This window comes from Dyadobacter tibetensis Y620-1, from assembly GCF_000566685.1.
Lineage (GTDB): Bacteria > Bacteroidota > Bacteroidia > Cytophagales > Spirosomataceae > Dyadobacter > Dyadobacter tibetensis.
Genome location: NZ_AZQN01000001.1, coordinates 403,700 through 634,385 on the forward strand (window position 1 = coordinate 403,700; position 230,686 = coordinate 634,385).

Here is a 230,686-nt window from a genome sequence, read left to right on the forward strand (position 1 = left end):
TAAAAAAGTAGTTATTGTACTAATTGTATAAATTGAATTTTGTTTGCTTTTTTTAAGAATATACGAACTTTAAAATGGTGGTTAATAGTTAACTTGCTTGTTGCATTTTGGATGGGAAGAACCTTTGGTATTGAATTTTTAGGTATTGACGTGTTCTTGATATCGGAGCGCAATTTTCCGCAATATTCAGGGATGTAAGGGAGTCACATAGTGGGGAGAAGGAATTAAGTTGTCTAGGGAGTGAACAAGAGGAAGCTTACCCAATTAAAATCTAGATTTGTTTATGATTATATATCAAGGAGTCATATTATTTTTAATCTTATTTATTTCGCCCTTTAATTTCTGTTCAGGGCAATATCAGGAATATGCGTTGGTTGTGGGGGGTAAAAAAGTAGGCGCCTTGAAGGTATATCCCCAAGACAGTGCCAAATCGGTTAAAGTCTTTAAGGTAGAATCTGAATTCAAAATGTTATTTCAAAATGGCAGATTTTCTAACACCAGTATATATTCTAACGGAAAATTGGTGCAGGCAGACTTTGTGCATAGTCTAAATGGGAATACCAAAGAGCGGACCAACACTAAATATAAAACATCTCAGCTCTATGAAGTCCGGTTTAACGATGAGGCTGGACAGTCTAAGGCCATACAGAATATCACAGAACCCATTCATGCGACGCTTACAACCTTGTTTTATAAGGAGCCGAAAGGAATTCGATCGGTTTATTCAGAACGGTTTGGGCAATTCTGTGCTGTAAGTAAGTTGTCTCTCCAGGATTATAAAGTGCAGATGCCAGATGGCAAGCAGAATGTTTATTCTTATCGGGATGGACGTTTTTTTGAGATGCAAACAGAATTGGCAGGATTTAGACTACGAATTGTTAGGCAGTAATTGATGATCATAAAAAAGGGGAAACAAGATTTTGTTTCCCCTTTTTTATGCCCCGTTAAGAATTAATCAATATTAGGATACTCTATTTCTTTAGGCGACACCGTATCCGCCACTCTATATTTTACCGATGGCTCAGGCAATTGAGGACTTTTATAGTGACGCTCAGACATTAAGGGGTTGAGTTTAAATCCCTCTGGTTCATAGGAACGGAAAACCAGCAACGCCTTCGGTTTAGAGGCATATTTCGGTGTGATGATGGAATTGGCTTTCCGATGCATATTGGCAGAACGTTCTATATGGTTGAAAGTGGGAACTTCAACCTTCTTCTCTTCTGCTATTTTAGCCTTAAGAGCCTTGTTTGGATGCTTGTAATTATGTGTGGAAATGCCAGGATCCACTATATTTTGGCTTGAAGCATTTGGCGTAATATAGATATACACGACCATCATAGTCGCTGCTAGGGATGTTATTTTTCTCATAGTCTCTATTTATTTAATCATTGCTGATGGCCTTGCGGCATGTATGCAATAAACAAAAAAAATTATTCCAATTCCACTCTGCTATATTTTAGCAAAAACGGTTAAAATAGAACTTGAGAGCCTATTATTTTATACCAGTTTCACTCATTTCTAGATTTTCTTAGGTGATTAGGTTGATATTTAAACCTAATCTTTTGAATTCCTGAAAAAATACCGGAAAAGAGCCTGCAAACAGCATTTGTAATAAAATTTAAAATTTTACAATTTTATGAGTTCAAGTGTAGATTTTTTTGCTCCTTGGCAAATTCGTTGTACCGGAAGGTCGTTGGCATCTTCTCCAAAGGGATCCTCAATTTCTTCTGCGATTACCTCTAAGCTCGCCAGAATATAAAAGATGAACATCACAAATGGAACAACCCACCAATGCAAACTAAAAACATATCCAATAGGCAGGGTTACACAGTAAAGAAATATAAACTTCTTAATAAAGGAACTGTATGAAAGGGGGATGGGGGTGTTCTTGATTCTCTCACATGCTCCACAAATATTGGTAAAAGATTCCAATTCCTGATTCAGGACGAGCATATGCTCGGGTAATATAACCCCTGATTTTTGTAACTTGTAGATGTTGGTAAACAGGTCGTTCGCAATTTGATTAGGTATATGTTCGGAAGAGATAAGTGAAGAACGTTGAAAACTGGCTACAGGGGTAAACTCTTCCTCTTTGAATTGTCCTCTTAGATGATTCTTCAAGGCAAAAGCATAATTAGGAATCATAGCTCGAAAGTAGGATCGAATTTCATGGTCTTCTGCTGGTAAAAATGCGTTGAGTTTTAGGGACAAATTCCGGCTGATATTCATTAGCCCGCCCCATTGTTTGCGACCTTCCCACCAACGGTCATACGCGGTATTGGTTCTAAATACCAATAGCATAGAAATTACAAAGCCTAGAAGACTGTGCATGGAGGATACATTTTTTAAGTCACTAGTATCTTTTAAATTCAAGTATTCTAAAATGAAATAAGCGATAAGGGCCGAATAAAACCCAATACTAATGATGAAGGGTGTAAGTATTCTTAGAGTATCCGCCCTTTTATAATAGAAAATGTATTTGAACCAATCCTTGGGGTTATAATCAATCATTGAATTTTAGTCGGTCAGTGAGTTTGAAAAAGGCCTTGAAACAAAGAGCAGTTAACTGGGCATCTTCTAAGGCATTATGTTGGTCTCCTTCTCTTTCAAAACCGAAATAGGATGCTACTGAACCTAAGCTTAAAGAGCGGGGGACAGATTTTCCATTCTTTTCCAAAATTTGAAAAAACAAATAGGAAACGGTATGTAAATCAATAAGTTTATTGGAAAAAGGCCAACGCATCTTCTCCTGCTTATAGGCATAACGAAGAAAGTTAATATCATTAATTACGCTCTGTCCGCAGATTACGATATTGGAAAGGTTAGGCTTTCCTCCGTTATGTTTTTTTAGCCAGTCTTCAAATTCTGGAATGACATCATAAATCATAGGGGCATCTTCCAGATCTTCTAATGAAAGCCCATGAATTTTTTCGGACCTACTTGAAAAGGATTCTTCATTTTCTGGGTATACATTCGTTAAGTAAGTACCCAACGGATTCCAATTATCATCGAAAAGCTCTGCGCCTAATTGGATTATTTCGTTCCAGCCGGGTTCCGGTCCGGTCATTTCAATGTCGAGAACTAAAAATGCCATGGAGATTAATTTAAGGGTTTTGAATTAAAAATATAGACAATTGGCACGGTCTATGCTTATTTTTGTTGGCAAAAATAGAAAACAATCCATTTTTATACATTTTTAATTTCGATTATTCATCTTCCGATATGGCTATAGATTATCATAACATACCCTCACCGTGCTTTGTATTACAGGAATCTCTTTTACGTAGTAACCTTCAATTGATAGATACTGTACAAAAGTCGGCAGGCTGTAAAATTATATTGGCCCTGAAGGGGTTTTCTATGTATTCGGTTTTTCCTATAGTTAATGAATACCTTTCCGGAGCCACCGCAAGTTCTTTGAATGAGATTAAGTTGATCAATGAGTTTATGGAAAGGCCAGCGCATACCTATATGCCAGCCTATTTGCCTGAAGAGTTTGAGGAAGTGCTAAGACGTAGCAGTCATATCACCTTTAATTCTTTAAGTCAATACGAGAAGTTTAAAGAGGCTATAACACAATTCAGGGAAGTTAATCCGGATCATTCCTTGTCGTTTGGAATACGTATTAATCCACAATATTCAGAGGTGAGCACCGATATGTATAATCCCTGTGTTCCCGGCTCACGCTTAGGTGTGACAAGGGATAAACTACCGGATAGTCTTCCAGAGGGGATAGAGGGCCTACATTTTCATACACTTTGTGAAAATGGATCCGATACCCTGGAACGTACTCTTGAAGCGGTGGAAGATCGCTTTGGAGATTTGTTATATCAGGCCAAGTGGCTGAATATGGGAGGAGGGCATCTGATGACAAGAGATGGTTATGATATTGATAAGTTAATCACTTTAGTAAAAGCCATTCGCCAGAAATATGATTTGGAGGTCATTCTTGAGCCCGGATCCGCTATTGCCTGGCGTACCGGAGACCTATTGACAACAGTTCTGGATGTTATGGACAGTCAAGGAATACAGGTCGCCATTTTGGACACCTCGTTTGCTGCCCACATGCCCGATACCCTTGAAATGCCATATAAACCTTATATTAAAAATGCCTACCAGGAAGCTGTAGTAGGGAAAGAGGTATATAGAATGGGGGGGATGACCTGCCTAGCGGGAGATTTTATTGGTGATTATTCCTTCGATCATCCCTTGAAAGAAGGAGATCAGATCGTCTTTGAGGATATGATGCATTATACCATGGTGAAGACTACAACATTCAATGGTGTGAATCTTCCGTCTATCGGTATGTGGACTAAGGAAAATCAATTTGAACTCATCCGATCCTTTGGTTATGAATCTTTCAAAGATCGTTTGTCTTAAATAATCATTTATCCAGACAGTGAGAGTGGGCAACCGCTCCCCTGTCTGGATCCAAGGTAATTATGCATCTATTCCTAAGGTTGTAGCATAGGAAACAAATTTCTGATATCAGCATCGGAAGGTTGTAAACCATATTCGCAAATTTCAAACACCTCGGCGAACTGCACTTCATTTCCTTTTTGAGTGCCATACCACTTTTGTAAGCACTTTCGACCTTCAATATCGACTGACGCCCGCCTTTTAGTAGCTTCCAGAAGCCATAATTTTCGTTTTTCTGGATCTGTAGGAACTTGGTCTAAAGTTTGACTGGTCCAGGGTAGCCATTCATAAAACTGGGATGTATGCGCATCTAATCCGCTTGCTTTAGCTTGAATTACCGAGCTAATGTCAATGGCAATGTCGGGACGGAAGGGCGTTGGTTTTTGGAATCTATCCTTAAAATAAAGGAAAAGGGGATTCTTCTTTAACGGGGGTACACTACTCAGAATATTGGGTACGATGACCAGGTAGGCCGCATCCTGAACCAAAACTCCAGTATTACGATGGTCAGGATGATAGTCATTGGTTCGAGGAGCAATGACTATATCGGCATTCCATTCCCTAATCTTTCGAATTACTTCCAGACGATTCTCAAGAGTGGGCATTAGTTCCCCATCATGATTATCAATGACATCATAAACAATTCCCATTCTTTTGGCCACTTCTTGTGTTTCACGGAGCCGCCTTCTGGCCAATTCTCCACCTCCCATTTCCTGGTGACCTTTATCGCCGTTTGTCAAGGATACAAATTTAACCTTATGACCCATTTGAGCATATAACAAGGCAAGGCCTCCTGCTCCTAAGTCACAATCATCGGGGTGAGCACCAATCATTAATATTTTTAAGGTAGGCTCCTGAGCTGATACCAGTACCGGTTGCATGAATAGAATTGCCAGTAGGGTAACTTTGAACAGATGATACGTCATAGTGGAAGGATTTATAGAGAACTGGAATAGGATTCTACAACTAATCTAGAGAAAATTTCAGGATTTTCAAGTAGGATGGTCGTATACAATCTGCTGGTAAAATAAAAGTATGGTAATGGGCAAGGATAAAATTATATTTAAAAAATAGGAATATTCTACGTTTGTTAGTGGGAAAAGAGGTTTGAGAGGTAAAAGTTCTACTTTCCTGTTCTTAATCTATCTTTCAAACGTATATATGGTATTTAATTAGGTTTCCATATAAGTAGTCAGAATATTATATGGTTGAGTAGCGAATAATTAAAAAAACTACCTTTCTACTATCTAAAGTTAATTTTTGGTCTAACCTCCAAGACTAGCAAAGAGTTATCTGAACTTCTTAAAATTTTTGTTGAATCAGATGGAAATAGGCACGGAATAATCTGTAACTTTGTATCCCGTAATCATAGAAAAAAAGCAACGTCTCATGGCTTCCAAAGCATTAAAGACCGCTAAGTACATTTTCGTTACGGGCGGTGTTACATCTTCATTAGGTAAAGGTATCATTGCATCCTCCCTGGCAAAACTCCTACAAGCACGAGGTCTATCAGTCACAATTCAAAAATTTGATCCATATCTTAACATTGATCCGGGCACGATGAATCCCTATGAACACGGGGAATGTTACGTGACCGACGATGGAGCGGAAACAGATCTTGATCTTGGCCATTATGAGCGTTTCCTAAACGTGAGCACGTCTCAGGCTAATAATGTCACTACTGGTAGAATTTACCATAATGTTATTACCGCCGAAAGACGTGGTGATTTTCTCGGGAAAACAGTTCAGGTGGTTCCTCATATTACCGACGAGCTGAAGCGCAATATGTTGTTGCTGGGGCAAACGGGAAAATATGATATTGTTATTACAGAAATCGGGGGTTGCGTTGGTGATATAGAGTCTTTACCCTTCCTGGAGGCCGTTCGGCAAATTAAGTTTGAAATGGAACCTAAGGATACGCTGATCATTCACCTTACCCTAATTCCATATCTTAAGTCGGCAGGAGAGTTGAAAACGAAACCTACTCAGCATTCCGTGAGGATGTTACAAGAGGCGGGTATTCAACCCGACATCCTGGTTTGCCGTAGTGAACACCCCATTCCTCATGACATTCGCAGGAAGATTGCTCTTTTCTGTAACGTTCAAGTTAATTCAGTAATTGAAGCCATTGATGCCGATACTATATACGCGGTTCCATTGTTAATGTCTACTGAAAGATTAGATCAGCGGGTTCTGTATATGATGGACATTTATAATGATAAGGATGTTGATCTGGTAGCATGGAAACAATTCCTAAACCGATTAAGAAATCCTAATCATATCATCCGGATCGGTTTGGTTGGTAAATACATTGAGCTTCATGATGCTTATAAATCCATTATAGAATCATTCATACATGCAGGAGCCGCTAATGAATGTAAGGTAGAATTAGAATGGATTCATTCTGAAAGCCTAACTCCTGAAAATGCCATTGAGAAGTTGGTGAATTTAGATGGGGTCTTAGTGGCACCTGGTTTTGGGGAGCGCGGGACTGAAGGTAAAATCACTGCAATACGTTTCGTACGGGAAAACAAGATCCCGTTTTTAGGTATTTGCCTTGGTATGCAAATGGCCGTTATAGAATATGCCAGAAATGTTTTGGGCTGGAGCGATGCTCATTCAGTAGAAATGGACAGAAACACAGAGTACCCCGTTATTCACCTGATGGAAGATCAGAAGGATGTATCCAATAAAGGAGGAACGATGCGTTTAGGGGCCTATCCCTGTAAGTTCAAAAAGGATTCCTTGGGTCATAAGATCTACGGGAAAATTAATATCAGCGAACGCCATCGTCATCGGTACGAATTCAATAATAAGTACATTAAAGAATTTGAAAGTAAAGGCTTATTAGCTTCCGGAATCAATCCTGAAAATCAATTGGTGGAAATGGTAGAACTTGCTAATCACCCGTTTTATGTGGGCGTACAGTTTCATCCGGAACTAAAAAGTACAGTTATGAATCCTCATCCATTGTTTGTAAGTTTTGTAAAAGCAGCACTTACTTTCTCGCAGGATAGGAAGGCTATTTTGTCTTAGTATTATAGCCGTTCAACATGTTTCCAAGCCCGTTAGGGAAAAACTTACTACCTTTGTGGTCCCCTAAAAGGGCTATTGTTTTTAATAATTTAGTTTATAATGGATAAAAATTTTATTATCGGCATGATGCTCATCATGCTGATGTTGTTGGGCTACCAAATGTTAGTTCCTGCTCCGGAGGAGCCTACCCCTATTGAAACGACTCAAACTCAGCAGTCGAGTAAAAATATACAGTCTCTTGCCGTTGCCGATACTACCGCAAGTACACTGGGAGATTCTTCTCAGATTGTATTGGAAGAAAAGGAAATCACTTTTGAAACCAATACATCCCGGATTGTTCTTTCTAACAAAGGTGGACAATTGTCTGAATTAGAACTTAAAAATTATAAAACCTACGATGGCAAGCCCCTATATTTAATTGCCAAAGGACATAATCAGTTTCAGCTGGAGTTGCCAACGGCAAAGGGGACAGTCAATCTTTCCAATCAGTTTTTTACTACTGATGCCCAGGGTGGAGTGGTTGCTCCCGACGACTCTGTGGTAGTAAAATACCGCACGAATCTAGGGGGTAGCGAGTTCGTTGAACAGACTTATGTTATTCATGGGAGTGGATTTGTAATCAATTATGGGATTGCTTCTAATGTAGTATCCGGTAAAAATCCCCTTCAATTTAACTGGCAAAATGATTTGCTACAGTTGGAAAACGATCTGGTGAAGAATCGGGAAGTAGTAACCATGAATTACTATACCGATGATATCAATAGCTTGGGAGCGAGTGCTACGTCCAATGAAGAGGCGCAGGCTGAGGAGCCGGTTAAATGGTTCACCATTAAGCATAAATACTTCCTGGCAGGTTTGATTGCCCATCAGGAGCCGTTGAGTAATCTTGTGGTAAAAGCGGAGGTCAATACCAATGATACTTTGGTAGTGAAAACCATGTCAGCTTCTGCCGATATACCCATGAAGACCTTAAATGCTGGTGGAAATCAGTTTAGCTTTTATTTTGGTCCAAACGATTACCAGATTGTAGGAAAAGTAAATGCCGCACATTTTGATGAAAATGTCTACTTAGGCTATGCTTTCCTTAAGCCCGTGAATGAGTATTTTCTTGTACCATTATTTTTCTTCCTTGAGAAATTCATCAGTAACTATGGACTACTAATCATTAGTCTGGTGCTTATTGTAAAACTATTGCTCACTCCGCTGACTTATAAGTCTTATATCAGCATGGCCAAAATGAAGCTATTGGCTCCAGAGTTAGAGGAAATAAAAGCTAAAAGTGGGGATGATGTAGCCAAGCAGCAACAGGATCAGATGAAACTCTACCAACAAGTAGGGGTGAGCCCACTCAGTGGTTGTATTCCTGTTCTCGCCACGATGCCTATTCTTTTCTCTCTGTTTTTTCTTTTCCCCAATTTAATTGAGTTAAGACAGGAGTCCTTCCTTTGGGCCAATGACCTCTCTACTTATGACTCCTTCATTAAGTTGCCTTTTGCTCTGCCTTTCTATGGCGACCATGTGAGTTTGTTTACCATTATGATGACCCTTTCAAGTATTGGTTATGCATATTATAATAATCAGATGACACCCACACAGCCAGGTCCGGTGAATATGAAGGCCTTAGGATATGTGATGCCGGTAATGTTTATGTTCGTATTGAACTCATTTCCCGCAGGTCTTACTTTTTATTATTTCGTATCCAATATAGTTACCATCATTCAGCAGCTCATCATCAAGCGATTCGTTAATGAGGATAAGATTCGGGCTATCTTAGAGGAAAACCGACGTAAAAATGCCAATGGTGAAAAGAAACAAACCAAGTTTCAAAAGTATTTGGAGAAGTCACTTCAAGCTGCGGATGAGGCTAAAAAGAAGCAGGCAGAGTTGGAAAAACGTAATAAAAAGAAATAAGGTCTTGGCCTTAAGAGGATAACTTCCTAAGTGCCAGTTACCCTGCTATAAGTTCTGCGACCAACAAAAGGTGGGCAATGTTTCATTATGAAACATTGCCCATTTATATATAAGCAATATTGATTAATTTTAGATTTTTAAAAGGCCTTTGGGGTTTTTGCATTTTATTGTAATACTATATCTATAGCACATGAAATTCTTCTTATTAGGGAGTATCTGCCTGTTCATAAATTTAACTTCTACTGCACAGCTCTTCAAACAAAAAGATGATCTGGGCAGGGCCTATCAGGAGGCAGTTCGGGATTATAAAAACGGGCGCTTTGCTGAAACTATGCAGAAGTTAGCGCCCCTTACTTCTGCCAACCAGCCTACCATTTTTTCCGAATACGCACATTATTACTATAGTTTGGCTGCCTATGAAGCGAGAAAATATAAGGAAAGCAGACAGATGTTATTGCAGTTGCTGAGTCGTTATCCTAACTGGAGCAGAAAATATGAAGTTTATTATTTGTTGGGTGCCAACGATCTCGCGCAGGGGAACTGGCAAGCGGCACAGACTAATTTTGATAGAATAAAAGATACATCCTTTCAGAAAGATGTCCAGTCTTTAAAGCAAAATTACTTAAAAAGTGTCCCTGATTATTCTGAGCTACTCAGACTTTATCAGAAATATCCAAAAGATCCGGTGCTAGCCAAGGAGGTAGTGGTTGCTGTGGACCAGAATAGCCGCGCCAGCAAAGCGGACCAAGCACTTGCAAAAAAATTGATGGAAGAATATAAAATTGAGATGCTGAAATCTTCGGAAAAACCGAAAGGAAAACCTTCGACGTCCAATAAAATTTGGGATAAGGAATACTTTGATGTTTCGGTTCTCATGCCTTTTCGGTTAAATGAATTTAATCCCAATCAAAAAAGAAGCAATCAGTTTGCCTACGATTATTATTTAGGGCTACTTCAAGCCAAACGGAAATTGGCCCAGGAGGGAATTACCGTCTTTTTAAATGCCTATGATGTGAATGCTGAACCGGCTCCTATGAAAAGAATTTTGAGAAATGAAGCTTTTCGCATCTCAAATATGGTGATAGGCCCATTGTATCCAAGCACTTTTTCTATAGCTGCCGAATTTGTCGGCAAAGAGCCTATGTTGATGCTCAATCCTTTGTCTACTGATGCCACACTTCTTGATGCTGCGAAAAATTTGTATCTAGCCCATCCATCAATTCAGACGCAGGTACAGGAGGGGGCAACCTTGATGAAAAGGCTGGCAAAGGGCAATAAAGTGGCTATTTATTATGGCCATAGTTCAAAAGACTCTGCAATGGCCTTCGCCTACCGTGAAGTAGCCAGCAAAGAAGGGATGCAAGTAATCGACATGCAGAGATTATCTTCGGATAGAGAAGCAATGGAGTCTATGATTCCATCTTTTGCCTCCCAATCTCCCGATCATATTGCCCTGTTTGGTACTTCTCCTTCCTTTGGAAAACCCTTATTGGCGACTCTCGAAAACAGGTCTCTGGAATCGTTGCCAGTTTTAGGGACGGCTTCGTCTTTTAATATAAGGCAGGTATCATCCACCAAGGCGGCTCGGCAGCTTTATTTGTTAGAATCGGATTTTATAGATAAGGACAAGGAACTAATCCGACAATTTCAACGGGATTATTGGGAGGCCAATAGCACCTTTCCTTCTGTATATGCTTATCAAGGCTACGATCACCTTCTGTTTTTCGGACGGATGATGGGCAAGTATAAGGATCAATATGCACGGGGGCTCACCCTTAAACGCTATGATTCCGATTTAAACGATTACCTTTTAGGGGGCTTCGACTACAGAAGTTCCAACGAAAATCGAATTCCATTTTTGCTGAAATATAATGGCTATAAATGGAATCATATTAGATAATGAAATTACATCGACGTATTAAAATCTTTCTTCATGAATTTTTCGAATAGCAATGCCCTTTTTGAAAAGGCACAAAAATATATTCCAGGAGGCGTAAACTCCCCGGTAAGAGCTTTCAAAGCGGTAGGCGGCTCCCCTGTGTTCATTAAGTCGGCCAAGGGGGCTATGGTGTACGATGAAGATGGTAACTCATTTATAGAGCTTATCAACTCCTGGGGTCCTATGATTCTGGGTCATGGCCACGAACTTATCCAAAAGGCGGTTTCGGACACGCTACAACATTCTTTTTCTTTTGGAGCACCCACACGTCGTGAGGTTGAAATAGCAGAGCTTATCGTTTCTATGGTGCCCTCTGTGGAAAAAGTCCGGATGGTGAATTCAGGAACTGAAGCCACCATGTCGGCCGTGCGCGTAGCCAGGGGGTATACAGGAAGGAGCAAAATGATAAAATTTGAGGGATGTTACCATGGGCACGGGGATAGCTTCCTTATTGCTGCTGGTAGTGGAGCGGTTACTTTTGGTACACCGGACAGCCCCGGAGTTACCAAAGGTGTTGCCAATGACACCCTCACGGCTCCTTATAACAATTTAGAAGCAGTTCAGGAAATTGTGGCCGCAAACAAAGGGGAAATTGCCGCTTTAATTTTGGAACCAGTAGTGGGTAATATGGGATGCGTACTACCGCAGGAAGGATTTCTGGAAGGCTTACGAAAAATTTGTGATCAAGAAGGAATTGTGTTGATTTTCGACGAGGTTATGACAGGTTTCAGGCTAGCCAAAGGTGGGGCTCAGCAACGTTTTGGTGTCATGCCTGACTTAACCACCATGGGTAAAATTATTGGAGGCGGAATGCCAGTAGGGGCCTATGGGGGAAAAGCCGAGATTATGAACTGTGTTTCACCAGCGGGTCCCGTTTATCAGGCCGGTACTCTATCGGGCAATCCCATTGCCATGGCAGCCGGGATGACCATGTTGACCTACCTTAATGAACATCCGGAAGTGTATACAATTTTGGAAAACAAGGGACAAAAACTGGTCAGTGGCTTCAAATCCAGTGCCGAGAAATTAGGACTTAACTATACCATTAATCAGGTAGGGTCCATGTACACCCAATTTTTTACTCAGAAAGCTGTTACCGATTTTCCTTCTGCGAAGTCTTCAAACCTAGAACTTTTTGGCAAATACTTTCACGCCATGCTTAATAAAGGCATATATCTTGGGCCATCCCAATTTGAAAGTATGTTTTTATCAACCGCGCTTACCGATGAAATGATTTCTACTGTAATTTCGGCAAATGAGGAGTCGCTGAAGGAAATTCACAATTTATAACATGTTATGAGTCGCAGCCCCAAATATTCTATCATTATTCCGGTTTATAATCGCCCCGATGAATTGCGTGAATTATTGGAATGCTTGCTGCACCAAACCTATAAAGATTTCGAGGTCGTCATTGTCGAAGATGGATCTTCGATACGAGCCGACGAGGTGGTTCGAAAATTTCATCCTTACCTGCTTATTAGTTACTTTTTTAAGGCTAATGGCGGGCAGGGATTTGCCCGAAATCATGGATTTGAAAGGGCGAAAGGAAGCTATTTCATACTTTTTGATTCAGATGCTCTGATTGAGCCCGATTACATGGAGCGCGTCGACCATCGGTTGAGCACTGCATATTTGGATTTTTATGGAGGCCCCGATACAGATCATCCTTCCTTTTCCAATATCCAGAAAGCCATAAGCTATTCTATGACTTCCGTATTTACGACAGGTGGTATAAGGGGCAAAACGAATAATTTGGGAGGAGCTTTTCATCCACGAAGTTTTAATATGGGGCTTTCGCGAGAAGTTTGGGAAAAAACAGGAGGCTTTTTAACCAGTAGAATGGGAGAAGATATCATATTTAGTATCCGTGCATTAGAATTAGGGTTTAAGTCGGCCCTGCTTCCTGAGGCATTTATTTACCATAAACGGCGCACTGGTTTTATCCCATTTTTTAAACAGCTCCGGTTTTTTGGGAGGGCTAGAATCAATATTGCACGGTATTATCCGAAGGAGCTGAAGCTGGTACACACCTTTCCCATGTTATTTACGATTGGGTTGGCCGGTCTGCCACTGTATTTTATCCTCAATACAAATTTGGGATTTCTGGCTTTGGCAAGTTATCTGCTCTATTTATCTCTGATCTTTGTCGATGCTCGGCGACAGACTGGTTCCTGGGCAGTGGCGGGGTTGAGTGTTCAGGCAGCTTTAGTGCAACTGACCGGATACGGCATTGGCTTTATTAAGGAGGGGTGGAAACGTATTTGGGAAAAGCGCTCGCACCGGGAAACGGGAGCAACCATAGAATATCCCTCCTAGTTTATGGAGGGATATTCTATGGTGTTTATAATTTCCTACAGAAATAGATTATTTCCTCACCTGGCAATGCATATCTTTTAAGCTCGTCAGGGCTTAGGGTATCATGAACAAAATGATCCTCGACCACAGTGAATCCTCCCTTTCTTAATTCGTCGCCATAGTTCTGGCCGAATAAACGGAGATGGTCATTCTGAAGAAATATCCTTTCTCTTTCTTTTGGGTCGGTAATGGAGGGGTCTTCGAAGGTCGTGGGGAACTTCATATTTTGAGGAGACTGGATTAATGCGTAACCTCCGGGTTTTAATACACGGTATATTTCACTCATGGCTTTGATATAATCCTCTACATGCTCCATGACGTGATTGCAGAATGCTACATCGAAGGTATTTTCTTCAAATGGTATTTGGTGAATATCCATCTTTACCTTGGCTAATGGCGACTCAATGTCCCCTGTAATATAATCCAGATTCTTCATATGTTCGAACCTATCGATGAAGCAGTACTCAGGGGCCACATGGAGGACTTTCAAGGGGGCAGAATAAAAGTTCGTTTTCCGACGAAGGTAAAGTGCCATAAGTCGATGCCGCTCCAGGGAAAGGCAATGAGGACATAATGCATTTTCTCTACTCGACGTATTGCGCCCATATGGGAGAAATTTCCTGTAATGGTGATTACATACGGGGCATTCAACCTTGTTTCCCAGGTAAAATATGCTTAATATACGAGCCGCCCAATGTCCGACTAATTGTAAATATGGGCGGGGAATATATCTTAAAACAAAACTGAAGATTGCCTTCATGGCAGTGATTTATTAAAAATAATTAATAATTTTATAATATAGAATTCACGCTTAATATGATACCAACTATAGACAGCAAGCCTCCGGGCAAAAAACTTATCAAACGTATGCCGGCCAAGACTAAGGCCTTTCTTTTAACGCCAGCGGGTTTGGTGCTTTTTAGTTACGGATTAACCATTCTAACCGAAGCTGGATTCCAGCGTCGTTCTGGTGCCGATATGCAAATTTGGCTATTGCTAGGTGCTTATAGCTTAGGCCTAATCAATGTAGGGCTAATTTGCCTGGGTTTTGCCGTACGTTTTTACATCTTATCTGATGTGCGACGTGAAACCAGAAGAAGCATTAGGCAGTTAGAACAAAAGATCTCCAATAAATCCAAGCAACACCCCCGTAAGTCTAAGCCAGTTAGAAAAACAAAAAGCCCTACCAAAAGTAATTGACAGGGACTTATTTTCGATGAAATATCGGGTGTTGCAAGGGTTATTTCTTGTTAGCTTCAAACTGAGCCTTAATCGCCTCAACGTCAACATTTCTAACCTCTGGTTTGCGCAAAAGATTTTTAATAGTTGCAGTACGATTGTTTGCCACTGCTTTATTTCTACGTCCTTTACGTTTTAATTCCGTAACTGCCATTTTAATTATTTGTTTTGTGAAAGAGCCGCAAAATTAATCAAATTTGTATAAATAAAGTAGTCAACGGGCATAAATATTACCTTAGCAGTCCTAACTTTGCACATTGAATGAATTAGAACTCCTAAAAATGAATATTTACTACATTTTCTGACTGATGATTTAAAGTTGGTTACCCGAACATTGGGTAATGAATTAGGGTAAACTAGGAAGAAAATGTAAATTAATTTGAGACACTCATGAGTAAACCATCTCTAGCCAGAGGTACCCGCGATTTCGGTCCCGAGCAAATGGCTCGCCGTAATTTTATATTAGACACCATTCGCCGAAATTATCAACGCTACGGTTTTCAACCCTTGGAAACCCCGGCCCTTGAAAACCTGTCGGTGCTAATGGGCAAATATGGGGATGAGGGGGATCAGTTATTGTTCAAAATCCTAAATTCAGGCGATTTTAAATCTAAAACCACTTCCGAGGATTGGGAGGGGACAGCCAAGTCGCTGACTACCAAAATTTCGGAAAAGGGATTGCGGTATGACCTAACTGTTCCCTTTGCCCGGTATGTAGTCATGAATCGTGGATCTCTGGCCATGCCATTTAAGAGATATCAGATTCAGCCAGTATGGCGTGCCGATAGGCCTCAAAGAGGTAGGTATCGTGAATTTTATCAGTGTGATGCCGACGTTGTTGGTACCGACTCTCTCCTGTGTGAAGCTGAAATTGTAGGACTTTTACACGACATTTTCCCTCAGTTAGGTATAGAAGATTTTGTTGTCAAAATAAATAACCGAAAAATCCTCACGGGTATAGCAGAAGTGGTGGGTGCTCAGGGACAGGAGGGAACATTATGCGTGGCAATCGATAAATTAGATAAAATCGGGAAGGAAAAAGTGAAGGCAGAGCTGGTTGAGCGCGGTTTTCAATCCAATAGTATTGAATTATTAGAGCCAATTTTCGATCTAGATAAGAATAAGGATCCTTTTGCAGTCCTGAAGGAGTGGCTTGGCAGCTCTGAAATTGCTATGGAAGGTATCCGGGAGTTAGAACAAGTCTGGCATTTCATCCAATTATCGGGACTTGAAAATCCCAGAATTGAATTTGATGTAACCTTAGCCAGAGGTTTGTCTTATTATACAGGTGCTATTTTTGAAGTCAAAGCGCAGGGTGTACAAATCGGAAGTATTTCAGGCGGAGGTCGTTATGATAATTTAACGGGAACCTTCGGGGTGCCTGGAATTTCAGGCGTAGGAATTTCCCTGGGTGTAGACCGCATATATGATGTAATGGAGGAGTTAGGATTATTTCCGGAAAGTCATACGACGAGTACGCAGCTAATGCTCACCAATTTCGATCGGGAAGCCTTCGAATATGGACTATCTATATTATCCTCACTCAGAAGAGCGGGAATAAATACGGAGATGTATCCAGATTCTGTAAAACTGAAAAAACAATTAGATTTCGCTGATAAAAAACAAATACCTTATGTAATGCTCATTGGATCGGAAGAAATTCAATCGGGCATGTTAACTTTGAAGAATATGAAAACCGGAGAGCAGAAAAAGCTGGAATTGGCTCAGGTAATAGAGACAATTCTTCAGTAAAAATAAGTTCTCACATTATACTTTAACTGGAACGATAATCCAAAAATGCTTTTCCATCGGAGTGGATGAAAAGCCCTTAACGAATGACTGATACAATAAGAATAGCGATTCAAAAGTCGGGCCGACTTAGCGAAGATTCCCTCAAGCTCATTAAAGAATGTGGCATACGTTTTGACAACGGAGGCGGAAAGTTAAAAACTGCCGCCACTAACTTTCCGGCAGAAATATTATTTCTCCGGGACGACGATATACCGGGATATGTTGAAGATGGTGTAGCTCATTTGGGTATTGTTGGGCAAAATGTTTCGGAAGAAACCAACCGCACGGTTGATACGGTACATAAACTTGGATTTTCTAAATGCCGATTATCCATAGGTGTATTAAGAGAGCAGGAATATAATGGAGTGCAGGACCTGGATGGTAAAAGCATTGCCACCACCTATCCACGTTTGTTAGGAGAGTATCTTGCTGCCAATAATGTTACTGCCCACATTCATGAGATAAGTGGGTCAGTAGAGATCGCTCCTAGTATTGGATTGGCCGACGCAGTATGTGATATTGTCAGTTCAGGGAGTACTCTTTTGAGTAACGGGCTTAAGGAAGTAGAGACGATTTTTCGCTCAGAGGCAGTTATGATCGCCGGTAAAAATCTTCCTGCTCCGCAGCAAGCCTTGTTAGATCAGCTTTTATTCCGGATCAAATCGGTACAGGTAGCTAAAAATAATAAGTACATCTTGCTAAATTGCCCAAATGAATCTGTAGATTCTATAATTGAATATCTGCCGGGTATGCGTTCGCCGACCGTGTTGCCTCTGGCACAGAAAGGATGGTCTTCTCTTCATTCTGTAATTAATGAAAATGATTTTTGGGAGAATATCGAGAAGATACGCCAGGCTGGTGCAGAAGGAATTTTGGTGATCCCAATAGAAAAAATGATACTCTAAAGACTTTTACTACGTCGGAGATTTCTCCGAACCTAGGGAGCGCTTATATGAAAATAACAGAATATCCTAAACGCGAAGAGTGGCCTGCCCTGTTGTCACGTCCCGTTTTGAATTTTAAAGAAATAGAGGCTCAGGTAAGTCCTATCTTAACTGAAGTAAGAGATCATGGCGATGAAGGAATCCGACGCCTGACTCTGAAGTTCGATGGTACGGCAAATTCGGATTTTATCTTTACTCAGGACGAGATCGATGCAGCTGAAGGACTCCTGGATGAGGATCTAAAGGCTGCTATACGACTTGCCTATGACAATATTTACACTTTTCATCAGAAGCAGCTTCAGCCGATTGAGAAAGTTGAAACCATGCCTGGTGTCGAGTGCTGGCGTAAGAGTGTAGGAATCGAAAAGGTAGGAATATACATTCCAGGTGGGACTGCTCCGTTGTTCAGTACTGTTCTGATGCTTGGGGTTCCGGCTCAAATAGCAGGATGTAAAGAAATTGTCTTGTGCACTCCTTCTAACCATCCTGCCATTCTTTACGCAGCCAAAATGGTGGGCGTTACCAGGGCATTCCGGATTGGAGGTGCCCAGGCCATAGCAGCATTGGCATATGGTACCGCGTCAGTTCCTCAGGTTTATAAGATTTTTGGGCCAGGGAATCAATATGTGATGGCCGCTAAGATGCTGGTGAGCAAGGAAGGAATTGCCATAGACATGCCGGCTGGTCCTTCGGAAGTGGCAGTGTATGCCGACAGCACGGCTGTTCCGGAATTCGTAGCTGCGGATCTGCTCTCGCAGGCCGAGCATGGAAGCGATAGTCAGGTATTGCTGGTTTCTACCAATTTGGATTTGGTGCAACGAGTAAGCCTTGCCTTAGAAGCTCAACTCGCCGATCTCCCCCGCAAGGAAATGGCATCCGTCTCCATGGGTAATAGTCGAGCCATCATAGTTAAAAGTCAGTCAGAAGCCTTGGAACTGTTAAATGAATATGCTGCAGAACACCTCATTCTTAGTGTAGAAAATGCTGAGGTAGTTTCGGAAAGCATTGTTAACGCTGGATCAATCTTTCTAGGAAATTATACTCCGGAATCCTGTGGTGATTACGCTTCAGGTACCAACCATACCTTACCTACCAATGGCTACGCCCGGGCATATAGTGGTGTCTCTCTGGATAGTTTTGTCAAAAAAATTACGATTCAGAACATTAGTTTGGATGGACTCAAAAAGTTAGGGCCTGCCGTTGAAAAAATGGCCGAGGCCGAGTCGCTTCATGGACACAAAAGGGCCGTTAGCATTCGTTTACAGCAAGATTAAAAAGGTAAGATACGCATGAAAAGTTTTGCACTAAAAGATATTTTAAGACCTCATATCGCCAACTTAGCCCCCTATTCTTCGGCAAGAGATGAGTATACCGGTAAGGTGGGGGTATTCTTGGACGCCAATGAAAACCCTATCGGTTCGGTTTCCGACCATTGCTATAATCGATATCCTGATCCCTATCAGGCAGAAATTAAAGCAAGAATTAGTCCCATCAAAAAGATTGGAACCGAACAGATTTTTTTAGGCAATGGAAGTGATGAGCCCATTGATCTGCTGATTCGGGCAACTTGCCGCCCTGCTATTGACCGTATCCTTATTATGCCTCCTACCTATGGCATGTATGAGGTAAGTGCCTCCATTCATGATGTGCCGGTAGACAAAGTACCCCTCACTGCCGATTATCAAATAGAAGTCGATAAAGTCCTGAATGCTGTCGTACCGGAAACAAAAATTATTTGGATTTGTACGCCCAATAATCCTACGGGCAATTGCCTGGAATCCAGTGTTATTGAAAAAATAGTCCGTAACTTTTCCGGATTAGTCGTTGTAGATGAGGCGTATATCGACTTTGCCAATACGAGCAGTTGGCTAGATAGATTGGCTGAATTTCCGAATTTGGTCGTGCTTCAAACCTTCTCTAAAGCTTGGGGGCTTGCGGGTTTGAGGGTGGGAATGTGTTTCGCCAGCGAAGAGTTGGTTAGAATATTAAATAAAATAAAGCCACCCTATAATATTAGCCTTCCCGCTCAGCAAGCGCTCATGTCAGGCCTGGATTCTGCCGAAAGGAAAGATGTCATGGTAGAAGAAATTTTAAAAGAAAGGGAGAAACTGCGTACGATGTTATCCCAATTATCGTTTGTTCTACAGATATTTCCGTCGGACGCCAATTTTTTACTAGTTCGATTTTCAGATGCCTCTGCAGTGATGTCTTACCTGATCGAGCATACCATAATAGTAAGAGATCGGTCTAAGGTTTTTAGCTGCGAAGGTTGTTTGCGTATTTCCGTTGGAACTACAGAAGAAAATATGGAGTTGATCGAAGCCTTAAAATCCTTTCCTCTTCCTATTTAAAATGCCTGACAATAGTCAATACTTAAACTAAATACGAAGAATCACAACGAACACTATGATGAAAAAAATTGCATTTTCCTTATTGCTTGTATTTTGCGCGAGCATAGCCTTTGCTCAAAATGATAATTGGGCGGTTGGTTTTAAAGCTGGCGAACCTTCGGGGCTTAATATTCGTAAATATTTCAATAATATCCACGCCATCGATGTTACCATTGGTACCTATGGAGGCGTAATGTCGAAAAATCGCCGTTATCGTGGAGATGATGGCGAATATCGTAATACTGGTCTATCGATTCAAGCGCATTATCTATGGCAGACACCCTTCTTTAATTCAGAAGCTGTTCATATCTATTATGGTTTAGGAGGACAAGTGAATAGTCGGAGATCATATCCTAAACGTTTGGCAGGAGAATACGAAAAAAATATCAGCCTGGGGGGCTCTGCCTTGGGAGGAGTAGAATATTTTATACCCAATAATAGAATATCCGTCTTTCTGGAGGGAGGGACCTATTTGGAGCTATTACCACGACCTTTCTATCTGAGTCCTAATATTTCAGCTGGCGTTCGATTCAATCTGTAAAAAGCGATTTATTTCTTGTCAAATACACAAAATGCAGGCTTATCAAAGTCTGCATTTTGTGTATATTGGAGGATGATTACCATTCTTTATAAATCTAAGTCACGTGTTTAAAGTCTATAGTTCGTCGGCAGGTTCTGGGAAAACATATACCCTTACCAAAGAATATTTGAAGCTTGCCTTGCATACCAGTTCAGATTCATATTATAAGCATATCTTGGCCATTACGTTTACCAATGCAGCGGCTAACGAAATGAAGACCAGGATTTTGGGTATGCTTCGCATGTTTGCCGAAACCAGCCTCCCTTTAGATGATAAGCATAGCATGTTCCGGGAAGTTGTTACTGAGCTTTATCCCGAAACTATTCAAGACAAGGAGCTTTTTTTACAAGGCTGTCAACTTATTGCAGCAAGGGCCCAACTCGTTTTTTATAAGGTGCTGCATCGTTATTCCGACTTTGCCGTAATGACTATTGATAAGTTCACCAAGGGGCTGGTGAGTAGCTTCACCGATGAATTAGGCTTGCCCTTCGTTTTTGAAACACAAATAGATGCCGATTTATTAGATGATGCTATCGATCGATTGCTGGCACGAATAGGGCAGGAGGGGGAGTTTATGTTGAGCAATCTGGTAGAAAACTTTTACCGAGAGCGGGCAGAGGAGGGAGCGAGTTGGGGAGCGCTGCCGGCCACGATCCGTGCGGCTTCAAGTTCGCTGTTGCAGGAGGAAGCTTATGTGAATATTCAAAAGTTAGGGCAACTTACCATGGAAGACTGGAGTCAGATACGAAAGCGTATCCGTCAGTTTTGCAGGGATAAGGAGGTCCTTATTGCCGATACTGCCCGGGTCGCATATCAAAAAATATTGGATACAGGCCTTGAAGAAAAAGACTTTTTCCAGGGACGTAACGGTGTAGGGGCCTACTTTGCACAACGTTCCCAGGGAGATAAACTTTGGAACATTCCCAATTCATATGTTCTGAAAGCGATGGAGGAGGATGTCTGGTATGGAGCACGTGCCCCTATTGGGATAAAAGATCGCATTGATGGAATAAAAAATGATCTACTCGATTCTTATAACCAAATAGAGGCAATTAGAATCGAAGAGGGATCTAAGGTTTTGTTGTATCAAGCTCTGGACAAACATCTGTATAGCCTATCACTATTAGGGGAGATCCGGAAGGAATTTGACCAGCTTTTGCGAGAGAAAAATCAGGTACATATCTCTGATTTCAATCGTAGAATTGCAGAAATCGTCTCCAATGAGCCGGTACCTTTTATCTTCGAAAGATTGGGGGAAAAGTACAATCATATTCTTTTGGATGAATTTCAGGATACTTCTAAGTTGCAGTTTGCCAACCTGATACCACTCATCGAAAATGCCCTGGGTGAAGGTCATTTCAATTTAGTGGTAGGCGACGCTAAACAAGCTATCTATCGGTTCCGGGGAGGAGATATGGATCTTATACTTCATCTTTCTCAGGATCAGCTTTCTGGTTTAGCTAAAAAATTAGGTGGAAACCCATTATTGGTTCAGCGTCTTGAAAATATAGGGCAATATTTAGATGTTGCTCATCTACGTACCAATCGAAGAAGCTATCAGGAAATTACTGAGTTTAATAATGGTTTTTTTGCTTTCGTTGCGGAGGATTTAGGAAGTCAGTATCCGATTGTAAAAACGGTGTTTGACGAATATTTCCAGCAAGAAATTCCTCAAGGTGTTAAAACGGGAGGAGGTGTTCAAATCGACTTTTATGACAGAGAATCCGCAGAAGGCGATTCCGGGGACGAGGTTCGTGAAGATACTATTTTAAAGGGTGTCCTCGAACGAATCCAGAACTTGAAATGGTCAGGGTATGAATGGCGTGATATAGCAATTCTGTGCCGATCTCGGAAGCATGCGGCCCAACTTGCATCTGCACTTCAAGAGGCAGGGTTCGCTCTGATCTCCGACGACGCCCTTACCCTTGCTTATTCCCGCCAACTTCAATTCGTGATTTCTATCATGAAGGTGATGTTAACTCCAGATGATAGTTTGGCACGATATGAATCTCTTTATATTTTTCATTATTACATTTTAGGCAAGCCGCCACTTTCGTCGGATATGCAAAAGATGAAAGTAGTTGCCGACGAGCGGGGGATAGATCAGTTTCTGGTTTATTTTGAAACCTGGGATATCCAGTTGACCGCTTTCAAACTACGACAGGCTTCAGTCTTGGAACTGGCCGAGCTGATTATGCGAGATTTTGGACTTTTTGCCTTAGCGACGGAAGAAGCCTATTTGTTTCGTTTTCTGGATATGGTTCTAGATTTTGGAACCGGACGTAGTAGTCATCTCAGTGACTTCCTCGCTCATTGGGAAGTTGCCAGATTCAAAATTTCAATCGCCGTGCCCGAGGCTACCAATGCCATCAGAATAACTACCATTCACAAGTCGAAAGGCTTGGAGTATCCGGCTGTCATTATTCCTTATGCCGATTGGAAAGTAACTCCAAGGAGTGGGGATAACATTTGGGTGGATATGGAAGAGGATGCCGACTTACAAGCGCTGGAGATTGAACATATTGAGGGGCGTAAGAAATTAGTAAGTGCGTTGGTTTCGGTGAAAAAGGAGCTTTCAGAATCGTCTGTAGGAAATCAACTGGAGGATCACGAGGTACGGACAATTGTAGAGAATCTCAATTTATTATATGTAGCGTTCACCCGACCGATCCAGTCACTTTATATTTTGGCATCTCGGCCACCTGTCAAAAATACAAATAGCCAAATTAATGGGTGGTTATATAATTATCTTAACAGACCCGATGCTAAACCACAGTGGCAGGATTCCGTAATGCAATATTGTCTTTTCAATGCGAGTGGATCACCGGAACATGCGCATGTGAAAAGCAGCGAAGAAGCTTATTTACTTCGGGAAATCATCAGTAGCGATCCGGGTAAGAATCTCCGTCTCCGTAGACAAGCAGATAGGATTTTCGATTTAGAAACATTTGAAATACGAAATGATCTTTTCCAGAAGGCCTGCTATGCCCTTACCCGGCTGCGTCATGTTGAGGATCTGAATAATTTATTACAAATGATTCTATTGGAAGGTGTCATTGGAGCCGAAGATGAATTACAGTTGAGGTCTTTAATTCTGGGTATCATTAGCCAGGAATCTATCGTTGAGCTCTACGCACCCTCTCTTCCCATTCGGATTAATAAAGAAGTTCTGCTTCCCGGGGGAGATCAGGTGCATGTAGACAGAATTATCGACCTGCCAGATCAGGGACTGGTGTTCATGCGGTTTTTACCGATGAACCGAGCTAATCCTACTATAAAGGCATTGCAAAAATTAATAGCCTCCTATCAACATAAAGGAAATACCGTGAGTGCAGTCCTGGTGATTGTAGAAAACCAGCAGGTGATATGGATTGAGGACTAATGCGGGAAGGTAGATTCAGCAACATGGTTCTCCGGCAAGTTATACGCTAAGCGGAGAACCATATTCTTTGCATTATTAAAATCAAAGTTTATAAATCCGCTGATAAATTTCAGGTCTCCTTCTCCACTATTGGCCACAATCTTACGGGTAGATTTCAGCCGACCATGCTGATAATGACCTGTATATTCTAAAACAAAGCTTCCCTTTTGCCCGTTCACCGCCCCTGTAAACCTTTCCAGTCCATAAACGGAAATGTATTCATCACTAACATGATTCTTAAGTTCCATCAAATGTCCTTCACCTTCGAGGTCGCCGCGGTAGGAAATGGTAAATTTACCTGTGGTTAATTTTTGACCTAATTCATTTTTGCTGAAAGACTCTTCATAGCCATCAGTGATGGTATATCTTGCTTCTGCTTCAAATGTCATATATGCTTTTTGAAAATTCAATTTTGAATAATTGGAGCAGTTGTGCCTCTAACAATCCAGCTGCATGGCACAACCTAAATTCGGAAATAGCAAAAGAATAACTTTTTATGTAAATCCCATGGCTAAGAATGAATATTTCTAAATTTTTAGTCTTGCAACCAATTCGCCACAGAAATGGTCGTTATGAAGTATGAATATTTATAACCCTAGTATATGAATCACTTAATAAATAATGTTTTGAAAAATAAATTAATTATTGCCTTCGGATTGACAGCATTGCTGTATGGATGCAGCAGCACAAAAAAAATCCCATACGAATCGAAATGGAATGCACCCTTTAATTATGTGGATGGGTTTAACCCCGATCAGCAAGATCAACAGTCCAGGTTGGCCTATGGCGTTATTAATGACGACCAATTTCTCTATATAACCTTGAAAACCAGAGATCCCCAGACTATTCAAAAGATTGTCACCAATGGGTTAAGACTCACCTTTAGTCCTGAAGGTCAGAGAAAGGACGGATATTATTTACAGTTTCCTGTGGTTCTGAAGGAGGATAAGAAGGCCTTGAAAAATTTGGATATAGACATCCCGAACAGCTTGGGTCTAAGCCTGCTATTAGATTCTTATAATAAAGAAGCCCTTTGGAAGGATGGTCAGGGGCAGCATTTCATTAATTTGGTAGAATCTGAAAACAGTATCAAAACCCATATATCCATGGACAGGAATCAGGAGCTAACTGAACAAATCATTCTGCCCTTATCATTAATGCAGATCGATTTAGCTCAGGTTTCTAGATTGGGTATAAAGATTAATATTGAGGGGCAATCCTCGTCTCGATCTGGATTCTCACCCCGAATTGGAATAGGCATGGGTGGAGGAATTGGCATGGGCGGAGGGATCGGAATTGGCACTGGATCGGGTTATGGGAATACAGCTGCTGATAGATCCGTAAATATCAAACTTGATGTTCAATTAGCTAAGGGCATGTAAGATTATAATTAGAGTTAATGTTTTTAAAGGGAGGGGTGTATTATAGTAAATACCCCTTCCTTTTTTTATACAGGAGTCCGAACATTAGGCTTTTGACGAGAATGTGATGTTAATAGGCTTTGCTAAAGTATCTTCAGATTTGTAAGGGCTACCAGACTTATTATACTTTGAAAGGTGCAAAGCTGAATTATATGGTGATCCATACCGGGAATTTCATAAAACTAGGGTAAATTCACGTATGGGAATGTTCAGTATTTAATAGTGAACATCCGTAAGTTGTATTGGAGGAGCAGAGGCCTTAAAGGCAGATCATCTTTTCAAAATTATTCAGTACCAAAGGAGGGTAGTAAGGTAAAAATACCTTTCATTATCAGATATATAAATTGTGAAACAAAAGAGTGTTAAACGGTTCTACAATTTCCTTAAGTTTAGAAGGGATTTTACGAGGTATAGTCTCAAGAAGGCCCAAAGTTACGAAATTGTACTTTTCTGGCTAAAGAGCGTATTAAATAGGAATCAGTTTTTGATACTATCAGGTATACTAGTAGGCATCACCTGCGGTTTGGCTGGGGTCATTCTAAAGTCTCTCGTTCATTATATCCACTATATAATTACCCACAAGGTCCATTTCGAAGAGCAGTTGCTATTTTATGCTATTTTTCCTTTTGCCGGCATTGTTCTTACTACATTAGTTGTAATGTGGTTTTTTCAAGGGAAAGACAAGAAGGGAATCCCGCTGATCCTAAATGAGATAGCACGGAATTCCAGTATAGTGAGTCCTGTTAAAATGTATTCACAAATTGTACAGAGTGCTATCACGGTAGGCTTAGGGGGCTCGGCTGGTTTGGAAAGCCCGATAGCGGTAACCGGGGCGGCAATTGGCTCAAATTACGCCCAAACCTACAAGTTAAAATACAAAGAACGTACGCTATTATTAGCCGCAGGTGCCACCGCTGGTATCGCCTCGGCCTTCAATGCGCCTGTCGCGGGGGTGATGTTTGCAATGGAAATACTCTTAACTGGAGTGGTGTTTTCCGACTTCATTCCCCTGGTGGTTGCTGCTGTCTGTGGGAGTTTAGTCTCTGGTATATTGCTCGATGAGGAGGTACTCTTCCAGTTCAGAACACGAAGTCATTTCGATTATAGTAACATTATCTTCTATCTGGGACTAGGAGTAACCTGTGGTTTTTTTGCAAGATATTTTGTAGTTATCAGTACCATGGTAGAGCATTATTTTCAGGAACTAAAGTATTCCCGGCTTCAGAAAGCAATGATAGGAGGAGCCATATTATCAGTTCTCTGTGTGCTCTATCCCCCTTTATTTGGAGAAGGCTACGAGACCATCAAAATGCTTGCAACGGGAAAAGTGCGAGACCTGGTCGATAATAGTTTCTTTTCTATGGTGAGTTATAGCAAATGGGTAGTGGTTATTTTCGTCGCACTCATATGTTTACTGAAGGCCTTCGCCACTTCAATTACCATTAATGCTGGAGGCAACGGAGGGAATTTTGCTCCATCCCTGTTTTCTGGTGGGGCCATGGGGTATCTCTTCGCGGGAATTTGTTCTCTATTTGGTATAGCTGATGTGCCTACTACCAATTTAGTAATTGTGGGAATGGCAGGCGTAATGAGCGGGGTGATGTATGCACCCTTGACAGCAATCTTCTTAATTGCAGAGTCGAGTTCGGGCTATGATCTGCTTATCCCATTGATGATTGTCAGTGTTATTTCTTATCTCATTGCCAAATGGTTTTCTCCTGTTAGTCCCGATCTGGATCATCTGGCCAAAGCCGGTAAAATATTTACCCGAAAGCACGACCATAATCTATTGTCCATGTTGCATACCTTGGATCTAATTGATAAGGATATTCAACATATTAATATTAACGCTGATTTTGAGGCGCTGGCTACTCTGGTCCGAACGGGAAAACGTAATATTATTGCCGTTGTAAATGACCAGAAAGAACTCGTAGGAATCATCACGCTCGACGATTTACGTCCTCTCCTTTTTGACAAAAACGCATTTGATCTTCTGACTATCCGTAAACTGATGCGGCAACCTGAAGCTGTCATTGGGGAATTTGATAGTGTGGTTTCTGTGGCGGAAAAATTTGATAAGACCGGAGCCTGGAATCTGCCGATAGTAAAGTCGAATGGGGGAGAACTGGTCGGATTTATTTCTAAATCCAGTGTACTAAATAGTTATAGACAACTCCTTAGAGAATATTCCGATTAAATAGGGTTAGGATTCCCGTTTCATATGGGAGAGGATGTACATTTAGTTGCTTTATTATTTCTCGGTCCATGGCAGTTATTCGCTTCTCTATTATCCAGTAGGTAATGCTAACCGATGAGTAAAAAAATGGGTAAAAAATACCATTTTTGTAGTTTTCAGGGCTAGAATACATTTGGGAGATACTTTATTATACCAATTTTTACGACTCAAAAGTTAAGTAAAAGTGCCTTATAATGAATAAAATAGGAGAGACCAGAGACCTAAATTAGAGGTTTTCTGGTCTCTTAGATTTTGATATTTGTATGCATGCTGGACCGTCGCTCAGAATACAAAAATCTAAAGGGGTTGAGCTTGACAGGTCATAGCTATAAATTCACCATAATTTGCTCAATTGAAATCCTTCCTTAGGTTAGGCGGCTGAAGGCTTTGAAATAGGCGCTTGTACAATTTCGGGAACAGAACCGGATTCACGGCAACAAAAAATAATTATTTCCCTTTTTGTAATTTCTTTTATGCCATTCTGGAACAGGTGGTCTGCATTTTGCCATTCGGACTGCTTTATGTTAAGTGACTCATTATAAGAGAAATACCAAATATAAAGTGAGCAGACCATATGAAGCCATATTTAGGGCCACGAGAAATACTCAACCTCCCAAAGCAGCTCTGACGTTCTCAATAAAATTGCATTGCTCTTTATAACGCATTTATATCTAAGAATTTAAATATTTATAAATGTAAATTACATGTTATAGACATATGGTTTGGATGCTTGATTAGCTAATAATCGAAACAATTGTAAATAAATTTGCCGGATTTACATATATATATGGCGTCTAGCGCCTACTTTTCTCTTCATATTAGGTGGTTTACAATTGTAATTATTTAAATAATTCAATTTTGTATGATTAGGTGGTATAGTGAATGAATGCCGCGCAGCCTTAACAAGCATGAACTGGATCCCCTCTGATCCCCCTTCATCGAAGCCTAAAAGTTTATAATATTAATTAGTACGCTATTCCTCGTAAATGCCGAATATTATTCAAAAGAGTTTAGAAAATCGTCCCCCTGTAATAGAGCCAAAATGCCTCTGAAATACTGAGAAGCTCAGCTGCATACTAGGGCCATAGATAATGGGAGAGGAGCGAAAATTTCCTATGAGGAACGACTATAAATACGAGACCATAAATGGGAGTCAATGCCCTTCTAAGGTCTCGTATTTGACAGATGACAGAGGAGTATTAGTCAATAGTCCCACCCAGCTCGAAGAGTATAGAAGTCAGGTCGCTTACCTTATTGGGGCGATGACCTTTCAAGAGCTCCTCTGCCACCGCTTGCGCAGTAGACATGGACTCGTTCAATATGCGTTTACCTGCCGGAGCGAGCTTTACATAACTTACTCGGGCATCTCTGCTATGAGCCTCTTTACGAACCAAGCCCAGTTTTTCTAAAGGCAGGAGCACCCTGGTAATGCCTGATGCTGTCAGCCCTACTTTCTCAGCCAAATCTACTCTGCGCATTTTCTCTTCAGGAGCGTTACTCAGATGCAGAAAAATGGTGAAATCATTGAGCGTAATACCGTGGATACCCAGTGCAGAGTCCATTTTTTTTATCAAGTAGGCCTGTGCGGTATTTAAATTAATTATCATTTTCAGAGCATTGTTCATATGGCTAACATACTTTATTAAAGATTGATATATACGATATAAGTACTTGATAAGTCAAGTAATATACAAATATAATAAATTATAATGATTTGATACTCATCTCATTCAAAATGTATTAATGTGAACTATGTTTACAAGGGTCACACGTCGGTTGTGTTTATAATTGTTATTTATATATGTGCCTTGAGTACGATTTACAATAATATCTCAGGAGTGCATTGAAAAATTAGCTGGACTCTAAGTGTTACATTTGTATATTATATAAGGCAGACTTTGCTGGTCTTGCCAGCTCAATAGTTTTGTCAATTCTTTGAGGCGATGCGTACTTATATTCAGCAAGGATATAAGAGATATGACTGTAGTACACGGAAAATAGAATCAGTATTTTTCGTAGGGCAGATTATCGTTGAAGCGTTGGGGAACGTGGAATAAATAAAAAAGTCTAAGCAAAAGGTAGTTTCGCTTAGACTTTAAATTTACCTAGACTCATGAGCCCACCTTGTGCAGAAAGGATAGGTCCATCGGGTGAACTTAACCGGAAACAAATTACACGACAGAATCTGTTGATGAATCTCGAGAGTCGAATTAAGCCTTCTTGAGAAAGGCCGTCTTAAGTACGATACTCATGCCATCGACACGGCAATCTACCTCGTCCTCATCCTCGGTAAGTTTAATGTTTTTTACGGTCTTCCCCCGCTTTAATGTTACAGAAGATCCCTTTACTTTCAAATCCTTGATCAGGGTTACTGAATCTCCATTACTGAGGATGGTACCGTTGCTGTCTTTTACTTCCATGATGGTCTAAATCGGTGAGAGATATTTACAGGGGCCAAAGGTAGTAATTCTCCTAGAGATGTATCCTGATGAATATCAGTTCTCAAAGTGGTACGTGATTCAGATGGAGGTTTTCCTTATCTCCTATCCAACTGGGCACGACTTAGCACTACCATTGAGGAAATGGAGAATATTAGAATAATACAATTCATTGAAGACGATTGAAATTATGAATTGAGGTTTGTAAACTACCGTTCCAAATAAGTAATGCGTCCCTGCCTCGATTAACCGATAACATCGGGGTAGGGGACTGTCTATCTTACCAATAGATTCTACATATTCTTCGAAAAAAAATTTTTATTTAAAAATTAATGAAAAAAAATTCGACAAAATGTATCGAAAAAGATTGTATATTTAAAAATGTAATATTTCTAAGGTGAGCATCATTCTAACGTCGAATTTTTACCCGGTTTCTAATGGAGGGTTTCCAGAACCAAGTAAGCTTTCATGGCATCCATTTTTTAGATCTGCTGTATTCTGTGCTATAAATCTATCATTCTCTTTCACATTCTGAAGGGATCAATCATGGCAGTCATTTAGCAGGTGCAGGTTCCATACTTTAGTCTTAAAATATTGTCTTTTAAAGTTAGCTTTTCTACTGCCTTTCCCTCTAATGGTATTTTAGTAGTTTTATTAGGTATTTTACTGATTATGTGCCATTATTTTAACTTCAATATTTCTTAGTATTTGTCTCTAAGTGATTGATTTAAAATGAAAGATTACTACATTGCACTGGTTTTGTTGCTACAGAGTCTGCTTTAATCATTGGATTTGCAGCTTAGCCATAAGACTAATTACAACTAGCAACCCTCTCAGTACTAATACAGTATCCTCCTCGAAAAACCTGAAAAGTACCGTCCAATGGGTATTGGCCGGTGGTAAATTAATTTATATTTTTTAATCATTAAGATTTTCTACCATGAAGAAATTTCGACAATTTCTGTATTTGGGAGGTATGTTATTGCTCATGGCAGCCAATACCAAGGATCGCCTCTCAAATGCCAAAGTAGCTGCCACACAATTATCATGTCAGGGACTGGTGTGGACACACGGAGAGTTCCTGGGAAACAACGGGGGATTTCCAGTATATACGGTAATCAGAGAAAACCGCATATACATTAGCCGCAATGAAGGGGACGATCCCAACCATAATAAGGTGTTCCCCGTTCCTGCCATTTTATACCATTTGGATAACGGCCGATTTCCTATATCCCAATATCAAAATCAGATAGACAACTGTATCAATGGAGCCGATCCTAGCACTTCCTCAACGGGTTATCTGGGTGCTACTACCTCAGAGGGAATTTACTGCAATGGTAAACTGATCAGAGATGATCAGTATTTAGGGGATTATATCGGAGGAGATAATGTCCATACCCGACAGTATACTCGTATTAAAGATGGTCTACTTCGTGTTAATCTGTGGAGACAGCAGGCAGGTTCGGTACGCAACCCGAATTCTTTCAATATGGCATTGATTGAGCCAGCCTTGTCAGGAGAAAATGGGAGTTTCTATAATTGGAATAGCCTTGGATATACCTTGAATCTAGAGGAATTTAGAGCTTGTTTCTGGCAGGATGATCCTAAATATGGCACCCCTGTAAACAATAATTGTGGTTCGGGGCCTACGCTTCAATCGACTTCAAATATCACCAACACCTCTTTGACCTTAGGTTTTGCAGGATCGGGTGTTAGTTCGTTGAAATGGAGAATTAAAAGTGGTGGAACCTTGGTACGTTCAGGAGATGCCAGCGTGAATAATGGCAATTCTGCTAATATCTCCTATACCTCTCTGGTAAATGGTGGTTACGTACTGGAAATTGAAGGAGGAAATTGTAATTCGGCAGTAAGTACACTCTCATTCGTAATCAATGTACCGGTTGGCACGGTACCCTGTGGGAGTGGACCTACGATTACTTCCCTTTCTAATATTACCCAAACGGCCCTAACCTTCCAGTTTGATGGTAATAATGTCCCCAATATAGATTGGAGAATCAAACAAAATGGAACGGTACTTCGATCGGGTCGTACTCCTCAATTGACGAGTAGCATCAATAATATAACCTATGCGGCTCTTCCTTATGGCACCTATGTGTTCGAGATTGAAGGGGGAGATTGCAAATCCAGTGTAGCGAGTCGTTCAATGGAGATCGTGAATCCTTCGGGAAGTAATAACTGTCCGAATGGACCGTCCATTAGTTCAATCAGCAGCATTACCGCTTCTTCTCTAAATGTGGCATTTAACGGTTCAGGTGTGAACTCTCTTACCTGGAGAATTAAGTCAGCTGGAACGGTGGTAGCTTCCGGTCAAACGGGTACACTTACTGCCAATGCTGCAAGTTTGGCCTTTTCAAGTCTGGCTAATGGGACCTATAGTCTAGAAATAGAGGGCCTGAATTGCTCTTCTACTGTTAGTAGCATGAACTTCGTGGTTAACGAGCCTGTCGTTACACCGAATTGCGGCAGAGGACCGACCATCACCGCTATCAGTAATATTAACCCTACGACTTTGCGTTTTCAGTTTGACGGTGATGGAGTTCCAAATATAGATTGGCGAATCAAATCGGGTGGAAATATCATACGTTCGGGACGTACCCCACAGCTATCCAGCAACCTTGTTGACATCTCCTATGCTACTTTGAGTAACGGAACCTATATACTTGAGCTTCAGGGAGGCGATTGCGTTTCGGCTGTATCTTCCCAATCGTTTAATGTATTTGTCGATCCATGTTCTACCGCACCTCAGATATCGAGTATTACAGGCGTGAGTGACAGTCAGTTGAATGTGACGTTAAATAAAAATGTAGCCGGAACCTTAAATTGGGTAATCACTAAGTCTGGCAAACCTGTGGGTTTCGGATCTTCGTCAGTCTCTGGAAATTCTACTACCCTGAAATATAATATCTTAGCCCCGGGGACATATACACTGGTCGTTTCTGTTCCTGGATGCGAGGCTTCAAGTAGCAGCTCTAATTATAATATTACCAGTAGCTCCAATCGTAGTGCTTGTCAAACAGGGCCTGATTTAGTGTCAATTATGAATACCACGAGCGACATGATCCAGTTCAACTTTTACGGACAGAATGTTCCCTCGATTGACTGGAAGGTAATAGAGAATAAGACAGGTGGGCAGATCGTGAGTCAGAATAGAGTGTATTTACAAAATGACCGTCCTCAGGTTTACCATTATCAGGGCCTCCCTGATGGAGCCTATCTCCTGGAAATTCAAGGTGGCGATTGTGCCTCAACTCCGAAACGTCAGGCATTTACTCTTGGCGCTCCATTACCCATTCATATCACACGATTTGAGGGTAAATCGGTGGCACAGGGTGTCAGTTTAGCATGGAACGTCGTACAAGAGGAAAATGGCCAGGGCTTTGAGATATTACGCATGAATGAGCTAACTAAGGAGATGTCCAAGATAGGCTATGTCGAGCTCAGCGATCAGGCAGTAGGCGACTATTCCTTTCTAGACCAGAATCCTGTACCGGGTAATAATTACTACCAGCTTAAACAGCTTGACCTGGATGGCAGCTTTATCATGAGCCGTATCATAACGGTGAAAAATGATGCACTAAGTGAAGTTACCCTGGCCCCGAATCCTGCCAGTGAAGTGATTCGTTTAAAGTTATTTGCTAAGGCAGCAGGAACTGCTAAACTGGAAACTTTCAACCAGGCTGGTATAGCCGTGGATGTGGAATCGACAAATCTGCAGGCGGGTCAAAACGAAGTAGATGTCAATATAGCAGGCTTGCCCGAAGGTCATTATTTCATTCGGTTAACCCACGAGCAAGGTGACTCTATTCATCGTTTTATCAAAATAGATTAAAGTTAGTTTAACTCTCCAATACAGTTGGGTCGTTCGGAAATTTCCGGACGGCCTTTTTTTATGTGCTTAGGGCTTCGCAGATAAAGCTTTCAACATTCCGTTGAAGATAAAACCATGGAAGGGTAGAACAGAATACCAGTAGAGCCTGCCGAGCACACCTAGCGGCCGAAAAGTTGCCGTTTGGATGAGGATGTCCTGTTCATCCAATCTGAATTCCAGCCATGCTTCACCCGGTAGCTTCATTTCGGCATAGAGTAACAGTCGTTTTTCTTCCTTGTTCGCTACCAATACCCTCCAGAAATCCAGCGCATCTCCCGCCACTACATCGGACGCACTCTTCCTGCCCCTCCTCATGCCTACTCCTCCCAAAAGTTGATCCATAAATCCTCTGATTTCCCATAACCAGTCGCCATAGTACCAGCCGGTTTTCCCACCTATAGCCCAGATTTTTCGAAGCGTCAAGTCCCTGTCTATTACCTTTTGTTTACGTTCGTCTATAAAGCAACCCTGGCGAGGAACCTGAATATAATGGGAGAGACCACCTTTAAGGATATTGCTAGATTGCGCGTCCTTCCAGCTGGAGATCACTTGATTTTGTTCTATTTTATCAAATGCCAGTTTGATAGAGTGGTCATATCCTATCAGGTTTATTCCCAGCATTTCGGCCAATTGGTTTGGTTGACATATTACTTCCACTTTCATGCTATTAACCAGGTTACGGGCCAGGGAATAGGAGGTGGAGGTGACGAAATACAGCCAGTAAGAAGATATTTTAGGCGTCATAACGGGGACCACCCAAATATGCCGATCTAGACCTCTGATTGCCGAAAATCGCAGTAACATTTCTTTATAAGTAAGGATATCGGGGCCTCCTATATCATAACTCTTATGGAAAGAATCTTCTCTACCCATAATGGCATAAAGAAATTCTAATACATTTCGAATGGCAATTGGTTGACATCGGGTTTCCAGCCAGCGAGGGGCTATCATAATGGGAAGTTTTTCCACGAGATCCCTAATAATTTCAAATGAAGCACTTCCTGAACCGACAATGATCCCGGCTCTTAGGGTGGTCAAGGGAGTGTCCCCACCTCCCAGTATGGTTTCTACCTGTTTTCGGGAAGTGAGGTGTCGGGAAAGTGTTGATTCATTTACGATACCGCTTAAATATATGATTTGTGAAGCCTTTGTCGATGCTATGCCTTTACAAAAATTTTTGGCACAGGTTTCTTCCATTTCCATAAAATCACCCGAACTGGTAGACATGGAATGGATAAGATAAAAAGCAATCTGAATATCTCGTGGGATGAGCTCCATCTGCTCCGACTTTAAAAAGTCTATCTCTAGCACCTGAATAGCATGTTGAGGGAAACTGTGATGGAATCGGCTTTCATCTCTGACACAGCATACTACCTGATGACCATTTTCTATTAATACCGGCAATAAGCGTTGGGCAATATATCCGGTTACCCCAGTTAGTAATATTTTCACGATAGTCCATTTTACGGATGAGCGAGACAAAGGGCTTTCCTTTATAATTGGACCTATAATATACCAAGATTATCTGCTATAATCCGAAAACCGGATTTGAAGAATGTAAGGAATTGGGAAGAATCTAAATATTCTATTTGTATTATTTTATTATCTAGATGAAAAAATCTCGAGTTAATAGTAAAATTAATTGTATTTTATTTATATCCGAGAGAGCACATAGCGATTCTGCACTTAGCCTTTTATTCTGTACTTCTCAGGTTGACAGTTCTGCATTCTGTCGTTATAATCGAAAGTATGATTAATTTTATGCGCAGGTTCCAACCATTTCAGTTGATAGGGGTACTGAAAGGAAGTGCATACAATAAAGTGCAGGGCAGAATGCTATCGAAAGACGGGATAGGTTCTCAGGTTTATGGAGTAAAATATGGAAAAGAAAAAATGGATGGTAAAGGTGGCTCGAGGGCTTAGAAGAGTCGGAGGAGTCTTTCGTAAGCAATACCCTGTTGCCATATGCTGTATAATTAAGGATGAGAATCAATATTTGCAAGAGTGGATGGCTTTCCATATGGCTATAGGGGTCAGCCATTTCTTCTTATACGATAACGATAGTAAGGTTCCCATAGCACAGACCGTTCAAGAGTTGGGCTATTCCAGTTTTGCAACCATAACCGTCCTTCCGGGAGCTCAGCAGCAAGTACCAGCCTATGCCCATTGTCTACATTATTTTGGGCATAAGGCTAAGTGGATCGCTTTTATCGATACTGATGAGTTTATAGTACCAAAGACCACGGACAATCTCCCCGAATTTCTGATGCAGTATATTAAGTTTGGAGGGTTAGGTGTGAATTGGCTGGTATTTGGCTCTTCTGGCTTTTTGAAAAGACCTAGCGGGCTGCAGCTGTACAACTTTGTCAAGTGCTCGGATGATCGTTTTGAGCCCAATCGACATATAAAAAGTATTGTTCAGCCGCGGTATGTAAAGGCTGCCTACCAACCTCATTATTTTCACTATAAGAAAAATAAATTTTGCGTGAATGAGAATGGCCTTCCCATTGCTGATTTTCAGTCCGATGTATCCACAAAAAAAATACAAATTAATCATTATTATTGTCGCTCCCTGGAAGAGTACAGGCAAAAGATAGAAAGGGGTAGGAGTGATGTAGACGAACCGCGACTCATGGATGCGTTTCACGCTCACGACAGGGATGCCAATGTTACCTCAGATCGAACGATTATTGATTTATGGAATCGACTGAATGTAACTGTCGAAATTTAAAGGGTTATTATATTCCCAGAATTCTTAATTAGGCTGAATATCAGTTATTTGAGTATAGGACTCTTACTGATATTAAAATGTATAAAAAGTATTAAGCATTTTACATATAAAAAAAGGTAATAACATTTAGAAATATTATAAAGTACATACAGTATAATACATAATAAAAGTATATTATGCTAAAGTTCTAGGTTTAATTTTAAAAAAAAAGCGGATCTGCTGGTGAGCGATCCGCTTTTTTTGAATGGCATAATGCAGTTCCTGGCTTATTTGACGACCTTCAGTTTACCCTGCATCAGGGTGTAATGACCTGGGAAAGTACAGACATATTGATAGTCTCCAGGGGTAGTGGGAGCTACAAAATAAATGGCTTCTGATTTTTCCGGTTCAACAATAAAAGTGTGATAAAGCACATCCGGACTATCGGGAACATAGCCCATTTCAGACCCCTTCAGTCCTAAACCGAGGCCGGCCTCCCCCACGGCGTTGGCCTTGCCAGGGAGGGTGATCACCAGATTGTGCAGCATATCGTCGTTATTATTGAAGACGAGCTTAATCTTACTACCAGCTTTTACTTGCAACTCTGAAGTGTCAAATTTCAGCCCTGGAATGGTGCCTAATGTTATTACCTGATCGGGGCCTTTTTTCCAGTTGGCAGGCTGGTTAATAATTCTTTTGGCCATATCAGGAGCAGCACCCATATCACTCCCCGTTGCGTGTTGGCTATGATCCATTTTAGGGGCAGCCGTCACAGTAGTAGTATATTGGCTTGGATTACTGGGATTGCCTTTGGCAATTTCGTTAAGGGTATAATAGGCTTTCGGATGGAGAAGATTCAGGCCTTTAGATTGGAGGCCTTCCGCTTTGATTTCGTGGATATAACCTTTCTTAAGCTCCTCAGGTGCTACAACCAGTCGTACCTTCATACCATCTTCTGAAACTATTATTCCCTTCAGGGCCAGGTTTGCCGCGTTAATAATAGGGCTTCCGTAGGTATGGTGATATTTATAAGTAAAGCTGTTAATTTCGTAGGAAGCTGGGTCGGTGGCCGTTTTCTTATCTATAGGCATGGTGAAAGTGATGTCGAATCCATCGGGCGTAGAGCGGACATGTTGCATTTCAAAGGGCATTTCTCCCGTCCATACGAGTCTTTGTATTCCATAAGGTTGTTTTCCCGTAGCTGCCCAACCCCGACTGGTCTGACCTACAAACATGGATCCGTCAAGTCCCCATTCCATCCGTAATATTCCTGACATAAATCCCTCCCGGAAAGGGAACACGGCTCCCTGCCACACGCCATTGACTTTTTCCATGTCTACACGTGTGATGATGCTATGGCCTTGATCTCCGACAAACACCTGACCTTTAAAAGGGCCAAACTGGCCATTGGTAACATCCTCTTTAAAGTCGGAGGTTGAGATTCCTACAAGGGTATGCGGAAACCAGACAGCGGGGGGCTTCAATCCAGTGACCGTCTGAGCGACGTCGTATAGGGGTTGACCCGTATCGGGAATGTCTTCGGGTTTCAATTTAACGGGTGACTCTGGTTCCTCACTCCAGCGTAAACCTGCCGGGTTACCGGCAAAATCCCCTTTGGCTAGGTGCGTCATACGGCCCGAACCCACCCAGTCGCCTTGGTTTTCGGTATAAAATATGTCGCCCTGAACCGACCCGAATCCTGAAGGAGAACGAAGCCCTGTTGCCCAAGGGGTTAGCTTTCCGTCTTCACTCAATTTTAGTAACCATCCTCTCCATTTGGATTGACTGGCTCCATGACCGATCCAATCCAAATTTAGCGTAACAAGCATCTCGCCGTTTGGCATTCGGACCGGACCATAAGAGTATTGATGGTAGTTCCCCGATAATGGCCATTGGGTAAAGGAATCGTAAACGTCAGCCACTCCGTCTCCATCGCTATCTGCAAGGCGGGTGACTTCGCCCCTTTGGCTAACCAGGAAATCTTTTTCTCGGAACAAAAGACCTAAGGGTTCATGAAGGCCGGACGCAAAGCGTTGAAAGCTAGGTTTTCCATCTCCTTTTAAATATGGATTATTAATCATCCAGACTTCACCTCTTCGCGTGGAAGCAGCTAGCCTTCCGTCAGGAAGTACAGCAAGACCACCCACTTCCATTTTAATATCTTCGGGTATAGGAATAGTAACCAGTCGATAGTAATCTTCTTCCGTTTTAAGGGTGCTCTGTCCTTGAGCGGTACAAAAGGTAAAAACAGTTAGCGCACCGAATATTATTTTTTTCATCTCTTAAGGTTCAATTTCGTATGGTATTTAAATCAACATGCTTGGTGGAGGAGGTTACCAAAATATTTTATAACTGGCATCTCCGACCAGTGGAATGATTAGCTCCTGACCATCCATGTTCTTTCTTATCACGGGCTTAATTGGCTTTTTAATTTCAATGTAATATTGACCATCAATTTGATATAGCCCTTTTTCTACTTCAATAATATTCTTGGATTGAGCTAGTAACACATACAGAGGGTTAGATCGTGTGGTAGAGCTGGTAATCGTTCTAAAAAGTCCATCCCCACGGCTAATAATCTGGTCAGTAACCGGGTGACCGGCTACGCTATAGCGAAACCGTGGATTTCCCGATGCGTCCAAATGGTATCCCAGAAAACGGATATCAGAAGAGTCGGGCCATACACTGTTATCGTCCTTAAGATTCGCCACAGAACTTTTTCCGGAAAGCAATACCTTCATTCCAGCAGGCTCCAAAAGTTGAGGCTCACCTCTCTCATACCACATTTCTGTTACATTGGCAAAGGGGCCCTTCCATGCTTGTAATAATGCTCCACGGTCTAGGTCTATGCTATAATTCCAACCCTGAGGGCCACCAACAGAAATGCATTTTGTTCTTTTTGCCTTTTCTTCAGGCAATAATATAAATGACCGAATCATCTCAGGTCTTTCACCAGGATTAACCTCCATATAGGGTTTAGGAGCTGGCTGAGGAAGGGAGGATAATGCCGTTAGTGGGTAACTTCTGATACCTGCTTTGCGTACTTCCAAGCCCAGGGCAGGGCCACGCCATGGAAAGCGGGCATAGTAAAGTTTAAAATCGTGCATTCCTGTACTTAAGTCAACTGTTCCAGTTACTACATCCTGAGACGAGCTAGCCTGGGAATTAATCACAGGCTTGCCATCAATTTCCAGACGGAAAGCAGGTCCATTATAGCGGGAGGAAAATGTATATTCCCCTGCATCGGTCACCTGCATTTTTCCGGAATAATTGAGGTGGAAATTCTTTAAACCCGATGCAACCTCTTGGGTCAATATCTGAGTTTTACCTTCCTTCTCCAGTTTTTCTCGGCTTGGTGAATCCCAGTTGTCGCCGTATACCTGATAGGAGAGCTCCAGAAGTGATAGTGTCTGCTTGTCTACCAATAATTGATAACCCATGTTTCTGAAGGCTATGGTCCCAGTATGTACCTCAAAGCCGATTGGACCTGTTTCATCTTCAGTTTTATGGGGAATATAAACCGCTTCGGAAACCATTACCCCATTAATCTTTAGGGTGTTGATTCGGGAGGTATTAGGGAGGTTGTCCAGATTGGCATCATAAGTAAGTTCGAGCTTTTGCCAAAGTCCTGGCGCTTTTGCTGCGTTCTGAGTGGGGAAGATACTGCTAAACCCAATGGTAGTTGCGGCTATTTGATTCTGCAGATAACTATCTGACAATAAAATGGTTGCACCTCCCGGTAGGGTAAGGGTGCCTTGGGCCCCAGGTGAAAGCATAAATTCGAACTCCAGACTTAAATCACTAGCCTGAAGCTTCGTATTCAGTGCCTTGCCTGGGCTACCGATTAGCGTACCACTGCCATTGATAAGTTTTACCTTGGCCCCATTCTTGGGTAAAACGGACATATCTTGCTTAATAGACCAGTTGGCCGGTGCCTGCTGAAAAGCACCTAAGTCTGTCAGATTTAATGGAATGTAACGCTCGCCTTGACCCAGGGCCACCAGCGGACCGGCTAAGAGCAGGCAGGATAGATTTTTAAAGATTGAATGCATTTTGTATATTAAGTGTACTGTTTACATTTAAAGACGAAATAAGTCAAATATTTACTTAAATATCCAATAAAATGTCGGATATCTTCTGTGATTTATTTGAAATCTACAGATCATTCTAATCTAACTATCCATTATTGGTTTAGCAAATACCATTTGACTGAGGCTTACATAAAAAAATCCGCTCCATTATAGAGCGGATTCCAAGTAATAATCTTTCTTAATATTTTCTATTAATGAGCTTCCAACCAATTGCTGCCGATGCCTATTCCCGTCTCCATCTTTACGGGAAGGGGGATGGCCATTCGCATCAGTTCGTCGACCTTACCTTTAAGCAAATCGATCTCATCTAGATGCACTTCAAATACGAGTTCATCATGAACCTGCAAAATCATTCGCGATTTTAGTTTTTCCGTCCGCAGGAATTGCTGAATCTGAATCATGGCCACCTTAATCATATCAGCGGCCGAACCTTGAATCGGTGCATTGATGGCATTTCTTTCCGCATATCCTCGGTTAGTAGCATTACGGGAGTTAATATCGGCTAAATAGCGACGGCGACCTAAGATTGTTTCTACATAGCCATGCTCCCTGGCTTGATTGATAATGCGATCCATATAGGCTTTGACCGCTGGGAATTCTTCAAAATACGCATCGATGATAGAGGCGGCTTCTGAGCGGGGGATGGCCAGTCGCTGGCTAAGTCCAAAAGCAGAAATACCATATATAATTCCAAAATTCACCATTTTAGCCTTTCTTCGCATATCGCTAGTAACCTCTTCTAGACTTACTTTAAAGACCTTGCTGGCTGTAGTGGCATGGATATCTCGGCCTTGATTAAAGGCTTCAATCATACTAGCATCTTCGCTAAAAGCCGCCATAATACGCAGCTCTATTTGCGAATAATCGGCCGAAAGGATTTGATATTGTTCATTTGACGAGATAAATGCCTTTCTGATCTCTCTACCCCTTACAGTACGGATGGGAATATTTTGAAGGTTAGGATTAGTAGAGCTCAATCGACCCGTGGCGGCAACAGCCTGATTGTAGGAGGTATGAATTCGACCTGTTCTCTGATTCACCAGAGCGGGCAGAGCATCCACATAGGTCGATTTTAGCTTTTGTAGTTCGCGGTAATCCAGTATTTTACGAGCTATCTCATGTTCGGTTTCAAGGTCCGATAGTATATCTTCCCCGGTAGCGTACTGTCCCGTTTTAGTTTTTTTGGGCTTAGCGACGAGTTTCATTTTATCGAAAAGAACCTCGCCAAGCTGCTTAGGGGAGTTTATATTGAAGCTAACACCAGCAGCTTCAAATATCTCGGATTCCGCTGCCTTCAAATCTTCCTCCAGCGTTTTAGACATATCAGCCAATGCAGTCAGGTCAACCCGAACCCCACAATATTCCATTTCGGCTAATACCTCTAATAAAGGCATTTCTACATCTTGGAATAGTTTATGAGCATTAAATTTTGGAAGCTCTTTTTCAAATACTTGATAGAGCTGGTAGGTAATATCTGCATCTTCCCCTGCATACTGACTAATCTCCTGAAGCGGAACATCCCGCATATTGCCTTGTTTTACTCCTTTTTTGCCAATTAGTTCAGTAATTGAAACAGGAGTGTAATGCAAATAGGTCTCGGCTAGAATATCCATGCCGTGGCGTTTATCTGGCTCCAACAAATAATGTGCGAGCATTGTATCGAAGAGCGCTCCCTTTACTTCAAGACCGTATGTCTTTAAAACCAGGATATCAAATTTGATATTCTGACCAATTTTACCTATTTGATCATTTTCAAATACTGGTTTAAAAATGGAAAGTATGCGTTTTGCTTCGACTCTGTCGGCAGGAACAGGTATATAAAAAGCCTCACCAGCCTGATAGCTAAATGACATTCCTACCAGTTCCGCATCCTGTGTTTCTAAGGAAGTGGTTTCCGTATCAAAACAAAATCTCACCTGTAAACTTAAATAATGGGCCAGGCTCTCCATTAATTCATCTGTGTCAACGGTATGATAGCGATGCGCAGTCCCCTCAATGGTTTTGAGAGGGCCATGCTCGGTTTCAGACTGTGATTCCGAAGGTATAGTTGGAAGCGTTGAATGGGGGAGTGTTGCTTCCTTGGGCGCTCCGCTTTCCGCAGGGCCACCAAAGAGATCCAGTTGCCCTTTTTTCTCTGCTGCCATCTGCTTTTGAGTAGGGGGTGGCAAGGTGGTTTGCCCTCCAAGCACACGATTCTTTAGGGTTTTGAATTCTAATTCATCAAACAGAGCGATTATTTTGGCACTATCTGGATCGCAGACTGTGAGGTCTTCGGCATCAAAGGGGACGGGAACCTTGGTATCAATGGTCGCCAATTGCTTACTCAGCAGGGCCTGTTCTTTATTTTCCCTGACCTTTTCTCCTAACTTTCCTTTGATTTCGTGCGCATTTTCCAGAATGGACTCCACACTTCCATACTGTTGAATAAGTTTTTGGGCTGTTTTTTCACCCACTCCCGGAATACCTGGAATATTGTCTACGGCATCGCCCATCAAGCCCAGTATATCAACTACCTGATCGATCCTTTCAATTTTCCATCGCTCCAGAACCTCGTTGACTCCTAGAACTTCGGCTGGTTTGCCCATAAAGGCCGGTTTGTAGATATGAACATACTTTTCTACCAACTGTCCATAATCCTTATCGGGGGTCATCATATAAACCTCAAACCCTTCCCTTGAAGCTTCTTTAGCAATGGTACCTATAATATCGTCTGCCTCAAAACCATCTAAAATCAGGATAGGGATACACATAGCTTCCAATAATTGCTTGACAATTGGGATGGCAACTGTTATATCTTCCGGTTGCGCTTCGCGCTGGGCTTTATAAGCTTCGTACTGTACATGTCGGAAAGTAGGTGCAGAAGTATCAAATGCCACGCCTATATGGGTTGGTTTCTCCTTTTGCAGAACTTCTAAAAGAGTATTAGTAAAACCAAATACTGCACTGGTATTTAGTCCTTTGGAAGTGATACGGGGAGCCTTGATGAAAGCAAAGTGGGCACGATAAATGAGTGCCATTGCGTCAAGCAGGAAGAGCTTGTTTGCGGGTCTGTCCATTTTCTGTTTCGTCTATTAAGTCCCAAATATAGGGTTTGTTTATTGTTTGTCATGAAGTGTTGGTTGGATATCTCTACTCTGCCCGATCTATTCTTAAGGTATGTTTAATAGATAGACCAGAGTGCTACGGTAAATTAGATTAGTAAGTATAAAAAGTACTTTAAGTATTATATGAACCATAAGTTTAGTACTTATTACTATAGCAACACGTTTTATAAGTATAATATGTATTGATATATTAATAAGTATAATTTGCTATATACGCTTTATATGAATTCAGATTTGAGGCTTTCTTATGAATTATACCTATGAATGAAAAGGAGCATTGGGTTCTGGTTAGGCCAAATAAACTTATAATAGTATAATACTTATAAAAAGTAAATAATGTATGATCAATTAGCTGATCGTTTTGATGATAAGAATATATATTAAACGTATTAAAAGTATATAATATATAGATATGATGTAAAGGTCATATTATGAGATGATTACAGAGAATAAGTATCCTGTATGTACCATACGTATATTACTTTTTATATAAATGATAAGTATTAAAAGTATAGTAATAATAAAATAAAAAATATGTTATAAAAGAAACAAATAAAAAAGAACATATTAAAAGTAATAAAAGGTAATAATTTCTGATAATTCATTATAAAAGAGTCTGGTTTGTGAGCAATTTGATAGATTTGCAATTAAAATCTTAAATTTTATACCTTGAAAAAAACGATAATATGGCCACAGATAAGCCCACCTATGGCCAATAAGAAGGACTACGATTCAGGCTACCATGGAGATATTAGAAATGATGAGTACTACTGGATGGCCGATTTCTTTAGGAAGGGGCCCGACAGCACCGAGGTTATTACTTACTTGGAAGCAGAGAATGACTATACGGAAGCCATGATGGCGGATACGAAATCATGGCAGGACACGCTTTTTAAGGAGATGAAAGGAAGAATAAAGGAGAAGGATGAATCTGTACCGGTATTTAAAAATGGGTATTACTATTATGTCCGGAGTGAGGAAGGTCAGCAGTATTTTAAATATTGCCGCAAACAGGGGAGTCTGGAGGCAGAGGAAGAGCTTTTGTTGGATGTGGATCAAATGGCACTGGGGCATTCCTATTATTCGGTATCTGGTTTCAATGTGAGTCCCGACAATGAGTTGCTGGCTTTCGGAGTCGATGCTCAATCGCGGAGGGAATACACTTTATATATCAAAAATTTAAGAACGGGAGAAATGTATCCAGAGGCTATTTTTCCTACTTCTGGCGATTCAGTTTGGGCAAATGATAGTAAAACATTGTTCTATACCGAAAAAAATCAGCAGACCTTACTGAGTGAAAAAATAAAATCCCATGTGCTTGGAGATAATCCTGCAGCCGATCGGGTTGTATATCATGAAAAAGATCCAAGCAATTATATTGGCGTTGGCAAGAGTCGTTCTGAACAATTTATTTTCATTGCCTCGTCAGCAACCTTGTCCTCGGAATATCGCTACTTAAATGCCGATACACCAGAAGCACCTTTCGAGTTATTTCAGGAACGGATGCCAGAGGTATTATACGAAGTAGATCATTATGAAGATCAGTTTTTGATCCTGACAAACCTGAAGGCTCAAAATTTCAGACTGATGTCCACTCCACTCAATCAGACAGGTGTGAGCAGCTGGAGCGAACTCATTGCCCATCGTCCCGATGTTCTGATAGAAGAAATCGATGTATTTAAGGACTACTGGATTTTAAGTGAGCGCAAGAATGGGTTAGTCCAGCTTAGAGTTCGAGAGCTTAAGTCCAACACGGAACATTATGTAGACTTTGGCGAACCTGCATATACGGCGTACCTAGGGGCAAATCCGGATTACAATGCCTCGCAGGTGCGCTATATTTATACCTCATTAACGACTCCAAGCTCTGTTTATGACTATGATATAATTAGCCGGGAGCGATATTTAATTAAGCAGCAGGAAGTGATCGGGGGATATGACCCCACCTTATATGTAACAGAACGGCTGATTGCGTCTTCGTCAGATGGTACTGAGGTGCCCATTTCCATTGTATATCGGCTAGGTTTTAAAAAGGACGGCCATTCCCCATTATTACTTTATGGTTATGGCTCTTACGGCCATAGTCTGGACGCTAGTTTTAGTTCTAATCGCCTTTCATTATTAGACCGAGGCTTTGCCTTTGCCATTGCACACGTTCGGGGAGGACAGGAAATGGGGCGACAGTGGTATGAATCGGGAAGGCTCTTCCAGAAACGCAACACCTTTACGGATTTCATAGCCTGCGCCGAATATCTAATTCAGGAAGGATATTCCTCACCTGCTCATCTGTATGCTGAGGGAGGTAGTGCCGGAGGCTTGTTAATTGGTGCGGTGGCCAATATGCGCCCCGAATTATGGAATGGCTTGATTGCGGATGTGCCCTTCGTGGATGTGGTGACTACGATGCTCGACGAAAGTATACCACTTACCACGAATGAATTTGATGAATGGGGAAATCCAAAAGACCCGGAGGCCTATACGTATATGAAAAGTTATTCACCCTACGATAATGTGAAGGCCCAGGACTATCCTCATATGCTAATAACTACAGGACTTCACGATAGCCAGGTACAATATTTTGAGCCTGCAAAGTGGGTGGCCCGACTTAGAACCTTGAAAACAGATAGGCATGTATTATTGCTTAAAACTAATATGGAAGCAGGGCATGGTGGGGCCTCAGGACGGTTCGACTATCTCAAAGAGATCGCCTTACAGTATGCATTTCTCTTTAAACTTGAAAATAAGTCCATTTCGTAATAATAGTGCATACTAAAAGCTATATACTTTTAAAAAATATAAAATATATTAGATGTAAAATTACTAAGTTACTTATAATCAGCAAAGTATAATTTTCAGTGGCTCAGTGAATCAGATTAAATGCGCTAAATAGATGATATGTCTTATACATTCAAATAGTATAAAAAGTATTATATAAACTTTCCATATTAATCATAAAGATCATTCCTGACTTTTTGTATTAATTAAAAGAATAAAAAAAACGCCGGATCAGCGATCCGGCGTTTTTCAATAATTATTCAGTTATTAACAGCAGGTAAATGCCATCATAATTTGGCAATGGCTGATTCCAAATCGGCAATGATATCATCGATATGCTCTATGCCTACCGACAGTCGAAGTCCTGTTGGCTTAACTCCTGCGGCTAACTGTTCCTCCTCCGATAATTGAGAGTGGGTGGTTGATGCAGGATGGATAATTAAGGTTTTGGCATCTCCCACATTAGCAACATTACTGATCATGCTAAGACCATTTACGAGTTTCTCCGCAGTGTGTTTGTCCCCTTTTAAGGTGAAAGAAAGTACACCGCCATAGCCACGGGTCAGATACTTGCCAGCCAGTGCATGGTATTGATTATCGGCCAGGCCCGGATAATTTACGCTTTCCACTGAGGAATGTCCCTGTAAGTACTTGGCTAATTTAAGTGCATTTTCACAGGTACGCTCTACCCGCAAGGAAAGGGTTTCCAACCCTTGCAGGAACATAAATGAATTGAAGGGGGATAGGGCAGCACCCCAGTCACGCAGACCCTCTACACGAGCTCGAATGATAAACTGAATGTTGCCAAAGGGGCCGTTCATTCCAAATACATCATTAAATACCAAACCATGGTAGGAGGCTGAAGGCTCGGTGAACTGAGGGTATTTTCCATTGCCCCAGTTAAATGTGCCCGCGTCTACAATTACTCCTCCGATAGAAGTACCATGTCCTCCGATCCATTTTGTGGCCGATTCCACAACGACGTGAGCTCCGTGTTTAATTGGCTGGCAAATAGCACCTCCAGCACCGAAGGTATTGTCAACTATAAGAGGGAGATCGTATTTAGCTGCAAGTGCGGCAAAGGCCTCAAAATCGGGGACACTGAAACCTGGATTGCCTATTGTTTCGAGGTAAATTAATTTGGTTTTCTCGTCGATCAGCTTTTCAAAACTTGCCACGTCATCTCCATTCGCAAAACGAGCCTCAACGCCAATATTTTTAAAAGAATTTTTAAACTGGTTAAAGGTGCCGCCATACAGAAATGAGGTTGTAACGAAATTATCACCAACGGTGGTGATGTTATTAATGGCAAGAAACTGGGCTGAATGTCCCGAGGCCGTTGCCAGGGCAGCTACACCTCCTTCTAGGGCTGCAATACGTTTTTCAAATACATCCGTAGTAGGATTCATGATCCGCGTATAGATATTTCCGAACTCCTTTAAGGCAAACAGATTGGCAGCATGCTCTGAATTATTAAAAACATAGGAGGTGGTTTGATACAATGGAACTGCACGGGAATTGGTCGTGGGATCTACTTCCTGACCGGCGTGCAATTGTAAGGTTTCAAAATTCATGGTGGTACCTATTAAAATATGTTGGGATTAATACAATGTAAAGCATAGACTATGTAGACTTTACTTTTGTCAAATGTACGGAATTCGCAATTATAGTGTAAATTATCAAACCAGAGGTTGATTTAAAAATAATTTATCAAAAATACGTGCTCAATCTTTTTTATGGGCTCAGCTGCTGTCTCAATGCTTTGTGTCTACACGAAGGACATGGCTATAACCTGAGCTTACGGAAATCTCAGTTGTATAAATTCAGCATAATATATCTATAAAGTATTAATAGTTAATGTTTTAGGTGACTTTTAGCCGGAGAGCTTTATATCTCTGTCAAATTGAACGTACTATATATACGTTAAAGTCTGGCCTCAATTTGGCCCAGGACAAGCCTTACCTGCTCCTTTAATTCCTCAGGTTCTATTATAGTTGCGTTCATTCCTAACATCAGGTACCATCGGCCAAACTCTTTGATATCGGGGGTTAAGAATGTCATCTGAAACTTATCCGCTATGAGCTGTTCCGAAATAAAACCATAATAATATTTCCGATCCATAATATAATTGGCGACGTGCTTCTCGACCTGTAAGACGACCTTGGTGAGTTTATTTCCAGACATGCTATGTCTCTTTAAAAACTCGGCCAGGGGAGCGTGCTGGAGGTCGAAATGCTGATCGGTAGCTTTGGCCTGCTGTATACGATCGGCTCTGAAATTACGGTATTCTCCTCGTAAATGGCAGTAGGCGATGGTATACCACCTATTATTTTCATGGTATATGCCCACAGGTTCTATCTTCCGCTCCGTAGATACATCTGTACTTATAGCCCAGTAGATTATTTGAAGTACTTTTTTTTCATGAATACTTTCCAAAATGGGATCTAAGAAGCTGGTTTTTTGGGAATGTTTAGGTTCTTGAAAGTTGTTAACCATCACGTGCTCGGCAAGGTTTTCTATCATATCTTTTTCCTGGCCCTTAAGTACTGCCTTGATCTTGAACATGGCAGAGCGATAGTTGTCCCCAATTGCCGAATCGGTAAACTTTTCGACTAATTTTTCGGCAGCGATAAAACTTCGGGCTTCCTCGCGGGTGAACATTACTGGGGGTAGTCTGTAACCTTCTAATAGGGAGTATCCTATCCCGGCTTCGCTAACTAGTGGCACCCCGGCTTCTGCCAAAGAGTTCATATCCCGGTAAACGGTGCGTAAACTTATATCGAATCGATCAGCAAGCTCCTGGGCCTTCACAATCTTTTTAGACTGAAGTTGAATCAGAATGGCCGTTATTCTGTCAAAGCGATTCATTTTAATTTCTAATGCTGACTATATTGGGAAATATTAAAGCCCAATATACAGTTTTTGACAGTATGATTGGGCTTTTCTGAAGTCAGAATTTTCGATTTTGTCTTGCCTAACAGGATACGGGGCTGACAAAATTAGGGCGTGCGAGTCCAGTAGGATGACCGACCAAGGAGTGGAATACCGATATAGCCCCTGATTTGAAGCGTACCATCCTGGAGTTTCATCAGGCAGCTATACGTTCGACCACTTTTCGGATCATAAAGACTTCCTCCTTCCCATTGATCATCCTGATACTGGAAACCCAGTAGAATATCAATTGAATATAAATTTCTCTGGCGAAGATTAGAATCCGGGTTTTTGACGTCCTGGGGGTAAGATTTTCCATCACGTTGTAATAAATCTTTCGCATATATCAGTTTGCCAAAATACCGGTCGTCACGCTTATATATTTCAACGGCTTCGTTTTTATCTTCGTTTATCCATTCACCTATAATTTTGTCAGCTCGGTTGTTTTGACCGAATCCGGGAAAAGAAAGAAAAAGTAGAACAACAAATAATGCAAAAGATTTTGAAACGGTCATGCCATTCATCTAAGGTGTAGGAATGTTTGATTAGTACTATTTTTTATAATGTACAAAAATAGTACTAAAAAAATTAAACTATCAAGAATTTCGATTTCTTTATCGGTATTCGTCTGTATATTTCAATTTAAAGAGCATTTACACTCCATATAATAGGCTTATTTAGCTTAGCAGGTATTGTAAGATCTGCTTATCGTATTGAAAAAGTTAAACAATTATTATTCCAGTAATAAGTTACTTACATCGGTATGGAATGGGAAAAATAATATAACTGTGTTCGGTTTTAGTGAATCAGAACTTTATTGGGCTGAGCTTATATTATCAGACAGAAGTGCTTCCACCAAGATTATTTCCTTTATACATGGTTAATCCATGTTCCAAGTAGAGTTTTAGCCTAACCACAAAATAAGACCAGATACGCATCTGCTTGTTATACTGGGCCATTCCATCGGGGCTGGAATCCCATTCTTTTTCTATAATAATTATCTTTGAAAGATTTGAAGAGATTTCGGTCACAGAAATACTTACATCAGTAGTGATACCTGTAAAATTCCAGGTAAACGTCAGTACTTCGTCAGTCTTAGGAAGGGGAGGATGAAGGTGCAATTTTACCTTTTTATGCTTGTTTTTTGTCCATAGATAGCCGTACGATGTGGCTTTCAAATCATTATCATATGCCTTAAAATAAGCAATTAAGCGCTCTGGCACTACCAACGTTTCTTGAATAATCTGGCGTGGTTTATAAATGTATAGTTCCGTTATCGCTTTAAGTCTCATATTCTTATTAATAAGAGTGACTATCGTTTCAGGTTGGAGAAATATGGAGGGACCAGGTCATCAAGGTAGTTAATATAGTTACAAATAACGAAGGGCTCCCCTTGAAATTTTGTTTTAATCACTTTCAGTATCAAACTGATTCAGCTTTTCATAGCTTTGCAGGTACAAAAATGAACTTAATGCGTATTATATGAGGCTACATAGAAGTCTGGCAGAGGCCGTGATAGGTGGAATGATAGAGATATTTCAGCATAATCGACAAGCTGATAAGGTGGTTGATATGTTATTAAAGTCTAATAAAAAATGGGGGAAAAGAGATCGGTCCTTTATAGCCGAACATCTTTATGAGATGGTGAGATGGTGGCAGCTAGTTCGATATACTGCCGAGATTGAGGAGCCCGAGAGTCGGGAAGATTACTGGAGGATTTTACAGGCCTGGTTAACTATAAAAGCCGATCATTTGGGCACATCTTCCATAACGGATATACCAGACTGGCCCGAGTTTAACCTAAGTCTGTCAGGTTTGTTTGAACTGAGATACCAAAAGGCAAAAGGGATCAGAGGAGTTATTCACTCTATTCCTGATTGGCTTGACAAGGTAGGAGTGTCCGAATTAGAGGAAAAGTGGGTAACCCAGCTTCAAGCACAAAACAGACAGGCACCACTTTATTTACGTGTGAACAGCTTAAAAACTACGCCTGACAAGGTTATAGCTATATTTGGAGCCGAACAGGCGATCCAGGTTGAGGAGGTTCCCTCTGCCATCAGACTGTTAAAAAGAGAGCAGGTGGCCAATAGAGACAGTTTCAAAATGGGGTATTTTGAAGTACAGGATGTGGGATCTCAGAAAATTGCCCCTTTCTTAAATCCTCAGCCTGGTGAATTGGTTGTAGACGCCTGTGCAGGGGGAGGTGGTAAGACCTTGCATATAGCAGCACTTATGAAGAATCAGGGGAATATTATTGCTATGGATACTGAACCTGCCAAGCTGTTTGAGTTGCAGCGTAGAGCGAAAAGAGCGGGAGTGGAAATAATTAAAACAAGATCTTTAGATGAAATTAATAGCTTGCATGGTCGCGTAGATCGATTATTACTGGATGTTCCTTGCTCGGGTTTAGGGGTTTTACGCCGTCATCCGGATAGTAAATGGAAGCTAACACCAGCGTTCCTCCAGCAGATTAAAAAGACTCAAAGAGTTATTTTACGGGATTATTCCGAAATGGTAAAAGTAGGAGGAACAATGGTTTACGCCACCTGTAGTATTCTCCCTTCCGAATCTGAAGAACAGATTCAGGGATTCCTGGCGGATACTGCTGAAAAATGGCTCTTGGTTTCCGAAAGCAGAACAAATCCAGCGACAGAGGATTGCGATGGATTCTATATGGCAGCACTTGTTAGACAAAGTTAAATTTACTTTTGTTTAATACTGAGCTATTTGGTGTTTACATTTGTTTTTATAGTGTAATTAATAAATGTAAATTCAAAACATTATGATCACTAATCTTTACAATGCAGAATAATAAATTAAATGAATGTTAAATTAATATCTTCAGAGCTATCGATCCCAACAACCCAGATCGAGCAGACCATTCGAATGATTGAAGAGGGGGCTACCGTGCCTTTTATGGCACGGTATCGCAAGGAGGCCACCGGAGGGTTGGATGAAGTACAGATTGGGGCCATAAAAGATGCCTATCAGAGGCAAATTGAGGTTATAAAGCGTCGTGAAGCAATTTTGAAAGCCATTCAGGAACAAGATAAACTCACACCTGAACTACGGTTGAAATTAGAACAATCCTGGTCTTTAACCGATCTGGAGGACTTGTATCTACCATTCAAACAAAAACGCAAAACGAGAGCGATTCTGGCCATTGAAAAAGGACTTCAACCCCTGGCGCAAACTATCTTTGAAGGGAGGTTACATAACAAAATTCAAGAGGCAAAGACGTATTTGAAGAAGGACGTCACGGACGTTGACTCGGCCTTACAAGGCGCAAGAGATATTATTGCAGAATGGATTAACGAAAATCAGGATGCGAGAACCAGAATTCGTAATCTCTTTAATAAAGAGGCCGTTATTTCTTCTAAGGTCAAGAAGAATAAGGAGGAAGATGGAGTGAAATATAGAGATTACTTCGCCTTCTCTGAGACCTTATCTAAAATTCCTTCACACAGACTACTAGCCATTCGTCGCGGCCAGGAAGAAGGAATTTTATCAGTATCAATCGCCCCTGATGAAGACAAAGCCCTTGAACAGCTCGACCGGCTATTTGTAAAGGGCACGGAGTCATCCAAAGACGAATTAATTCTGGCCGTCTCTGATAGTTATAAACGACTGCTGCGGCCTAGTATGGAGACAGAATTCTCGAATTTCTCTAAGGAAAAGGCTGATATCAGTGCAATTCAAATTTTTTCCGATAATCTGCGCCAACTCCTATTAGCTTCTCCTTTGGGTCAGAAAACAGTAATTGCCATTGATCCGGGGTATAGAACTGGCTGTAAAGTGGTTGTACTGGATCCTCAGGGTACCTTATTGTCCGATACGGTCATATATCCTTTCGACCGTAGTAAAGAAGCCGCTGCTGTAATTACAGATTTGCTCCAGGTATATAAGGCAGAGGCCGTAGCAGTGGGTAATGGAACCGCGGGTAGGGAAACAGAAGATTTTGTGTTAAAAGTTCTGCAGCAACTTGGCAAAACAGACGAAATAGGACTGTTTATGGTAAGTGAACAGGGAGCCTCCATCTATTCTGCTTCAGATGTTGCTCGTGAAGAATTTCCCGACAAAGACGTTACCGTTAGAGGGTCGATTTCTATTGGACGTCGGCTAATGGATCCTTTGGCAGAACTTGTAAAAATAGATCCGAAATCTATTGGTGTAGGGCAGTATCAACATGACGTAGATCCATCCGCTCTAAAGTCAGCCCTGGACACTGTAGTGGAAAGTTGTGTAAACTCGGTGGGGGTCAATTTGAATACGGCCAGTAAGCACCTATTACGCTATGTTTCCGGACTAGGGCCTGCCTTGGCTCAAAATATTGTAGATTACCGGCAGGCTAATGGTGCCTTTCAAAGTCGACAACAGTTACTTAAGGTAGCACGACTGGGGAATAAAGCCTTCGAACAAGCCGCTGGATTCCTTAGAATAGATCAGGCTAAAAATCCCTTAGATGCTAGTGCGGTTCATCCAGAAAGATACGGAATCGTTCAGAAAATGGCTGAAGATTTACAGACGACCGTTGCTGAACTGATGCATAACAGTGAAAAGAGAAGGCAAATACAGCTTCAACGATATGTATCGGAGGATGTAGGGTTACCAACTTTGCAGGATATTTTGAAGGAATTAGAAAAACCCTCCAGAGATCCCAGGAAACCTGTTCAAAAGTTTTCATTCGATCAATCGGTACGTAAGCCAGAGGATTTAAGGGAAGGAATGGTACTGCCCGGTATTATTACCAATATCACTGCGTTTGGCGCCTTTGTTGATATTGGTGTTAAACAAGATGGACTGGTGCATGTCTCACAGTTAGCCGATAAATTCGTGAAAGATCCCAATGAGGTGGTTAGACTTCAGCAAGTCGTTCAGGTAAAGGTTACGGAGGTTGACCTAAATAGAAAGCGTATTGCGCTCAGTATGAAAGGTATGTAAAGTAATATCATTGGGGAATACATATTTCCCAATGATATTTAGAAAATATTATAGAGATTTATCGAACATCGCCTGGCTGCTACTTGTTGGGCTGTATAAAGCCTCTTATATTTTTATGAAAGAATTATATTTTAAACAGCAGCTACCGATAGATCTGGCTCAGGCATGGGAGTTCTTTTCAAGTCCTCTGAATCTTAAGGAAATTACCCCAGCCTATATGGATTTTACTGTACTCAGCCGTCATCAGGGCAGTAAAATGTATCCTGGGCAAATCATTAATTATACGGTTAAGCCAATTCTAGGTATCCCCCTACAATGGACTACCGAAATCACGCAGGTAGTCGAGCAGCAATATTTCATTGATGAGCAAAGGTTCGGGCCCTATGCCTTTTGGCATCATCAGCATCGATTTACTCCCATACCAGGTGGAACTTTAATGGAGGATTTGCTCCATTACAAAATTCCGTTTGGCCCCATTGGAGCGCTGGTAGACCGTCTTTATATCCATCAACAGGTCCAGGATATATTTGCCTATCGAACCAAGGTACTCACAGAGCGGTTTGGAATTCTGTAGCCTAGAAATTGTACTGTACCCTGCAGGTAAAGACATTGTCGGAAAGGTCTTGGGCGTATCCTTGTAAAGCCGTAGATTCATTTCGGACCATATCATAATAAAATATAAACTTCAGGGTTCTATTGGCCCGATGGAGGTAGCCAAGGCCAAAGGTATCGTATCGGATATCTGCCGCAGAAAATCCTCGTTCAGCAGTAATATCTGCCCCTTTTACCTTGCGATTGGGGTCGTACCAGTCATATTTGAAAATCAACTGATGGTCGTCATTGCCTAGATTCTGGATCAAATAAAAGTAGGCTCCATTGAAATTACGAATGTATAATGGGGCCTTTATGTTATTGATCATGGGATATTCTCCGGGAGATTCACTACTATTTTGAGTACCCGTCTGCTTTCCGAACATATATTCTGCACGAAGTTCTGTAGTATAAGGCTCAGGATTAACTTTAAGCTGTAGGTCCGCACCTAAGTATTCTCTAGGAGATATTTTATTGATGTTCTTCGCCGATGAGTCTCTGATTGCCTGAAAATGATTTGAGCTATGTTGGGTACGGTATATTTCAGTTCCCTGGCTGGTTATACCGCCAAGGTATCCGGAGATTCCTGCTGAAAGGATGATTTCATTCTTATCTTGAAGCGTAGTAGGTTTTAGGCTTATTCTTCCGATCACGTCTTTATGACTGTCATAATCTACTGGCCCTGCCAAGCCCTGACCATTAAATACACCAAGATCTAATTTTAACCTACTAAGCCCAGTGGTGGAGGTCCGGCTGCTGACCGTTAGCATGGCACCAATGTCCCGTTCGGTTTTCATTAATATCTGAGACATTCGTCCGCGTTCCGGGGATTCCCTATTGGAAGACGATAAATTTATCTCATGTCCAAATGGTCGGGCAAATACCCCGGTAGTAAGTGCAAAAAGTTTAAATCTATTCTCGTAAAATCTTCCCCAAAAATCTCGGATAGCCACTCCTCTTTCCGAACCATCGAATTGGAATACAAAATAGGAGGTTGGCTGGCCCTTCTTATTCATATGGGCATAGTCGACCCTTAGACGTCCCCGACGAATCATAAAACGATTATTCGCGTTGTCAGCAAAATTGGGTCCTACATAAGTTTCTGCTCCCTTTGCCGACGTAAACTGAAATTGTGGCTGTATATATCCGCTCAACTTAACCCTATTATATCGTTCGTATATTCCCAGCATACCCTTGCCCATCTGGTTGGTCGTATCCACCATATCCATCAAAAAACGCTGGGCTCTGGACTGAGATGGTAGGAAAAAAAGGAAGAAAATCGCCGTAGCGGTTAACTTGATTTTCATTATAGGCTAAAATTATTTGATTGATGTCTGGCTTTAATTTGTTTAACTGCACCTTAAAAGGGGAGCAGTCAAAATTTATGCAAAGAACAGGATAGTCTTTAACATGCGGAAGGAAATGCTTCAATAATTATTAACTCTTCTGAAGCAAATGGTATTAATTGAACTTTTAATTTATATAATAAGTATAAAAAGTAACATACTTATATTGCCCATTGTCCTCATTTAGAGATCGATGGAAGCATAGCTTTAGATGAAACTGGTGATATATCTTTTTAAAAGTAGTATACTATACATACGTTATAAAAGTATTGTAAGAATCGTTAGTATGATACTATTTCATTATAGTCAACCCTCCTTTTATATTTTGATTACTATAGCGCAATAAGTAGTGGTAGAATCCTGCCGAAATATCAGTGGGGCACCAATTGTCTTTTGAACCGGTGTAATGTACTTTCTTGCCCCACCTATTGTATACCGTAAAGTCTATAAAAAATTGGTTGCAGTGATCTGCCGGTAGGTCGTCTAAAATGAGGCAATCATTTTTTCCATCACCGTTGGTAGTAATCACATTGGGTAGCTCAGGAATCTTTTGAGCTGGTACATCTTCTACGTTTATGAGCATAGAGACGGTATCGGTCTCAGCTTTGCAGGCCTGGTCAGTGATGATGAAATCGATGAGAAATGGCCGAGAGGCTTCGCCCTGTAACACGCGGCAGTCGGGCTTCCATAGAAAGGTGGAGCTCAGGTCAAATTGCCCTCGCTTGGAATCAAATTGCATGCCCATTTCATTCATATCGAAGTCCCGGCCCCGAGCAGTTAGTATGATAAGACTGGTATCTATATCATTCCCGGTTACCTGGAAAGAAATAGGCGTGGGTTCATCGATCCGAAATAGGATGGAATCGTAAGGGTGATTATGCGTTATAGATGGAGGATGATTCTCATTACGGGCAATTAGAAAGTAGATGGTTTTGATTTTTTTTAGTCCGTTATCCAAGCAACGCTGGTCTTCTCCTAAAAAATCGACGGCTATTACTTCCCCTTCTTTAGCGTCGCAGGGAGGGGTCCATGAAAATTTTTGCTGCACTTTACCCTTGCCTGAAACTGGTAAGAATACCATGCCATAATCGGTTAACGCAAATGATCTTCCTGAAGCGGAAAGAGCCAATTGATCCAGATCTATATCATTACAGAAAACATCGAAGCTGGTATTTTTACCTGCCGCTACGGTAATAGTGTCTGAGGGCAAAGCCGTGGACAATTCAGGTGGATTATTACCTGTTTCTGTCCTTTGTATTAGTAGACTCAGCGTATCCCTAAGAGGTAAAGGGCAGGTATTGTCCTCAGCAATTAGCTCCAGTCGCATTGGACGGTTATCATAGGAAACAAAACAGTCATCCAGACATACGTCGAAACGAAGGGTGTCCTTACCCGTATGGGTATTAAACTGAGCGGGAAGCAGATTAAAATATTTATTTCCTGTATTGAGCGCTAGCCCACTTATTTTTAAGCTTTGATTGGGAGTTGGGTCGATTACGGCGACTTCAAAGCAATTGGGATCTCCTTTATTTATCTTGATTATCTGTGAATGGTCTGTATACTGGTCGCTCCCCTTGGGCTTAAACAAAAGTATAGGAGGGTCCTGTCTGGGGCAATCAACTACCTTTAACTGAAAATCTCGGGTTACTGTCCCGATTTTCTCTCCCTTACGATACTCGTCGATACGTACTGCGAAGACATAAAGGCCTATATGAGAGGCGGTAACAGAGAGTAGTCCCGTTTTTGAATTTACTCGTAAAGGACTGGGCCCCGGAATGATATTCTGCTCATCAATACCATCGGCCCATGTCAGTAATGGATAATTAGAAGCGCCTAGCCCGGGTGCGCCGGGGTTACTCCTACTGCTAAATCCCTGTCGAGGGGTAATCAAGGTATAGGTAAGGCTGTCACCATCGGCATCAGTACCTCCAAAGTCGAAGGTGAATGGGGCATTAACACAGGCATAGTCCCCTTTGATTTCACTGAATGAGGGCGACGAATTGACAAAGGCGGTTCCGTTTCTGGAGACCGGAGGAATTTCCAGATAAAATAGGCTGCCGGCTTCTCCAGGATTCTTGATATTGGTGATGGAGTTATTTCTGCAACAGCGATCCCAAATCATGTAATAGCCTTCGGGATCGGAAAATGCGGTTACCTCAAGCCTTACATCGAGGGCATAGGTAATCATGAAAGTTTGTAAAGTTGAAATTCCACACAAGGGATTAGCGTAGGTGATAGATTTTCGGCTTAATTTTGGAACCGGAATTTGGGCAATGGCTCGATTATCTCTTTTTCGGAAGATATAAAGGGTGACATACTCATCTTCCGCACCCGCATCTCCATTCAATGCGTCGAAATACATGGTAAGACCCAAGTTATAATTATAAGGGGCCGTTGGACTTGCGTTGAAAAAAAGATGCCCGCCCACAATATGAGTGGCTTGCGCATGGACAAAGGCTAATAAGAAAAATAGTGTAAACTTTATTTTCATCATCGCACGGGTTCGGGAAGTTTTATGAAATATAACAAAAGCTAAGAATAAAAGTAGAAATATGACTAAGAATCAAAGATATGAATCCGTTGAAATTACTGATTTTGCCGCTGAAGGAAAGTGTATTTACAAATCGGACGAAGGGGTAGTATTTGTAGAAGGGGATGTTGCCCCCGGCGATATTGTAGATCTGGAGGTGGTAAAAACCAAAAAAAAATTAAAGGAAGCCAAAGTCACCAAAATTCATAGTCGGTCAACCATGCGTCAGCAACCCTATTGCCAGCATTTTGGAGTTTGTGGGGGCTGTAAATGGCAGCATATAGGCTATGAGCATCAACTTAGTTTTAAAAGACAGCAGGTCCAGGATCATTTTCAAAGAATAGGACATATTAAGAATGTAGAGATTAATCCGATTGTAGGATCTGAGGAAACGCGGTATTATCGGAATAAACTTGAGTTTACATTTTCCAACTGGCGGTGGGTTACCAAGGAACAGATTGACTCAGGGGAGCCATTTAATAGAAATGCCTTGGGATTTCATGTGCCCAAACGCTTTGACAAAATTTTTACTGTAGAACATTGTCATTTGCAGCCCGATCCTTCTAATGCTATTCGCAACTCCCTTCATAATTTTGGACAGCGGGAAGGTATTATTTATTATGATGTACGGTTTAATAAGGGAGTACTCCGAAATATTGTTATTCGTACAGCTAATACGGGCGACGTCATGGTCATTGTGCAGTTCGGAGAGGATCATCCTGAACATATAGAAAAAGTGATGAAATTCTTGAATGAAAACCATCCCGAAATTTCTTCATTGCATTATATCATTAACTTGAAAGGAAACGATTCATATCAGGATCAGGAGGTCATTCATTATGCGGGTACAGAAAAGATTAGAGAGACTATGGAAGACCTTACTTTCTATGTAGGTCCTAAATCTTTTTATCAGACTAATTCGGATCAGGCCTATGAACTGTTTAAAATTACCAGAGAATATGCAGGTCTTACTGGCAATGAACTGGTCTATGATTTATATACAGGAACAGGAACTATAGCGAATTTTGTTGCCCGACAAGCCAAAAAGGTGATAGGCGTGGAATATGTGGAGGCTGCTGTGGCAGATGCTCGTATAAATTCAGAGATGAATGGAATTACGAACACAGAATTTTATGCAGGAGATATGCGTCATGTACTCAATGATGCATTTTTAAAGAAACATGGTCGTCCCGATGTAATCATAACGGATCCTCCGCGTGCAGGCATGGATGTGCCTGTGATAGAAACCATTTTGCGTGCTGCTCCCGATCGGGTGGTATATGTAAGTTGTAATTCAGCTACCCAAGCCAGAGATTTAGCCCTAATGTCAGAATACTATGAAGTAGTAAGGGTTCAGCCGGTGGATATGTTTCCCAACACACATCATGTAGAAAATATAGCCTTGTTAAAACGCAGGTAGTATATCGTTAAAAAGAAACTAGAGCGGATGGTCGAAATATCCGCTCTAGTTTCTTTTAACAGTAAATCCCATAGTGGTTAAAATGGTGGCTCTTCAGAGGGGCCTTTATAATCGAAACTACTCAGATCATTTGCCCGGCTCCGTAGGGTTCCCCCTGACGATACAGGTGCAGTATTGCTCTCGAAGGAAGCAATAGGATTGCCGGTAGAAGGTAGAGGCCTATCGGTGGCAAATGGGGCAGGGGCGAACTGACTATCCAAATCCGTAAATTTGGTGTATTTGCCAATAAATCGTAGTTGAATTGTATCCAAGGAACCGGCCCTGTTTTTGGCGAGTATAACTTCTCCTATTCCAGCAACGGAATTTCCAGCTTCGTCTTCGGTAATGCCATAGTATTCGGGACGGTACAGGAAGATAACCATATCGGCATCTTGCTCAATAGACCCCGATTCCCTTAGGTCGGATAGCTGAGGACGTTTTTCTCCTCCTCGGGTTTCAACAGCACGGCTTAGCTGAGACAGGGCAATTACAGGAACATCAAGTTCCTTGGCTAGGTTTTTAAGAGATCTGGAAATCATCGCGATCTCCTGTTCCCGGTTGCCAGCCCCTTTACCACCCGTGTCACCAGTCATAAGCTGAAGGTAGTCAATTACGATCATTTGAATATCGTGCTGAGCCTTAAGCCTTCTACATTTGGCTCGAAGCTCAAGTATGGACAAGGCCGGGGTATCATCGATGAATATAGGTGCATTGGTGAGGCGATGTATCCGGTGATGTAGCTGTTCCCATTCATGAGGAGCCAAACTTCCTTTTCTTATTTTTTCACTGTCAATTTCGGCTTCCGCCGATATGAGCCGGTTGACCAATTGCACGGAGGACATCTCCAGAGAAAATATGGCAACAGGCATGTTGAAGTCCACCGCGGCATTTCGCAACGAAGATACTACAAAGGCCGTCTTCCCCATACCCGGCCGCGCCGCCAGGATCATTAGTTCAGTCTTTTGCCAACCCGAGGTGAGTCTGTCCAGTGCGCTAAATCCTGAAGGAACGCCGGTTAGCCCATCCTTATTATTCTTTTTCTCATCTAGTTCCGCCAAGGCTTGCCGCATTAAGGCGCCCATGTCGGCATAATTCTTTTTGATATTCATTTCAGAAATCTGGAATAACGCCTGCTCGGTTTTATCCAGGAGGTTAAAGACGTCAGTAGTGTCTTCAAAGGCTTCTTTCTGTATTTCTGAACTGATTTTTATTAGTTCTCTTTTTATAGAGGCTTGCGAGATAATCCGTGCATGAAACTCGATATTTGCTGCCGAATTAACCCTCGAAGTGAGCTCCATAATATAGGCAGCTCCTCCCACCATTTCAAGCTCAGCCGTGCTACGTAGTTTGGCCGTTACAGTCAGCATATCGATAGGCTCCGAATCGGCGAAGAGGGTAATAATAGCCTTGTAAATACGCTGATGGGATTCCTTATAAAAGCTCTCTGGTCTGAGAATATCTGCTACGGCGGTAAGCGCATCCTTCTCAATCATTAACGCTCCCAGAACTGCCTCTTCCAGGTCAGGTGCTTGAGGAGGTAACTTACTGAAGGACTGGTCGATGCCCGCAGGACGACCGGCTACAGTTCTGCGGGCCGAGGACGGTCGGCCAGCTGTTTTATTAAAATTGGTGTTCGAGTTTTGCTTATCCATGGTTACTGCAAAATTAGTCATTGGACAGCACTATGAAAAGTATCTAGTCCCTTGAAGGCAAATCTTTATTTGATATGGACCTTCCCATCCTGTAAATGAAATAGTTGACTTCTACATTTTCTATTACTCCATTAGGGGATGACAAGATTTTCTAGATAAATGGCATGTTTTTTACCAATTGTTGGTTATTATTACTAAAAAATAAAATATCTCGTAACACTAAATAAAAGATCGCTTGCTCGAAAAAATTATTACGCTTGAAGACGTATCAATGGTCGATTTCCTGGGCATCCACAACTCGAACATTAAAGAGGTAGCAGCTGCCTTTCCTAAAAGCAAGATTATATCTCGTGGAAATGAAATAAAAATTCAAGGGACTGCTCCGGAGATTATGAAAATTTCTGAATTACTCGATTCTTTAATGCTTCATTATCAGAAATATGGCAAAATAACCAATGATCAAGTTAAAGGACTTCTGAATGTTCAGGACAGACCTCATGTAAAGTCGGCGGATGAGGATGATGATGAGGTCATACTTTATGGAAATAAAGGATTGACGATTAAAGCCAAAACGGATAATCAGAAAAAGCTGGTTGAAGCGGCGGGTAAATTTGACCTCGTTTTTGCGGTTGGCCCTGCCGGAACGGGTAAGACCTACACGGCTGTAGCCTTAGCGGTGAAAGCATTAAAAAATAAGGAAGTTAGAAAGATAATTATTACTCGACCGGCTGTAGAAGCGGGAGAAAATTTGGGTTTTTTACCAGGCGATCTGAAAGAAAAAATAGATCCCTATTTAAGGCCTATTTACGATGCGCTAGACGATATGGTCGCTCCGGAAAAGCTGAAACTTTTCTTGGAAAGTCGAGTAATTGAAATAGCGCCTTTAGCTTATATGAGAGGACGTACACTGAATAATGCCTTTATTATCCTTGACGAAGCTCAGAACACTACACCCATGCAAATGAAGATGTTTCTGACCAGGATGGGGCCAAGTAGTAAGGCCATGATAACGGGAGATATGTCTCAGATTGATCTTCCTAAAAACCTTAAATCGGGATTGGTCGACTCCATGAAGATGTTAAAAGGGATAAAGGGTATCAGTTTTGTAGAACTTGATGGTACGGATGTGGTACGCCATCGCCTGGTAAAAGATATTCTTGCGGCCTATGATAAGTTCGAAAAATAGGTTTTCTGTCATATTCTTTATGGCCTCGGTCTATATAGCCGGGGCCTATGCTCAGCCCATGCAGGAATTGCTGAATCGATGTGCAACGTCGGATCGGGATTCTATTAAATTTCAACAAAACCCCGCACTTCTGCAAAATCGGCAGGAGGGAGAAAAGTTGATCAGTAGTTACCTAGATATGTCTTCCAGGGCCTCTCTACGGACCGGGGCCATTTCAGAAGTAATTATACCCGTAGTGGTGCATGTTGTACATCAGTCCACAAATATAAATGCTACATCACGGGCGGAGGAGACGAATATATCAGAGGCTCAGATCCAGAGTCAGATCGATATTCTCAATGAAGATTATGGTAATCGTTCGGGCATTACCACATTTTATTCCGGGACGCACGGGGTCGATACTAAAATCCGATTTAAGCTTGTTAACATCGTAAGAATTTATTCTGCCGTAAAAGAATTTGACCCTATCTCAGACGCAGCCAAATTAGCCGCAATTGCACCTCCCAGATCTACCGAACGGTTCTTAAATATATGGGTATGTAAACTGAGTGGGAACTACCTAGGATCGGCTCAGTTTCCTGTAGTAACCAAAATTACCCAGGGTACTTTAGGATTGGAACAGCCCAGTGCAGAAGATAGTCCCGATACAGATGGGGTTATGATAGACTACAGATACTTTGGACGCAATGCAAGACCCATTACCAGTGCCTTATACAATCTGGGACGAACTACCACCCATGAGGTTGGGCATTGGTTGGGACTTATACATATTTGGGGAGATAGTGTCTGCGGAGATGATTATTGTGATGATACGCCTGCTGCTTCCGGTTCCAATCAGGTTACTGACCTAAACTGCTTACCAGTGTATTCCACTTGTTCCGGTATAAGAACCAGAAATATGACTGATAACTATATGGATTATTCTCCCGATGTTTGTATGGGACTATTTACAAATGATCAGACGGAACGAATTCATGCTGTCTTAAATCTGAGTCCCAGAAGGGCGCGATTAGTAGCAAATTCTCGCAGGTCAGAAAATAGACTAACCGTAGATATCTTGTCCAGTCCTATTTCTGATCTGTTAAGAACGGATATTTATAGTCCGGACTATGCCGACTACACCATGGATATTTTTAATAGCAGCGGAACATTAATAAAAAAAAATATCAAGAATCAGTCTAATATTGATATGTCCAATGTCGCGGCTGGAATTTATATTCTTCGCGTTCAAACCGAGGTAGAAACTGTAACAAAACGCTTCCTTATACTTTAAGCGTCTTATGATATCGCGGGCACCTTTTGTGGGGTTTGTCCTTAGCTATAGTTTGGGACTCTTGGCCGCCGAGTGGCTGCCTGCTAGTCTGCAGTCTCAATTTTATAATATATTAGCTATATTATTATGCTTTATTCTGGCGATAGCTGCCTACAGCTATCGCTTTTTGGTTTCTACCGGCTTATGTCTGTTGCTGTCAATTTTATTCCTGGGCTTACTTATTATGCAACGGGATAATTGGAACTACTATCGGGCAATAACAGATCCTCATTTTCTACAGGTAAAGTCTTATGTGGCGCTTATAGAGGGGCTTCCTCAGAAGCGCTCGAATAGCCTTCATCTACCGGCCCGAATCGTTCGAGTTAACAGTGGAGGCCACTGGCATAAAGTTAATGTGCGGCTGTTGCTTATGATCCCTCCCAGCGTAGAGAACATTCCTTCACCCGGAATGCATCTGATGGTAATAGGGGAGCCTCAAATTCCACCTGCGCCACTCAATCCTTACCAATTTGATTATCGTAGATTTTTAAGGGATAAAAGTATTTTTAGGACCGATTTTATACAAGAGGAAGATTATAAAATACTTCCTACGACCGGTGTCTGGTTACCACTCAGAGCTGCATTGTCGGTTTCGGAGGCTGCTGATGCCATATTCCGAAAGGCAATAGCGGATGACAAGGGCTATGCGTTGGTCAAGGCTATGCTTCTGGGCCGAAGGGATGATTTGCGAGGTGGGCAGGTCGATGACTTTGCGGTTTCTGGTGCGGTACATATACTCTCAGTTTCAGGTCTGCATGTAGGAATTTTATATCTGGTGTTTGCGGCATTATTGGGTTGGTTAAAAAAATGGAGGTGGGGAAAGCTTGTTTATTTAACGATTATGTTACTCATTCTGGCTTTTTATGCATTGCTCACCGGATTGCCTGACTCAGTGGTCAGAGCCACTATTATGTTTTCCGTTATTTTATTGGCCCAGACCTATCAACGTCAGTCGGTTTCAATCAATACCCTCGCCATTTCAGCCCTTATCATCCTGATATTAGAGCCTCGCGCCATTTATCATGTCGGGTTTCAACTTTCCTATGCGGCTATGACGGGCATATTCTTGCTATATAAAAGCATTAAATACCTCTGGTCTCCAAAAGCAAGATTTACCAGATTTCTATGGGAAGTTACTTGTCTATCGCTGTCGGCCCAGTTAGCTACTTTTCCATTAGCGGTTTATTACTTTCATCAATTCCCTGTTTATTTCTGGCTGGTGAATCCGTTGATTCTGATATTGGCCGAATTCCTGATTCAGAGTGCTTTGGCACTCCTTATTTTTCAGTCTATGGGCCTCGAGTGGTTAGCGAATGTGTCTGCATTCTGGTTACAATGGTCGGCTTATCTGAGCAATTTGGCTGTGACTATACCACGTCTTCTTCCTGGTCATTTATTAAGAGATCTTTATTTGGATATTATAGAAGTGTCCTTGGCTTATTTGTCACTGATATTTGTATGGGTGGCGCTTCGATCGGCCCAGCTTAAATTCTTATATTTTAGTCTTTTCTCTTTGTTGGGCTGGGCTCTTTATTCAGGGGCTATTTCCACTACTCGATATTTTTCTAAATCCGCCATCATTTTCTCTATACCTCATGCGAATGTGATCGCCTGGAAATATGGAAGAGAGCTTAGATTGAGCGTAGTTGAGGATGAGAAATTTAGAAAGGGGGCTTATTTGCCAATTGTTAAAACCTATGCTATTGCCTCAGGTGCTACCCGTCTCGTTATCATAGACGATACCTTGTCCAGACCAGAGCTAAGGAGGTTGAAAAATGGGTTGATTCTGGACTGTAACGGAGTCATACTCTACCATGGACCTATGGTATCAGATTGGAATGGAGTTAATAAGGCTTATATCACCGGCCCTCTGCCTGTTACCATGCCAGATTTGTCGCAGGAATCAACCCAGTTTATTCTTGGTGGGCTCCTGTCGCCCTATAAACAGCAGAGAATCATTCTTGAATCCAGGCCATCGCACTACTATAGCCTTAGTTCAGGTTCGCTTTACTTTTGAAAATATAACTTCTTGATTTGATTACTGATATTCCTATCCCAGCTCTCCTGTAAGGCGGCGTTGGTGCCATGACCCGTAGCATTATCATAGGCTTTCTGGTCTGTATTCATCTGACGGAATGCCTCCAGATATTGATACTGAATTTCACTATCATGATCCTCTACGGTCAATTCAGCCTCGAGCAACCTTTTTTTAAAACCTTCTGCGGCCAGTCTGGTAAGGTCAAAATGTAATTGTTCATGACGCAGCGTCCCGGCTTCCCGAGCATTCATCTTGGCCCAGGAATTGGATTTTACCATAAATACCTTTAACCCGATCTCTACTACTAACTGGTCTCCCTCTGGATATGAATGGCCCTCATAGGCGAAACTAGTAAATACAGCTGCTGCATAGCGGCTGCCTGGACGGGCATAATTTCCCTTGAAATCGGTCCATTTCAGAGGTCTGAGTGGGGAATAAAAAACGGTATCTTTTTCATCTGACCCACCCATATCTTTAAACCGAAGTACTATTTTTCGTGAAAGTGAAGGATTTCTTCCTGCATTCAAAGTCATCCATTTTTCAAAATGAGCAATAGACTGATCCAAAAGTGAGGGGAGTATCTGGGAATGAATATCCTTTGATTCTGGTCTGGTAAAATTCGCCTTGGATTCGTAGCTGGTAAGTTCCACAGGTTGCATATCCCGGTACCAGCGGAAATTTACTTTGATTCGTGCTTCGCCTATTACCTTATTGGGTGCTACCCTTTTCTCCTGAATCTGAAAGTGCTCAATAGCTATATACAGGGGGATTTGTCCTTCCTTTATTTCAGGGGCAAGTCTTTGATAATAAGCTAATAATGCGTCTTCAACTGATTTATTAAGAAGCAACTCTGTTACTTTTCCAAAATGTATTACTTGTCCGACTCTCTTACCTGGAAGATTTCGTTGATCTACCGTATTGACCACAAAAAAATTAAGATCTTTTGATGTCTTCGGTGGACTTGGCAGTGAATATGTGAGAGACTCAGGCTGGCATCGAGCAGCCTCCGATTTCATTATATAAACGAAAATGAAGATAAATTTGACCCAAAAGGGTACCTTATATTGAATGCCACCCATGCTTTCCTTAATTTCGTATTTTATTTCCGCAACCAACGATAATGACTTTACAGCCTACCGCAAGCCGTCCCGATTTTGATGATATCTTTATGGACCTTGCACAAAACCTTGCCTTACGTTCACATTGCATAAAAGCGCAGGTCGGTGCCGTCTTAACGAAAGACACCCGCATTATTTCAATAGGCTATAATGGCCCCCCAGCAGGTACACATAATTGTGACGAAGAGTTCCCGGAAGTGGGCTGCCCGCGAGATGCTAAAGGAAGCTGTTCGCTTGCCTTACATGCCGAACAGAATGCCATCCTTTTTGCAGTAAAAAATGGATCAAATATCGAAGGGTCAACACTTTTTGTAACCTTAGCGCCCTGTATTGCATGTGCCCGGGTGATCTATACCATGAAGATAAAAAAGGTGATATTTCTTCATTCTTATGCCGCTTATAAGGGCATAGCCATAGAGGAAGGAGTGGAATTCCTCAAGCGATTTGGAGTTGAAGTAGCTCAGTATGAGGCTCCCGCTGTAGGGTAGGGGGACTGGGAGAGGAGGCCGATTTCCAAAACGAAATCGGTCTCCCCGACTACTTATTCGTGATCTACACCACCTTCACCGTGAACATGGCCATGTTCCAGCTCCGATTCGGTTGCGGCTCTGATAGAGAGAACCTTACCCTGGAAGTGCATATCCTTTCCAGCAAGGGGATGGTTGAAGTTCATGACAACCACATCGTCTTTAAGTTCGACGATCTGCCCGTGCATTTTTTCACCATCTTCGTTAGTCATCGGAATAACGTTGCCTATCTGAAGCAATTCCTCCTGCTCAACATCGGGCATGTCAAAAATAGATTTGGGGAGATCTACGATCGCTTCTGGGTCGAATTCTCCATATCCTTCTTCAGCCGAAACCATAAAATCAAATTCGGCTCCTACTTCCAGACCCTCCAATTGCTCTTCAAAACCCTCAGGTAAACCACTTACTCCCTGAATAAAGTACATTGGTTCTTCTTCGGTTACAACTTCCACCAAGTCTAGTTCCCCGTCGTTATCGGGAATTTGTAGGTTATAAGATAGGGCTACAACGTTGTTTCTTTCAATTTTCATTTCCTTACCAGTTTAATTTGGTTGTAATAAGTGATCCAGCATTTGTGAATAGAACAAACGTACGGCAATTTTGTTACATTGCCAGAACTATGAACTATTTAGCGCACATATTACTCTCAGGAAATTCAGAAAATGTTATCATGGGCAATTTTGTCGGTGATTTTGTAAAGGGGAGGCTCCTGCATGAAAAATATCCGGACTGGTCCAAAGAATATCTGCTGGGGCTTCGATTGCATCGTTTTATAGATTATTATACTGATACTCATGCGGTGGTTCGGGAGGCTAAAAAACGAATTGCTTTGCGCTATGGCAGAATTTCCGGTATCATCGTGGATATATATTTTGACTATTTTCTGGCAAGTGATTTTTTGAACTTTTGCCCAATACCCTTGACGGAGTACAGCCAAAATATGTATGCCTTATTCGAACGGCGAAAGGAAATGGTTCCTAACTCCATGCAGGGCATGGTTTCGCATATGGTTCGCCAGAATTGGTTATTGAGCTATGCCACTCTGGAAGGGATCGATCTAACCTTTTCTAGGATGTCAAGACGTGCAGAATTTTTGCTGCCTATTCAAAACGCTGGCATGGAACTTCGAAATAATGAAGATATCTATAGACGGTATTTTAAGGAATTTTACCCCGAGCTAACCCTGGCCAGTAATATATTTCTCCAGAATTCGCTTCAATAGCGCCTAGGTATTATTATTTTCGCTTTTTTTTAGAATATAAATCCGCATTTCATATGGCTCAATCGCCAGATATAGTCCTTAAAGAGTTAAAGTCTAAAAAATATAAGCCCATTTACTTCTTATATGGAGATGAACCCTACTATATCGATATGGTAGCGGAAATTTTGGAGTCTAGGATTGTACCAGAATCAGAGAAGGGTTTTAATCAATTTGTACTTTATGGTAAAGATACCGACCTGGCTGGGGTGCTATCACACGCTCGACGATTTCCGTTCATGGCCGATCGCCAACTTGTTTTGGTAAAGGAATCTCAAAGGTTAGGTGGAATGGACAATAAAGACCAGCAAGCCCGGCTAACTGAGTATGCCTCTCATGCGCCAGATACGACCATCCTGGTTTTTTGTCATCATGGCACTATGGATGAACGTAAGGGCTTTGTTAAGGCTATGGCTGCCAGTGGGGTCGTAATGCAGTCGAAGAAAATGTATGATAATAAACTTCCGGATTGGGTGGCTTCTTTCTGCGTGGCTGAAGGCGTAAAAATCAGCCCTAAAGCTATTCAGATGTTAGTAGCTAATATCGGGAACGATCTAAAGCGCCTGGCCAGTGAAATTAGAAAAATCACCGTCAACCTTCGCGTGGATCAAGGAATAGATGCCGCTGCGGTTGAAGAATTTGTCGGTATAAGTAAGGATTATAATGTTTTTGAATTTCAAAAGGCCATTGGAAGTAGAGATGTATTGAAAGCTAACCAGATTGCCAGCTATTTTGCCGCCAATACAAAGGACAATCCATTGGCTCCTATGCTTACCATACTTTATAGTTTTTTCTCCAAACTCCTCTTACTGCATAGCAGCCATGACCGATCGGAACGGACCCTTGCTGCTCTTCTGGGTGTAAATCCATTTTTTGTCAAGGATTATACCCTGGCTTCACGCTATTATCCTCTTCCAAAAGTCACCCATATCATCGGTTATATCCGAGATGCTGATGCCCGCCTAAAAGGCCTGGAGGGTGGGTCGATAGGAGAGGCTGAGATTTTAAGAGAATTGGTATTTAAGATTCTACATTAAGTTAAACGGTTAGTAAGGAGACGGTTGGAGTTTCGTTTACATTTCTATGGCCTTTTCAGTTTTTCGTTCTCCAATTTGCTGGCGCCACATCGCATAATAGAGTCCTTTCTCTTCCAGGAGTTGTCGGTGATTACCAACCTCAATTATATGGCCTTTTTCAAGAACATAAATTCGGTCTGCATGCATAATAGTAGATAGGCGGTGTGCGATCATAACTGTGATATGTTGGCGTTGATCGGTAATGTTTCGAATCGTATTTGATATCTCCTCTTCCGTGAGGGAATCTAAGGCTGAAGTTGCCTCATCGAACACCATCAGGTTCGGTTTTCGCAATAGGGCCCGGGCAATAGATAAACGTTGGCGCTCTCCACCTGATAATTTCAATCCTCCTTCACCTATGACGGTATGTATGCCATTTTCGGCCCTACCCAACAGATTAAAACAGGCAGCCTGTAATAAGGCCTGTTCAATGTCGCCGTCGTTTGCCTGCGGGTTCACAAATAATAGATTTTCTCGAATGGTTCCAGAGAAGAGCTGTGTATCTTGAGTAACAAATCCGATTTTGGTCCGTATTTCGTCGAAATCGATATCCTTACCGGCAAAATGATTATATGTTATCTGTCCCTGAGCAGGGGCATATAGTCCAACAAGCAACTTGACCATGGTGGTTTTTCCAGATCCGGATGGGCCCACAAAGGCAATGGTCTCTCCTTTATTAACCTCAAAGCTAATGTCCTCCAGGGCAGGGCGACTCGCTGTCTGATGTTTAAACCCTACGTTCTTGAAACCCAAATGACGAATATCTCCAACCTGAATTGGATTGGCTGGCTTGATTTCTATGGAACGGCTAAGGAGCGTTTCCAGGTTGAATAAAGAAGCTTCCGCTTCCCGATAAGAGAGAATTACATTCCCAAGTTCTTGCAAGGGTCCAAAAATGAAAAAGGAATAGAACTGCATCATCATCATCTGCCCCACTGTAATCTGGTCTTTAAAGACAAAGTAGAGCAGGGCGAACATGATACATTGCTGAAGGAAATTTACAAAAGTACCTTGAATGAAACTTATAGAACGAATACTTTTTACCTTCTTTAATTCTAACTTCAAAATTTTAAAGGTGGTAGTATTCAATCGATCTATTTCCTGATCGGTAAGTCCCAGACTTTTTACAAGCTCAATATTTCGCAAGGATTCTGTAGTGGAACCGGCCAGGGCCGTAGTTTCTCCTACAATATTCTTTTGTATTACCTTGATCTTCCTACTTAAATAACTTGTGAGAAAAGCCAGGATTACCGCTCCTACTAAATAGATTACGGGTAGGAGGGGGCTCAATTTATAGGCCACTATGACAACAAAAACTATTCCTACTAAAGTTGAGAAAAGCACATTGACGAAGCTGCTTATAAATTTTTCGCAATCGGCTCTTACCTTTAAGAGAACAGAGAGTGTTTCGCCACTCCGCTGATCCTCAAAATCCTGAAACGGGAGTCTTAAAGCATGTTTGAGCCCATCTGTGTAGAGATTGGCTCCAAATTGCTGGATAACTACATTGACTACGTAATCCTGAAAAGCCTTGGCAATTCGGGAAATCATGGCCGTTCCTATGATCATGGCGAGCCCTATACTAATGCCTTTAAAAAAAGCCTGGTCTAGCTGGTTGGTTCTGTAATATTCCGCCTTATTCGCATAAGGATCGATCAGGTAGTTCCCTAAGATGTAGGGATTGAGTAAGCTAAAAATCTGATTAATAGCGGCCAAGGCCAAAGCGAGAAGGATTAATCCCTTATACCGACTTAAATATTGTAGTAGTAACTTCATGTAGGTGTACTGTAAGAAGTAGTAGCAAATTCGATTTAAAGATTAAACTACAATTAGAGATTTAAAATTCGTTTCGATGCCTTGTAATGACCTGAATATGGACCCAATACGAGTTGAAAACTTTAAGGCCATTCATTTGTTTTTGCCCCCCGGAGATTCCATATAACAAAAAAAAACGACACCTGTAAGGGTGTCGTTTAAAACTTGTAGCGGGGAGCAGAATCGAACTGCCGACCTCAGGGTTATGAATCCTGCGCTCTAACCATCTGAGCTACCCCGCCGTTTTCGTGGTGCAAAAGTAAGGTGTAGGAGGAATAAAAGCAAGAAATGTTTAAATAAATTTCGAAAAAAAAAGTTCTATTTATTCTAATCGATTTTAAAAAGCCTGATTTTTAATGTGAATTTATGCTATATTACAACTTTTAAGGTTAGGAAGTTAAATTTATCTCCTACCTAAAACACTTTAATACACCCTTATGCATATGGAAAAATATAAATTTGTTACAGAATATGAGCTACGTTCCTCACCAAAGGTTTTATTTCCCTATATCAGTACGCCATCTGGGTTGGAGCAGTGGTTTGCCGAAAAAGTTAATGTTCTTCCGGACCAAAATTTTGATTTTGAGTGGGATGGAGAAAGCCACCTCGCTCATCTAGCAAGCATACGCATAAACAAGGCGGTTCGTTTTGAGTTTCTTGATACAAGCGAGGATAATACTGATAATAATTATGTGGAACTAAAACTTGACGTTAGCGATTTAACCCAGACAACCTTCCTACGGGTCACCGACTACTCTGGCAACAAGGATAGTGAGGAGCTCGATTTTATATGGAACGGTTTTATTGATACGCTCAAAGAAATAGTAGGCAGTTAATGAAAAAGCTTGATAAGCTTATTTTGAAGTCCTTCTGGGGACCTTTTGTGATTACCATGTCGGTAGTGGTTTTTATCTTTTTGATGAAGATAATGATCTTTTATATCGACGATTTCGTGTCCAAAGATGTAGGAGTGGGCGATTACCTTAGCCTATTCTTTTATTTTAGTATGATCACAGTACCTACTGCTCTTCCATTGGCTATGCTTTTGTCATCGTTAATGGCATTTGGTAATCTGGGAGAGTTTTTTGAATTAACAGCGATTAAGAGTGCAGGCATTTCCATTACGCGGGCTATGCGTCCCATGTTCATTGCCGCAATTTTCATTAGTGTTTTTTCCTTCTTTTTTAATGATAGGGTATCTCCTTGGGCCAATCTGAAAGGTTATAGTTTGTTATACGACATTAAGACTGCCAAGGCGACTTTAAAGATTAAGGAAGGAATATTCTATAACGACCTGCCTGGCTATAGTATTAAAGTGGATAGGAAACTGGAAGATGGTAAGATGATTGGAATGGTCATATATAAGCATGACAGCCGTTCTTACGAGGTAGGGAATACTCAAATTATATTGGCCGATTCTGGGCGCATGTACTCAATTAATAATAATGCATATTTAGTTATTGAGCTATATAATGGTACTATGTACGACGATATCGTGAGTACCGGATCTCAGCCCTCTTATGTATCCACATCGGAGACCATTAGGCGTCCTGCCAAATTTCAACGTAATGCCTTCAAACATTATAAACTTGTAGAGAGCTTGTCATCCTTCGGTGTTAAAAGAACTGATGAAGATCAGTTTAAATACCATCCATTTATGAAGAATATTGTTGACTTAACCATTTCGGCAGATTCTTTATATGGAGTGTATGATCAAGGCAAACAGAATTTGCTACCTAATAGCCAGAACTATTTTAGTTATCAATATCGTAAGCCTTCCAGCATGCCTATTAAAAAGGGGGGGTGGATCGATTCTTTATTAAACGTTCCCGTTAAAGATTCTATTCGGACGGAAATTGTTAGCAATGCAAAGTCGGCTGCGGTGAGTATGGGAAGCTTTGCCGAGTCGAATCAATCTTATTTGCAGAGCCAATTAAAAGAGGCAGTCAAGTATAAGCTTGAAGTGCATCATAAATATACGGGAGCAATTTCCTGCCTGATCATGTTTTTAATAGGGGCTCCCTTGGGGGCCATCATCAAAAAAGGAGGATTTGGAGTCCCGGTTCTAGTGTCGATTGTATTTTTTATTTTACTTTATGTACTGACTATACAAGGCGATAAATTTGTGAAGGATGGCCTTTTAAATGTGGCTGTAGGAGCCTGGTTAGCCAATTCTGTCTTGTTGGTCGTAGGGTTGTACTTTGTAGAGAGAGCCCGTTCTGACTCCCGTCTATTCGAGAAGGATGTTTATTCCATGTTATTTAGAAAGATAAAACGAAAATTTTTCAGTAGATTAGGAAAATCCCGTCTTATGGAAGGATGAGAGGACATAGGTTTTATTTCTGAAATTAATATTGTACTTTTGCAAACTTATTTTCAGCATGGTGCTGAATGTTTTTTATATATTTAATCTGTTGTTACAATTATGTATTTAACCGCGGAAAAGAAGAGAGAGATCTTCGAGGCTAAAGGTTTTAAGAAGGAAGGTGCCGACACGGGATCAGCCGAATCACAAATTGCGCTATTCACCTATCGTATCAATTACTTGAACGAGCATTTGAAAACGCACAAAAAAGATAACGATACAAGACTAGGTCTACTTAAAATGGTAGGTAAGCGTAGAAGATTGTTGGATTATCTTTACAAGAATGACATTAGTCGCTACCGTGCGATTATTGCCGAATTAAATATTCGTAAGTAAGGTAGGATCAGGGAACTTTAGAATTTATAAAGTTCCCTGATTTTTTGCGGATTTTATCAAGATATAAGGAAAACGTCAAACCGGCGTTCTATAAGCTACACAAATATCAAACAATCTATGCTTTTTAATATAGTTACGAAGACTATACCCTTACCAGATGGAAGGGAAATTACAATCGAAACGGGCAAACTAGCCAAGCAGGCAGATGGTTCCGTGGTCGTAAGATTGGGCAAAACCATGTTATTGGCCACAGTAGTAGCCAATAAAGAGATAAAAGAAGGACTTGATTTTTTACCATTATCGGTCGATTACCAAGAAAAATTCGCATCAGCAGGTCGCATTCCGGGTAGCTTTCAGCGCCGGGAAGGTAAACTTTCTGATCATGAAGTATTAGTTTGCCGCCTGGTCGACCGTGTTTTGCGTCCTCTATTCCCAGACGATTACCATGCCGAGACTCAGGTAAACATACAGCTGCTCTCAGCAGACGATGAAGCCGTCCCCGACGCATTGGCAGCATTGGCAGCTTCAGCAGCACTGGCAGCATCAGATATTCCCTTCGGTGGACCCGTGTCTGAGGTTCGTATAGCCAAGGTAGATGGAAAATTAATCGTTAACCCTACGTTTGCTCAGATGGAGCAAGCGACCTTGGATCTTATGGTCGGCGCGACTGCAGATGACATCGCCATGGTCGAAGGTGAAATGAATGAAGTTTCGGAGGAGGAAATTATTGAAGCTCTTCAGGTGGCTCATGAGGCAATCAAAGTACAATGTGCTGCGCTTAAGGAATTTGAGATTGCCGTTGGTAAAACTGTAAAACGTGAATATGTAGGCGACGAGAAGGACGAAGAACTGGAAGCGCGCATAAGAAAGCATAGCTACGAGGCTATTTATAAGGTTGCAGGAGCCGAATCTAATAATAAGCAGGTTCGTAAGGACGGCTTTAAGGCCGTTTGGGAGGACTTCTTGACCACCGTTTCTGAAGAAGAAGAATTTAATCAGGCCTTGGCCAAAAGATACTTTAATGATTTAATCTGGGAAGGATCACGTCGGTTGGTTCTAGACGAACGCAAGCGTTTGGATGGTCGCAAATTAGATGAAGTTCGCCCTATCGCTTCTGAAGTCGATTTTCTGCCTAACGCACATGGCTCGGCCTTGTTTACAAGAGGGGAGACGCAATCTCTTACAACCGTTACCTTGGGTACTAAAAACGACGAGCAGATCGTTGATACTCCAATGAGATATGGTTATAGCAAATTTATGCTGCATTATAATTTCCCTGGATTCTCAACCGGAGAAGTGAAGCCTAACCGTGGACCTGGCCGAAGAGAAGTGGGGCATGGTAATCTTGCTTTGCGCGCTTTGAAAAAGGTATTGCCACAAGGAGAGGATAATCCATATACTATTCGTATCGTGTCTGATATCCTTGAGTCTAATGGCTCATCATCCATGGCCACCGTTTGTGCGGGTTCATTAGCCCTTATGGATTCTGGATTGAAAATTAAAGCACCCGTTTCTGGAATCGCTATGGGACTTATCTCTGACGAGGCCACAGGGAAATATGCCGTACTTTCCGACATATTAGGAGATGAAGATCACCTGGGAGATATGGACTTTAAAGTAACGGGTACTGAAAAAGGCATTACCGCTTGTCAGATGGACATGAAAGTGAACGGTCTTTCTTTCGACGTTCTTACCGAAGCTTTAATGCAGGCAAAAGCCGGTCGTTTGCATATTTTGGGCGAAATGAAAAAAACTATTGCAGAAAGTCGCTCAGATCTGAAACCTCACACGCCTCGCGCCGTCGTAATCAAAATCGATCGTGAAATGATTGGTGCTGTGATCGGGCCTGGAGGAAAAGTAGTACAAGATATTCAGAAAGAGTCTGGCGCTACCGTTTCTATAGAAGAGAAAGACGGAGCTGGCTTTGTAAGTATATTCTCAGCCGATAAAGAAGCAATGGATAAGGCAGTTGCTCGTATTAAGGGTATTATTCTGGTACCGGAGATAGGAGAGCTTTATACTGGAAAGGTGAAGTCTATTATGCCCTTTGGAGCATTTGTTGAATTCTTACCTGGGAAAGATGGCCTTTTGCATATTTCTGAGATCAAATGGGAACGCCTGGAGAAAATGGACGGGGTGTTAGAAGTAGGAGAAGAGATACAGGTCAAATTGGTAGAAGTGGATAAGAAAACTGGCAAATATCGCCTTTCACGCAAAGTATTACTGCCGAAGCCGGAGAACAAAAATGCCTAAATCGGTGTTTTTAAACAGAGGGCATTTTCAAATGTCATTAAACAAACATATTAATATAGGATTATAGATGAGACAGCTAAAGATCAGTAAACAAATAACCAACCGTGAAAGCCAGTCCCTGGATAAATATTTACAGGAAATCGGTAAGGTTGATTTGTTAACGCCGGACGAGGAAGTGACATTGGCTCAAAAAATCAGGGACGGAGATCAGCTTGCTCTTGAAAGACTTACGAAAGCAAACCTTAGGTTTGTCGTTTCAGTGGCTAAGCAATATCAAAATCAAGGTCTCTCCCTAGGCGATTTGATCAATGAAGGTAATCTTGGCTTGATTAAGGCAGCTCAACGTTTTGACGAAACCCGAGGATTTAAGTTTATCTCTTATGCCGTATGGTGGATTCGTCAATCTATTCTTCAGGCTCTGGCCGAACAGTCTCGTATCGTTCGCCTACCCCTTAACAGGGTGGGGTCTTTGAATAAGATTTCTAAAACTTTTTCAGAACTGGAGCAACGTTTCGAGCGTGAACCGTCGCCTGAAGAACTGGCTGAAGTATTGGAAATCACTTCATCTGAAGTTGTCGATACTATGAAAATATCGGGTCGCCACGTTTCCATGGACGCACCTTTTGTGCAAGGGGAAGAGAATAGTCTCCTGGATGTATTGGAAAATGATTTGGAGGATAAGCCCGATTCAGGATTGGTTAACGAGTCACTTCGTAAAGAGGTGCAACGCGCCCTGTGCACCTTAACACAGCGTGAAGCTGATGTTATTGCACTTTATTTTGGCTTAAATGGCGAACATGCCATGACCCTGGAAGAAATTGGTGAAAAGTTCAATCTTACCAGAGAAAGGGTACGTCAGATTAAAGAAAAGGCGATTCGTAGACTTCGTCATGTTTCAAGAAGTAAAGCGTTGAAAACCTATCTTGGTTAAATCGTTGTTTTAATTCCAGAATAATTAAAAGGCCTCGAAAGAGGCCTTTTTTGTCGCATATATTAGCATATGGCAATCTTACAACCTCTAATTGATCTAGCCGAACTATTTTTTCAGCATGGTCTTCGCCATGTAGTACTCTCTCCAGGTTCGCGTTCAGCTGCCCTGAGCCTTGCATTTATCCGACATGGTGGATTTAAGATTCAAGTCTTGATCGATGAACGGTCAGCAGCATTCGTGGGACTGGGAATAGCTCAGCAGTTGCAGCAACCTACGATTTTGATCTGTACTTCTGGATCAGCAGCCTACAACTTTGCTCCAGCTATTGCAGAGGCCTTCTTTCAGCAGGTTCCCTTACTAGTCCTGACGGCCGACCGTCCTAAGGAATGGATTCATCAGTATGACGGTCAGACCATCTTTCAACAAGGAATTTTTGGCAAGCATGTCAAAGCGGACTTCGAATTCCCGGCCGATTATTCGCATCCAGATGCTGTTTGGCATATCAACAGGACTGCTAATGAGGCTTTTCTCCGGGCTACCACAGAACCTTATGGCCCGGTTCACATAAATGTTCCAATCCGAGAACCGTTTTATCCGGAACCAGGTGAAACTTGGAAAGCATCCAGGCAGATTCGTAAAATTGGTCAGATTAAGACGAATATTGAACTTAATATTACCCAATGGCACAGCCTACTTGATACTTGGGATTCTTATGACCGTATCCTGATAGCTATAGGGCAACAGCCTTGGAATAATACCAATTGGGACTCTTTAGCGAATCTAGCCTCAGATTTGGCCATTCCCATAGTGGCAGATATCACAGCTAATATTAACCTTCCCGAACACGTGGTGCGACACCATGACTTATTTTTGGGAATTACCCGCGATGAAAGACTACTCCCTGAGCTTTTGATTACGACGGGGATGTCCTTTGTGTCCAAGAGTTTGAAACTATTCTTAAGGGAGAATCCCGCCGTAGTGCATTGGCATATTGGTACTGATGGGAGCATTGCCGACCCTCTGCAGTCCCTATCGCAGATCATACCCGTTTCCCCCACCTATTTTTTCGATATACTGTATGAGAAGATTGATTTCCAAAACTTTGTAGAGAACCAGGAACCGGATGGTAGGGAGGCCTATTTTGCTCTTTGGGAGGATTATGATATGAAATCCAGGATACTTCTTCATAGATATTTAAAGAAAATAGAGACGTTAAATGATTTAACAGCGTTAGATTTGATCCTTTCCAGGCTAGGTAGCCATTATATCCTACAGGTAGGCAATAGTATGCCCATTCGCTATGTCAATGCCTTAAGTATTGAAAATATTGACACAGCCAGGGTATATGCCAATAGAGGGACCAGCGGAATTGACGGTTGTCTGAGCACAGCAATTGGTGCTGCTTTAGCTACTGATCTTCCTGTTTATCTGGTCCTTGGAGATCTTTCTTTCCTTTATGATCGAAATGGGTTATTAATCAAAGAACTTCCTGTGAATCTTAAAATAATTATACTTAACAACGGTGGGGGGGATATCTTCACCATGATCGATGGTCCGGGAAGACTTTCTGAAAATGCTACCTATTTCAGGAATACACATCCTTATACAGCCGAGAATACAGCTAAGGACGCTGGAATTACCTACATTGCGGCCAGCAATATCGGGGAGCTGGAACAAGGGTTCGACTCGATTAAGAGGCTTCCAAATTGCGCATTACTGGAAGTATTTACCGATAGTGCGGATAATCAGGCGGCATGGAAAGGATTACGCGCGTTTATGAAAGCCCATTTGTCGGTTTAGGTTATCCAAAAGATGGTCCTCCCGTTCAGTCACAATATTGCTTTAAATAAGCGATAGAAAGACTGTCTTGAAGAATCTTCCCCTGGTTCCAAATTCTACAGGCTTCATCCCTTTGCTTATTTTCCCAGTAGGCCATACCACTGTGCCCCTGAAGTGCTTCGACGGGTTCGGCTAAATCAAGGGCCTTATTAAAGACCTCTATCGCCTTGGTCCAATTTTTCTGGTTGGCATACACCAGACCAAGGTTTCGTAAAGCATAGCCATTTTGAGGAAGAATGGTTAGCGCCCGTTCGATATAGGATTGGGCTTCTGATAAACGATTCGTTTGAAGTAGTACAAAACCTAGATTATTAAGTGCATAGGCATCCGTAGGCTTCAGGTCCAAGGCACGCTTAAAGTAGCCTTCAGCTTTGGCATACTGTAGATTTTTGGTTGCAATTAATCCCAAATTGTTGATTGCTTCTGTTTGGGTAGGATTGATTCGCAGGGCACTGTTAAAATCTTGTTCAGCCAGGGGATATCTTTTTTCCTGAAAATATAAATAACCCCGATTAACATAAGCCTCCGGATTGTCAACAGATAGTGCAATGGATTTATCATAACTGCTATACGCTTGCCCGATCTGACCTAAAGCGGTATTTAGGTTTCCTTCCACCAAATAATATCGGCTGGAATCTTTGTATTCTTTACTTATAGCGGAGAGGTCCTGACTGGTAATTTGAGTTTTTCCTAATATCAGCGCTACCTCGGCTCTTGCCATATATGCCTGTAATAGGGTAGGATCCTTTTCAATTGCAGTAGATAGGGTCTGAAATGATTCTTCCAACAGATTGAGCTTCAATAATGCTATACCTTTGTTTAAATAAGCGTCTGAAAAGGATTCATTTTTCTCCAATGCTTCGTCATACCAGCGAATGGCTTCCTTATAGTCATTTCTATGCAGTGCGGCATTTGCTTTGAGGAAAAAATCCGCGGCATCCTTTTTGCTTTGTGTGTTGCAGGAAGAAAAGATTAAAATAAATGGAAGGATCAGTAGCGTTCTATATACGCTTACAGTAAATTTGAACATTAAGTTAGGACTATAATAAGATGAAACGATGCGATACGTAAAGGATATTCCTCATAATCAGTTTAAAATTGGCTTATATCATTGGAATAATAAGTACATAATCAAAATTGAAACGGGATCTTTTGAACAAACATACAAAATCGATGAATACGAAGTAAGCGGGGTTGAAGAAATAGATAAGGTGATCGATGAGAACTTTATGCAAGCCGTCAGCCTACAATTTCATCAAATGCATCAGAGTCTGCAGGCCACCCTGTTGCGCAATGAAATCATATTTTAAAAGGGCAGTATTGTAAGGATCGGAAGAATATATACGGTTTTGAAACCATTATCGTTAATTAGCATGAATCATTAGCGGGTAAGGACCTCCCCATCATGACTTATATACTTATATGTTAAAAAATAAAAAAACAGCACAAAATAAAGCGCTTTCGCCCAATATGCATAAAAACAATAGTGCCTATGCCCTAGGGGTGTTGTTCTGCGCCGGGGTAACTCCATTGGCCGCACAAAACACGCTCAGTATTACCGAGCCTGAAGCTCATTTCCGGAATGGTTTGGAGTATTATCAAAAATCGAATTTCGTAGCGGCCAGGCAGGAGTTTCAGGAATTCCTGGCCACCAAGGATCAACTCCTGACAACGGGGGATTATAATAAAGTTACTGCGGAATATTATTTTGCGGTAACCGGCCTTTATCTGAACTATCCAGAGGCGGAAGTTCAAGTTGACCGATTCGTTAAAAATCATGCTGAGCATCCCAAAGCGCAACAGATTTATTCAGATTTAGGTAATTATTATTATAAGGCTGGTAATTATGAAAAAGCGATCACCTATCTGGAGAAGGCAGTATCTAATTCAGGTAATCCAGGTAAGAAATTAGAAAGCACCTATCAGTTGGCTATGGCTTATTATAACACCAAGCAGGTTGATCAGGCTTTGCCTTTGTTTAATCAACTGAAAACGGTTTCAGATTTTGCCAACTGGGGAGATGCTTCTTTTTATGCAGGAATAATCAATTATCAGAAGGACAACTTCTCGGAGGCCTATCAGGACTTTCTTCGGGTGGAGAATCATCCCTATTACAAGGACGAGGCTCCAAACTGGATCATTTCGAGTTTGTATCAACAAAAAGATTATGATCAGCTCCTGAAATACGGAGAGAAGATTTTAGCAAGCCAAAGGGGTAATGCTAAACTGGATGACGTTGCCTTATATGTGGCTGAAGTATATTATGAGCAAGGGGACTATGAAAAAGCGGTGGGAGCTTATGAGCGGTATAAGAAAATGAAAAAGGGAGATATGCCCCCGGCTGTAGCCTTACATTATGGACATTCACTCTTCCGCACCGGAAAATACGAATCTTCCATTACAGCTTTGAAGAGCTTAGGAAACGGAAAAGATTCTGTTTCGCAGTACTCTTCATATCTACTAGGAATCAGCTATTTAAAGACGTCTAATTTAAGTTATGCTTTAACGTCATTTGGCTCGGCAGCGAAGCTGGATCACAATTTGGTTGTAAAGGAAGAGTCTGCCTACAACCATGCGAAGGTACAATTAGATATGGGTAACAATAATGATGCCATTAAGGAGTTCAACGAATTTATGGCGGCTTATCCGAATAGTAAGCACAGTGAAGAAGCTACCGAATTGGTGGCCCAAGGGTATGCCAATGCTAGTAATAATGCAGGAGCTATAAAGTACATTGAGGGGTTAAATAAACGGAATGCTAAAATTAATAGCACCTATCAGCGTCTTACGTATAATCAGGGGGTAGTAGAATTTAATCAGGAGCGATTTGCCAATGCTATCAGTTTCTTTGACAAATCCTTACAATATCCAATCGACGAGGAGCTTTATGTGGCCGCATCCTATTATAAGGCGGAATCTACTTACGGACTCAAAAATGTTGACGACGCCAGCAGACAATATATAGCATTAAGTAAGAATTCGAAGGCTGGAATTTATGCTCGTAAAAGCTTATATGCATTAGGTTATATTTATTATAATCAGAAGAAATATTCGCAAGCCCTGCCATATTTCAAACAATTCATAGCAAATACTGAAGGCATCGAGGGATCGGTCATCGAAGATGCCCACACCCGTCTGGCTGACTGTTATCTGGCCGCTAAGAATTACGACGAAGCGATTAAAACATATGAGCAAGTAACTCAAAAGGGACGTACAGACAAAGATTATGCCATGTTCCAAAAGGCCCGGGCCTATGTATATATGAAACGCGAACAGGAGGCTCGCAGACAGTTTGAGTTATTAATTGGCCAATTCCCAGCGTCTCGGTATTTGGACGATGCTTATTTTCAAATTGCGGATATAGATTTCCAAAACCAAAGCTATTCGGCAGCTGTGAAGGGTTTTACAAGAATGATCAACGAAAAACCTAAAAGCTTATTAATCCCTGCAGCCCTATTGAGAAGAGCACAGTCATACTATAACTTACAGGTATATGAGCAGGCTATAGTCGATTTTAAGAAAATTCTTTCTGAATACCCAGATTCTCCGTCTTCAAGCAGTGCGTTGGAAGGGATTCAGGAGAGCTACTCGGCTGTAGGTCGCCCCGAAGAATTCAACCAGGTACTTTCAGTGGTTCGTAAAAATAATCCTGGTAATGCGAAACTGGAAGAAGTAGAATACGATAATGTCCGCAATTTATATTATGCGCAGAAATATGAGAGTGCAATCACATCCTTAAAAGGATTTTTGGAAACTTATCCTAACAGCAAACACCAGTACGACGCGAGGTATTTTATTGGAAGTGCCTATGATAAGATTGGCCAGGCAGATCAGGCATTACAATATTTCACTAAGGTGGTACAAGACAATCGATCATCTTTTATTGCAGCAGCTGCACAACGCACTGCCGAAATTGAGATAGCACGCGGAAATTATAATAACGCAGTAGGGAGTTTCAGAACCTTCTTGCGTAATGCGGAAAGTAAAAAGGAACAGGTTCAGGCTTGGACTGGTTTGATGGATAATTATTACACGCTTAAGAATTATGATTCAACGCTGTATTTCGCCAAGGAGGTCATTAATGTAGGCAATATCATTCCTTCCAGTCTGGGAAAGGCTCAGCTTTACCTGGGGAAGGTTCCTTATGAGAAAGGAGAATTAACCAAGGCTGCGGATGAGTTTAAGAAGATCATGGCTACCTCCAAGGACGAATATGGAGCAGAGGCTAGCTACTGGTCCGCAATGATTTTGTATAAAAATAAGAAATATCCGGAAGCTGAGAAGGCCATCATTGAACTAGCCAAGACCTTTGAGGGCTATGATAATTGGCGGGTGAAATCATTTATATTACTGTCCGATGTTTATATTGGAATGGGAGAAATAGCCCAGGCGAGAGCAACCCTGAATTCCATTATTGATAACAGTGATGATGAAGCAGCCATTGCTGAAGCAAAAGTGAAGTTGAGCCAGATAAAATAAAAGATTCGCATCATCTAAAAACGGATACGATAGCAAATGATAGATATTCAAATGAAAAAAGATAACAACCTGAAACGTTCGGGCATACTCATGTTAGTACTCGGATTTGTGGCCAATCATGCTATGGCCCAGCGTGGAGAGATAGAGAGCCAAACGTATGAGATTATCAAGGAAAAGAGTATAGAGTTTGGCACTGCCAATAGATTATTCGACAAGGTGCAACCGGTATCAGCCGATCAGAGTAAGACTAAGGTGGGGTACGAGCTAATAGATCCTAATCTGAATATTGCATCTCCCAAACTTACACCCTCAGTAGGAGTTTCTTCCGATGAAAAGGAACGTATTGATGGGCCTGATATCCTCAATAATTACATCAAATTGGGAGCCGGGAATTACAGTCGCTTTTTAGGGGAAGCGTTTGTGGGGGCACGAACTTCGGAGGATCTTGCATTTACAGCTCAGCTCAAGCAACTTTCGGCGGGTTCAGGCCCCGTAGATGGCAAAAATTCAGCCAGCGCCAATACGGATATTAAAGTTGGAGGAAAATACATCCAGTCCAAGTACAAGGTAGATGCTAGTTTAGATTTTAATAGAAAAAACTATTATTTCTACGGCTACAAACCACAACCTGAACGCAGTACTGTTAACCGTGATTCCATTCGTCAGACAGTAAATCAATTTGGGTTTTCATTAGGATTTGAAAATACGGATGCAGAAGTTGCCGTCGACTACTCTGTAAAAACCAGTTTAAATTCTCTGAAAGATCGCTATAAAGCTTCAGAAATTGACTGGGGTACGCAATTAAATGCTTCAGTCCCAATTTCTGAGTCATTTTATGCCTTGCTCAATGCCGATGCTTATGTGTCACAAAGAGTGGACCGGCTTACCTATAACAGAAATCTATTTCGGGTGAGTCCCACCTTTAAATATGTATCCGATATATTCTCAGTAACATTTGGTTTGAACGCCGTCAATGAGACTGACAGTGAGCTTAATATCAATAAAACGAAAGCTTTCCCAAAGGTGAACCTGGACGTGTCTCCCGTTGCCGGTATCCATGTTTTTGCAAATTATAATGGAGACATTATAAGAAATACCTTAAAAAGTATGCTCGGGGAAAATCAGTGGCTTGGCTCTAATGTACTGATAGTTAATACAGAAAAGACCTATGATATCAGTGCAGGCGTGAAAGGTGAAGATCCACAAGGATTCAATTATGAGGGCAAGGTATCATTTGCGCAGTATCGCAACTTTTACAACTTCAATAACGCATTGGCTGATAGCACCCGCTTTTCGATCATATATGATCCGGGAAAGACTAAGGTAATGACCCTTTCGGCACAGGTAGGATACAATTTAAATGATCTATTCAAAACCTCTTTGAAAGTTAATTTCTTTGATTATAAAATGGATCAGTCAGAATATGCTTGGCACCGTCCCGACCTGACAGTGAACTGGTTTAACGCTCTTTCTATCAGTAATAAGCTGTTTATCACTTCCGATTTTTACATACTGAAAGGGATGAAAGCCAAGAATTTCCAGTCAGGAATCGTACAGAAACTACCAGTGATAGCCGATCTTAATTTTAAAATCGACTATCTTCTAACACAAAACTTTTCCGCCTTTGTTGCCATCAATAATGTATTTGGTAAGCAGTATCAGCGCTACCAGTATTATCCGCAGCAGGGGCTCAACTTTATTGGAGGATTGTCATTTTCTTTCTAACTTCGCCTAATCATCAACTTTGAAGCCTATGTCAACTATAGAAACGATCCTAAAGCAACTGGTAAGAGCGCATGAATTCGTGATAATTCCCGAATTTGGGGCACTACTTAGCCATCAGGTCGTGGCGCATTTTGACAAAAAGCAGGGAAGGTTTATTCCTTCCTCGAGAAAACTGTCTTTCAACGAGTTTGTTAGTCAGGATGATGGATTTTTGGCCAATTACATTTCCAAGACGGAGGGGATTACACATCAGCAGGCACTGACTAATATCAGAAACTTTGTCTTGGAACAGAAGAGCCGGCTTAAACAATCTGGAGAAACTGAGATTTTAGACATTGGTACATTTCGTGAGAATATTGAAGGAAAGTTAGTCTTTGAACCCAATAGGCAGCAATATATTCAAGAAGATTGGTATGGTTTTTCCCCGATCGACGCTCAAGAATCTGGGGTAAAAGCTATTAATATGGTAGCAAACACAATTGATGAAGCCGAATATGTGGCTCAGGATGAGCTACCAACCCATGGTGCTATGAAATGGTACCATTGGGCTTCGGCAGCTATGTTAATTGGTGTATTATGTTATTTTAGTTTCTTTTTGGTGGGAGAAAATACACTATTAAATAAAAGTGATCTGAACCCTTTTACCAGTTCTGTTAGGGAGGAAATTTCTGCACCTGAGGAAGAGTCCGCTTCTGTTAATATGGTAGCAGTAGATTTACCGAAGGGCAACCTAACCGATGTAACCAGCGAACCTCCCGTACCTGTATCCGACAATGTTGAAGAGGATATTCCTGTCAGGGAGGAAATTAATGCGCAGGGCGTCATAGAAAGTGATCCATTTGAATATTATCTTATAGCTGGCGTGTTCCGTGGTGAAAAGCAAGCAGGGGTTTTAGTTGAAGAATTGCGTGAAAAAGGCTATCCCCTGACAAAAATTATTCCCCGGGACAGAAATTCGTCCAACTACAAAGTGGCGGTTCAAGGGTTTGTGGATAAAGCATCTGCCACTGCGGCTAATAGACACTTGAAATCTATAATCGGAGAATATGGCTGGGTTTATCACAAACGTTAGGTAATTAACCTGGTAAAATATTTATTATGAAGGGTCTTTTGACCCTTTTTTTGTGATTATACTAAAATACTGTAGATTTACGTTTTAGTGGAAATATCCTAAATGATAGAGCAATATGTTAGCATTGCAAGCAGAAGAAAAGCAAAGGATCACCGTATCTTGGGCCATGTCCATAGGTATCACGGGAGCTATTCTGATATTGTTTTTCTTTCTCAAGATCAATAGTAATCTGAAAAAGGCCGAACCCATGGAGTTGTTCGTGGAAGTGAATTATGGAACAAGTAATGTAGGCAGGGGGGATATACAAACATTTAATAAACCCAGTGATTCCAAGGTGGCGGAGAATATGAGAGCAGATGCCGATGAAGTGAAAAAGGTTAAATCGGTAGCCACGCCAAAGCCCACACCACCCACACCAGCTAAGGTTCAATCAAACAAGCCAACCAAAACGGTTGCGGAAAAACCGGTAATTTCATCAAAAGTAGACAGTCCTGTTGAAGCACCAGCCAAAACAGAAGTTAAGAATAGTAAAGGTTCTGAAAGCTCCTCTACTCCCGCTGCAAAGCCGGCACCAGAAAAAGCCGTAAACAAAGATGCCTTATTTTCGAAGTCAACGGGCAGTAAAAGTGGAAGCAATGGAACGAATGGTACCAAAGCTGGGGTTGGAGGTAATAATAATGGCGATGACGCCGACGGTGTGGGTGACAAAGGATCTAAGAGTGGAAGCCTCTTTGCCAAGACTTACAAGGGAGAAGGTGGAGGTGGTGGAACCAATGTGGGCCTATCACTTTCTGGCTGGAGTTGGTCCCGACAGCCTGTGGTTAACGACAAATCGGATGCCACTGGAGATATCACTTTCAAAATTACCGTAGATCGTAATGGAAGGGTGAGGAGCGTTATCACCCAAAGTACGACCGTGACTGACTATGCGGTAGTGAACCAATATAAGGCTGCCGTTCGCGATTTAACTTTTATCCCTAAATCCTCCAATGTACCCGATGAATCCATAGGTACTATAACCTTTAAAATACGTTCTCGATAAATTCATGCAATATCAGGAGGCGGTCGATTATCTGTACAGTAGACTGCCTGTTTTTCAGAATATTGGAGCAAAAGCTTTTAAGCCTGGACTTCAGACAACTAAAGCATTATGCGAGATCCTGGGCAATCCCCAGGATCTTTTTCCTGTGATTCACGTGGGCGGAACCAATGGAAAGGGTAGTAGCTCGCATATGTTAGCTTCTATATTTCAGGAAGCGGGTTATAAGGTTGGGCTGTATACCTCCCCACATCTTAAATCTTTTACTGAGCGGATAAGGGTGCAAGGGCAACCTATCAGAGAGGATTATGTAGGACAATTTGTATCCGATAATCTGCTGAATATTGAACGTTTGTCCCCGTCTTTTTTCGAACTTACGGTCGGGATGGCCTTTCGCTATTTTGCTGACCAAAATGTGGATATTGCCATTATTGAGGTAGGTATGGGCGGGCGATTGGATAGCACCAACGTTGTTCAACCCCTAGTTTCTTTAATTACCAATGTAAGCTTCGATCATGTTCAGTACTTGGGTGATACACTGGCTAAAATTGCCTTTGAAAAAGCGGGAATTATCAAAGCGGGCATCCCTGTGATCATTGGCGAATATGACCCGAATACTGCTCCTGTATTTGAAGAAATTAGTGGACCCCTTCAATCACCCCTATATTTTGCAGATAAACTGGTCGCAATTGATAGTCGGCCTGGCGATGCGCATACTCAAGCCTGTAAAGTGATCGCATCGACGCACTTTTCTGATCTGAACGGAGCCTATCGGCTCGATCTATTAGGGGAATATCAATTAAAAAACCTTAAGGGTGTACTCATCGCCGTTTCCATATTGAAGGATCTTGGCTTTAACCTAAGTTTAGAGATAGTTCAGCGGGCCTTAGCTAAGGTGAAAGTCAATACTGGACTCAAAGGTAGATGGCAACAGATCAGTGAAAGGCCTAACGTTTTTTGTGATACTGGCCATAATTACGCAGGCCTTACTTTGTCTCTCCATCAATTTTCTAAGATAAAAGCGTCACAACACCGGTTCGTAATAGGATTTGTTTCTGATAAAGATATTGATGGTGTTCTGACGTTGTTTCCTACTGGAGGGAAGTATTATTTTTGTCAACCAGCGAATTCTCGTGCGCTTGATGCTGCCACTTTGAAAAAAATGGCCCAAGTACACGGGCTTTATGGGGATGTTTTTTGGGATGTTAATACGGCACTGAAAAAGGCCAGAGAGGAAAGTGCCGAAACGGATGCAATATATGTAGGTGGAAGCACCTTTGTTGTAGCCGATCTTGTAGAATTATAATCATTAAATTAATAAATGCCCAGACGTAAATTAATGCATTACGAATACTGCGATAATGCTGACAATATTATTCAGGCTGGAAAGCCATTGTATGAAAGAGTAAAGGGGAAATGGAAAACCTCTTTTTTTGCAAATGAAAATCCATTGGTGGTTGAATTGGCCTGTGGTAAAGGGGAATATACAGTAGGATTGGCCAAGGTTCATCCAGATAAGAATTATATCGGAATGGATATTAAGGGCGATCGGATTGCCCGGGGTAGTAGGGCAGCGATAGAGGCCAAATTATCGAATGTAGCCTTCTTAAGAGCTGGTATTCAATATGCAGATGAGTTTTTTGATGCGGGGGAGTTGGATGAGATTTGGCTTATTCACCCTGATCCTCAGGTGAGAGAACGGGATGAACCTAAAAGACTTACCAATGCCCATTTTCTTAGGCGTTATGCAGAGTATCTCAAACCTGGAGGTTTATTCTGTTTGAAGACGGACAGCGATTTCTTATACCATTACTCTTTAGAAATGATATCGGAGGACTCAAATTATCGAATTTTAGACTATACTGATGATTTGTATCATTCTCCGCTTCTGGAAAGCCATTATGGGGTAAAAACTCATTATGAAAAAATATTTGTGGCCAAAGGATACACTATCAAATATATAGTTTGTCAACGGGTTTGAGGGAACATTATATACTAAAAAAGGCCTAAAATATTAATTTAGGCCTTTTTTATAGTTACAATGATTACTTGATCAAAGTAGCGAAATAATGCACCGTACGTACTAGTTGAGATACGTAAGACATTTCGTTGTCGTACCAGCTAACTGTTCTTACCAACTGGGCACCCCCTACATTTTGAACACGAGTTTGAGTAGCATCGAATAAGGATCCGTAGCTAATACCGATGATATCAGAACTTACAATTTCATCTTCAGTATAGCCGTAGCTTTCGTTAGATGCGGCTTTCATGGCTGTATTTACTTCTTCTACAGTTGTCTCCTTGCCCAGGATCACAGTTAGTTCAGTGAGTGAACCTGTAAGTGTAGGCACGCGTTGTGCAGATCCATCCAATTTACCTTTCAGTGAAGGCAATACGAGACCAATTGCTTTTGCAGCACCAGTACTGTTAGGAACGATATTCTGAGCTGCAGCACGGGCTCTTCTTAAATCACCCTTTGCATGCGGTGAATCTTGCGTATTCTGATCGTTGGTGTAGGCATGGATGGTTGTCATAAGGCCATTAACAATCCCGAACTGCTCTTCCAAAACCTGAGCCATAGGAGCAAGACAATTAGTGGTACAAGATGCACCGCTAATGATTTTCTCTGAACCATCAAGCTCGTTATGGTTTACGTTAAATACAATTGTCTTAACGTTTCCAGTCGCAGGAGCAGAGATAACCACCTTTTTGGCACCTGCTGTTAAATGCTTAGAAGCACCTTCTTCACTGGCGAAGAAACCTGTACATTCCAAAACAACATCTACATCGTGATTTGCCCATGGAATTTGAGCAGGATCACGCTGAGCGTAAATATTAATTTCCTCACCGTTCACGATGATAGAATTATCAGTTGATTTTACATCCTGATCAAAACGTCCTTGGGCAGTATCATACTTTAATAGGTGAGCCAAAACTTTTGGGCTCGTTAGATCATTAATTGCTACTATATCAATACCGTCCATATTATAAATTTGACGGTAAACCAGGCGTCCGATTCTTCCGAATCCGTTAATTGCTACTTTTACTTTTGACATGTTGGAGTTATATTATGTTTTCTGAGGGCAATATTAATAAAAAATAGGCATTATAGCGAAGAAATAACGGATTAAGGTTTAATCTACAGCAATGGATAAATATGACCAAGGTATAGAAATCAAGATATACTCTTAGTATACTAACCATTCATATTAGTAATAAACTAAAGACGTGTTAGTAAATTTGGAGAAATGCTAAAAATATTGGTATTGTGTATCATTTGTTTTTGGGATTGTTTATTGTTTTAGTAGGATGCATGGATTTTCCATAGTCTTTGCACAAGATTCCTCCTAGTTAGAAATTTTATTGAATCCTACTCCAGCCATATATTTACCGCCACTAACATTCAATGCTCACTAGGCACCTAGCTTATCCATACAGGCTACCTTAAATGCGCATTTTAAAATCGATCACAATTCAGATATATTATGAATCTCAATCTTTATCCCGCGCTTATTAGCAAATAATTCTGGAAAGGGTAGGAGGGTTCATCTGTTAATGTTAATGATGATCCGATGAAAAGAATTATAAATATATGGCGATACCCAGAAAGTCAAGAAATATAAAATATGTATATTTGTTAAGAGTAAATTTTTCTCAAAATGGGCTTACTCAAAATATAGCCTATAAATTTCACTCCAATATAATATATGGAATAAAACTATAAGTGTTTGACCATCAACGTTTTAAATCTTTTTAATTAAACCATTACTTTAACATGAGCATTACTTCGGGGATCGAGGAAATCTGGAATAACAGAGAAAAATTAAAAGAGCAATCTTCAATTGACCTTATAAAAAGCATTGTAGAAGAAGTAGACAAGGGCAGAATAAGAGTTGCAGAAAAACTAGAATCGGGTGAATGGCAGGTGAATGAAGCGGTAAAAAAAGCCATATTAATGTATTTCCCCATTCAGCAAATGGAGGTAAGTGAAGTGGGAATATTCGAGTTTCATGACAAAATGAAGCTAAAGACTGGTTATCAGGAACTTGGCGTTAGAGTAGTTCCTCCAGCAGTAGCGCGCTACGGAGCGTATATATCCAAGGGTGTAATCCTTATGCCTTCTTACGTAAATATTGGGGCCTATGTAGACGAAGGAACCATGGTAGACACTTGGGCAACAGTAGGTAGCTGTGCACAAATAGGAAAAAATGTTCACCTTAGTGGAGGCGTGGGCATCGGAGGTGTTTTGGAGCCGGTACAAGCTGCTCCGGTAATTATAGAGGATGGAGCCTTTATTGGGTCTCGCTGTATCGTAGTAGAAGGTGCCCATATTGGGCCCAGGGCCGTACTTGGGGCAGGGGTCACCATTACAGGAAGCTCGAAAATAATCGATGTTACCGGTTCAGAGCCCGTAGAGTACAAAGGTTTCGTTCCGGCTGATTCTGTAGTCATTCCCGGAACCCTTGCTAAAGAGTTTCCCGCAGGAACCTATCAGGTACCCTGTGCGCTAATCATTGGTAAAAGAAAAGCAAGCACAGATCTTAAAACTTCGCTAAATGATGCATTAAGAGAAAATAACGTGACAGTTTAGTATTGTAATCATACAATAATGTAAATAGAGGGCGTCAGTAGATTGCCCTCTATTTTTTTCTATATTTGTAAGTTAATTTATTAAACTATTATGTTAAATAATCAATTTAATATAGTGACTTATAAATTTTGATCCATCTTGTTCATTGTTTACATTTGTCTAAAAATATACTGTTTACATATGGAATTAAGCGATAAAATTAAACATATCTTGGCCTCCAAGAATTTGTCTCCTTCAATCTTTGCTGATGAGATTGGTGTACAACGATCGAGCATCTCTCATATTCTGGCAGGCAGAAATAAGCCAAGTTTGGATATTGTTCAGAAAATTATACGCCGATTCCCCGATTTAGGGTTAAATTGGATTTTAGATGACGAAGATTTACCCTTTGACATCCCAGAGCCAACGCCCTCAAAACCATCTGCTTATATCCCTGAAATTGAGGAAAAAGAACCCATTAGACCGATTCAGGATCGAATAGCCCATCCAGATCCCCAGGACCAAACTCTACATACGAATCTAAGCGCCCCGAAATCGTCTACTCCAGCATCGGGTCAGCCAAAGATGGTAGAGCGTATCATGATTTTTTACACAGACGGAACCTTCCAGGATTTTACTCAGACCATAAGATAATAAGAGGGGGACGGAAGGTAGCATCCTGGTCAGTGAGTCTAGCGATATTTTCCTTCCACAGACAGTGCAGGATAGTTTAAGGCTTATTTATATATATAATTGTATTATTCAACTATATATATTATGTTGCAGACTTTCCCTCTCTATTCATGATCTCAATTTTACTTGAAGCCTTTGAAACGTTTTGGATCTGGAAATTATTAGGTCGATTTCATCCAATGATAGTTCATTTTCCGGTTAGTCTCCTCCTGATTAGCCTGGTTTTGGAAATAATTAATTACAGTAAAAATAATATATCTCTACGACCGGCAATTCAAATAATTCTTTTGTTAGGAACGCTGTCGGCATATTTGTCTGTAATATTTGGTCTGCTTTTAGTAAAATTTGAAGGATACGAAGGGGGTGATACTGATATTCATCAATGGTTGGGCATTGCAACCATGATACTCGCAACAGTTGCCTATTTATGCCTTCAGAAAGAAAAAACCGCAGCCTTTCGGTTTTTTCTTATTCTGACGGTTTTCGGCGTCAGCTTAGCCGGACATTTTGGCGCCATGATCACTCACGGTGCTGACTATCTGAGTAGTGCCATGCCTCCTTTTGATACTGATGGATCAAAAAGCCCTGAAAGCAGCTCTTTGCAATTTGATATGGTAAGAGCGGATCAGCAACTTAATCCGGAACAACTTCTCAGCCTAAACTTGGAAGTTCGGACCATATTCGCTCATAGTTGTTATAACTGTCACAGCGAAACCAAGCAAAAAGGCGGATTGAGACTCGACAGGAAAGAGGCTGTAATGGCAGGAGGTGATAATGGACCTATTCTTCAGGCTGGTGATTCTCGATCATCGGAGCTAATCAGGCGTGTCACTCTACCCGCGGATCATAAAGAGGCCATGCCTTCAAAAGGAAAAAGACTGACTAAATCAGAAATAGATATCTTGCGTTTATGGATCGATAAAGGGGCAGTATGGCCTGAAGGCGATATTAAGAGTATTTTTAGAGTTGCTGAAATGGCGCCCCGATTACCAGAAATTCCACATGGAGATATTCCGTTGAACAATCCCATTGATCGATTTGTTAATTCCTATTTTAATCAAAATGAACTGAAGTGGAAAGAACCTGTGGACGACAGAACCTATGCAAGACGAATCTATCTGGATCTGATAGGATTACTGCCGGAGCCTGAGGTGCTTCAGGCATTTCTGGCCGACTCCCGAGCTAATAAACGTGAAATTTTAGCTCAACAATTATTGAAGAGAAACGACGACTATGCCCAGCATTGGCTTACCTTTTGGAATGATGCACTGCGAAATGACTATTCAGGAACAGGCTATATTACGAAGGGTCGGTCCGATATAACCAAATGGTTGTATGCTGCTCTTGCTGAAAATAAACCATACAATCGATTCGTTCACGAACTAATTAGCCCGAATGAAGATTCTAAAGGATTTATAAAAGGGATTAAATGGAGAGGAACAATTAATGCCAGCCAGCGCACTGAAATGCAAGCAGCTCAAAACGTGGCTCAGGTTTTTTTAGGGCTAAATCTCAAATGTGCCTCCTGTCATGATAGTTTCGTCAGCGACTGGAAATTGGATCAGGCATATGGCTTCGCCAACATTTTTGCAGATACCCTTTTAGAAATAAACCGGTGTGATAAACCCACAGGTAAAATGGCCAGTACCAGAATGCTTTTTCCAGAGCTTGGCGAAATTGAAATTGATGCCAGTACTGAGAAACGCCTTCGACAATTGGCAGACAACCTTGTGAAGCCTGAGGATGGGAGGTTATACAGAACCGTAGTGAATAGAATTTGGGCTCAGCTCCTGGGGCGGGGAATAATAGAACCTGTCGATGTCATGGACAATCTACCCTGGAGTCAAGATTTGCTTGATTGGCTGGCCTATGATTTCATGCAAAATGGATTTGATCTAAAACGATTAATGCTTCAAATCGTGACGTCCAAAGCATATCAGCTTCCTGCTAACTCCTTTGCCGAGCCAGAAGAACTTACCCATAAGGATTATAAGTTTGCGGGCATGATTAGAAAACGACTTACGGCTGAACAATTTTCAGACGCTATTAGCAGGGCATTCATCCCTATGTATGCTGATACCTCTATCTCTGGAAAACTTCCAACCGATATTCATTCAAAGATTCCATTTGTACGAGCAAGTTTAGTCAAAAATGATCCATTTCTGACTGCATTAGGCAGACCCAACCGAGAGACGGTAAGCACCACCAGGGCTTCTCAAGCGAACTTATTACAAGCTCTAGAACTGACCAATGGAGATCTATTGGACCAGAGCCTGAAAAGAGGAGCCCTGCATTGGAAGAAGCAATTTCCGAATTCGGAAAGACTTATCGCTCAACTCTATCTTCAAGCTTTTGGACGTAAACCCAACGAAAAAGAGTTAGCCGCTGCACAAAAAATAGTTGGTACTCATCCTAATGTAAATCATATAGCCGATTTGATATGGGCCATGGCCATGCTCCCTGAATTTCAATTAATTTACTAATCGTACTTTAAATACATTTAAAATAGTTCTAATAGTACAATACATTTAAATCTTTCAATACAATATATACTATTTAAACTAACTATATTAATAGCGTAATTCCTTATTTTACAATAAGATAAGCATTCAAGATCATGAATAAATATTGGAACAGAAGAGAGTTTCTACAAAGGGCTAGTGCTGCGACAATGGCTGCCTTAGCCGCAGGCCTTCCGGCGTCCTCCCTGATGTTGGGATGTAAACCAAAAGTTACAGCGTCGGCAGACACGGTAATATTACTCTGGATGGCTGGGGGCATGGCCCATACGGAGACCTTCGATCCGAAGCTTTACACGCCTTACGAAAAGGGAATGGAAGGAAACCGGGTCCTTAGTACATTTCCATCGAAACCAACGGCGCTGGACGGAATATACTTTTCGGAGGGCCTTCAGTCAATAGGTGATATTATGGACAAAGGAACATTAATACGTTCTTATGTCGCCGCCGATATGGGTCATATTCTGCACTCCAGACACCAATATCACTGGCATACCTGTTATGAACCTCCTCAGACAGTAGCCGCACCGCATATTGGGTCGTGGATAGCCAAAGAGCTCGGCCCTAAGAACCCAGTGATACCAGCATTTATAGATATAGGTCAGCGTTTCACTGTAGGAGAAGCAGAAGAATTAAAGGCATTTCATACGGCCGGATTTCTGGGCAACGAATATGGCCCTTTCTTTATTCCTGATCCAAGTCAAGGTCTCGAGAGTGTTCGTCCGCCAGTAGGAATGACTACCCAGCGATTTGAAAGAAGAAATGAACTCTACCAGGATCTGATTAATAATAGTCCCATCGGAGAGTTTGGAAGTGACTATCAGAGAGAATCCTTAAAACGATCACTAGAGCAAGCCTATGCCTTATTGAATTCCCCTGAATCAAAAGCATTTGACCTGAGTACGGAACCCAAAAGAAGCTACGACATTTATAATACGGGGAAATTTGGCTTAGGCTGTCTTTTAGCCCGTCGGCTTACCGAACAAGGGGCCAGGTTTATAAGTGTTACTACCGAATACGAGCCTTTTAAGGGTTGGGATACACACGAAAACGGCAATAGCCGGCTTGTAGAAATGAAAAAACAAATTGATGCACCCATTGCTCAACTCATCAAAGATTTGGACCAATCGGGACATCTCGATCGTACCTTAATAGTTCTGGCCAGTGAATTCAGTAGAGATATGATGGTGGAAGGTCGCCCGGATGCCACCGTAAAAGAACAGGTACAACAACCTGACATTCTTCACGATCCGAAATTTTATGGTATGCATCGCCATTTTACAGATGGATGCTCCATGCTTATGTTTGGAGGAGGTTCTAAGAAGGGATTCGTTTATGGCAAGACAGCTGATGAAAGGCCTTGTAAGACTATTGAAAATCCGGTTAAAATTGATCAGATTCATCAAAGTATTTATCATGCCATGGGAATATCACCGGATACGCAATATGAAATAGAAAAACGCCCATTCTATACTACCCCAGATGGAAAAGGGGAAAGGATTGAGGCTATTTTTTCTTAGGATAAAATTTGGTTAATTAAAAGTATCTGAGAAACCCTCTATTCTATTTGTAACCTCATGTTTTTGAATATACGGCTCTTACCCGGTGGCCTTAAGGCCGCATTTCAAAATGTGAAGGGAGGCAAATTAAAAGATAAAGAATAAACAACCACTGTTGCTATTTTTTTTAAATATAAGAATTTAGTTAACAAACTGCCTGTACTGATCGCCCCTGTCAAATCACTAGGAATATTCCAAGTCATAGCCTTCTCAATATAGGACTTTCCTGCCAAATAATTTGATTAAATTAATCAATAACCAGACAGTGCAGGACAGTTCCATTTCCCTATCCGCTTAATATTGTACAATTCTATCAATAATTAGAAAATTTATATGCATCAACCGATGGGGATTTTCTTTTACTTTCTTTTGCTGAGATTCTCTCTTAAGCTTTAAACTTGGAACCGTTAATTCACAGATCAGTCTTATTATTCAGCAAAGGGAATAATAATGAGTGACTAAATTCTCTTGTTTCAAACTACTCTGAATACATTAAAAAGTGTGATATAGTTTTTCAACAGTAAAAAACAAAACTTATGAAACAACCTCGACCAAGCCAACGACCGAAACGGCGCTACGAAGCTGCACTAGCGAAAATGATGGCTGGATTAATACTCTCCAGTTCTGCTGCTGTGGCCCTTCCACATGAAGGAGAATTTTTTCTCAAACCTATTACGGGGACGTACACGTCCGCTAATATGGACCGCACTATAAAGGGTACCATCAAAGATGAAACCGGACAAGGTCTACCGGGAGTCAGTGTCCTTCTAAAAGGAACTACCCGGGGAACGGTCAGCAATGTTGACGGAACCTTTAGCTTGCAGGCTCCCGATCAAGGAGGAACCTTAGTGCTCTCTTTTGTAGGATATCTAACCAAAGAAGTCTTGATCGCAAACCGTTCATCATTCGACATTCAGATGAGCGTAGATGCCCAGGCCCTAACCGAAGTAGTAGTGGTGGGATATGGTAGTCAACTAAAAAAAGAAATAACGGGAGCCGTTCAGACGGTCAAAGCGGAAGAACTTAAGGATATTCCGGTGTCGCAGGTAACGCAAAAACTACAAGGACGACTTGCAGGCGTACAAATAAATCAGACTACAGGTAAGCCAGGTCAGGGAATGTCCGTTCGTATTCGTGGCCAGGTTTCTGTAACGGCGGGAAGCGATCCCCTATACGTCATCGATGGGTTTCCTATTACCGGGAATATAGGAGCCATGAACCCCGATGAAATTGAAGACATCACCATCCTTAAGGATGCTGCCTCCACTTCGCTTTACGGTTCCAGAGCTGCCAACGGAGTGGTTTTGATTACGACCAAACAACCCGTTTCGGGAAAGACGACAATAGGATTAAATGTGTTCACAGGAACTCAAAAAGTTCCTCAGCGGGGACGTATTGAAATGATGAACGCCATGGAATTTGCTCAGTTCAAAAAGGAATACTATGAAGATGAAGGCAAGCCCGTTCCTGACATTTTCGCCAACCCATCAGACTACAAAGATAAAAATAATGACTGGTACGATGCACTACTGAGAAGGGCTCCACTTCAAAGCTATAATATAACCCTAACCAATAGTAACGAAAAAACCAGAACATCGGTTGTAGCCGGTGTTTTTAACCAAAAGGGTGTTGTGTTGAATAACGAGTACAAAAGATACTCGCTTCGGATGAACACCGATTACAAAATGTCCGAAAAAGTGAAGATGGGCTTCAACATTGCCCCTCAGTATGTATTTGACAATACTCCTAAATCAGATGGAGACCGGGGCACCGGTATCCTGTTTAATGCTCTTCACACCTGGCCGGTGATGCCGATTCGCGATGCTAACGGAGAACTTACTGCTGTCAACAATTTCCCCGGTAATACTGGAAATATCTTTAGCTATCCAAACTGGGTTAGAGCCGCCAATGAACTGGTAAACGAAACCAAACGGATGAGTTTCTTAGGGAATACCTATCTTTCTTACCAGCCTCTTCCGGGACTTACCTTTAAGACTACCTTTAACGTAGAATTTCTTTCAGAGAAATTTATGTATTTTAACCCCTCTACGGCAACCTACCGGATCAATGTACCCATCCCAACCTTGGCCTCATCTATACGGCAGCATACCCAGAATCTGTCTTGGTTAAATGAGAACTTGGTTACATATAATAAAAGTTTTGGTGAACACAACTTTGAAATCCTGGGTGGGATGACACAACAAAAATTCATGCAGGAGATCGATCGGATTTCGGCTGACACTTATCCGGATGATCGTATTGATGCAGTGCAAAGTGCCATCAACATCAATAGAGGTGGCACCTCAACGGGTATCAATCAATGGTCGTTGGCTTCTTATATTTCCAGACTTACCTACAACTACAAAGGTAAATATCTGTTTACCGCTGCGGTCAGGGCAGATGGGTCCTCGCGTTTTGGATCAGACAACCGCTGGGGGACTTTCCCCTCTGCATCAGTGGGCTGGGTAGTCTCAGATGAAAATTTTATGCAACAGGTTCGTCCTGTTTCGTTTGCAAAGGTAAGAGCGAGTTACGGGGTGATTGGAAATAACAATATTGGTAATTATACCCAATATGCTTTAGTAAACAATACTGTCAATGCTGTTTTTGGCAGTAATGTGGCAGCGGGAGCTGCCATCACCTCACTGGCCAACCCAAACCTCAGCTGGGAAACTACTAAACAATTTGACGCAGGACTTGACCTGGGCTTTTTCAATGATCGCCTTCAAGTAATTTACGACTTCTATACCAAGCGCACTACAAACCTTTTGTATAGTGTACAGATTGCGCAAGAAGCTGGTTTTACAAATTTTAACGATAATATCGGGGAAATTAAGTTCTGGGGAAACGAGTTGTCTGTCACCTCTCGAAACACAGTAGGTGAATTTAAGTGGTCCACCAATGCCAATATATCTTTTAACCGCAATAAGGTCATAGCACTGGCAGATGGAATAGACCGTGTATATGGAAATCAACATATCACGCAGGTAGGCAAACCATTCGGTCAGTTCTATGGTATGAAAGCGATCGGTTTATATAAAAATGCCGACGATGTGGCCAACTCGCCTATCATTCCAGGACGTTCTAAGCCAGGTACTATCAAATTGGAGGATATCAATGGCGATGGAAAAATCACATATGGAGGAGACCAGGACGACCGAACCATCATCGGAAATCCATTTCCTAAATTTACCTATGGTATTACCAACGACATAAAATATAAAAACTTTGATTTCTCTGTTACCGGCTCTGGCTCCCAGGGAAACGAATTATGGGTGCGTCATCTATATAGCACTGCGAACCTTGACGGGGTATTCAATATGGTAAAAGGAGTACAAGATCGATGGAGATCGGAAGCCAATCCAGGTAAAGGATTTTATGGCACCACTGTGGGCGGTGGAAACTATACTGGAGTTGAAAGAGACTGGAATAACAGCCGTTTTGTAGCTGATGCCTCTTACTTTACCATCAAAAATGTTACATTAGGTTATCGCATTCCTGCCAAAATTAAATATATAAGCTCCGCAAGAATATACGCATCGGTTCAACAGCTCTATGTATTTACCAAATATTGGGGAGGTCCTAATCCAGAAACGAGTGCCCAAGGTAATGGGGAAGGTGACGGGGGTAACCTCAGCCAGGGGGTTGATTTGTCGAATTATCCCGTTCCACGTACCTGGTCTATCGGTATCAATTTGAACTTCTAAAACGACCAATAATTTACGGAAAATCGAAATTTATGAAAAAGAAAATTATATTGGCTTGTTTAGTTGGCTTGGCCTCTACAAGCTGTCAAGAGAATTTTTTAAGTCTCACACCAGAAACTTCCCTTAGTTCGGCGACATTTTTTAAGACCAGAACGGACTTTGAACAAGCCGTAAATGCGACATATGTGCCATTGCGGACAATATATAATGACAGAGCCTGGAAACTTGGCGAACTACATTCGGATAATACTTACTATGCCAGAAACATCTTGTTCGGAGCCGTAGACAATACTGAAAATATAGCTGACTTTGCCGTTCCTACAGCCAATGGTGTAACTGCAAACGATAACGTTTTGCAGCAATGGCGACAAGATTATCTCATAATTTCTCGGGCCAACCAGATTTTAGCACTTATTGATGGAGTAGAATTTGATGCAGCTATCAAGGCCAATCTGAAAGGTCAGGCACAATTCCTTCGCGCATTCGCCTATTTCGAGCTTGCACGTTACTTTGGATCTGTCCCTCTTCACCTGGAACCAGTGCCTAATAGAGATCAGGCGGCACTTCCCCTTTCCACAGTCGAAGAAGTTTATGCCCAGATCGAAAAGGATGCTAAAGATGCAGTTGCCAATTTGCTTCCTAAGTCTACACAGGAAGCAGGCCGCGCAACATCCGGAGCAGCCCGAACCTTGCTGGCCAATCTATATATTCATAAAAAACAGTGGGCCGAAGCGGAAACAGTGTTAAAGCAGGTAATTGATTCCGGAGAATATAGCCTGATGCCATCCTATGAAGATGCATTTTCAGGTACCTCCTCCAATAAAAATAATGCGGAATCGGTCTTCGAAATTCAGTATATGGAAGGTGCTTCAGGATTCCAGGGCAATCTTATTTATCAGATTATTCCCACACCGATTACCTCAGCCGAGCTGGTTGCTATAACAGGGACCAGCAATCCCCAGGGTCTGTCTGGAGAAAACAACAACATCCCTACACCGGATATTATTGAAGCATATGAACCAGGAGATGTAAGAAAAGACGCTTCCATAGGATATATTACGCTTAGCCAGAGTCTTAGAGATAATAAGGTCTATCCTTATATTAAAAAATATGCTAAAAAGCACTCCCAGCATAATAATACGGGACAGAACCTGCCAGCCTATCGCTATGCTGAAGTGTTGCTCTTTATGGCAGAAGCGCTAAACGAACAGAACAAACCCGCACAAGCAGCCACTTACCTCAATATGGTACGCACCCGGGCCAAGCTACCTGCCACTACAGCCACTTCACAGGTCGCTATGCGCCAGGCGATATATCAGGAAAGACGCGTTGAGCTTGCTTTTGAGAACAAACGTTGGTTCGACCTGGTACGTACCGACCGGGTTCAGGAGGTTATTTCCGCTTACGGAAAGCGGGTCAAAGCTAACCCTAAGGCCTACTACTTTCCCGATGGGGCCGTGCCTCCAGAGAACGCATTTACCGTTCTAGACAAATATTATGGTTTACCAGCAGTAGAATCTGCACTTTCTCCCTACTTTTAATTAGAGGGTAGAGTTCTAAGAAGTTCAAATAAAAGCAGCCCTCGCACGTATGTTGGGGCTGTTTTTAGCATTCCAACCAATTTAGAATAATTTTATACTGGCCAAATTCTATGTAATGTATTCATATATTGGCATTTGGTTAATCCTAAAAAAGCGTTAATAAGAGAAACAACATGAAACCACGAAAACCCCGATAGCACAGGATAGTCCATTGCAAGCAAAGAATTAAACTTGTAGTTATTGGATGTAAATATGTTTAATTGAAAATAAAACAAGACCAAAATTAATTTCCAAATCACGTACTAACCTTTAAATCTTAATATGTTCAAAAAAAACAAATGGTTGAAAATACCAACTGGCGTAACAGCACTTTTGGCTGTAACGGTATCCTGCGGACTATTGCTCAGTAACCGCAGTGCCCAGACCATGGCGCCCTCCGACGACAAAGTGGGCAAACTCAAACTTGCCGAAGGGTTCCAGGCCGAACACCTTTATAGCCCTTCCGAAAATAACGAGGGTTCTTGGGTGTCTATGACCTTTGACGACAAGGGTAGAATGATTGCTTCAGATCAGTATGGCTTTCTATATCGCCTTAAACTGCCGGAAATCGGCTCAAATGAAGCTCCGCAGGTAGAGAAACTGGGCATCAAGGGTGATACCAGCAAGATTCAAATGGGATTTTCACATGGATTGTTGTATGCTTTCAACAGCCTGTATGTCATGGTAAATAACCGGTCGAATCCTAAATTTTCCAATCAAAGTGGATTATACCGTTTACAAGACACGGATCATGACGATCAATACGACAAAATTACCTTATTAAAGGAGATGAAAGGAGAGGGAGAACACGGACCTCACAGTATTATCCTTTCTCCAGACAAAAAATCACTTTATGTAGTGGCTGGTAATCACACCGATCTGCCTGAGATGGATATTTACCGCCTGCCTAAGAATTGGGGAGATGACAATCTATTCCCATTGATCAAAGATCCACGGGGACATGCTAATGACCGTCATGCTCCGGGAGGGTGGATTGCTCATACCGATCCAGATGGTAAAAAGTGGGAGTTAATCAGCGCTGGATACCGTAACCCCTTCGATATTGCATTTAATGAGGCGGGTGACTTGTTTACCTATGACTCCGATATGGAATGGGATTTCGGTACGCCTTGGTACAGACCAACCCGTGTTTGCCATACAACAAGTGCCAGCGAATTTGGTTGGAGAACCGGAGATGCCAAATGGGCTCCATCATATCCAGACAATATGCCCGCTCTAATGAATATAGGACAAGGTTCGCCGACCAACCTTATTTACCTCAAAGATGCCAAGTTCCCGGCCCGTTATAAAAATACGCTTCTGGCATTCGACTGGAGCTTTGGTATCGTTCATGGACTTCACCTTAAACCCAGCGGCAGCACCTATTCGGCAGAACATGAAGAGTTTCTTTCTGGCTCACCACTTCCACTGACTGATGGAGCTATTGGTCCCGATGGTGCCTTATACTTCTTAACCGGAGGGCGTCGCCTGGAGTCGGATCTATATAGAGTGTATTATAAGGATTATAAAAAACTGCCTGCCAACTCAGCTCTTGCTAAGGCCGTAATCACGCCAGAAAATAAACTGCGTCGTGAACTTGAGGAATTCCATAAAGGACCTAATGCCAAAGCAATCGCAACAGCATGGCCACATCTGAATCACCCCGATCGCTTTGTTCGCTATGCTGCAAGACTCGCTGTGGAAAATCAACCTGTGAATGAATGGAAAGAAAAGGCATTGGCAGAAACCAATCCACAGATAAAAATATATGCACTGCTGGCACTCAGTCGTCATGCTTCTTCGTCAGATAAGGCAAAGCTCTATAAAGCCTTGAGCGAAATCAATTTAAAAAACCTAACTGAAGACAAACAGCGGGATTTACTCAGAACAATTGAGGTAGCCCTATTCCGTTATGGCCAGCCTGACGCCACTGTAAAGGCGAAATTTATAAGTCAGATCAGTCCCAATTTCCCATCGGCCTCTCCATTAGCCAATCGTCTGTACAGCAAAGTTTTAATTTATCTGGAAGCACCGATGGCCGTAGAAAAAACATTGGCACTTCTCACAAATAATGAAAAATTTGTCGATGTAGACAACGAAACGGCAACGGCCTCTTCCGACCTCATACTCAGAAATCCTCAGTACGGCCTCGATATTGCAGGCATGCTAGAAAAAATGCCGCCCATGCAACAAACCTTTTATGCATTTGTGCTTAGCTCGGCGAAGTCAGGCTGGAATGATCAGCTCAGAGAAAATTATTTCAAATGGTTCGATAAAGCCTTTAGTTATCAAGGGGGTAGGAGCTATATAGGTTTTATTGACAAGGCCCGAAACCTTGCCCTGAATAACGTTCCTAAAGACAAAAAAGAATTTTACAATAAAATGTCTGGTGCTAAAAAACTTAATACCAGCGGAAATTCTCTCACGCAAATGTATAATCCGAAGGGACCTGGTCGGGGTTGGAATGTAGAAGAAGCGGTTAACCTGGTAGCGGATAGCCTTAGCAATAGAGACTTCGAAAAAGGTAAGATGATCTATTCAGCGGTGATGTGTAATCGTTGTCATATGATGGGAGGCGAAGGTTCTGATGTAGGCCCCGATCTTACTCAACTCGGCAATAGATTCTCAGTGAAGGATATGATGGAAGCAATTATTCTTCCCAACAAAACTATTTCAGATCAGTACGCTTCTTTTATTTACGAACTAAAGGATGGTGAATCTGTATTGGGACGTCAATTGAACGAGGATGCATCGCATTACTTTATTTCTCAAAATCCATTCGATCCAAAAATGGTGCGGAAAATCCCGAAGAAATCAGTCAAATCTGTTAAAGTATCAACGGTTTCCGTAATGCTACCTGGGTTAATAAACGGATTGAACCCTGAAGAATTAAGAGACCTCACTGCCTATTTGATGTCAGGAGGAAACGAAAAAAATCCCATATATAGTGCTGCTAAAAACAAATAATAGGGTATAAATAATAACAGAATGTCTTTGTAAAGGGTAGTTCGATAATCTCGAATTACCCTTTATTTTTTGATTATATATAAGAATAATACAAAAAAAATGGGGTAGGAGACCTCTTACTAAATCCTCCAAGAAACTAACGGATAAGTTTAACAAATCATTTAAGATATAATTGTACCAAAAACATTCAATATGAACCGTCGAACGACATTAAAAAAAGTACTTGGAGGAGGCGCCGCATTGTCTCTTGCCGGATCAGTTCCTCTTTTCGCGGACTCAGATCGACTTAAACCATTAGCGCTAAAAGGAAATATTAACCATTCCGTATGTAAATGGTGCTATGGAAAAATTCCATTGGACACCTTTGCTCAGGACTGTGTCAAAATTGGAATTAAATCCATTGAGTTATTAGGCCCGGAAGATTGGCCAACTTTACAAAAATATGGATTAAAGTGTGCTTTACCCAGTGGTGCAGGTATGGGTATTGAGAAAGGCTTTAATGATCTAAAACTTCATGATGAACTCGTGGCCAGTTACGAAGCCTTGTTTCCAAAACTGAAAGCCGCCGGTCATACATCCGTAATTTGCTTTTCCGGAAATCGTCGTGGAATGTCTGATCTGGACGGAATGCGTAACTGTGCGATTGGACTCAGAAGATTGATGCCCATGGCAGAGAAATATAATGTTACCATGATCATGGAATTGCTAAATAGTAAAGTGAATCATAAGGATTATATGTGTGATCATACTGCCTGGGGAGCTGGACTTTGCGAAATGGTTGGATCTGAAAAATTCAAACTACTATATGACATCTACCATATGCAAATTATGGAAGGCGACGTAATTGCTACCATTAAACAGTATCACCAGTATATCGGCCACTATCATACGGGTGGCGTTCCCGGTCGTAATGAAATCGACGATAGTCAGGAATTGTATTACCCGGCCATTATGAAAGCAATTATGGCCACAGGTTTTAAAGGTTACGTTGCTCAGGAGTTTATTCCCACAGCTGATCCAATTACTTCCTTACGCCAAGGAGTTCAGATCTGTGATATTTGATACTTTCTGAGTCTTTTTGAACAAAAAACGACAATTTAAATGCGTGGCCATTATTTTTGGCCACGCATTTTTTCGCGATAGCTATTTGATTTTCTGTCAATTATGAACGCTAAAACGGAATATTCAAGCCTTGAGATTTCGATATATGAATACATTCCGCATCACAGGCCATTCAACCAAATCTAATCAAACCTAATTCAAGCCAAAATATGGAATTTACAGACCATATAGCTCTAACAACAGAGATATATTTGTTATATAATTTATATTATGTTAAATAGAATACCTCTTTTGCTTCAGTTTTTCCTTTTCCTAGAATTAATATACTTTATCCAACTAAAGAATTGAGGGAATTCTTAGGGTCAATAAGTATTTGCTTCCATATCATCTGACAGGAGTTCTGAATCCCAAATTGAGTTTTCAGTAATCGCAACTGATCGGCTGGTTCAGGAATTTGTAAGAATTTAAATCTACAACTATAATAACCCTAATAGACGTGGATCATTCGCCTGTCAGTCGATCTCAACTGATTCTTAAACCACCTATCACCTACCCGACCATAAACCTAACTAAGTTCTTAGTTTAATAATTGATTTCTTTGATATTCCAGTCGTATTTCCATTCTCGCCCAATTTTCCAGTGTCGACTCTTTAATTTATACCAGGAAGCAGTTCGTAAAGGGTCTCACCTACCCAATCCTAATTCCTGTTTAGAATAACTAAATAATTAGTTCTACCCTACTATCTCTATTAAACAGCTCCCTATAACTAACTATTTAGTTGTTGCGAATATATTGATCTAATCCCTTCTTAAATCCGGTTACCATTCCGAATACCTTGGTGTAAATAATGGAAATCCAGTTTTAGTATCCTCCACTCAAGGCTGTGGCGATTTCTTATAATGATATAATTCCAGAAGTCAGTTCCGAATATGAATGTTGGAACTCGCTTTAGGAAGAATTGCAGACACACAAAAAAAATTGCCCGACAGAGCAAACTCTGCCGGGCAATCCCTTTTCATTAATATACTGCTAACAAATTACTCTTCTACACATGCAATTCCTTTACCTTCTAACTGAGCAATAATATTGGTCGCGTTTTCCAAAGCTTCTTTCGCTTCATCTTCATCTTTAACCTGTACTGCTTTTTCGAAATAAGGTTTTGCCTTCTTAAAGCGTCCACAAACTCTTGCTTCAATTTCTTTGCCACGCTTTTGGTAATCCGTCATATTCATATTATCTACCTCACCTTTCAATTGAACGGCCTCATTGAAATAGAATGCCCCAAGGTTATACAAGGCATCATAATTATTTGGATCCAGAGCAAGCGCTTTTTTGTAGCTCGCAACCGCTTCGTTTACCGCTGATTTTTGCTTCGCTTTCAGTTCAGCCAATTCCTTTTCCAAGGCCGCTGTATCATTCCCTTTAGATGACTCCTTGGCATCAGCGATAGTTTTCTCAATTTTAGCTACTTCCTGAGTGGCTTCTTTCTGCTTCTCAGTAACGTCTGCCAACTGGCGTTTTAGATCTGCGCTTTTAGGTTGCTTTTTCAACAGACCGGTAATACGCTTTACCTCGCCATTATACACTTCGATCTTTCCTTTTTCTGTTTCAAGATCCTTATTTAGGTTATCTATTTTAGAAGTTCCTTCAGAAAGTTTCCCTTGAACCTCTCTAATCTTCTGATTCATTTTACTACTGGTGTTATCATATAGAATAGCCAGATTTAAAATATTTTGAAGATTTTCAGGATCCTTTTCTGTCAAGGCCTTCAATTCACTGATCGCCTGATCTTCCTTGCCTGAAGCAAGATAAATATTAACAATTTCAGCCTTCAAATCTTTATTATCAGGAGAACGTTCCAATCCTTTATTAAGCGAGGCTAGAGCTTGATCAAATTTATCTTCGGCCCGATAGAGCTGACTAAGGCCATAGAATACACTTGGATCCTTACCACCATTTTCGGCATATTTCTCAAACTGAGTGATAGCCTCTGCTTTTTGGTCCAGAGACTGAGCAGCAATACCACCATAAAGAGATGCCAATGTGTCCTTCTTATTAATCTCTTGAGCCATCTTAAACATTTCAAGAGCTCCTTGAAGGTTTTGGTTCTGATATTTCTCCGCACCCTGTTTAACAAATGCATTGAATAGCTGAGTACCTTCTTCTCCAGCAAGAATGGATTCGGCCTCTTTAGAGGATTTGCCAGGTTGGCCTTTCTTATTAACATCCAGCTCTATCACTTTTTTGTAAGCTTCATAGGCCGTTTTTGCTGCACTGGAGTCCAACTCGGAGGCCTGCATGGCGATGCTCTCATAAGTTTTTGCACGATCCATCCAGAAAGAAGCTTTAGCGCTCGCCTTCTCGTCCGTTATACTTTTATCGCTTTTCTCCTTTTCTTTCTGGTATTGCTCTACGATGAGCTTATTTGCCGCATCTTGACCAAAAGCCGTTGCGCTAAATAGTCCGAGTGCTGAAACAAAGAGTAATCTTTTCATAAATCTAAACTTTTGTGTTGGTTTGGTTTTCTGTCGTAAATATATGTTTAATCTTTATTTTTTTACAATAATCATACCGCTGCATCATTATCGTTATCTTCGGCATCATCATCTTCCTCTGCATCCAAATCATCTACCACGTCTTCATCGGTTAAGTCCTCCGACGCATCCGTCACAATAAGATCATTCTTCACAAGTGGGTTGCCGTCTTCATCCAACTCAATTTCTTCCTTCTCGTCAGGATCTTTTAATATTCTGGTTACAGAAGTAATCTCATCGGCACTATTCAGACGAATCAGTTTAACGCCCTGAGTATTTCTCCCGGCCTGACGAACATTAGCAACGCTCATACGAATTGCAATACCATTTCGGGTGATGATCATTAGGTCGTCCTGTTCGGTCACTTCACAAATCGCCACAAGCTTACCTACTTTTTCGGTAGCATTCATTGTAGAGACACCCTTACCGCCGCGTTTTGTAATTCGATAATCATCGATAGCAGAACGTTTTCCGAAAGCATTTTCGGAAACTACCAGAAGTTGCGCATCTTCTCGACTGATACAAACCATGCCAATAACCTTATTGCCATCTCCCAGATTAATACCTCTTACTCCGGCAGCTGTACGTCCCATTGGGCGAACTCCGGTTTCATTAAAACGAACGGCACGGCCTGCACTTGAAGCAATGACAATATCATTATCACCATTGGTCAGGGCTACATTCAACAAGCGATCTCCTTCATGAATAGATATGGCAATAATACCATTGGTCCGTGGACGCGAATAAGCTTCAAGTAATGTTTTCTTAATGGTACCTTGTTCGGTACACATAATCAGATAATTATTATTGATATAATCATCATCTGACAACGTTTTTACATTAATCACAGAGCGTATCGAATCTCCCTTCTCAAGACTAATCAAATTTTGTATTGGTCTGCCTTTTGAAGTCTTGCTTCCTTCCGGTACTTCATATACCTTCATCCAGAACAGTTTACCATATTCTGTGAAGATCAGCAAGTAATTGAGCATGGTAGCCGAAAACAAATGTTCGGTAAAGTCCGTATCCTTGGTTTTAACCCCACGTGAACCTGTTCCTCCCCGGGTTTGGGTACGATATTCTGCTAAAGGGGTACGTTTGATATACCCTTCATGTGAAATGGTGATAAGCATTTCGTCGTCGGGAATCATGTCTTCGTCACTGAACTGCTCAGCGGCAAATTCTATTTCTGTGCGACGGGCATCACCATAACGTTCTTTTATTTCGCTAAGCTCGGATTTAATAATTTCGAATTTCCTGAATTCATTGGCCAGAATATCCTTAAGATCGGTTATCAATAGCATGATTTCCTCATACTCCTTGATAATTTTGTCGCGTTCCAGACCTGTTAAACGCTGTAAGCGTAGATCCAAAATAGCTTTAGCCTGAATTTCCGAGAGTTCGAATCGCTCAATCAAGCCTGTCTTGGCAATTTCCGGGTCCCGGGCATTACGGATCAAAGCAATCACCTCATCGAGATGGTCTAGCGCAATTAGTAATCCTTGAAGGATATGAGCACGCTTTTCTGCTTCACGTAACTCGTATTCGGTACGGCGGGTAATGACCACCACACGGTGATCAACATAATGCTTAATGAGGTCCTTAAGGTTTAGCTGAACCGGCCTGCCCTTCACCAGGGCAACATTATTCACTCCAAAAGAGGTTTGTAATGGAGTGTATTTGTATAGATGGTTAAGCACGATATTAGGAATGGCATCCTTCTTAAGATCGAAGACAATCCGCATTCCATCTCTATCCGATTCATCGCGGATGTCAGAAATCCCGTCGAGCTTTTTATCATTAATCAAACCAGCAATTCTTTCGATCATGCTAGCTTTATTAGTCATATAAGGGATCTCGGTAATTATAATCTGCTCCCTTCCAGTTTTGTTCACATCGAAATGTGCCTTGGCCCGGATAATAATACTTCCACGTCCCGTTTCCAGAGCCGAACGTACCCCTTGGTATCCGTAAATGATACCACCAGTGGGAAAATCAGGAGCCTTTATATGTTCCATCAATTCCGGAATGGTGATATCGGAATTATCGATATAAGCCAAGGTACCATCAATCACTTCGCTCAAATTATGCGGAGCCATATTGGTTGCCATACCTACCGCAATTCCCGAGGACCCATTTACCAATAGGTTTGGGAATTTACAAGGAAGGACTGAAGGCTCCGAAAGTGAATCATCGAAGTTGGGGACAAAGTCAACAGTATCTTTACCCAAATCGGCTAGAAGTTCCTCAGCGAGTCGCTTCAGCCTGGCTTCGGTATAACGCATCGCTGCAGGATTGTCACCATCTACGGATCCAAAATTACCCTGACCGTCTACAAGTGGATATCGAAGGGACCAGGGCTGAGCCATACGTACCATGGTACCATATACAGAAGAGTCACCATGAGGGTGATATTTACCCAACACTTCTCCTACTATACGTGCAGATTTTTTATGAGCCCTATTATAGTTAACACCTAAATCAGACATCCCGTAAAGCACCCGGCGATGAACAGGCTTCAAACCGTCTCGTACATCTGGTAGGGCACGGGAAATAATAACCGACATCGAGTAATCGATGTACGCACCTCGCATTTCCTCCTCAATATTAATGGGGATAATGTTTTCTTCAGAAGATTCTGCCATAAAGAATTAGAAAAGAATCAAAAATTTAATGTGGGGCCTATAAAATACAAACCTTCACGAAAATAATACAAATAGAACGCTTATAAAGTATCAAATTTCGTCATTTTAAGCCACTCAAACAAGCTATATTTTATCATTACAGGCCAATTTCAAGGGATAAGCCGATTAGGGGTCTTACTGGTACTTTAACAGCATAAAAATGATTTTTTTACAGTATGATAATTTGCTCTTTGCCTTCTCTAACTATCCAAGTTCCATATCAAACTTCCTGAATATGCCTATTATTTTAACCCTAATTGCCATCTTGTTTCTAGTCCTGCTTATTGCCTGGCTCAAAATTGACACCTTCATTTCTTTTTTGCTTGTTTCAATTGGCCTAGGTCTGGCCAGTGGGCTCGACGTAGCTACTATCAGCGCAGCCATACAAAAAGGGGTAGGAAATACACTTGGAGATTTAGTATTAATTGTGGGCTTCGGAGCGATGCTGGGAAAGCTCGTTGCGGATAGCGGCGCTGCCCAGCGGATTACAGACGCCTTAATAGGAATTTTCGGTCAAGGCAAAATCCAATGGGGTATGGCTTTGGCAGGTTTTGTAATCGGCATACCTTTATTTTATAATGCCGGCTTTGTGATTGTAATCCCACTCATATTTATGATCAGCACTACGGCACGTCTCCCCCTATTATATGTAGGCATTCCCATGTTATCTGCCCTATCTGTAGCCCATGGCTACCTTCCGCCTCACCCCTCTCCTGCTGCTATAGCCAGTCAGTTAAATGCCGATCTGGGACAGACCTTACTCTTTGGGATAATTGTTTCAATACCTGCTATAGCGGTTGCCGGACCCATATTCGGCAGTACCCTGAAAAGATTTAAACCCAAACCGGATGAAGCCCTATTTAACGTTCAACCACGACCGGCTCATGAGCTACCTGGCTTGGGCATTAGTATTGCCACAGCACTACTACCCGTATTTTTATTAACCAGTATGTCTGCTGTTAAAACTGCATTTCCTGACAACAAACTAGTAGGACTATTGGCTGAACCTTATTTTGGCATGCTATTATCTGTTCTGGTGGCTGCATATGCATTAGGAATACGACGGGGAATGGCCATGCCCACCATTACCAAATCCATGGAGGAGGCTTTTAAAGGCGTAGCCGTGATACTTCTGATCATCGCAGGAGCAGGTGTTTTCAAAGAAATCATGACTGCAGGTGGCGTAAGTACTTATATTGCTGAAGGATTGAAAGGCATAGATATCTCCCCGTTGATCCTAAGTTGGGGTATCGCTGCCATCATACGTGTATGCGTGGGTTCAGCCACCGTTGCCGGCCTGACTACCGTGGGTATCCTCGGTCCCCTTCTGGCCAATACCGCTGTCAGACCCGAACTCATCGTCCTCTCCATAGGCTCGGGAAGTCTAATGTTCTCTCATCTTAACGATGGAGGATTCTGGCTTTTTAAGGAATATTTCAACCTGAGCATCAAGGACACTTTACTCACTTGGTCTATTATGGAAACTATTGTTTCCATCATGGGATTATTAGGGGTATTACTCCTAAATTTGTTTTTATAAAATTCCTGAACAAATATTAAACAAGTATTATCTATGATACAAGAACATACCCCACAAGCTAATTTCGATAAGTTAGGATTAATCCTTCCACCGGCTCCCAAACCTATGGGCGTTTACAGGCCGCTATTAATTGTGGACAATCGCTGGGTATATGTGTCGGGACATGGCCCTGTCATGAAAGATGGCTCCTTAATTGAAGGCCGTATTGGAAAAAACCTTGATGAAGCTGCAGGCAAAATCGCCGCTCAACAAGTAGGCCTAGCCATCCTGGCTACGCTGCATGAAAACCTTGGCAGTCTTAACAGAATCAAAAGGGTGGTTAAAGTACTAGGAATGGTCAATTGCAATGAAGATTTCCTCAACCATCCTTTTATCCTTAACGGCTGCAGCGAATTGTTCGCAAAGGTCTGGGGCGACGAAAATGGAATTGGCGTTAGAAGTGCGGTAGGCATGGGCTCGCTGCCAGGTAACATCCCTGTCGAAATAGAGGCCATGTTCGAGCTAGAGGTAGTCTAATCTGAGCCACCATACTCCAATCTTAGTGTTTAGTCCGTATTTTCCAACTCCATTTATGTGGTACCAATTACAAAATGAAAGTGAAATAGCCTCACCAGGCCTGCTATTTTATCATGATCGCATTCGTGAAAACATAAGCCGGATGATTAAGATGGCCGGAAGTCCCGAGCGCCTTGTGCCACATATAAAAACGCATAAGACCCGGGAAATTGTCCTGCTTCAAATGGAACAAGGCATAAGAAAATTTAAATGTGCCACCATAGCCGAAGCTGAAATGCTGGCTTCTACCGGAGCCAAATGGATCCTGATTGCTTACCAGTTGGTAGGCCCCAATATCGATCGGTTAATCCAGCTAAAAGAGAAATTTCCAGATGTATATTTTGCTTCACTTCTGGATGATCTGGCTACCGCACAGACATTAAGTGATTTCTGTAACCAAAAGAAGCTGGAGGGTTCAGTCTTCCTTGATGTAAATGTAGGAATGAATCGTAGCGGCGCCACCGCAGCCTTTCTTACGGAAATCATCGACTCAATAAAGACTCTTCCTAATATTCAAATAGACGGGCTACATATTTATGACGGTCATATTCACACAGTGGATTTTGACCAGCGCAAAAAAGAAGTTGACAGGGGTTTCAACCAGGCTCAGAAATTGATAGAAGTCTTCATAGAGAAAATTGGAAAGGAGCCGGTCATCATAGCCGGTGGCTCACCTTCCTTCAATGTACATACTTTTCGCCCTGGCGTTCTGCTGAGTCCTGGAACCAATGTACTCTGGGATGCTGGCTACGGGGAAAAATTTAAAGATCAGGACTTTTTAGGTGCCGCTATAATCTTATCTAGAATTATCAGCAAACCTTCCGTAGGGTTAATCACGCTGGATTTAGGCCATAAAGCCATAGCGGCAGAGAATCCTATTGAGCGCCGGATCAAAATTTTAAACCTGGACAACTATCAACTCCTTAGTCAGAGTGAAGAACATGGGGTAATTCAAGTCCCAGACGATATTTGGCATCTGGCTCAGGTTGGCGATGTATATTATATACAACCCTACCATATCTGCCCAACCGTAGCCCTCCATGAATATGCCCATATCGTGAAAAATGGCTGGGCCCAAGAAGAGTGGCAAATCATAGCCCGGAAACGCCGTATAAATATTTAAAACGCTACATAAAATGAAAACGGAGTGCCTCTTTATCAGAGCACTCCGTTTTGGTATAAGCCTTATCTGTATCAATTTAGTCCTTGATCTTGCTCAAAAAACTAAAGACCTCTTCTTGACTTCGCAAGTGGGCACGTGCTGCGGAGAGCATGTCTCCTACTTTAATGGTATATGCTGTATCAGGCAATTCGATAAACATGTCTTCGTCGGTTTTATCGTCACCCATAGCCATAATAAAGTCGTAGGATCCTGTTTCCACCAAGTCCTTGGCCGCTGTTCCTTTATTAAAGGCTGTCTTTTTAACTTCCACCACTTTATTTCCATCGATTATCTGGAGGTTAAGTTCAGGTTGTATATAGTTTTTCAACTGCCATACCAATTCCTGAGCCCGACGGGTGGCATATTCGCGATCTTCAGCAGTACGATAATGCCAGGCAAGGGAGGTTTCTTTCTCTTCTACCACCGCACCCGGACAACGTTTGGCGTACAGATCCATAATGGGTTGAATGGATTCTTTCCAGTTCTCTTCATAGCTTTCGTTCAGTACCCATTCGGAGCTTCCCTTCGCCTTGATGAGCGCTCCATGCTCCGCAATAATATGTACGGGTAGATCTAAAAATAATTCGCTTAAAAAATGACGATCACGCCCGCTTATAATCACTACTGTATCACTTTCAGCAAAAGTAGAGATCAATTGCTTCACCTCTCTACTGACAATAGCCTTTGCCGGGTCGGCAACAATCGGGGCCAGGGTACCATCATAATCAAAAAACAATATTCTGTTTTTTGACGCCCGATACGCATCTCTGATTTCTCCGATTCCCTGATCAGTTAGGAATACTTGTTTTAGCTTTTCGTGTTCTTGTTCTATCATGGTAATTTGTGTAAAGAAGTCATTTGTCCATGCAAAGACATCATATTCACGTATTCTGGAACGCATGACTTTCATGCGCTTTTCTTGCTCTTCAATTGGCATATCCAGGGCCAATTTAATAGAATCAGCAATATTTTGTTTATCGAGGGGATTAATAATGAGGGCTTCTCCTAGCTCTGCAGCAGCCCCGGCCATTTCACTAAGAATCAATACGCCGTGCTTATCCTGCCTGCTAGCCACATATTCCTTGCATACCAGGTTCATCCCGTCCCGTACAGGCGTAATCAGCGCCACATCGCTGGTGGAATACATTCCCACCAGTTCAGCAAAGGTCATAGAACGATACTGATATATAATTGGCTGCCAGTTTATATTTCCATAATCGGCATTGATCCTACCAACGGTCTGATCAATTTCTGATTTCATCTGCTGATAGCGATCGATGGTGTCACGAGATGGTACTACCACCATAACAAATGCCACCCGGCCATGCCAATTCGGATTTTCCTCCAGGAACCGCTCAAAGCCGTACAGCCGATGCAAAATTCCTTTAGAGTAGTCCAGCCGGTCCACAGAAAATATAATCTTCTCCTTGAGCATATCCCGAGCGAGCTCTCTTTCCTTAACCACCTCCGGATCTGTATAGGCGTCGTTGAATTTATTAAAATCTATGCTTATAGGGAAAGAGTCAATTTTAACAATTCTATTGCTAAGGTTAATGTAGTGGAGCTTATTCCCGTGACCCAGCACCATCCGGACTGCTTTCAGAAAATATTCTACATAATCATTGGTATGAAAACCGACCAAATCCGCCCCTATAATCCCCTCGACAATGGCCTTACGCCACTGTACCGGAAGCATTCTAAACAATTCATAGGAAGGAAAGGGAATATGAAAAAAGAAACCAACCTTTACGTCGGGATGCTTTTTCCGGATCATTTGGGGTAATAGCATCAACTGATAATCCTGAACCCAGACAATATCACCTGGCTGGATGATCTCATCGAGTTTTTCAAAAAATAATTCATTGGCTTGTTGATATGCCTGAAAATAGGCATCGTCAAATCGTGCATGTGTAGGAAAGTAATGACATAAAGGCCAAATCAGATCATTGCAAAATCCTTCATAATAATTTTCATTTACATCGTCGGGAATAAAAACAGGATGCGCTTTGAAACTGTCATTCTCCAGAGATAGTCCTTCCAGTTCTTCCGGACTATTATCAGCATAACCGATCCACTGTATTTTATCTCCCGAGACGATGGGATTTTGAGCTCCATCTCCTACCAGAGAAAGAACCGCTGAAACCAATCCCCCTGAATTCTGAAAAAGGTTAACTCCCTCTCCTTCTCTGACAATTTTAAAAGGTAGCCTATAGGCTACGATGACTAACCGACCTATCTGTTTATTTTCTTGAGTATTTTTCATAAAAGGCTTAAGGTCCAAAAATGCAGGACCAGTTATTGGTAAGATGATCTAGTTGCGTATAATATACAACAACTATGCCGTAAATCCACATGACTGAGGGTTTACGGTAAAAATTGCATAAAAAAACGCCCGAATTTTAACAATTCGAATATAGTATGTAAATATAAGCTTGGTCTCCGAAGTTCGTTTGGAACTTGTAACAGCCTTAAAAAAGATATGTAGAAAATAATGCCCGAATAGGCCTTGGAACCTCTTAAAACAGGTAAAAACAAAAAAGCATCTGAAATCAGATGCTTTTTGTGAGCCTCCAGTCGGGATCGAACCAACGACCTACTGATTACAAGTCAGTTGCTCTACCAGCTGAGCTATGGAGGCTTTTATTTCCCGGCGACCGTTTGTCATTCCGTTATTGTGGTGCAAAAGTAGCGGGAAATATTTTTCTATGCAAGCATTGAGCGAAAAAAAAATCTACTTTTTTTCGCACTCTTATATAGCTTCCTGAATAATAGCGAGTTGGTGCTTGAGATCTTCTAACTGGGATTGAGCGGAGCTAATTTTTTTGTCAAACTCAGCTTTTAAACGATCCGATGTTTTGGACTTCGCGAAAAACTCAATATTGTTTTGCCATAGGGCAATATCATTTTCCAGTTGTGTAACCTTTCTACGGATATCACTCTCCTTACGGTAAAGGCCTCGACTATTCTCTCCGTCACGGACGAGCTCTACTTCACTTTCCAAAACCGCCTGCTCTTTCTCCTTACTGGAAAGCTGGGCAATAGCGCTTACATAGGAATTGATCGCTGCAATGTAACGTTTCTGAATAGATTGCATGTCTTTTTTAGGGACGAAGCCTATGGAAGACCATTCCGATTTGAACGCTGACAAAAGATTGAGGGTAGACTCATCCTGACTCGTGGCAGCAGCCTCAATTCTGGTAATAAGGTCCACCTTTTTGGCGAGATTTTCCTCGAATTCCTTTTCTACCTCCTGATTTTTCGATCGCTTATTGTTAAAATATGCGTCGCAACTCTTCTTAAACCGATCATAAATGGAATCCTTATATTTCTCCGGAACCTGCCCTACACCTTTCCATTTTTTCTGAAGTTCTATAATCTTCTGTGTATTTGAGGGTGTATCTTCCCCAGAATTCAAAATCGCTTCTGCCTCTTCGCACATTTGTGTTTTCAGCTCGAGATTCTGCTCTCTTTTCGCCTCTAGCTGACGGAAAAAATCTCCCTTATTATTGAAAAAGGTTTTCAGGGCTGCCCAAAACTTTTTACTTAAGTCCTTTCCTTCTTCCCGGGGCATCATTCCTTTATGAGCGACCCATTGATCCTGGAAGGCCATCAACTCTTTGGTTTTGGCATTCCATTCCTTGATGCTGCTGGAATTAAAGGTAGTAAAGGGAAGAATCTGATTGTAAATATTAAGCTTAAAGTCATAATGTTCCTTCATAGACTTTTTCTGCTCAGCAAAAGAGGCTCGCTGCGCATCATACAGCACATCCAAGCCTTGCTTAAAGCGCTGCCATAATAATTCCTGATCTTCCTTAGGCGCAGGTCCTAGATGCTTGTATTCTTCAAAAATCTGATTGGCCTCTGCCAGAATCTCTCTGGTCATAGGTCGGGTTTCCAAAGATTTACCAAGCTCTTCAACTTTTTCACAAAGCTCCATTTTAAGCTCAGCATTCCTTCTGCGATCTAATTCCTTCAGTTCAAAGTAAATATGTCGGTTGCTAAAATAACGGTCAATCAGGGCATTATAAGTCGCCCATAGCGTACCATTATGAGGGGATGCAATATTCCCAGCCGCCTTCCACTCATCTTGAATTTTCTTAAACTCTTCCCAACTGCTTTTGAGATCGGTAGCATCTGTCTCACGACCTTCTTCCTCGTCCAGCAATAGGCGTAATCTTTGAAGCAGTTCTGTCTTAGTATTAAAATTCTTTTCTTTGTCCTTATCCATTTTCTGGAAAAAGGCATTTTTAAGACCTCTGATTTCCTTGGTAAGTGCCTCGATGCGCTGGGTTTCCACATCCGACTTGTATTCAAAACCTTCTTCACCGCCCGTCTCTTCGACAAAGGTCTTAAAGGCCGCTTCCCGATCCTGTTTTTTTGCCTGATCCGAAATATTCCGAATCTCCTTGACCATTGCGTCTACCTGGCGAAACATGCCAGGTTTAAAATCGGGCTGTTGGACCTGGGTCAACGCAGCCTCTAATGTCTTTATAAGATCTTCCTTTGACAACAGGCTGTAATCAACATCCGGGGTATCTTCTTCATGCTCTTCTTCAAGACCATTCTGAAGATCAATATCAAGGGAATCCATTGTGTTTGTTGTCAGGTCCTCCTGCTCATTGCTACCGACCCCTTTGTTTTCTTCCTGTGCCATCGTATTAAATATTTCGTAAGTACGTTCTTCTGAACTACAAATCTAACAATCTTTCCATTGAAATGGCTATTTTTGGCCTTCTAACATTACAACATAATTTCAGGTAATGAAAATTGACCTCGCAAAAATCAGAAATGATTATACCCTAAATGGCCTTCAAAGGGCCGATTTGAGCCAGAATCCTCTAGATCAATTTCAGAAATGGTTCTCGGAGGTTCTTTCGGCCGAAATTACCGAAGCCAATGCTATGGTGCTCAGCACCTCAGTAAATCATCGCCCATCAGGCCGTATCGTATTGCTGAAAGGCCTGGATGCTTACGGCTTCGTATTCTTTACCAACTACCTGAGTCAAAAAGGGACTGCTATCGCCCATAACCCGCTCGTATCACTAACCTTTTTTTGGAAGGAATTGGAGCGCCAAGTACGTATTGAAGGCAAAGTGGAGAAGCTAAGTGAATCCGATTCTGATGAATATTTTCACAGTCGGCCCCGAGGAAGCCAACTTGGTGCGTGGGTTTCACACCAGAGTGAGGTTATTGATAGTCGTGAAGTTTTAGATCGTAAACTAGTTGAAATTGAAAAACGTTTTGAGGGTCAACCCATTCCCCGTCCATCTCACTGGGGAGGATACCGGCTACTACCTGACTATGCGGAATTCTGGCAGGGACGGCCAAGTCGACTTCATGACCGATTTGCCTATGAATTAGATAAAAATGGCAACTGGAGCATTAGTAGACTTAGTCCTTGATCATCTGGTGATATTCGATGATGAAACAAATTCACCAGTCAATTTTTCTACCTGGGTAATATTGCATCTTTACTTCGGACAGGTCAATAATGCTGTAGACAAAAAAAAGTGTGTCCCGATTTCATAGAGAATCAGAACACACTTTTTTTTCACTTCCACGTATCTTAGCGATCACTCATGGCTACATAGTCCCGTTTTGCTGGGCCTACATATACCTGACGCGGCCGTCCAATAGGTTCTTTGTTGGTACGCATTTCTTTCCACTGAGCTATCCAACCTGGCAGTCGTCCTATCGCAAACATAACCGTAAACATATTAGTCGGTATACCCAAGGCACGGTAAATGATTCCTGAATAAAAATCAACGTTTGGATAAAGCTTTCTTTTTACGAAGTATTCATCTTCTAAGGCGGCTTTTTCAAGCTTTTGGGCAATTTCCAAAACAGGATCTTTAATACCCAGCTTGTTCAGAACGTCATCTGCAGCCTTCTTAATAATCCGGGCTCTTGGATCAAAATTCTTATAAACCCTATGTCCAAATCCGAATAAGCGGAATCCACTCGACTTATCTTTGGCCATGTCAATATATTTCTGGATATCCCCTCCGTCATTTTTGATGGCCTCCAGCATTTCTATCACTTCCTGATTGGCACCTCCGTGTAACGGTCCCCAAAGAGCACTAATACCAGCGGAAATGGAAGAATAGATATTGGCATGCGACGATCCTACTAAACGTACCGTTGAAGTTGAGCAATTTTGTTCATGATCAGCATGCAGAATCAGCAATTTATTTAGAGCTTTTGCAACTACGGGATCTACATCGTATGCACCTACCGGAAGGGCAAACATCATATTCAGGAAGTTGGAGCAATAATCCAGATCATTCTGAGGATAGTTTACCGGATGCCCCTGCGATTTTTTATAAGACCAAGTCGCAATGGTAGGTAACTTAGCCAAAAGTCTAATTATATGCAGACTAGTGAGATCGGGTGAGTCCTGAGTGTCAGGATAAAATGCACTCATGGCCGATACCAGGGAAGACAGTACTCCCATAGGATGGGCGTTGACCGGAAAACCTTCGAAGATCTTGCGCATGTCCTCATTGACGAGGGTGTGCGTCCGTATTTCGTATTCAAAATCGGCATATTCCTTCTCCGTAGGCAACTCCCCGAAGATCAATAAATAAGCAACCTCTAGGAAGGATGCTTTCTCGGCTAAGTCTTCAATCGAATAACCCCGATAATTCAGAACACCGTTTTCGCCATCCAAAAATGTAATGGCACTTTGCGTAGCACCAGTATTTTTATAACCAGCATCTATGGTAATATAACTAGTCTGATCTCGCAATTTCGCAATATCTATCGCTTTTTCCTTTTCACTACCTTCTATTACTGGAAATTGGTAAGATTTACCATCAAGGGTCAATTCAGCTACTTGAGACATATAAACTAAAATAAAATTATTAAAAGGTTAGTACTAATATGTGTTGGCTAGGTACGCAAGGACAAAATTACGTTGAGATCAAATTTTAACATAGAAACAAAGTTATCATTCCGTTAAATTGATCTATATACTATCAAAATAGGGCGCAAACACAAGGTGCAATATCTTAAAAATCCCGGTACTTTCTATTACTATCTCTGTTTTATTTGTGAAAATTCAACTTTACCTTAATAAGATTTCACAATTTGAACTTTTTATTCCATTTTTCCATGGTTAACTCTTGTAACAGGGTTACAGTCGCCACACCAAACATCTATGATGCATTGTACCTCATCATGACGACTTACAGCTTCTCCTCCCCTGACCGTAACCATGACTTTATCAGGTAACGAAGGAAAATACCCAAGACTATCATTGGTAATAAATGTGCCCCATAAATGAAAGACTTGCCAGTCATTCTGTACGAAAATCCAGAAAAACTCTGATAAATATAAACAAACCAAAAGAGGGCTAACAGGGATAGTAGAGCCATCACCGCTCGCTTTACTGGCTTACTTGCCCAAAAATTCAGGGCTTCAGATATGGCAATAGCCACTAGTAAAACCATGGAAACCGTTAGTAAAGCACGGGGGAAGGTCCTAATATAATCGTAGCGATAGACTATTATCCCTACCTTCCCGATAAGATTGGGGTGAGACAATAGATAGGCATTGGTTATGCCCAATATTGAAAGTAAAATTGCGATGGATATTCTCTGGTTCATGAATAAAGGAGATTTATAAATTAATTCATTCAATATTATTTGCTATAGGCCTGAACAATATAGCTTAGCTGGCCCTCTAAGGTAAGTTCCGATGGAAGCCAGTCAATAAGAATACCATCCTTCTCCATCTTTCTAAAAAATGTCATTTGGCGTTTGGCGAAGCGATGAATTTCGGTCTCCAGTCGATCCACCATTTCTGTATACTGTATATCGCCCCGTAGATACATCGTGACGTACTTGTATTCCAGACCATAATAAATTAAATCTTCTGCTGAGATTCCATTTTGCAACAAACCTTGTACCTCCTCTACCAGTCCATCATTTAATCTACTGCGAAGCCTGTTAGAAATTCTATTTCTTCTCAGTGATACTTCTGGATTCAGTCCAAATACTTTTGCTGTATATTTTATCCTTGGGGAAAATTCCCTTTCTTCAGGGGGCAGCTGCATGAGGTATTTAACCACTTCTATGGCGCGAACTATCCGTTTCTGAGTAGACAGGTCGGCGTTGGGATGTAGGTCAGTCGGCAAGCCCAACCATTGCTTTATCAAGGAATCTTTAGACATCTCCAGTAAATTCCCTCTCAATTGAAGATCGACAGGCACATTAACCAACTGATGCCCCCGCAACAAGGTATTAAGATACATGCCCGTACCGCCGCAAAGAATAGGTAGATTGCCCCGGCTCAATATTTGCGGATAGATACGATCTACATCTTCGACAAATCGGCTCACGTTATACTTCTCTCCAGCTGGCAAAATATCGATTAAATGATAAGGTACGGCTGCTTCACCCAGACCGTACTCCTCTATATCTTTTCCAGTTCCTATATCCATTCCTCGGTATACCTGTCGAGAATCTGCACTGATTATTTCACCTTTCAACTGCTGAGCCAGCTTCACCGCAAGCCGCGTTTTTCCCGAAGCTGTAGGCCCTAGTATAATCAGTAGCGTTTTTTTCTCTGTTGTTGTTTTCAAGTGGTCTTCTGGTTTTGCTTGCTTTGGATTGGCTATAGCTCCCTTGTAGTTAAATGAGATTACCTATTTAAACATTCCCTCAGAACGATTCAGTTCATGTCTAACAGGATTTTACAAGTTTCAGACTCCCCGCATTCCATACTACCCCCTCTTCCTCCACCTCTCCTTTCGTATCTGTATTATCTGCCAACCTTAATCTCCGTTTACCTGACTCTGGCACTAAATCAAATGCCATCGGAGGAGTCTGGGCATGGGGTTCAAAGCCCAATGCTAAATAACTCTTTCCATCAGACCAGTCCAGATCGGCATAGGTCATGATATCATCACATCCTACATCACGCTGAAATGCCTTCAGGAGCTTTCCTAGACCACCCACGATGGTAAATTCCATCAGGTTAGCAAATCGAATCAATTCGAAGGAGCGATGTGGTTTATTAGCTCTGTTAAATACACGCACATGACTAAACGTAGCAACTGCCAAAATCAACTCCGAAAGGCCTGAAGTAAGGTCCTTCCAATTATCCGGCAAAACTCTAAAATAGGATTCCGGCAAAAATAAACCAAACTGATATTTGGAAACGGTAGAACCCTGTAAATGATGGTCTTCCAAGAATTTTCGGGCCATAGCTTTATCTATTCTTCTTGCTTTGGTTAACCGGGCCGGAACCCTATGGCTAATGCCCATAAGTGCCAGAATCCTGGACTGAATTATCCAAGAATTATACAGCCATTGGTCCTCCCAAATTAAGACAGCGGATTGGCCTGATTGGCGTATCCGGAACAGGTATGGGTGTATATGATCCACGAGCTGATTACGTCCAAAAGGGCTATTTTCCCATTTGGCTTGCTCTATCCATCCCACCACCATCGATTGGGAATACCTCGTCTCTATCCGATACCATGAAACCGGGCCATCATCTGCAAGCTGCACGGTAGTCCATAGCGTGGCAGATGCCAACCATTCCGAAAATTCTAACTTCAAAACTTTGCAGTCTTTATTATATGCGTCTATTAATTCCGATCTACCAATACGACAGAAGGCAGCATCATTTTGGTGCTGCCTTCCAAGTGCCATTAGTAATCTTTTTTACTATCTTTTTTTGCCTTCTTCTCAGCCCGTTTCTCCTTTAGATTCTTTTCTGGCTCTTTTTTGGTACTTCCTTTGTCAAGATTCTTTCCTTTTGCCATGACCTTAATGTTTTAAAAACTGTATTGCACTATTTGCTCTGGAACAAGTTTCGATCAAATCGAATCTGGGAAGCCAGTTTCCAACAAATTTAGTTACAAATCGTCAATATATCGCATCCGTCATTCAAAGAAATCCTATTTGGTAATCCAATCCAAAATAAGGTTGGCTCTCAGTCCAGAAACCCCGGTACTTGGCGAAGATCCTTCCCCCCTAAGGTCTTTGACAATTTGGTCAATAAGAGGCTGCTGAACATGCTCAGGATACGGGATGGTGTATTTTTCTTCCAATTCTCCTGTTTGAAGAATTATATCATATTTTTCAAAAAATGAGAATTTCACCTGACCCTTGCTGCCCACTATTAGCGCCGAATCTTCACGCTGAGCCTTGTCAACAGTATAACACCAGCTTCCCTTACCTAAGGCTCCGGAGGCAAATTCAAAATTGGCCACTACTATGTCATCGGCCTTATAAAGGCCAGCCTGGTTACGAGCAAACCCCTTTGCCTGGGAGATAGGTCCTAATACATATTCCAAAAAATCGAATTGATGGGAAGCCAGGTCATGGAAATGCCCCCCGCCCGAAATTTCAGGATCCACCCGCCAACGGGGTTTGGCCCCTTCGCCAACTTCTTCTTCATAGGGTTGCCACTGGAGCTTAATATCGACATACCGAATTTCTCCCAAAACACCCGAATCGACAATTTCCTTTATTTTCCTGAAATATGGTAAAGACCTCCGGTAATAGGCCACGAATAAGGGCACTTGTGTTTCCTGGCTGACAGCAACCATACGGGCACATTCCTCAGCATTTCGGGCCATAGGTTTTTCAACATACACAGGTTTACCTGCCCTTAAAGCTTTTTCTGTATATTCCTCATGAACATCGGGTGGCGTGGCAATATAAATTGCATTCACTTCAGGGTCATTAATGAGATCGTCGACCTGGTCGTACCAGCGAGGCACACCATGCCTGGTCGCATAATCTGCTGCCAGCGCACCATCTCTACGCATGACGGCCACCAATGTGGAATTCTCTACTTTATTAAATGCCGGGCCGCTTTTGACCTCTGTAACATTTCCGCAACCAATTATACCCCATTTAATCTGATCCATTCCTATCTTTGTATTTTTTCTGTAAAAGAGTAAATCTCAGTCCAACTACTTACATTATTTTTTAAATCGCTATGTCCGAATTAGAACCTCAACCCAACAACCCACTTCACGGCATTACTTTGGAAAGTATGCTTAAAGAACTATTGGATTACTATGGCTGGGAGGAATTGGGCCAACATATCAACATCAATTGTTTCAAAAAAGACCCGTCTATTTCCAGTAGTTTAAAGTTTCTGAGAAAAACCCCTTGGGCACGCACCAAAGTAGAACTATTGTTTAAAAAAATGTTAGAACGTCGTTAAACACTTCATAGCACTAGTCGAGGGTATTGTCGTTGGTCGCAGATTCGATTTTGTCGACCTTCCTTTTTGCCATCTCCCAGTGCCACTGTTCTTCCATTTCTTGTAATTTTCGGGACCATACTGCATCCCTTTCCGCCAAATCATCAATATGCCCTTTCTTTACTTCACGCAAAATATAAAGTGTTAAAATGAAAAGTCCTGCTATAAGAAATTGGAAAAAGCCATCACGAAATGTTCCTGCTGCTATATAACAAAGTATAAAAACAACAAAGCTAATTATAAACCGTGCTATAGAATATTGTCGAAAAACCATAATTTAATTCTAAACTATTAATAAAAATCTCCGTCTTGGTAAAACCAACGTCCTGCTTCGTAAATGAATCGGGAGCGCTCATGATGAACAACAAGCTTACCGTTACGATCGCGATAATGGGCCTTAAACTCTACTTCATTACCTTCAGCACTTAAAACTTCTAACATCTTCCAGGTATTCTCCCGGGCCCATTTTTGAATTTCCACGATGTTTAGTGCTCCCTGTAACTCTGGGGCAGTAGTCTGAACCAGATATTCTATGGCACCAGTCACGTAAGCGGAATACCGCGACCTCATAAGAATTTCTGGACTTTCAGCGAGAAGTTCGCCCCTGATATAAGAGGCACAACAGGCCGAAAAAGGTTTTAATTGCCCACAATAACATTTTTTACCCATGGTGATGGTATTAAAAAGAATGTAATTCTAATTTTTTTGGGTACATATACACTGAAAATAGGTTAGGCAATTTAACTGACAAATTCATGAGTAACAAATGCTCTGTGAGATGCAGGACATTTAGGGCTGACTAGAATAGCCCAATATATGGCCTAAGGTTTTATCTTTGTACAATACCAATCCATAAATCCTATCGACGGGATTTGTTTTAGATAAGCGACCTATGAAATTTGACGATTACCGAATTGCTGACGAAATAAAATTAAACTTGGCAGATGCGGGATTTAAGAAACCTACCGACATACAATATAAGGCCATCCCAGCTATATTGAAGGGAGAAGATGTCCTGGCCATAGCCCAGACAGGCACGGGTAAAACTGCAGCCTTTGCCATACCTGTTATTGATATGATTCTTAAACAGAAGCATTCCACCAGGTCAGAAGGAATCAAATGTCTGGTGATGGTTCCCACCAGAGAGCTTGCCACGCAAATCACGCAGGTCTTTCAGCAAATCTCCAAACATACCAAGGTCCGAGCCTTCGGAATAGTGGGTGGGGTGGAACAGGATCCTCAGATTTTCAAGTTGGAAAAAGGGATTGACATATTAATTGCCACCCCAGGGCGTCTGTTCGACTTAATCAACCAAGGGCACCTGCGGCTCACTTCCGTACAAACGCTTATTTTAGATGAGGCCGATCATATGTTAAAATTAGGCTTTTTAAAGGATATTCAAGATGTAATCAAATATCTTCCTAAGAAACACCAAACCCTATTCTTTTCGGCAACAATTGACGAAGAGATTAAGAAAGTCGCCTACTCTTTGGTAACAAGAGCGATTCGAATTCAAATCTCCCCCAACGATCGGGTAGCAAAGAACATCAATCACTCTGTCACCTATATCGATATGGACGACAAACGTTATTTCTTAGAAAGAATGGCTAAGGAGAATGCTGAGAAAAAAATATTGGTATTTGTCCGAACGAAAGTACGGGCCGAACGCGTCTTCAAGGCCTTAGAACGCGTAGGAGTAGCCTCCCTTACTCTGCACGGAGACAAAGATCAACAAGATCGTTTTCAAGCTCTGGAACAGTTTCGTCAGGGGGAAGTCAACGTTCTGGTAGCAACTGACGTGTCGGCACGGGGAATTGATATTGCAGAAGTTGATTTCGTAGTTAATTACGATTTACCTGAGCAAGTCGAAAATTATGTTCACCGGGTTGGGCGAACGGGACGGGGCACCAAAAAAGGCCTTGCGGTGTCCTTCTGCAGTCCTGAAGAGAAGCCTTTACTCGCAGAAATTCAGGCCTACTTAGGAAAACCCATCAATGTCGTTGATATGAGCAAGGAAGAGTATCGCGAAACTATCGACTTCACTGAAGATACTAATTTGGATCTTACAAGTCTTATGAAAGAAGTAGAGGAGTTCGAAAGTAAAAAGAAGAAGCAAAAGAAGAGATAAGAAAAAGGCCTGAAATCAAATGATTTCAGGCCTTTTTCTTATCCATATGGAAACAGAATCACTACTCTACCTTATCGGCTATTATTTGCCCTCTAAGCTCGCCATACACGTTTTCGGCGGTCGGTATATTGATATACAGCCCCCCAAGAATTAATGCAGTTTGCAATTCAGTACTAAGGGTCACCGCCCCTTGTACCTGTCCACCTGTTGGCTTATCCGCTAAAATGAACTGAATAGGTCCAGCTTCCCAGGCAGGAGAAGCATTGTTAAGAGTAATTGAAGTTGGTGTTACGTTCTGATAAGTAATATTGTATTTCAGACTCTTAGTAACTTTGTTATATTCAAAAACACCTGAACCTTTGCCAGCCGCCGACACACGGGGTACCGTTTGGTCGCTATTGATAACGGCCGAAAACTTAATAATATCATCCTTATGTGGACCCTCTTCTTTACAAGAGAACATTACTCCTGTAACCAGGACCGCTGTAAATAACAGTAAAATACGTTTCATTGGCTTTTTCATACAACTTCAATTAATTAAACTAAACATAGGTGTTAAATATACATACAAACATAGCAGCTTACAAAAATGATACCAACAGTTCCGCATTATATATTTCTGACGTCTGATTTACGAATATATACGATAGAATGATCCCATATGGTCCGATACCAGTGATCAACCGAGCCTAGTATGGTGATCCTGTGCCCCTTGCCTACCCCTTTAACCACTCCGGAAGCACCTGACGGATCCGTTCTCAAGAAGGTTTTAGGGTTAATAATGATTGCTGTTTGATATAAGGAGGGTAAGTTTATTATAGCCGCTACCAGCCCTAGATATACAATAATAGAAAGCTTATGAATCATTTGAATCCCTTGCCCTTTTCGGGTTTTGGTTACCATGATGTATACGATATAGGTTGCAAATACCAATAAAATAAGGGGAATATACGCTCCATAACGCCGATAAAAAATGATGAAGTAACTGTAGTCATCCAGTGCATAGCCCTGGAGGTCGTGCTCCTGAGCCAAATTTTCCATCTTTTCAAAGAGAGTCCGGGACGGATTGGTTTGAGCCAGATTACTTAAATAATACAGTCCATCGGTATAATTTCCTGCTCTTTCCGACAAAAAACTGAGCTTTAAAAGCAGGGGTTGGTTATTTTTTTCGCTTTCCGTAAAATTTTTTTTGTACAATTCTATCGCTTCACTATAATGAGCGATAGCAAACAGAGAATCAGCCGTTTTTAACTCATTTTTATCGCCCGAAATGGCCCAATTCGGGCCTAGAATCGAACCTATAAACATACAAATTTTCAGGTATTTTGTCAACAGTACTTGCATTATACTTTCAATAATTCTACTTTTGCATCGCAATTACGGAAAACGCTTCGGCTAATCCAATAGAAATAATCGATTCTGTAGCTCAGCTGGTAGAGCAATACACTTTTAATGTATGGGTCCTGGGTTCGAATCCCAGCGGAATCACAAAGAGGCTGTCCCAAAAGGATAGCCTCTTTTTAATAAGTATATCATTTATTTTTTTCCGAAATCTTCCCGGCATTCTGCTTCATGTCCTCTGTAAGTACAATTGTGAAGCTGCCCGACCGGTGAGAAAGTCATATAGTTTTCTCCGTCTATTTAGCCTTGCCCGTATACCACCTTACAAAACGCAGCCGGATATATGGCTATTATTAATGAATTTACAAAATTGATTTTTGCGGTCCCGGGTAAAACCATTATAATCTGAAGGCCGGAAGCTAATCGAAATAAATTCTATAAATATACGCATCACTCCTAAAATATTCACAAGCCTGTTATTACCCATGCTATGTCTTAACACAGATGGAGCATAATGTGAATGAGGCTTGCATGGCACATGCCCGTGGAAATCGTAGCGGCGGACCGCTTTAATGAACCCAATAAGAATGTAACACAAAGAGCCAAGTAGATTTTAGATGGCCCCAAAGCCCGCCCATTTCAAATGAGATAAGATAAATCAGGAATATTGGAAAGTGTTTCCATTAGTGAATTAAATATAGAAATGTAATATTCCAGAGAGAATGGGGATGCTTTAAGGGCCTACCTTCATAAAGTAAATCTGGAGTTAGATAATAATTTCATAGAGAGCGGAAAAGGTCAATAGCGTCAGATTGTAGAAACCGTAAGATGGCAGAATGGATATCAAAACTTTATTTTGCGATCCGATATATAAGGTACTATTGGATAAATAAATTGATGCATATCAACTCCGAGCTGTTCAGGACTAGACCCAACAAAAACGGTATGCCTCCCTTGTACCATTATCTCTCCCTTGCTATTTATCTCAATTATTGCCCAAATGGGGTCTTTATATGGAACCGTATTTTTTAACCAGGGAAAAGATTTGTCAACTTCGGCAGAATATCGGATTTCCTGATACTCTTCTCCTAACCATTGATAAGATGCACTATTGATTTGAAGATAGTGGATTCCATTGATGATATTATGATAATCCTGATGATGGTGACCACTAATCACCAAAATAACTTTCGACCCGCCGTTTTTATTCGAATTTTCTAAGGTATACCGCAATAGCGTCCCATTCTCCAACCCACCTGCGTCATTGTCCATCCCTTGATGGCAAAAAACAACGGTGGGAAGATTCGTACTGGACAAATCGGCTTTAAGCCATTCAACCTGCTTGGGAGAAATATATCGGGCATACCCCTTCGGCCGGTTAGGGTCCTCATTATGCTCATTACCATCTAGTATTACAAAATGATAATCTTTCAGATCAAAAGAGTAATACCGGCCTTCTGCATTCCAGAATTTCAGTACCTGCTCTTTACTATATCCCCCGTCTGTATCGTGATTTCCTAAAACGTGATGTTTAGGACCACTAAACTCATTCCAAATATTCATTAAAACTTGATTCTCCTTTTTAGGAACACAAAAATCTCCACCTTGTATAATAAATTCTGGGGACTCTTTCTTCATAGAATTAATAAATGCGCGCATTCGGTCCGCGCCATCATGCATTAAATCAAAGTGTAAATCCGTTATGATTCCAAATCGAACGGATTTCACACCCATATTTTTAGGAATAAGTTCAGAAGTCATCAAGAGCCCCCCGGCCAGACCGGAGCGTTTGAGGAATGCTTTTCTATCCATTTTTAATGAACTCGACATGTTGACAGGTTTAGAAATGACACTATATTTTCAACCTGCAAATAAAGTCAAAACATTCTCAAAAGGTAAACTTATACTTTACTTTATAATTAAATTTTATACTTTTCTATGTGAAAAGGAAAATTAAGCTGATGTAATAGATGCATGACGGCGGGAGAGTTTCCTATCAATAGGACAGGGCTCTCCAATGATTATTTCAGACTATTTAACCATGCCTGAGCGTTTCGCCGAGCTGCCTCCGTTGGCTCCGGCCCCATACGGTAACAGAATTTCCATATTTCATGTTTTTGCTCATAGGAGGGATTAATAAATTTCTTGCGATTATTTACTAACTTGGTCTGAGCTTTGAAATCGATATTTTTGCTGTTTTCCAAAAAATATAGCAAACGACTTTTGATCAATTGATTAGGATCCTTTAGTCGACTTAGGGCCTGAGCGTTTTCGAGATTATTTGTTTCAATTCGTCCCTTTTCGCTTTCTATATCCCGCTCTGCCTGATGCCTTGCATATTTGGCTTTAAAAGTTTCAAAATCTGACTTTAGCAAAGGTTTAAGTGACTTGTAAAACAGAGCCTCCTTTTTGGCATCGTCTATTTGCTTTTTCATTTCCACCCTATCTTTCGGTGGAAGGCTGGAAAGCATCCCTTCCATTCCTGAGAATGTCTCTCCATTTTGTATGAGGATATCCAAGGTAGGAGTAAAGTCGGCCGGTTGCATATTTTGGGTATTACGAAGATGGCGCTTATACTTTTCTTCTATATCACCCTCCAGTGTCTTCAAGTCTATTTGCGGATACTGTTTATCCAGCCAAGCGGCATAGCGCTCCTTAAAGTCTTTAGAAGCCGAATAGCCTTTCGCCCAGGTTGCCAAAAAATCGATAGCCTGGGTTTGTCGGCTGGGATCCAAAGTTTGAGCTGCCTTTTTCATATTGCTACTCCATCCGTAAAGTTGAAATTGCTTTTGTTTTAGATTGGAAAAAAACCGATCACGGAGTTCCATTTCACTCGTATTTAAATCTGTCAATACATCCGATACCTTCCAGGCAACCTGGAAAAGACATACAAGGATAAGGGCAATACAAATGGATACAATTCTAAATTTTTTCATGGCTAATAATGTAAAGTAAATGGCCTTCTTAGAGGCGTTATAAGAATTAAATATGGGCATATCAGGCTGCCCAGCAGAGCGGCTCGAATTGGGCTGATGCTTGACCCTTTTCTATAGATATCACTACTTTCCAACCGGTCCGATCACATTCGCTCAACCTTAGACTGGCGGGTATTGGCAGGCATAAGGCCCCGACTAGCCTTATATTAAGAAACTGGTAAAGAATAGCTTTCCTATGGCAGCACAGGATAAGCATCGTCATTAATAGACTGTATTTTAAAGATTTCATGATGATTGATTTTAACGGGGGGCGATATTTTAAAGTAATTAAACCTAACTTATAGAAGCCGCAACATAACCCTAATCATCAGATTATCTTGCAGTTATCTTATACAAAGCTACATGGACCATATGGCTTGTCCAACAGCTTTCGACAGATGACTAGGTTTGGTCGATAAAATACTAAGAACTGAATATGCACGGCCTATATCTTTTAACGGATTTATAACTGAATCGACATGATGCTTGCCACAGGCGCAAAAAAAGACCTGTCTGGTCCTAACATTGGATCAGACAGGTCTTCATCATAAAGCCCTTATTTTCATCGCTTCATCAATCCCAAATATTGACCTTCCCAATCCGGGAAAATATTCGAAATATTGTCTATTCCTAATTGTCGTCCAGCCACTTCGGCGAAGACCGCTCTGTAATCCGTTGTCACCTTCAAGTCACGACCATCTTCCAAATTCTCCGGAGCAAGCGGACTTACCGTCCCATAGACCCTCCCTCCTACTACATTATGGCCTAATATAAAATTGCAGGACGCTCGCCCATGGTCAGTCCCTCCGGTACCATTCTGTTTCACTGTGCGTCCAAATTCGGTCATACTCATGACGGTCACCTGATCTTGAAAGGCACCAAGATCCTCCCAAAAAGCGCAGATACTATCGTTGAAATCAAGTAGGTTTCTGGCAAAAACCCCTGCCACTGTTCCCTGATTAAAATGGGTATCCCAACCATTAGATTCGGCAAATCCGATTTCGAGTCCTACTTCCATTTTTATAAGTTGAGCAATTTGCTTCAACGAGTTACCTAGAGCTGAATTAGGGTACCTAACCCCTGCCTCAGGTTTATAGCCTTTAAGGTCGGTCTTTTGTAATAAGGACATTGCTTCAAAACTATCTTTTCCGGTGTGTTGCAGGAGTCCCTGAGCCGTTTGATCATAGAGATCCTCCAGCCTTTCCGATGCCGCTTGAGCGGCACCTGGATTGCCTTTCAGTTGAATGGCAAAATCCTGCAAATTGCTGATTGCGATGGCTGGCTCCTTCCCATATAAAGATCGGGGAAGGGCCGAGGTGAGGCTTACTGCCGAGAAAGGGGTATCAACATGAGTTTTTTTTCGGTTAGATAAGGATCGATTGAGCCATCCTGAATCGGTACCTTTACGAAATGGGGTACCAGTCTCCATATAATCCTGGGCGTCAAAATGGGAGCGAGTGGCATTGGGCGACCCGATTCCCTGAACGATGGCGAGCCGCCCCTGACCAAATAAACCTTGAAAACCTTTTAATGCCGGATGAAGGCCAAATGTACCATCCAGGTCAATAAGCCCCGTCCCGCTGGTTCCAGGTTTTATAAACAGAGAAGGTCGTGCCTGCTTGAGAAAAGGGTCGTTGAAAGGGCTGACAGCCATCAATCCGTCCATTGCACCTCTTTGAAAGATACATACCAATGTATTTTGCTTTTGGAAAGGGGAATTCGCAGTCTGTGAAACAGCTGCCTGGAATACATAATCCGGAATATTCCCCATAATGCTAGCGCCAAAGATCGACAATCCACTGGCTTTTATAAATGCTCTCCTTGTGGCCATAGTTCTTAAGATTTTTGATTTACCGTTTTTGATATTCCGGAGATCCTAGTATTAGACCTACTACCTGCGCAAGCGTGGTAGAGTTACTTCCCCTTTGACTCTTTTTATCGTTCTGCAACTTATTGTACGATTCATCCCTGGGATTATCGCCGGGAAGATTGTGTTGTTTGCTGGCATGCTCTAATTTTTCGCCCAAGGTCGGGTCGGTGAGAAGCGGAGCCAAACGCTGCAATGTTGCCGACAAGTCACGAGAAGGAAGCAAAAGCTCCGAATAAATTTGCAAAGCTTCTTTGGAACTCCCGGGTTCGTGCCCTTTATTTAGCCCAAGCAAATTGACACGCACACCAGGCAGTCTACCCGAAGCCATGGCCAATCCAAAATTCATTCTATTGAGAAGGGATCCGGTGTTGATCCAAAAATTACCATTATCTGGAAATCCCGTTGGCGCCTGATAACTATACATTTTTTCACCCATTCTGCTAATCCATCCGTAGAGTGCATATGGCTGTGTCAGATCGGCATCCAGATTACGGACAGACCCAATGGCCAGCTCAAATGGGGATTTAATTTTCTCCCCCGCTTTAATCTCTTCCCAAAACTCTTCGGTCTGCACCATCGCTCGTAATACAGATGGAATATCTCCCTTCTCTTTAACAAACACAGTCGCCATTTTGCCTACCAGTTCGGCTGATGGATTGTCACTCACAAATCGAATGGCTATTTTTCTACTAATAAAATTGGCTGTAGCCCGATGTGCAGCCAAGAGCTCAATAAGTGCAACCCCTTCTTCATAACCGCTATTTTCTGGAAAGTTTACCCCAAGCACTACTTTACTTCCCTGGTCATGCCTGGCGGGAGTAAACACGAAATCACCGTCCATTACTGTCCCATGTCCATTAACTTTACCACCTTGCTTCCGTCTGCTGCTGGCCTGGGTGTTCACAAATCTTCCCATAGGCCTTACAGTCCAGCCTGTTAAAACCCGGGCAGCCTCCGTCACATCCAGCTGGGTGAAACCCCCATCGACACCCATGGTATGTAGTTCCATTAGCTCCCGAGCATAATTCTCATTGAGTCCATTAACTTTTCGTTTGAGTTTTATCTTCATATCCATCTCTTTCCGAGAACCTTCTTTAACCGAAGCTTGTCTTCTGGAAATAGTATTACTATCGGAGGCACTACTAAAATTATCCAAATAGTATAACATGGCAGGCGATTTGGCAGTTTGTAAAAGCAAGTCATTAAAATTTCCAAGCGCATGTGGCCTTATCACATCTCTTTCGAAGGATGGTATAAACAGCGCGCTTCTGTTATTGGTCATCGAGACATTGAAATGGTTAAACCAGAAACTGGTCATCACTTCTTGAAGTTGATATTTACTGTAGGCGGCTCTGATAATTTTTTGAGATACCAATTGTTTCTGCAATTCTATAGGTCTACGTAAACCTTGCTCCCGCATATAATCGCTTAAGGCTTGTTGGTAAGCTATGCTGCCTTTCTGGAGGGAGTCATTTGGAATGACTCCTTTAGAGATAGCCTCCCGGAGAACAGCACCGGGATTGGGGAATTTCTCAGCAATCTGCTCATTGCTCATCGCCAAAATATCGAAATCTTCCAAGCGGCTATGAAGCTGATCATCCACTGTAGATATTAATTGAGATTCGAACCAGTTTTCTAATCCTAACTCCTGGATTTCTTCAACCTGACCAGGCCGAGGCCCAAATGTAAATCGGTTTAATAACAAGGCAGCTGCGGCTTTTTTGGAAAAGCCAGCCCTTTCGTAGGGCATTTTCCAGTTGGCCCTGACAGAGCTACTCCCTGTGGATACCAAAAATATACTAATAAACAGACAGGAGGTAAGCAGTAATTCTCGCCAATATTTTTTACTTTCCATATCAGATTACGGTAAGGTTGCGGAGTCTTTGACCATATTCATAGACTAGGTTTAAAATAGTTTACTAATATTTTTATTCCACCCCAGCGATCACGGCATTTAGTCGACTGAATCAGGGCTTATGTCGATAAGAATTTGATGGTGTATCTCATGATTATAAATTTGTTTATTCTAAGTCCATGACCCTTAAGGCTAGTCAGCTCAACCCTATGAATATTCCACCGGTACCATTGCATATCGGTTTCTGGATAGGTGTAACCCTATTCTTAACAGTTGTATATGGTACCGCATTGCCTGGTTTTTGGCTCACACTCGGCATCATGTGCCTGTTTGTGCCTATCCATGCAGCATATTATTATAGTTTGGCAAACTTCATTTTCCCGAAATACCTTTTTAAGGGAAGATATGTACATTTTCTTATTGGGCTATTATGCAGTTTTGCATTATCAACTTTGCTTTTCCGGGCTATGGAAATATGGATAGCCAACCCGATTATATATGCAAAACTTAAGTCACAAGACCCAGGACTGATCATTGATAAACTTGAACTAGCTCCCTGGGATCAATTTAAGAGCAGTTCTGCAATGTTAAATGCTTTCGAGCAAGTCAACTTTATCGTATGGATTACGCTTGCCATAAAATTCTTTAATATGTGGTATCAAAAACAAAAGGCGGCATTGGAGGCAGAACTTAACTTGTTAAAGGGGCAATTACACCCTCATTTTCTTTTTAACACCCTGAATAATTTATATTCACTCACTCTTTCACAGTCTCCACAGTCCCCAGCCGTGGTGATGGGACTTTCTGAAATTCTTCGGTATATGCTTTATGAGGCCAGCCACGATGTTGTCCTATTAAAACGAGATATAGAGATATTAGAAAACTATATTACCTTGGAAAAAATCAGGTATCAAGACCGACTCCAACTTCAATTTAGTATTAATGGGTTAGAAGCAAATCAGGAAATAGTACCCTTGCTCCTACTCCCACTTGTAGAGAATGCATTTAAGCATGGTGTCAGTGAGAAGGTAGGAGAAGCCTGGATTAATATTGATCTAAAAGTGAAGGACTCGAGGCTTAAATTCAAAATCTCTAATAACAAAGGAGAAAAAAAGACGCTCAAAAGTGAAATCGATAGTTTAGCTAAGGATTCTGGTAAACAAATCGGCCATATAGGCTTGGCTAACATACGTAAGCGACTAGAGATATTGTACCCTTCCGCCTTTCAATTTAAAATTATTGATGAGGAAGAACTATATGCCGTTATTCTGGAAATAGAATTGTCGAAACGTCTTAATATTGAGGTAATATGAAAATCAGGACTTTACTTGTTGATGACGAACCTCACGCTCTGGAGGTACTATCCAATTATTTACAAAACTTTCCGGATATTATTGTGGCTGGAAAATGTTCTACAGCCATTCAGGCCTTTCAACTTCTTCAGCAAGAAAAGATAGACTTAATGTTTCTAGACATTAAAATGCCAGGCCTTACCGGAACCGAGTTGATAAGAAGCCTAAAAAATCCTCCCAAGGTGATTTTTACTACCGCATACCAGGACTATGCGCTGGATGGTTTCGAACTGAATGCAGTGGATTACTTGTTAAAGCCAATTCCCTTCGATCGCTTTTTAAGAGCTATCGATAAAGTATTTCATATTCTACAGATTGCTACTCCGGCAACAGAAACTACAGATATCCCTAAGTCGCAGGATAGAGATATTTTTTTATACCTAAAAGTTGACAGAAAATTAGTGAAAGTGAATGTAAAAGAAATTTACTGGATCGAAAGTATTAGAGACTATGTTAAAGTCATTACCAAAGAAAAGGTTCTCATTACCAAACAGAAAATCAGTGTATTAGAGGCCCTTTTGCCCGAGGATGACTTTATCAGAGTGCATCGTTCATTCATCGTCTCCATTTCCAAGATACAAGCTTATCATTCTCATGCGGTGGATATTTTGGGACAAGAAATTCCCATTGGCCGAAATTATAAAGCAGACTGTCAACGTCGGTTAAAACTTGCCTATTAGGATAATAGGCTACTACATCTGTGATTCCCCCCACCCTTCCTGGCCTCGCTTAGTCGGTATTCTACCATCATACGGCGAGGGTAAGCAAGACCCCCTTTCCGGAATGGGGCCAGAATAAAACTGCGCAATTCCTCCCGTTTACCCAATTCGGAACATCTCCATTTATCGTTTAAAGAGAGTCGTTTGTCGATATATGCTGCCTTCGGTCTACACCCTGAATATCAGCGATACGCAATTAAAAATTTCCATTTAAACTTGCAACATCATTTCAAATGGACAAATAATTATTACCCATCAGTCCGATGGCATTTACTGATACAGTCATGAAAAACCATATCATCTTCTCTGGAATACTACTCCTCTTGGTCTCTATACTTTCCTGTAAAACAAATAAAGAAATAGGCCCATCAGGATCGTTAAAAGCCGATGCCGGAATCGATCGCACTAGCCTGGTAGGTGATACGGTTTTTTTGGATGGTACTAAGACCAAAGGGCCAGACGATCAGCCCATAACATTTGCATGGGAATTGCTCACTCAACCTAACGCAAGTAAAGCGGTGATTGTTAATTCTCAGACTGCCAAGGCTTATTTTATACCCGACCTAATGGGGGTATATGAAATAAAGTTGAAGGCCTCTACTTCGAAACTAACCGATTCGGCCGTAACAAAGATCACGGCCAATTTGGCTAAAGAACCAATTCCATTAACCCAAGACATCGCCCAGCCAATGAATTTAACGGATAGAAATGGGGAGTCCGATCAACCTGATTACCTTATTGATGGCAATATTTCCCTACTGGCTGAGCTAACGATACAACCGGGTGTCGTGGTAGCTTTTACCGAGAACTCTTTTATGGATGTTAAGTCAAATGGGGGGTTAAAGGCCTTAGGCACAGCCGATGCTCATATAACCTTCAGAGGAGTGGAATCGAAAGAAAATTTCTGGGGAGGAATACGGCTAAACACTGAAAACAACCAACTTAAGTATGTAGATATATTTAACGCAGGAGCCGCCGATCCACTTTCAAAAAATCAGGCCGCCATACATCTGACAACCACGGGTAAAGCCAGCGTAGAAATCGAAAACTGCTCGATTACAGGCAATTCAGGATACGGATTGCTCGTAGAACAAGGAAATACCCTTAAGAAATTTTCCAATAATACTTTGAGAGGATATCGCAATGCTGCCATACGAATCGACGCAACCAACGCCCAAAGACTCGATAAGGCCTCTTTATATGCCAGTAATGTTATTGAAATAGGACCTTCAGAAATTTTGGATACCGAATCAGCAGAAGTAGTATGGCCCGAACTTAATAAAGGAATTGTATTCAGAATACTATCTGAAGTATCGGTTAATGCCGGCTGGAAAATTGCCCCAGGAACTGTCATTGAAATGGGATCAGATGTCGCTATTATGGTTCATAAAGGCTATTTTCTTGCAGAAGGCACTCCCGAAAACCCGATTACTATCAGGGGACAACAAAATCAGGCTGGCTATTGGAGAGGTATATTATTCCAGACCAATAATAGTCAAAACGCTCTAGTACATACCATCATCCAAGATGGGGGGAGCTCCAATCTGGTTGCAGGCACCAAGGCCTCGCTGGCCGTTTTTGGAAGGGCTCTCATGCAAGTGACACATTCCCGCATAGAAAATAGTGCCGGCTGGGGAATATTCGCAGGGGTAGGTACCGAAACCAACACTGACATCCTGGAAAGTAACCAGTTCAAAGATAACCTTCTGGGCGATGTTAAAAGACAAAATATCTTTTAACTCCCTTCACACGTATATTATTCTTCGTTTATATATTTTTTCCAATTCAAGCCATGTTAAATAAAATGAAAAATTTCAATTTCAAACAAAACAGCCGTAAAGCAATTTTTGGCATTCTTGCTGCCTCATCTGTATTCTTTCAAACGGGTTGTAAGGATGATGAGGGCTCTAATCCTACCCCTGGCACACCGAATGAGAGCACTGCCTTTATTCCCTCCAAGGACAAAAAGTATACCTACAAAATCGTCGAAGAGGATGGAAGTACCACAATGGAATACTTAAGAGTTAAAAGTGTGAAAGATTCCTCGGGACTAGCTGTGTCCTATTTGGAGTCGAAACTAATCGCAGATGAAGATACTGTTATACTGGACTGGAAGGCCTATAGTACGGCAGCAGTCACTACCTATGAAATATCCTACGCAAATACCTTACTAGAGGTCCAGGATCTGCTTTCTCAGATGGGAGAAGTATTAGAGTTTAATATTACAGGCTTTCCTAATCGACGATTAATGGAAAATAAGATTCAGGAAGGCAGCAAACTCACCTTCCAAGGAGACCCCATTAAATTGACAGCTAAAATTAAATCGGAAGACAATGATGAGCCGGTGATAGTCGAAATGGAGGCAACTGTTACCTATAAGAATGGAACAGTAACCAAGGTGGAAAATATTACCACTCCTGCAGGGACCTTCAAGTGTAGCAAATGGAGCTATGGATATACATCTATAGTTAAATTCTTTATTAATGGACAACTCTTCGACACGAGTACCGACGTGTACACCATAGAAGAATGGACCAGTCCAGGAATAGGTAGAGTAAAAACAGAAGAAACCTTCGGAGATATATTTAGCAAATCGGAACTCCAAAAGATAGAATAATATAGAAAACATGTCTATCCGGAGAATAAAATCAGGTATTGCAAATATCGATCTAGAAATCCTTCATAAATTTTCCTGCATCCCTAAATAAAATTTTTATGTACAGTCTGAATCCTCATAAATTATACCCCATAGCCCCCATCGTTCCCCGATCTAGTCACTATGTTGAATATTTCCAGAACGGTAGAATGCTTGAAATATATGCTAAAGACATCACCTACCTTAAGGGTGAAGGCAATTATACGCTGGTCTACACGACGAATGGAAATCAGTACCTTATTTCCAAAACTATAAAATTCCTGCGTAGAAGACTCACCGATCATTTTGTGCGGGTCCATAAATCCTTTCTGGTGAATGCAAATCATGTCATTTCCTGGCCTGAACCATACAAATTAATGTTAGCCGATGGTCGACAGGTCCCTGTGGCCCGGAGACGGCTCAAATATACCCAGATAGGATTACGAAATTCGAATACCGAGAAAAGCAGTATATAATAGGGTTAACTGAAAAGGCTCCGGACATTGTCGGGAGTCTTTTTTCTTATTAACACTGGTTCAACTGGTCGTTCGTCTACAAATATTAGCCATTGATCGACGAAACCATTTTTAATTCGCTACAAATGAGCATAATAAGTAAATTAGTAGCAAAATTCCGCCCCTATAATACTGTTTCGATCCTCTTAATAAGCCATGCTCAACAGTTGGAAGACTTTAAAGGTCTGCATTATACTTATCGTCCATGGGTTAATACCAAATGGGACACTAGCCTACGCGCCCGAGCGATCCTCACGTGGATCTGATAATATCCTCAGTGATCAATTTCTTACAAAAGCAGAAAATTTTGCCAGAATTTATCAGAACGATTCCGCCGAATATTACTATAGAAAGACATATCAAATAGCCGCTAAAAAAGCAGACAGCTCTTCATTATTTAAATATTTCAGTAGTCACTCCAAGTTTTTGTATAATATCGGTCAGTATGAAAAAGCGTTAAAAATCTGTCAAATGCAACTGGAGTTGAGTCTGAAGGCCGGAGACAAGAAAAAAATAGCCGCTGCTTACAATAATCTTGGGCTTCAACATCAGGCTATAGGACAACTTTCCAAGGCAGCAGAGTATATGATATTGGCCTTAAAAATGTCCGAATCTTTGGATGATAAAGTAAATCAGCAGAAATATTATTCGAATATTTCATCCATATTTTTAGATCTTAAAGATAAAAAGAATAGTCTGCTATATGCTCAAAAAGGGTACGAGCTAGCAAAGACCATTTCAAACAAACAAGCTGCGCGAAGCCTGATTAATCTCGCAGCGAGCGAAGCCCTGAACAATCAGCCAAAGAAATGTATTGCCCACCTGAAGGAGGTAGTAGCTATAGCTCACGAATCCAAAGATAGTTTGCTGCAAGTACACGCTTTTATCAATCTGGGAGATATTGAAAATCGAGAACACAAATACCAGAATGCACTCGATTATTATCTACAGGCCGAAGCCATACTGGGTTCGACGCCCATGCCGGAATACCGCATGTATATTGAATACGGTCTCGCCAATTCATTAAAGAATCTCAAGGAGTTTAAAAAGGCATATCCCTATTTGAATAGGACCTTAAACAAGGCAGAAAACTTAATGCCCAAAAATGACCTTAAGGAAGTGTATCTTCTCGCCGCTGATATTTATGAAGAGATTAACAGACCCGCTTTGGCGCTTGCTGTACTGAAGAAATACACCTTACTCAATGACTCTCTGACCAGCATTACAACGCAACGGGCCATTCATGAAATTGAAACCAAATATCAAATTTCAAAAAGAGACCAGAAATTAACCGACCAGAAGTTGCAATTAACTAAAAACGAAATAGAAATAGAAAAGAAAAATAAATGGATTTTAATGATAATGGTCCTATTATCCCTGGTTATGGCGCTTTCCATCATTGTTTATCTCATCTATCGCAACAAAACCCAGTATATACAGTTAAGTCTGCTAAAGGCTCAGATTCATCCGCATTTTTTATTCAATACGTTAAATAATCTGTATGCCTTATCCCTGAAAAAATCAGATCAGGCCCCGAATTTGGTCCTTGGGCTTTCAGAGATTCTACGTTACATTCTTTATGAATGCAATCAACCAGAAATCAGTCTTGAAAAGGAAATCACTATGATTCAACGATATATCGAGTTGGAGGCTATAAGATATACCAATCGACTCGAAGTGAATCTGAATATAGATCATCCTACTGGCAATCAACTGAAGATAGCTCCCCTTTTATTGCTTCCTCTAGTCGAAAATGCATTTAAGCATGGTATTAATAAACTTAGTGATCAGGGCTGGATTAATATAGAATCCAGAGTAAGCAAGAATACCTATATATTCAAAGTCAGTAATAATACCTCGGCATTACCGGTTTCACATGTTAGTAAACAAAAGGGCCATATTGGCCTTATCAATATTCGCAAACGGCTACAACTGTTGTATCCATCCCGCCATCAACTTAAAATTGTGGAAGATTCTGATGTCTTCATTGTAACTATGAGTATTAAGGTATAAAATCCTTCTCTTCTTATGCGTATAACAGCCCCAATTGACACCGTACAGAAACGACCTCTCTTAACAAGGCAATAAAGATTCAACAATTGTATTTCGCATTGATGTCAAAAGGCCGTAAATTGGCTTCACAATATTAATATTCGTTCTTATTCGAAGTCTGATATAGTTTTGAATGAATGTCTTGTGACTTGCAAAATAACCCCACACCCGTTTAGAATAAAGCGATTTATAACGAATGAATGAGATTCAGAAATTCCTTGAAGGAGGACTATTGGAGCTTTATGTTTTAGGTGAAGCCAGTTCCGAAGAAATGGAACGGGTAGAGCAGATGGCTCTAGAATTTCCTGAAATTCGGGCTGAGCTGCATGCTATAGAGAAAGGGCTAGAAAATTATGCTTTAACCCAGTCCAAAACGGTAGACCCAAAAGTTAAACCCTTTCTTATGGCAACTATCGATTTCATGGATCGGATGGAGAATGGTGAAATAATGTCGACTCCCCCGTTGCTGAATCCGGAGTCAGAGCAAGCGGATTACGAAACATGGCTCAACAGACCAGATTTGGACCTGCCTGCGCCCGATACGGGCATACAAGCCAAAATTATCTGTGCCAACCCCGGTTTCTTAATGGCAATTGTCTGGATAAGGGAGGGGTCCCCGGTTGAAACCCATACCAATGAACTGGAAAGCTTTTTAATATTAGAAGGCAGTTGCAATATTATTATAGCGGGCAAAGACCATCATCTGCACAAGGGCGATTTTTTGACTATTCCCCTACACCAGCCGCACGAGGTGGTTATCACTTCGGCTATGGCCTGTAAACTAATACTGCAAAGAGTGGCAGCCTAAAGGCATAAATACATCTATGAGCTAAAAAATATGCCGCATTGTTCTATTGATTTTCTATATGTAACCCTCTCTTTGCCATACGATTGAAAAATACAATTAAAAATAGCACTAAAATTTATACTTTGTTTGATTGTTAAATTTCCATTAAATAGTAGTTTTGCAGCAAAATAGGGCTAATTGCTACTATAAGAAGGCCAGGTGGTGGAATTGGTAGACACGCTACTTTGAGGGGGTAGTGCTCGTAAGGGCTTGGGAGTTCGACTCTCCTCCTGGTCACAAAAAAGAGGTTGTAGACAATGTTTACAACCTCTTTTTATGTTAGCTGTAGAATAGCTCCCGGTCCAATAAATCGGTGATAAATCTGAAATCCTCATCAACATGAGCGAAGTCCAAGTGATTGACATCGATTTCTAAAATTTTGCCATGATCGTAAGTCTGAGCGAATAAATCGTACTGCTTGTTGAGGTTTACTAGATATTCCTGAGAAATACCCGATTCAAAATCTCTTCCGCGTTTCTTTATTTGCGCTTGCAACTTTGGTAGATCAGCTTTCAGATAGATTAATAAATCTGGAGGACGTACCGAATTTAGAATGGAATTGAATAATAGCAGATACGTTTCGTAATCCCGGGCAGTCAGAAGGTCACTTTCGAATAAATTTTTTGCAAAAATATAGGCATCTTCATAAATGGTTCGATCCTGAATGATGGTCGTGTAGGTGGCCGATTGGATTTTTTGAATTTGCGCAAATCGGCTATTCAGAAAATATATTTGAAGATTAAAGGCCCATCGAGGCATATCCTGATAAAAGTCAGCCAAATATGGATTTCCGTCCACGGCCTCATACATGACTTCCCAGCCGTAATGTGCTCCAAGTTTTTGTGTTAGCGTCGTTTTTCCAGCACCAATGTTGCCAACAATAGCGATATGCATAAGTTATATAGTAATTATAAAATCATAAAGATAACCATTACTATTTATGCCAAGCAAGATTACTGAGCACAGTCCAATTCAGCATTTCAAAAAAACTATGATTATTCGTATATTTGCACAAAATGCGAAAGTGTGCCTCCTTAACTAAAGGGCCCTTTCGCCTGATATCCAAGCATGAAGACCATGAAGCCATATAACGTAATTCTTTATTATTGCTACGCTCCTATCGAAGACACGGAGACCTATCGAGACGAACATCATTTATTTTGTGTTGAAAACAACTTACTGGGCAGGATCATTATCGCGCCAGAAGGCTTGAATGGGACCGTTTCCGGGACACCTGAAGATTGCAAGGCCTATATGGAATATGTCCGCTCAGACCCTCGCTTTGCCCATGTCGCCTTTAAAATTGAAGCCCACGATCGGCCTGCCTTTCAGAAGCTTCATGTACGGGTCAAAGATGAAATAGTTAACTCTGATCTTCCGGTAAATCCCTTGGAACAAACTGGCAAGCACTTAGAACCTTCCGAGTTCAAAGCCCTTTTGAATGACCCCGATGTTGTTCTGGTAGATATGCGTTCGGACTATGAGCATGAAGTTGGTAAGTTTAAAGGTGCTATTACCTTCGATATGCACAACCTAAGGGAACTTCCTGAGCACATTCATGAAATTGAACACCTTAAGGATAAAAAAATTATAACCTATTGTACTGGGGGAATTAAATGTGAAAAGGCCAGTGCCTATCTTATACATCAAGGGTTTTCTGATGTCTATCAGCTTCATGGAGGCATTATTCGATATGGACTGGAGGAGGGTGGTGAAAATTTCGACGGGAAATGTTATGTATTCGACAATCGCATTACGGTCGATGTGAATCGTGTTAACCCCGTAGTAATTTCTAAATGTCACATATGTGGCACTCCCTCTGACCGCATGGTCAACTGCGCCAATGCAGCTTGCAATGAACATGTTCCGATCTGTGAAGACTGTGGATGGAAAATGGAAGGTGCCTGCTCTCAATCCTGTAAAGAAAAACCGGATAAGCGTCCATATGATGGGACCGGATACTATGTCAGCAAAAGCAATCACTACCAGCCTATCCAGGGGTTGAAAAGTCAAAAAAGAAATTTGATTAAGATGAAGCTAGCGGAAAGAGCGGCGCAAAAATCCTAAACGAATGATTTCTCTAATACAAAATCATTCATCCAGTAGGGACCTATCGCAATGTCTTCTTCCCGAATGACCTGGTAACCCATACGCTCATAAAAACCCTTGGCTTTATTAAATCGGTTAACATTAAGAATCAAACAATTGCCGCCCAAATCCTTCACCAGTGTTTCAACGGCCTCTAGCAGGTATTTTCCGGCACCCGTCCCTTGAACACTGGGAAGAACATAAATTTTATGTAATTTGTAAATATGAGCAGCCAACCAGGCCACCGATGCAAATCCTATAGGCTCATTATTCTGGAGAAGTAGGTAAAATTCTTGACCATCCTGCATCTGTCTGGAAAGTGATTCTGGACTGTAGAGCAGATCGAACATATAATTAATCTGAGCACTGCTAAGGATTTCCCTATAGGTGGGCTCCCATATTTTCTGTTGTAAAGAAATAATTAGGCCTATATCAGCTGTGGATGCAGCTTTTAGGGTAAAATCTGCCATGCTCATAAAAATTCATTAAGTTTGTCGAAAAAATTAGCCACAAATATAAATAAAATAACAGCTATAGTAAATAGGAATATAGCTCAGTCCTCATAGGTAAAACGTACATAATGACCAAGCCCCTAATTTTAGTAACGAACGACGACGGTATCACCTCCAAAGGTATCCGTACCTTAGTAGAAATAATGAAAAAAATTGGAGATGTAGTGGTAGTAGCCCCCAATAGTCCTCAGTCAGGAAAGGGCCATGCCATTACCATAGGTGAACCTCTTCGCTTGTATAGTACAGAAATCTTCGCAGACGTCGACGAATATGAATGTTCGGGTACTCCCGCCGATTGTGTCAAACTTGCCAAACACTATATCTTAAAGGATCGCAAACCCGATCTAGTTGTCAGTGGCATCAATCATGGCAGCAATAGCTCCATCAGTATTCTTTATTCTGGTACTATGTCCGCCGCAATTGAAGGCGCTATTGAGGGAATTCCTGCCATTGGATTCTCTCTCTGTGACTTTAAAGAAGACGCCATATTCGACCACGCACTTACATTTATAGAACAAATCACCAGAGAGGCCCTGGAAAAAGGTATACCCAAGGGGGTGGCCCTAAATGTGAATATACCTGCCAAAACAGTAGAACCGATAAAAGGTACAATAGTCTGTCGGCAAGCAAGAGCCAAATGGCTTGAAAAATTTGACTATCGCGTAGATCCTAATGGCAGAGGGTATTTCTGGATGGCAGGCGACTTTATTAACTTTGATACCGAAAAAGAAGATACGGATGTCTGGGCCCTGGACAATAATTATATTTCCATCGTTCCCAGTCAGTTCGACCTCACCGAACATGAGGCAGTTAAGCAGCTGAAGACATGGAACTTGTAATATCTTAACGCATTTTTGAATGGCACTCGTAGGTAGCTTATTAAAAAAAGGTATTCGATTTGGCAACCTGGTAGCCAATCGAAAAAAGAAGAGCATAGCATTACAGCAAAAAAAAACGCTGGCTAAACTTTTAGCCCGTGCTCGATATACAGAATTCGGTGAATATTACAATTTTGACGATATTCTTTCCAAGATAATTTTTGGGAAAGATGATACGTATTATGAACATTATAAGGCCACGGTTCCCATTTTTGACTATAATAAAATATATAATGAATGGTGGAAGAAATCGGTAGAAGGACAAAAGGATATTTGCTGGCCCGGTCATATTAAGTACTACGCCCTGAGTTCGGGAACATCGGAGGCAGCCTCTAAATATATACCGGTTACAAAAGCCATGTCCAAGGCCATTCAAAGAACGAGTATAAGACAAATTTTATCTCTTGGGCATTATAAAGATCTGCCAGACGACCTCTATGAAAAAGGGTTTCTGATGTTAGGGGGGAGTACCAATCTGAATAACCAGGACAAGCATTTTGAAGGAGATCTCAGTGGCATTACTGCCAAGCAAATCCCCTACTGGTTCCGCCCATATTACAAACCTGGGCAAAAAATAGCTGCCGAAAAAGATTGGGGTCTTAAGTTAGAAGAAATTACCCTTCAAGCGCACGAATGGGATATTGGCTTTATTGTGGGTGTTCCCGCATGGATACAGCTGCTAATGGAAAAAATTATTGCCCATTATCAGGTGGACACGATCCATGACATCTGGCCGAACCTAAGGGTATTTGCCCATGGTGGGGTATCCTTTGAGCCTTATCGGAAGGGTTTCGAAAAGCTACTCGCCCGCCCCTTGTCCTATATTAATACCTATCTTGCCTCAGAAGGATTTATAGCCTACCAAGCCCGACCAGAAGCTACCGGAATGGAACTGGTATGCGATAATGGCATTTTCTTCGAATTTATTCCTTTTAATGAGCAAAACTTCGACTCTGAAGGCAGTTTAAAGGCTAACCCACAAACCTTCAAAATAGATGAGGTTGAGGAGCATGTAGAATATGCCTTGCTGATGTCTACCTGTTCGGGAGCTTGGCGCTATTTGATTGGTGATACGGTAAAGTTTAACGATAAAAGTAGAGGAGAAATCAACATTACTGGTCGCACCAAACACTATTTAAGCCTTTGTGGAGAACATTTATCTGTCGACAACATGAATAAGGCGATCGATTTGGTATCCGACGAAATGGGGATTACGGTGAAGGAATTTACCGTTTGTGGCGTGAAGCACGACAACCTGTTCGCTCATCATTGGTACATTGGCATAGAGGAAAATGAACAGATTGATACGGCAGCCTTACGCAGTAAACTAGACGCAAAACTTGCCGAGCTCAATGATGATTATGCGGTAGAACGAAAGCATGCCCTTAAGGATGTTATCGTAACGATCTTACCTAACCGTGCATTCTACGGCTGGATGGAGTCAAAAGGAAAAATGGGGGGACAAAATAAATTCCCTAGAGTATTCAAGAACTTCTTAATCGACGATTGGGTCGATTACTTATCCAAAAATAACTTCGCTTCTTAATTGTATTCTTCCCGTATGGCAACGTCTATTTGGTAATCATTCCGGTAGGACGTGCTGGACGGGAAGGTTCATAAGGCCTACTTAATGAAGCTAATATAGGCAAGATGCATAGCTATACCCACAAAAACTATCCCTGTAATTTTGTTGAACACCGATAGGAATGTAGGTGTAAACCATTTTTTCAGCTTATGTGCGGATAAGGCGATGGCACATTCTACTAAAAAAACCATAATAACACTGGCGCTGAAAAAGAGTATGACCTGTCCCATATCATATAGGAGGGTTTTGCGGAGATAGGAAGCTATGGTCACCCAGCTAATAAAATTAATAGGATTAAGGCCATTAAGTAAGAAGCCTGTAGAAAAGTAAAAGATAAAGCCACCCAGTCTGGTTTTGGGATACGCTACCACCGGTTGACCTCGAACGATATTGCTCAACCCCATAACGGTAAGAAAAATAACGCCAATCCCAGCCGTCCACTGCTGAAAATTAGGGATATCGGGCAATAATGATGTTCCAAAAATGGCAAAAAAGACGAAAATAAGGTCACATATAAAGACCCCAAAGGCTATTTTAAAACCTGCACGGTAACCATTGTCTACACTATTTTGCACCAGGAAAAAAAAAACGGTCCCGAAGGTCAGACATAGACCAACACCCGTAAGTAAACCATACAATAGAGCCTCCCACATATCAAACTCCTTTGATCCGGGCAACCATTAAGATTGCCGCTACCGAAAGGGAATCCGTAATCTCTGAACGCATAACCATCTCTACTGCTTCCTGCAAGGGTAATCTTCGTACCTCCAGCTTTTCCGTTTCTTCTGGCTCCGGTTCTCCCTGCTGAAGCCCTTCTGCTAAGAATAAAAACCCTTCCTCATCAGTTGCAGAGTTAGAAGTATGGATTCGACCGATAGTTGACCATTGCGCCGCCACCAACCCAGTCTCCTCGCGCAGCTCCCTTTGGGCGGCCGATAATGGATCAGTGCCTCGCATACCTCCACCTTCTGGTATTTCCCAAGAGTATTCCTCGATGGCATACCGATACTGCCCTACCAAATATATATTGCCGGCCTCATCGATGGGTACTATGCCAATGGCCTTATTTTTGAACTTTACAAGTCCATATATTCCGTTATTACCAGAGGGGTTGATAACCTCTCTATGACTAATTTCAATCCATGCATTATCATAAACTGTCTTCTCAGAAAGTGTCTGCCAGTTATTTTCTTTCGACATAAAGCGTATTTCTTAGTAAATTTGTCGTTTACCTTGGTTCATCGATGCAAATTAATCAAAATAAGCGCAAACAACGGCTCATTCTCCTATCTTTTCTGACAAGCATCGTCTTATCGGTTTTAAAATTTGGCGCTTATTATCTTACCGACTCCAATGCTATTTTAAGTGATGCCCTTGAGTCCATCATTAATGTTATCGCTAGTGGTTTCGCATTTTATAGCATTTACCTATCTTCCCAACCCAAAGATAGTAATCATCCATATGGTCATGGAAAAATAGAATTTTTTTCCGCAGGATTCGAAGGAGCCCTGATCATCATTGCTTCATGCTTCATCATATATGAGGCCATAAGCCGTCTACTAAATCCCCAACCTATCGAGAACCTAGGTTTAGGATCCATTATTATCTTATTCACCGTTTTGGCAAATGGGGGTATCGGTTATCTTCTAATTCACGAAGGACGTAAGTCTAATTCCCTCGCTTTAGTAGCAGATGGCAAGCATCTCCTCTCGGACAGCGTGAGCAGTATCATCTTAATTCTGAGCGTGGGATTGATTTTGATAACTGGCTATAGTTGGCTGGACAGTGTGGCATCTCTCCTTTTCGGTGCCTTTTTAATCTATAGTGGAAGCCGCCTGGTTACCACATCGGTGGCACTACTGATGGACGCCACCGACCCACAGATGCTTGACCGAACAGTGGACCTGCTTTGGAGAAATAAAAAGGAGCATTGGATCGACATTCATAACCTTAGAGTTCAACAATATGGATCCGATTTGCATATCGATTGCCACCTGACTCTGCCTTACTACTGGGAGCTAACCGAAGTCCATGAAGCTATTCATGATTTTGAAAATATACTCAAAGGAGATAGTAAAGGGGAAACCGAAATATTCGTCCATGCCGATCCTTGCTTACCTGAATGTTGTAGTTTTTGCAGAATGTCTTCCTGTCCTGTCCGCCAGGAGAAATTTGTTCAGGACATCATCTGGACCCAGGAAAAATTAGTAAAAAATGAGAAGTTATATCGAGAAGTTAAAAATGGATTTAATAAATAACCCTTTATATTTGAAAAATTAATATTCTCAATTTCCACATATCAAGTTAAAACTAACCTTAACCATGCAAGCATCAAGACGTGATTTCTTAAAACAAGCTAGCCTGGCAGCACTGGCTGCTACCTCATTTGGAGACCTCCTGGCAAGTCCTGCCAAAAAACTCTGGTTCGACATTTCTCTAGCAGAATGGTCGCTGCACAAGGAGCTTCACGCCAAAAAAATCACTAATTTAGATTTCCCCGAAATTGCCAAAAAAGAATTTGGGATATCCATAGTAGAGTACGTAAATCAATTTTTCAAGGATAAGGCTGAAGATACGGCATACCTTAATCAGCTATTGACCCGTTGCAAGGATAATGGTGTAAAAAACCATTTAATTATGATTGATGGTGAGGGAGGTATGGGTGAACTGGATGCTGCCGTGCGTAATAAAGCAGTAGAAAACCATTACAAGTGGGTAGAGGCCGCCAAATATCTCGGATGTAAAACGATCCGTGTCAATGCTTATGGTAAAGGCGACGATCAGGAGATTGCCAAAGCGGCCATCGAAAGCTTGAGTAAATTGGGTGAATTTGCCTCTAAAACTGGAATTAACATCATTGTAGAAAATCATGGTGGCTCATCTTCCAACGGACAATGGTTGGCAGGTGTTATGAAAGAGGTGAATATGAAGAATGTGGGCACCTTGCCTGATTTTGGTAATTTTTGCATCAAAAGAGGCAAGAATGGCTGTGAAGAATCATATGACCGTTATCAAGGTACAAAAGAACTTATGCCATATGCCAAGGGTGTGAGTGCTAAAACTTACGATTTCGATGAAAATGGCAACTGTATTGAAACCGATTACAGCAAAATCCTAAAGATTGTTAAGGACAGCGGCTTTAAAGGAATCGCCGGCATAGAGTATGAAGGAAGCAAACTTTCAGAACGTGACGGCATTAAGGCAACCAAAGCGCTATTGGAGCGGGTAGGCCCAACGATTCGATAATTATTTTTTAATAAGAAAAAAAGGCTCGTCGGTTTCGAGCCTTTTTTTGTGCCCATCTATTAGGACGGCTATTCTTAAGTAAGGCTATTGGAGATAGCCCCCTCAAATACTGTTCGACTATCCGAAGCTATTTCTCAAGCCGGGAAGACGTGGGGCAATTCAAATGCCGTGCCATCAACAGCTTACAAAACAGATTGGAATACCCCTCCTATTCGAATAATCTAGAAAGCAGATTCGATGGAAAGCCTCTTTTGCATTAATGGTCGGGATTTTGCATTAAAGTTCTGGATATGTATCCAGGTTATACTTGAAAAACTGACCCCTAAATATCAGCCTGATCCTTTTATTTAAGAGTCACGGCCTAGTAATTTTAAATTGTCGATAATAATGATAGTCCTTTTTCCCATTTTGAGCGTATTGTCTAATAAGGTATTGCTGGCGCAACCTGGATTAAAAGAAAAAGTTCGCTCCAGTCAATGCTAGTAAAAGAGAAGACCTGTATATCATGACGCAAACTTTTATATAAATACGCAACCCCTCCTCTAAAATCAGATTGCCAAAAATTTAAAAGCCCTATTAATCATAAAGATCTATAGGGCTTTTGGTATTACTATCCTAAGAAAAGGAAACCGTCACTACATATCAAGGTACCTTAAGAACTCATTCCGGGTAGACTCTTCCTCAAACTTACCACTATATGCAGAAGTGATGGTAGAACTCCCCGTATCTTTAATTCCTCGTGAGTGCACACACATATGCTGGGCGTCTATTACCACAGCTACATCATCCGTAGACAAAGCCTGTTTAAGTTCATTGGCTATCTGCATAGTAAGTCGCTCCTGAACCTGAGGCCGTTTGGCATAAAAATCGACGATGCGGTTAAGCTTGGAAAGCCCGATAACTTTGCCACTGGAAATATAGGCGACATGCGCCTTTCCATAAATGGGGACAAAATGATGTTCACAATTAGAAAATAAGGTAATATCCTTTTCTACCAACATTTGATTATATTGATAGCGATTTTCGAACAGGGTAACGGCAGGTTTATTGACTGGATTTAACCCACTAAAAACTTCTTCAATATACATTTTAGCCACCCTTTTCGGTGTTCCTTTCAGGCTGTCATCGTTAAGGTCCAGGCCCATAATTTCCATGATATGCCGAAAATGTTTTTCTATTAATTCAATTTTCTCGGAATCCTCCAACGCAAATGCATCCGCTCTAAGCGGAGTTTCTAACGATGTAAGAAAATGTTCATCCCCCATATCATGAAGCGTTAAATCATTATTAGACGGGATATTCAACGAAGTTCCGTTCTGTTTCATATAAACGTATTTTCAGAGCAAGCTCTGGATCAATTAAATTTCTTAAAATATTATAAATCACCACCGTGATATTTTCAGCTGTGGGATTTAGATTGAGAAACTCCGGAACGTCTAAATTCAAATTCTTATGATCGAAACGTTTCAAAATATGCTCTTTAACGAGATCACTCAGGATTTTCATATCAATTACATATCCTGTTTCCGGATTGATATAACCGGTGACCTGCACTATCAGTTCGTAATTATGCCCATGAAAGTTCGGGTTGTTACATTTACCAAAAACATCCGCATTTTTCCGATCCGACCATTCCCTATGATGCAGCCTGTGTGCGGCATTAAAATGTTCCTTGCGGAACACCGTAACTTTATGATTCATCTGATGATCAGTTCGTTGTAAATATTTATCCCCTAATGTCGTAACAAAGTTTGTGTCCAACACATTAAAAAATAAGCAGGGAGACCTTTCTTAGAAAGCATCTTTTCCCCTGACTTGGATAAACGCATGAAGTAATCAAATTGTTCCTTCCTAAATTATTTAAAATTCCTTATTCTAAATGCATTGTTAAATTATAATTAATAAAAAAATTTAAAAATTACATATATGCTCGTAAATTGTGGCAAATTAGCGGATACTTCGCATTCCTAACCCATACTTAAAAGATATGAATAGACGGGATTTTATTCAAAAAACTTCTTTAGCAGCCACAGTCACCGGAATTCTTCCAAAGGTGCAGGCTCCGACACAAAAGCCAGCGAGTCGAGTACGTTTAGGCTTTATCGGTGTAGGACTCAGAGGTCAAAGCCATTTGCAGCAGGCACTTTATCGGAAAGATGTAGATGTTACAGCAATCTGTGATATTGACCCCTCAGCAGTTAATACGGCAAGAAAAATGATTACTCAGGCAGGGAAAAAGGAACCAGCTGTATATGCCAAAGGTCCAGAAGATTTTGCCAATATGGTAAAACGCGATGACCTGGACGGAGTTATCATTGCTACTCCATGGGAATGGCATGTTCCCATGACCATTGCCACGATGAAGGCAGGCAAATACGCCGCTGTAGAAGTGTCCGCTACGGTAACTTTGCAAGAATCCTGGGATTTGGTAGACACCTTCGAGCAAACAGGTTCGCATTGCATGATTCTGGAAAATGTCTGCTATCGTCGCGACGTAATGGCCATTATGAATATGGTGCGTCAGGGTATATTTGGAGAAATGTTATATGCTCATTGCGGTTATCAGCACGATTTACGTGGTATCAAATTGAATAATGGAAAGAGCAATGCCCTTGGTGTGGAATTTGGTGAGAAAGGCTACTCTGAGGCCAAATGGCGCACCCAACATTCTGTCGATCGAAACGGAGATATTTACCCTACTCATGGTTTAGGGCCAGTAGCCCACTGGCTGGATATCAATCGAGGTAACCGAATGATGTATCTGACTTCCATGTCAACAAAATCCAGAGGTCTTCATAAATATATAGTCGATCATGGCGGCCAGAATCACCCCAATGCTAAAGTGAAGTTCGCTTTAGGGGATATCGTAACCACAAACATTCAATGCCATAATGGAGAAAATATCGTTTTGGTGCACGATACTAATTCTCCACGACCTTATTCTTTAGGATTCCGCGCCCAGGGAACCGAAGGTATTTGGATGAACGACGGACATACCATCTACCTGGAAGGAATATCTCCTAAAGAGCACATAGCCGAACCCGACGCCGCTTATCTTGCCAAATACGACCATCCCCTTTGGAAAAAGTATGAGAAAGAGGCGGAAAATGCGGGCCATGGAGGAATAGACTACTTTATATTTAGAGGATTCGTTGAAGCCATTAAAAACAAAGTGGCCCCTCCTATTGATGTTTATGATGCCGCAGCCTGGAGTGCAGTTAGTCCCCTGTCCGAACTTTCAATTTCCAGAGGAAGCTCTCCGGTAGAAATACCTGACTTTACACGTGGGAAATGGCGAAGCAATAAGCGTATATTTGGACTTAATGACGAATATTAATAGTGCCTCTTATTTAATACCCTCTGTCAGAAAGGTAATCTGGATATGACTAAAAGGACCGCCCTGACGATTAACTAATAAACCTTTAAACTATTTCTCCTTAATCTTATTTCAATGAGCAAGAAAAACAATTACCTGGTCCCTCTATTGATCATCGGGATACTCTTTTTTGTAATGGGTTTCGTAACCTGGGTAAACGGTACCCTGATTACCTTTTTCAAAAAAGCATTCAGTCTCGATAATACCAGTTCATATCTGGTTACTTTTGCCTTCTTTATTTCGTACACCCTAATGGCCATCCCCTCTTCGATGGTGTTAAAAAAGACTGGTTTCAAGAAAGGAATGTCCTTAGGGCTGATGATTATGGCTGCTGGGACACTCATCTTCATTCCAGCTGCCGAAATGGCATCTTACCCTCTATTTTTGGTAGGTCTTTTTACAATCGGTATTGGCCTCACTCTACTTCAGACAGCATCAAATCCTTATGTTACCATATTAGGGCCACGGGACAGTGCTGCACAAAGAATTAGTATCATGGGTATTGCCAATAAAACGGCGGGTATTATAAGTCAGGTAGTCATCGGTAGTCTTTTGTTATCGGGCGTGGCAGCAACAGACCCTATCGAAGAACTTGATAAAGTAACGGTTCCCTACTTGATATTGACGGGCATCCTAATCGGCCTTGCCCTACTAATCCTCTTTGCTAAGGGCCTGGTTGAGGTGAGTGAGGAAGAGGAGGAACCATCGGCCTCTGGCACCGAACCTTTGGTAGAGAAAACCAGTGTATTCCAGTTCCCCAATCTGGTATTGGGTGTCATTGCCCTATTCTGTTATGTAGGTGTAGAAGTGATAGCCGGAGACACCATTATCAGTTATGGAGTCTCCCTGGGTTTTCCAGAAGAGGAAGCAAGGCTCTTCGGCACCTATACCTTGGCAGGGATGATGTTCGGGTATATATTAGGAATAATTTTGATACCTAAATACGTAAGCCAACAAGGCTATCTTATATTTTCTGCAGTGTTAGGCGTTATTGTAACCATAGCAGCCATCTTCTCTTCCGGTTTCGTGTCGGTACTCTGCATTGCCGTACTCGGCTTTGCCAACGCCGTTATCTGGCCTGCATTATGGCCCTTAGCACTAAGTGGACTCGGGAAATTTACTAAAATTGCGTCGGCTTTCTTGGTAATGGGTATTTCCGGGGGAGCTATTCTTCCTTTGGTATATGGCGGTTTGGCCGATTCTATTGAAAGTACGCAGGAAGCCTATTGGCTAATGGTACCCTTATATATGTTTATGTTGTATTTTGGCCTGGTCGGTCACAAAAAGAAAAGTTGGTAATAATGAAAGTATCCACCCCCGGGCGAATTTGCCTTTTTGGTGAGCATCAGGATTATTTGGGCTTACCCGTTATTGCCAGTGCAATATCAAGGCGAATTTGCTTGGAAGGAGATTTCCGTTCCGACAATAAAATCGTACTTCATTTACCCGATTTAGGGCAGGAAGTACGCTTTGGTCTGGACGAAACCCTTCCATATGTTCAAACAAGAGATTATTTTAGAAGTACAATCAACGTCTTAAGACGCAAGGGCCTTCAATTTTCGAAAGGGCTGGAATGTACCATTCATGGTAACATTCCTATTAATTCCGGAACCTCCAGCTCCTCGGCACTGATCGTTACCTGGGCTCATTTTCTGGATAAAATGAGTGACAACCCACAACATTTTTCTCAAAAAGAGTTAGGTGAAATCGCATATGTGGCTGAAGTACTTGAATTTGGAGAGCCAGGCGGTATGATGGACCATTATTCCACGGCTATTGGTAACGTAATCTACCTGGCCTCTACCCCAGAGATTCATGTTGAGGCCCTCACTCCTGAGTTGGGCACTTTCGTATTGGGCGACTCCCTGGAGCCTAAGGATACATTAGGAATCTTGGCAAGGTGTCGATATGGCATGGAAGCTTTGGTAAAACGAATTCAAAATCAGGATCCGGACTTCTCTATTTTTGATACCCCCTTAGACGCTTGCGACGCTTATAAATCCTACTTAACACCGGATGAATATAGCCTTTTAAAAGCAAATATTGAGGATCGAGATATTCTTTTGAAGGGAAAGGAATTGCTTACCAGACAGGCATATATGGAGCCACATGACTTTGACAAGGAATTTGGAGCCCTATTATATGCGCACTACCTTAATTTGCGTGACCACAAACGCACCTCTACGCCGAAGATCGAACGCATGATGAATGCAGCGTTGGAAGCTGGTGCTCTTGGCGGGAAAATTAACGGATCGGGAGGTGGAGGTTGTATGTTTGCATATGCTCCCAATAATGCCGAGAATATTGCCGAGGCCATTGCGCGCGAAGGAGGAAAAAGCTATATTATTCACGTAGACAAGGGGACAACGGTGATCTAAGTACAACCAAAGTAAAAGAAAAGAATTATTTTTGCCTGGAGTAAATCACTCCAGGCTTTTTTTTGTTGTACTTTCAAACAGGAAACATCCTGCCTTAGCACTCATTGTAAAACTGCAATGATTTCAGAAATGCTGAAATCTTAGACCATATCAGATGAATAATCATACAAACGAAGGACCACTCAATTCGAACTATTGTCCCTCGCTCACACAATATCAAAGAAGAGAAACCATTACGGTAAATATTGGCGATATACCCATGGGGTCAGCGCATCCAATCAGAATTCAATCTATGACTACTGTGGATACGATGGATACGCAGGGCTCCATTGAGGAGGTCATCAGGATGGTTGAGTCGGGCTGCGAATATGTGCGTATCACCGCCCCCAGCGTAAAAGAGGCCCAAAATTTGGAGAATATCCGTAAAGGACTAAGAAAATTGGGGGTCAATGTACCTCTAATCGCCGACATACATTTCACTCCGAATGCTGCCGAACTTGCAGCGAAAATTGTGGAAAAAGTTAGGATAAATCCAGGAAATTATGCCGACCGTAAACGTTTTGAAATAATAGATTATACGGAGGAGTCCTATGCCGCTGAGCTTATTCGTATCCGTAATAAATTCGTCCCACTCGTAAAAATATGCAAGGAATACGGTACGGCTATGCGCATAGGAACCAATCATGGCTCCCTCTCCGACCGGATATTAAGTCGATATGGTGACACTCCGTTAGGGATGGTGGAGTCGGCACTTGAATTTCTCCGTATATGCGAAGAGAACGATTATTATAATATAGTCCTCTCTATGAAATCGAGCAATACCCAGGTAATGGTAGAGGCATATCGATTATTAGTACAGCGCATGGCTCAGGAAGGACTAAAGCCTTATCCACTTCATTTGGGAGTGACTGAGGCCGGTGAAGCTGAGGATGGGCGTATAAAGTCCGCTGTCGGTATTGGAACTTTGCTGGAGGACGGTTTGGGCGATACGGTGCGGGTCTCGCTCACGGAGGCACCAGAAAAAGAGGCTCCTGTTGCCCGTGCGTTGGTAAACAGGTACCACCATCGGGTTGGTCATGCACCCATTGCAGCCATTACCAGTTCCCCCATCAATCCCTTTCAATATAGTCGAAGGCTTACTTCGGAAGTCAATAATCTAGGTGCTAGCAATGTCCCGCGGGTCATTGCCGATTATTCCCAAATTGAATTAACTTCGTATGACCAACTTAAAGCCATTGGTCATTTTTTCCTGCCCGTTCCCGACAAATGGGCTATGAATGACCAGGGAGCCGATTATTTGTTCACTGGAAACCGCCCTGCCCCTTTTATGCTGCCCAATGGACTAAAGGAAATATTAAATGCAGATGTATGGCAAACTTGTACTGATAAGGGCAGAAAATACCCCTTATTCTCGGCTGAACAATTCGTCGCCTCCTCCGAAATGGAGCGATCGGTCGAGCTCAATTTTGTTCGAATCAGTGTGCACGACTTGAATTCTACCTTCTTAGAATGTTTACGGTCTGCATCTCAAACGGTTTTAGTAGGTTATTCGGAAAATGAGCATGCAATGCCCGAACTGAGAAAATTATTTTTCGAATTAATACGAGCGGGAATCACCTTACCTGCTGTTGTGCACAGAGCCTATGACCCAAGTCTGGGCGACGCCCTTACTCTCCACTCTGCTACCGATATTGGTGGACTACTAATAGACGGATTGGGCGACGGCATCCTTTTAAGTCCTCAATGGGCCGAACCCATTGAAACTGACAAAAAACTGGATATCCTTAAATCCTATAATCAGATAGCTTTTGGTATCCTGCAGGCGGCCCGTACCCGTATGTCGAAAACAGAATATATCTCTTGCCCATCTTGTGGCCGTACACTTTTTGACTTGCAAGAAACGACCGCTATGATTCGTAAACAAACGGAACACCTGAAAGGAGTTAAAATAGGTATTATGGGATGTATTGTCAATGGCCCCGGTGAAATGGCGGATGCAGATTATGGTTATGTGGGAATGGGTAAGGATAAAATTTCGTTATATAGAGGACAACAGGTTATTAAGAAATCGGTCCATACCAATCAGGCTGTTGAGGAACTTATTGAGCTCATCAAAGAGGATGGGCGATGGATTGAGCCCACTGAAGCGGAGATTTTGGCATGACAAACTGAATAATAACGAATTGTAAATCAATTAATAGAAACTATGAAAAGGTACTTTCAACTAGGCGAGGTATTTCAATATTTTGTCAGGGTTTTTAAAAAGCCTGATCCAAATGCCCCTAATTCCTTTAACCTTAGAATGATGCATGGGATCAATAGAATTTCAATCATTATGTTCCTGATAGCCCTTGGGGTAATGATCTTTAGAGCTATAACCCGATAAATGGCCATACCGATGAATATTGAAGTCCTGCGTTCCTACTGCCTTTCGTTACCTGAGGTTACCGAGGAGCTACCCTTCGGACCCGATACCCTGGTTTTCAAGGTCAAAGGAAAGATTTTTTTATTGACTTCACTGGATAGCCCTGATCTTAGCTTTAATGTAAAATGCGATCCCGAAAAAGCGATCCGATTGAGAGAAGAGTATGCCGATGTACACCCAGGTTACCATATGAATAAAAAGCATTGGAATACTATCTCAATAACGGGAAGTATACCTTCCGAGACAATCATGTTATGGATCAAGGAATCCTATCAACTAGTGGTAAAAGGACTGCCTAAATCCATACAAAACGAACTGAAACTTTAAAAATATAATTGAAAATCCATTGCGGCACTCAGTTGATAATAATCAAATATTATTATTAACTCAAAAAAGGCCCGACAAATATTTGTCAGGCCTTTTTTGAGTTAAATAGAAGTGCTTAAGCCTCTTTATTTGCTGCTTTAATTTCTTCATCCAGCTTCTTACTTAAGGTTTCACAAACGCCTTCAATGGCATCTGCCATTACCTTATCATTTGTTGCTGTAAGCAATGTGTCGGCTATCCCACTCATGAGCTCAATATAAAAACGCTTCATGTCGAAGACCTCCATGTCTTTGGTCCAAAGATCAATTTTCAACGTTCCCCGATGGTAATGATCCCATACCCCAATGGCGATGGCCCTTGTGTCATTAATGCCCTCGTTGGGATTGTCTGTAGCATTCCAGTAGATTTTCTCGGGGATATTCTGGTTATCCAGCTCTACGTTAAAGTTTATATCAGATTTCTTCATACATGATTTTAATTATTTACTCAAAAGTAAAGGTTTTGAGTCGGTAAGTAGTTCCCGCAGGCCCTATTTTCCAACCTGTCCAAATACTTTTTTCAACAAGCTCGAGACCCTAGCCACTGGATCCTCTCGAATTTTCTTTTCTTCGATTGCGATTAGCGTGTACAATCCATCAATTGTTTTCTGAGTTGCATAGGCTTTAAGGTCGGGATTTACTTTTTTCACAAATGGAAGTTTGTTGTATGTCCCTACGATTTCCCCATAATATTCCGTAGCCTTATTAAGATTAAGTGTACTATCTACTACCGGAAAAAAAGTATTAAATAATTCTTCATTAGTCGTTTTACGCAGATACTCCGTAGCGGCATCGTCCTGACCTTTCAGGATTGAAACAGCATCAGGAATAGTCATGGAGGTAATCGCTTTTACAAAAATAGGCTTTGATTTCTTAGCGGCATCTTCTGCAGCACGATTCAGAGCCAGGGTAAATTTATCTACCTCAGCTCCCAGTCCCATCTTGGTAAGGGTTTCAGCCACCTTTTGTGCCTCAGGTGGCACGGCGATTTTTATCAGTTCATTTTTAAAATACCCGTCAAGCTTCGACGCCTCTGAAGCACCATTACTCACGCCTACTGTCAATGCTTCTTTTAGTCCGCTTACAATCTCGTTTTCACTTGTGGTCCCAGTCGATTTTTGTTGTGAACCAAATATTTTTCCAAGTTCCTTGCCAATTTGAGCCTGGGAGGCACAACTGGATAGTGCGAAAAAGAGAAAGGCGATAATTACTTTTTGCTTCATTCTGTTTTTAGATTTGTTAATTACTAACTAAGCCTCAAACCTAATCAATAACGATTAATTTTACTTATTTTTGAGAAATTAATGCAATACCTTAACCCATTCTTTATAGATGAATGAACTTGTGAAGGCGGAAGTTATAACCATTGGCGACGAAATATTATTTGGCCAAATCACCGATACCAATACGCAATGGATCGGATCTCAATTAACGGACAGGGGAATTCGCCCTGCTTATAAGTCCTCAGTTGGAGATAATGAACAAGATATACTTCTAGCACTAAACATAGCCAGTAAAAGGGCTAACATTGTGATAGTTACGGGTGGATTGGGACCTACTAAAGATGATATTACCAAATATACTTTCTGTAAATATTTCGGAACCGAATTGGTGATGCATGAAGAGGCCCTCGAGTTTGTCACCGATTTCTTTAAAAAAAGAGGACGGGAAATGACTGCCCTGAATACCCAACAAGCCGCCTTACCCGGTAATGCCATTTATATCCCTAATAAATGGGGAACTGCCCCTGGTATGTGGTTTGAAAAGGACGAGGTTATTTATGTCTCACTACCAGGTGTTCCTTATGAAATGAAAAACCTGATGGAGCATGAAATACTTCCCCGATTGTGCCTGAGATTCCCTTCTACCATTATCAAACATAGAATGGTTAAAACCATTGGTATAGGAGAGTCATTTTTGGCCGAAAAAATCGAAGCCTGGGAGGATTCATTGCCTGAACATATCAAACTGGCCTATCTACCTCACTTTGGACAAGTACGTTTGAGACTTACCGCAACAGGTACCAGTGAATCGGAACTGGACCAAGAGCTTATCAAAATTGTCGACGACCTTATTCCTTATATACAAGAGCATATCTTTGGGTATGATGAGGATGAGATGGAAACGATTATAGGTAAGCTCCTCGTCGATCATCGGGCAACCTTGTCCCTCGCAGAAAGCTGTACGGGCGGTTTCGTGACACACCGACTCACATCCTTTCCTGGGTCTTCCGCATACCTGCAAGGTACTGTCGTTAGTTATAGTAACAATTCCAAAGTCGGGGTATTGGGGGTACAGATTCAGACCTTAGCCGACTACGGTGCTGTCAGTGAGCAAACCGCTATAGAAATGGCTGAAGGCGTTCGGCAGGAGTTCGGCAGCACTTTTGCTATAGCGACAACAGGAATTGCGGGCCCCGGAGGGGGATCTGAACAGAAACCAGTTGGTACCATCTGGATCGCCTGTGCAACGCCCTCAGGAACCAAAACACAACTTTTGCAATTAAAAGGTAATAGGACGATCAACATAGAAATGACATCTTCCTACGTTCTAAACCTTTTACGCAAGAATATCATCAGCTATTATACGCTAGGGGCAGACTATAAATAAATTATATTTTACCAGTCGAAATAATTTTCGATTCTTGAAAAGTTACTATGAAGATCATTGATATGTTAATGCCCCCATTGGGCGAAAGTATACTGGAATGTACCGTTTTAGGCCAGCTTAAAGCCGAAGGTGAAATGGTTAGTATTGACGAGTCTGTATTAGAAGTAGCAACAGATAAAGTCGATACAGAAGTTCCTTGTCCCTATGAAGGGAAGCTGGTTACCTGGCTAGTGAAAGAAAATGACGTGGTGGCCATCGGAAGTCCGGTTGCCCGTATAGAAGTTAATCAGGATGTGGTAGAAACCTCAGACGGGAAGTCGGAAAATCATTCTGAACAAGATTTTGCGGATATTCTGGAGTCTGATATGGCCCAGCATACTGCCCAGGAACCCTTAGCTGGCGAAGTTAAGGCTCCTGAAGCCGTAAATACGGATGATCAACACTTTTTTTCTCCTCTGGTCCTGAGTATTGCTAAAGAGGAGAATATCGGGCAACAGGAACTCTCGAGTATTGCTGGCACAGGTCTTAATAACCGACTTACCAAAAACGATTTGATGAGTTACCTGGAGCGGCGCGAAGCTTCTCCCAGGTCCGGACCGGTGCTTGCTACTAAGTCTGAAGATGGCGCCAATGAAATCATTGCCATGGACAGGATGCGTAAGATGATTGCTCAGCGAATGTTAGACTCCAAGCGGATTTCGGCACATGTAACCTCATTTATAGAAATAGATATGACCCCGGTGGTAAATTGGCGTACCGCCGTTAAGGATCGGTACAGAAAATCCACAGGAAACAGCATCACATTTACCCCGATCTTAATAGAGGCGGTTGTGAAGGCTTTGAAGGATTTCCCTATGATGAACATTTCGGTAGAGGGTGACAACATTATCAGAAAACGTGCTATTAACATTGGTATGGCAGTAGCTCTGCCCGATGGCAATCTTATTGTCCCTGTAATACATCATGCCGATCAGTATTCTTTGTCTGGATTGGCGCAAAAGGTGAATGAGCTTGCTATGAAAGCGAGAAACAACCAACTTAAAGCCGATGATCTTTCTGGCGGAACTTACACAGTTTCTAATATTGGTGCATTTGGCAATCTGATGGGCACGCCTATTATTATGCAGCCACAGGTAGGTATTATGGCTTTCGGGGCCATTAAGAAAAAACCAGCGGTTATTGAAACGGAACATGGAGACCTGCTCGGGATCCGGAGCCTTATGTTTGCCTCCCATAGCTACGACCATCGGGTAGTGGATGGCTCTTTAGGTGGTTTATTTTTAAAGCGTGTTAACGATTACCTGGAAAACTTTGATACCAAACAAAAGATTTAAGAATGCTAAAACTCACGCTGGACATGGATGATGTGCTGGCCAACACACATGAAAAATTAATAGATATTGTACTGAATGATTTCAGCACTAATCTGACACATGAAGATTTTCAGGGAGCAGGTCTTCGGGAACTGCTCCACCCTAAACAACAGAAACGCTTGCACAAAATCATGAATACGCCGGGTTTCTTCTCTGACATTGCTGTCAAGGAGGGTGCTGTGGAAACTGTAAGCAAGCTGAGCCAGTTTTATGAAGTTTATGTCGCCACTGCCTGCATGGAATTCCCCAATTCATTTCAGGATAAATTTCAGTGGCTCAAGAGACACTTTAGCTTAATACCTTGGACAAATATCGTTTTCTGTGGCTATAAAAGTATCATACATTCCGATTACTTAATAGACGACCATCCCCGAAACCTAGTGCCCTTTCAAGGGAAAGGCATACTTTTTTCAGCAGCACATAACAGGCAGGAAACCCGTTTCCAGCGGGTGAGTAACTGGGCAGAGGTAGCAGAACTTTTCATACCATATACATGAAATTATTACTTATAGAAGACGAGCCCAAAACGGTTCAATCTATCAAACAAGGTTTGGAAGAAAATGGCTATGAAGTCGATATTGCCTACGATGGCCTGATAGGCCGTCATTTGGCCAGAACCCACAGCTATCAACTTATCATCAGTGACGTTATTATACCAGGAATCAATGGGATAGAGCTGTGCAGGGAATTACGGCTAATGGGGCATCAAACTCCTATACTAATGCTGACTGCCCTGAGCACTACCGACGATAAAGTCACTGGTTTGGACGCAGGCGCAGACGATTATCTGGTAAAACCTTTTGAATTCAAGGAGCTCCTGGCTCGAATCAGAGCGCTTACCAAACGGGGAAGTAATGTAACCCAAACGGCCCAACTCCTGCGTTTCGCAGACCTGGAAGTATCCCTAGATGCTAAGACCGTGTTTCGTGCAGGCAACAAAATTAACCTTACGGCCAGGGAGTTTAACTTATTGGTCTATTTGATTCGCAATCAGGGTCGGGTCGTTTCTAAGGTCGAAATTGCAGAGCAAGTCTGGGATATTGGTTTTGATACGGGAACGAATGTAATAGAAGTCTACGTCAATTACCTTCGCAAAAAAATAGACAGAGATTATCCTGTAAAACTAATACATACACAGTTCGGGATGGGGTATGTACTCAAAACGGAATAGTCATGCAAATCAGAACCAAGCTTACAATCCAGTTTTCCGTATTGGTAAGCGGTATCCTATTGATCACTTTCCTAGCCGTCTATTTTTTTACTTATTTTAATGTCACAGACGATTTTTACGATCGACTCCGTTCCAAAGCTTCCTCACGTGCCGAACTTCTGCTAAAAGTACCTCAGGTCAATAATGATATATTGAGAGCCTTAGATGAAACCAATCGGGATTTGATATACAATGAAAACATTCTTATTTTCGATGAAAAGAATCGGTTAATTTACAGTAATCTGGCAAACCCTAGGAATAAGGCCCTACATGTCTCCAATTATTGGCTGGATGAAATACGTAAAAACGGACAAATCCGCTATCAGGATGGTGATTACCGGGTGGTAGGTCTCTATTATAAATATCCCTTCAACAGAGCAGTCGTGCTTCTGGGCGCCCAGGACCTCTACGGCCAAGCCAATCTCTCCAACCTCAGCACCCTTTTAATAGTACTATTTGTTATCTTAACCGCCATTGTAGCACTTGCCGGCTGGACCTTCTCATGGAGAGCACTGAGGCCAATTTCTCAGGTAATGAACGACGTTGAAGGCATTTTACCCCAAAAATTAAATAAACGCCTGGATGTACCCAATCAGAACGACGAGATCGGTCGCTTAACGAGCACGTTCAACAAACTCTTGGATCGCATTGAAACGGCCTTTCAGATGCAAAAGATTTTTGTGGCCAATGTCAGTCATGAGCTAAAAAACCCATTAACTAAAATCAGGTCCCAACTTGAAGTGAGTCTTTTAAAAGAAAGGGAACCAGAGATCTATCAGAGAACGATCAGATCGGTACTGGAAGATATTCATGAATTGGCTCAGTTGTCTAACACATTATTGGAACTGGCCAAGGTCAGCGAGGACAAGCATGACCTACTGACAGAAACCATAAGGGTTGACGATCTCTTGCTGGATTGCAGACTATCTCTGAGTCATGCCTATCCCACCTATACCATCCTTCTAAATTTCGACGACCTGCCCGAAGACGATGCTTGGCTCGAATTAGCGGCAAGTACTACCTTGCTCAAAACAGCATTCCTTAATCTGATGGATAATGCCTGTAAATTTTCGGAAGACCACACGGTCCGCATTCGGATACAATGCGAAGCAGATAAGCTTTCAATCTATTTCTCCGATACGGGAAAGGGGATTCCTCACGAGGATAAGAATTTGGTGTTTCAACCCTTCTACCGAAGCGAAAACACGGCAAATGTCAAAGGTTATGGGATTGGACTATCACTAGTAGATCGAATCATAAAATTGCATAATGGAAGCATTACTATAGATTCAACAATAGGCACGGGAACTACCTTCATAATCGATTTCACCAAAATCTAAGCAATTTCTAATATCAAATTAATTTCATATTAATAACTATTATTCATATTTGTAAAAATAGAAATTCAAGATCGGCTTCCGATATGTTAATATGAATTCATTTTTTGTGGTGTTAATTATTCAAACTTGGCAGGTGTTTCTCACACCTGCCAAAGTTTTTTCAGACCTAGGCATGTCTCCCTCCCTACCTTATCCTATTCTTTAATTTGTAGAATAAACTATGACACCATTCCCGGTTCATTAAATAGAGGTCATCGAATCCATTCGGACTGCAGAAGCTATGCTGTATTAATCGACTGGGTCGAAGCTCTCAATGGAATCAATAAAATATTCAATAGCCACATCAGGATAATCCTGGCGAGGGCCATGCTGTAAGCATAAAAAAAGAGAGCCAAGATTTTATTTTGACTCTCAACTCTATACTAATATCAGGAAAAGGCAGTTAAACCTTCTTTCTAATTTCAATTATTTTCAGTTTATTAAGCAATTTGATCACAGGATAGGTCGGATCGATTTCGAACCATTTGGAACCAAAATTAATGCTATTGGGTCGTTTATGATGATTATTCTGAAATAATTCGCCCATCATCAAGAAATCGAAAATAAGGGAATTCTTCGATTTGTCCTGGTTATCAAAATTCTGATAACCATATTTATGGCCACTCCAGTTAACAATGGCACCATGAATAGGCCCCATAAGCAGATGAATGGGAATCAGGAAGAAAAATGCCCAGTGCATATCTAGGTAAAAATAGGCTACGAGATAGAAGGCTATATACAAAAGTCCCCAAGCTAACCTGGAAATCCAGCTATCCCCCAAACGCTCGATCAGCTTCCATTCGGGATAATTGCGCTCGAATTGTGCTTCTATAACTCTTTTACGATTAAGTACCGCATTATATATGTCTTTGGTCTCCCACATCATGGTAAAAACGTTTTTGGTATGATGCGGTGAATGAGGATCTCTTTCCGTATCGCTAAATGCATGGTGCATCCGATGCAATATTGCATACGCCCGTGGACTTAAATAAGAAGAGCCCTGTGATAAATAGGTTAACAAATAGAAAAAACGTTCCCATGGCTTGCTCATAATAAACATTTTATGAGCAGAATAACGGTGCAGGAAAAAAGTCTGACAAAATAAGGATAGATACCAGTGAACGACGAAGACGGCGAGAACAATATACATGTAGGCTACAAAAGAATAAAAACAGAATTATAAGCAAATTTAGTAGGTAACAATTAGATTTCCATGTTTTGTTCCGCACAATTTAGAACAAATCTATGCATTAACTCCATAGATTAGTAAACGCTAACGGCGTATAGTAATATATTAGCTCCCATTTGCAAGGCCTTCTGGCGTGAAATATCCGAATCATTATATACCGACTGGTCTTCCCAACCATTCCCAAGATCGGCCTCATAAGAGTAAAAGCAGACCAAACGCCCTTTCCATATCAATCCGAAACCCTGAGCAGGTTTTCCATCATGCTCATGAATTTTAGGCAGACCTTCGCCAAATTTAAATTTCGAGTGATAAAGCGGGTGGTCAAAAGGAAGTTCGACAAAAGATAGTTCTGGGAAGACTTTTTTCATTTCTCTACGCACAAATGGATCCAGACCGTAATTATCATCGATATGCAAAAATCCGCCCGAGAGTAGATATGTACGCAAATTTTCGGCCTCACTCCCGGAAAATAGAACATTGCCATGTCCGGTCATATGCACAAAAGGATAGGTAAACAAATCGGGGCTACCTACTTCTACCACATCTTCGGCCGGATGAATATTCATCTGAAGCTGGGTATTACAAAATCCAATTAAATTAGGCAAGGAAGTCTTGTTGGCATACCAGTCGCCCCCACCCGAATATTTCAGTTTTGCTATTTTAAAGGAAGGCTGAGAAATTCCTGAGGAGGTTGTAAAAAAAACAAACAGGGCGCACAAAATAATTCTGATCATAGTTTTTCAATTTTTCATTGCACCTGATAGGCCAGATTGACAGCATGACAGGCAGCCACTGCTGCCGTTTCAGTACGCAGTCGAGTGGGTCCCAGAGATACTGGTATGTAACCATGTCCCTTTGCAGACTCCACCTCAGCCTCTGTAAAATCACCCTCTGGACCTATCAGCACAATTGTATCACTTTGTTTTCGAACGAATTCAAAGGCGTGCTTAGTATCATGCTGGAGCGGAACATAGGCAATCATTCTAGTGCCCACAAAGGGTTCTTTAAGAAAGTCTTCAAAGGAGTTTTCCAGTCGTATTTCAGGCAGGAAATACTGCTGGGACTGTTTCATGGCTCCCGCCGCGATTCGTTGCAGTCGCATCAAATTGACCACCCGTCCTAACCCTTCTTTATGCGTGTGGCTGGTAACTATAAATATAATGCGCCTCACCCCTATCTCTGTCATTTTCTCCACCATCCATTCGTTTCGCTCTGCTTTTCGGGTTGGGGCCACAACCATAGTAAGAGTAGGTTTATCGTCAATCTGCCTTATAGTCTCTAAGACTTTGTATTGAACCTTCTTGCCTTGGTATTGGATACAGCATTTTTGAAGCATGCCTTTTCCATCTGTAATATATATAATATCGTCAGTTCGCAGCCGTAGCACTTTAAATATATGGCGCGACTCTTCGTCGTCGAGTTCTGTTTTTGAGGGTTCGGATTGATAAAAAAGATGCATAATTCATTTCATTGGTCAAGAAATCAAATGTAGTTAAATCTGAGCAATCGTCCCCTCCGGAGAATCTATTTTTATCGGAATAGACTAACGATCCAAACTATCGAGATATCTGCAAAAAGAATATATTTTGGTCAAAGTCCGGGTAAATCTTAACACAGTTTTTCTCTGGATATACTTTTATTGTTGGCAATACGATTTTTTGAAACACAGGAAATCCTATAAGAATAATACACTTTAAACCGGACAAACTTCTATAATCATAATTATATTCGGCAAAAATGAATTTTTTGATAGTTTTATTTCCTAAAAATACATATTTGCCTTAATATTGTCTCGTTATTAAAATCAGTCACCACCTTATCAAGTACTATTATGTCAAAATCCAAACTGGAATATATTTGGTTGGATGGGTACAAGCCTACCCAAAGCTTACGCAGCAAAACTAAAATCGAAGAAAATTTTAGTGGAAAACTGGAAGATTGCAGCATGTGGTCATTCGACGGTTCGTCCACAGAACAGGCCCTTGGCGGTTCTTCTGACTGTCTCTTGAAGCCTGTGTACATAGCCAAAGATCCACAGCGTAAGAATGGATTTCTGGTAATGTGCGAGGTAATGAATGCAGACGGCACTCCACACGTAACAAATGGTCGCGCCACCATTGAAGACGGTGATAATGATTTCTGGTTTGGATTCGAGCAGGAGTATTTCTTGTGGGATGAAGAAACCAATAAACCTTTAGGTTTTCCAGCGAACGGATATCCAGCACCCCAAGGCCCTTATTATTGTTCAGTAGGAGCAAAAAATGCTTTTGGACGCGAAATAGTTGAGGAGCATCTGGATGCTTGTCTTGAAGCAGGATTAAATGTAGAAGGTATTAATGCCGAGGTAGCTGCAGGACAATGGGAGTTTCAAATCTTCGCTAAAGGAGCTCAGGAAGCAGGAGACCAAATATGGATTGGTCGCTACCTATTGGAACGTATAGGCGAGAAATATGGCGTCTCAATTAACTGGCACTGCAAACCTCTTGGCACTTTGGACTGGAATGGAAGTGGTATGCATGCCAATTTCTCCAATACAACGCTAAGAGAAGCGGGAAGCAAAGAAATATTTGATAAAGTTTGTGAAGCCTTCCGTCCTCTTGTTAAGGAGCATATTGATGTTTATGGAGCTGATAATGATCAACGTCTGACTGGTAAGCACGAAACTGCAAGCATTTTCGACTTCAGCTATGGCGTATCAGACCGTGGAGCTTCAATTCGTATTCCCGTAATCGTTCCTGCCAAAGGCTGGAAAGGGTACCTGGAAGATCGTCGGCCAAATTCAGCTGCAGATCCTTACAAGGTTGCCGCTCGTATTATCAAGACGGTGAAGTCTGCAGTATAACATTCGTTATAAGCATAGCTATTTATATCAAAAGGAGCCCGGCAAATGCCGGGCTCCTTTTGATATAAATAAAAAGACAAGAAATAAGCTTAATCCTCCTCTTCCGAGGTACTAAATGAATACAAGGTATTATCAAGTTGAAGTCGTCCAGCATTAAAGGCAATAATAAACTCAGTAACCACTTTTTCGTTGATCTCTGTTTTATTCAATCCCACCTCAAGACCTATTCCATATTCAAAACTGGTATCCGTTTCAACGTGCTCCTTAACCTTGATCTCCTCATTTTCTTCTATTTCTTCTATAAATTCGGTCAATAACGACTCAGCTTCTTCCTCGGCATCCAGATCGATGTCATCTAATTCTCCACGCTCATCGGGTGGTAAATAGTCGGGCATATGTTGCTTGAGACGCTCCAGAGCAGCATCGTATACTAACGTAGAGTGATGCAGTCTTAACGTATAGATCAAGGCATCATAAACCACTTCCTTATCGTTTTGCCAACCCACAAACTGGACATGAGCATGCTCATCATTCTCATTCTCTTCATCGTCCTCAAACTCGTCGGCGACATATACAAAACTTCGTCGCTCCGCCTTGCATTCCCTTTTAAGCTGCTCGATCTCTTCAGGGTCGAATCCCGGATTCTTATACATCAGTGCTTTGATTGATTAATAGTTAATAATTATTCCAAAAATAATATTTCTCTGTATTTTGCCAAAGGCCAGTCCTCATCATCGATCAATAATTCCAATTTATCGACGTGATAGCGAATCTCATCAAAGTAACCTTTCACGTCCGAACCATAAGCTTTGGCCTTTTCGTAAATATCTTCCAAAACATTCGCCTGCTTACGGGCATCCGTCATCTCTTTTACCAATCGTTTGATCACTACGACATGCTTAGAAATATCACGAATTATTTCCTTAATTGGTTCCGCTTCTTCTATCATCTCCAAGTCAGTTAGCGCCCTAGCCGTTTGAGCGAGTTTAAATTGGTATTTCACCACGGTAGAAACAATATGATTCAAGGCCAGATCACCAATTACGCGGGACTCGATCTGTAATTTTTTAACATAGTTCTCCAGTTCAATTTCATATCGGGCATGTAGCTCTCGTGAGGTAAGAACGTTCACCCTCTGGAACATTTGTATGGTTGGTTCCTCAATATAAGCATGAACCGCATCATAAGTAGCGCTTATATTGCTTAAACCTCTTTCCGCCGCTAAAGCGATCCATTCATCAGAGTATCCATTTCCTTCGAATAAAATCTTTTTAGATTCAGTATAATACCGTTTCAATATAGCTACATTGGCGCTTTTCTTCTCTTCTCCATTAGCCAGACGTTCGTCCATCTCCTTTTTAAAGTCCATCAGCTGATGTGCCACGATACTATTCAGGACGATCATAGCAGATGCACTATTCTGCGAACTTCCCACGGCCCGATACTCAAATTTATTTCCGGTAAAGCAGAAGGGTGAAGTACGGTTACGATCCGTATTATCACGTTGCAAATTAGGGATTCGACTTATTCCGAGTTTATAATAAAAGTTCTCCCCTTTCTCCACGGTAACTTCCCCTTTGCTAACCAGCTCTTCCAACATATTGGTCAACTCTCCGCCTAGGAAAACGGACATGATTGAAGGAGGAGCCTCATTGGCACCTAACCTATGTTCATTGCTGGCTGAGGCAATGGAAGCACGTAATAAGTCGGCATGATCATGCACAGCCTTCACTACTGTCAGCAAAAAAGTGAGAAAACGCAGGTTTTCCTTGGGCTTGGTCGTTGGAGCCAGCAGGTTAATCCCATTATTGGTCGACAAAGACCAGTTGTTATGCTTTCCACTGCCATTTATTCCTGCAAATGGTTTTTCATGAAACAGAACCTGAAAACTATGACGCTCCCCTACTTTTTGCATCAGATCCATTAACAGGGCATTATGGTCTATGGCCAGGTTAACTTCTTCGAAGGTAGGAGCACATTCAAACTGTCCGGGAGCTACTTCGTTATGTCGGGTACGAACCGGGATACCCAGTTTCAACGCCTCGAATTCAAAGTCTACCATAAAGGCATTGACCCGAGGAGAAATAGATCCGAAATAATGATCGTCGAGCTGCTGACCACGTGCAGGACTGTGACCGAAAACGGTTCGTCCGGACATGAGGAGATCCGGCCGGGAATAATACAAGGCCTTATCCACCAGAAAGTATTCCTGCTCGATGCCTAGGGTAGGCGTCACCTTATCAACTTCCCGATTAAAGAGCTGACAAACGGCTGTAGCGGCCTTATCGAGCACGACCAACGATCGCAAAAGTGGTGCTTTAAAATCGAGCGCTTCACCAGTATACGAAATAAATACAGAGGGAATACATAACGTTTTACCACCAGCACCATTATCCATTAAAAATGCGGGAGAACTAGGATCCCAGCCCGTATAGCCCCTGGCTTCAAAGGTAGCACGCAGCCCACCACTAGGGAACGAGGAGGCGTCAGGTTCTTGTTGAACCAAAGCACTTCCTTTGAACTTTTCAACTGCTTTACCCTCTGAATTCAAATCAAAAAAGGAATCATGTTTTTCTGCAGTAGTACCATTTAAGGGCTGAAACCAGTGCGTATAATGTGTAGCTCCTTTAGAGATTGCCCACGACCGCATAGCTGCCGAAACTTCTTCTGCTACTTCACGATCAATAGTGGACCCGGACTTAATGGCATTCGAAACCTTAGTATATGCTTCTGTGGACAAAAGGGCTCGCATTACCTCATCACTGAAGATATGGCTACCATATAGGTCCGAAACTTTCTCATTTGGTGGTGTTAAAACGGGTGCCACCCTGCTAAGGGCAGTTTCGTAAGCATTGGAACGAAATGTCATAAATTAGTATTTTAGTATAATCGATTCCCAAAATTATTTATTAAAAATGTATAAACAATAATAAATTGGGAGACATAAATTGAGAAAAGTAGTTAATATAAACAAAATTGTTAGAATTTTGTGCTTTTTATACGACACCAATGCGATTAAGATTTCAATTTCTTTTCCTTTACTGGATTTGTTGGATAATTCTCTTCCAATTTTTCAGGATGGTCTTTATAATCTACCATTATAATAAGGCCCTGGAACTTCCGGCATCCTACTGGGCCCAAAGTGCCTGGCATGGCCTATCCATGGACATATCATTTGCCTCATACCTTCTAGTCGTCCCTACGCTTCTGATGAGCTTTACATTCCGTCAATGGAACTGGTACCGGCGATTGATGCAAACATACACCTTCGTCACTACCCTGATCATTGCCTTATTAGTATGCATAGACTTGGAGCTTTTCCGGGCTTGGGGCTTCCGCATTGACGGTACCTCCCTGCACTACCTGAACACCCCTAAGGAAGCATGGGCATCTATGAGTGCTGCTCCTATAGGTCTGGTTTTGTTCATCGGCATTTTATTATTCCTGTTAAGCAATGCGGTACTGAACCGGGTAAACCAACGGCAGCTCCCTCATCTTTCTCGGGTTAAACCCTGGGCATTAAACCTTTTGGTGTTCCTGGTAACCACCTCCGCTTGGATCATTCCTATCCGGGGAGGCTTCCAGCTGGCTCCAATGAACCAGAGTACTGTATTCTTTAGTGACAAAAGTTTTGCCAATTATGCCGCAGTTAATGTCCCCTGGAACTATGCAAGTTCCTTAATTCATTCTACCCACAAAAAAGACAACCCCTTTAAATATGCCCCGGATAGCCTGGCGCAAGAATTAGTGCAAGATTTATATGCCCCTGCCGATAAGATAACGGAGCAATTACTAGATCCGTCTAAGCTAGATTCGACTAAGTTAAATGTCATTGTTTTAATTTGGGAGAGTTTTACTGCGAAGGTAGTTGAACCCCTGGGAGGCATGAAAGGAATCACTCCTCATTTCAACGGTCTGATTGGGGAAGGGATCTTATTCAATAATTTATATGCCAGTGGGAACCGAAGTGATAAAGGAATGGTGGCTATTTTGAGTGGTTATCCTGCGCAGCCCACTGAATCTATTATTAAAATCCCAACCAAGACGACCAAATTGCCATCTTTACCCAAAAGTTTCCATCGAAGTGGTTACCATACTGCTTATTACTATGGAGGGGAAACAGAATTTGCCAATATGAAAAGCTACTTCCTACAGCAAGACTTCGACAAATTAATCGATATTAATGCCTTTGAAAAGAAGGAAATGAATAGCAAATGGGGTGCTCACGATCATATTGTTTTAAATCGTCTGCTAGAAGACCTGGATCATACTCCTACCCCATTCTTTACGACCCTCTTTACCCTGAGCAGCCACGAGCCCTTCGAAGTGCCTATGGCTACCGTAATCCCGGGAAATGGTCAGCAAGAGATGTTTCTAAATGCTATGCATTACAGTGATCGGGCGATCGGAAACTTTATAGAGCAAGCCAAAAAAAAGCCATGGTGGGATAACACATTAATCATCATCGTAGCGGATCACGGGCACCCTCTTCCAGAGAGTAACCTAGGAAAACCCTCTGAATTCCATATTCCCATGCTCTGGCTTGGTGGCGCGTTGCAACGAAAGGGGGAAGTCGTTGAGGCTTTGAGTTCCCAGACCGACCTGGCAGCTACCCTGCTTAATCAGCTAAATTTGCCTTCTAACGAATTTGTATGGAGTAATGATATTCTAAACCCCTCTCGCAAACCATTTGCCTATTTCGCATTTAATAATGGTTTTGGATGGATGCGACCCCAAGGTTTTCTGATACATGATAATCTTGGAGGGAATATTATTGGTAGGCAGGGAAGCCTAAACGATTCAGAACTAAATATAGGAAAGGCCTATTTACAGACCTCCTTTAATGATTATTTAAGCCGTTGAATTTAAATCCTTAAATTTGCGGTATTAAAGCAAAAAAATGAAAAAAGTAGCATTTTATACACTAGGCTGTAAACTCAATTATTCCGAAACCTCCTCAATTGGAAGGATGTTTGAGCAGAAAGGTCATATGAAGGTCGATTTTAACGATCGTCCTGATGTATTTATTATTAATACCTGCTCGGTAACAGACAATGCCGACAAAAAATGCAGAAAGATCGTCAGGGAGGCTCAAAAGATTAATCCCGATGGCTACGTGGCTATAATCGGATGTTATGCGCAGCTAAAGCCTCAAGAAATATCTGAAATTCCAGGCGTAGATGCGGTATTGGGTGCAGCCGAAAAATTTCGCTTGGTCGACCTTATTGACACCTTTCAAAAGACAGCCAGTGGACAGCCCGCTGCCATTCATGCGTCTCATATTTCGGAAGCTATCGATTATCATACCTCCTATTCTCTCAACGATCGTACCCGTACTTTTCTGAAGGTCCAGGATGGCTGTGATTATCCGTGCTCCTACTGTACTATACCCCTTGCAAGGGGCAAAAGTCGCTCAGACAGTATCGCAAACATTGTTAAGGCGGCCGAAGAGATTGCGGCCCGAGACGTGAAAGAGATTGTGCTGACCGGTGTAAATATTGGAGATTTTGGAATTCAAAACGGCAAACGTCAAGAGACCTTCTTGCAACTCGTGCAGGCTCTGGATGAGGTAGAAGGAATTACACGTTTTAGAATTTCTTCCATTGAGCCAAATCTACTTTCCGATGATATCATCGATTTTGTGGCTCAGTCGAAGCGCTTCGCTCATCATTTTCATATTCCCCTCCAATCGGGTTCCGACCATATCCTTAGCCTTATGAAGCGAAGGTATCGTAGCGCACTATATGTGGAAAGGGTAAAGAGAATTAAAGAACGGATGCCTGACTGTTGTATTGGAGTTGATGTGATTGTAGGACACCCTGGTGAAACCCCGGATCATTTCCTGGAGACATATAATTTTTTAAATGAATTGCCCGTCTCTTATTTACACGTATTTACCTATTCGGAAAGAGAGAATACAGCAGCAGTAGACATACGGCCAGTCATCGATAAGGGTGAAAGGGCCAAACGCTCCAAAATGCTCCATATACTCTCCGAGAAGAAAAAGCGATATTTCTATGAACAACAATTGGGCAAATCGGGGGAAGTGCTCTTTGAAGACGAACAGCAAAACGGGCAAATGCTAGGCTTTACCGAAAATTATATTCGAGTGGCCGTCAAATACGACCCTTTATTGATCAACGAAACCAAAAGGGTTGTGTATCATGCTATCCACGATGAAGGGTGGATGGAAGCAGTAGAAGAAGAACTTAGCTATACAAGTCACTAGACTGTCGAAAATTTACCTGCTGAAAATATAAAAAAATAGCCGGAAACTTCCGGCTATTTTTCAGAAAAACAACATCCTCAATAACAATTACGCTTCTACCAGAAACTCGTCGTGCTGGCTGATATCAAGACCATCTTTTTCGTCTTGCTCAGACACTCGGAGTGGTAGTATAAGATCGGTGATTTTTAGCAGGAGCAGCGATCCACCAAATGCAAAGGCTGATACCCCTACTAAGGCGATCATATGATTAATAAATAGGCTGGTTTCTCCAAACGCAAGGCCTTGATCGGTCACTGCTGAATTCACACCTGAAGAAGCAAATACACCAGTCAATACCATTCCGACCATACCTCCTACACCGTGACATGGAAAAACATCCAGGGTATCATCCAAGGTAGAACGGGTACGCAAATGAGCAACATAATTACTGATCACCCCAGCGATTGTACCGATAAACAGTGCCGATGGAATGGTTACGAAACCTGCCGCAGGTGTAATAGCCACTAATCCAACTACTGCACCGATACAAAAACCTAGGGCAGATACTTTTTTCCCTTTAGAGACATCAAATAACACCCAGGCCAGACCTGCTGCACCGGCAGCGGTATTCGTATTAGCGAAAGCGGCTACTGCCAAGGGGCCGGCCGAAAGTGCAGATCCAGCATTGAATCCGAACCAACCAAACCATAGCAAACCAGTACCCAGTAAAACAAAAGGAATATTGGCCGGCGGAAGAACGTGATCTTCTAATAGTGATTTACGTCTTTTAAGATACATGGCACCTGCCAGAGCAGCCCATCCAGCGGACATATGCACAACGGTTCCTCCAGCAAAGTCAAGAACGCCCATCTTAAACAAAAGTCCATCTTCGTGCCAGGTCATATGGCAAAGGGGGGAGTAAATAAAGACCCCAAACAGAATCATGAATAATACATAGGACCGGAAATTAACCCGTTCCGCCATGGAGCCTGTAACCAACGCCGGGGTAATCACCGCAAACTTCATTTGGAACATGGCAAAAAGTGCGAATGGGATGGTGCCCCATGCCGGAGCATCCAAAACTCCTTTAAACATAAAGTAGGTAGTAGGATTTCCAACGAATCCACCAATATCGTCTCCAAAGGCGAGGCTAAAACCTACCAGTACCCATACGACACTGATTACGCCCATCGCTATAAAGCTTTGTAACATGGTAGAAATAACATTTTTGTTATTGACCATCCCACCATAAAAATAAGCCAATCCAGGCGTCATGAGTAATACCAAGGCGGAGGCGACTAGCAACCATGCGGTGTCGCCCGAGTCGATGCCTTCGGTAACAATTTGTGTGGGAACATTCGGAACGAAGACCCCCAAAAGGCTGATTCCCAGCAGAATAATAAGAGGTAAATAATTACGCTTTTCCATATAATTGAATTTTATTAATTAAGAAGGTAGATTAAATAAGATTGGTATTTTTAGAATTGATAAATAAATGCCATTCCAAATGTAGTCTGGCTGTTTTTCGTAAAGTCGCCTTTTGAATCTTCAAATTGTTGAGCTTCAGATGCACCGGATAGTTTAGGGTAAGCATCTAAGCGAAATTCTGGCTTAATTAAAATATGTCCGTCGGCAAGGGCAATGTTACCGGTCAGGGTATAAGAATTTACGTGCGTGCCTGCACCCTGACTGTTGACCAATCCTCTTACACCGCTGTCATTATTGAAGTATTCGTATCGAGCGCCTAGTCCAAACTGATCGGTGATGGCGAGATTTGAATACAGGGCGAATCCTCCCCAGGTTTCTGTGTCGGATGGCCCACCACTTCCCTGATAATCTCCTTTTTGCCCACCAAAAGCCGCATTGACCCCTAATAATAGCTTTTCACTTACCTGATAACTGGTAGTCAGATCTATTACCCGGTAGAATGCCGATGGCTCATTACCTAAAGAATCGGGATTGGCTTCGTTACTATGCATGAAATTTAGGTAAACATTCCAATCGGCTACGGGCGCTATAAACAACTGACTGATAATTCCTTTTTTACGATTATTATCTCCCATTCCATCAACGTTATTGACCACACCCGCCATTAAAGACACTTTGTCGGAAAAGGCATAAGTGGCTTTTAATCCCGTATGGTAAAAGGGTCCGTTATTGAATAGATTCGAAAGTGAATAATTAAAATTAGCAGGAGCATCTATCACCTCATATCCGATATGCGTACCAAATTGTCCCGCCGTCATAGAAAATTTATTAGTAAAATTATAGGTAAAATAGGCTTGTTTAATAGCAAGTGCGGTGCTAAAAATAGCGTTTCCATAATTACCCATATTCGCGTTAGGACCAAAAGTAAGATCTACTACGGCTTCTGATTTGCTATTGGTATAGGCCACTTTGGCTTGCGCCAGTCCCAACTGAAACTCGCCAGATTTTATATCGAATACCCGGGCATTACTAGCACCTGTATTAGAGCGAGATTTGGGCTTATTAAAATTGGCAGAATAATAGGAGTCCAGATACCCGGAAAATGAAAATACCCCTTTGACTTCTTCATTTTCCTTAACCTCAGTCACGGAAACCAGGGCTGTCTCCTTCGACTCTTTCTTATCATCGGTATTATTGCCTGCTATCCCGCAGACTGGAACCATTAAAGATAATACTGTACAATAGAGATTTCTCATAATTTTATTCTGTAAGGTGATTAAATTCATTTAGGTCTCATTTACATACCAAATATTAACTTTTAAATGTTTTATTCCAATTATTGCACCTAAAAAAAACCACATTTTCTATATTTTCTCACTTTTGTACCCTAAAATCAATAAATTCTATCATGTTTTTCATCATTTGTGATTTTTAACTACTTATATTAAATTTTGATTTATTAATTTTTTCCAAATTTTTTATAAGCGTAGGGTGATTTCACAAAGAACTCCTCTGGAAAGAAAAATGGCCGAGATAGTTGTTTACGGGGCGGTGAATTGATACCTGGTGGGAGAATTATATAGAGTAAAAAGGTCAGCTCAATGACCAAAAGATGATCCCAGAGGAAATGGGCCTATAAAATGATATTTAGTAAATGGGCTCTGTCGTTCTTAACTTCGAACCTAAGCAGACCCTCCAGCGAAATAATGCCTTCGAGAAGAAAAAAAATAAAGGGCAAACCAGAAGAAGGAAGTAAAATAGAGGCCCTCCAAGACTATTTTGGGAAATAATTGCAACAATTTTGACAAAAAAAAGAGCCCAACTAGCGTTGAGCTCTTTACAAAACTTATTTAAATACTATTCAGCATGTAGCCAGGCTTTCTTGGCATAGAGCGTCTCTTCGTCTTCCTCATGATCTGGATCAGGAACACAGCAATCTACTGGACAAACAGCTGCACATTGAGGTTCTTCATGAAAACCCATACATTCTGTGCATTTATCATTTACTATATAATAAAATTCGTCAGATACAGGAGTCTGCTTTTCAGTGCCACTCACGATGGTACCGTCGCCGAAGTCTACCTCGTCCAAACTAGTTCCATCACTCCATGTCCACTCTACCCCGCCTTCATAAATCGCAGTGTTAGGGCATTCTGGCTCGCACGCCCCACAATTTATGCATTCATCGGTTATCATTATAGCCATAGTCGCCGGATTGTTTATATTTGTTGCTATTTCTTGTCAGTACAGACAACAAATATAACTATTTAAAGTTTCCAGACAATCAGAAATTTTAAATCCATTTTAAATATTAAACTTTTTTAAGTCCCCCTGTAATGATTTCAAGAAAAAACCGCATCGATGCCCTGGTAAACCTAGGGAAAATAATAGGTTCGGAACATAATAAAGCAAAGATGGCCGATTGGGCAGAAGCCGCCTACAGAAAGAATAATTGGTTTACACCTGAACTTGTAAGCCAATCCCTGCAAGCCCTAGCCGAGGAATATTTACATGAGGAGAAACTTAATCTTTGGTCCGAAAAGTACATCGAACCCCATTCCTCCAAAAAAATTGGTGTAGTTATGGCGGGAAATATTCCAGCAGTTGGCTTTCACGATGCCTTATGTGTGCTCGTTTCGGGACATCAGCTAATGGCCAAATTAAGCTCAGACGATCAGGTTTTGATGAACCTATTATTCCAACAGTTAATTGAAATAGAACCTCGTCTGAAGGCATCCATCCAGGTAGTGGAGCGACTAAACACCGCGGATGCCTATATTGCTACCGGAAGTGATAATACGGCCCGATATTTCCACCATTATTTTGCCAGTAAACCTCATATCATCCGAAAAAATAGAACTTCTATAGCAATACTCTCGGGAGAGGAAAGCAGGGAAGAACTTGAGGCCTTGGGAAGGGATATCCTACTTTATTATGGCTTAGGCTGTCGCAATGTCTCTAAGCTATATGTACCCGTAAATTATGAATTCACGGCATTCTATGAGGCCATTGAAGAGATGGCACCCCACTATTTAAATCACCATAAGTTCTTTAATAATTACGAATACAACAAATCCATTGTGCTGATCAACCGGGTACCGCATCTGGACAACGGATTCTTAATTCTAACTGAAAGTCCCGCATTAGTCTCCCCGATCAGTATGCTACATTATGAGACCTACACGTCTTTAGATACGGTTCGGCAGAATCTTGAAGAGCAAAAAGAGAAAATTCAGTGCGTAGTAGCAGCCTCATCAGCTATTCATCCTGATAGTGTAACCCTGGGGCGAAGTCAACTTCCGGGCCTGAATGACTACGCCGACAATGTGGATACCATGGCCTTTCTCCAGGCCTTGTCATAGGGAATCATGCCCCTTGATGGACTGAGAATAAAGTCTTATATTTCAGACCATCGCTTCGCCCACACAAGATGACCAGGAAGGGGCTAAACGCATAATCAAAGAAACTATGAAGAGAATCGGATTACTATACGCGGCAGAGAATACCTTCCCTAATGCATTGATTGAAAGAATTAACTCAAAAAATGTTTCCGGTGTACTTGCTGAAAGTGTGCGAATTGATCAGGCTTCCCCTGTTTCACCACTGAACTATGACCTGATAATCGATAGGATTGGACCTACCATCCCCTTTTATCAGTCTGTACTAAAACAGGCCGCGCTCCAGGGTACAACCATTTTAAACAATCCATTTTGGGTAGGAACCGATGAAAAGTTTTTTAATATGAATGTCGCATTAAAACTCGGAATTCCTATTCCCAAAACCGTGCTACTGCCATCAAAAGAACGACCTGATGGGACAAGTGAGAATTCATTTAGAAATTTATCATTCCCCATGGCCTGGGAAGAGATGTTTCGGTACGTAGGATTTCCTGCCTTCCTGAAACCTCATCGGCGGATTGGCCATAAAAAAGTATTTAAGGTAGTCAATGCACATGACCTGTGGCACAAACACGAAGAGACGGGTCAGGAAGCTATGATGCTTCAGCAGGAAATCAAATTTGATGCCTATTTTCGCTGCTACTATGTGGGTGGAGAACAGGTACTCATCATGCCCTATGAACCCCATAATCCGCACCATTTACGATACGCGACAGAGAACAGGATTCCCGAAGAAAAGCGTACTGCTCTATTAGGACAAATGGAGACTATGACCATCCGCCTTAACAAAGCCCTAGGCTATGATATCAGTGCCGTCGAATTTGCTATTCAGGGAGACACTCCTTATTTGATAGACCCCTGCGATCCCATACCAGATGCAGATATATACTCCATTGGCCCTGAATATTTTGAATGGGTAGTTGAAGCCGTCGCTAATCTAGCTATTTCAAAGGCTCTTTACGAATATAAATCTGAGAATCATCTAACCTGGGGAGATAGTGTAGGCTGGCCCCTAACGAATACTCATAGGGCTGGACTTGATACCAAAGAAAACCTCATTACGAAAGGCAAGCAATCGGGCCCTAATACTAAAGCTAATAAACCAACGCTTAAGAAAGACACGGCCCCTAAAAAGGCTTAGATATACTTATTTTACTTTTAATACCATTCACCGTACAATACTTTTTGAAAGTATTAGACATTTAAAATGCATACTACACAAAGACAATTATTTTTTGCTCACTTGGCTCAGACATCCGACTCCCCTTTGGCTCTTGATATTTCACGGGCAGAGGGGCTATATATGTATGACCAGGAGGGTAAGTCCTATATGGACCTTATATCAGGCATTGGAGTAAGCAATGTAGGGCACCGGCACCCTAAAGTGCTCAAGGCTATATATGATCAGCTCGATAAACATATGCATTTGCTGGTCTATGGAGAGTTTATACAAAGCAGCCAGGTACTTCTAGCTCAAGCCCTGGCGAATACACTCACCTTACCTGAAGAGCGATCAGCTCCATATGGAGCAATTGATCATATATATCTTACCAACTCAGGCACCGAAGCAGTGGAAGGAGCAATGAAGCTTGCCAAGCGTTATACCGGCCGAAACGAATTCATAGCCTGTTATAATGCCTATCATGGGGCAACACAGGGAGCATTAAGCCTTGCGGGAGCGGAGTTTTTTAAGAATAGCTACCGTCCATTGCTCCCGGGTATCAGCCATATTGAACACGGTGCGCTGGCAGACTTATCCCGGATCACGGAGAAAACAGCCGCCATCATTATTGAAATTGTTGGAGGAGAAGCTGGTGTCCGGATTCCTCCTTCAGGTTATTTCGAAGCCCTACGCCAACGTTGTACAGAAACAGGAACCTTGCTTATACTGGATGAAATCCAAACTGGTTATGGACGCACAGGCTCCTTTTGGGCCTTTGAACAATATAATATTTATCCTGATATACTTTTAAGTGCCAAGGGCATGGGTGGTGGCATGCCTATCGGAGCTTTCATGGCCTCTCAAACGATTATGCAGGTCTTCAAGGACAATCCTGTCCTGGGCCATATAACCACCTTTGGGGGTCATCCGGTGAGTGCAGCCGCGGCATTGGCGGCCTTAAATGTAACACTCGAAGAACGTCTTGCTGAGAAGGCCATTGAGAAGGGAGCACTATTTAAGGAACTTCTCCGTCACCCCCGGATCAAGGAGGTAAGGGGTAAAGGATTGATGTTGGCCGTTGAAATGGAATCCTTCTCCATCTTAAAACGAACCATAGACCTTTGCATTGACCAAGGAATAGTAACCGATTGGTTCCTGTTCTGCGATAATGCGATGCGAATAGCGCCTCCATTAATCATTGAAGAAAAAGAAATCAGGCTGGCATGCGATATAATTTTAAAAGCAATGGACCAGCTCGACTAATGGCCTAAGCTGCGGGTCGTGAGACAATCCAACTTTATTTAAAGATGAAACAGACCATTCAGAACGAACATTTAAAAATCTCAATACTTGACAAGGGTGCTGAGCTCTGCGAAATAAAATCGAAAATCAATGACCTGGAATATATATGGCATGCCGAACCATCTGTTTGGGGTAGTTCTGCTCCTGTGCTTTTCCCTGCCATAGGGGCCGTGAAAGAGGGGGTCGTTTATTATAAGGGACAACCGTTTCATTTACCCAGACATGGATTTATTCGTAATAACGAAAAAATGCAGTTGATCGAAAAAACAGAGACGAAGGTCACCTATTGCCTGAAGCAGGATAAAGCTACACTGGAAGTTTACCCTTTTGCGTTTGAATTTTATATCTCGTTTATTCTCGACGGCAATTCCTTGCAGGTTCATCATCGCATAATTAATCCTGACGAAGAACCCCTTTATTTCTCATTGGGCGGTCATCCAGCATTTACTTGTCCGTTCTATGAAAATGAGAAGTATGAAGACTATTATCTGGAATTCGACGAAATAGAAACGGACGTTACCTGGCTCTTAGACGAAAAGGGGTTAGTCAGGCCACAGACCAGACCCGTATTGAATCAGACATCTGTCCTGCCACTGAGCCATGAACTTTTCAGGACTGATGCTTTAATTTTTAAAAATCTTAAATCGAAAGGAGTATCCCTGAAAAGTCGAAGGAACGCCACCTGCGTTCGCATGGACTTTACAGATTTTCCTTATCTGGGAATCTGGGCCAAGCCAGAAGGCGATTTTGTGTGCATTGAACCCTGGTTGGGCATAGCCGACAGTACAGAAGCCGATCAGCAACTAGAAAACAAAGAGGGAATGGTACAACTGGAAGGAGGTTCTACCTACCAGGCAGCTTATACTATAACCATTATCGAATAATGGCCTAACAGCATATATAAAAAAAATGCGCACAGATACCATTCGGGCTCTGTGCGCAACATATAGGTCAAATCCTTAGACTCAAACAGTCTCAGTCAATTGTGCATTCAATTTTTCTTCCAAAGTAGTTTTGGGTACAACCCCTACCACTTTGTCTACCAGCTGACCTCCTTTAAAGATCATCAGAGTAGGAATACTACGAATTCCAAACTTAGCAGGGACAGCAGAGTTCATATCAACGTCCATTTTACCAATTACGGCCCTACCTTCATATTCTCCAGCTAGCTGCTCTACAACCGGCCCGATCATTTTACAAGGCCCACACCATTCGGCCCAAAAATCAACCAATACTGGTTTTTCGCTTTGGATTAGTTCCTCAAAGGTGCTATCGGTAATTTCAAGTGCTTTTCCCATTTTAGATTCTGTTTCTTGGTTATTAATAAGATGTATAATTAATCAATTTGAACTTCTAAAAGTTCCGCAAGGGTAAGTATAGAAATCAATTCAACGAAAACTTTACTCCCTCCATTAATCCCAGGGTTTTAAACAATTCATTACTAGGGGCAACCCGATAGCCTCGGGAAATCATCTCTACTTCCATTTTGGATTCGTAATCGACTACAACCAAATTGAGAGAGCAGCTACCCGGATTGCTTTCAAATGTTTCTTTAAGGATCTGGATCGTACGGTCATCAATAAATTCCAGGGGGACATTCACGCTTATTTTACGACATAGCTTTTCCCGTATTTCGGTGAGTAATTGAATATGAAGGACTTTAAATTCAAACTGATCTTCCTGTTTCCATCGATTCTGAACCCGGCCTTTAATATGTAAAAAATGACCCACCTGCAGATAATTTTTGAATCGTATATAATCTTCACCACCTAATAATATTTCTAGCGAACCACCGTAATCCTCCACTCGGAAAATCATAAATGTATTTCCGTTTCTGGAGGTACGCTCCATCGCACTGGTGACTATTCCCCCGATACTTATTTCCTTCTCGAAATTTTTAGGCTTCTTTTCTCCCTCTCCTATCAAAAGTACCTGATTGGCTGTGCAGGTACAAAAATTCTCGAGCTCTATCCGAAAAGAGTCCAGAGGATGGCCAGAGATGTAAAATCCTACCACCTCTTGTTCGTAGCGCAGCTTCTCCAGATCACTCCAAGGCTGCACGTCCGTGGTTTTGGGCTTCACCAAAAGTGCATCATTTCCGCCGAAAGCCCCAAATAAGCTAGCCTGAGCAGAGTTTTTTTCACTATGGTAGTTATTGGCATACCGTATCAGTCGTTCTATAAAAGTCCCATTTTCATTGGGTTCTGTTGCAAAAAAATTGGCCCTATGATATTCACTAAAACAATCAAAAGCACCAGCATAGGCCAAACTTTCTATGGTCTTCTTATTTACAGTTCTTAAATTCACTCTGATAATAAAATCGAAAATATCCGTAAAGGGCCCCCGGGCGTTGCGCTCTTCAATAATGGCTTCTACAGCCGCATCTCCACTTCCTTTTACACCTGCCAGCCCAAATCGGATTTCGCCCTTATCATTAGCATTAAACTGCCTATCCGACTCATTGACATCGGGACCTAGGACTACAAGACCCTGATTTTTACATTCCTCCATAAAGAAGGTGATCTTCTCGATATTCCCCAGAGAGCTGGTTAGTACAGCGGACATATACTCCGCCGTGTAATGCGACTTCAGGTAGGCGGTTTGATAGGCTACAAAGGCATAACATGTTGAATGGGACTTATTGAAGGCATAGGAAGCAAAAGCTTCCCAGTCCGTCCAAATCTTCTCCAACTTCTTCAGGTCTAACCCCTTATCGCCTCCACCTTTCATGAAATCACCTTTCAGTTTGTGCAGGGTTTCGATCTGCTTCTTACCCATAGCCTTCCGAAGGGTATCTGCCTGGCCTTTGGTGAAGCCTCCGAGCTTCTGAGAAAGCAACATCACCTGCTCCTGATAAACGGTAATCCCATAGGTATCGGCTAGGTACTCTTCCAATTCGGGCAGATCGTAAGTAATTTCCTCTAAGCCATTTTTTCTTCGGATGAAATTAGGAATATACGCCAATGGACCAGGACGATACAGGGCGTTCATAGCGATAAGGTGCTCAAAACGATCGGGAATAAGCTCGCGCATATATTTCTTCATCCCGTCGGACTCAAACTGAAAAATGGCATTGGTTTCTCCCTTTTGAAAAAGCTCGAAAACTTTTTTGTCGTCTAGGGGAATATTATCAATTTCGATTTCAACCCCATGGTTTTGTTTGATCAGCCTTAGCGCTTCCTTGATGATCGTTAAGTTACGCAAGCCTAAAAAGTCCATTTTTATCACTCCTGCGTCTTCAATTATTTTCCCCTGATACTGGGTAATTAATAATTGAGAATCTTTAGAAGTACTTACCGGAATAATTTCCGTGAGATCGCTGGGAGCAATAATGATCCCAGCCGCATGAATACCGGTATTACGCACGGTACCTTCCAGCCTCTTCGCCTCCTGCAACACACTAGCCTGCAAATCGGAACCAGCAATTATGCCCCTCATTTTTTTTACGTTATCCAGCTCTTCGGGGGATATACCTTCTTTTTTGAGCAGACTACCCTCTCCGTCCAAAGGAGCAGTAAAAATCCTATTCAAAGTCATGCCATAGCTGGGCTTATCCGGTACCAGCTTAGCCAGAGAATTTGCTTCAAAAAGGGGAAGGTCCATCACCCGGGCCACATCTTTAATGGCCGATTTGGCGGCCATCGTGCCATAGGTAACAATCTGAGCTACCTGATTGTAACCATATTTCTTAACCACATAGTCAATTACCTTCTGACGGCCTTCGTCGTCGAAATCCGTATCAATGTCAGGGAGGGAAATACGATCAGGATTTAGAAAACGCTCGAAAAGAAGATCGTATTTGATAGGATCTATATTGGTTATTCCCGTACAGTAGGCCACCACTGAGCCTGCAGCAGATCCTCTCCCAGGCCCAATAAAAACACCCATTTTCCTTCCTGCATCTATAAAGTCAGCCACAATAAGGAAATAACCCGGGAAACCCATATTTCGAATCGTCGCCAATTCAAAATTGAGCCGGTCTTCAATTTCAGGCGTAATGGTTCCATACTTAAATTTGGCTCCAACGAAGGTAATATGCTTAAGATACTCCCATTGATTAAGCACATCAGGTGTAAGTTCCTTCTTCCCAACCATTTCCGACAGCGTATGGGTCTTGAATTCGTCGGGAATTGGAAAATTGGGGAGAAGAATATCTTTACGCAGGTCTAAATTTTTAATTTTGCCAACAATTTCGTTGGTATTATCGATCGACTCAGGCAGGTCATGAAACAGCGACATCATCTCGCTGGTTTTCTTAAAATAGAATTGATCGTTATAGAAGGCAAATCGCGACCCCTTGCTAATGCCCTTATCATCATCGAAATCCTTAGCTTTAGGCGTACTTTGTTTATCTCCCGTATTTATACAGAGTAAAATATCATGGGCATTCCAATCTTCTTGATCTACGTAGTGCGAATCATTAGAAGCAATTATTTTAACATTATACTTTCTGGCAAACCGTACTAATACCTCATTAACGATAATCTGATCCCTGATTTCGTGTCTTTGAAGTTCTACATAGAAGTCTTCTCCAAACAGATCGAGCCACCATTTAAATTCCTTTTCCGCTTCAGCTTCGCCTTTTCTGAGAATGGTTTTCGGGATTATAGCGCCTATGCAACAGGTGGTTGCAATAAGTCCTTGATGATACTTGACAATTAATGACTTATCTATCCGTGGATACTTACCATACATTCCCTCGATATAACCCAGGGAACACATTTTTACTAAATTTTTATAGCCGATTTCGTCCTTGGCAAGTAGTAGTTGATGATGCCTCACATCCTTCCGCTCCTTTGTGAATTGGCGTATGCTCCTGTCCTCTACGACATAAAATTCACAGCCAACGATAGGTTTTACACCTTGTTTATTCCCTTCTGCAACAAACTCGAACACGCCAAACATATTGCCATGATCGGTGATCGCTACGGCGGGCATATTGTCCTCCTTAGCCTTTTTAAATAGTTTCTTAATATCAGCAGCGCCATCCAGCAATGAAAATTGTGTATGGCAGTGCAGGTGAGAGAATTGCATGTCTAATTTGGTATTAATGGTAACAGTGAATGGGGCTTTTCAAAAAGATTCGGCCTCATCATATAAGGTATAATTCATATAATCGCAATATGGTTTCAAGATTACGATCCCTTCCATCACCCGATCCAGAAAATCGGGCAGTAAAATCTCCTGGTCAGAGAAGTTATGTGCAAAGAACAGGGCCTTTCTTTTGAGCAGTTCAATTTCGGGATGATCCTTCGGATAGCCCTTAGGAGCAGTCTTCAAAGTAGCACCATGTATTTCAGGAAAATAGGCTCGAAAGGCTTTATTCTCTATAATTGTTTTAAATTCTTTAGCATTATAGTCTACTTCCTGACGATATCTGGCCAGCTGTTCCGTTGTTGGGTTCCACATTCCTCCTCCCAATAACGATTGGCCTCCAGGTTGGATTTGTAAATAGTAATCTACCCTTCCGGCTCCCTTGCCCCCTGGACCGATACCGGCGCTGAAATGGAGTTTGTATGGAGACTTATCCTTAGAAAAACGGATATCCCGATTGATTCGAAAAATACAATCCTTGGGCTGTAATGGCCCCAGTTCTTGGATCTTTCCAATCCGATCTATCAGGTTCGAAATCAAAGTCTCAAAGTCTGCCTTAGCCTCCTCGTATCGGGGGCGATTCTCCTGGAACCACTCCCTTTCATTATGTTCGGCCAGATCGGACAAAAAATTCAAGGTGTTCTGATGAAGCATATCCAATATAATTTATTAATTACCAGTCCTATATCACGCCAAGCAATAGGGTGTCATAAGAATAGGTGTGTCCAGAGAATTTCTAATTATTTCAAATTTACTACGTTTTTCTGACTCAATTTCTCGTATTTTGAATTATGTTTCTCCTTAGAAGACGACAACCTGTTAGGCGGAGATGCTAAAGTTTACTGACTGTCAGATGATAAGACTCAGTGACACTATTATTTTGAACTATTTTATTCCAACACCACCCAATGTCTAGAATTTTAACTGGAATTCAAAGCAGCGGCCGTCCCCATTTGGGCAATATTCTGGGGGCAATTTTACCCGCTATCGAATTATCCAAAGAGCCCGGTAATGAATCATTTTTCTTTATTGCCGATTTACATTCACTTACAACCCTTAAAGACGGTAAATTAAGAGAGGAGTACGTGCGGGCCATTGCCGCTACTTGGTTATCCTTCGGCTTCGATACTAGTAAGAATGTATTCTGGAGACAATCACGGGTTCAGGAGCATACAGAATTAAACTGGTACCTCAACTGTTTCACCCCCTTCCCTATGTTGGCCAATGCCACGTCGTATAAGGATAAGTCGGAAAGACTTTCGGAAGTTAATGCAGGACTATTTACTTACCCTGTCCTGCAGGCTGCCGACATTCTGTTATACAATGCCAATATCATCCCCGTAGGTAAGGATCAGAAGCAGCATCTGGAAATGTCCAGAGACATTGCCAATCGATTTAACCTACAGGCAGGTGAAGAGGTACTCGTACTACCTGAAGCGCGTATAGACGAACGGCTGATGACTATTCCAGGCATCGACGGCCAGAAAATGAGCAAGTCCTATCATAATTTCATAGATATTTTTCTTCCGGAAAAGGAATTAAAAAAAGTCCTCAAGAAAATCAAGTCTGACTCCACACCTCTGGAGGAGCCTAAAGATTGGCAACAAGATATCACCTTTAAACTCTATTCTTTGTTGGCAGCTCCGGCACAAGTTGAGGAAATGAAGGCCAATTATGAGCGTGGAGGCTATGGATATGGCCATGCCAAACAAGAACTTCTCGACTGTATTCTCACTAAATTTGATGAACCTCGAAAGAAGTTTGACTATTATATGGAGCATACTGAAGAATTAGAAGTAATTTTAAAGGCAGGAGAAGAGAAGGCGCGAGCAGTCGCTCAGGAAACCATTCAGAAAATTAGAAAAGTACTCGGCTTTTAGATATGCAAGAATTCATTGGACAGCTTGCAGAGTTGGATCAGGAGCTATTTTTGTATCTTAATAGTTTTCACAATCCGGTATTCGATTTCTTAATGGATTGGATTACCTTTAAGTACACCTGGATTCCAATGTATCTGGCCTTATTGGCCTTCACCATTCGCAGTGAAAAAAAGAGCAGCTGGCTGATGATCATAGCTATTATAGCTGCTGCAGGTCTATCCGACTATATCACCTCCGGGCTTATGAAGCCCTATTTTGAACGGCTGCGGCCTTGTTTCGAACCGGCCCTCAACGCCCTTGTCCATAATGTGGGGGGCTGTGGTGGACAATATGGCTTTGCTTCCTCTCACGCCTCTACCAGTGCTGCAGTGGCCACAACGTGGATCCTTCTGCTCGGTCATAAGCATCGATTTATCTGGATTCTAGCCATATGGGTCGTCATTTACTCCTACAGTAGAATCTATGTAGGTGTACACTATCCGGGCGATATTTTGGTCGGCTGGATAGTAGGATTCCTAGCTGGAAGTATCATTTTTAAAATATATCTGATATTTTTGCGAAAATATCCTCGTAATTAACTGATTTTTATATAATTTTGCGCAAATTTTCACTTAACCATGGGTTCATTCAACACAGTAAAAATCTTTTCAGGAAGTCAGTCAGAATATCTAGCAAAAGACATTGCCAGATTCTTCGGAAAGGAGCTGGGGGGATATACCCTTCGTAAGTTTAGTGATGGCGAGCTGTCCCCAAGTTTTGAGGAGTCGGTAAGAGGTTGCGATGTATTTTTAATACAATCGACCTTCCCTCCGGCTGACAATTTAATGGAACTGTTATTGATGGTGGATGCGGCCCGAAGGGCCTCCGCTCATTATGTAACGGTAGTCATCCCCTACTTCGGCTATGCTCGCCAGGATCGTAAGGACAAACCTAGGGTGGCGATTGCCGCTAAAGTTGTGGCCAATTTATTGACTTCTGTAGGGGTAGATCGCCTGATGACCGTCGATTTACATGCCGGTCAGATACAAGGCTTTTTCGATTTGCCTGTAGATCATCTGGAAGGAACGTCAATTTTTGTTCCTTATATTCAGTCTCTGGGTTTGCAGAACCTATTGATTGCTTCTCCGGATATGGGAGGTGCGGCTAGGGCCAGGAACTTCGCCAAATTCCTGAATGCGGATATGATTCTGTGTGATAAGCACCGCAAACGCGCTAATGAGATTGCAAGTATGCAGGTCATTGGAGATGTAGAAGGCATGGATGTGGTATTGGTAGACGACCTGATAGACACAGGTGGAACCCTCTGCAAGGCAGCAGAGATCATTAAAAATAAGGGGGCCAACTCAGTTAGAGCCATTAGTACCCACCCGATCATGTCGGGAAAAGCACATGAAAACATCGCCAATTCTGTATTGGAGGAACTGATTGTTACCGATACGATCCCCCTGAAACAGAAAAACGATAAAATAAAAGTACTTTCAGTGGCGGAATTATTTGCCAAAGCGATTGGACGTATTCGTGATCATGAATCTATTAGTTCATTATTTATAAATCAACAGTAAATTAGTTTTAACATCTTTCTAAATAATTATTCTTATGAAAAAGCATGAGATTGTAGGGTTTAAAAGAGCGAATCTCGGCAAGACGGAAGCCCAGGAATTACGTTCACAAGGTTATATTCCGTCTGTGTTGTATGGTGGTGGTGAGCAGGTGCATTTCTATGCGCCAGCAATGTTATACCGCGACTTGCTTTTCTTACCAGATGTATTTAATGTAACCCTCAATATTGAGGGGGATATATATAATGCCATCCTTCAGGAAAAACAATTCCATCCCGTAAACGATTCTTTAATCCACGCCGATTTTTTACAAATCGTTCCTGGAAAGGAAATCAAGGTGGAAGTGCCTGTTAAATTGACTGGAACATCAGCCGGTGTAATAAAAGGTGGTAAAATGAATCAAAAATTGCGTAAATTACGCGTTCAAGGATTAGCAGAAAACATCCCTGACTTTGTAGAAGTAGACGTTACTGACTTAGACTTAGGAAAATCTGTTAAGGTTGGTGCAATTAAAGCTGAAAATTTTGTTATATTGTCAGCACCAAGTAATCCCATTGCTTCTGTAGAAATCCCACGGGCACTTCGTGGAACTTTGGGCAAGTAAGTATTTTATTTTTCATGGCTAATAGATGCAAACGTGCCGACCATTGGTCGGCATATTTGTTTTACAGCTATGGTTACAGCTGATATGCTTGCACGATCTGCTTCACCAAAACTTCGTTGATACGAATATAGCTTTCATGGGTCCAGCCCCCAATATGAGGACTAAGTACCACCTGGTCGGATGCACATAGGTAATCGAAGGAGACCTGCTGAGACGAAGTGAGGGTCGATAGCTTCTCGTTTTCGAGAACATCTAAACAAGCTCCCAGAATTTTCCCAGACTGAAGTCCTTTTACCACAGCATCCATCCTCGCAACTTCCCCTCTCGACAGATTCATAAGGTAAAAAGGTTTGGAAAAGGCCCCTATCAGATCGTCATCTACCCAAAACTTCGTTTCTTCAGTTAAGGGCACATGAAAACTGATAACATCACATTGAGCCAGCAATTCTTCGAAATCAGCCTCCTGAGCATAATCATCTCCGTAGTGCTTTCGATAACGATCGTAGGCCAACACACGACAACCAAAGCCCGAAAATCGCTTTGCAGTGGCCTGACCATTATTTCCATAGCCAACAATACCAACCGTCTTGTTCATTAGTTCAACTCCTCGGTTTCCTTCCCTGTCCCAGATTCCCTGTCTCACCTGTCGGTCAGCGCGGATTAAATTATTAAACAGGGCAAGGATCATAGCCAGGGCCTGCTCTCCTACCGCATCTCGATTGCCCTCACCGGCATGGAATAACTTGATATTGCGTTTTTGCACTGCATCTAAGTCGATCAGGTCCAAGCCTGCCCCTGCGCGAGCAATAAATTCTAAAGTAGAGCTCGAATTTAAAATCTCTTCGTCAATTCGGGTCTTGCTTCGTACAATTAGGCCTTGGTAGCCCTCCAAACACTCCAATATTTCTGTTCTGCTGAGCTTTGGAAGATAAGTATAAGTCCATCCATTTTCGTCTATCATGGTAAAAAGTGACGGATGCATCGTATCAACGATTAGTATATTCATAGGAGCACGGTATTTTTTGTAACTTGCCAGCGGAATGCGACGTGCAAATTTAACAGAGAATCGCAAACCAAATGGACAAATAGTAGATAATACGTAAATGAACGATCAAAGTACGCATAAACCCATTATTGGAATCACCATTGGCGACTACAATGGTATTGGCCCTGAAGTGATCTTAAAAGCATTGGAAGGCAATCAATTATCCCGTCTTTGCACCCCTGTAATATATGGATCGATGAAGGTCCTTAACTATTACAGAAATCAACTGGGCATGAAAGACTGGTCCTTACACGGAATCCAGAGGGTAGAACAAGCCAGCCATAAATTAACCAATGTCATAAGTTGCTGGCAAGACAATCAACTGGACATAAACCCGGGATCGATAACGACCGAAGCTGGACAGGCATCATTGGCATGCCTGACCCGTGCAGTAGAAGATTTGAGGGCAGGAACTATTCAAGGCCTAGTCACCGGCCCTATCAATAAGGACAACATCCAGAGCGCTGAATTCAAGTTTCCGGGCCATACAGAGTTCCTGGCTGATGCTTTTTCGGTACAGGATGCCCTGATGTTTATGGTCTCGGGCAATCTTCGGGTCGGCGTGCTTACGGGCCATATTCCTCTAGGAAGGGTTCGGTCACAAGTTAATCCGGATCGGTTGTCCAAAAAAATTGAGCAAATGCTTACCTCTCTGCGAAATGATTTTGGAATCAAAAAACCTAAACTGGCAGTCCTTGGATTGAATCCCCATGCGGGCGAAAATGGACTTCTGGGTAGCGAAGAGGTGGATGTGATAAGCCCTACCCTGAAAAACTTTTTAGAAAAAGGAGAACTTGTATTTGGGCCTTTCCCTGCCGATGGTTTTTTTGCCGCCAATACCTATAAGCAATACGATGCGGTTTTGGCCATGTACCACGATCAAGGTCTAATCCCCTTTAAAGCCATAGCCTTCAATGAAGGGGTAAATTTCACTGGTGGGCTTCCGGTAGTGCGTACCTCCCCCGATCATGGTACTGCCTATAACATTGCCGGAAAAAACCAGGCGGAGCCCGGCTCGCTATTGCAAGCCATTTATCTTGCTTGCGACATTAGCGCTTACCGCCTCGAAAAACAGGATATCGACGCCGGGGCATTGATATCGAAGCCTCAACAATCTGAAAATCAACACCCTGCAAAATCGGGTGGAAAGCAAAGGTTCAATAACCAAAACAAATCGTAAAAACTCTTTAACATAAGTCTGATGCTAAAATCAATGACCGGGTATGGCGTATCCACCGTAGAAACCGAGAGCCTTTTGGTGACGGTAGAGATAAAAACGCTGAATGCCAAATTCCTGGATCTATACTGCCGCATACCCAGAAGCTATTCCGATAAAGAAATCGAAATTCGCAATCTGCTTACATCCTCCTTGGAAAGAGGCAAAGCCGAACTTACTCTAACCGTCCAGCAGACCGGTAAGACGGTAGCTTCCACCACTGTCAATCGTTTGTTGGTGAAAGCATATTTCGATGATCTTGCAGCTAGTTCTAAGGAGATGGGATTTGAACCAGACCGTACGGCCCTCCTAAAAATGGCACTTCAGCTTCCCAACGCCTATAATAATGAGTCGGTGCAAGAAGCCGATAAAGAAATGGAATGGCAGCTAATCAAACAGGCCGTAACGGAAGCTCTCCAAAAATGCAATCATTTTAGGGAGCAGGAAGGCAAGATGACTTCGGATAAATTTTCGGAATACATTGCTACGATCGACCAATTGTTAAAAGATGTAATAGAACAGGACAAAAAGCGAATTCCCGCAGTAAGAGAACGTTTAGAAAAGCAAGTTCGGGAACTACTGTCTGACGAAAACCTTGACCAAAATCGATTTGAACAAGAGTTAATTTATTATATAGAGAAATTTGACATATCGGAAGAAAAAATCCGACTCCAAAATCACTTAGATTATTTCATAGAAACACTTAACCTTCCCGAAAGTAACGGGAAGAAATTAAACTTCATTACCCAGGAAATAGGTAGAGAAGTAAATACTATTGGCTCTAAGGCTAACGATTCTACCATTCAGCACCTGGTAGTACGGATGAAGGATGAACTCGAAAAAATAAAGGAACAGACCTTAAATATTATATAACAAATTCTAAAAGGGTGGCTCCAGTTTTGCTAAGGCGGGAGCCATCTTTGCCCCTTTCCCCTATGATCGCCCATAAGGCTATGAAGTTAATTTGCCCTACCCCTAATTTCTGGGTATAAAAACGTCCTACCAGATAGCAATTGGTAAAAAACCATTTCCCTACAATAGTGAATCGAAATTCTTATATTTGAATCATTTATTCTATTTTTTCGAAAATAAACGGCCTATTGATATAAAATTTTCCCTGATGTTTTTACATATTAATGAACGATGGTACAACTTCCTCTGGTTAGCCGTCTGCTGTACTTGGTTTGTTTTCCCCACGCAGGCTCAAAACATTCAGGAAACCGTAAGCTATGATAAAGGCCTGACGGCATCTACCTCTACTGGTGTATTTCGCAAAGACACCTTACTGATTCATGAATACAACCGCCTCGCTCGTAAGTATCTTTACCAAGATGCCGCAGTAGCTATACGCTATGCAAAGGAGGCCCTGGCTTTATGCCAAAAAAATGACTGGGACGAAGGTAAGCTTCAGACCTATAATGTATTAAGCTCATTTTATGTTAGCGAAGGTGGCTACGATTTCCTGCGCGAATTGGCCAATGAAAGTTATACGCTTGCAGTCAAAAAAAACCTTCCGTTAGAAAGGGCATATGCAGAAAGATTTTTGGCAGAAACCTATACCGAGTATAAGGACTTTGACAAGGCCTATTACTATTTCGAAAGTGCTCTGAAAACCTTCAACTTATACAAAGCAGATAGTGCCAAGGCGCTGTGCATGGAAAGTATAGCCAATCATTTCCGGGAAAAAGGTGAAGTAATCAAGGCAAAATCTATGTATGATCAGACCTTTCAGTTATATGAACGGCTGGGAAATGATTATGGAAAGGCCACCTGTTTACAGGCAGAGGGCTATATGTATCTGAGACATGAGGATTATGCAAGAGCCGAAGAGTACTTTCACAGATCACGCAAATTGTACGAGAAGGTTAATCTGAGATACGGGTTGATGAGTATATGGAATGATCTGAGCAATCTCTATGTACATATGAACGACCAGGATAAAGCCATTGAAACTGGGTTGAAAGCCTTAGAGCTTTCAAAGAAATATCACTCTCCCCTTCAGATTACCTGGGCATTGGCCGCTTTAGCCCAGGCATACAAGCAAAAGGGCGATCTGAAGTCTACTATAGAATGTCTGGAACAGACGCATTTTAACAGGAGGTTGATGCATCAGGAGCGAATTGAAAGGCAGTTTACCATGTCTCAGCTCATGTTTGACAACAAGAAAAAAGATTTAGAAATCCAACAAAAAATTATAGATCAACAGCGTGTAGTTCAAATATTCCTGATCTGTACCTTACTGCTCATTATCATCTTTGCCTTGTTTCTCTGGAGGGCAAATATCAACCTGAGGCATAAAAATGCCGAAATACGAACCTCCCTCATTAAAGGCCAGACGCTCGAAAGAAAAAGGGTAGCTGCCGAGCTCCATGATAGCTTAGGAGGAACCCTGGCTTCACTGAACTGGTATCTGTATGGAATCGACAAAAAGATGCTTCCGGAGCATGAGCGCACCATTTATAATAGTGTTCAACAAATGGTGGGTAAGGCATATAAGGAATTAAGAAGTCTGTCGCACAATCTGATGCCAGACGAACTAGATGCGCATGGTTTGGTGCTGACGGTTCAGCGGCTCGTTGATAAATTAAATGAAAATAATGAAATAGCCTTCAATTTTCAGGTTGAAGGTTTAGAAGATCGGTTAGATGGTAAAGTTGAATTTGAAATGTATAGCATAATTCTGGAACTTACCACTAATATTCTCAAACACGCCAATGCAAAAAATGCTGTAATAAGCATTAAATCATCCAAGAATAAGCTTCACCTTCAGATTTCGGATGACGGAATCGGGCTGACCAAACAACCCACTGGAGGTATGGGTCTGGGAAATGTAAGAAGTAGGGTGGAAAGTCTGATGGGAGATCTGAAAATAACCAATGATAAGGGAACAATTATTACAATTACCATACCTCACGCTCCTAAAAGCAAGCAACAGTAGTCAATAACATCCTAAGAAGGGTCCAGCAAATAATATGATGAGCACCAATAATCCAATAAAGATTTTTATAAATAAATGCGAGGTGGCCCTTGTGACCAACGCTTTTATCTCTGCCTCCCTGGGCAATTACCAGGGAATGGAATCGGACCTGAAGAATATTTATGTCAAAAATATTCGTCTCAAGAACGAACCTATGCTACAATTTACCTATCGTTACAAAACCAAGGATATATCTAAAAATTATATTCCGAAAGATGGGCTGAGCCGGCTGGAACATTATCTGGAAAATGGCTTTAAGGTTGGAAACTGCTTTACCACTACGGAGGATTATCAATATGAAGAGCTTCCAAACAAAAAGAAACGGATCCGCCAACTATCCCCTACCAAAAAACTTTCGGATAGTCAGGAGCATGACCATGCTAAAAAAAGACTGATTCCTGCAAAAAATAATTCCTATCTAACTGCACTAGGAATTTGTGACAATGATGGTAAGGTTTTTAAAAAGTCTCAGGATAAATATAAGCAGATCAATCATTATATTGAGATTTTGAGCAAGTTGCTCAGAGAGCTTAGCATGGATAAGGAATTACAAATTGCTGATATGGGCTCGGGCAAGGGGTATCTTACCTTTGCACTCTACGATTATTTAACCAATCAGTTGCAAAGAAAGGCCAGAATTCAAGGGGTAGAATTTAGGGAGGATCTGGTAGACCTTTGCAACAAAATTGCAAAGGAGGCAAAATTTAATGACCTAGAATTTATTCAGGGCAGCATTTCTGACTTCCGTCCGGAATCATTACAAGTTATGATTGCACTTCATGCCTGTGATACAGCCACTGATGACGCCATTGCTAAGGGAATACGGGCTGGTGCCGAACTTATTGTAGTGGCGCCATGCTGCCATAAGCAAATTCGGCGTAGTATGGAAAAAGGCCAGAATCACACTCAGCTGGACTTTATACTACGTCATGGAATTTTATTGGAACGACAGGCCGAAATGATAACGGATGCCATTAGAGCCTTAGTCTTAGAATATTTTGGATACAAAACCAAAGTCTTCGAATTTATTTCCGATGCCCATACTCCCAAAAATGTGATGATTACGGCCATTAAATCTAAAGGGCAAACCGCTGACCGTGAACAAATCATGAGGAAAATAAAAGATTCTCTCTCCTTTTTTGCTATTGATTACCATCATTTAATCCAGGAGTTGGAGCTCTAAGGTTTTCCACCTTTAATCCATCTTTTCTCCCCTACCTGTGTATCTTTGTCGCTTTGTTGAATAATAAAAAAACGTTATGTGGAATAAAGTAGCCACTCATATCATTCGATATCGCCTGATATGGGTCGCATTAATATTCGTTTCGACTCTATTTATGGCCTATCAGGCCAGTAAAATTGAACTTTCCTACCAGTTTGCCCGAATACTGCCATCTTCCGATCCAATAGAAATAGAATATCAGAAGTTCAGAAAGCTCTTTGGCGAAGATGGCAGCGTAATGGTAATTGGCTGGCAGGATGACGAAATGTTTTCTTTGGAAAAATTTCAGGATTGGTACAAACTTTCTGAAGAGATAAAAAATACTAAGGGAATCAAGAATGTACTTTCCCTGGCTAATCTGCAACGTGTTGTTCGGGACGATTCCCTGTCAAGATTTGACTTTCAACCACTACTAAGACAGGCACCTGGCAGTCAGGAGGAGGTTGATAGCCTCAAAAAATCCATAGAGGGTCTTCCCTTTTATGATGGACTGGTGTGGAATAAAGAAAGTAAGGCAACTGTGATGGTGGTAACCTTCAATGATAAAGATCTTAATTCCAAGCGGCGTCTTACCATTGTTGATGACATCGAGAATATGGCAGAAAAATTTGCCATAAAACATCAAACGGATCTCCATTATTCGGGTATGCCATATATCCGAACGGTGAACATGAAAAAGATATCTAGCGAAATGCAGCTCTTTATGGGCTTGGCAATCCTAGTTACACTGGTTATCCTGTTCGCATTTTTCCGATCGTTTCGTCTCACCTTATTGTCCATAACGGTCGTTCTTATCGGGGTGATCCACTCGGTTGGTTTATTATACTTATTTGGGTATAAAATCACCGCACTTACCGGACTTATTCCACCTCTTCTGATTGTAATCGGGGTCCCTAACTGTGTTTTTCTGATCAATAAATATCAACTCGAGCTTACCTCGGGTAAGGATAAGGATCGCTCTATCAAAGAAATGATTGGGCAAATTGGCTTATCTACTTTTCTAGCCAATTTTACCACCGCCATCGGCTTTGGCGTATTTTATTTTACCAATAGCATTCTTTTGGTAGAATTTGGCATTGTGGCCGCCATTAGCGTAATGATAACCTATATCCTTTGCCTGTTGCTTTTACCTATTACGCTCCATTATATGGCGCGTCCAAAGACCAGACATCTGAAACATCTAGAGGGAAAATGGGCCGCCGGGTTCCTTAAGAAGGTAGACTATTTGGTGCATTTTAAAAGAAAAGAAATCTACTTGACCATGCTCGTAGTAGTTCTTATATCGGCCTATGGCATGACTAAGATCAAAGCGATAGGATATGTTGTAGACGATTTGCCGAAAAATGACCTGGTATATAAGGATCTCCGATTTTTTGAAAAAAATTTCAATGGGGTATTGCCATTCGAAGTGATGATCGATACCAAAGAGGAAAATGGTGTTTTTGGTAATCAGGCAAAGACACTCTATAAAATAAAGGCTCTCCAGAATGTTATGGCCCAGTACCCTGAGTTCTCCAAGCCAATTTCAGTAGTAGAGGCCACTAAATTTCTATATCAGGCCTATCGGGGGGGCGATGCCAAATATTATGCCTTACCGGGAGTCATGCAATTATCCAAATTAAAGGGCTATCTGAATAATGAACAGGGGGCTACGAAACAAATCAATTCATTTCTAAACGATGACAAAAGTATTACCAGGGTAAGCTTCCAAATGGCCGATGTAGGTTCCGATCGCATCAAGGAGCTGATGTCGGATATCCGTCCTCAGGTAGATTCTATTTTTGGTACCGAGCAGTATGAAGTGAGCTTAACTGGTCATAGTTTGGTTTTTCTGAAAAGTAACGACTACTTATTGGGTAACCTCTATGAAAGTTTGTTAATCGCCATCATCCTTATTGCAATCGTCGGTATGGTTCTTTTCCGATCTATTCCCATTATATTGTTATCCAAGCTTCCTTGTCTAATCCCTCTGGCATTAACGGCTGGTATAATGGGGTATTTCGGAATTTACTTTAAACCTACTACTATCTTAATTTTCAGCATTACCTTTGGGATTGCTTCCGATGGAACAGTTTATTTCCTTACCAGATACAGGCAGGAACTCTATAATAACGGCTTGAACCCCTCACAAGCCGTCACTCAATCCATTTATGGTACCGGACTGAGCATGATATATACCGCGGTAATTTTGTTCTGCGGATTCTCCATCTTCGCTGCCTCCAGCTTCGGGGGCACGGCAGCCATGGGGGTAATGGTATCCATTACCCTGCTGGTCGCCATGTGTACCAACCTTATTCTCTTACCTGCCCTATTGCTGTCAATAGCGAAGAGACAGGGGAAAAATGTTAAACCGGTATAATCATTCCAACTGGAACCTTTAAGGCCTGATTTGTTTCAGGCCTTTTCTTTTGTGTCTGACGGAATTTTTTCAAAAGTAGCTTCCATCCAGGTTTCAGGAATATCTTCCAATGCATCTTTGAGTTTTTCTGCCCACATGCTTGACACTTCCTTCAGTGATTCTCTATCGTATCGATGTTCAACTACCTGGAAACTATCCTTCTTGTAGAGAACCACATCAATTGGAAAGTCCACATCATTATTACTGACCCGAGTAGAGTCGAAGGACAAGAAGCCTGCCTTTAAGGCCTGTTTCATTGTAGAATTCTCGTCCAAAACCCTGTTAAGAATGGCTTTTCCCTGACCGGAATTTCCTATTATCACGTAAGGTGCTCCTTCGTCAAGCTCCACCCAGTTGCCTTCCGAATAAAGCAAAAACAGCTTATGATCGGCATCCGCCTCTAATTGCCCCCCTACTATTGCATTAAGGTTAAAGCGTAGACCTGAACGTTCCAGCGATTTTTTATCCTCTAATGCCACCTTCTTAATCTGCTCACCAAATGCATTCACCGCTTTGTACAACTTATTATAGACAATTCCATCTTCAATAAGTTCTTCAAAGTAATGAACCGCTTTATCCCGAACGGAACGCAGCCCACTCGTCATGATAAACAAGGAATGCCCCCCTTTTTTGGCTAGATATACTTTCTTTTTAGAGCTTGTATCCGTGCCAGCCGTAATTCTGGTATCGGACAAGGCGACTATACCTTCTTTTACTTTAATACCTAAACAATATGTCATATGCCAATTTATAAAGTGATGGGGAATTCTAGACAGTCGCAAAAATATTAAATTCGAAACTAATTAATTTAATAATAAGCTCTTCTATCCGAAAGTTTATACAAATCAAACCTTAAGAATTCCAACTTACAGCCCCTACATTTTGCTTGAAAACAATGAGTCTCTATTTGAGAAGTACTAGCGCCTAGGTTCCAGATCAGTCAAGTATTGAAATAACTTCCTGAATTTTTAATATGTAAAGTAAAGAAAGGTAATAACCGGAAGGAAAAACTAATAAATACGATTATTAGGTTATAGTCTGTTTTCCACTCCTATGCTTAATTCTCGTCAAACGTCCCTAATCTGATGACCAGCCCATCCATTCCCTCGTCGGGTCGGAGCTGGCAGGCTAACCTGCTACGTTCCGACGTGGCCGGCATAGTATCTAAAATATCCAATTCTGCATCACTGACTGGAGGTATTTTCTCTGAGCCCTCCAGCACTTCTATATGGCAGGTTGCACAAAGGGCCATACCTCCACAAGTAGCCAAAATATCGTATTCATAGGCCTTAAGGACTTCCATAAGATTTAAGCCCATATCAACTGGCACTTCCAGTAATGTCTGCTCACCCGTTTCTTTCTCGATTGCTATACTGATCATTTTCAAAAAGTATTTATGCCATTTACGGTGGTATATTTAAAACTTAATTTCTGTTCTGGATACACAAATTTAAAAGCGCTTTGCATCATAATAGCCGCTTCGTGGAAGCCACAAAGTATTAGCTTGAGCTTTCCGGGATAAGTATTAATATCACCGATTGCATATATCCGCGCTTCAGTAGTGGAGTAGTCCAAGGTATTAACCAACACCGCCGACTTATCAATGCCCAGTCCCCAATTGGCGATTGGACCTAATTTCGGACTCAGACCAAATAATGGAATGAAGGAGTCCGCCGGAATCTGAAAGTGCTTTTTATTCTGATCGACAACCTCCACACTATTGAGCCTTCCGTTGCCACCCAGGCCTTTGACCTGCGTTTGTAAAAAGAGATCTATCTTTCCGGAATGAGCCAGTTCCATCACCTTGGCGGCAGAGTCTGGCGCTCCCCGGAAGGTCTCGTTTCGATGGATGAGGGTCACTCGTTCGGCAATTTCAGAAAGGTATATGGCCCAGTCTAATGCAGAGTCACCTCCACCAGCCAACACGACCTTTTGCGCTCTGAACAGCTCGGGGCTTTTAACCATATAGTTCACCCCTTTGCCCTCAAAATACTCCAGGTTCGAAACCGCGGGCTTACGAGGCTCAAAGCTGCCCAAACCCGCGGCCAGCACTACTACCTGGCAATGGATCTGGGTATCTTCATTGGTACGAACAATCATGCTATTATCAGGCTGTTTCTGAATAGCCTCGACCCTTTCGCCCAGGCTATAGGTCGGACGAAAGTCTTCTATTTGTACTAACAGATTCCGGATAAGATCCTCCGCTAAAATACCCGGTGCTCCCGGAATGTCGTATATAGGCTTCTTGGGATATATTTCTGTTAGCTGCCCCCCTACCTCAGGCAATGCGTCAACCAAGTGACAACGCATCTTTAATAGCCCTGCCTCAAAAACCGCAAATAATCCTACGGGTCCCGCGCCTATAATACATATATCTGTTGTGATCATGGTCATTGAATTTTAAGTATCCGATTTAGTCGAAGGAAACTGGGCTTTTCAGCGTTAGATCCTCTCAATACTGAAAGCAAATGTAGCGCATTGCTAAATTGAGTTATAATCACAGCTCGTTATCTGGTATAACCATTTGTTATGGCAGAATTCATTTTCGGACTCGGATTGACCTTCAGAGGGATAGAGCACATTTAACCTACAAATCTCAGAATTGGACTCCAGGAAAGAACTGATTTGAAATGAAGCTTGCCACCTTTTTTTTAAGAAATCCAGAAGATTTCGAGGGTAAATTGTAAAAAATGCAGTCTTATGGCATGAGGACTAATTTTATAAGAACCCGATACCCTTAAAAACATTTTTATTTTACTAGACCATGAAACAAACCAGTACCGGAAATTACCGTTGGGTTATTTGTGCACTTCTCTTCTTTGCCACTACCATTAATTATATTGACCGTCAGATATTGGGACTTTTAAAACCCACTTTGGAGGTAGAATTCAACTGGACCGAATCGGATTATGCCAATATAGTTATGGTCTTTGCAGGCTGTTATGCCTTTGGATATATCATATTTGGTAGCATCATTGATAAAATTGGCACCAAACTAGGCTATTCGGTCTCGATCATCGTGTGGAGTATTGCCGCCATATGGCATGCATTTGTAAAAAGCACCTTTGGGTTTGGAGCGGCCCGGGCCCTTTTGGGACTTGGAGAATCTGGAAACTTTCCAGCAGCTGTAAAAGCAACAGCGGAATGGTTCCCAAAAAAGGAAAGAGCCCTAGCAACAGGCATCTTCAACTCTGGAACCAGTATCGGAGCGGTAGCTGCACCATTGATGGTACCCTGGCTCCTGGGGACTTACGGATGGCAGGAAGCATTTATCATCACTGGAGCTTTAGGCTTTGTCTGGCTGATATTCTGGTGGTTTATGTATGAAATACCCTCACGTCATAAAAAATTATCCCAAGCCGAATATAACTATATCAACGAAGACGAAGAGGAAGAAGCCCCAGATGCCAAACCTATTAAATGGTCTGTACTCCTTGGACTTCGCCAGACTTGGGTATTTATAGTGGGTAAACTTTTGACCGATCCGATCTGGTGGTTTTTCCTATTCTGGTTACCTTCCTATTTTGCCACAACCTTCTCCTTAGATCTGAAGAAGCCTAGTTTACAGCTCGCAGTAGTATATTCTGCTACTACCATTGGAAGTATTTTTGGAGGATACCTCTCTTCTGCCCTGATAAAAAGAGGCTGGAAACCCCTTCAGGCTAGGAAAACTACCTTACTGATTTTTGCCATCGTGGTAATGCCTATTATGCTCGCACAGTTTGCAACTAATATCTGGGTAGCAGTAGGGATTATAAGTCTTGCAGCAGCAGCACATCAGGCCTGGAGTGCCAATATATTTACCATCGTTTCCGATTTGTTTCCAAGAAGAGCCGTTAGCTCGGTAGTGGGAATCGGAGGAATGGCCGGTTCTATTGGCTCCACTTTGTTTCCCTTACTAGTGGGTTTTCTTTTAGACTATTATAAGGCAGCCGGAAATATTACAGCAGGATACAACATCTTATTTATCATTTGTGGTCTGGCCTATTTATTGGCGTGGGTAATTATTCAATTGCTTACCAAAAAGATGCAGCCCGTGGAACAAGCTATTAAAATTTAAACAGTTAAAACCAAAACCTCCATTTAATTGTTTTTGCTCATGACATCAACCCCTAAAATTAGAGAATGAAAAGGTTTCGTATTCCGCTAACCCTTGCCATTGCAGGCTCAACTTTATTCTATTGCACCAGCAATAAACAAACTATTAACAAGCAGATTTCGACAGTAGATCAGAAGGAAGAAACAGTTGTCGATTTTTCGGAGTCCCCTTTTCTCACTCCCGAACAATCTATGAAGCGCTTGAAAATCGATAAAGATTTTGAAGTTAGATTGATCGCTGCCGAACCCTTGATTAGCACCCCCGTGGCTATGGTTTTTGACGATCAGGCCCGAATGTATGTAGCTGAGATGACGGGTTATATGCCCGACAGCCTGGGAACTGGAGAGGAAATCCCGAATGGTAATATCGTCATTCTGGAGGATACCGATCAGAACGGGGTGTATGATAAACGCACTGTTCTAATCGACTCGCTAATTCTGCCCCGCGCCTTGTGTTTGATAGAGGATGGTATTCTGGTAGCGGAGCCTACCAACCTGTGGTTTTATAAATTGGATGGAGACCAGGTGGTTGGCCGTGAATTGGTAGATCCTCAATATACGGAAGGGGGAAATGTGGAACATCAGCCTAATGGTCTATTAAGAGGAATGGACAACTGGATATATAATGCCAAGTCGGCCAAGCGTTACAGAAAACTTAAGGATAAATGGCTTATAGAAAGTACGCATTTTCGGGGGCAATGGGGAATTACCCAGGATAACTACGGTCGTCTGTACTATAATAACAATTCACAGAATCTGTTGGGCGATTATTTTTCCCCAGGATTAGGGGCCTGGAATCGTTATCAAAAACGCATGAAGGGTTTCAACGAAAAAGCAGTTGCTAATAACAAGGTATATCCTATACGCCCTACCCCTGGAGTGAATCGGGGATATATGAAGAATATACTCGATGATAGTCTTAGATTAAATGAATTTACGGCGGCATCGGGCCCTATGATTTACAGAGGCGATCTGTTTGGAGAAGCTTATGCCTTTAACTCATTCGTTCCCGAACCATCCGCCAATCTGATCAAAAGGAATATTATGAACGAAGCAGGGTACCTTGTTTCGGGGGAACAGGCTTTTAACGATCATGAGTTTATTGCAAGTACCGACGAGCGATTCAGACCGGTGAATTTATATAACACCCCCGACGGGTCCATGATTATTTTGGATATGTACCGGGGAATCATACAGCACAAGACCTACTTAACTCCTTATCTGAAAAATCAGATCGGCCTACGTAAGCTTACCCAACCCCTTTCGGCTGGAAGAATATACAAAGTAGTCCCTAAGAATAAACAAGTAAAGCATGTAAGCTTGTCTTCGGAGCCACAACAGCTTATGGCGTACCTAGGACATGAGAACGGGTGGGTTCGCGACCGTGCTCAGCAAAATATAATAGATAGAAAACTAACCGGCCTGGTCCCACAACTGAAAATAGCCAGTCAGCAAACGCAGAATCCTCTATTAGCCATTCACTCCCTATGGACACTCGAAGGCCTCGGGCAACTGTCTGCCGATGAGACGATTCGACTGATAGAGTCGGGACCATGGAAGATTCAAATGCAGGCATTGGCAGCGGTACCTTCTCTAATTAACGCAGGTAACCAAGCCAAATTCGTTTCTTCCTTCCGTGCTCTACTGGAAAAACCAGATACACTTTCCGCTCCTTACCTTGCATTTCTGGCTAAATATGTGGCCGTTTACGATAAAAAAACGGCAGATGATCTATTGATTAAGTTGGCCAATAAATATGCAACTAACGTCTATGTTGCAGACGCTATTATCAGCAATCTTCAAGACAGAGAAGACCTATTCGACCAAAAGATATCCTCTCAGGTCGTTGAAAGCAGCTATTTACGTAAAGAATTAAAGAAAGTTAGTCTAGCCGCTCAGGATGCCAGAAAAAACAGAAATCCGGAGATCCTAAAGCAGCAATTCCCTAAGGGTGAGGCCCTATTCACCTCTATCTGCCAGACCTGTCATGGAATTGATGGAAACGGAGTGGCATCTCTTGGCCCCCCACTCAATCAGTCTGAATGGGTAACAGGAGACAAAAATAGACTAATTTCTGTTGTCCTCTTCGGTCTTACTGGGCCAGTCACCGTGAACGGCCATGTCTACAAGACACCAGAAATCAGCGGAGATATGCCCGGTATAGGATACGATGATGCGATGGGAAATGAAGACATAGCACAGCTCCTGTCTTTCATACGCAAGTCGTGGAGAAATAATGCAGATGTAGTCAGCACTGAAGAAGTTACAAAGGTCCGCACTGCCTTAGCGGGAAGACAGAACGCTTTTACTGAAAAGGAATTTCAAGCCGCCAAATAACCTCTTCATACAAAATAGCATTAGCCGATCTCTATCCGGGATCGGCTATTTTTTGGTCCTTACTATCACATAATCCTTACTGCCGCCGCCTGGGTCCATCTAAACGAAGATAAGGTATTCCCAAAGAATGACTAACTTTGCCATCCAAATTAACTTGCTTTTACCCTATGTCCATATTTTCTGAAACATCCAATATTACCATTACCTGCCATAAATGGCATGCTCCATATCTCCAGGAAGAAGTGCTGGCATTAGGGTATACCATAGACCAAACTTTTGTTACGGGTGTAAAGTTGCAGGGAACGCTTCAGGATTGTATTAAACTAAATTTAAATTTGAATTGTGGCAGCCAGGTTCTTTTTAGTCTGGGAAGCTTCGAGGCCAATAATCCGGATGCTGTTTACCGTCACGTCCGGAATTTGAATTGGGAAAAATATATCGATAAGGCCGGATACTTCACCGTAACTAGCAATGTGAAGCATCCAAGTATCAAAAATAGTATGTTTGCCAATGTCAAGGTTAAAGATGCAATTGTAGATCGGTTTAAAGAACTATTTGATGAGCGTCCGTCATCTGGCTCTGAATTTCTGGGTGCAGTGGTGCATCTTTTCTGGAATGAATATGGATCGGAAATATTTCTGGACACCTCAGGAGAATCCCTTGCCCGCCATGGCTATCGCAAAATTCCTGGCCAGGCCCCAATGCTCGAGGCCTTGGCAACATGTACCATTATGGCCAGCAAATGGGATAAAAGGAGTCCCTTTATCAATCCTATGTGTGGTTCAGGAACCTTGGCAATCGAAGCCGCTCTGTTGGCTACCAATACCAAGCCAGGGATCCACCGCGACCACTTTGCCTTTATGCATCTATTGGAATACGACGATACCGTTTATCAGTCAGAAATGAAAATGTTGGAGGAAGCAATTATTGAAGATCTTGATCTTACGATCATCGCCAGTGATATTGATGAAAATGCCGTTCATAACGCACGTAAAAATGCCGTAGCAGCCGGCGTTTCAGAATACATTCAATTCGAGATTTGTGACTTCCGGGAGGCAACAATTCCCGAAAACACGGGTGTTTTATTTATGAATCCAGAGTATGGTGAACGCCTGGGAGAAATGGAAGAACTGGAGGAAACCTATCGCGAAATTGGTAACTTTATGAAGCAAAAATGTAAGGGATATTTAGGATATATCTTTACAGGAAATTTAGACCTTGCTAAGAAAATAGGTCTAAAGGCTAAAAAACGTACGGAATTTTTTACTGGGAAAATTGATTGCCGACTATTGGAATATGAACTTTACCAAGGCAGTATGGTGAAACCAAAGACGCAACAAGTCGATTAATATTAAAAATTTAATGAACGAATATTATTTAGCTATTCGTTCATTAAACAAGTACAGGTATATGTCTTTCCGGCCTCAGTGCTTTTACATTACAACAGAAAAAAAATAAATGTCCATGCCCAACCCGCACGCTAATTCAAACCTTTTTATAACAAAGGCATTTTTCTGGTGTCTCCTGATCGTGAGTACCTGGGCTTGTAGCTGGGTGGGCCCTAAACCTAGTTTTGAGGATGACTTTATTACATATAAAATATCCAAAGACAAGCATGAAATAGATGGCGATAATATCACCCTGTTTAAGGCAGATCGGTTAAAGTTCCAGGCGGTTTTTGATAGCAGTGCCATTTACAAGAGCTTCATTCCAGAAAATCAGTATGATATCAATAAACTCATGGGATTTTCAGATTGTAACAGTCCACATCATGGAAACAGCGCACGTTTTGGATGGAATTGGATGGATAATGCTTTGCATATACATGCCTATACCTATGTCGATGGTCAAAGAGTAGTCAAATCCCTAGGAACGGTAACTTTAAATGAAACCAACACTTACGAGATTCAAATTCAGGGAAATGAATATGTTTTTTTACTAAACGGAGCAGAAACTCGAATGCAGCGCTTTTGCTCCGGAAGTGTGGGATTAGCATACAATCTTTTACCTTATTTTGGCGGTGATGAGACAGCCCCCCATGATATCAAGATTAAGATAAGACTATTAGAATAGTTCCTTCATCCGCCCATCCTAACTATCGGCAATAATACTGACCAAGACAGCAGTCCCTTTCCATATCACTGGCCTTCAGGCATATACGTCTATCTTCACAAGTAACCAAAAATAAATTTCTTTGCCTAATAGCTCTGAAGGCTGTTTAGGTACGATTTTTTAGGTAAATTTTAGCTAACTCAACTTACTGCTTCTGACGATTTTCATCCATACTCGGATCAACCCGATTGGAGAATTTCCCAGTAGGCCTATTTGAAGAACTAAATTTTTATGATCCTAATTGTCGATGATAGGCCGGAGAATATTCTACCTATTAAAAAAATCTTAGAAAATCATCATTATCAGACAGATTCGGCACTTTCTGGTGAGGAGGCTTTGAAGAAGATCTTGCAGAACAGTTATTCTGTCATAATCATGGACGTGCAAATGCCCGGCATGGATGGTTTTGAAGTGGCGGAATCACTTTCCGGTTTTAGCAAAGCAAGGGATATTCCCATAATTTTCTTATCAGCGGTTAATACAGAGAAGAAATTCGTCATTCAAGGTTATGATTCCGGAGGCATCGACTATCTGACCAAACCCGTTGATATTGATATTTTATTGTTGAAGGTTCGCACCTTCAAAAGGTTATTTGAGCAAAATCGTGCGCTAAGGGAAATACAGGGCAAGCTGGAGAATGAAATCGAAGTGAGGAAGAATGCCGAAAACGAGTTGCAGCTACGAATGCAACAACTCCATCTTGTCTTGGAGTCGCTGCCTCAGTTAGCGTTTACCATTAATAGTGCGGGAGAAATTGATTATACAAACCGCCATTGGTTACAATATGCAAAAGACCGAAACAGTTTTCCAGAAACACATCCAGACGACTCGAATTGTGAGTTGTGGAAGCAACATTATAAAGACGGCAAAGAATTTCAGGGCGAGGTAAGGCTGCTTGACCAGGAAACTAAGAACTATCGATATTTTCTTTTAAAAATTCTTCCCATATCTCAGCAAAATGAAGTCAGACGTTGGGTGGGCACCTTTACAGATATTAACAGGCAGAAGTTGACCCATGAAATTTTAGAACGCCAGGTTACCAAACGTACAGAGGAGTTGGTCACTAAAAATAAGGAACTGGAATCTACCAATCATGAACTTCAGCAATTTGCATGGGTAGTATCTCATGATTTAAAAGAACCCTTACGCAAGATTCAGACCTTTAACAATCTCATTAAAGATCGATACCTGGCTGGGAACCAGGAAGCTACGACCTACCTGGATCGTTCCATAGGAGCCTCTGCTCGTATGTCGCTTCTGATTAGTGACTTACTAGACTATTCCCGTTTGTCGGTGGCCGCACATTTTATGCCCACGAACCTGAATAATATGCTGCATGAGCTAATACAGGATTATGAGGAGATTATCGAAGCCAAGCAGGCAAAGGTGTCTATAGATCCTATTCCAGAGGTAGAGACTATTCCTAGTCAAATCAGGCAAGTATTTCAAAATCTAATCAGTAACGCTCTTAAATTTTCCAGACCCGGAGTAGCTCCGCAGATAAGTATTTCTGCTGCAAGAATCTCTGAGAAAAATGCTGAGGCCCCTGCGGATGAACATGGCCCCTATTGTCGGATTACAATCTCAGATAATGGCATCGGCTTTAACGAAAAATTCTTGGATCGCATCTTTATTATATTTCAAAGACTCAATAATATCACCGATTATGAAGGAACTGGAATCGGTTTGGCCATCGCAAAAAAAATTATCGATAAGCATGATGGTATTATCACAGCTCAAAGTCAGGAAAATGTAGGCACTAGTTTTATAATTATCCTACCCATTCAGCACCAACCTCACTCAATCTTATAGCATATGCCCCAGACTACTGTATCGAGCAATTCGAACAAGGACATTATCCCCCAGCTCAAGATCGTATTCACACTATCGATTGGGCTGTTGCTGGCGAGTTTAATAGCCTCCTTTTATAGCACCAAACAACTGATCAAAAATTCTGAACTCGTTAGCCATAATCAGGAAGTCCTATTGACCGCAGAATCGATCATTTCATTTCTTAAAGATGCGGAAACCGGGCAGCGAGGCTATTTATTAACTACGGACGAATCATTCCTACAGCCCTACGAAGGGAGCTATAGCAAGGTAAGTGCAGCTTATATTCGGTTAAATGAATTAACCGGAGCCAGCCCTGTTCAACAAAAAACGCTCATGGGATTGAAGGAGCGTTATGAAGCCCGTTTTGCTCAAATGGAGCGGGTGATCAACCTGGTTAAGAATAATAATCTATCTCAGGCCAGCCGGGAGGACCTTCACAGAGAAATGCTTCTGGGTAAGAAGATTATGGATGACATTCGGGTCATTGTTCAAACTGTGGTTCAGGAGGAAAATCGTCAGCTTACTGCCAGCGAGCAGGACCAGAAAATGTTCATACAATTCACCCCTTATTTTCTGGTACTGGCAGCTCTAATTTCAATCCTAATCACCGTAATGGCATTTTTACGAATCCAAAGCGACATCAGAAACCGTATAAAAAAGGAACAGGAATCGGAGGAAGTATATCGAAAGACGAGGTTACGAATCTCAAATCTTGAAAAAATAACCAGGCAGATCAAAGCAGGGGATTATTCGGTGCGCAGTAAAGAAGACATCGATGATGAACTGGGTAGGATTTCTACTGCCCTTAATGATATGACCACTTCCCTGCAAACGACGTTCAATGATTTGAAGAACAGGACATGGCTACAGGAAGGCGCCATAAAACTGGGAGATGCTATGCGTGGAGAACGTATCCTGTCCCAGCTTTCGGAAAAATTGCTTCAAGCATTAGTCAAGCATGTAGACGCTCAGGTGGGTGCTATGTATGTGCGTGAATATGATGTTCAATTTCAGCTTTATGCCCATTATGGTGGACGTGAAATATCTCCTACCCTTTCTGAACAGGATGGTATCGCCGGACAAGCCATTCGATCGGGGAAGATAATGATTCTGGAAAAGGTACCTTCTGAGCATTTCCAGATTCATACGGCTCTGGGCACTTCTAATCCGACTGCCATAATTCTGATCCCATTACAGTATGGAGGGGAAACCATTGCGGTAATAGAATTGGCCTGCCTTCATGAACCTGATTCTATTAAAAAGGAATTTTTGGAACGTAATCAGGATGTTCTAGCCATCGGAGTTAATTCTGCATTGGATTATTTAAAATTGCAGAATTTCCTTGAAGAAACTCAGGCACAATCTGAAGAACTTCAAGCCCAGCATCAGGAGCTTGAAAATCTTAACGCGGAACTGGAAGCGCAGTCTCAGAAACTTCAGGCTTCGGAAGAAGAATTAAGAGTTCAACAGGAAGAGCTTCAGCAAACCAATGAAGAACTTGAAGAACGAAGTAATCTATTGGAAGAGCGCAACCAGGAGATACTTAAAAAGGCCCAGGAACTCGAGCTATCTACCCGATATAAATCAGAATTTCTGGCCAATATGTCGCATGAGCTGAGAACCCCCCTCAATTCCATATTATTATTGAGCCGACTGTTGAGAGATAATGACACTCGAAACCTATCAGCCGACCAGGTAGAGTATGCATCGGTTATCAATGCCTCTGGCAATGGACTATTGGCATTGATAGATGAAATTCTGGATCTCTCCAAAATTGAAGCCGGTAAAATGGAATTAGATTTCCGGGAGACAGACCTGAATAGTTTAGCAAGGGAATGGACGGCACTATTTCTACCCCTGGCCAAAGAAAAAGATATTGAATTCAGGGTAGATGTAGATCAATCTGTTCAACCAATCATTGAGACGGATCGAATGAGATTGGATCAGATAATAAAAAACTTGGTATCCAATGCGGTCAAGTTTACAAAAGTGGGTTCCGTAATATTAAAGATAACTAATTCAGAAACCGCAGGTCTCCTCCAATTTATTGTAGAAGACACAGGTATAGGAATCCCCCCGGAAAAGCAGACCATGATCTTTGAGGCCTTTCAACAGGCTGATGGCTCCACCAAAAGAAAATACGGGGGAACAGGTCTTGGTCTATCCATTAGTAAGGAACTTATCAGGCTTCTTAACGGAGAATTGAAGGTGGAAAGCGAAGTAAATAAGGGTAGTAAATTTACCCTGACATTGCCAGTAAAAGAGTTGGAAACTCCTAAGCAAGCCTTACTGCTCGACGCGCCCAAGGCGGAGCCCTTGTCCCCGCCTGCCAACCAGTTTCTAAGCACTGTTATTCCGGAAGCAATTCCCGACGATAGATCTCAGGTAAAACTCGGTGACCGGGTTATATTGATTATCGAAGATGATATACACTTCGCTAAGGCCTTATTGGACTATACTCGTAGCAAAGGCTATAAAGGAGTGGTGGCTGTCAGAGGCGACGAAGGCCTACAACTGGCCAACACCTTTATGCCCTTGGGAATCATACTGGACTTACAGCTTCCAATTATATCAGGTTGGGAAATAATGGATCAGCTAAAGAAAAATGTATTGACCCGACATATACCCATTCATATTATGTCATCACATAGGATGAAAAATGAAAGTCTGATGAAAGGGGCCATCGATTTTATAGATAAGCCCAGGGCATTAGATCATATGAAGGAAGTTTTTGAGAAAATCGAATACGTAATCAGTAAAAAAGCTAAAAAAGTTCTGATAGTCGAAGATAATCCAAAGCATGCAAAAGCACTTGCCTATTATCTGGGAACTTTTGATATCAATTCCGAATTGAAACAAAATATTGATGACGGAATGACGGCCCTACAATCTAAGGAAGTGGATTGCGTAATTTTAGACATGGGCATTCCTGACCAAAAAGCCTATGAAACCCTGGAAGCCTTAAAAAAGCAATATGAACACGAACATATACCCATAATTATTTTTACGGGCAAAAGTCTTTCTATAAATGAAGAATATAGGATCAAACAATATGCCGACTCTATCATTGTAAAAACTGCTCATTCTTACCAACGAATGTTAGATGAAGTTTCCCTGTTTCTTCATATTATGGAGGAGAACAAAACCGAACCGAAACCAAAGGTTTTCGGCAGAAATTTAAGAGGAATGGCCGAGGTGCTGGAAGGCAAAACAGTACTAATAGCCGACGACGATGTACGAAATATTTTTTCTCTGTCAAAGTCGATGGAAACGTACAAAATGAATGTAATAACCGCTCTGGATGGTAAAGAGGCTATGAAAAAGCTTGAGCAACACCCGGAAATCAATGTAGTGCTTCTGGACATGATGATGCCGAATATGGACGGTTATGAAACCGCTCGAAGAATTCGCAGTGAGTCCAAGTGGAGAACGCTTCCTATCATTGCAGTCACGGCAAAAGCCATGATGGGCGATCGTGAAAAATGTATCAACGCCGGGGCATCAGACTATATTACCAAACCTGTGGATGTGGATCAGCTCATCTCCTTGTTGCGGGTATGGCTTTTTGAATCCTTCTGATTTTGAATATTTCATCTCCTAAATAATAATGTAAAAAAGCGTTTTGTATTTAATTATGGAACCAAAGAATAAAATATTAATCATCGATGATGACGAGCGGAACATATTTGCCCTGACCGCCATGCTCAAATCAAAATCGTATCATTGTATCTCCTGTTCCGGAGCAAGGGAAGCCATTGACCTGTTACATACCGATCAGGAGGTCGACGCAGTTTTGATAGATATTATGATGCCTGATATGGATGGATACGAGGCGATACCTCTTATTAAATCAATCGGTAACCGACGGGAAGTTCCTATCTTCGCTGTCACGGCCCAGGCAATGAAGGGCGATAAAGAAAAATGCCTGGAGGCAGGTGCTGACGGCTATATTTCTAAACCCATCGATATCGATTTATTGCTTGGGTTGCTAAACAACTTATAATAATGATTACCGATACGGAACTGACAACCTTATTAGAAGATATTTACAGGCAGTATGGCTATGATTTTATAGGTTACTCAAAGTCGTCATTACACCGAAGGGTACAGCGTATCTTCGCCATGGACAAGTTTCCTAGTTTTGCCGAGCTCCGCTATAAATTGCTTACAGACGACCTTTATGTGAAGCATTTTATTGAAGAGCTGACTGTCAATGTCACTGAAATGTTCCGTGACCCGCATTTTTATAAGACGCTTAGAGAGCAGGTTATTCCTTCTCTGGCTTCAAAACCTTTCATAAGGATCTGGCATGCTGGCTGCTCGACAGGAGAAGAAATTTTTTCGGTAGCCATCATGCTTCAGGAAGCCGGTCTACTGGAGAAATCTCTTATCTATGGCACCGATCTGAACGCTAAGGTACTGGCTAATGTCCGAAGAGGCCTCGTCCCTATTGACCAGATGAAAAAGTACTCCGAAAATTATATTGCCTCTGGAGGGCCAAAAGATTTTTCCCAATACTACACTGCCCATTATGGACAAGCCATTCTGAATCAAAAACTGACAGAGAAGGTTATCACCTCCACTCATAACCTGGTTTCAGACAGTTCATTCAATGAGTTTGACCTTATTCTATGCCGAAATGTTTTGATTTATTTTAATAAGAACCTGCAGGATCACGTTTTAGACCTGTTTGACAAAAGCCTCTCCCCTCTAGGATTTCTTGCTTTAGGCAGCAAAGAGACTATCCGATTTTCGGGACTGGCTACTTACTACCAACAAATACAGCCTGAAAAGATATGGAGAAAAACCCAGTAACCCCGAAATTGGTGGTAATAGGTGGATCAGCTGGAAGCTTAACAGTACTGTTTCAGGTTCTGCCCGAGTTGCGCCCTAGTTTTCCCTATACGCTGGTTCTGGTTTTGCACCGTAAAGGGGGTTCCGATTCCCATTTGGTGGATTTACTCAATGCCAAATGTACGGCTCCGGTTATCGAAGTAGAAGACAAAGAAGCGCTACAGATTGGTCAAATTTATCTGGCCCCGTCAGACTATCATCTACTACTCGAAGACAGAGCTACCTTCTGCTTGGACGACGACGAAAAAATACATTATAGCCGGCCCAGTATAGATGTCACCTTCGAGTCGGCAGCCCATGTATTTGGAAAAGATACGGTTGGCATCCTATTATCAGGAGCCAATGACGATGGCTCGGAAGGGCTTGCCCGCATCCGGGCAGCGGGTGGAATGGCCATCGTGCAAGACCCTAACTCGGCACAAATGCCAGTAATGCCTCAAGTGGCTATAGACAAAAATCATTACGATTATGTCGCCGACATAGATCAGATCCGCTCGTACCTCAATCAATTATCCTAACCGGAAGTAGATGTGGAAGGGTCCCGATTACCAGGGTTTCCCGGCTTTTCCGGATTCTCCCCTTCTACTGGAGCCCGCGGAGTCACCTGAGGTTTGATAATCATTCGCAACGATTGATCGTTGGTAAAATAGGCTACCATCCAATTGTAAAGGGTCTTAACTCTGTTTCGATAGGAAACCAGTGCCAGCAAATGGATAAATAGCCAGGCCAACCATGCTACCAGTCCATTTAAATGCATCTTAGGCTTCGGCAAATCCACCACCGCTTTCATCTTACCAATAATGGCCATGGAACCCTTGTCGATATACTTAAAAGGCTTAAGGTCGAGCCGCTTAAATGAACGCTCCAAATTAGAAGCGAGCTGCTTACCTTGCTGGATGGCCACCTGCGCTACTTGTGGATGTCCAAAAGCATAATCAGGGTCGCTGAGCTGAAGACAAGCATCCCCTATTGCATGTATATTATTGGTTTCGGTTACCCGATTATATTCGTTGACTAGTAAACGATTTCCACGCCCGTAACAAGCCTCAGGGAGTCCATCAAAACGGATTCCTGTTACTCCGGCCGCCCAGATTAACGTCTTGGTGGGGATGGTACGCCCATCGGCTAAAAATACCGTATCATTCCTGAAATCTTGAACTCTGGTCTTTAGTAAAATATTGACCCCCAGCTCTTTTAAATCATGCAGGGTGTCTTGTTGGGAGGCTACACTCATTGGGGAGAGGAGTTCCTCTCCCCCATCGACCAAAAATATTTCGCTGCCCTTTCCTACGAGTTCAGGATATTCTTTTCGCAAAATTCCATTGCGTAACTCGGCAAAAACCCCGGAAAGCTCAACTCCCGTGGGGCCTCCTCCTGCAATCACCACAGTAAGCCTTTTCTTAATCTCCTCTGGATCTGAGGAAACACTCGCCTTTTCCATTTGTTGTAACAGCCGGTTACGCATACCTATGGCATCATCTACCGTTTTCATGGGAAGAGCGTTCTTTTCTACATTAGCCATGCCAAAAAAATTGGACTGTGCTCCGGTGGCAATGACCAAGTGATCATACTTAAGTAGCCCGTTACTAAGAAGTACTTCGTTCCTTTCGGGAAGGATCCGAAGGAGCTCACCCATTCTAAAAAAAATATTACCACTTTTCCGAAACAACTTACGGAAAGGGTAGGAAATACTGGAAGGTTCCAGAAACCCCGTCGCCACCTGATACAGTAAGGGAGGAAAAAAGTTATAATTATTTTTATCAACTAATATAATTTCTAAATGTTTTTGCCCGGATAAGGCTTGAGCCAGATTGACTCCTGCGAAACCGCCACCAATGATTACTATTCTCATGTATGTAAAATGTATTAGATTCGTTGCCTAAGAATGCAGTTTGAATAATGCTGCTCTGTTACCGTATAGCCTCAATTACCATGCCTCGGCACTGGAGCCAGCCCCATGCTCGGGTGTAAATAACTGTTAATACCAAAACCAGGTCTGTTCCTTTTCGGATAAGTTACTTATATTGCTTTCAAAAAACGAAAAACCATGATAAAAAGAATCGCGTCTTATATTGCGCTTAGTATCCTATTCATTAATATAGCTCATGCCCAGATTGCAGGGGCTAAGAATAAAATTGCCCCATTTCAGATTCAGCTTACTACCGGACAGACCTATACAGCCTCTCAGTTAGCCAAAGGGCCTGTGGTACTTATCTACTTCTCTCCTGACTGTGACCACTGTGTCGACTTCACGGAAGATATGCTGAAAAACTATCAAATATTTGCGAATAAACAAGTGGTAATGGTAACTTTTCAGGATATGAATATGCTCCGACCATTCGTTTCCAGACATAAATTGACACAATATCCTAACATTAAAGTGGGGACAGAAGGTACGAGCTATAAGGTACAGCGTTATTATCAAATTAGATCGTTTCCTTATATCGCTATTTACGACAAGGCCGGAAATCTTGTCCGAACTTTTGAAGGCGAACAGCCACACCAGACTATATTTAATACAGTTAAAAGTATATAGGAATAAACTTCAAGATGGAATGGTTTTTGAAGATTTGGTTTAAATTTATTCATCGAGGGTATTTTTATATACGCTCTTAATTATGAAATATGGACGCTAAAGCAATAAGCCTGAAAGAAAAAGAAGTAAAACCTGTTGTAGATCTGCTAAACCAATATTTAGCAACTTACCATATACATTATCAAAAACTTAGAGGGTGTCACTGGAATATTAAAGGTCAGAATTTCTTCACCCTGCATGTAAAATTCGAAGAGCTTTACACCAGTGCGCAGTTAACTATAGATGAAATTGCTGAAAGGGTGCTCACCTTGGGGAAGCCGCCACACAGTCGCTTCGCCGATTACATTAAAGAATCGGAAATAGAGGAGATCGACACCATTGGCATGTCGGACCTGGATATGGTCGATGCTTTACTTTCCGATATGGCGAAGCTCATTGAGTTGGAGCGAGGATTGTTGGAAGCCTCCGACGAAGCAGGCGACGATGGGACCAACGATATGGTTAATCGTTTTATGCAATTCAAAGAAAAAAACACGTGGATGTTGCGTTCCTTTGCTGGGAAAAAATAATCCACCAAAGCTCAGAATACACTCATTGAAAAGCCGGGGCTACTCAGTCCCGGCTTTTCATTTATAAACTGGGCACCACTCCTTCCCAAAGTCCCCTAATTTCTACAAACCAGGATAGGCTGTAGATTTTTTTCCACATTCATTTATCGATACTGAGCTTGCCTACTGCTTATATATACGTAAATTCGGCCGCCACCGGTATAGCTATTGATGATGGCAAATTAATTCTTACTATAAAATTATAAATGCCCTTACATGGAATTGATTACTTATGCCCGACAGCAAATTGTATTATCGCCAGAAATGGAGGAGGAAATAGACCGGGCTTTCAAAAGTGAATCTTTCTGCAAAAACCATAAAATACTGCAGCCTGACAATTTTTCGAAGAAAGTATTCTTTATTGAAAAGGGGTTTGCCCGAACCTACTATTATAAAAACGGAAAAGAAATAACCCATCATTTTCTTTCTGAAAATAACTTTTATCTAACCATTGATAGTATCTTTTATAACAGACCTTCATTATATGGTTTAGATGCCATAGAGGACTGCACCATGCGAACGATACCCTACCCAGAATTAGAAAAGTATCTGGACCAGTCGAAAGCCCTGGAAAAACTGGGAAGGCTGGCTTTAGTAAACTCCGTAAAAATGTTTTCCGATAAGCTCTACTCCATACAGTTCCAGTCTGCCCCGGATCGCTACCTTTCTATGATTCAAAGTTTTCCAGATATACTACTCCGGGCTCCTTTGGGCCAAATTGCTTCGTATTTAGGCATTACACAGGAAACCCTGAGCAGGATTCGGGCAGCCAGGCCTTAGTGTGAGGGCCTGATAATTACTATTGAACAGCTTTTAAAAGGGCCTCATCCTCTGTGATCCTATTATTTACTAAGGCAGCTTTAAGGTAGACACTCATGGCGTAACCTCCTTTGAATGACTTGTCAACTTCAACCATAGGCACCTTCAATCTAGCATGCTTAATAGATTCAAGATGAGCAATAGAAACATAACTCAACTCAGGCTTTCCGTTGCCAAGGTCACAAAGGCCATAGGCAATCTCATTCTTTTCATCCAGTTCGGATAGTAGCCAAATGGCCTTTCCATATTGGGAATACAATTTTACTACGGGTTCATGATCTCGTCCTAGGTCGTTATGAACTTCGGAGGCATTATGGATCATGATTTCCCTTAAATTTTCAGGAATCATTTGCGACATTTTGTAAAGGTAAAAATTACCAAAGGCAAGATTGCTATTTTAAACCCGCTGCAAAGAAAAAAAATATTTCTATTTTCTCCATTCATAACATCCAATATTAGGGGATTATCTCATATCCCCTTTCAAAGTCAGGGGTGCCTATCTGAGAAGTCGCCCTGATATTCAGCATATTCTGTCGATTACTCATTAAAAGCTACCGTATAATCAGCTAGGTATTATTACGCTTGTCCGACCTTATGGGAAGGGGTAAATTTGGTTAACATTAAAAACGAATATGATGAAAAACCAACTTATCTCCCCTATTGCGTTGTTAGCAACTATTGGATTGTTCCTGATGACCAACTGCAAAAAAAGTAGTGTGGCTCCAAATCCCATGAATTGTGCGAAAAACTCAGAAAGCCTTAATAAAGCACTTACTGACTTTGTAGCTACTCCCAACAATACAACATGTGCAAAGTATAAGGATGCCATCCGTGATTTTTTTAAAAGCTGTCCGACCTACTATTCCGGTGTCACTAAAAAAGACTTGGAGGAATTCCTGGCCGAACCTTGTGATATCTGAGAATTTACAAATGGACCAGGCCAACCAACCTGTGGGGCTCGTTCTTTAGCCTAGTCTCAAAAAATGCCCGCTTTTCTATCTTATAATACGGATAGAGGAGCGGGCTTAGGAGGGTTTACGAGATAAAGACATAAGTTTACAAGTAGTGTGTACAATGCCTATTATCTTTAACTCACCTGCGAAATTGCGAAATATATTTGTTAAAAATATCATGGTAAACCATGATATGGCATCCTCAATACCATGAATTTTCACAGAAAGGTGTGGTTTTCCCATAGGAAACACCATCACCTAGTCTACCAGCTCATGTTTCACGGCAAAAAGAACAAGCCCAACAACACTCTTGGCTCCTATTTTTTGCATCAGATTACGTCGGTGCGTCTCCACTGTTGCGACACTGATAAAAAGCTTTTCAGCAATCTCATTGGTGGACATTTCCCTGGCAACTAACCGTAATATTTCCAGCTCCCGGATGGTCAGATTGGCATACCCGCCTGGTTTGCTTAATTTATCGTCCTGAAATATCGCCAGCTCGATCACCACCTCGTCGCTGAAATACTTTTTCCCCTCCAATACAGTACGGATGGCAAATATGAGTTCATCAGCATCGGCCATTTTGAGTACATATCCGTGAACGCCCATTTTGATGGCCGATCGGATTTGCTTGGCATCTTCCACCATCGTGAGCATTATCAGGCGGGTTTCCGGTTGTTTGTCTTTAATGGAAGCACAGAGCTCAATCCCATTAATAACTGGCATGCGCATATCGGTAATGACGAGGTCTACGGCATTGTCTTCCAAATAGCGCAGTGCGTGATGCCCATTGGTAAAAACGGATACTACATCGATGTCATCGAAGGAGGATAGGAGTACAGACAGGCTGTCGAGCACGATCTGATGATCATCTATAAGAATCACTCGTGCTTTTTTTGTATTCATAGTTTTATAACGTTGTGAAAGAGATCCTTAAGGGTTATCCTGGCAAATGATCGGAAATTTCGTCAATCGCCTCTAACTTTGTATAAATTTGATATTAATCCATTTTATGAAACATCTCCTCGCACTATTCCTCCACAAGCCAGCAATGGCCTGGCTCTGGACAATTTTCATCACTGTTATTTGTAACTGGCCTGCGCAAAATATCCCTCAATCGAGCTTTCCTGGTACTGATAAAATCATTCATATCGGCTTCTTTTTGATTTGGACTATATTATGGCTGATTGCCAGAGGTATACCTGCTAAACATATCATTTGGATTGGTACGCTCTTTGGCTTAGCAATTGAAATTACCCAGTGGATTCTGCCCTTCAACCGCAGCTTTGACTGGCTGGACTTATTGGCCGATTCCACTGGGATCATCTTAGGAATTCTTATATACCGAAAGATAATGTACCATTATCTCCAGCGTTTATACTGATTGATCAAGGCATTGGTCGAGCTATCATGCTCTGTCACTGGCCAATCGTTTTGTAGTTCAGGATAAATTTTGTTGGCCAGCTGTTTTCCTAGTTCTACTCCCCACTGATCGAAGCTATAAATATTCCAAATTATGCCCTGTACGAAAATCTTATGCTCGTACATGGCAATTAAGCTACCCAAAACTTTGGGTGTTATCTTTTTAACCAATATGGAATTGGTAGGGCGATTCCCCTCGAAAACTTTAAAAGGTGCGATTGCAGCTACCTCCTCCTTACTTTTACCGGCATTAATTAATTCAGCCTCTACCTCTTCTCTAGACTTGCCGTTCATCAAAGCCTCGGTTTGGGCAAAAAAATTGGAAAGAAGCATTTTATGATGGTCTCCTACCGGATTGTGACTGACAGCCGGAGCAATAAAATCGCAGGGTATTAGCTTGGTACCTTGATGAATCAGTTGATAAAATGCATGCTGGCCGTTGGTGCCGGGCTCTCCCCAGATTATTGGGCCCGTTTGATAGCTGACAGGCTGACCGTCCCGACCAATATATTTACCGTTACTCTCCATATCGCCCTGCTGGAAGTAAGCAGCAAATCGATGTAAATACTGGTCATAAGGCAAAATTGCCTGAGACTGAGCATCATAGAAATTATTGTACCAAATTCCTAATAGCGCCAAAATCACGGGTATATTCCTCTCCAGCTTGGTATTACGAAAGTGGTTGTCCATTTCATGAGCACCTGCAAGCAAAGATTCGAAATTCTGGAAGCCTATAGAACAGGCGATAGACAGGCCAATTGCCGACCATAATGAGTACCGACCACCTACCCAGTCCCAAAATTCGAACATATTCTGGGTATCAATACCAAATTTTTCAACCTCTGAAGCATTCGTGGATATGGCTACAAAATGCTTTTTAACGTGTTCAGCATCTTTGGCATGCTCCAAGAACCAGTTTCGCGCACTATGTGCATTGGCCATGGTTTCTTGGGTGGTGAAAGTCTTAGAGGCTATCATAAACAAGGTAGTCTCTGGATCGAGTTCTTTGATGGTCTCTATGATATGAGTACCGTCCACATTGGAGACATAATGGACGTTTAAACCTTTTTTGGCGTATGCTTTAAGCCCTTCGGTCACCATAACTGGCCCAAGGTCACTCCCCCCTATGCCAATATTAACAATATCGGTGATCGCCTTGTTGCTAAAGCCTTTCCAGGCTCCTGATCTTACCCGGTTCGAAAACATTTTCATTTTGTCTAATACCGCGTTGACATCCGGCATCACATCTATACCATCCACTATAACGGGGGTGTTAGATCGGTTGCGAAGCGCAGTATGTAGCACCGCTCGCCCTTCCGTGGCATTGATGGTATCTCCAGAAAACATCTGTTCGATCGCCTTCGATACCCCACATTCCTCGGCAAGCTGAACCAAATAAGTACGGGTACGCGTCGTAATTCTGTTTTTGGAGTAATCCAATAATATATCTCCTAAACGGATGGAGAATTTACGCTGACGATCGGCATCTTCTTCAAACAAAGTTTTGATCGTGGTCTTTGAAATGGTTTTATGATGCGACTTTAATTTCTTAAAGGCATTGGTCTTATCGAAATTGACAGATTCTAGCATAATAATAAATGGTGTTAAGTCGGTAAATCGTCTACTGGACAAACATTTTAGTACAAATTGGCACTAAACTGTTGCAAAATTAGAATTTTGACTGACTTAACACCATATTTCTTATTTAGATGCATCTAGAACTCCCCGGAAATACCCTACTGACTCGGCAATTCCCGCCAGCGGATCCTTCATATCTTTCTCATACTCAAGGCTACAAGCGCCATCATACTTCACTTTACGCATCATTGCAACAAAAGCAGGAATATCGATGAGGCCTCTCCCCAGTTCACAGGTTTTCCCCGCCTTTTCGGCCGCAGTGACATTTTTAAGGTGAATGTCAAAAATTCGTTTGTGGTATTTACCCATATCGGCAACAGAGTCTTGTTTGTCTCTAAAATTATGCCCCATATCGAAACAGATACCCATTCTGGCATCCATATTCTTGATTTCTTTATGGATAGATTCTGCGTTTGGAAAGAGATCGATATCAGGACCATGGTTGTGAATGGCGTAACGAATATTATACTCCTTCACCTTCGATTCTACATATGGTAACAGGTCTAAGTTTGGCACTCCAACTATAAGGTCCACGCCCACACGTTTGGCGTAATCGAATGCCTGATCGACGGATTCCTTACTTTTTGCATAAATAGGTCCCACCGCATAACCTTTGACGTCCGACTCTTTCAACTTCTGATGAAATGCCTTTATCTCCTCATCTGTACTGTTCATGGGAAGATGAAAATCTTTGATGCATAGATGATGCACGTCCGTTTTACGCATCATCTCCAAAGCTTCATCAAGTTTGAAGTGAACAAATGTATACCCGGCAATGGCTAATCTAAAGGGATCTTCCTTACTTTTGACCACTTTGGGCATAGCTTGAGCGGAAGATAAGCTAAGTCCTCCAAGCGCCAAGCCTGCCAATCCTTTCTTTACAAAATCTCTTCTTTGATTCATCAGTCTACAGTATTAGTATTATGGTTCGTATCATAAAGACGAAAATTCTGCCCACTACCATTAGAACACCCGGGCTATTTCGTCTGGGTAAACCGGTCTACAAAATGTTTTAAAGGTATATAGGCGGGTACGAGCATATCGTGGCCATAACCATCCATTTCATAGAGTGTGGTCTGCATATGACCATTAAGTTTCATCACCCTGCTCATATATGCATTTTCTTCATAGCGGCCAAGCATCTCCATTTCTCTATCCCCCGTTATCAATAACATCGGGGGTGCATCGGCCCGCGCATGAAAAGCCGGAGCATATTCATCAATTATGGGCTGTGTCTCTTTAATTCCCCTTTCCTTACGCACGGTCATATGTGTAATGGCATGGCCACTCAGCGGGGCCAGACCGGCAAGCCGGTTGGCATCTATACCATATTTTAACAAATAATGCTTGTCCAAACCTACCATACTCGCCAAATATCCACCTGCCGAGTGACCGGTAAGTATAATTTTGGTTGTATCTCCCCCCCACTTTCCTATATTTTCGAATACCCATGCGGTGGCCCTTGCTGCATCTTCGATATACGCTGGGTGCCGTACATTGGGTGAAAACCGATAGTTCGCAGCTACTACAATATATTTATTGGTCTTAAGTTCGTCCGGAATATGTTTGTTTCCACCAACTAGTCCTCCTCCATGAAACCAAATAAGGACTGGTAGGGCCTTGGCACCCTCAGGTGCATAGATATCCAGCACACAACGCTCAGCTATATAAGCATCAGCTCCCGTGATTGTTTTACTGTAATATGGGATATTTGAATCGATTTTACTCTGGCCATGGACCCACCCAGCCCAAAGACAAAAATACAGCAGGAAAATATTACGCGACATAGGAAAGGTTTGATTTGATCATTACTATAATAATGCAGCGCCAAAAACGCCGGCACTGTCGCCCAGTAGAGGCTTCAAAATGGGAGTTTGAACTACTTTATTATTAAAAATATAATCCTTAATTTTTTCATACCCTTCGGTATACAGGAGATCTATATTTCCGACCCCCCCACCAATTATAATAAGCCCTGGATCCAGCACATTGATCAGCGTGGAAATGGCTCGACCATAATATTCGAGAAGGCGTTCTACAGTAAGCTTGGCAATAGGATCCGAACCATCGACATAACGCTCCATTATGACTTTCATATTCTGACGCACTCCAGACTTCTCCTCATAAAATCGCTCCAAAGCGGGCCCCGATATTACCTGTTCCACACATCCAGATTTGCCACAGTAACAAGGATGACCTCCCGCTTCGAGAATATTATGCCCCCACTCGCCTCCTATTCCATGGTGCCCACCTATAATTTTACGATGTACAACCAAACCGCCTCCAACGCCTGTACCCATGATAACGCCAAAAACTACCTCTGCTTCAGGATAGTCCGTTCCGGCCCCCATAAGCGTTTCGGCTAAGGCAAAACAGTTTGCATCATTGGCCAGCTTTACAGGCACGCCTAAGACCCTCTCCAGATCCTTCCTTAGAGGCATTCCATTGAGGCATATCGTATTGGAATTTTTCATTAACTGACTTCCAGGCTCTAACACACCGGGAGTGGCAAAACCGACTTGAGCAGGCCGCTCACCTATTTCCTGGGCAACATCATGGATGAGGCCCTCAATTTGATTGAGTATATGTTGATAGCCCTTAGCAGATTCGGTAGGCCTTCTCATTCGAGCCAAGACTGCATTACTATTTTCCGAATCCAATACGGCACACTCAATCTTGGTTCCGCCCAAATCTATTCCCCAAAGTTTCATAATATATTATAATACATTAATTATTTAAAAATTCGAAATCTACGAGTGCCTCTTCAGCCCCTCCTGTCAATAATGGATCTTTACTTAGCTTTATAATATTTGAAGCCGAATAAAAAGATCATAAAATAGCAAATAATAGGAAGGTAATAAGCATGGGCTACGTTATGATCGGCCACTGCCCCCATCAGGAAAGGAAAGACAGCTCCACCTACAACGCCCATTGAGATAAATGAAGAAGCTTGTTGGGTGTCTTTACCCAGGTTTTTAAGCCCCAGGCTAAAAATAGTCGGGAACATTATACTAAAGAAGAAATTTAAACTCAATAGAGCTATAAAGGATACTAGTCCAAGATCCTGGCCTACTAGGATACAGGCAAAAATATTGCAAACTGCGAAAATGGCTAATAGGCTATGCGGAGCAATAAATTTCATCAAAAAAGTCCCCACAAACCGACCAATAAGCATGAGACCCATGAAGAGCACCATGTAATTACCCGCTACGTTATCTGAAAATCCCATCTTCTCATGGCCATAATTAATAAAGAAGGCCCATGTGCCCCCTTGAGCAGCTACATTGAAAAATTGAGCTATTACAGCCCAGCGAAAATGACGATGGGCAAAAAGGGATCTCCAGGAGCCCGACGCTACCACACCCTCCGTG

The 230,686-nt window shown here is 41.7% G+C and carries 183 protein-coding genes and 4 tRNA genes (1 of these 187 only partly in view); 112 read left to right on the plus strand and 75 right to left on the minus strand.

Features of this window, described 5'->3' with window-relative positions:
• Positions 1-283 precede the first annotated feature (283 nt).
• Positions 284-889, plus strand: a complete 606-nt coding sequence (locus tag X939_RS0101730) for a DUF6134 family protein (protein ID WP_025761538.1) — start codon at positions 284-286, stop codon at positions 887-889.
• A 62-nt stretch (positions 890-951) separates the two neighbouring features.
• Here the strand turns inward: X939_RS0101730 and X939_RS0101735 are convergent, their stop codons facing one another.
• The 3 genes from X939_RS0101735 to X939_RS0101745 form a co-directional block, all read right to left on the minus strand.
• Complete coding sequence (locus tag X939_RS0101735; RefSeq protein WP_025761539.1) at positions 952-1,368, minus strand: hypothetical protein; 417 nt, start codon at positions 1,366-1,368, stop codon at positions 952-954.
• A gap of 258 nt (positions 1,369-1,626) precedes the next feature.
• Positions 1,627-2,511: a bestrophin family protein gene (locus X939_RS0101740; protein WP_025761540.1), complete on the minus strand. Its 885-nt coding sequence runs from the start codon at positions 2,509-2,511 to the stop codon at positions 1,627-1,629.
• Entirely contained in the window at positions 2,504-3,094 is a 591-nt protein-coding gene (locus X939_RS0101745) for a 3'-5' exonuclease (RefSeq protein ID WP_025761541.1), read from the minus strand. The genes X939_RS0101740 and X939_RS0101745 overlap by 8 nt, the downstream gene beginning before the upstream one ends.
• 128 nt (positions 3,095-3,222) lie before the next feature.
• Between X939_RS0101745 and nspC the strand changes: the two genes are divergently transcribed.
• Positions 3,223-4,380, plus strand: a complete 1,158-nt coding sequence (nspC, locus tag X939_RS0101750; protein WP_025761543.1) for a carboxynorspermidine decarboxylase — start codon at positions 3,223-3,225, stop codon at positions 4,378-4,380.
• A 74-nt stretch (positions 4,381-4,454) separates the two neighbouring features.
• Here the strand turns inward: nspC and X939_RS0101755 are convergent, their stop codons facing one another.
• Positions 4,455-5,345 carry a PIG-L deacetylase family protein gene (locus X939_RS0101755; RefSeq protein WP_084299277.1) on the minus strand — a complete coding sequence of 297 codons (891 nt, stop codon included), beginning with the start codon at positions 5,343-5,345 and terminating at the stop codon, positions 4,455-4,457.
• A gap of 463 nt (positions 5,346-5,808) precedes the next feature.
• Between X939_RS0101755 and pyrG the strand changes: the two genes are divergently transcribed.
• From pyrG to X939_RS0101780, 5 genes are all read left to right on the plus strand, one after another.
• The gene (pyrG, locus tag X939_RS0101760) at positions 5,809-7,455 is read left to right on the plus strand and encodes a CTP synthase (protein ID WP_025761545.1); all 1,647 of its coding nucleotides are present in this window, start codon (positions 5,809-5,811) and stop codon (positions 7,453-7,455) included.
• 99 nt (positions 7,456-7,554) lie between these two features.
• Positions 7,555-9,366, plus strand: coding sequence for a membrane protein insertase YidC (gene yidC / locus X939_RS0101765; protein WP_025761546.1), 1,812 nt, complete (start codon positions 7,555-7,557; stop codon positions 9,364-9,366).
• 190 nt (positions 9,367-9,556) lie between these two features.
• Positions 9,557-11,266: an ABC transporter substrate-binding protein gene (locus tag X939_RS0101770; protein ID WP_025761547.1), complete on the plus strand. Its 1,710-nt coding sequence runs from the start codon at positions 9,557-9,559 to the stop codon at positions 11,264-11,266.
• A 33-nt stretch (positions 11,267-11,299) separates the two neighbouring features.
• The gene (gene hemL / locus X939_RS0101775; protein WP_025761548.1) at positions 11,300-12,595 is read left to right on the plus strand and encodes a glutamate-1-semialdehyde 2,1-aminomutase; all 1,296 of its coding nucleotides are present in this window, start codon (positions 11,300-11,302) and stop codon (positions 12,593-12,595) included.
• Positions 12,596-12,601: 6 nt separating this feature from the next.
• Positions 12,602-13,621, plus strand: coding sequence for a glycosyltransferase family 2 protein (locus tag X939_RS0101780; protein WP_025761549.1), 1,020 nt, complete (start codon positions 12,602-12,604; stop codon positions 13,619-13,621).
• Positions 13,622-13,646: 25 nt separating this feature from the next.
• On the opposite strand, the gene X939_RS0101785 is transcribed toward X939_RS0101780, so the two are convergent.
• Positions 13,647-14,420, minus strand: a complete 774-nt coding sequence (locus X939_RS0101785) for a class I SAM-dependent methyltransferase (protein ID WP_025761550.1) — start codon at positions 14,418-14,420, stop codon at positions 13,647-13,649.
• A 56-nt stretch (positions 14,421-14,476) separates the two neighbouring features.
• Here X939_RS0101785 and X939_RS0101790 point away from each other — a divergent pair, with 56 nt between their 5' ends.
• Positions 14,477-14,860 carry a hypothetical protein gene (locus X939_RS0101790; protein WP_025761551.1) on the plus strand — a complete coding sequence of 128 codons (384 nt, stop codon included), beginning with the start codon at positions 14,477-14,479 and terminating at the stop codon, positions 14,858-14,860.
• A gap of 40 nt (positions 14,861-14,900) precedes the next feature.
• On the opposite strand, the gene X939_RS23750 is transcribed toward X939_RS0101790, so the two are convergent.
• Positions 14,901-15,053 (minus strand): hypothetical protein, encoded by a 153-nt coding sequence (locus X939_RS23750; RefSeq protein WP_170120671.1) that lies wholly within the window; start codon positions 15,051-15,053, stop codon positions 14,901-14,903.
• Positions 15,054-15,289: 236 nt separating this feature from the next.
• Between X939_RS23750 and hisS the strand changes: the two genes are divergently transcribed.
• The 6 genes from hisS (at position 15,290) to X939_RS0101825 (ending at position 23,986) form a co-directional block, all read left to right on the plus strand.
• Entirely contained in the window at positions 15,290-16,651 is a 1,362-nt protein-coding gene (gene hisS, locus X939_RS0101800) for a histidine--tRNA ligase (protein WP_025761552.1), read from the plus strand.
• Between the two features lie 83 nt (positions 16,652-16,734).
• On the plus strand, positions 16,735-17,595 hold the full coding sequence (gene hisG / locus X939_RS0101805) for an ATP phosphoribosyltransferase (RefSeq protein ID WP_025761553.1): 861 nt from the start codon (positions 16,735-16,737) through the stop codon (positions 17,593-17,595).
• Positions 17,596-17,642: 47 nt separating this feature from the next.
• Positions 17,643-18,908: a histidinol dehydrogenase gene (gene hisD / locus X939_RS0101810; RefSeq protein ID WP_025761554.1), complete on the plus strand. Its 1,266-nt coding sequence runs from the start codon at positions 17,643-17,645 to the stop codon at positions 18,906-18,908.
• A 15-nt stretch (positions 18,909-18,923) separates the two neighbouring features.
• A complete protein-coding gene (hisC, locus tag X939_RS0101815) occupies positions 18,924-19,985 on the plus strand; it encodes a histidinol-phosphate transaminase (protein ID WP_025761555.1) in 1,062 nt (353 codons plus the stop codon).
• A 55-nt stretch (positions 19,986-20,040) separates the two neighbouring features.
• The gene (locus tag X939_RS0101820; RefSeq protein WP_310588023.1) at positions 20,041-20,565 is read left to right on the plus strand and encodes a hypothetical protein; all 525 of its coding nucleotides are present in this window, start codon (positions 20,041-20,043) and stop codon (positions 20,563-20,565) included.
• A 103-nt stretch (positions 20,566-20,668) separates the two neighbouring features.
• Positions 20,669-23,986 carry a UvrD-helicase domain-containing protein gene (locus X939_RS0101825; protein WP_025761557.1) on the plus strand — a complete coding sequence of 1,106 codons (3,318 nt, stop codon included), beginning with the start codon at positions 20,669-20,671 and terminating at the stop codon, positions 23,984-23,986.
• On the opposite strand, the gene X939_RS0101830 is transcribed toward X939_RS0101825, so the two are convergent.
• A complete protein-coding gene (locus X939_RS0101830; RefSeq protein WP_025761559.1) occupies positions 23,983-24,414 on the minus strand; it encodes a DUF3224 domain-containing protein in 432 nt (143 codons plus the stop codon). The two genes, X939_RS0101825 and X939_RS0101830, sit on opposite strands and share 4 nt — an antisense overlap.
• A gap of 237 nt (positions 24,415-24,651) precedes the next feature.
• On the opposite strand from X939_RS0101830, the gene X939_RS0101835 reads away from it, so the two are divergent.
• Both X939_RS0101835 and X939_RS0101840 read left to right on the plus strand, forming a co-directional pair.
• Complete coding sequence (locus X939_RS0101835; RefSeq protein WP_044198344.1) at positions 24,652-25,407, plus strand: hypothetical protein; 756 nt, start codon at positions 24,652-24,654, stop codon at positions 25,405-25,407.
• A gap of 523 nt (positions 25,408-25,930) precedes the next feature.
• Positions 25,931-27,643, plus strand: coding sequence for a chloride channel protein (locus X939_RS0101840; RefSeq protein ID WP_229235923.1), 1,713 nt, complete (start codon positions 25,931-25,933; stop codon positions 27,641-27,643).
• A 1,238-nt stretch (positions 27,644-28,881) separates the two neighbouring features.
• On the opposite strand, the gene X939_RS0101845 is transcribed toward X939_RS0101840, so the two are convergent.
• Together X939_RS0101845 and X939_RS0101850 are read right to left on the minus strand one after the other, a co-directional pair.
• On the minus strand, positions 28,882-29,289 hold the full coding sequence (locus X939_RS0101845; protein ID WP_084299291.1) for a MarR family winged helix-turn-helix transcriptional regulator: 408 nt from the start codon (positions 29,287-29,289) through the stop codon (positions 28,882-28,884).
• A 603-nt stretch (positions 29,290-29,892) separates the two neighbouring features.
• On the minus strand, positions 29,893-30,102 hold the full coding sequence (locus X939_RS0101850) for a zinc ribbon domain-containing protein YjdM (protein WP_025761564.1): 210 nt from the start codon (positions 30,100-30,102) through the stop codon (positions 29,893-29,895).
• A gap of 958 nt (positions 30,103-31,060) precedes the next feature.
• Between X939_RS0101850 and X939_RS22865 the strand changes: the two genes are divergently transcribed.
• The gene (locus X939_RS22865; RefSeq protein WP_025761565.1) at positions 31,061-33,970 is read left to right on the plus strand and encodes a T9SS type A sorting domain-containing protein; all 2,910 of its coding nucleotides are present in this window, start codon (positions 31,061-31,063) and stop codon (positions 33,968-33,970) included.
• A gap of 66 nt (positions 33,971-34,036) precedes the next feature.
• Here X939_RS22865 and X939_RS0101860 read toward each other — a convergent pair whose 3' ends face one another.
• Complete coding sequence (locus X939_RS0101860) at positions 34,037-35,461, minus strand: SDR family oxidoreductase (protein WP_025761566.1); 1,425 nt, start codon at positions 35,459-35,461, stop codon at positions 34,037-34,039.
• A 309-nt stretch (positions 35,462-35,770) separates the two neighbouring features.
• Between X939_RS0101860 and X939_RS23550 the strand changes: the two genes are divergently transcribed.
• Positions 35,771-35,932, plus strand: coding sequence for a hypothetical protein (locus tag X939_RS23550; RefSeq protein ID WP_157493011.1), 162 nt, complete (start codon positions 35,771-35,773; stop codon positions 35,930-35,932).
• Entirely contained in the window at positions 35,889-36,740 is an 852-nt protein-coding gene (locus X939_RS0101870; RefSeq protein WP_084299278.1) for a glycosyltransferase family 2 protein, read from the plus strand. The genes X939_RS23550 and X939_RS0101870 overlap by 44 nt, the downstream gene beginning before the upstream one ends.
• Positions 36,741-37,006: 266 nt before the next feature.
• On the opposite strand, the gene X939_RS0101875 is transcribed toward X939_RS0101870, so the two are convergent.
• The 3 genes from X939_RS0101875 to polA form a co-directional block, all read right to left on the minus strand.
• The gene (locus tag X939_RS0101875; protein WP_025761568.1) at positions 37,007-38,998 is read right to left on the minus strand and encodes a plastocyanin/azurin family copper-binding protein; all 1,992 of its coding nucleotides are present in this window, start codon (positions 38,996-38,998) and stop codon (positions 37,007-37,009) included.
• Positions 38,999-39,052: 54 nt separating this feature from the next.
• Positions 39,053-40,771 carry a 3-keto-alpha-glucoside-1,2-lyase-like domain-containing protein gene (locus X939_RS0101880; protein ID WP_025761569.1) on the minus strand — a complete coding sequence of 573 codons (1,719 nt, stop codon included), beginning with the start codon at positions 40,769-40,771 and terminating at the stop codon, positions 39,053-39,055.
• A 230-nt stretch (positions 40,772-41,001) separates the two neighbouring features.
• On the minus strand, positions 41,002-43,866 hold the full coding sequence (polA, locus tag X939_RS0101885; RefSeq protein ID WP_025761570.1) for a DNA polymerase I: 2,865 nt from the start codon (positions 43,864-43,866) through the stop codon (positions 41,002-41,004).
• 717 nt (positions 43,867-44,583) lie between these two features.
• Between polA and X939_RS0101890 the strand changes: the two genes are divergently transcribed.
• The gene (locus X939_RS0101890) at positions 44,584-46,671 is read left to right on the plus strand and encodes a S9 family peptidase (RefSeq protein WP_025761571.1); all 2,088 of its coding nucleotides are present in this window, start codon (positions 44,584-44,586) and stop codon (positions 46,669-46,671) included.
• A gap of 305 nt (positions 46,672-46,976) precedes the next feature.
• Here X939_RS0101890 and X939_RS0101895 read toward each other — a convergent pair whose 3' ends face one another.
• The 4 genes from X939_RS0101895 to X939_RS0101910 all read right to left on the minus strand — a co-directional run bounded on the left by X939_RS0101895 (position 46,977) and on the right by X939_RS0101910 (position 50,912).
• Positions 46,977-48,263 carry an O-acetylhomoserine aminocarboxypropyltransferase/cysteine synthase family protein gene (locus X939_RS0101895; protein WP_025761572.1) on the minus strand — a complete coding sequence of 429 codons (1,287 nt, stop codon included), beginning with the start codon at positions 48,261-48,263 and terminating at the stop codon, positions 46,977-46,979.
• Between the two features lie 349 nt (positions 48,264-48,612).
• Positions 48,613-49,557 carry a helix-turn-helix transcriptional regulator gene (locus tag X939_RS0101900; RefSeq protein ID WP_025761573.1) on the minus strand — a complete coding sequence of 315 codons (945 nt, stop codon included), beginning with the start codon at positions 49,555-49,557 and terminating at the stop codon, positions 48,613-48,615.
• A gap of 131 nt (positions 49,558-49,688) precedes the next feature.
• Positions 49,689-50,135 carry a DUF2147 domain-containing protein gene (locus X939_RS0101905; protein ID WP_044198350.1) on the minus strand — a complete coding sequence of 149 codons (447 nt, stop codon included), beginning with the start codon at positions 50,133-50,135 and terminating at the stop codon, positions 49,689-49,691.
• Between the two features lie 321 nt (positions 50,136-50,456).
• The gene (locus X939_RS0101910) at positions 50,457-50,912 is read right to left on the minus strand and encodes an SRPBCC family protein (protein WP_025761575.1); all 456 of its coding nucleotides are present in this window, start codon (positions 50,910-50,912) and stop codon (positions 50,457-50,459) included.
• Positions 50,913-51,102: 190 nt separating this feature from the next.
• On the opposite strand from X939_RS0101910, the gene X939_RS0101915 reads away from it, so the two are divergent.
• The 3 genes from X939_RS0101915 to X939_RS0101925 all read left to right on the plus strand — a co-directional run bounded on the left by X939_RS0101915 (position 51,103) and on the right by X939_RS0101925 (position 55,135).
• Positions 51,103-52,320, plus strand: a complete 1,218-nt coding sequence (locus X939_RS0101915; RefSeq protein ID WP_025761576.1) for an RsmB/NOP family class I SAM-dependent RNA methyltransferase — start codon at positions 51,103-51,105, stop codon at positions 52,318-52,320.
• Between the two features lie 120 nt (positions 52,321-52,440).
• A complete protein-coding gene (locus X939_RS0101920) occupies positions 52,441-54,561 on the plus strand; it encodes a Tex family protein (RefSeq protein WP_025761577.1) in 2,121 nt (706 codons plus the stop codon).
• A gap of 115 nt (positions 54,562-54,676) precedes the next feature.
• Positions 54,677-55,135, plus strand: coding sequence for an SRPBCC family protein (locus X939_RS0101925; RefSeq protein WP_025761579.1), 459 nt, complete (start codon positions 54,677-54,679; stop codon positions 55,133-55,135).
• A gap of 1 nt (position 55,136) precedes the next feature.
• Here the strand turns inward: X939_RS0101925 and X939_RS0101930 are convergent, their stop codons facing one another.
• Together X939_RS0101930 and X939_RS0101935 are read right to left on the minus strand one after the other, a co-directional pair.
• Positions 55,137-56,459, minus strand: coding sequence for a putative porin (locus X939_RS0101930; protein ID WP_229235925.1), 1,323 nt, complete (start codon positions 56,457-56,459; stop codon positions 55,137-55,139).
• A 331-nt stretch (positions 56,460-56,790) separates the two neighbouring features.
• Complete coding sequence (locus X939_RS0101935; protein WP_229235933.1) at positions 56,791-58,992, minus strand: T9SS type B sorting domain-containing protein; 2,202 nt, start codon at positions 58,990-58,992, stop codon at positions 56,791-56,793.
• Positions 58,993-59,050: 58 nt separating this feature from the next.
• Between X939_RS0101935 and rlmD the strand changes: the two genes are divergently transcribed.
• Positions 59,051-60,448, plus strand: a complete 1,398-nt coding sequence (gene rlmD / locus X939_RS0101940) for a 23S rRNA (uracil(1939)-C(5))-methyltransferase RlmD (RefSeq protein ID WP_025761582.1) — start codon at positions 59,051-59,053, stop codon at positions 60,446-60,448.
• 77 nt (positions 60,449-60,525) lie between these two features.
• On the opposite strand, the gene dnaB is transcribed toward rlmD, so the two are convergent.
• Entirely contained in the window at positions 60,526-62,139 is a 1,614-nt protein-coding gene (gene dnaB, locus X939_RS0101945) for a replicative DNA helicase (protein WP_025761584.1), read from the minus strand.
• A gap of 235 nt (positions 62,140-62,374) precedes the next feature.
• On the opposite strand from dnaB, the gene X939_RS0101950 reads away from it, so the two are divergent.
• The 3 genes from X939_RS0101950 to X939_RS0101960 are packed head-to-tail and all read left to right on the plus strand — an operon-like array spanning position 62,375 to position 66,654.
• Positions 62,375-63,325 (plus strand): PhoH family protein, encoded by a 951-nt coding sequence (locus tag X939_RS0101950; protein ID WP_025761585.1) that lies wholly within the window; start codon positions 62,375-62,377, stop codon positions 63,323-63,325.
• On the plus strand, positions 63,306-64,598 hold the full coding sequence (locus X939_RS0101955) for a M43 family zinc metalloprotease (RefSeq protein WP_025761586.1): 1,293 nt from the start codon (positions 63,306-63,308) through the stop codon (positions 64,596-64,598). The genes X939_RS0101950 and X939_RS0101955 overlap by 20 nt, the downstream gene beginning before the upstream one ends.
• 7 nt (positions 64,599-64,605) lie before the next feature.
• On the plus strand, positions 64,606-66,654 hold the full coding sequence (locus X939_RS0101960) for a ComEC/Rec2 family competence protein (RefSeq protein WP_025761588.1): 2,049 nt from the start codon (positions 64,606-64,608) through the stop codon (positions 66,652-66,654).
• Here X939_RS0101960 and X939_RS0101965 read toward each other — a convergent pair.
• Positions 66,645-67,691, minus strand: a complete 1,047-nt coding sequence (locus X939_RS0101965) for a DUF922 domain-containing protein (RefSeq protein ID WP_157493012.1) — start codon at positions 67,689-67,691, stop codon at positions 66,645-66,647. The genes X939_RS0101960 and X939_RS0101965 overlap by 10 nt on opposite strands.
• A 104-nt stretch (positions 67,692-67,795) precedes the next feature.
• Between X939_RS0101965 and X939_RS0101970 the strand changes: the two genes are divergently transcribed.
• Entirely contained in the window at positions 67,796-68,281 is a 486-nt protein-coding gene (locus tag X939_RS0101970) for a deoxycytidylate deaminase (protein WP_025761591.1), read from the plus strand.
• Between the two features lie 53 nt (positions 68,282-68,334).
• Here the strand turns inward: X939_RS0101970 and X939_RS0101975 are convergent, their stop codons facing one another.
• On the minus strand, positions 68,335-68,850 hold the full coding sequence (locus X939_RS0101975; protein WP_025761592.1) for an FKBP-type peptidyl-prolyl cis-trans isomerase: 516 nt from the start codon (positions 68,848-68,850) through the stop codon (positions 68,335-68,337).
• Positions 68,851-68,939: 89 nt separating this feature from the next.
• Here X939_RS0101975 and X939_RS0101980 point away from each other — a divergent pair, with 89 nt between their 5' ends.
• Together X939_RS0101980 and holA are read left to right on the plus strand one after the other, a co-directional pair.
• Positions 68,940-69,542: an acyl carrier protein phosphodiesterase gene (locus X939_RS0101980; protein WP_025761593.1), complete on the plus strand. Its 603-nt coding sequence runs from the start codon at positions 68,940-68,942 to the stop codon at positions 69,540-69,542.
• Between the two features lie 53 nt (positions 69,543-69,595).
• Positions 69,596-70,615, plus strand: a complete 1,020-nt coding sequence (gene holA, locus X939_RS0101985) for a DNA polymerase III subunit delta (protein ID WP_025761595.1) — start codon at positions 69,596-69,598, stop codon at positions 70,613-70,615.
• A 36-nt stretch (positions 70,616-70,651) separates the two neighbouring features.
• On the opposite strand, the gene X939_RS0101990 is transcribed toward holA, so the two are convergent.
• Positions 70,652-72,430: an ABC transporter ATP-binding protein gene (locus X939_RS0101990; protein ID WP_025761596.1), complete on the minus strand. Its 1,779-nt coding sequence runs from the start codon at positions 72,428-72,430 to the stop codon at positions 70,652-70,654.
• Positions 72,431-72,637: 207 nt separating this feature from the next.
• Positions 72,638-72,711: transfer RNA gene (locus X939_RS0101995), tRNA-Met, on the minus strand.
• 201 nt (positions 72,712-72,912) lie between these two features.
• On the opposite strand from X939_RS0101995, the gene X939_RS0102000 reads away from it, so the two are divergent.
• From X939_RS0102000 to menD, 6 genes are all read left to right on the plus strand, one after another.
• The gene (locus X939_RS0102000; RefSeq protein WP_025761597.1) at positions 72,913-73,305 is read left to right on the plus strand and encodes an START-like domain-containing protein; all 393 of its coding nucleotides are present in this window, start codon (positions 72,913-72,915) and stop codon (positions 73,303-73,305) included.
• Entirely contained in the window at positions 73,305-74,792 is a 1,488-nt protein-coding gene (locus tag X939_RS0102005) for an LptF/LptG family permease (RefSeq protein WP_025761598.1), read from the plus strand. Before X939_RS0102000 ends, X939_RS0102005 begins: the two co-directional genes overlap by 1 nt.
• 102 nt (positions 74,793-74,894) lie before the next feature.
• Positions 74,895-75,170 (plus strand): 30S ribosomal protein S15, encoded by a 276-nt coding sequence (rpsO, locus tag X939_RS0102010; RefSeq protein WP_025761599.1) that lies wholly within the window; start codon positions 74,895-74,897, stop codon positions 75,168-75,170.
• 117 nt (positions 75,171-75,287) lie between these two features.
• A complete protein-coding gene (gene pnp / locus X939_RS0102015) occupies positions 75,288-77,423 on the plus strand; it encodes a polyribonucleotide nucleotidyltransferase (RefSeq protein WP_025761601.1) in 2,136 nt (711 codons plus the stop codon).
• Positions 77,424-77,490: 67 nt separating this feature from the next.
• The gene (locus tag X939_RS0102020; protein WP_025761602.1) at positions 77,491-78,354 is read left to right on the plus strand and encodes a sigma-70 family RNA polymerase sigma factor; all 864 of its coding nucleotides are present in this window, start codon (positions 77,491-77,493) and stop codon (positions 78,352-78,354) included.
• 69 nt (positions 78,355-78,423) lie between these two features.
• The gene (gene menD / locus X939_RS0102025; RefSeq protein ID WP_025761604.1) at positions 78,424-80,154 is read left to right on the plus strand and encodes a 2-succinyl-5-enolpyruvyl-6-hydroxy-3-cyclohexene-1-carboxylic-acid synthase; all 1,731 of its coding nucleotides are present in this window, start codon (positions 78,424-78,426) and stop codon (positions 80,152-80,154) included.
• Between the two features lie 25 nt (positions 80,155-80,179).
• Here menD and X939_RS0102030 read toward each other — a convergent pair whose 3' ends face one another.
• Positions 80,180-81,223 (minus strand): tetratricopeptide repeat protein, encoded by a 1,044-nt coding sequence (locus X939_RS0102030; protein ID WP_025761605.1) that lies wholly within the window; start codon positions 81,221-81,223, stop codon positions 80,180-80,182.
• 28 nt (positions 81,224-81,251) lie between these two features.
• Between X939_RS0102030 and X939_RS0102035 the strand changes: the two genes are divergently transcribed.
• From X939_RS0102035 to trmB, 7 genes are all read left to right on the plus strand, one after another.
• Complete coding sequence (locus X939_RS0102035) at positions 81,252-81,503, plus strand: hypothetical protein (RefSeq protein WP_025761606.1); 252 nt, start codon at positions 81,252-81,254, stop codon at positions 81,501-81,503.
• A gap of 112 nt (positions 81,504-81,615) precedes the next feature.
• The gene (locus X939_RS0102040; RefSeq protein ID WP_025761607.1) at positions 81,616-84,672 is read left to right on the plus strand and encodes a tetratricopeptide repeat protein; all 3,057 of its coding nucleotides are present in this window, start codon (positions 81,616-81,618) and stop codon (positions 84,670-84,672) included.
• A 51-nt stretch (positions 84,673-84,723) separates the two neighbouring features.
• On the plus strand, positions 84,724-86,397 hold the full coding sequence (locus tag X939_RS0102045) for a TonB-dependent receptor (protein ID WP_052353402.1): 1,674 nt from the start codon (positions 84,724-84,726) through the stop codon (positions 86,395-86,397).
• Between the two features lie 28 nt (positions 86,398-86,425).
• A complete protein-coding gene (locus X939_RS0102050; protein ID WP_025761609.1) occupies positions 86,426-87,469 on the plus strand; it encodes an HU domain-containing protein in 1,044 nt (347 codons plus the stop codon).
• A 115-nt stretch (positions 87,470-87,584) separates the two neighbouring features.
• Entirely contained in the window at positions 87,585-88,511 is a 927-nt protein-coding gene (locus X939_RS0102055; protein WP_025761610.1) for a hypothetical protein, read from the plus strand.
• 4 nt (positions 88,512-88,515) lie between these two features.
• Positions 88,516-89,814: a bifunctional folylpolyglutamate synthase/dihydrofolate synthase gene (locus X939_RS0102060; protein ID WP_025761611.1), complete on the plus strand. Its 1,299-nt coding sequence runs from the start codon at positions 88,516-88,518 to the stop codon at positions 89,812-89,814.
• 15 nt (positions 89,815-89,829) lie between these two features.
• Positions 89,830-90,489 carry a tRNA (guanosine(46)-N7)-methyltransferase TrmB gene (trmB, locus tag X939_RS0102065; RefSeq protein WP_025761612.1) on the plus strand — a complete coding sequence of 220 codons (660 nt, stop codon included), beginning with the start codon at positions 89,830-89,832 and terminating at the stop codon, positions 90,487-90,489.
• Positions 90,490-90,553: 64 nt separating this feature from the next.
• Here trmB and gap read toward each other — a convergent pair whose 3' ends face one another.
• Entirely contained in the window at positions 90,554-91,564 is a 1,011-nt protein-coding gene (gap, locus tag X939_RS0102070) for a type I glyceraldehyde-3-phosphate dehydrogenase (protein WP_025761614.1), read from the minus strand.
• A 719-nt stretch (positions 91,565-92,283) separates the two neighbouring features.
• Between gap and X939_RS0102075 the strand changes: the two genes are divergently transcribed.
• The 8 genes from X939_RS0102075 (at position 92,284) to X939_RS0102115 (ending at position 107,165) form a co-directional block, all read left to right on the plus strand.
• The gene (locus tag X939_RS0102075) at positions 92,284-93,099 is read left to right on the plus strand and encodes a 2,3,4,5-tetrahydropyridine-2,6-dicarboxylate N-succinyltransferase (RefSeq protein WP_025761615.1); all 816 of its coding nucleotides are present in this window, start codon (positions 92,284-92,286) and stop codon (positions 93,097-93,099) included.
• Between the two features lie 180 nt (positions 93,100-93,279).
• Complete coding sequence (locus X939_RS0102080; RefSeq protein ID WP_025761616.1) at positions 93,280-93,732, plus strand: helix-turn-helix transcriptional regulator; 453 nt, start codon at positions 93,280-93,282, stop codon at positions 93,730-93,732.
• 149 nt (positions 93,733-93,881) lie between these two features.
• On the plus strand, positions 93,882-96,254 hold the full coding sequence (locus X939_RS0102085; protein ID WP_025761617.1) for a PSD1 and planctomycete cytochrome C domain-containing protein: 2,373 nt from the start codon (positions 93,882-93,884) through the stop codon (positions 96,252-96,254).
• A 134-nt stretch (positions 96,255-96,388) separates the two neighbouring features.
• The gene (locus X939_RS0102090; protein ID WP_025761618.1) at positions 96,389-97,810 is read left to right on the plus strand and encodes a DUF1501 domain-containing protein; all 1,422 of its coding nucleotides are present in this window, start codon (positions 96,389-96,391) and stop codon (positions 97,808-97,810) included.
• Between the two features lie 737 nt (positions 97,811-98,547).
• Positions 98,548-101,556 (plus strand): SusC/RagA family TonB-linked outer membrane protein, encoded by a 3,009-nt coding sequence (locus X939_RS0102100; protein WP_229235971.1) that lies wholly within the window; start codon positions 98,548-98,550, stop codon positions 101,554-101,556.
• 32 nt (positions 101,557-101,588) lie between these two features.
• The gene (locus X939_RS0102105) at positions 101,589-103,097 is read left to right on the plus strand and encodes a RagB/SusD family nutrient uptake outer membrane protein (RefSeq protein ID WP_025761621.1); all 1,509 of its coding nucleotides are present in this window, start codon (positions 101,589-101,591) and stop codon (positions 103,095-103,097) included.
• Positions 103,098-103,418: 321 nt separating this feature from the next.
• Positions 103,419-106,103: a c-type cytochrome gene (locus X939_RS0102110; protein WP_025761622.1), complete on the plus strand. Its 2,685-nt coding sequence runs from the start codon at positions 103,419-103,421 to the stop codon at positions 106,101-106,103.
• 192 nt (positions 106,104-106,295) lie between these two features.
• A complete protein-coding gene (locus X939_RS0102115) occupies positions 106,296-107,165 on the plus strand; it encodes a hydroxypyruvate isomerase family protein (protein WP_025761623.1) in 870 nt (289 codons plus the stop codon).
• A 1,038-nt stretch (positions 107,166-108,203) separates the two neighbouring features.
• On the opposite strand, the gene X939_RS0102120 is transcribed toward X939_RS0102115, so the two are convergent.
• Together X939_RS0102120 and gyrA are read right to left on the minus strand one after the other, a co-directional pair.
• Positions 108,204-109,661 carry a tetratricopeptide repeat protein gene (locus tag X939_RS0102120; protein WP_025761624.1) on the minus strand — a complete coding sequence of 486 codons (1,458 nt, stop codon included), beginning with the start codon at positions 109,659-109,661 and terminating at the stop codon, positions 108,204-108,206.
• Positions 109,662-109,732: 71 nt separating this feature from the next.
• Entirely contained in the window at positions 109,733-112,345 is a 2,613-nt protein-coding gene (gyrA, locus tag X939_RS0102125) for a DNA gyrase subunit A (protein WP_025761625.1), read from the minus strand.
• 274 nt (positions 112,346-112,619) lie between these two features.
• Here gyrA and X939_RS0102130 point away from each other — a divergent pair, with 274 nt between their 5' ends.
• Genes X939_RS0102130 through X939_RS0102140 form a run of 3 tightly spaced genes read left to right on the plus strand, consistent with a single transcriptional unit; the run spans position 112,620 to position 115,602 of the window.
• The gene (locus X939_RS0102130; protein ID WP_025761626.1) at positions 112,620-113,924 is read left to right on the plus strand and encodes a gluconate:H+ symporter; all 1,305 of its coding nucleotides are present in this window, start codon (positions 112,620-112,622) and stop codon (positions 113,922-113,924) included.
• Between the two features lie 33 nt (positions 113,925-113,957).
• Entirely contained in the window at positions 113,958-114,440 is a 483-nt protein-coding gene (locus X939_RS0102135) for a RidA family protein (protein WP_025761627.1), read from the plus strand.
• Positions 114,441-114,495: 55 nt separating this feature from the next.
• Complete coding sequence (locus tag X939_RS0102140) at positions 114,496-115,602, plus strand: D-TA family PLP-dependent enzyme (RefSeq protein ID WP_025761629.1); 1,107 nt, start codon at positions 114,496-114,498, stop codon at positions 115,600-115,602.
• Between the two features lie 76 nt (positions 115,603-115,678).
• On the opposite strand, the gene X939_RS0102145 is transcribed toward X939_RS0102140, so the two are convergent.
• The 3 genes from X939_RS0102145 to X939_RS0102155 form a co-directional block, all read right to left on the minus strand.
• Complete coding sequence (locus X939_RS0102145; RefSeq protein ID WP_025761630.1) at positions 115,679-117,904, minus strand: bifunctional alpha,alpha-trehalose-phosphate synthase (UDP-forming)/trehalose-phosphatase; 2,226 nt, start codon at positions 117,902-117,904, stop codon at positions 115,679-115,681.
• Between the two features lie 302 nt (positions 117,905-118,206).
• Positions 118,207-118,279, minus strand: a tRNA-Thr gene (locus X939_RS0102150).
• Between the two features lie 111 nt (positions 118,280-118,390).
• The gene (locus X939_RS0102155) at positions 118,391-120,295 is read right to left on the minus strand and encodes a DUF349 domain-containing protein (RefSeq protein WP_025761632.1); all 1,905 of its coding nucleotides are present in this window, start codon (positions 120,293-120,295) and stop codon (positions 118,391-118,393) included.
• Between the two features lie 106 nt (positions 120,296-120,401).
• On the opposite strand from X939_RS0102155, the gene pdxH reads away from it, so the two are divergent.
• On the plus strand, positions 120,402-121,043 hold the full coding sequence (gene pdxH, locus X939_RS0102160) for a pyridoxamine 5'-phosphate oxidase (protein ID WP_025761633.1): 642 nt from the start codon (positions 120,402-120,404) through the stop codon (positions 121,041-121,043).
• Positions 121,044-121,207: 164 nt separating this feature from the next.
• Here the strand turns inward: pdxH and X939_RS0102165 are convergent, their stop codons facing one another.
• The 5 genes from X939_RS0102165 to X939_RS0102190 form a co-directional block, all read right to left on the minus strand.
• Positions 121,208-122,485, minus strand: coding sequence for a citrate synthase (locus tag X939_RS0102165; RefSeq protein ID WP_025761634.1), 1,278 nt, complete (start codon positions 122,483-122,485; stop codon positions 121,208-121,210).
• A 343-nt stretch (positions 122,486-122,828) separates the two neighbouring features.
• Positions 122,829-123,248 carry a hypothetical protein gene (locus X939_RS0102170; RefSeq protein WP_025761635.1) on the minus strand — a complete coding sequence of 140 codons (420 nt, stop codon included), beginning with the start codon at positions 123,246-123,248 and terminating at the stop codon, positions 122,829-122,831.
• A 35-nt stretch (positions 123,249-123,283) separates the two neighbouring features.
• Positions 123,284-124,225 carry a tRNA (adenosine(37)-N6)-dimethylallyltransferase MiaA gene (gene miaA / locus X939_RS0102175; protein WP_025761636.1) on the minus strand — a complete coding sequence of 314 codons (942 nt, stop codon included), beginning with the start codon at positions 124,223-124,225 and terminating at the stop codon, positions 123,284-123,286.
• Between the two features lie 100 nt (positions 124,226-124,325).
• On the minus strand, positions 124,326-125,300 hold the full coding sequence (locus tag X939_RS21970) for a hypothetical protein (RefSeq protein WP_025761637.1): 975 nt from the start codon (positions 125,298-125,300) through the stop codon (positions 124,326-124,328).
• Between the two features lie 248 nt (positions 125,301-125,548).
• Complete coding sequence (locus X939_RS0102190) at positions 125,549-126,526, minus strand: Gfo/Idh/MocA family protein (RefSeq protein ID WP_025761638.1); 978 nt, start codon at positions 126,524-126,526, stop codon at positions 125,549-125,551.
• A gap of 71 nt (positions 126,527-126,597) precedes the next feature.
• Here X939_RS0102190 and X939_RS0102195 point away from each other — a divergent pair, with 71 nt between their 5' ends.
• Positions 126,598-126,828 carry a VF530 family protein gene (locus X939_RS0102195; protein ID WP_025761639.1) on the plus strand — a complete coding sequence of 77 codons (231 nt, stop codon included), beginning with the start codon at positions 126,598-126,600 and terminating at the stop codon, positions 126,826-126,828.
• 13 nt (positions 126,829-126,841) lie between these two features.
• Here the strand turns inward: X939_RS0102195 and X939_RS23555 are convergent, their stop codons facing one another.
• Positions 126,842-127,000 carry a hypothetical protein gene (locus X939_RS23555; protein ID WP_157493013.1) on the minus strand — a complete coding sequence of 53 codons (159 nt, stop codon included), beginning with the start codon at positions 126,998-127,000 and terminating at the stop codon, positions 126,842-126,844.
• Between the two features lie 158 nt (positions 127,001-127,158).
• Positions 127,159-127,536 (minus strand): YchJ family protein, encoded by a 378-nt coding sequence (locus X939_RS0102205; RefSeq protein WP_025761642.1) that lies wholly within the window; start codon positions 127,534-127,536, stop codon positions 127,159-127,161.
• Positions 127,537-127,759: 223 nt separating this feature from the next.
• On the opposite strand from X939_RS0102205, the gene X939_RS0102210 reads away from it, so the two are divergent.
• Positions 127,760-128,995, plus strand: a complete 1,236-nt coding sequence (locus X939_RS0102210) for a DEAD/DEAH box helicase (RefSeq protein WP_025761643.1) — start codon at positions 127,760-127,762, stop codon at positions 128,993-128,995.
• Positions 128,996-129,056: 61 nt separating this feature from the next.
• Here the strand turns inward: X939_RS0102210 and X939_RS0102215 are convergent, their stop codons facing one another.
• Positions 129,057-129,518: a CHRD domain-containing protein gene (locus X939_RS0102215; RefSeq protein WP_025761644.1), complete on the minus strand. Its 462-nt coding sequence runs from the start codon at positions 129,516-129,518 to the stop codon at positions 129,057-129,059.
• Between the two features lie 86 nt (positions 129,519-129,604).
• Entirely contained in the window at positions 129,605-130,303 is a 699-nt protein-coding gene (locus tag X939_RS0102220; RefSeq protein WP_025761645.1) for a hypothetical protein, read from the minus strand.
• Positions 130,304-130,410: 107 nt separating this feature from the next.
• On the opposite strand from X939_RS0102220, the gene X939_RS0102225 reads away from it, so the two are divergent.
• Positions 130,411-130,483, plus strand: a tRNA-Lys gene (locus tag X939_RS0102225).
• 696 nt (positions 130,484-131,179) lie between these two features.
• On the opposite strand, the gene X939_RS0102235 is transcribed toward X939_RS0102225, so the two are convergent.
• From X939_RS0102235 to X939_RS0102255, 4 genes are all read right to left on the minus strand, one after another.
• Positions 131,180-132,166 carry a metallophosphoesterase family protein gene (locus X939_RS0102235; protein ID WP_229235943.1) on the minus strand — a complete coding sequence of 329 codons (987 nt, stop codon included), beginning with the start codon at positions 132,164-132,166 and terminating at the stop codon, positions 131,180-131,182.
• A gap of 191 nt (positions 132,167-132,357) precedes the next feature.
• Positions 132,358-133,272: a hypothetical protein gene (locus tag X939_RS0102245; RefSeq protein ID WP_131694679.1), complete on the minus strand. Its 915-nt coding sequence runs from the start codon at positions 133,270-133,272 to the stop codon at positions 132,358-132,360.
• 601 nt (positions 133,273-133,873) lie between these two features.
• A complete protein-coding gene (locus X939_RS0102250; protein ID WP_025761650.1) occupies positions 133,874-135,142 on the minus strand; it encodes a DUF1501 domain-containing protein in 1,269 nt (422 codons plus the stop codon).
• Between the two features lie 19 nt (positions 135,143-135,161).
• Positions 135,162-137,036, minus strand: a complete 1,875-nt coding sequence (locus X939_RS0102255) for a DUF1800 domain-containing protein (RefSeq protein WP_025761651.1) — start codon at positions 137,034-137,036, stop codon at positions 135,162-135,164.
• A 179-nt stretch (positions 137,037-137,215) separates the two neighbouring features.
• Between X939_RS0102255 and X939_RS0102260 the strand changes: the two genes are divergently transcribed.
• From X939_RS0102260 to X939_RS0102295, 8 genes are all read left to right on the plus strand, one after another.
• Positions 137,216-138,349, plus strand: coding sequence for a sensor histidine kinase (locus X939_RS0102260; protein ID WP_025761652.1), 1,134 nt, complete (start codon positions 137,216-137,218; stop codon positions 138,347-138,349).
• Entirely contained in the window at positions 138,346-139,068 is a 723-nt protein-coding gene (locus tag X939_RS0102265; protein ID WP_025761653.1) for a LytR/AlgR family response regulator transcription factor, read from the plus strand. Before X939_RS0102260 ends, X939_RS0102265 begins: the two co-directional genes overlap by 4 nt.
• A 323-nt stretch (positions 139,069-139,391) precedes the next feature.
• Positions 139,392-140,846: a right-handed parallel beta-helix repeat-containing protein gene (locus X939_RS0102270; protein ID WP_198034350.1), complete on the plus strand. Its 1,455-nt coding sequence runs from the start codon at positions 139,392-139,394 to the stop codon at positions 140,844-140,846.
• Positions 140,847-140,911: 65 nt separating this feature from the next.
• Complete coding sequence (locus tag X939_RS0102275; protein ID WP_131694678.1) at positions 140,912-141,724, plus strand: TapB family protein; 813 nt, start codon at positions 140,912-140,914, stop codon at positions 141,722-141,724.
• Between the two features lie 98 nt (positions 141,725-141,822).
• Positions 141,823-142,218 carry a LytR/AlgR family response regulator transcription factor gene (locus X939_RS0102280; RefSeq protein WP_025761656.1) on the plus strand — a complete coding sequence of 132 codons (396 nt, stop codon included), beginning with the start codon at positions 141,823-141,825 and terminating at the stop codon, positions 142,216-142,218.
• Between the two features lie 195 nt (positions 142,219-142,413).
• Positions 142,414-144,270 (plus strand): tetratricopeptide repeat-containing sensor histidine kinase, encoded by a 1,857-nt coding sequence (locus X939_RS22870; protein ID WP_025761658.1) that lies wholly within the window; start codon positions 142,414-142,416, stop codon positions 144,268-144,270.
• Between the two features lie 235 nt (positions 144,271-144,505).
• The gene (locus tag X939_RS0102290) at positions 144,506-145,117 is read left to right on the plus strand and encodes a cupin domain-containing protein (RefSeq protein ID WP_025761659.1); all 612 of its coding nucleotides are present in this window, start codon (positions 144,506-144,508) and stop codon (positions 145,115-145,117) included.
• A 192-nt stretch (positions 145,118-145,309) separates the two neighbouring features.
• A tRNA-Leu gene (locus tag X939_RS0102295) sits at positions 145,310-145,393 on the plus strand.
• A 42-nt stretch (positions 145,394-145,435) separates the two neighbouring features.
• Here X939_RS0102295 and X939_RS0102300 read toward each other — a convergent pair.
• Complete coding sequence (locus X939_RS0102300; protein ID WP_025761661.1) at positions 145,436-146,050, minus strand: deoxynucleoside kinase; 615 nt, start codon at positions 146,048-146,050, stop codon at positions 145,436-145,438.
• A gap of 183 nt (positions 146,051-146,233) precedes the next feature.
• On the opposite strand from X939_RS0102300, the gene trhO reads away from it, so the two are divergent.
• Entirely contained in the window at positions 146,234-147,223 is a 990-nt protein-coding gene (trhO, locus tag X939_RS0102305; protein ID WP_025761662.1) for an oxygen-dependent tRNA uridine(34) hydroxylase TrhO, read from the plus strand.
• Here the strand turns inward: trhO and X939_RS0102310 are convergent.
• Positions 147,220-147,720: a GNAT family N-acetyltransferase gene (locus X939_RS0102310; protein ID WP_229235945.1), complete on the minus strand. Its 501-nt coding sequence runs from the start codon at positions 147,718-147,720 to the stop codon at positions 147,220-147,222. The genes trhO and X939_RS0102310 overlap by 4 nt on opposite strands.
• A gap of 104 nt (positions 147,721-147,824) precedes the next feature.
• On the opposite strand from X939_RS0102310, the gene surE reads away from it, so the two are divergent.
• Both surE and X939_RS0102320 read left to right on the plus strand, forming a co-directional pair.
• Entirely contained in the window at positions 147,825-148,595 is a 771-nt protein-coding gene (gene surE / locus X939_RS0102315) for a 5'/3'-nucleotidase SurE (RefSeq protein ID WP_025761664.1), read from the plus strand.
• Positions 148,596-148,614: 19 nt separating this feature from the next.
• Complete coding sequence (locus tag X939_RS0102320; RefSeq protein WP_025761665.1) at positions 148,615-150,180, plus strand: GH3 family acyl-acid amido synthetase; 1,566 nt, start codon at positions 148,615-148,617, stop codon at positions 150,178-150,180.
• Positions 150,181-150,257: 77 nt separating this feature from the next.
• Here X939_RS0102320 and X939_RS0102325 read toward each other — a convergent pair whose 3' ends face one another.
• Both X939_RS0102325 and X939_RS0102330 read right to left on the minus strand, forming a co-directional pair.
• On the minus strand, positions 150,258-150,872 hold the full coding sequence (locus X939_RS0102325; protein WP_025761666.1) for a LysE family translocator: 615 nt from the start codon (positions 150,870-150,872) through the stop codon (positions 150,258-150,260).
• A 1-nt stretch (position 150,873) separates the two neighbouring features.
• A complete protein-coding gene (locus tag X939_RS0102330; protein ID WP_025761667.1) occupies positions 150,874-151,419 on the minus strand; it encodes an NUDIX domain-containing protein in 546 nt (181 codons plus the stop codon).
• Positions 151,420-151,463: 44 nt separating this feature from the next.
• Here X939_RS0102330 and X939_RS0102335 point away from each other — a divergent pair, with 44 nt between their 5' ends.
• Both X939_RS0102335 and X939_RS0102340 read left to right on the plus strand, forming a co-directional pair.
• The gene (locus X939_RS0102335; RefSeq protein WP_025761668.1) at positions 151,464-152,477 is read left to right on the plus strand and encodes a cation diffusion facilitator family transporter; all 1,014 of its coding nucleotides are present in this window, start codon (positions 151,464-151,466) and stop codon (positions 152,475-152,477) included.
• A gap of 64 nt (positions 152,478-152,541) precedes the next feature.
• Positions 152,542-153,465, plus strand: coding sequence for a sugar phosphate isomerase/epimerase family protein (locus X939_RS0102340; protein ID WP_025761669.1), 924 nt, complete (start codon positions 152,542-152,544; stop codon positions 153,463-153,465).
• Positions 153,466-154,100: 635 nt separating this feature from the next.
• Here the strand turns inward: X939_RS0102340 and folE are convergent.
• Both folE and X939_RS0102350 read right to left on the minus strand, forming a co-directional pair.
• Positions 154,101-154,790: a GTP cyclohydrolase I FolE gene (gene folE / locus X939_RS0102345; RefSeq protein ID WP_025761670.1), complete on the minus strand. Its 690-nt coding sequence runs from the start codon at positions 154,788-154,790 to the stop codon at positions 154,101-154,103.
• Complete coding sequence (locus X939_RS0102350; RefSeq protein WP_025761671.1) at positions 154,753-155,166, minus strand: 6-pyruvoyl trahydropterin synthase family protein; 414 nt, start codon at positions 155,164-155,166, stop codon at positions 154,753-154,755. Before X939_RS0102350 ends, folE begins: the two co-directional genes overlap by 38 nt.
• 286 nt (positions 155,167-155,452) lie before the next feature.
• On the opposite strand from X939_RS0102350, the gene X939_RS0102355 reads away from it, so the two are divergent.
• From X939_RS0102355 to X939_RS0102380, 6 genes are all read left to right on the plus strand, one after another.
• Positions 155,453-156,802, plus strand: a complete 1,350-nt coding sequence (locus X939_RS0102355) for a Gfo/Idh/MocA family protein (protein WP_025761672.1) — start codon at positions 155,453-155,455, stop codon at positions 156,800-156,802.
• 114 nt (positions 156,803-156,916) lie between these two features.
• A complete protein-coding gene (locus X939_RS0102360) occupies positions 156,917-158,140 on the plus strand; it encodes a sugar MFS transporter (RefSeq protein ID WP_025761673.1) in 1,224 nt (407 codons plus the stop codon).
• Between the two features lie 2 nt (positions 158,141-158,142).
• Positions 158,143-159,219: a GHMP family kinase ATP-binding protein gene (locus tag X939_RS0102365; RefSeq protein WP_025761674.1), complete on the plus strand. Its 1,077-nt coding sequence runs from the start codon at positions 158,143-158,145 to the stop codon at positions 159,217-159,219.
• A 154-nt stretch (positions 159,220-159,373) separates the two neighbouring features.
• Positions 159,374-161,383 (plus strand): (E)-4-hydroxy-3-methylbut-2-enyl-diphosphate synthase, encoded by a 2,010-nt coding sequence (gene ispG, locus X939_RS0102370; protein ID WP_025761675.1) that lies wholly within the window; start codon positions 159,374-159,376, stop codon positions 161,381-161,383.
• A 42-nt stretch (positions 161,384-161,425) separates the two neighbouring features.
• Positions 161,426-161,605, plus strand: a complete 180-nt coding sequence (locus tag X939_RS23890; RefSeq protein ID WP_025761676.1) for a DUF6728 family protein — start codon at positions 161,426-161,428, stop codon at positions 161,603-161,605.
• Positions 161,606-161,617: 12 nt separating this feature from the next.
• The gene (locus X939_RS0102380) at positions 161,618-161,971 is read left to right on the plus strand and encodes an MmcQ/YjbR family DNA-binding protein (RefSeq protein WP_025761677.1); all 354 of its coding nucleotides are present in this window, start codon (positions 161,618-161,620) and stop codon (positions 161,969-161,971) included.
• 115 nt (positions 161,972-162,086) lie between these two features.
• On the opposite strand, the gene gldC is transcribed toward X939_RS0102380, so the two are convergent.
• Both gldC and X939_RS0102390 read right to left on the minus strand, forming a co-directional pair.
• Positions 162,087-162,437 carry a gliding motility protein GldC gene (gene gldC / locus X939_RS0102385; protein WP_025761678.1) on the minus strand — a complete coding sequence of 117 codons (351 nt, stop codon included), beginning with the start codon at positions 162,435-162,437 and terminating at the stop codon, positions 162,087-162,089.
• 63 nt (positions 162,438-162,500) lie between these two features.
• Positions 162,501-163,232, minus strand: a complete 732-nt coding sequence (locus X939_RS0102390; protein ID WP_025761679.1) for a DUF4197 domain-containing protein — start codon at positions 163,230-163,232, stop codon at positions 162,501-162,503.
• Between the two features lie 109 nt (positions 163,233-163,341).
• Between X939_RS0102390 and X939_RS0102395 the strand changes: the two genes are divergently transcribed.
• The 5 genes from X939_RS0102395 to X939_RS0102415 are packed head-to-tail and all read left to right on the plus strand — an operon-like array spanning position 163,342 to position 168,542.
• Entirely contained in the window at positions 163,342-164,619 is a 1,278-nt protein-coding gene (locus tag X939_RS0102395; RefSeq protein ID WP_025761680.1) for a competence/damage-inducible protein A, read from the plus strand.
• 47 nt (positions 164,620-164,666) lie between these two features.
• Complete coding sequence (locus X939_RS0102400; RefSeq protein WP_025761681.1) at positions 164,667-165,953, plus strand: dihydrolipoamide acetyltransferase family protein; 1,287 nt, start codon at positions 164,667-164,669, stop codon at positions 165,951-165,953.
• 2 nt (positions 165,954-165,955) lie between these two features.
• Complete coding sequence (locus X939_RS0102405) at positions 165,956-166,489, plus strand: 5' nucleotidase, NT5C type (RefSeq protein ID WP_025761682.1); 534 nt, start codon at positions 165,956-165,958, stop codon at positions 166,487-166,489.
• Complete coding sequence (locus X939_RS0102410) at positions 166,486-167,163, plus strand: response regulator (RefSeq protein WP_025761683.1); 678 nt, start codon at positions 166,486-166,488, stop codon at positions 167,161-167,163. Before X939_RS0102405 ends, X939_RS0102410 begins: the two co-directional genes overlap by 4 nt.
• 2 nt (positions 167,164-167,165) lie before the next feature.
• Complete coding sequence (locus X939_RS0102415) at positions 167,166-168,542, plus strand: sensor histidine kinase (protein WP_025761684.1); 1,377 nt, start codon at positions 167,166-167,168, stop codon at positions 168,540-168,542.
• A 442-nt stretch (positions 168,543-168,984) separates the two neighbouring features.
• On the opposite strand, the gene X939_RS0102420 is transcribed toward X939_RS0102415, so the two are convergent.
• The 3 genes from X939_RS0102420 to X939_RS0102430 form a co-directional block, all read right to left on the minus strand.
• Complete coding sequence (locus X939_RS0102420; RefSeq protein WP_025761685.1) at positions 168,985-169,731, minus strand: acyl-CoA desaturase; 747 nt, start codon at positions 169,729-169,731, stop codon at positions 168,985-168,987.
• A gap of 113 nt (positions 169,732-169,844) precedes the next feature.
• Positions 169,845-170,504 (minus strand): DUF4159 domain-containing protein, encoded by a 660-nt coding sequence (locus X939_RS0102425; RefSeq protein ID WP_025761686.1) that lies wholly within the window; start codon positions 170,502-170,504, stop codon positions 169,845-169,847.
• A 14-nt stretch (positions 170,505-170,518) separates the two neighbouring features.
• A complete protein-coding gene (locus X939_RS0102430) occupies positions 170,519-171,229 on the minus strand; it encodes an RsmE family RNA methyltransferase (protein ID WP_025761687.1) in 711 nt (236 codons plus the stop codon).
• Between the two features lie 372 nt (positions 171,230-171,601).
• Between X939_RS0102430 and X939_RS0102435 the strand changes: the two genes are divergently transcribed.
• Positions 171,602-172,612, plus strand: coding sequence for a glutamine synthetase beta-grasp domain-containing protein (locus X939_RS0102435; RefSeq protein WP_025761688.1), 1,011 nt, complete (start codon positions 171,602-171,604; stop codon positions 172,610-172,612).
• 89 nt (positions 172,613-172,701) lie between these two features.
• Here the strand turns inward: X939_RS0102435 and X939_RS0102440 are convergent, their stop codons facing one another.
• The gene (locus X939_RS0102440; protein WP_025761689.1) at positions 172,702-173,265 is read right to left on the minus strand and encodes a hypothetical protein; all 564 of its coding nucleotides are present in this window, start codon (positions 173,263-173,265) and stop codon (positions 172,702-172,704) included.
• 29 nt (positions 173,266-173,294) lie between these two features.
• Positions 173,295-175,481 carry a glutamine synthetase III family protein gene (locus tag X939_RS0102445; RefSeq protein ID WP_025761690.1) on the minus strand — a complete coding sequence of 729 codons (2,187 nt, stop codon included), beginning with the start codon at positions 175,479-175,481 and terminating at the stop codon, positions 173,295-173,297.
• Between the two features lie 209 nt (positions 175,482-175,690).
• Here X939_RS0102445 and X939_RS0102450 point away from each other — a divergent pair, with 209 nt between their 5' ends.
• Together X939_RS0102450 and mtaB are read left to right on the plus strand one after the other, a co-directional pair.
• Entirely contained in the window at positions 175,691-177,475 is a 1,785-nt protein-coding gene (locus X939_RS0102450; protein WP_229235947.1) for an LTA synthase family protein, read from the plus strand.
• Positions 177,476-177,512: 37 nt separating this feature from the next.
• Positions 177,513-178,841 carry a tRNA (N(6)-L-threonylcarbamoyladenosine(37)-C(2))-methylthiotransferase MtaB gene (gene mtaB / locus X939_RS0102455; RefSeq protein ID WP_025761692.1) on the plus strand — a complete coding sequence of 443 codons (1,329 nt, stop codon included), beginning with the start codon at positions 177,513-177,515 and terminating at the stop codon, positions 178,839-178,841.
• Positions 178,842-178,928: 87 nt separating this feature from the next.
• Here mtaB and X939_RS0102460 read toward each other — a convergent pair whose 3' ends face one another.
• From X939_RS0102460 to X939_RS0102470, 3 genes are all read right to left on the minus strand, one after another.
• Positions 178,929-180,248, minus strand: a complete 1,320-nt coding sequence (locus X939_RS0102460; RefSeq protein WP_025761693.1) for an ammonium transporter — start codon at positions 180,246-180,248, stop codon at positions 178,929-178,931.
• A gap of 50 nt (positions 180,249-180,298) precedes the next feature.
• A complete protein-coding gene (locus X939_RS0102465; RefSeq protein ID WP_229235949.1) occupies positions 180,299-181,504 on the minus strand; it encodes a porin in 1,206 nt (401 codons plus the stop codon).
• 601 nt (positions 181,505-182,105) lie between these two features.
• Positions 182,106-182,453 (minus strand): 4Fe-4S dicluster domain-containing protein, encoded by a 348-nt coding sequence (locus X939_RS0102470; RefSeq protein WP_025761695.1) that lies wholly within the window; start codon positions 182,451-182,453, stop codon positions 182,106-182,108.
• 131 nt (positions 182,454-182,584) lie between these two features.
• Here X939_RS0102470 and X939_RS0102475 point away from each other — a divergent pair, with 131 nt between their 5' ends.
• The 4 genes from X939_RS0102475 to X939_RS0102490 all read left to right on the plus strand — a co-directional run bounded on the left by X939_RS0102475 (position 182,585) and on the right by X939_RS0102490 (position 186,994).
• Positions 182,585-183,610, plus strand: coding sequence for an acyl-CoA reductase (locus X939_RS0102475; protein WP_198034351.1), 1,026 nt, complete (start codon positions 182,585-182,587; stop codon positions 183,608-183,610).
• 106 nt (positions 183,611-183,716) lie between these two features.
• Positions 183,717-184,787, plus strand: coding sequence for an ATP-grasp domain-containing protein (locus tag X939_RS0102480; RefSeq protein WP_025761697.1), 1,071 nt, complete (start codon positions 183,717-183,719; stop codon positions 184,785-184,787).
• Positions 184,788-184,853: 66 nt separating this feature from the next.
• The gene (locus tag X939_RS0102485) at positions 184,854-186,071 is read left to right on the plus strand and encodes an aspartate aminotransferase family protein (RefSeq protein WP_025761698.1); all 1,218 of its coding nucleotides are present in this window, start codon (positions 184,854-184,856) and stop codon (positions 186,069-186,071) included.
• Between the two features lie 44 nt (positions 186,072-186,115).
• Positions 186,116-186,994 (plus strand): aldose 1-epimerase family protein, encoded by an 879-nt coding sequence (locus X939_RS0102490; protein ID WP_025761699.1) that lies wholly within the window; start codon positions 186,116-186,118, stop codon positions 186,992-186,994.
• Positions 186,995-187,075: 81 nt separating this feature from the next.
• On the opposite strand, the gene trxA is transcribed toward X939_RS0102490, so the two are convergent.
• The 3 genes from trxA to X939_RS0102505 all read right to left on the minus strand — a co-directional run bounded on the left by trxA (position 187,076) and on the right by X939_RS0102505 (position 191,858).
• Positions 187,076-187,408, minus strand: coding sequence for a thioredoxin (gene trxA / locus X939_RS0102495; protein WP_025761700.1), 333 nt, complete (start codon positions 187,406-187,408; stop codon positions 187,076-187,078).
• Between the two features lie 85 nt (positions 187,409-187,493).
• On the minus strand, positions 187,494-191,144 hold the full coding sequence (gene dnaE, locus X939_RS0102500) for a DNA polymerase III subunit alpha (protein WP_025761701.1): 3,651 nt from the start codon (positions 191,142-191,144) through the stop codon (positions 187,494-187,496).
• A 39-nt stretch (positions 191,145-191,183) separates the two neighbouring features.
• Positions 191,184-191,858: a DUF2461 domain-containing protein gene (locus X939_RS0102505; protein WP_025761702.1), complete on the minus strand. Its 675-nt coding sequence runs from the start codon at positions 191,856-191,858 to the stop codon at positions 191,184-191,186.
• A gap of 254 nt (positions 191,859-192,112) precedes the next feature.
• Here X939_RS0102505 and trpS point away from each other — a divergent pair, with 254 nt between their 5' ends.
• Genes trpS through X939_RS0102525 form a run of 4 tightly spaced genes read left to right on the plus strand, consistent with a single transcriptional unit; the run spans position 192,113 to position 195,247 of the window.
• Positions 192,113-193,084 (plus strand): tryptophan--tRNA ligase, encoded by a 972-nt coding sequence (trpS, locus tag X939_RS0102510; RefSeq protein ID WP_025761703.1) that lies wholly within the window; start codon positions 192,113-192,115, stop codon positions 193,082-193,084.
• A gap of 2 nt (positions 193,085-193,086) precedes the next feature.
• Positions 193,087-193,662 (plus strand): phosphatase PAP2 family protein, encoded by a 576-nt coding sequence (locus X939_RS0102515; RefSeq protein ID WP_044198215.1) that lies wholly within the window; start codon positions 193,087-193,089, stop codon positions 193,660-193,662.
• 39 nt (positions 193,663-193,701) lie between these two features.
• Entirely contained in the window at positions 193,702-194,646 is a 945-nt protein-coding gene (locus X939_RS0102520) for a ribose-phosphate pyrophosphokinase (RefSeq protein WP_025761705.1), read from the plus strand.
• 34 nt (positions 194,647-194,680) lie between these two features.
• Complete coding sequence (locus X939_RS0102525) at positions 194,681-195,247, plus strand: 50S ribosomal protein L25/general stress protein Ctc (RefSeq protein ID WP_025761706.1); 567 nt, start codon at positions 194,681-194,683, stop codon at positions 195,245-195,247.
• Positions 195,248-195,320: 73 nt separating this feature from the next.
• Here the strand turns inward: X939_RS0102525 and X939_RS0102530 are convergent, their stop codons facing one another.
• Positions 195,321-196,253, minus strand: a complete 933-nt coding sequence (locus tag X939_RS0102530; protein ID WP_025761707.1) for a 2-hydroxyacid dehydrogenase — start codon at positions 196,251-196,253, stop codon at positions 195,321-195,323.
• A gap of 97 nt (positions 196,254-196,350) precedes the next feature.
• Between X939_RS0102530 and pdxA the strand changes: the two genes are divergently transcribed.
• From pdxA to X939_RS0102555, 5 genes are all read left to right on the plus strand, one after another.
• Complete coding sequence (gene pdxA, locus X939_RS0102535) at positions 196,351-197,472, plus strand: 4-hydroxythreonine-4-phosphate dehydrogenase PdxA (RefSeq protein WP_025761708.1); 1,122 nt, start codon at positions 196,351-196,353, stop codon at positions 197,470-197,472.
• Between the two features lie 21 nt (positions 197,473-197,493).
• Positions 197,494-198,381, plus strand: coding sequence for a YicC/YloC family endoribonuclease (locus X939_RS0102540; protein ID WP_025761709.1), 888 nt, complete (start codon positions 197,494-197,496; stop codon positions 198,379-198,381).
• Between the two features lie 247 nt (positions 198,382-198,628).
• Positions 198,629-200,446: a tetratricopeptide repeat-containing sensor histidine kinase gene (locus X939_RS0102545; protein WP_131694676.1), complete on the plus strand. Its 1,818-nt coding sequence runs from the start codon at positions 198,629-198,631 to the stop codon at positions 200,444-200,446.
• 34 nt (positions 200,447-200,480) lie between these two features.
• Positions 200,481-201,668 carry a class I SAM-dependent methyltransferase gene (locus tag X939_RS0102550; protein WP_131694675.1) on the plus strand — a complete coding sequence of 396 codons (1,188 nt, stop codon included), beginning with the start codon at positions 200,481-200,483 and terminating at the stop codon, positions 201,666-201,668.
• Positions 201,669-201,744: 76 nt separating this feature from the next.
• Positions 201,745-204,066 (plus strand): efflux RND transporter permease subunit, encoded by a 2,322-nt coding sequence (locus X939_RS0102555; RefSeq protein ID WP_025761712.1) that lies wholly within the window; start codon positions 201,745-201,747, stop codon positions 204,064-204,066.
• Between the two features lie 35 nt (positions 204,067-204,101).
• On the opposite strand, the gene X939_RS0102560 is transcribed toward X939_RS0102555, so the two are convergent.
• The 3 genes from X939_RS0102560 to X939_RS0102570 all read right to left on the minus strand — a co-directional run bounded on the left by X939_RS0102560 (position 204,102) and on the right by X939_RS0102570 (position 206,493).
• Entirely contained in the window at positions 204,102-204,845 is a 744-nt protein-coding gene (locus X939_RS0102560; RefSeq protein ID WP_025761713.1) for a proteasome-type protease, read from the minus strand.
• Between the two features lie 317 nt (positions 204,846-205,162).
• Positions 205,163-205,486 (minus strand): 2Fe-2S iron-sulfur cluster-binding protein, encoded by a 324-nt coding sequence (locus X939_RS0102565; protein ID WP_025761714.1) that lies wholly within the window; start codon positions 205,484-205,486, stop codon positions 205,163-205,165.
• 2 nt (positions 205,487-205,488) lie between these two features.
• Positions 205,489-206,493 (minus strand): NAD(P)/FAD-dependent oxidoreductase, encoded by a 1,005-nt coding sequence (locus X939_RS0102570; protein WP_025761715.1) that lies wholly within the window; start codon positions 206,491-206,493, stop codon positions 205,489-205,491.
• 376 nt (positions 206,494-206,869) lie between these two features.
• Between X939_RS0102570 and X939_RS0102575 the strand changes: the two genes are divergently transcribed.
• The 9 genes from X939_RS0102575 to X939_RS0102615 all read left to right on the plus strand — a co-directional run bounded on the left by X939_RS0102575 (position 206,870) and on the right by X939_RS0102615 (position 219,857).
• Entirely contained in the window at positions 206,870-208,165 is a 1,296-nt protein-coding gene (locus X939_RS0102575) for an MFS transporter (protein ID WP_025761716.1), read from the plus strand.
• Positions 208,166-208,230: 65 nt separating this feature from the next.
• Positions 208,231-210,540 carry a DUF7133 domain-containing protein gene (locus X939_RS0102580; RefSeq protein ID WP_025761717.1) on the plus strand — a complete coding sequence of 770 codons (2,310 nt, stop codon included), beginning with the start codon at positions 208,231-208,233 and terminating at the stop codon, positions 210,538-210,540.
• 167 nt (positions 210,541-210,707) lie between these two features.
• Positions 210,708-211,889 carry a THUMP domain-containing class I SAM-dependent RNA methyltransferase gene (locus X939_RS0102585; protein ID WP_025761718.1) on the plus strand — a complete coding sequence of 394 codons (1,182 nt, stop codon included), beginning with the start codon at positions 210,708-210,710 and terminating at the stop codon, positions 211,887-211,889.
• Positions 211,890-212,004: 115 nt separating this feature from the next.
• The gene (locus X939_RS0102590; protein ID WP_044198371.1) at positions 212,005-212,613 is read left to right on the plus strand and encodes a hypothetical protein; all 609 of its coding nucleotides are present in this window, start codon (positions 212,005-212,007) and stop codon (positions 212,611-212,613) included.
• Between the two features lie 270 nt (positions 212,614-212,883).
• A complete protein-coding gene (locus X939_RS0102595; protein ID WP_025761720.1) occupies positions 212,884-214,464 on the plus strand; it encodes a hybrid sensor histidine kinase/response regulator in 1,581 nt (526 codons plus the stop codon).
• A 3-nt stretch (positions 214,465-214,467) separates the two neighbouring features.
• The gene (locus tag X939_RS0102600; RefSeq protein WP_025761721.1) at positions 214,468-218,064 is read left to right on the plus strand and encodes a response regulator; all 3,597 of its coding nucleotides are present in this window, start codon (positions 214,468-214,470) and stop codon (positions 218,062-218,064) included.
• A 55-nt stretch (positions 218,065-218,119) separates the two neighbouring features.
• Positions 218,120-218,488: a response regulator gene (locus X939_RS0102605; RefSeq protein WP_025761722.1), complete on the plus strand. Its 369-nt coding sequence runs from the start codon at positions 218,120-218,122 to the stop codon at positions 218,486-218,488.
• Between the two features lie 2 nt (positions 218,489-218,490).
• Positions 218,491-219,300, plus strand: a complete 810-nt coding sequence (locus X939_RS0102610) for a CheR family methyltransferase (protein WP_025761723.1) — start codon at positions 218,491-218,493, stop codon at positions 219,298-219,300.
• Entirely contained in the window at positions 219,282-219,857 is a 576-nt protein-coding gene (locus X939_RS0102615; protein ID WP_025761724.1) for a chemotaxis protein CheB, read from the plus strand. The genes X939_RS0102610 and X939_RS0102615 overlap by 19 nt, the downstream gene beginning before the upstream one ends.
• On the opposite strand, the gene X939_RS0102620 is transcribed toward X939_RS0102615, so the two are convergent.
• Positions 219,854-221,191 (minus strand): NAD(P)/FAD-dependent oxidoreductase, encoded by a 1,338-nt coding sequence (locus X939_RS0102620; RefSeq protein ID WP_025761725.1) that lies wholly within the window; start codon positions 221,189-221,191, stop codon positions 219,854-219,856. The two genes, X939_RS0102615 and X939_RS0102620, sit on opposite strands and share 4 nt — an antisense overlap.
• A 195-nt stretch (positions 221,192-221,386) precedes the next feature.
• On the opposite strand from X939_RS0102620, the gene X939_RS0102625 reads away from it, so the two are divergent.
• From X939_RS0102625 to X939_RS0102635, 3 genes are all read left to right on the plus strand, one after another.
• Positions 221,387-221,875 (plus strand): TlpA family protein disulfide reductase, encoded by a 489-nt coding sequence (locus X939_RS0102625; RefSeq protein ID WP_025761726.1) that lies wholly within the window; start codon positions 221,387-221,389, stop codon positions 221,873-221,875.
• Positions 221,876-221,964: 89 nt separating this feature from the next.
• On the plus strand, positions 221,965-222,444 hold the full coding sequence (locus X939_RS0102630) for a Dps family protein (protein ID WP_025761727.1): 480 nt from the start codon (positions 221,965-221,967) through the stop codon (positions 222,442-222,444).
• Positions 222,445-222,699: 255 nt separating this feature from the next.
• Positions 222,700-223,263, plus strand: a complete 564-nt coding sequence (locus X939_RS0102635; protein ID WP_025761728.1) for a Crp/Fnr family transcriptional regulator — start codon at positions 222,700-222,702, stop codon at positions 223,261-223,263.
• A gap of 19 nt (positions 223,264-223,282) precedes the next feature.
• Here the strand turns inward: X939_RS0102635 and X939_RS0102640 are convergent, their stop codons facing one another.
• Complete coding sequence (locus X939_RS0102640) at positions 223,283-223,660, minus strand: DUF2958 domain-containing protein (RefSeq protein ID WP_025761729.1); 378 nt, start codon at positions 223,658-223,660, stop codon at positions 223,283-223,285.
• Between the two features lie 274 nt (positions 223,661-223,934).
• Between X939_RS0102640 and X939_RS0102645 the strand changes: the two genes are divergently transcribed.
• Positions 223,935-224,222: a hypothetical protein gene (locus tag X939_RS0102645; protein ID WP_131694674.1), complete on the plus strand. Its 288-nt coding sequence runs from the start codon at positions 223,935-223,937 to the stop codon at positions 224,220-224,222.
• A 291-nt stretch (positions 224,223-224,513) separates the two neighbouring features.
• On the opposite strand, the gene X939_RS0102650 is transcribed toward X939_RS0102645, so the two are convergent.
• The gene (locus X939_RS0102650; protein ID WP_025761731.1) at positions 224,514-225,161 is read right to left on the minus strand and encodes a response regulator transcription factor; all 648 of its coding nucleotides are present in this window, start codon (positions 225,159-225,161) and stop codon (positions 224,514-224,516) included.
• 106 nt (positions 225,162-225,267) lie between these two features.
• Here X939_RS0102650 and X939_RS0102655 point away from each other — a divergent pair, with 106 nt between their 5' ends.
• Positions 225,268-225,639: a VanZ family protein gene (locus X939_RS0102655; protein ID WP_025761732.1), complete on the plus strand. Its 372-nt coding sequence runs from the start codon at positions 225,268-225,270 to the stop codon at positions 225,637-225,639.
• Here the strand turns inward: X939_RS0102655 and pgi are convergent.
• The 5 genes from pgi to X939_RS0102680 all read right to left on the minus strand — a co-directional run.
• Complete coding sequence (pgi, locus tag X939_RS0102660; RefSeq protein ID WP_025761733.1) at positions 225,618-227,267, minus strand: glucose-6-phosphate isomerase; 1,650 nt, start codon at positions 227,265-227,267, stop codon at positions 225,618-225,620. The genes X939_RS0102655 and pgi overlap by 22 nt on opposite strands.
• Before the next feature lie 111 nt (positions 227,268-227,378).
• Positions 227,379-228,218 (minus strand): sugar phosphate isomerase/epimerase family protein, encoded by an 840-nt coding sequence (locus X939_RS0102665; protein ID WP_025761734.1) that lies wholly within the window; start codon positions 228,216-228,218, stop codon positions 227,379-227,381.
• Between the two features lie 74 nt (positions 228,219-228,292).
• On the minus strand, positions 228,293-229,102 hold the full coding sequence (locus X939_RS0102670) for an alpha/beta hydrolase (protein WP_025761735.1): 810 nt from the start codon (positions 229,100-229,102) through the stop codon (positions 228,293-228,295).
• A 24-nt stretch (positions 229,103-229,126) separates the two neighbouring features.
• Positions 229,127-230,029 carry an ROK family protein gene (locus X939_RS0102675; RefSeq protein ID WP_131694673.1) on the minus strand — a complete coding sequence of 301 codons (903 nt, stop codon included), beginning with the start codon at positions 230,027-230,029 and terminating at the stop codon, positions 229,127-229,129.
• A 77-nt stretch (positions 230,030-230,106) separates the two neighbouring features.
• Positions 230,107-230,686 carry the end of a sugar MFS transporter gene (locus X939_RS0102680; protein ID WP_044198225.1) on the minus strand. The gene runs 668 nt beyond the window's last position, so the window shows 580 of its 1,248 coding nt (coding positions 669-1,248); the start codon falls outside the window, past its right edge; its stop codon occupies positions 230,107-230,109.

What these genes read in the sequence shown, in the direction of transcription:
- X939_RS0101730 (WP_025761538.1), top strand. Translation starts at nt 284, where the DNA reads ATGATTATATATCAAGGAGTCATATTATTTTTAATCTTATTTATTTCG.
- X939_RS0101735 (WP_025761539.1), bottom strand. Translation starts at nt 1,368, where the DNA reads ATGAGAAAAATAACATCCCTAGCAGCGACTATGATGGTCGTGTATATC.
- X939_RS0101740 (WP_025761540.1), bottom strand. Translation starts at nt 2,511, where the DNA reads ATGATTGATTATAACCCCAAGGATTGGTTCAAATACATTTTCTATTAT.
- X939_RS0101745 (WP_025761541.1), bottom strand. Translation starts at nt 3,094, where the DNA reads ATGGCATTTTTAGTTCTCGACATTGAAATGACCGGACCGGAACCCGGC.
- nspC (WP_025761543.1), top strand. Translation starts at nt 3,223, where the DNA reads ATGGCTATAGATTATCATAACATACCCTCACCGTGCTTTGTATTACAG.
- X939_RS0101755 (WP_084299277.1), bottom strand. Translation starts at nt 5,345, where the DNA reads ATGACGTATCATCTGTTCAAAGTTACCCTACTGGCAATTCTATTCATG.
- pyrG (WP_025761545.1), top strand. Translation starts at nt 5,809, where the DNA reads ATGGCTTCCAAAGCATTAAAGACCGCTAAGTACATTTTCGTTACGGGC.
- yidC (WP_025761546.1), top strand. Translation starts at nt 7,555, where the DNA reads ATGGATAAAAATTTTATTATCGGCATGATGCTCATCATGCTGATGTTG.
- X939_RS0101770 (WP_025761547.1), top strand. Translation starts at nt 9,557, where the DNA reads ATGAAATTCTTCTTATTAGGGAGTATCTGCCTGTTCATAAATTTAACT.
- hemL (WP_025761548.1), top strand. Translation starts at nt 11,300, where the DNA reads ATGAATTTTTCGAATAGCAATGCCCTTTTTGAAAAGGCACAAAAATAT.
- X939_RS0101780 (WP_025761549.1), top strand. Translation starts at nt 12,602, where the DNA reads ATGAGTCGCAGCCCCAAATATTCTATCATTATTCCGGTTTATAATCGC.
- X939_RS0101785 (WP_025761550.1), bottom strand. Translation starts at nt 14,420, where the DNA reads ATGAAGGCAATCTTCAGTTTTGTTTTAAGATATATTCCCCGCCCATAT.
- X939_RS0101790 (WP_025761551.1), top strand. Translation starts at nt 14,477, where the DNA reads ATGATACCAACTATAGACAGCAAGCCTCCGGGCAAAAAACTTATCAAA.
- X939_RS23750 (WP_170120671.1), bottom strand. Translation starts at nt 15,053, where the DNA reads ATGGCAGTTACGGAATTAAAACGTAAAGGACGTAGAAATAAAGCAGTG.
- hisS (WP_025761552.1), top strand. Translation starts at nt 15,290, where the DNA reads ATGAGTAAACCATCTCTAGCCAGAGGTACCCGCGATTTCGGTCCCGAG.
- hisG (WP_025761553.1), top strand. Translation starts at nt 16,735, where the DNA reads ATGACTGATACAATAAGAATAGCGATTCAAAAGTCGGGCCGACTTAGC.
- hisD (WP_025761554.1), top strand. Translation starts at nt 17,643, where the DNA reads ATGAAAATAACAGAATATCCTAAACGCGAAGAGTGGCCTGCCCTGTTG.
- hisC (WP_025761555.1), top strand. Translation starts at nt 18,924, where the DNA reads ATGAAAAGTTTTGCACTAAAAGATATTTTAAGACCTCATATCGCCAAC.
- X939_RS0101820 (WP_310588023.1), top strand. Translation starts at nt 20,041, where the DNA reads ATGATGAAAAAAATTGCATTTTCCTTATTGCTTGTATTTTGCGCGAGC.
- X939_RS0101830 (WP_025761559.1), bottom strand. Translation starts at nt 24,414, where the DNA reads ATGACATTTGAAGCAGAAGCAAGATATACCATCACTGATGGCTATGAA.
- X939_RS0101845 (WP_084299291.1), bottom strand. Translation starts at nt 29,289, where the DNA reads ATGATAATTAATTTAAATACCGCACAGGCCTACTTGATAAAAAAAATG.
- X939_RS0101850 (WP_025761564.1), bottom strand. Translation starts at nt 30,102, where the DNA reads ATGGAAGTAAAAGACAGCAACGGTACCATCCTCAGTAATGGAGATTCA.
- X939_RS22865 (WP_025761565.1), top strand. Translation starts at nt 31,061, where the DNA reads ATGAAGAAATTTCGACAATTTCTGTATTTGGGAGGTATGTTATTGCTC.
- X939_RS23550 (WP_157493011.1), top strand. Translation starts at nt 35,771, where the DNA reads ATGCGCAGGTTCCAACCATTTCAGTTGATAGGGGTACTGAAAGGAAGT.
- X939_RS0101870 (WP_084299278.1), top strand. Translation starts at nt 35,889, where the DNA reads ATGGAAAAGAAAAAATGGATGGTAAAGGTGGCTCGAGGGCTTAGAAGA.
- X939_RS0101875 (WP_025761568.1), bottom strand. Translation starts at nt 38,998, where the DNA reads ATGAAAAAAATAATATTCGGTGCGCTAACTGTTTTTACCTTTTGTACC.
- X939_RS0101880 (WP_025761569.1), bottom strand. Translation starts at nt 40,771, where the DNA reads ATGCATTCAATCTTTAAAAATCTATCCTGCCTGCTCTTAGCCGGTCCG.
- polA (WP_025761570.1), bottom strand. Translation starts at nt 43,866, where the DNA reads ATGGACAGACCCGCAAACAAGCTCTTCCTGCTTGACGCAATGGCACTC.
- X939_RS0101895 (WP_025761572.1), bottom strand. Translation starts at nt 48,263, where the DNA reads ATGAATTTTGAAACCTTACAATTGCACGCCGGTCAGGAAGTAGATCCC.
- X939_RS0101900 (WP_025761573.1), bottom strand. Translation starts at nt 49,557, where the DNA reads ATGAATCGCTTTGACAGAATAACGGCCATTCTGATTCAACTTCAGTCT.
- X939_RS0101905 (WP_044198350.1), bottom strand. Translation starts at nt 50,135, where the DNA reads ATGACCGTTTCAAAATCTTTTGCATTATTTGTTGTTCTACTTTTTCTT.
- X939_RS0101910 (WP_025761575.1), bottom strand. Translation starts at nt 50,912, where the DNA reads ATGAGACTTAAAGCGATAACGGAACTATACATTTATAAACCACGCCAG.
- X939_RS0101915 (WP_025761576.1), top strand. Translation starts at nt 51,103, where the DNA reads ATGAGGCTACATAGAAGTCTGGCAGAGGCCGTGATAGGTGGAATGATA.
- X939_RS0101920 (WP_025761577.1), top strand. Translation starts at nt 52,441, where the DNA reads ATGAATGTTAAATTAATATCTTCAGAGCTATCGATCCCAACAACCCAG.
- X939_RS0101925 (WP_025761579.1), top strand. Translation starts at nt 54,677, where the DNA reads ATGAAAGAATTATATTTTAAACAGCAGCTACCGATAGATCTGGCTCAG.
- X939_RS0101930 (WP_229235925.1), bottom strand. Translation starts at nt 56,459, where the DNA reads ATGAAAATCAAGTTAACCGCTACGGCGATTTTCTTCCTTTTTTTCCTA.
- X939_RS0101935 (WP_229235933.1), bottom strand. Translation starts at nt 58,992, where the DNA reads ATGATGAAAATAAAGTTTACACTATTTTTCTTATTAGCCTTTGTCCAT.
- rlmD (WP_025761582.1), top strand. Translation starts at nt 59,051, where the DNA reads ATGACTAAGAATCAAAGATATGAATCCGTTGAAATTACTGATTTTGCC.
- dnaB (WP_025761584.1), bottom strand. Translation starts at nt 62,139, where the DNA reads ATGGATAAGCAAAACTCGAACACCAATTTTAATAAAACAGCTGGCCGA.
- X939_RS0101955 (WP_025761586.1), top strand. Translation starts at nt 63,306, where the DNA reads ATGATAAGTTCGAAAAATAGGTTTTCTGTCATATTCTTTATGGCCTCG.
- X939_RS0101960 (WP_025761588.1), top strand. Translation starts at nt 64,606, where the DNA reads ATGATATCGCGGGCACCTTTTGTGGGGTTTGTCCTTAGCTATAGTTTG.
- X939_RS0101965 (WP_157493012.1), bottom strand. Translation starts at nt 67,691, where the DNA reads ATGAAATCGGAGGCTGCTCGATGCCAGCCTGAGTCTCTCACATATTCA.
- X939_RS0101970 (WP_025761591.1), top strand. Translation starts at nt 67,796, where the DNA reads ATGACTTTACAGCCTACCGCAAGCCGTCCCGATTTTGATGATATCTTT.
- X939_RS0101975 (WP_025761592.1), bottom strand. Translation starts at nt 68,850, where the DNA reads ATGAAAATTGAAAGAAACAACGTTGTAGCCCTATCTTATAACCTACAA.
- X939_RS0101980 (WP_025761593.1), top strand. Translation starts at nt 68,940, where the DNA reads ATGAACTATTTAGCGCACATATTACTCTCAGGAAATTCAGAAAATGTT.
- holA (WP_025761595.1), top strand. Translation starts at nt 69,596, where the DNA reads ATGGCTCAATCGCCAGATATAGTCCTTAAAGAGTTAAAGTCTAAAAAA.
- X939_RS0101990 (WP_025761596.1), bottom strand. Translation starts at nt 72,430, where the DNA reads ATGAAGTTACTACTACAATATTTAAGTCGGTATAAGGGATTAATCCTT.
- X939_RS0102000 (WP_025761597.1), top strand. Translation starts at nt 72,913, where the DNA reads ATGGAAAAATATAAATTTGTTACAGAATATGAGCTACGTTCCTCACCA.
- X939_RS0102005 (WP_025761598.1), top strand. Translation starts at nt 73,305, where the DNA reads ATGAAAAAGCTTGATAAGCTTATTTTGAAGTCCTTCTGGGGACCTTTT.
- rpsO (WP_025761599.1), top strand. Translation starts at nt 74,895, where the DNA reads ATGTATTTAACCGCGGAAAAGAAGAGAGAGATCTTCGAGGCTAAAGGT.
- pnp (WP_025761601.1), top strand. Translation starts at nt 75,288, where the DNA reads ATGCTTTTTAATATAGTTACGAAGACTATACCCTTACCAGATGGAAGG.
- X939_RS0102020 (WP_025761602.1), top strand. Translation starts at nt 77,491, where the DNA reads ATGAGACAGCTAAAGATCAGTAAACAAATAACCAACCGTGAAAGCCAG.
- menD (WP_025761604.1), top strand. Translation starts at nt 78,424, where the DNA reads ATGGCAATCTTACAACCTCTAATTGATCTAGCCGAACTATTTTTTCAG.
- X939_RS0102030 (WP_025761605.1), bottom strand. Translation starts at nt 81,223, where the DNA reads ATGTTCAAATTTACTGTAAGCGTATATAGAACGCTACTGATCCTTCCA.
- X939_RS0102035 (WP_025761606.1), top strand. Translation starts at nt 81,252, where the DNA reads ATGCGATACGTAAAGGATATTCCTCATAATCAGTTTAAAATTGGCTTA.
- X939_RS0102040 (WP_025761607.1), top strand. Translation starts at nt 81,616, where the DNA reads ATGTTAAAAAATAAAAAAACAGCACAAAATAAAGCGCTTTCGCCCAAT.
- X939_RS0102045 (WP_052353402.1), top strand. Translation starts at nt 84,724, where the DNA reads ATGAAAAAAGATAACAACCTGAAACGTTCGGGCATACTCATGTTAGTA.
- X939_RS0102050 (WP_025761609.1), top strand. Translation starts at nt 86,426, where the DNA reads ATGTCAACTATAGAAACGATCCTAAAGCAACTGGTAAGAGCGCATGAA.
- X939_RS0102055 (WP_025761610.1), top strand. Translation starts at nt 87,585, where the DNA reads ATGTTAGCATTGCAAGCAGAAGAAAAGCAAAGGATCACCGTATCTTGG.
- X939_RS0102060 (WP_025761611.1), top strand. Translation starts at nt 88,516, where the DNA reads ATGCAATATCAGGAGGCGGTCGATTATCTGTACAGTAGACTGCCTGTT.
- trmB (WP_025761612.1), top strand. Translation starts at nt 89,830, where the DNA reads ATGCCCAGACGTAAATTAATGCATTACGAATACTGCGATAATGCTGAC.
- gap (WP_025761614.1), bottom strand. Translation starts at nt 91,564, where the DNA reads ATGTCAAAAGTAAAAGTAGCAATTAACGGATTCGGAAGAATCGGACGC.
- X939_RS0102075 (WP_025761615.1), top strand. Translation starts at nt 92,284, where the DNA reads ATGAGCATTACTTCGGGGATCGAGGAAATCTGGAATAACAGAGAAAAA.
- X939_RS0102080 (WP_025761616.1), top strand. Translation starts at nt 93,280, where the DNA reads ATGGAATTAAGCGATAAAATTAAACATATCTTGGCCTCCAAGAATTTG.
- X939_RS0102085 (WP_025761617.1), top strand. Translation starts at nt 93,882, where the DNA reads ATGATCTCAATTTTACTTGAAGCCTTTGAAACGTTTTGGATCTGGAAA.
- X939_RS0102090 (WP_025761618.1), top strand. Translation starts at nt 96,389, where the DNA reads ATGAATAAATATTGGAACAGAAGAGAGTTTCTACAAAGGGCTAGTGCT.
- X939_RS0102100 (WP_229235971.1), top strand. Translation starts at nt 98,548, where the DNA reads ATGGACCGCACTATAAAGGGTACCATCAAAGATGAAACCGGACAAGGT.
- X939_RS0102105 (WP_025761621.1), top strand. Translation starts at nt 101,589, where the DNA reads ATGAAAAAGAAAATTATATTGGCTTGTTTAGTTGGCTTGGCCTCTACA.
- X939_RS0102110 (WP_025761622.1), top strand. Translation starts at nt 103,419, where the DNA reads ATGTTCAAAAAAAACAAATGGTTGAAAATACCAACTGGCGTAACAGCA.
- X939_RS0102115 (WP_025761623.1), top strand. Translation starts at nt 106,296, where the DNA reads ATGAACCGTCGAACGACATTAAAAAAAGTACTTGGAGGAGGCGCCGCA.
- X939_RS0102120 (WP_025761624.1), bottom strand. Translation starts at nt 109,661, where the DNA reads ATGAAAAGATTACTCTTTGTTTCAGCACTCGGACTATTTAGCGCAACG.
- gyrA (WP_025761625.1), bottom strand. Translation starts at nt 112,345, where the DNA reads ATGGCAGAATCTTCTGAAGAAAACATTATCCCCATTAATATTGAGGAG.
- X939_RS0102130 (WP_025761626.1), top strand. Translation starts at nt 112,620, where the DNA reads ATGCCTATTATTTTAACCCTAATTGCCATCTTGTTTCTAGTCCTGCTT.
- X939_RS0102135 (WP_025761627.1), top strand. Translation starts at nt 113,958, where the DNA reads ATGATACAAGAACATACCCCACAAGCTAATTTCGATAAGTTAGGATTA.
- X939_RS0102140 (WP_025761629.1), top strand. Translation starts at nt 114,496, where the DNA reads ATGTGGTACCAATTACAAAATGAAAGTGAAATAGCCTCACCAGGCCTG.
- X939_RS0102145 (WP_025761630.1), bottom strand. Translation starts at nt 117,904, where the DNA reads ATGAAAAATACTCAAGAAAATAAACAGATAGGTCGGTTAGTCATCGTA.
- X939_RS0102155 (WP_025761632.1), bottom strand. Translation starts at nt 120,295, where the DNA reads ATGGCACAGGAAGAAAACAAAGGGGTCGGTAGCAATGAGCAGGAGGAC.
- pdxH (WP_025761633.1), top strand. Translation starts at nt 120,402, where the DNA reads ATGAAAATTGACCTCGCAAAAATCAGAAATGATTATACCCTAAATGGC.
- X939_RS0102165 (WP_025761634.1), bottom strand. Translation starts at nt 122,485, where the DNA reads ATGTCTCAAGTAGCTGAATTGACCCTTGATGGTAAATCTTACCAATTT.
- X939_RS0102170 (WP_025761635.1), bottom strand. Translation starts at nt 123,248, where the DNA reads ATGAACCAGAGAATATCCATCGCAATTTTACTTTCAATATTGGGCATA.
- X939_RS21970 (WP_025761637.1), bottom strand. Translation starts at nt 125,300, where the DNA reads ATGGCACTTGGAAGGCAGCACCAAAATGATGCTGCCTTCTGTCGTATT.
- X939_RS0102190 (WP_025761638.1), bottom strand. Translation starts at nt 126,526, where the DNA reads ATGGATCAGATTAAATGGGGTATAATTGGTTGCGGAAATGTTACAGAG.
- X939_RS0102195 (WP_025761639.1), top strand. Translation starts at nt 126,598, where the DNA reads ATGTCCGAATTAGAACCTCAACCCAACAACCCACTTCACGGCATTACT.
- X939_RS0102205 (WP_025761642.1), bottom strand. Translation starts at nt 127,536, where the DNA reads ATGGGTAAAAAATGTTATTGTGGGCAATTAAAACCTTTTTCGGCCTGT.
- X939_RS0102210 (WP_025761643.1), top strand. Translation starts at nt 127,760, where the DNA reads ATGAAATTTGACGATTACCGAATTGCTGACGAAATAAAATTAAACTTG.
- X939_RS0102215 (WP_025761644.1), bottom strand. Translation starts at nt 129,518, where the DNA reads ATGAAAAAGCCAATGAAACGTATTTTACTGTTATTTACAGCGGTCCTG.
- X939_RS0102220 (WP_025761645.1), bottom strand. Translation starts at nt 130,303, where the DNA reads ATGTTTATAGGTTCGATTCTAGGCCCGAATTGGGCCATTTCGGGCGAT.
- X939_RS0102235 (WP_229235943.1), bottom strand. Translation starts at nt 132,166, where the DNA reads ATGTCGAGTTCATTAAAAATGGATAGAAAAGCATTCCTCAAACGCTCC.
- X939_RS0102245 (WP_131694679.1), bottom strand. Translation starts at nt 133,272, where the DNA reads ATGAAAAAATTTAGAATTGTATCCATTTGTATTGCCCTTATCCTTGTA.
- X939_RS0102250 (WP_025761650.1), bottom strand. Translation starts at nt 135,142, where the DNA reads ATGGCCACAAGGAGAGCATTTATAAAAGCCAGTGGATTGTCGATCTTT.
- X939_RS0102255 (WP_025761651.1), bottom strand. Translation starts at nt 137,036, where the DNA reads ATGGAAAGTAAAAAATATTGGCGAGAATTACTGCTTACCTCCTGTCTG.
- X939_RS0102260 (WP_025761652.1), top strand. Translation starts at nt 137,216, where the DNA reads ATGACCCTTAAGGCTAGTCAGCTCAACCCTATGAATATTCCACCGGTA.
- X939_RS0102265 (WP_025761653.1), top strand. Translation starts at nt 138,346, where the DNA reads ATGAAAATCAGGACTTTACTTGTTGATGACGAACCTCACGCTCTGGAG.
- X939_RS0102270 (WP_198034350.1), top strand. Translation starts at nt 139,392, where the DNA reads ATGAAAAACCATATCATCTTCTCTGGAATACTACTCCTCTTGGTCTCT.
- X939_RS0102275 (WP_131694678.1), top strand. Translation starts at nt 140,912, where the DNA reads ATGAAAAATTTCAATTTCAAACAAAACAGCCGTAAAGCAATTTTTGGC.
- X939_RS0102280 (WP_025761656.1), top strand. Translation starts at nt 141,823, where the DNA reads ATGTACAGTCTGAATCCTCATAAATTATACCCCATAGCCCCCATCGTT.
- X939_RS22870 (WP_025761658.1), top strand. Translation starts at nt 142,414, where the DNA reads ATGCTCAACAGTTGGAAGACTTTAAAGGTCTGCATTATACTTATCGTC.
- X939_RS0102290 (WP_025761659.1), top strand. Translation starts at nt 144,506, where the DNA reads ATGAATGAGATTCAGAAATTCCTTGAAGGAGGACTATTGGAGCTTTAT.
- X939_RS0102300 (WP_025761661.1), bottom strand. Translation starts at nt 146,050, where the DNA reads ATGCATATCGCTATTGTTGGCAACATTGGTGCTGGAAAAACGACGCTA.
- trhO (WP_025761662.1), top strand. Translation starts at nt 146,234, where the DNA reads ATGAAGCCATATAACGTAATTCTTTATTATTGCTACGCTCCTATCGAA.
- X939_RS0102310 (WP_229235945.1), bottom strand. Translation starts at nt 147,720, where the DNA reads ATGAGCATGGCAGATTTTACCCTAAAAGCTGCATCCACAGCTGATATA.
- surE (WP_025761664.1), top strand. Translation starts at nt 147,825, where the DNA reads ATGACCAAGCCCCTAATTTTAGTAACGAACGACGACGGTATCACCTCC.
- X939_RS0102320 (WP_025761665.1), top strand. Translation starts at nt 148,615, where the DNA reads ATGGCACTCGTAGGTAGCTTATTAAAAAAAGGTATTCGATTTGGCAAC.
- X939_RS0102325 (WP_025761666.1), bottom strand. Translation starts at nt 150,872, where the DNA reads ATGTGGGAGGCTCTATTGTATGGTTTACTTACGGGTGTTGGTCTATGT.
- X939_RS0102330 (WP_025761667.1), bottom strand. Translation starts at nt 151,419, where the DNA reads ATGTCGAAAGAAAATAACTGGCAGACACTTTCTGAGAAGACAGTTTAT.
- X939_RS0102335 (WP_025761668.1), top strand. Translation starts at nt 151,464, where the DNA reads ATGCAAATTAATCAAAATAAGCGCAAACAACGGCTCATTCTCCTATCT.
- X939_RS0102340 (WP_025761669.1), top strand. Translation starts at nt 152,542, where the DNA reads ATGCAAGCATCAAGACGTGATTTCTTAAAACAAGCTAGCCTGGCAGCA.
- folE (WP_025761670.1), bottom strand. Translation starts at nt 154,790, where the DNA reads ATGAAACAGAACGGAACTTCGTTGAATATCCCGTCTAATAATGATTTA.
- X939_RS0102350 (WP_025761671.1), bottom strand. Translation starts at nt 155,166, where the DNA reads ATGAATCATAAAGTTACGGTGTTCCGCAAGGAACATTTTAATGCCGCA.
- X939_RS0102355 (WP_025761672.1), top strand. Translation starts at nt 155,453, where the DNA reads ATGAATAGACGGGATTTTATTCAAAAAACTTCTTTAGCAGCCACAGTC.
- X939_RS0102360 (WP_025761673.1), top strand. Translation starts at nt 156,917, where the DNA reads ATGAGCAAGAAAAACAATTACCTGGTCCCTCTATTGATCATCGGGATA.
- X939_RS0102365 (WP_025761674.1), top strand. Translation starts at nt 158,143, where the DNA reads ATGAAAGTATCCACCCCCGGGCGAATTTGCCTTTTTGGTGAGCATCAG.
- ispG (WP_025761675.1), top strand. Translation starts at nt 159,374, where the DNA reads ATGAATAATCATACAAACGAAGGACCACTCAATTCGAACTATTGTCCC.
- X939_RS23890 (WP_025761676.1), top strand. Translation starts at nt 161,426, where the DNA reads ATGAAAAGGTACTTTCAACTAGGCGAGGTATTTCAATATTTTGTCAGG.
- X939_RS0102380 (WP_025761677.1), top strand. Translation starts at nt 161,618, where the DNA reads ATGAATATTGAAGTCCTGCGTTCCTACTGCCTTTCGTTACCTGAGGTT.
- gldC (WP_025761678.1), bottom strand. Translation starts at nt 162,437, where the DNA reads ATGAAGAAATCTGATATAAACTTTAACGTAGAGCTGGATAACCAGAAT.
- X939_RS0102390 (WP_025761679.1), bottom strand. Translation starts at nt 163,232, where the DNA reads ATGAAGCAAAAAGTAATTATCGCCTTTCTCTTTTTCGCACTATCCAGT.
- X939_RS0102395 (WP_025761680.1), top strand. Translation starts at nt 163,342, where the DNA reads ATGAATGAACTTGTGAAGGCGGAAGTTATAACCATTGGCGACGAAATA.
- X939_RS0102400 (WP_025761681.1), top strand. Translation starts at nt 164,667, where the DNA reads ATGAAGATCATTGATATGTTAATGCCCCCATTGGGCGAAAGTATACTG.
- X939_RS0102405 (WP_025761682.1), top strand. Translation starts at nt 165,956, where the DNA reads ATGCTAAAACTCACGCTGGACATGGATGATGTGCTGGCCAACACACAT.
- X939_RS0102410 (WP_025761683.1), top strand. Translation starts at nt 166,486, where the DNA reads ATGAAATTATTACTTATAGAAGACGAGCCCAAAACGGTTCAATCTATC.
- X939_RS0102415 (WP_025761684.1), top strand. Translation starts at nt 167,166, where the DNA reads ATGCAAATCAGAACCAAGCTTACAATCCAGTTTTCCGTATTGGTAAGC.
- X939_RS0102420 (WP_025761685.1), bottom strand. Translation starts at nt 169,731, where the DNA reads ATGTATATTGTTCTCGCCGTCTTCGTCGTTCACTGGTATCTATCCTTA.
- X939_RS0102425 (WP_025761686.1), bottom strand. Translation starts at nt 170,504, where the DNA reads ATGATCAGAATTATTTTGTGCGCCCTGTTTGTTTTTTTTACAACCTCC.
- X939_RS0102430 (WP_025761687.1), bottom strand. Translation starts at nt 171,229, where the DNA reads ATGCATCTTTTTTATCAATCCGAACCCTCAAAAACAGAACTCGACGAC.
- X939_RS0102435 (WP_025761688.1), top strand. Translation starts at nt 171,602, where the DNA reads ATGTCAAAATCCAAACTGGAATATATTTGGTTGGATGGGTACAAGCCT.
- X939_RS0102440 (WP_025761689.1), bottom strand. Translation starts at nt 173,265, where the DNA reads ATGTATAAGAATCCGGGATTCGACCCTGAAGAGATCGAGCAGCTTAAA.
- X939_RS0102445 (WP_025761690.1), bottom strand. Translation starts at nt 175,481, where the DNA reads ATGACATTTCGTTCCAATGCTTACGAAACTGCCCTTAGCAGGGTGGCA.
- X939_RS0102450 (WP_229235947.1), top strand. Translation starts at nt 175,691, where the DNA reads ATGGTCTTTATAATCTACCATTATAATAAGGCCCTGGAACTTCCGGCA.
- mtaB (WP_025761692.1), top strand. Translation starts at nt 177,513, where the DNA reads ATGAAAAAAGTAGCATTTTATACACTAGGCTGTAAACTCAATTATTCC.
- X939_RS0102460 (WP_025761693.1), bottom strand. Translation starts at nt 180,248, where the DNA reads ATGGAAAAGCGTAATTATTTACCTCTTATTATTCTGCTGGGAATCAGC.
- X939_RS0102465 (WP_229235949.1), bottom strand. Translation starts at nt 181,504, where the DNA reads ATGAGAAATCTCTATTGTACAGTATTATCTTTAATGGTTCCAGTCTGC.
- X939_RS0102470 (WP_025761695.1), bottom strand. Translation starts at nt 182,453, where the DNA reads ATGGCTATAATGATAACCGATGAATGCATAAATTGTGGGGCGTGCGAG.
- X939_RS0102475 (WP_198034351.1), top strand. Translation starts at nt 182,585, where the DNA reads ATGATTTCAAGAAAAAACCGCATCGATGCCCTGGTAAACCTAGGGAAA.
- X939_RS0102480 (WP_025761697.1), top strand. Translation starts at nt 183,717, where the DNA reads ATGAAGAGAATCGGATTACTATACGCGGCAGAGAATACCTTCCCTAAT.
- X939_RS0102485 (WP_025761698.1), top strand. Translation starts at nt 184,854, where the DNA reads ATGCATACTACACAAAGACAATTATTTTTTGCTCACTTGGCTCAGACA.
- X939_RS0102490 (WP_025761699.1), top strand. Translation starts at nt 186,116, where the DNA reads ATGAAACAGACCATTCAGAACGAACATTTAAAAATCTCAATACTTGAC.
- trxA (WP_025761700.1), bottom strand. Translation starts at nt 187,408, where the DNA reads ATGGGAAAAGCACTTGAAATTACCGATAGCACCTTTGAGGAACTAATC.
- dnaE (WP_025761701.1), bottom strand. Translation starts at nt 191,144, where the DNA reads ATGCAATTCTCTCACCTGCACTGCCATACACAATTTTCATTGCTGGAT.
- X939_RS0102505 (WP_025761702.1), bottom strand. Translation starts at nt 191,858, where the DNA reads ATGCTTCATCAGAACACCTTGAATTTTTTGTCCGATCTGGCCGAACAT.
- trpS (WP_025761703.1), top strand. Translation starts at nt 192,113, where the DNA reads ATGTCTAGAATTTTAACTGGAATTCAAAGCAGCGGCCGTCCCCATTTG.
- X939_RS0102515 (WP_044198215.1), top strand. Translation starts at nt 193,087, where the DNA reads ATGCAAGAATTCATTGGACAGCTTGCAGAGTTGGATCAGGAGCTATTT.
- X939_RS0102520 (WP_025761705.1), top strand. Translation starts at nt 193,702, where the DNA reads ATGGGTTCATTCAACACAGTAAAAATCTTTTCAGGAAGTCAGTCAGAA.
- X939_RS0102525 (WP_025761706.1), top strand. Translation starts at nt 194,681, where the DNA reads ATGAAAAAGCATGAGATTGTAGGGTTTAAAAGAGCGAATCTCGGCAAG.
- X939_RS0102530 (WP_025761707.1), bottom strand. Translation starts at nt 196,253, where the DNA reads ATGAATATACTAATCGTTGATACGATGCATCCGTCACTTTTTACCATG.
- pdxA (WP_025761708.1), top strand. Translation starts at nt 196,351, where the DNA reads ATGAACGATCAAAGTACGCATAAACCCATTATTGGAATCACCATTGGC.
- X939_RS0102540 (WP_025761709.1), top strand. Translation starts at nt 197,494, where the DNA reads ATGCTAAAATCAATGACCGGGTATGGCGTATCCACCGTAGAAACCGAG.
- X939_RS0102545 (WP_131694676.1), top strand. Translation starts at nt 198,629, where the DNA reads ATGTTTTTACATATTAATGAACGATGGTACAACTTCCTCTGGTTAGCC.
- X939_RS0102550 (WP_131694675.1), top strand. Translation starts at nt 200,481, where the DNA reads ATGATGAGCACCAATAATCCAATAAAGATTTTTATAAATAAATGCGAG.
- X939_RS0102555 (WP_025761712.1), top strand. Translation starts at nt 201,745, where the DNA reads ATGTGGAATAAAGTAGCCACTCATATCATTCGATATCGCCTGATATGG.
- X939_RS0102560 (WP_025761713.1), bottom strand. Translation starts at nt 204,845, where the DNA reads ATGACATATTGTTTAGGTATTAAAGTAAAAGAAGGTATAGTCGCCTTG.
- X939_RS0102565 (WP_025761714.1), bottom strand. Translation starts at nt 205,486, where the DNA reads ATGATCAGTATAGCAATCGAGAAAGAAACGGGTGAGCAGACATTACTG.
- X939_RS0102570 (WP_025761715.1), bottom strand. Translation starts at nt 206,493, where the DNA reads ATGATCACAACAGATATATGTATTATAGGCGCGGGACCCGTAGGATTA.
- X939_RS0102575 (WP_025761716.1), top strand. Translation starts at nt 206,870, where the DNA reads ATGAAACAAACCAGTACCGGAAATTACCGTTGGGTTATTTGTGCACTT.
- X939_RS0102580 (WP_025761717.1), top strand. Translation starts at nt 208,231, where the DNA reads ATGAAAAGGTTTCGTATTCCGCTAACCCTTGCCATTGCAGGCTCAACT.
- X939_RS0102585 (WP_025761718.1), top strand. Translation starts at nt 210,708, where the DNA reads ATGTCCATATTTTCTGAAACATCCAATATTACCATTACCTGCCATAAA.
- X939_RS0102590 (WP_044198371.1), top strand. Translation starts at nt 212,005, where the DNA reads ATGCCCAACCCGCACGCTAATTCAAACCTTTTTATAACAAAGGCATTT.
- X939_RS0102595 (WP_025761720.1), top strand. Translation starts at nt 212,884, where the DNA reads ATGATCCTAATTGTCGATGATAGGCCGGAGAATATTCTACCTATTAAA.
- X939_RS0102600 (WP_025761721.1), top strand. Translation starts at nt 214,468, where the DNA reads ATGCCCCAGACTACTGTATCGAGCAATTCGAACAAGGACATTATCCCC.
- X939_RS0102605 (WP_025761722.1), top strand. Translation starts at nt 218,120, where the DNA reads ATGGAACCAAAGAATAAAATATTAATCATCGATGATGACGAGCGGAAC.
- X939_RS0102610 (WP_025761723.1), top strand. Translation starts at nt 218,491, where the DNA reads ATGATTACCGATACGGAACTGACAACCTTATTAGAAGATATTTACAGG.
- X939_RS0102615 (WP_025761724.1), top strand. Translation starts at nt 219,282, where the DNA reads ATGGAGAAAAACCCAGTAACCCCGAAATTGGTGGTAATAGGTGGATCA.
- X939_RS0102620 (WP_025761725.1), bottom strand. Translation starts at nt 221,191, where the DNA reads ATGAGAATAGTAATCATTGGTGGCGGTTTCGCAGGAGTCAATCTGGCT.
- X939_RS0102625 (WP_025761726.1), top strand. Translation starts at nt 221,387, where the DNA reads ATGATAAAAAGAATCGCGTCTTATATTGCGCTTAGTATCCTATTCATT.
- X939_RS0102630 (WP_025761727.1), top strand. Translation starts at nt 221,965, where the DNA reads ATGGACGCTAAAGCAATAAGCCTGAAAGAAAAAGAAGTAAAACCTGTT.
- X939_RS0102635 (WP_025761728.1), top strand. Translation starts at nt 222,700, where the DNA reads ATGGAATTGATTACTTATGCCCGACAGCAAATTGTATTATCGCCAGAA.
- X939_RS0102640 (WP_025761729.1), bottom strand. Translation starts at nt 223,660, where the DNA reads ATGTCGCAAATGATTCCTGAAAATTTAAGGGAAATCATGATCCATAAT.
- X939_RS0102645 (WP_131694674.1), top strand. Translation starts at nt 223,935, where the DNA reads ATGATGAAAAACCAACTTATCTCCCCTATTGCGTTGTTAGCAACTATT.
- X939_RS0102650 (WP_025761731.1), bottom strand. Translation starts at nt 225,161, where the DNA reads ATGAATACAAAAAAAGCACGAGTGATTCTTATAGATGATCATCAGATC.
- X939_RS0102655 (WP_025761732.1), top strand. Translation starts at nt 225,268, where the DNA reads ATGAAACATCTCCTCGCACTATTCCTCCACAAGCCAGCAATGGCCTGG.
- pgi (WP_025761733.1), bottom strand. Translation starts at nt 227,267, where the DNA reads ATGCTAGAATCTGTCAATTTCGATAAGACCAATGCCTTTAAGAAATTA.
- X939_RS0102665 (WP_025761734.1), bottom strand. Translation starts at nt 228,218, where the DNA reads ATGAATCAAAGAAGAGATTTTGTAAAGAAAGGATTGGCAGGCTTGGCG.
- X939_RS0102670 (WP_025761735.1), bottom strand. Translation starts at nt 229,102, where the DNA reads ATGTCGCGTAATATTTTCCTGCTGTATTTTTGTCTTTGGGCTGGGTGG.